208 protein-coding genes, 3 tRNA genes, 2 rRNA genes, 3 riboswitches and 1 other annotated feature are annotated in these 223,707 nt (G+C 45.9%); of the genes, 74 read left to right on the top strand and 139 right to left on the bottom strand.

All coding sequences use genetic code 11. From position 1 onward, the window contains the following. Positions 1-363 precede the first annotated feature (363 nt). Entirely contained in the window at positions 364-1,233 is an 870-nt protein-coding gene (locus tag KNP88_RS11685) for a nucleotidyltransferase-like protein (RefSeq protein WP_029332786.1), read from the bottom strand. A 117-nt stretch (positions 1,234-1,350) separates the two neighbouring features. Here KNP88_RS11685 and KNP88_RS11680 point away from each other — a divergent pair, with 117 nt between their 5' ends. After that, on the top strand, positions 1,351-1,713 hold the full coding sequence (locus KNP88_RS11680) for a DUF2614 family zinc ribbon-containing protein (protein ID WP_029332785.1): 363 nt from the start codon (positions 1,351-1,353) through the stop codon (positions 1,711-1,713). Between the two features lie 13 nt (positions 1,714-1,726). Here the strand turns inward: KNP88_RS11680 and perR are convergent, their stop codons facing one another. Continuing rightward, on the bottom strand, positions 1,727-2,149 hold the full coding sequence (gene perR, locus KNP88_RS11675) for a peroxide-responsive transcriptional repressor PerR (RefSeq protein WP_369834779.1): 423 nt from the start codon (positions 2,147-2,149) through the stop codon (positions 1,727-1,729). A 176-nt stretch (positions 2,150-2,325) separates the two neighbouring features. Here perR and KNP88_RS11670 point away from each other — a divergent pair, with 176 nt between their 5' ends. Beyond that, positions 2,326-3,624, top strand: a complete 1,299-nt coding sequence (locus KNP88_RS11670) for a glutamate-1-semialdehyde 2,1-aminomutase (protein WP_214893855.1) — start codon at positions 2,326-2,328, stop codon at positions 3,622-3,624. Positions 3,625-3,679: 55 nt separating this feature from the next. Here KNP88_RS11670 and KNP88_RS11665 read toward each other — a convergent pair whose 3' ends face one another. The 4 genes from KNP88_RS11665 to mutY form a co-directional block, all read right to left on the bottom strand. Next, complete coding sequence (locus KNP88_RS11665) at positions 3,680-5,470, bottom strand: ABC transporter ATP-binding protein (RefSeq protein ID WP_159173885.1); 1,791 nt, start codon at positions 5,468-5,470, stop codon at positions 3,680-3,682. A 43-nt stretch (positions 5,471-5,513) separates the two neighbouring features. Beyond that, positions 5,514-6,056 carry a nucleoside tri-diphosphate phosphatase gene (gene ntdP / locus KNP88_RS11660; RefSeq protein WP_029332781.1) on the bottom strand — a complete coding sequence of 181 codons (543 nt, stop codon included), beginning with the start codon at positions 6,054-6,056 and terminating at the stop codon, positions 5,514-5,516. A gap of 120 nt (positions 6,057-6,176) precedes the next feature. Then, on the bottom strand, positions 6,177-6,599 hold the full coding sequence (locus tag KNP88_RS11655; RefSeq protein WP_214893853.1) for a hypothetical protein: 423 nt from the start codon (positions 6,597-6,599) through the stop codon (positions 6,177-6,179). Continuing rightward, positions 6,596-7,615: an A/G-specific adenine glycosylase gene (gene mutY, locus KNP88_RS11650; protein WP_214893851.1), complete on the bottom strand. Its 1,020-nt coding sequence runs from the start codon at positions 7,613-7,615 to the stop codon at positions 6,596-6,598. Before mutY ends, KNP88_RS11655 begins: the two co-directional genes overlap by 4 nt. A gap of 111 nt (positions 7,616-7,726) precedes the next feature. On the opposite strand from mutY, the gene KNP88_RS11645 reads away from it, so the two are divergent. Then, on the top strand, positions 7,727-8,710 hold the full coding sequence (locus KNP88_RS11645; protein ID WP_214893849.1) for a metal-dependent hydrolase: 984 nt from the start codon (positions 7,727-7,729) through the stop codon (positions 8,708-8,710). 57 nt (positions 8,711-8,767) lie between these two features. On the opposite strand, the gene KNP88_RS11640 is transcribed toward KNP88_RS11645, so the two are convergent. The 5 genes from KNP88_RS11640 to KNP88_RS11620 form a co-directional block, all read right to left on the bottom strand. Continuing rightward, the gene (locus KNP88_RS11640) at positions 8,768-9,043 is read right to left on the bottom strand and encodes a YfhJ family protein (protein ID WP_051667383.1); all 276 of its coding nucleotides are present in this window, start codon (positions 9,041-9,043) and stop codon (positions 8,768-8,770) included. Beyond that, positions 9,043-9,360 (bottom strand): DUF1811 family protein, encoded by a 318-nt coding sequence (locus KNP88_RS11635; protein ID WP_214845903.1) that lies wholly within the window; start codon positions 9,358-9,360, stop codon positions 9,043-9,045. Before KNP88_RS11635 ends, KNP88_RS11640 begins: the two co-directional genes overlap by 1 nt. Before the next feature lie 59 nt (positions 9,361-9,419). Further along, positions 9,420-11,489: an ABC transporter ATP-binding protein gene (locus KNP88_RS11630; RefSeq protein WP_483297879.1), complete on the bottom strand. Its 2,070-nt coding sequence runs from the start codon at positions 11,487-11,489 to the stop codon at positions 9,420-9,422. An 8-nt stretch (positions 11,490-11,497) separates the two neighbouring features. Further along, positions 11,498-13,225 carry an ABC transporter ATP-binding protein gene (locus KNP88_RS11625; protein ID WP_353048790.1) on the bottom strand — a complete coding sequence of 576 codons (1,728 nt, stop codon included), beginning with the start codon at positions 13,223-13,225 and terminating at the stop codon, positions 11,498-11,500. Positions 13,226-13,603: 378 nt separating this feature from the next. Beyond that, the gene (locus KNP88_RS11620; protein ID WP_214845902.1) at positions 13,604-14,425 is read right to left on the bottom strand and encodes a RecX family transcriptional regulator; all 822 of its coding nucleotides are present in this window, start codon (positions 14,423-14,425) and stop codon (positions 13,604-13,606) included. A gap of 113 nt (positions 14,426-14,538) precedes the next feature. Between KNP88_RS11620 and KNP88_RS11615 the strand changes: the two genes are divergently transcribed. From KNP88_RS11615 to KNP88_RS11590, 6 genes are all read left to right on the top strand, one after another. Next, entirely contained in the window at positions 14,539-15,447 is a 909-nt protein-coding gene (locus tag KNP88_RS11615; RefSeq protein ID WP_214845901.1) for a TIGR01777 family oxidoreductase, read from the top strand. A gap of 19 nt (positions 15,448-15,466) precedes the next feature. Then, positions 15,467-16,609, top strand: coding sequence for an amidohydrolase (locus tag KNP88_RS11610; RefSeq protein WP_088836424.1), 1,143 nt, complete (start codon positions 15,467-15,469; stop codon positions 16,607-16,609). A 260-nt stretch (positions 16,610-16,869) separates the two neighbouring features. Continuing rightward, complete coding sequence (locus tag KNP88_RS11605) at positions 16,870-17,427, top strand: GNAT family N-acetyltransferase (protein WP_029332770.1); 558 nt, start codon at positions 16,870-16,872, stop codon at positions 17,425-17,427. A gap of 134 nt (positions 17,428-17,561) precedes the next feature. After that, entirely contained in the window at positions 17,562-18,245 is a 684-nt protein-coding gene (locus KNP88_RS11600) for a response regulator transcription factor (protein WP_029332769.1), read from the top strand. Beyond that, positions 18,242-19,636 carry a sensor histidine kinase gene (locus KNP88_RS11595; protein ID WP_088836423.1) on the top strand — a complete coding sequence of 465 codons (1,395 nt, stop codon included), beginning with the start codon at positions 18,242-18,244 and terminating at the stop codon, positions 19,634-19,636. Before KNP88_RS11600 ends, KNP88_RS11595 begins: the two co-directional genes overlap by 4 nt. A gap of 125 nt (positions 19,637-19,761) precedes the next feature. Beyond that, complete coding sequence (locus KNP88_RS11590; protein WP_251137204.1) at positions 19,762-20,280, top strand: TVP38/TMEM64 family protein; 519 nt, start codon at positions 19,762-19,764, stop codon at positions 20,278-20,280. A gap of 30 nt (positions 20,281-20,310) precedes the next feature. Here the strand turns inward: KNP88_RS11590 and rlmD are convergent, their stop codons facing one another. After that, on the bottom strand, positions 20,311-21,696 hold the full coding sequence (gene rlmD, locus KNP88_RS11585) for a 23S rRNA (uracil(1939)-C(5))-methyltransferase RlmD (RefSeq protein ID WP_214808555.1): 1,386 nt from the start codon (positions 21,694-21,696) through the stop codon (positions 20,311-20,313). A gap of 43 nt (positions 21,697-21,739) precedes the next feature. Then, positions 21,740-21,946, bottom strand: coding sequence for an SE1561 family protein (locus KNP88_RS11580; protein ID WP_214766624.1), 207 nt, complete (start codon positions 21,944-21,946; stop codon positions 21,740-21,742). Positions 21,947-22,033: 87 nt separating this feature from the next. On the opposite strand from KNP88_RS11580, the gene yfkAB reads away from it, so the two are divergent. The 3 genes from yfkAB to KNP88_RS11565 all read left to right on the top strand — a co-directional run bounded on the left by yfkAB (position 22,034) and on the right by KNP88_RS11565 (position 24,645). Next, complete coding sequence (gene yfkAB, locus KNP88_RS11575) at positions 22,034-23,146, top strand: radical SAM/CxCxxxxC motif protein YfkAB (RefSeq protein WP_214766626.1); 1,113 nt, start codon at positions 22,034-22,036, stop codon at positions 23,144-23,146. Between the two features lie 86 nt (positions 23,147-23,232). After that, on the top strand, positions 23,233-23,415 hold the full coding sequence (locus KNP88_RS11570; protein WP_029332759.1) for a hypothetical protein: 183 nt from the start codon (positions 23,233-23,235) through the stop codon (positions 23,413-23,415). Between the two features lie 39 nt (positions 23,416-23,454). Continuing rightward, the gene (locus KNP88_RS11565; RefSeq protein ID WP_251137203.1) at positions 23,455-24,645 is read left to right on the top strand and encodes an MFS transporter; all 1,191 of its coding nucleotides are present in this window, start codon (positions 23,455-23,457) and stop codon (positions 24,643-24,645) included. Between the two features lie 123 nt (positions 24,646-24,768). Here the strand turns inward: KNP88_RS11565 and KNP88_RS11560 are convergent, their stop codons facing one another. Both KNP88_RS11560 and KNP88_RS11555 read right to left on the bottom strand, forming a co-directional pair. Further along, on the bottom strand, positions 24,769-25,065 hold the full coding sequence (locus KNP88_RS11560) for a hypothetical protein (protein WP_235195201.1): 297 nt from the start codon (positions 25,063-25,065) through the stop codon (positions 24,769-24,771). Between the two features lie 154 nt (positions 25,066-25,219). Beyond that, positions 25,220-26,149 (bottom strand): DMT family transporter, encoded by a 930-nt coding sequence (locus tag KNP88_RS11555; protein ID WP_214893847.1) that lies wholly within the window; start codon positions 26,147-26,149, stop codon positions 25,220-25,222. A gap of 187 nt (positions 26,150-26,336) precedes the next feature. Here KNP88_RS11555 and KNP88_RS11550 point away from each other — a divergent pair, with 187 nt between their 5' ends. Next, a complete protein-coding gene (locus tag KNP88_RS11550; RefSeq protein WP_214766630.1) occupies positions 26,337-28,286 on the top strand; it encodes a heavy metal translocating P-type ATPase in 1,950 nt (649 codons plus the stop codon). Positions 28,287-28,350: 64 nt separating this feature from the next. Here the strand turns inward: KNP88_RS11550 and KNP88_RS11545 are convergent, their stop codons facing one another. From KNP88_RS11545 to KNP88_RS11530, 4 genes are all read right to left on the bottom strand, one after another. Continuing rightward, entirely contained in the window at positions 28,351-29,259 is a 909-nt protein-coding gene (locus KNP88_RS11545) for a YihY/virulence factor BrkB family protein (RefSeq protein WP_029332754.1), read from the bottom strand. An 89-nt stretch (positions 29,260-29,348) separates the two neighbouring features. Beyond that, on the bottom strand, positions 29,349-29,774 hold the full coding sequence (locus tag KNP88_RS11540; RefSeq protein ID WP_214845896.1) for an NUDIX hydrolase: 426 nt from the start codon (positions 29,772-29,774) through the stop codon (positions 29,349-29,351). 42 nt (positions 29,775-29,816) lie between these two features. Beyond that, complete coding sequence (locus KNP88_RS11535; protein ID WP_029332752.1) at positions 29,817-30,728, bottom strand: guanosine-inosine kinase; 912 nt, start codon at positions 30,726-30,728, stop codon at positions 29,817-29,819. Positions 30,729-30,918: 190 nt separating this feature from the next. Continuing rightward, positions 30,919-31,812, bottom strand: coding sequence for a 1,4-dihydroxy-2-naphthoate polyprenyltransferase (locus tag KNP88_RS11530; RefSeq protein WP_088836412.1), 894 nt, complete (start codon positions 31,810-31,812; stop codon positions 30,919-30,921). A 160-nt stretch (positions 31,813-31,972) separates the two neighbouring features. Here KNP88_RS11530 and KNP88_RS11525 point away from each other — a divergent pair, with 160 nt between their 5' ends. From KNP88_RS11525 to menC, 6 genes are all read left to right on the top strand, one after another. Then, positions 31,973-33,352, top strand: a complete 1,380-nt coding sequence (locus KNP88_RS11525; RefSeq protein WP_214845893.1) for an isochorismate synthase — start codon at positions 31,973-31,975, stop codon at positions 33,350-33,352. Further along, a complete protein-coding gene (gene menD, locus KNP88_RS11520) occupies positions 33,342-34,991 on the top strand; it encodes a 2-succinyl-5-enolpyruvyl-6-hydroxy-3-cyclohexene-1-carboxylic-acid synthase (RefSeq protein ID WP_214893845.1) in 1,650 nt (549 codons plus the stop codon). The genes KNP88_RS11525 and menD overlap by 11 nt, the downstream gene beginning before the upstream one ends. Next, the gene (gene menH, locus KNP88_RS11515) at positions 34,988-35,764 is read left to right on the top strand and encodes a 2-succinyl-6-hydroxy-2,4-cyclohexadiene-1-carboxylate synthase (protein ID WP_214893843.1); all 777 of its coding nucleotides are present in this window, start codon (positions 34,988-34,990) and stop codon (positions 35,762-35,764) included. The genes menD and menH overlap by 4 nt, the downstream gene beginning before the upstream one ends. Before the next feature lie 18 nt (positions 35,765-35,782). Beyond that, on the top strand, positions 35,783-36,607 hold the full coding sequence (gene menB, locus KNP88_RS11510; RefSeq protein ID WP_029332747.1) for a 1,4-dihydroxy-2-naphthoyl-CoA synthase: 825 nt from the start codon (positions 35,783-35,785) through the stop codon (positions 36,605-36,607). A gap of 74 nt (positions 36,608-36,681) precedes the next feature. Continuing rightward, positions 36,682-38,055 (top strand): o-succinylbenzoate--CoA ligase, encoded by a 1,374-nt coding sequence (gene menE / locus KNP88_RS11505; protein ID WP_214893842.1) that lies wholly within the window; start codon positions 36,682-36,684, stop codon positions 38,053-38,055. After that, on the top strand, positions 38,052-39,122 hold the full coding sequence (gene menC / locus KNP88_RS11500; RefSeq protein ID WP_214893841.1) for an o-succinylbenzoate synthase: 1,071 nt from the start codon (positions 38,052-38,054) through the stop codon (positions 39,120-39,122). Before menE ends, menC begins: the two co-directional genes overlap by 4 nt. Before the next feature lie 409 nt (positions 39,123-39,531). On the opposite strand, the gene map is transcribed toward menC, so the two are convergent. The 5 genes from map to KNP88_RS11475 all read right to left on the bottom strand — a co-directional run bounded on the left by map (position 39,532) and on the right by KNP88_RS11475 (position 44,698). After that, a complete protein-coding gene (map, locus tag KNP88_RS11495; protein WP_088836406.1) occupies positions 39,532-40,278 on the bottom strand; it encodes a type I methionyl aminopeptidase in 747 nt (248 codons plus the stop codon). A gap of 14 nt (positions 40,279-40,292) precedes the next feature. After that, complete coding sequence (locus KNP88_RS11490; protein ID WP_214845883.1) at positions 40,293-41,483, bottom strand: EAL-associated domain-containing protein; 1,191 nt, start codon at positions 41,481-41,483, stop codon at positions 40,293-40,295. 72 nt (positions 41,484-41,555) lie between these two features. Then, complete coding sequence (locus KNP88_RS11485) at positions 41,556-41,822, bottom strand: hypothetical protein (protein ID WP_029332742.1); 267 nt, start codon at positions 41,820-41,822, stop codon at positions 41,556-41,558. 97 nt (positions 41,823-41,919) lie between these two features. Continuing rightward, positions 41,920-43,506, bottom strand: a complete 1,587-nt coding sequence (cshA, locus tag KNP88_RS11480; RefSeq protein ID WP_088836404.1) for a degradosome RNA helicase CshA — start codon at positions 43,504-43,506, stop codon at positions 41,920-41,922. A 337-nt stretch (positions 43,507-43,843) separates the two neighbouring features. Beyond that, positions 43,844-44,698: a S1-like domain-containing RNA-binding protein gene (locus KNP88_RS11475; protein ID WP_029332740.1), complete on the bottom strand. Its 855-nt coding sequence runs from the start codon at positions 44,696-44,698 to the stop codon at positions 43,844-43,846. A gap of 237 nt (positions 44,699-44,935) precedes the next feature. Between KNP88_RS11475 and KNP88_RS11470 the strand changes: the two genes are divergently transcribed. The 7 genes from KNP88_RS11470 to KNP88_RS11440 all read left to right on the top strand — a co-directional run bounded on the left by KNP88_RS11470 (position 44,936) and on the right by KNP88_RS11440 (position 52,713). Next, positions 44,936-45,103, top strand: a complete 168-nt coding sequence (locus KNP88_RS11470) for a hypothetical protein (protein WP_204251421.1) — start codon at positions 44,936-44,938, stop codon at positions 45,101-45,103. A 131-nt stretch (positions 45,104-45,234) separates the two neighbouring features. Next, positions 45,235-45,540, top strand: coding sequence for a hypothetical protein (locus KNP88_RS11465; protein WP_088836403.1), 306 nt, complete (start codon positions 45,235-45,237; stop codon positions 45,538-45,540). A 39-nt stretch (positions 45,541-45,579) separates the two neighbouring features. Next, entirely contained in the window at positions 45,580-45,837 is a 258-nt protein-coding gene (locus KNP88_RS11460) for a hypothetical protein (protein ID WP_029332738.1), read from the top strand. A 77-nt stretch (positions 45,838-45,914) separates the two neighbouring features. Continuing rightward, on the top strand, positions 45,915-46,613 hold the full coding sequence (locus KNP88_RS11455) for a lysophospholipid acyltransferase family protein (RefSeq protein WP_088836402.1): 699 nt from the start codon (positions 45,915-45,917) through the stop codon (positions 46,611-46,613). 1 nt (position 46,614) lies between these two features. Further along, entirely contained in the window at positions 46,615-48,507 is a 1,893-nt protein-coding gene (locus KNP88_RS11450; RefSeq protein ID WP_214893840.1) for an ABC-F family ATP-binding cassette domain-containing protein, read from the top strand. A gap of 561 nt (positions 48,508-49,068) precedes the next feature. After that, positions 49,069-50,910: a GGDEF domain-containing protein gene (locus tag KNP88_RS11445; RefSeq protein ID WP_214893839.1), complete on the top strand. Its 1,842-nt coding sequence runs from the start codon at positions 49,069-49,071 to the stop codon at positions 50,908-50,910. Positions 50,911-50,922: 12 nt separating this feature from the next. Next, a complete protein-coding gene (locus KNP88_RS11440; protein WP_214893838.1) occupies positions 50,923-52,713 on the top strand; it encodes a diguanylate cyclase domain-containing protein in 1,791 nt (596 codons plus the stop codon). 57 nt (positions 52,714-52,770) lie between these two features. Here the strand turns inward: KNP88_RS11440 and KNP88_RS11435 are convergent, their stop codons facing one another. Genes KNP88_RS11435 through KNP88_RS11425 form a run of 3 tightly spaced genes read right to left on the bottom strand, consistent with a single transcriptional unit; the run spans position 52,771 to position 55,044 of the window. Further along, positions 52,771-53,415 carry a hypothetical protein gene (locus KNP88_RS11435; protein ID WP_088836398.1) on the bottom strand — a complete coding sequence of 215 codons (645 nt, stop codon included), beginning with the start codon at positions 53,413-53,415 and terminating at the stop codon, positions 52,771-52,773. After that, positions 53,412-54,584 carry a DEAD/DEAH box helicase gene (locus KNP88_RS11430; RefSeq protein ID WP_214893836.1) on the bottom strand — a complete coding sequence of 391 codons (1,173 nt, stop codon included), beginning with the start codon at positions 54,582-54,584 and terminating at the stop codon, positions 53,412-53,414. Before KNP88_RS11430 ends, KNP88_RS11435 begins: the two co-directional genes overlap by 4 nt. A gap of 28 nt (positions 54,585-54,612) precedes the next feature. Then, complete coding sequence (locus tag KNP88_RS11425) at positions 54,613-55,044, bottom strand: hypothetical protein (protein WP_214893834.1); 432 nt, start codon at positions 55,042-55,044, stop codon at positions 54,613-54,615. A 347-nt stretch (positions 55,045-55,391) separates the two neighbouring features. On the opposite strand from KNP88_RS11425, the gene pflB reads away from it, so the two are divergent. The 3 genes from pflB to abc-f all read left to right on the top strand — a co-directional run bounded on the left by pflB (position 55,392) and on the right by abc-f (position 60,334). Beyond that, a complete protein-coding gene (gene pflB / locus KNP88_RS11420; RefSeq protein WP_285801730.1) occupies positions 55,392-57,641 on the top strand; it encodes a formate C-acetyltransferase in 2,250 nt (749 codons plus the stop codon). A gap of 24 nt (positions 57,642-57,665) precedes the next feature. Further along, entirely contained in the window at positions 57,666-58,385 is a 720-nt protein-coding gene (gene pflA / locus KNP88_RS11415) for a pyruvate formate-lyase-activating protein (protein ID WP_088836394.1), read from the top strand. A gap of 272 nt (positions 58,386-58,657) precedes the next feature. Further along, positions 58,658-60,334, top strand: a complete 1,677-nt coding sequence (abc-f, locus tag KNP88_RS11410) for a ribosomal protection-like ABC-F family protein (protein WP_214893830.1) — start codon at positions 58,658-58,660, stop codon at positions 60,332-60,334. A 172-nt stretch (positions 60,335-60,506) separates the two neighbouring features. Here abc-f and rsgA read toward each other — a convergent pair whose 3' ends face one another. Next, on the bottom strand, positions 60,507-61,556 hold the full coding sequence (gene rsgA, locus KNP88_RS11405) for a ribosome small subunit-dependent GTPase A (protein ID WP_214893828.1): 1,050 nt from the start codon (positions 61,554-61,556) through the stop codon (positions 60,507-60,509). A 269-nt stretch (positions 61,557-61,825) separates the two neighbouring features. Here rsgA and KNP88_RS11400 point away from each other — a divergent pair, with 269 nt between their 5' ends. Genes KNP88_RS11400 through KNP88_RS11380 form a run of 5 tightly spaced genes read left to right on the top strand, consistent with a single transcriptional unit; the run spans position 61,826 to position 65,276 of the window. Continuing rightward, complete coding sequence (locus KNP88_RS11400) at positions 61,826-62,206, top strand: lmo0954 family membrane protein (RefSeq protein WP_214893826.1); 381 nt, start codon at positions 61,826-61,828, stop codon at positions 62,204-62,206. 30 nt (positions 62,207-62,236) lie between these two features. Beyond that, complete coding sequence (locus tag KNP88_RS11395; protein ID WP_088836391.1) at positions 62,237-62,851, top strand: hypothetical protein; 615 nt, start codon at positions 62,237-62,239, stop codon at positions 62,849-62,851. Between the two features lie 57 nt (positions 62,852-62,908). Further along, a complete protein-coding gene (liaF, locus tag KNP88_RS11390) occupies positions 62,909-63,628 on the top strand; it encodes a cell wall-active antibiotics response protein LiaF (RefSeq protein WP_029332724.1) in 720 nt (239 codons plus the stop codon). After that, the gene (locus tag KNP88_RS11385; RefSeq protein ID WP_034801180.1) at positions 63,625-64,650 is read left to right on the top strand and encodes a sensor histidine kinase; all 1,026 of its coding nucleotides are present in this window, start codon (positions 63,625-63,627) and stop codon (positions 64,648-64,650) included. The genes liaF and KNP88_RS11385 overlap by 4 nt, the downstream gene beginning before the upstream one ends. After that, a complete protein-coding gene (locus KNP88_RS11380; RefSeq protein WP_029332722.1) occupies positions 64,647-65,276 on the top strand; it encodes a response regulator in 630 nt (209 codons plus the stop codon). Before KNP88_RS11385 ends, KNP88_RS11380 begins: the two co-directional genes overlap by 4 nt. A gap of 498 nt (positions 65,277-65,774) precedes the next feature. Here the strand turns inward: KNP88_RS11380 and KNP88_RS11375 are convergent, their stop codons facing one another. The 8 genes from KNP88_RS11375 to KNP88_RS11340 form a co-directional block, all read right to left on the bottom strand. Then, complete coding sequence (locus KNP88_RS11375; RefSeq protein ID WP_214893824.1) at positions 65,775-67,466, bottom strand: b(o/a)3-type cytochrome-c oxidase subunit 1; 1,692 nt, start codon at positions 67,464-67,466, stop codon at positions 65,775-65,777. Next, on the bottom strand, positions 67,467-67,937 hold the full coding sequence (locus KNP88_RS11370; protein ID WP_088836389.1) for a cytochrome c oxidase subunit II: 471 nt from the start codon (positions 67,935-67,937) through the stop codon (positions 67,467-67,469). A 12-nt stretch (positions 67,938-67,949) separates the two neighbouring features. Next, positions 67,950-68,063 carry a cytochrome C oxidase subunit II gene (locus tag KNP88_RS11365; RefSeq protein ID WP_152638917.1) on the bottom strand — a complete coding sequence of 38 codons (114 nt, stop codon included), beginning with the start codon at positions 68,061-68,063 and terminating at the stop codon, positions 67,950-67,952. A gap of 347 nt (positions 68,064-68,410) precedes the next feature. After that, the gene (locus KNP88_RS11360) at positions 68,411-69,118 is read right to left on the bottom strand and encodes a Crp/Fnr family transcriptional regulator (RefSeq protein ID WP_088836388.1); all 708 of its coding nucleotides are present in this window, start codon (positions 69,116-69,118) and stop codon (positions 68,411-68,413) included. A 168-nt stretch (positions 69,119-69,286) separates the two neighbouring features. Continuing rightward, a complete protein-coding gene (locus KNP88_RS11355) occupies positions 69,287-70,669 on the bottom strand; it encodes an aldehyde dehydrogenase (RefSeq protein ID WP_214893822.1) in 1,383 nt (460 codons plus the stop codon). A gap of 191 nt (positions 70,670-70,860) precedes the next feature. After that, complete coding sequence (deoD, locus tag KNP88_RS11350; protein ID WP_214893821.1) at positions 70,861-71,568, bottom strand: purine-nucleoside phosphorylase; 708 nt, start codon at positions 71,566-71,568, stop codon at positions 70,861-70,863. 28 nt (positions 71,569-71,596) lie between these two features. Then, a complete protein-coding gene (locus KNP88_RS11345) occupies positions 71,597-72,301 on the bottom strand; it encodes a response regulator transcription factor (protein WP_088836386.1) in 705 nt (234 codons plus the stop codon). Continuing rightward, positions 72,301-74,058, bottom strand: coding sequence for a sensor histidine kinase (locus tag KNP88_RS11340; RefSeq protein ID WP_214893820.1), 1,758 nt, complete (start codon positions 74,056-74,058; stop codon positions 72,301-72,303). Before KNP88_RS11340 ends, KNP88_RS11345 begins: the two co-directional genes overlap by 1 nt. 208 nt (positions 74,059-74,266) lie before the next feature. Here KNP88_RS11340 and KNP88_RS11335 point away from each other — a divergent pair, with 208 nt between their 5' ends. Then, entirely contained in the window at positions 74,267-75,556 is a 1,290-nt protein-coding gene (locus KNP88_RS11335; protein ID WP_214893819.1) for an NCS2 family permease, read from the top strand. A gap of 107 nt (positions 75,557-75,663) precedes the next feature. Here the strand turns inward: KNP88_RS11335 and KNP88_RS11330 are convergent, their stop codons facing one another. After that, positions 75,664-76,947, bottom strand: a complete 1,284-nt coding sequence (locus KNP88_RS11330) for an ABC transporter substrate-binding protein (protein ID WP_214893818.1) — start codon at positions 76,945-76,947, stop codon at positions 75,664-75,666. A 189-nt stretch (positions 76,948-77,136) separates the two neighbouring features. Here KNP88_RS11330 and KNP88_RS11325 point away from each other — a divergent pair, with 189 nt between their 5' ends. Continuing rightward, positions 77,137-78,600, top strand: a complete 1,464-nt coding sequence (locus tag KNP88_RS11325) for a potassium/proton antiporter (protein ID WP_214893817.1) — start codon at positions 77,137-77,139, stop codon at positions 78,598-78,600. Between the two features lie 450 nt (positions 78,601-79,050). Here KNP88_RS11325 and KNP88_RS11320 read toward each other — a convergent pair whose 3' ends face one another. From KNP88_RS11320 to KNP88_RS11300, 5 genes are all read right to left on the bottom strand, one after another. Then, entirely contained in the window at positions 79,051-79,650 is a 600-nt protein-coding gene (locus tag KNP88_RS11320; RefSeq protein ID WP_214766664.1) for a DedA family protein, read from the bottom strand. Positions 79,651-79,670: 20 nt separating this feature from the next. Next, positions 79,671-79,889, bottom strand: a complete 219-nt coding sequence (locus KNP88_RS11315) for a hypothetical protein (protein ID WP_214766666.1) — start codon at positions 79,887-79,889, stop codon at positions 79,671-79,673. Positions 79,890-80,046: 157 nt separating this feature from the next. Continuing rightward, positions 80,047-81,021 carry an aspartate--ammonia ligase gene (gene asnA / locus KNP88_RS11310; RefSeq protein WP_214893815.1) on the bottom strand — a complete coding sequence of 325 codons (975 nt, stop codon included), beginning with the start codon at positions 81,019-81,021 and terminating at the stop codon, positions 80,047-80,049. Positions 81,022-81,087: 66 nt separating this feature from the next. After that, positions 81,088-81,345, bottom strand: a binding site (T-box leader). Between the two features lie 143 nt (positions 81,346-81,488). Further along, entirely contained in the window at positions 81,489-82,376 is an 888-nt protein-coding gene (locus KNP88_RS11305; protein WP_088836378.1) for a carbohydrate ABC transporter permease, read from the bottom strand. After that, positions 82,373-83,263 carry a carbohydrate ABC transporter permease gene (locus tag KNP88_RS11300; RefSeq protein WP_088836377.1) on the bottom strand — a complete coding sequence of 297 codons (891 nt, stop codon included), beginning with the start codon at positions 83,261-83,263 and terminating at the stop codon, positions 82,373-82,375. Before KNP88_RS11300 ends, KNP88_RS11305 begins: the two co-directional genes overlap by 4 nt. Before the next feature lie 167 nt (positions 83,264-83,430). Here KNP88_RS11300 and KNP88_RS11295 point away from each other — a divergent pair, with 167 nt between their 5' ends. Continuing rightward, positions 83,431-85,110: a formate--tetrahydrofolate ligase gene (locus KNP88_RS11295; protein ID WP_214893814.1), complete on the top strand. Its 1,680-nt coding sequence runs from the start codon at positions 83,431-83,433 to the stop codon at positions 85,108-85,110. Positions 85,111-85,120: 10 nt separating this feature from the next. Beyond that, a complete protein-coding gene (locus KNP88_RS11290; protein WP_214893812.1) occupies positions 85,121-86,089 on the top strand; it encodes an alpha/beta fold hydrolase in 969 nt (322 codons plus the stop codon). Positions 86,090-86,410: 321 nt separating this feature from the next. Here the strand turns inward: KNP88_RS11290 and KNP88_RS11285 are convergent, their stop codons facing one another. Both KNP88_RS11285 and KNP88_RS11280 read right to left on the bottom strand, forming a co-directional pair. Further along, positions 86,411-86,830, bottom strand: coding sequence for a hypothetical protein (locus tag KNP88_RS11285; protein WP_088836374.1), 420 nt, complete (start codon positions 86,828-86,830; stop codon positions 86,411-86,413). Further along, a complete protein-coding gene (locus KNP88_RS11280; protein ID WP_235195200.1) occupies positions 86,827-87,372 on the bottom strand; it encodes an imm11 family protein in 546 nt (181 codons plus the stop codon). The genes KNP88_RS11285 and KNP88_RS11280 overlap by 4 nt, the downstream gene beginning before the upstream one ends. A gap of 171 nt (positions 87,373-87,543) precedes the next feature. Here KNP88_RS11280 and KNP88_RS11275 point away from each other — a divergent pair. Together KNP88_RS11275 and KNP88_RS11270 are read left to right on the top strand one after the other, a co-directional pair. After that, positions 87,544-87,617: transfer RNA gene (locus tag KNP88_RS11275), tRNA-Gly, on the top strand. Between the two features lie 142 nt (positions 87,618-87,759). Next, a complete protein-coding gene (locus KNP88_RS11270; protein ID WP_029332702.1) occupies positions 87,760-88,569 on the top strand; it encodes an MBL fold metallo-hydrolase in 810 nt (269 codons plus the stop codon). 337 nt (positions 88,570-88,906) lie between these two features. Here KNP88_RS11270 and argF read toward each other — a convergent pair whose 3' ends face one another. The 7 genes from argF to argC are packed head-to-tail and all read right to left on the bottom strand — an operon-like array spanning position 88,907 to position 98,053. Beyond that, positions 88,907-89,839 carry an ornithine carbamoyltransferase gene (gene argF / locus KNP88_RS11265; RefSeq protein WP_214805443.1) on the bottom strand — a complete coding sequence of 311 codons (933 nt, stop codon included), beginning with the start codon at positions 89,837-89,839 and terminating at the stop codon, positions 88,907-88,909. Beyond that, positions 89,836-92,871, bottom strand: coding sequence for a carbamoyl-phosphate synthase (glutamine-hydrolyzing) large subunit (gene carB / locus KNP88_RS11260; protein WP_214893810.1), 3,036 nt, complete (start codon positions 92,869-92,871; stop codon positions 89,836-89,838). Before carB ends, argF begins: the two co-directional genes overlap by 4 nt. Further along, positions 92,861-93,913: a carbamoyl phosphate synthase small subunit gene (locus KNP88_RS11255; protein ID WP_214893809.1), complete on the bottom strand. Its 1,053-nt coding sequence runs from the start codon at positions 93,911-93,913 to the stop codon at positions 92,861-92,863. The genes carB and KNP88_RS11255 overlap by 11 nt, the downstream gene beginning before the upstream one ends. Beyond that, positions 93,910-95,055 carry an acetylornithine transaminase gene (locus KNP88_RS11250; protein ID WP_214893808.1) on the bottom strand — a complete coding sequence of 382 codons (1,146 nt, stop codon included), beginning with the start codon at positions 95,053-95,055 and terminating at the stop codon, positions 93,910-93,912. The genes KNP88_RS11255 and KNP88_RS11250 overlap by 4 nt, the downstream gene beginning before the upstream one ends. Beyond that, positions 95,021-95,794 carry an acetylglutamate kinase gene (gene argB, locus KNP88_RS11245; protein WP_214893807.1) on the bottom strand — a complete coding sequence of 258 codons (774 nt, stop codon included), beginning with the start codon at positions 95,792-95,794 and terminating at the stop codon, positions 95,021-95,023. The genes KNP88_RS11250 and argB overlap by 35 nt, the downstream gene beginning before the upstream one ends. Then, a complete protein-coding gene (argJ, locus tag KNP88_RS11240; protein ID WP_214766684.1) occupies positions 95,791-97,008 on the bottom strand; it encodes a bifunctional glutamate N-acetyltransferase/amino-acid acetyltransferase ArgJ in 1,218 nt (405 codons plus the stop codon). The genes argB and argJ overlap by 4 nt, the downstream gene beginning before the upstream one ends. 13 nt (positions 97,009-97,021) lie before the next feature. Continuing rightward, positions 97,022-98,053 (bottom strand): N-acetyl-gamma-glutamyl-phosphate reductase, encoded by a 1,032-nt coding sequence (gene argC, locus KNP88_RS11235; RefSeq protein ID WP_214893806.1) that lies wholly within the window; start codon positions 98,051-98,053, stop codon positions 97,022-97,024. Positions 98,054-98,964: 911 nt separating this feature from the next. Between argC and nhaC the strand changes: the two genes are divergently transcribed. Together nhaC and KNP88_RS11225 are read left to right on the top strand one after the other, a co-directional pair. Further along, positions 98,965-100,338 (top strand): Na+/H+ antiporter NhaC, encoded by a 1,374-nt coding sequence (nhaC, locus tag KNP88_RS11230; protein WP_214766686.1) that lies wholly within the window; start codon positions 98,965-98,967, stop codon positions 100,336-100,338. 242 nt (positions 100,339-100,580) lie between these two features. Then, positions 100,581-100,790 carry a DUF3006 domain-containing protein gene (locus KNP88_RS11225; protein WP_029332693.1) on the top strand — a complete coding sequence of 70 codons (210 nt, stop codon included), beginning with the start codon at positions 100,581-100,583 and terminating at the stop codon, positions 100,788-100,790. A 92-nt stretch (positions 100,791-100,882) separates the two neighbouring features. On the opposite strand, the gene KNP88_RS11220 is transcribed toward KNP88_RS11225, so the two are convergent. The 5 genes from KNP88_RS11220 to nfsA form a co-directional block, all read right to left on the bottom strand. Next, a complete protein-coding gene (locus KNP88_RS11220) occupies positions 100,883-101,338 on the bottom strand; it encodes a hypothetical protein (RefSeq protein WP_214893805.1) in 456 nt (151 codons plus the stop codon). A gap of 4 nt (positions 101,339-101,342) precedes the next feature. Beyond that, positions 101,343-101,888: a TlpA family protein disulfide reductase gene (locus KNP88_RS11215; RefSeq protein WP_214893804.1), complete on the bottom strand. Its 546-nt coding sequence runs from the start codon at positions 101,886-101,888 to the stop codon at positions 101,343-101,345. A gap of 124 nt (positions 101,889-102,012) precedes the next feature. Then, positions 102,013-102,723 carry an NAD(P)H-binding protein gene (locus KNP88_RS11210; RefSeq protein ID WP_029332690.1) on the bottom strand — a complete coding sequence of 237 codons (711 nt, stop codon included), beginning with the start codon at positions 102,721-102,723 and terminating at the stop codon, positions 102,013-102,015. A gap of 338 nt (positions 102,724-103,061) precedes the next feature. Then, a complete protein-coding gene (locus KNP88_RS11205; protein ID WP_214893803.1) occupies positions 103,062-104,300 on the bottom strand; it encodes an LCP family protein in 1,239 nt (412 codons plus the stop codon). Between the two features lie 15 nt (positions 104,301-104,315). Continuing rightward, on the bottom strand, positions 104,316-105,062 hold the full coding sequence (nfsA, locus tag KNP88_RS11200; RefSeq protein ID WP_214893802.1) for an oxygen-insensitive NADPH nitroreductase: 747 nt from the start codon (positions 105,060-105,062) through the stop codon (positions 104,316-104,318). 140 nt (positions 105,063-105,202) lie between these two features. Here nfsA and KNP88_RS11195 point away from each other — a divergent pair, with 140 nt between their 5' ends. After that, complete coding sequence (locus KNP88_RS11195) at positions 105,203-106,114, top strand: hypothetical protein (RefSeq protein WP_214893801.1); 912 nt, start codon at positions 105,203-105,205, stop codon at positions 106,112-106,114. A gap of 349 nt (positions 106,115-106,463) precedes the next feature. Here KNP88_RS11195 and KNP88_RS11190 read toward each other — a convergent pair whose 3' ends face one another. After that, positions 106,464-106,727 carry a hypothetical protein gene (locus KNP88_RS11190; protein ID WP_029332686.1) on the bottom strand — a complete coding sequence of 88 codons (264 nt, stop codon included), beginning with the start codon at positions 106,725-106,727 and terminating at the stop codon, positions 106,464-106,466. Positions 106,728-106,854: 127 nt separating this feature from the next. Here KNP88_RS11190 and KNP88_RS11185 point away from each other — a divergent pair, with 127 nt between their 5' ends. Beyond that, positions 106,855-107,703, top strand: a complete 849-nt coding sequence (locus KNP88_RS11185; protein ID WP_214893800.1) for a GNAT family N-acetyltransferase — start codon at positions 106,855-106,857, stop codon at positions 107,701-107,703. On the opposite strand, the gene KNP88_RS11180 is transcribed toward KNP88_RS11185, so the two are convergent. The 4 genes from KNP88_RS11180 to KNP88_RS11165 all read right to left on the bottom strand — a co-directional run bounded on the left by KNP88_RS11180 (position 107,661) and on the right by KNP88_RS11165 (position 110,254). Next, positions 107,661-108,611: a hypothetical protein gene (locus KNP88_RS11180; RefSeq protein ID WP_251137202.1), complete on the bottom strand. Its 951-nt coding sequence runs from the start codon at positions 108,609-108,611 to the stop codon at positions 107,661-107,663. The genes KNP88_RS11185 and KNP88_RS11180 overlap by 43 nt on opposite strands. Positions 108,612-108,725: 114 nt before the next feature. Then, positions 108,726-109,085, bottom strand: coding sequence for a hypothetical protein (locus tag KNP88_RS11175; protein ID WP_088836360.1), 360 nt, complete (start codon positions 109,083-109,085; stop codon positions 108,726-108,728). A gap of 175 nt (positions 109,086-109,260) precedes the next feature. Continuing rightward, positions 109,261-109,713 carry a GNAT family N-acetyltransferase gene (locus KNP88_RS11170; protein WP_088836359.1) on the bottom strand — a complete coding sequence of 151 codons (453 nt, stop codon included), beginning with the start codon at positions 109,711-109,713 and terminating at the stop codon, positions 109,261-109,263. 25 nt (positions 109,714-109,738) lie between these two features. Then, a complete protein-coding gene (locus KNP88_RS11165) occupies positions 109,739-110,254 on the bottom strand; it encodes a GNAT family N-acetyltransferase (protein WP_214893799.1) in 516 nt (171 codons plus the stop codon). 296 nt (positions 110,255-110,550) lie between these two features. On the opposite strand from KNP88_RS11165, the gene murB reads away from it, so the two are divergent. Continuing rightward, positions 110,551-111,462, top strand: a complete 912-nt coding sequence (gene murB, locus KNP88_RS11160) for a UDP-N-acetylmuramate dehydrogenase (protein WP_214893798.1) — start codon at positions 110,551-110,553, stop codon at positions 111,460-111,462. 85 nt (positions 111,463-111,547) lie between these two features. On the opposite strand, the gene KNP88_RS11155 is transcribed toward murB, so the two are convergent. Beyond that, on the bottom strand, positions 111,548-112,771 hold the full coding sequence (locus KNP88_RS11155; RefSeq protein ID WP_214893797.1) for an aminopeptidase: 1,224 nt from the start codon (positions 112,769-112,771) through the stop codon (positions 111,548-111,550). Positions 112,772-112,869: 98 nt separating this feature from the next. Between KNP88_RS11155 and KNP88_RS11150 the strand changes: the two genes are divergently transcribed. After that, entirely contained in the window at positions 112,870-113,289 is a 420-nt protein-coding gene (locus tag KNP88_RS11150) for a DUF1232 domain-containing protein (protein WP_029332678.1), read from the top strand. 49 nt (positions 113,290-113,338) lie between these two features. Here the strand turns inward: KNP88_RS11150 and KNP88_RS11145 are convergent, their stop codons facing one another. After that, on the bottom strand, positions 113,339-114,175 hold the full coding sequence (locus KNP88_RS11145; protein ID WP_088836355.1) for a formate/nitrite transporter family protein: 837 nt from the start codon (positions 114,173-114,175) through the stop codon (positions 113,339-113,341). A gap of 189 nt (positions 114,176-114,364) precedes the next feature. Next, positions 114,365-114,967 (bottom strand): hypothetical protein, encoded by a 603-nt coding sequence (locus tag KNP88_RS11140; RefSeq protein ID WP_214893795.1) that lies wholly within the window; start codon positions 114,965-114,967, stop codon positions 114,365-114,367. A gap of 138 nt (positions 114,968-115,105) precedes the next feature. Between KNP88_RS11140 and KNP88_RS11135 the strand changes: the two genes are divergently transcribed. Together KNP88_RS11135 and KNP88_RS11130 are read left to right on the top strand one after the other, a co-directional pair. Next, on the top strand, positions 115,106-115,975 hold the full coding sequence (locus KNP88_RS11135; protein ID WP_088836353.1) for a YitT family protein: 870 nt from the start codon (positions 115,106-115,108) through the stop codon (positions 115,973-115,975). 241 nt (positions 115,976-116,216) lie between these two features. Then, complete coding sequence (locus tag KNP88_RS11130) at positions 116,217-116,825, top strand: CHASE3 domain-containing protein (protein WP_214893793.1); 609 nt, start codon at positions 116,217-116,219, stop codon at positions 116,823-116,825. A 90-nt stretch (positions 116,826-116,915) separates the two neighbouring features. Here KNP88_RS11130 and KNP88_RS11125 read toward each other — a convergent pair whose 3' ends face one another. The 7 genes from KNP88_RS11125 to KNP88_RS11095 all read right to left on the bottom strand — a co-directional run bounded on the left by KNP88_RS11125 (position 116,916) and on the right by KNP88_RS11095 (position 123,233). Beyond that, a complete protein-coding gene (locus KNP88_RS11125; RefSeq protein ID WP_353048334.1) occupies positions 116,916-117,290 on the bottom strand; it encodes an ArsR/SmtB family transcription factor in 375 nt (124 codons plus the stop codon). Between the two features lie 77 nt (positions 117,291-117,367). Continuing rightward, positions 117,368-117,805, bottom strand: a complete 438-nt coding sequence (locus KNP88_RS11120; protein WP_029332672.1) for a hypothetical protein — start codon at positions 117,803-117,805, stop codon at positions 117,368-117,370. Positions 117,806-117,825: 20 nt separating this feature from the next. Further along, a complete protein-coding gene (gene thiE / locus KNP88_RS11115) occupies positions 117,826-118,464 on the bottom strand; it encodes a thiamine phosphate synthase (protein ID WP_214893791.1) in 639 nt (212 codons plus the stop codon). After that, complete coding sequence (gene thiM, locus KNP88_RS11110) at positions 118,454-119,224, bottom strand: hydroxyethylthiazole kinase (RefSeq protein WP_088836348.1); 771 nt, start codon at positions 119,222-119,224, stop codon at positions 118,454-118,456. The genes thiE and thiM overlap by 11 nt, the downstream gene beginning before the upstream one ends. Continuing rightward, positions 119,205-120,014, bottom strand: a complete 810-nt coding sequence (gene thiD / locus KNP88_RS11105) for a bifunctional hydroxymethylpyrimidine kinase/phosphomethylpyrimidine kinase (RefSeq protein ID WP_214893789.1) — start codon at positions 120,012-120,014, stop codon at positions 119,205-119,207. The genes thiM and thiD overlap by 20 nt, the downstream gene beginning before the upstream one ends. Positions 120,015-120,130: 116 nt before the next feature. Then, positions 120,131-120,241: riboswitch (TPP riboswitch) on the bottom strand. A gap of 61 nt (positions 120,242-120,302) precedes the next feature. Then, positions 120,303-121,577 (bottom strand): murein hydrolase activator EnvC family protein, encoded by a 1,275-nt coding sequence (locus tag KNP88_RS11100; RefSeq protein ID WP_214893788.1) that lies wholly within the window; start codon positions 121,575-121,577, stop codon positions 120,303-120,305. Positions 121,578-121,781: 204 nt separating this feature from the next. Continuing rightward, on the bottom strand, positions 121,782-123,233 hold the full coding sequence (locus tag KNP88_RS11095; RefSeq protein WP_214893787.1) for a murein hydrolase activator EnvC family protein: 1,452 nt from the start codon (positions 123,231-123,233) through the stop codon (positions 121,782-121,784). 260 nt (positions 123,234-123,493) lie between these two features. On the opposite strand from KNP88_RS11095, the gene KNP88_RS11090 reads away from it, so the two are divergent. Further along, the gene (locus KNP88_RS11090) at positions 123,494-123,901 is read left to right on the top strand and encodes a VOC family protein (RefSeq protein ID WP_029332666.1); all 408 of its coding nucleotides are present in this window, start codon (positions 123,494-123,496) and stop codon (positions 123,899-123,901) included. Positions 123,902-123,954: 53 nt separating this feature from the next. On the opposite strand, the gene KNP88_RS11085 is transcribed toward KNP88_RS11090, so the two are convergent. The 6 genes from KNP88_RS11085 to KNP88_RS11060 all read right to left on the bottom strand — a co-directional run bounded on the left by KNP88_RS11085 (position 123,955) and on the right by KNP88_RS11060 (position 128,546). Beyond that, positions 123,955-124,467, bottom strand: a complete 513-nt coding sequence (locus KNP88_RS11085; protein WP_214893786.1) for a type 1 glutamine amidotransferase domain-containing protein — start codon at positions 124,465-124,467, stop codon at positions 123,955-123,957. 24 nt (positions 124,468-124,491) lie between these two features. Then, positions 124,492-124,659, bottom strand: a complete 168-nt coding sequence (locus KNP88_RS11080; protein WP_204251418.1) for a hypothetical protein — start codon at positions 124,657-124,659, stop codon at positions 124,492-124,494. A 30-nt stretch (positions 124,660-124,689) separates the two neighbouring features. Continuing rightward, complete coding sequence (locus tag KNP88_RS11075; protein ID WP_088836343.1) at positions 124,690-125,130, bottom strand: Ohr family peroxiredoxin; 441 nt, start codon at positions 125,128-125,130, stop codon at positions 124,690-124,692. Positions 125,131-125,270: 140 nt separating this feature from the next. Further along, positions 125,271-126,614 carry a hemolysin family protein gene (locus tag KNP88_RS11070; RefSeq protein WP_214893861.1) on the bottom strand — a complete coding sequence of 448 codons (1,344 nt, stop codon included), beginning with the start codon at positions 126,612-126,614 and terminating at the stop codon, positions 125,271-125,273. Positions 126,615-126,796: 182 nt separating this feature from the next. Further along, positions 126,797-127,279: a DUF456 domain-containing protein gene (locus KNP88_RS11065; RefSeq protein WP_214893785.1), complete on the bottom strand. Its 483-nt coding sequence runs from the start codon at positions 127,277-127,279 to the stop codon at positions 126,797-126,799. A 61-nt stretch (positions 127,280-127,340) separates the two neighbouring features. Next, positions 127,341-128,546: a DUF2254 domain-containing protein gene (locus KNP88_RS11060; RefSeq protein WP_214893784.1), complete on the bottom strand. Its 1,206-nt coding sequence runs from the start codon at positions 128,544-128,546 to the stop codon at positions 127,341-127,343. 193 nt (positions 128,547-128,739) lie between these two features. Here KNP88_RS11060 and KNP88_RS11055 point away from each other — a divergent pair, with 193 nt between their 5' ends. Then, positions 128,740-130,224, top strand: coding sequence for an aldehyde dehydrogenase family protein (locus KNP88_RS11055; RefSeq protein WP_214893782.1), 1,485 nt, complete (start codon positions 128,740-128,742; stop codon positions 130,222-130,224). Positions 130,225-130,284: 60 nt separating this feature from the next. Next, on the top strand, positions 130,285-130,674 hold the full coding sequence (locus KNP88_RS11050) for a tautomerase family protein (protein WP_088836339.1): 390 nt from the start codon (positions 130,285-130,287) through the stop codon (positions 130,672-130,674). Positions 130,675-130,788: 114 nt separating this feature from the next. Here the strand turns inward: KNP88_RS11050 and yidD are convergent, their stop codons facing one another. Then, positions 130,789-131,073: a membrane protein insertion efficiency factor YidD gene (gene yidD / locus KNP88_RS11045; RefSeq protein WP_088836338.1), complete on the bottom strand. Its 285-nt coding sequence runs from the start codon at positions 131,071-131,073 to the stop codon at positions 130,789-130,791. Positions 131,074-131,174: 101 nt separating this feature from the next. Here yidD and KNP88_RS11040 point away from each other — a divergent pair, with 101 nt between their 5' ends. The 4 genes from KNP88_RS11040 (at position 131,175) to KNP88_RS11025 (ending at position 135,796) form a co-directional block, all read left to right on the top strand. Next, on the top strand, positions 131,175-132,140 hold the full coding sequence (locus KNP88_RS11040) for a quinone oxidoreductase family protein (protein WP_214845869.1): 966 nt from the start codon (positions 131,175-131,177) through the stop codon (positions 132,138-132,140). 200 nt (positions 132,141-132,340) lie between these two features. Further along, the gene (locus KNP88_RS11035; protein WP_214893780.1) at positions 132,341-134,698 is read left to right on the top strand and encodes a YhgE/Pip domain-containing protein; all 2,358 of its coding nucleotides are present in this window, start codon (positions 132,341-132,343) and stop codon (positions 134,696-134,698) included. Continuing rightward, positions 134,685-135,245 (top strand): TetR/AcrR family transcriptional regulator, encoded by a 561-nt coding sequence (locus KNP88_RS11030; RefSeq protein ID WP_214893779.1) that lies wholly within the window; start codon positions 134,685-134,687, stop codon positions 135,243-135,245. Before KNP88_RS11035 ends, KNP88_RS11030 begins: the two co-directional genes overlap by 14 nt. A 272-nt stretch (positions 135,246-135,517) precedes the next feature. Continuing rightward, positions 135,518-135,796, top strand: coding sequence for a hypothetical protein (locus tag KNP88_RS11025; RefSeq protein WP_214893778.1), 279 nt, complete (start codon positions 135,518-135,520; stop codon positions 135,794-135,796). Between the two features lie 47 nt (positions 135,797-135,843). On the opposite strand, the gene KNP88_RS11020 is transcribed toward KNP88_RS11025, so the two are convergent. Then, entirely contained in the window at positions 135,844-136,578 is a 735-nt protein-coding gene (locus KNP88_RS11020; protein ID WP_214845866.1) for a metallophosphoesterase family protein, read from the bottom strand. A 359-nt stretch (positions 136,579-136,937) separates the two neighbouring features. On the opposite strand from KNP88_RS11020, the gene KNP88_RS11015 reads away from it, so the two are divergent. Continuing rightward, positions 136,938-137,936 carry a PTS sugar transporter subunit IIC gene (locus KNP88_RS11015; protein WP_214802563.1) on the top strand — a complete coding sequence of 333 codons (999 nt, stop codon included), beginning with the start codon at positions 136,938-136,940 and terminating at the stop codon, positions 137,934-137,936. 88 nt (positions 137,937-138,024) lie between these two features. On the opposite strand, the gene KNP88_RS11010 is transcribed toward KNP88_RS11015, so the two are convergent. Next, positions 138,025-138,097 (bottom strand) — tRNA-Val (locus KNP88_RS11010). A 166-nt stretch (positions 138,098-138,263) separates the two neighbouring features. Between KNP88_RS11010 and KNP88_RS11005 the strand changes: the two genes are divergently transcribed. Beyond that, a complete protein-coding gene (locus tag KNP88_RS11005; protein WP_214893777.1) occupies positions 138,264-141,371 on the top strand; it encodes an efflux RND transporter permease subunit in 3,108 nt (1,035 codons plus the stop codon). A gap of 154 nt (positions 141,372-141,525) precedes the next feature. Here the strand turns inward: KNP88_RS11005 and KNP88_RS11000 are convergent, their stop codons facing one another. Beyond that, positions 141,526-142,002 (bottom strand): DUF456 domain-containing protein, encoded by a 477-nt coding sequence (locus tag KNP88_RS11000; RefSeq protein ID WP_088836332.1) that lies wholly within the window; start codon positions 142,000-142,002, stop codon positions 141,526-141,528. 190 nt (positions 142,003-142,192) lie between these two features. Here KNP88_RS11000 and KNP88_RS10995 point away from each other — a divergent pair, with 190 nt between their 5' ends. After that, positions 142,193-142,738, top strand: coding sequence for a methyltransferase family protein (locus tag KNP88_RS10995; RefSeq protein ID WP_214893776.1), 546 nt, complete (start codon positions 142,193-142,195; stop codon positions 142,736-142,738). Between the two features lie 22 nt (positions 142,739-142,760). Next, a complete protein-coding gene (locus KNP88_RS10990; RefSeq protein WP_214893775.1) occupies positions 142,761-144,251 on the top strand; it encodes a phytoene desaturase family protein in 1,491 nt (496 codons plus the stop codon). A gap of 66 nt (positions 144,252-144,317) precedes the next feature. On the opposite strand, the gene KNP88_RS10985 is transcribed toward KNP88_RS10990, so the two are convergent. From KNP88_RS10985 to KNP88_RS10975, 3 genes are read right to left on the bottom strand one after another with little or no spacing between them, the layout of a single operon-like run. After that, positions 144,318-144,869, bottom strand: coding sequence for a histidine phosphatase family protein (locus KNP88_RS10985; protein ID WP_214893774.1), 552 nt, complete (start codon positions 144,867-144,869; stop codon positions 144,318-144,320). Positions 144,870-144,881: 12 nt separating this feature from the next. Continuing rightward, the gene (locus KNP88_RS10980; protein ID WP_214893772.1) at positions 144,882-145,565 is read right to left on the bottom strand and encodes a response regulator transcription factor; all 684 of its coding nucleotides are present in this window, start codon (positions 145,563-145,565) and stop codon (positions 144,882-144,884) included. A 5-nt stretch (positions 145,566-145,570) separates the two neighbouring features. Continuing rightward, on the bottom strand, positions 145,571-146,932 hold the full coding sequence (locus KNP88_RS10975; RefSeq protein WP_214893770.1) for a sensor histidine kinase: 1,362 nt from the start codon (positions 146,930-146,932) through the stop codon (positions 145,571-145,573). 167 nt (positions 146,933-147,099) lie between these two features. Between KNP88_RS10975 and KNP88_RS10970 the strand changes: the two genes are divergently transcribed. After that, positions 147,100-147,669, top strand: coding sequence for a YdhK family protein (locus KNP88_RS10970; RefSeq protein ID WP_214893768.1), 570 nt, complete (start codon positions 147,100-147,102; stop codon positions 147,667-147,669). 45 nt (positions 147,670-147,714) lie between these two features. On the opposite strand, the gene KNP88_RS10965 is transcribed toward KNP88_RS10970, so the two are convergent. Both KNP88_RS10965 and KNP88_RS10960 read right to left on the bottom strand, forming a co-directional pair. Beyond that, positions 147,715-147,787: transfer RNA gene (locus KNP88_RS10965), tRNA-Val, on the bottom strand. Positions 147,788-148,024: 237 nt separating this feature from the next. Further along, on the bottom strand, positions 148,025-148,651 hold the full coding sequence (locus KNP88_RS10960) for a nitroreductase family protein (protein WP_088836325.1): 627 nt from the start codon (positions 148,649-148,651) through the stop codon (positions 148,025-148,027). A gap of 192 nt (positions 148,652-148,843) precedes the next feature. Between KNP88_RS10960 and yhfH the strand changes: the two genes are divergently transcribed. From yhfH to KNP88_RS10940, 4 genes are all read left to right on the top strand, one after another. Continuing rightward, positions 148,844-148,990, top strand: a complete 147-nt coding sequence (yhfH, locus tag KNP88_RS10955; RefSeq protein ID WP_084157661.1) for a protein YhfH — start codon at positions 148,844-148,846, stop codon at positions 148,988-148,990. A gap of 220 nt (positions 148,991-149,210) precedes the next feature. Continuing rightward, complete coding sequence (locus KNP88_RS10950) at positions 149,211-150,056, top strand: polysaccharide deacetylase family protein (protein ID WP_214893766.1); 846 nt, start codon at positions 149,211-149,213, stop codon at positions 150,054-150,056. A gap of 12 nt (positions 150,057-150,068) precedes the next feature. Continuing rightward, positions 150,069-150,719: a YkyA family protein gene (locus KNP88_RS10945; protein ID WP_214802504.1), complete on the top strand. Its 651-nt coding sequence runs from the start codon at positions 150,069-150,071 to the stop codon at positions 150,717-150,719. A 93-nt stretch (positions 150,720-150,812) separates the two neighbouring features. After that, positions 150,813-151,721: an EamA family transporter gene (locus KNP88_RS10940; RefSeq protein ID WP_214893764.1), complete on the top strand. Its 909-nt coding sequence runs from the start codon at positions 150,813-150,815 to the stop codon at positions 151,719-151,721. A 59-nt stretch (positions 151,722-151,780) separates the two neighbouring features. Here the strand turns inward: KNP88_RS10940 and nagE are convergent, their stop codons facing one another. The 3 genes from nagE to KNP88_RS10925 all read right to left on the bottom strand — a co-directional run bounded on the left by nagE (position 151,781) and on the right by KNP88_RS10925 (position 154,966). After that, on the bottom strand, positions 151,781-153,289 hold the full coding sequence (gene nagE / locus KNP88_RS10935) for an N-acetylglucosamine-specific PTS transporter subunit IIBC (RefSeq protein WP_214893762.1): 1,509 nt from the start codon (positions 153,287-153,289) through the stop codon (positions 151,781-151,783). Between the two features lie 159 nt (positions 153,290-153,448). Then, a complete protein-coding gene (locus KNP88_RS10930; RefSeq protein ID WP_088836321.1) occupies positions 153,449-153,646 on the bottom strand; it encodes a CsbD family protein in 198 nt (65 codons plus the stop codon). Between the two features lie 117 nt (positions 153,647-153,763). Then, a complete protein-coding gene (locus tag KNP88_RS10925; RefSeq protein ID WP_214893760.1) occupies positions 153,764-154,966 on the bottom strand; it encodes an ornithine--oxo-acid transaminase in 1,203 nt (400 codons plus the stop codon). 181 nt (positions 154,967-155,147) lie between these two features. On the opposite strand from KNP88_RS10925, the gene KNP88_RS10920 reads away from it, so the two are divergent. Beyond that, positions 155,148-157,142, top strand: a complete 1,995-nt coding sequence (locus tag KNP88_RS10920; RefSeq protein WP_214893758.1) for a sensor domain-containing protein — start codon at positions 155,148-155,150, stop codon at positions 157,140-157,142. A 411-nt stretch (positions 157,143-157,553) separates the two neighbouring features. Here the strand turns inward: KNP88_RS10920 and KNP88_RS10915 are convergent, their stop codons facing one another. Beyond that, positions 157,554-158,951: a basic amino acid/polyamine antiporter gene (locus KNP88_RS10915; protein WP_214845905.1), complete on the bottom strand. Its 1,398-nt coding sequence runs from the start codon at positions 158,949-158,951 to the stop codon at positions 157,554-157,556. Positions 158,952-159,065: 114 nt separating this feature from the next. On the opposite strand from KNP88_RS10915, the gene KNP88_RS10910 reads away from it, so the two are divergent. Both KNP88_RS10910 and KNP88_RS10905 read left to right on the top strand, forming a co-directional pair. Further along, the gene (locus tag KNP88_RS10910; protein ID WP_214893756.1) at positions 159,066-159,749 is read left to right on the top strand and encodes an MgtC/SapB family protein; all 684 of its coding nucleotides are present in this window, start codon (positions 159,066-159,068) and stop codon (positions 159,747-159,749) included. Between the two features lie 108 nt (positions 159,750-159,857). Beyond that, positions 159,858-161,492 carry a peptide ABC transporter substrate-binding protein gene (locus KNP88_RS10905; RefSeq protein WP_214893754.1) on the top strand — a complete coding sequence of 545 codons (1,635 nt, stop codon included), beginning with the start codon at positions 159,858-159,860 and terminating at the stop codon, positions 161,490-161,492. 98 nt (positions 161,493-161,590) lie between these two features. Here the strand turns inward: KNP88_RS10905 and KNP88_RS10900 are convergent, their stop codons facing one another. Further along, entirely contained in the window at positions 161,591-161,848 is a 258-nt protein-coding gene (locus tag KNP88_RS10900) for a hypothetical protein (RefSeq protein WP_214893752.1), read from the bottom strand. A gap of 248 nt (positions 161,849-162,096) precedes the next feature. Next, a complete protein-coding gene (gene ade / locus KNP88_RS10895; protein WP_214893750.1) occupies positions 162,097-163,833 on the bottom strand; it encodes an adenine deaminase in 1,737 nt (578 codons plus the stop codon). A gap of 127 nt (positions 163,834-163,960) precedes the next feature. On the opposite strand from ade, the gene KNP88_RS10890 reads away from it, so the two are divergent. Both KNP88_RS10890 and KNP88_RS10885 read left to right on the top strand, forming a co-directional pair. Next, positions 163,961-164,500: a gamma carbonic anhydrase family protein gene (locus tag KNP88_RS10890; RefSeq protein ID WP_088836314.1), complete on the top strand. Its 540-nt coding sequence runs from the start codon at positions 163,961-163,963 to the stop codon at positions 164,498-164,500. A gap of 108 nt (positions 164,501-164,608) precedes the next feature. Next, entirely contained in the window at positions 164,609-164,806 is a 198-nt protein-coding gene (locus tag KNP88_RS10885) for a hypothetical protein (RefSeq protein ID WP_088836313.1), read from the top strand. Positions 164,807-164,938: 132 nt separating this feature from the next. Here KNP88_RS10885 and KNP88_RS10880 read toward each other — a convergent pair whose 3' ends face one another. Then, complete coding sequence (locus KNP88_RS10880) at positions 164,939-166,522, bottom strand: ABC transporter permease/substrate-binding protein (protein ID WP_214893748.1); 1,584 nt, start codon at positions 166,520-166,522, stop codon at positions 164,939-164,941. Next, a complete protein-coding gene (locus tag KNP88_RS10875) occupies positions 166,519-167,646 on the bottom strand; it encodes an ABC transporter ATP-binding protein (RefSeq protein ID WP_029332629.1) in 1,128 nt (375 codons plus the stop codon). Before KNP88_RS10875 ends, KNP88_RS10880 begins: the two co-directional genes overlap by 4 nt. A gap of 191 nt (positions 167,647-167,837) precedes the next feature. On the opposite strand from KNP88_RS10875, the gene KNP88_RS10870 reads away from it, so the two are divergent. Further along, on the top strand, positions 167,838-169,037 hold the full coding sequence (locus KNP88_RS10870; protein WP_214893745.1) for a LysM peptidoglycan-binding domain-containing protein: 1,200 nt from the start codon (positions 167,838-167,840) through the stop codon (positions 169,035-169,037). A 121-nt stretch (positions 169,038-169,158) separates the two neighbouring features. On the opposite strand, the gene lysA is transcribed toward KNP88_RS10870, so the two are convergent. From lysA to KNP88_RS10810, 12 genes are all read right to left on the bottom strand, one after another. After that, positions 169,159-170,469, bottom strand: coding sequence for a diaminopimelate decarboxylase (gene lysA, locus KNP88_RS10865; protein ID WP_214893743.1), 1,311 nt, complete (start codon positions 170,467-170,469; stop codon positions 169,159-169,161). Between the two features lie 13 nt (positions 170,470-170,482). Continuing rightward, a complete protein-coding gene (alr, locus tag KNP88_RS10860; RefSeq protein ID WP_029332626.1) occupies positions 170,483-171,541 on the bottom strand; it encodes an alanine racemase in 1,059 nt (352 codons plus the stop codon). Further along, on the bottom strand, positions 171,538-172,470 hold the full coding sequence (locus KNP88_RS10855) for a branched-chain amino acid transaminase (protein WP_029332625.1): 933 nt from the start codon (positions 172,468-172,470) through the stop codon (positions 171,538-171,540). The genes alr and KNP88_RS10855 overlap by 4 nt, the downstream gene beginning before the upstream one ends. A gap of 25 nt (positions 172,471-172,495) precedes the next feature. Beyond that, positions 172,496-173,203 carry a 2,3,4,5-tetrahydropyridine-2,6-dicarboxylate N-acetyltransferase gene (gene dapD, locus KNP88_RS10850; protein WP_088836307.1) on the bottom strand — a complete coding sequence of 236 codons (708 nt, stop codon included), beginning with the start codon at positions 173,201-173,203 and terminating at the stop codon, positions 172,496-172,498. Next, a complete protein-coding gene (gene dapB, locus KNP88_RS10845) occupies positions 173,190-173,936 on the bottom strand; it encodes a 4-hydroxy-tetrahydrodipicolinate reductase (RefSeq protein ID WP_214893741.1) in 747 nt (248 codons plus the stop codon). The genes dapD and dapB overlap by 14 nt, the downstream gene beginning before the upstream one ends. After that, positions 173,933-174,814, bottom strand: a complete 882-nt coding sequence (dapA, locus tag KNP88_RS10840; protein WP_214893739.1) for a 4-hydroxy-tetrahydrodipicolinate synthase — start codon at positions 174,812-174,814, stop codon at positions 173,933-173,935. The genes dapB and dapA overlap by 4 nt, the downstream gene beginning before the upstream one ends. A gap of 22 nt (positions 174,815-174,836) precedes the next feature. Next, entirely contained in the window at positions 174,837-175,829 is a 993-nt protein-coding gene (locus KNP88_RS10835; RefSeq protein WP_214893737.1) for an aspartate-semialdehyde dehydrogenase, read from the bottom strand. A 12-nt stretch (positions 175,830-175,841) separates the two neighbouring features. Beyond that, positions 175,842-177,041, bottom strand: a complete 1,200-nt coding sequence (locus tag KNP88_RS10830) for an aspartate kinase (protein WP_214893735.1) — start codon at positions 177,039-177,041, stop codon at positions 175,842-175,844. A gap of 112 nt (positions 177,042-177,153) precedes the next feature. After that, a riboswitch (Lysine riboswitch) is annotated at positions 177,154-177,332 on the bottom strand. A 71-nt stretch (positions 177,333-177,403) separates the two neighbouring features. Further along, positions 177,404-178,774, bottom strand: coding sequence for an argininosuccinate lyase (argH, locus tag KNP88_RS10825; protein ID WP_214893733.1), 1,371 nt, complete (start codon positions 178,772-178,774; stop codon positions 177,404-177,406). Continuing rightward, a complete protein-coding gene (locus tag KNP88_RS10820; RefSeq protein ID WP_214893731.1) occupies positions 178,771-179,976 on the bottom strand; it encodes an argininosuccinate synthase in 1,206 nt (401 codons plus the stop codon). The genes argH and KNP88_RS10820 overlap by 4 nt, the downstream gene beginning before the upstream one ends. A gap of 121 nt (positions 179,977-180,097) precedes the next feature. Then, complete coding sequence (locus KNP88_RS10815) at positions 180,098-180,526, bottom strand: GNAT family N-acetyltransferase (protein ID WP_029332617.1); 429 nt, start codon at positions 180,524-180,526, stop codon at positions 180,098-180,100. After that, positions 180,523-181,671, bottom strand: a complete 1,149-nt coding sequence (locus KNP88_RS10810; RefSeq protein ID WP_214893728.1) for an alanine--tRNA ligase-related protein — start codon at positions 181,669-181,671, stop codon at positions 180,523-180,525. The genes KNP88_RS10815 and KNP88_RS10810 overlap by 4 nt, the downstream gene beginning before the upstream one ends. 127 nt (positions 181,672-181,798) lie before the next feature. Here KNP88_RS10810 and phnF point away from each other — a divergent pair, with 127 nt between their 5' ends. Next, positions 181,799-182,533 carry a phosphonate metabolism transcriptional regulator PhnF gene (phnF, locus tag KNP88_RS10805; RefSeq protein WP_088836299.1) on the top strand — a complete coding sequence of 245 codons (735 nt, stop codon included), beginning with the start codon at positions 181,799-181,801 and terminating at the stop codon, positions 182,531-182,533. 77 nt (positions 182,534-182,610) lie between these two features. Here the strand turns inward: phnF and KNP88_RS10800 are convergent, their stop codons facing one another. From KNP88_RS10800 to KNP88_RS10780, 5 genes are all read right to left on the bottom strand, one after another. Next, on the bottom strand, positions 182,611-183,711 hold the full coding sequence (locus KNP88_RS10800) for an LCP family protein (RefSeq protein ID WP_214893726.1): 1,101 nt from the start codon (positions 183,709-183,711) through the stop codon (positions 182,611-182,613). Positions 183,712-183,907: 196 nt separating this feature from the next. Next, positions 183,908-184,666: a glucosamine-6-phosphate deaminase gene (nagB, locus tag KNP88_RS10795; protein ID WP_214893724.1), complete on the bottom strand. Its 759-nt coding sequence runs from the start codon at positions 184,664-184,666 to the stop codon at positions 183,908-183,910. 15 nt (positions 184,667-184,681) lie between these two features. Beyond that, positions 184,682-185,821 carry an N-acetylglucosamine-6-phosphate deacetylase gene (gene nagA, locus KNP88_RS10790; protein ID WP_088836295.1) on the bottom strand — a complete coding sequence of 380 codons (1,140 nt, stop codon included), beginning with the start codon at positions 185,819-185,821 and terminating at the stop codon, positions 184,682-184,684. Positions 185,822-185,986: 165 nt separating this feature from the next. Beyond that, positions 185,987-188,545, bottom strand: coding sequence for a bifunctional lysylphosphatidylglycerol flippase/synthetase MprF (gene mprF / locus KNP88_RS10785; protein ID WP_214893722.1), 2,559 nt, complete (start codon positions 188,543-188,545; stop codon positions 185,987-185,989). Continuing rightward, the gene (locus tag KNP88_RS10780) at positions 188,542-189,897 is read right to left on the bottom strand and encodes an MATE family efflux transporter (RefSeq protein ID WP_088836293.1); all 1,356 of its coding nucleotides are present in this window, start codon (positions 189,895-189,897) and stop codon (positions 188,542-188,544) included. Before KNP88_RS10780 ends, mprF begins: the two co-directional genes overlap by 4 nt. A 97-nt stretch (positions 189,898-189,994) precedes the next feature. On the opposite strand from KNP88_RS10780, the gene KNP88_RS10775 reads away from it, so the two are divergent. After that, positions 189,995-190,777: a CHAD domain-containing protein gene (locus KNP88_RS10775; protein ID WP_214893720.1), complete on the top strand. Its 783-nt coding sequence runs from the start codon at positions 189,995-189,997 to the stop codon at positions 190,775-190,777. Here KNP88_RS10775 and glsA read toward each other — a convergent pair. From glsA to KNP88_RS10760, 3 genes are all read right to left on the bottom strand, one after another. Continuing rightward, entirely contained in the window at positions 190,774-191,706 is a 933-nt protein-coding gene (glsA, locus tag KNP88_RS10770; RefSeq protein WP_029332607.1) for a glutaminase A, read from the bottom strand. The two genes, KNP88_RS10775 and glsA, sit on opposite strands and share 4 nt — an antisense overlap. A 194-nt stretch (positions 191,707-191,900) precedes the next feature. After that, entirely contained in the window at positions 191,901-194,474 is a 2,574-nt protein-coding gene (clpB, locus tag KNP88_RS10765) for an ATP-dependent chaperone ClpB (RefSeq protein WP_214893718.1), read from the bottom strand. 6 nt (positions 194,475-194,480) lie between these two features. Further along, complete coding sequence (locus KNP88_RS10760) at positions 194,481-195,344, bottom strand: DnaJ C-terminal domain-containing protein (RefSeq protein WP_088836289.1); 864 nt, start codon at positions 195,342-195,344, stop codon at positions 194,481-194,483. Positions 195,345-195,541: 197 nt separating this feature from the next. Between KNP88_RS10760 and KNP88_RS10755 the strand changes: the two genes are divergently transcribed. Further along, the gene (locus KNP88_RS10755; RefSeq protein WP_029332605.1) at positions 195,542-195,733 is read left to right on the top strand and encodes a YwbE family protein; all 192 of its coding nucleotides are present in this window, start codon (positions 195,542-195,544) and stop codon (positions 195,731-195,733) included. A 41-nt stretch (positions 195,734-195,774) separates the two neighbouring features. On the opposite strand, the gene KNP88_RS10750 is transcribed toward KNP88_RS10755, so the two are convergent. The 3 genes from KNP88_RS10750 to KNP88_RS10740 all read right to left on the bottom strand — a co-directional run bounded on the left by KNP88_RS10750 (position 195,775) and on the right by KNP88_RS10740 (position 199,141). Further along, entirely contained in the window at positions 195,775-196,899 is a 1,125-nt protein-coding gene (locus KNP88_RS10750) for a M20 family metallopeptidase (protein WP_214893859.1), read from the bottom strand. A gap of 57 nt (positions 196,900-196,956) precedes the next feature. Next, positions 196,957-197,811 carry a MurR/RpiR family transcriptional regulator gene (locus KNP88_RS10745; RefSeq protein WP_088836288.1) on the bottom strand — a complete coding sequence of 285 codons (855 nt, stop codon included), beginning with the start codon at positions 197,809-197,811 and terminating at the stop codon, positions 196,957-196,959. A 166-nt stretch (positions 197,812-197,977) separates the two neighbouring features. Beyond that, complete coding sequence (locus tag KNP88_RS10740; protein ID WP_251132020.1) at positions 197,978-199,141, bottom strand: CamS family sex pheromone protein; 1,164 nt, start codon at positions 199,139-199,141, stop codon at positions 197,978-197,980. A 149-nt stretch (positions 199,142-199,290) separates the two neighbouring features. Here KNP88_RS10740 and KNP88_RS10735 point away from each other — a divergent pair, with 149 nt between their 5' ends. Further along, complete coding sequence (locus KNP88_RS10735; RefSeq protein WP_214893717.1) at positions 199,291-199,869, top strand: class D sortase; 579 nt, start codon at positions 199,291-199,293, stop codon at positions 199,867-199,869. A gap of 116 nt (positions 199,870-199,985) precedes the next feature. On the opposite strand, the gene ligA is transcribed toward KNP88_RS10735, so the two are convergent. The 22 genes from ligA to KNP88_RS10625 all read right to left on the bottom strand — a co-directional run. Beyond that, positions 199,986-201,980: an NAD-dependent DNA ligase LigA gene (ligA, locus tag KNP88_RS10730; RefSeq protein ID WP_214766753.1), complete on the bottom strand. Its 1,995-nt coding sequence runs from the start codon at positions 201,978-201,980 to the stop codon at positions 199,986-199,988. A gap of 14 nt (positions 201,981-201,994) precedes the next feature. Continuing rightward, entirely contained in the window at positions 201,995-204,220 is a 2,226-nt protein-coding gene (gene pcrA / locus KNP88_RS10725; RefSeq protein ID WP_088836285.1) for a DNA helicase PcrA, read from the bottom strand. Positions 204,221-204,263: 43 nt separating this feature from the next. After that, complete coding sequence (gene pcrB, locus KNP88_RS10720) at positions 204,264-204,947, bottom strand: heptaprenylglyceryl phosphate synthase (protein WP_353048787.1); 684 nt, start codon at positions 204,945-204,947, stop codon at positions 204,264-204,266. Between the two features lie 77 nt (positions 204,948-205,024). Further along, the gene (locus KNP88_RS10715) at positions 205,025-205,249 is read right to left on the bottom strand and encodes a hypothetical protein (protein WP_088836283.1); all 225 of its coding nucleotides are present in this window, start codon (positions 205,247-205,249) and stop codon (positions 205,025-205,027) included. A gap of 12 nt (positions 205,250-205,261) precedes the next feature. Continuing rightward, positions 205,262-206,641, bottom strand: a complete 1,380-nt coding sequence (locus KNP88_RS10710; protein ID WP_088836282.1) for a TrkH family potassium uptake protein — start codon at positions 206,639-206,641, stop codon at positions 205,262-205,264. A gap of 39 nt (positions 206,642-206,680) precedes the next feature. Continuing rightward, positions 206,681-206,995: a YerC/YecD family TrpR-related protein gene (locus KNP88_RS10705; protein ID WP_029332595.1), complete on the bottom strand. Its 315-nt coding sequence runs from the start codon at positions 206,993-206,995 to the stop codon at positions 206,681-206,683. A 68-nt stretch (positions 206,996-207,063) separates the two neighbouring features. Further along, entirely contained in the window at positions 207,064-208,803 is a 1,740-nt protein-coding gene (locus tag KNP88_RS10700) for an adenine deaminase C-terminal domain-containing protein (protein WP_214893716.1), read from the bottom strand. Between the two features lie 1,102 nt (positions 208,804-209,905). Then, the gene (purD, locus tag KNP88_RS10695; protein ID WP_214893715.1) at positions 209,906-211,159 is read right to left on the bottom strand and encodes a phosphoribosylamine--glycine ligase; all 1,254 of its coding nucleotides are present in this window, start codon (positions 211,157-211,159) and stop codon (positions 209,906-209,908) included. Positions 211,160-211,174: 15 nt separating this feature from the next. Then, entirely contained in the window at positions 211,175-212,695 is a 1,521-nt protein-coding gene (purH, locus tag KNP88_RS10690) for a bifunctional phosphoribosylaminoimidazolecarboxamide formyltransferase/IMP cyclohydrolase (protein WP_214893714.1), read from the bottom strand. After that, complete coding sequence (gene purN, locus KNP88_RS10685) at positions 212,692-213,267, bottom strand: phosphoribosylglycinamide formyltransferase (protein ID WP_214893713.1); 576 nt, start codon at positions 213,265-213,267, stop codon at positions 212,692-212,694. Before purN ends, purH begins: the two co-directional genes overlap by 4 nt. Further along, positions 213,264-214,298 carry a phosphoribosylformylglycinamidine cyclo-ligase gene (gene purM, locus KNP88_RS10680; RefSeq protein WP_214893712.1) on the bottom strand — a complete coding sequence of 345 codons (1,035 nt, stop codon included), beginning with the start codon at positions 214,296-214,298 and terminating at the stop codon, positions 213,264-213,266. Before purM ends, purN begins: the two co-directional genes overlap by 4 nt. Positions 214,299-214,317: 19 nt before the next feature. Further along, positions 214,318-215,727, bottom strand: coding sequence for an amidophosphoribosyltransferase (gene purF, locus KNP88_RS10675; RefSeq protein WP_214893710.1), 1,410 nt, complete (start codon positions 215,725-215,727; stop codon positions 214,318-214,320). Beyond that, complete coding sequence (gene purL / locus KNP88_RS10670; protein ID WP_214893708.1) at positions 215,703-217,922, bottom strand: phosphoribosylformylglycinamidine synthase subunit PurL; 2,220 nt, start codon at positions 217,920-217,922, stop codon at positions 215,703-215,705. Before purL ends, purF begins: the two co-directional genes overlap by 25 nt. Then, on the bottom strand, positions 217,903-218,586 hold the full coding sequence (gene purQ / locus KNP88_RS10665) for a phosphoribosylformylglycinamidine synthase subunit PurQ (RefSeq protein ID WP_029332587.1): 684 nt from the start codon (positions 218,584-218,586) through the stop codon (positions 217,903-217,905). The genes purL and purQ overlap by 20 nt, the downstream gene beginning before the upstream one ends. Then, positions 218,583-218,831, bottom strand: coding sequence for a phosphoribosylformylglycinamidine synthase subunit PurS (gene purS / locus KNP88_RS10660; protein WP_159172781.1), 249 nt, complete (start codon positions 218,829-218,831; stop codon positions 218,583-218,585). Before purS ends, purQ begins: the two co-directional genes overlap by 4 nt. After that, complete coding sequence (gene purC / locus KNP88_RS10655; protein WP_029332585.1) at positions 218,828-219,535, bottom strand: phosphoribosylaminoimidazolesuccinocarboxamide synthase; 708 nt, start codon at positions 219,533-219,535, stop codon at positions 218,828-218,830. Before purC ends, purS begins: the two co-directional genes overlap by 4 nt. 59 nt (positions 219,536-219,594) lie before the next feature. After that, positions 219,595-220,890, bottom strand: a complete 1,296-nt coding sequence (gene purB / locus KNP88_RS10650) for an adenylosuccinate lyase (RefSeq protein ID WP_214893706.1) — start codon at positions 220,888-220,890, stop codon at positions 219,595-219,597. Further along, on the bottom strand, positions 220,887-221,990 hold the full coding sequence (gene purK / locus KNP88_RS10645; protein ID WP_214893704.1) for a 5-(carboxyamino)imidazole ribonucleotide synthase: 1,104 nt from the start codon (positions 221,988-221,990) through the stop codon (positions 220,887-220,889). The genes purB and purK overlap by 4 nt, the downstream gene beginning before the upstream one ends. Continuing rightward, entirely contained in the window at positions 221,987-222,478 is a 492-nt protein-coding gene (purE, locus tag KNP88_RS10640) for a 5-(carboxyamino)imidazole ribonucleotide mutase (RefSeq protein ID WP_088836265.1), read from the bottom strand. The genes purK and purE overlap by 4 nt, the downstream gene beginning before the upstream one ends. A gap of 89 nt (positions 222,479-222,567) precedes the next feature. Beyond that, a riboswitch (purine riboswitch) is annotated at positions 222,568-222,669 on the bottom strand. Positions 222,670-223,108: 439 nt separating this feature from the next. After that, positions 223,109-223,309 carry an NETI motif-containing protein gene (locus KNP88_RS10635; RefSeq protein ID WP_029332581.1) on the bottom strand — a complete coding sequence of 67 codons (201 nt, stop codon included), beginning with the start codon at positions 223,307-223,309 and terminating at the stop codon, positions 223,109-223,111. 119 nt (positions 223,310-223,428) lie between these two features. Then, positions 223,429-223,544 (bottom strand): 5S ribosomal RNA (gene rrf, locus KNP88_RS10630). Positions 223,545-223,590: 46 nt separating this feature from the next. Then, positions 223,591-223,707: ribosomal RNA gene (locus KNP88_RS10625) — 23S ribosomal RNA — on the bottom strand; the annotation flags it as partial.

Below are 223,707 nucleotides of genomic sequence, written 5' to 3'. Positions count from 1 at the left end.
CAAACTCTCCATAAAGTGTTTGACTTGCTCGTTTTTGTGACTAAAAGTCACGTTGACGAAGCTTGCGCTTCATTCATTGTTTGTATCCGAAGATACGTTTTTTGCCTCATCGTTCAGTTTTCAAAGTTCGTCGTGTCGTGTTAGCGACTTTAATAAGATATCATGGAATAACTTAACCGTCAATCCTTTTTCTTATTTTTTTAATTTGTTTTCGTCGTTCAGAGCGTGTCGCCCTGTCGACATGTATTAATATACTATCTCAAAATAGTAACGTCAACAGATTTTAATAAAAAACTTTTAATTATTTTTTTCTTCTATATATAGTATTTTCGATTCGCGATAAAAAACATATGAACCAATCGTTTAAACGACTGGTTCATATGTTACGAGTTCCACGCCCGTACCTTTTGTTTGACGATAAGAGATGCGAATTAACCCTTTACGCATAAAGAAATCGACTAAACTACCTAAATCAACCTTCAGTTCCTGCAATCGTTCATTTTCCATTAGTTCATACATCGTCCACGGGATTGTTCTTTCACGCATCACTTCAAACAAATACTTTCCACCGGATAATACTTTCGATTGAAGTAGATGTTCCAGACCAATCAAAGCTAAATGGATTCGCAATTCAAGTGTTTCTTCACTTAATAGTAATTGCTGGTATAACTTGTACACTTCCGGATCATCCATGCGAGCTTGTTCCCAGACGACAATTTCAGGATGTGCTCCTTTTTCAAGAACAGAAAGCCGTGCTAAATGATGTAAAGCATGATGCACGTGCGTGTAAGCATCATAGTAGTTACCGCGACTAAAGAGATTACGCCCGTCTTGAAAACGACGTAGTAGTTTCGCAAAAGACAGTGACATTTGCAGGCAACGTTCTGCTTCCGGGAAGTTCAACAGCCTTTTTTTCATATCAGTTAAATAATCATTGCGTTCAAAAATAATTGTTCCTTCGGATATCCAATGGACAGCTCGCCGATTCGCGTTCAGTACAATCCATCGTGACAGTACATCTTCATGGACGACATGAAGTGACACCTTGAGTGTATCTAGGCGGTAGTGTTTGATTGTCCATTCAATAGAGGAGTCCCGCGTAACAACTAGTAACAGTATATCAAATTGGTCCGTCAATGAATCCTTCGGTTGCTGTTTTTCAACAGCAATGATCCCTTGCGTTTCTTGATAGGCAGCATATTCGGAATAAATTGTTCTTGTGACTTGTTCCATTCAATTCTCACCCTTCTTCACTCATACTCATCCGTTACCATTTTCGACAAAAATTCATTGTTTCCTTCTTCAGGACATAAGCTACAATATGCTAGACTGTCGTTAGGGGGAATTCAATTGAAAAAACAACGCAAGAATAAAATAAACCGCGCCCGTAACTTGGCGATGTTCCTCGTTTTTGGTGGAATGCTCGTTATGTATGGTGGTCTTCTATTAAAACAATTTGAAATCATCATGGTTATTTTAATGCTACTCGGTTTTGTCATGGTCTTAGCGAGTACTGCCTTATATTTCTTGATTGGTTTAACTTCAACGAAAGCAGCCGTTGTCACTTGTCCGAACTGTGGAAAAGAAACAAAAGTCCTCGGTCGCGTCGATTTATGTATGCATTGCGATGAGCCACTCACGATGGACCAAGAACTTGAAGGAAAAGAATTCGATGAAAAATACAATAAACACAATAAACGAGCTCCCCGTTAAAGGAAGCTCGTTTTTATTGTACGTTTGATTGGCATTCAGGACACGTCCCGTATACTTCGAGACGATGACGATCTACTTTAAATCCAGTCAAATGTGCAGCGACCGTCTCGACATCATCGAGAACCGGATAATTGAAGTCGACGATTTTACCGCACCCTTCACATATCATATGATAATGACGTGTCGTAACGAAATCGAATCGGCTCGAAGCGTCTCCATAGTTCATCTCTTCAACGATTCCTTTTTCACGGAAAACACGTAAATTATTATAAACTGTCGCCACACTCATATTTGGAAAACGATGTTCGAGCGCACGATAGATATCATCTGCCGTCGGATGCGTATGTCCTGTCGTCAAGTATTCCAAGATTGCGTGACGTTGTGGTGTCATGCGAACGCCCGAGTCCCGTAAAGATCGTACTGCGTCATCTAGCATTTCGTTAGCCACGTCCATCCCCTCATTTCTATCTTTCATTGATTATTAGATTGTAATCTTTATAATTAGTCTACCTACATTATTCCCGTCCGTCAACGGCTCTGCTTCTGATTTGACGTCCGTGATACAATCATATCGTGATATTTTTCACGAATCAACGATTGGAGGAATCATCCATGTCAACCCATTCTACACGCCCGACTTCTGAGGCGTTATACGACGTTGCACAAAAATGTATCGTCGGAGGTGTCAACAGTCCATCCCGCTCTTTTAAGGCCGTCGGAGGAGGCGCCCCCGTTTATATGGAACGTGGAGAAGGTGCTTACTTTTACGATGTCGATGGCAATCGTTATATCGATTACTTAGCCGCTTACGGTCCAATCATCACCGGGCACGGGCATCCACATATTACGGAAGCGATTACGCACGCGGCGCAAAATGGTCTCCTATATGGTACGCCTCACCGCCTAGAAATCGACTTCGCACATAAGCTTCAACAAGCGATTCCGTCTTTAGAAAAAGTTCGCTTTACGAATTCAGGAACCGAGGCGGTCATGACGACGATACGAGTCGCGCGTGCCTACACGGGTCGTGAACTCGTCGTGAAATTCAGCGGCTGTTACCACGGACATTCTGATTTAATGTTGATTGCAGCAGGAAGTGGTCCAGCAACACTCGGTTCACCGGACTCTGCCGGTGTAACGAAAGCAACAGCGAAAGAAGTCTTGACGACACCGTTCAACGATGTCGAAGCTTATCGTCAAATCATGGCTGAATGGGGCGATCAAGTTGCCTGTGTCCTCGTCGAACCGATCGTTGGGAACTTCGGGATTGTCGAACCGCATCCTGGATTCCTCGAAGCCATCAATGAGATTACTCATGAGCACGGCGCACTCGTCATCTACGATGAAGTCATCACGGCGTTCCGCTTCACATACGGCAGTGCTCAAGAACTATTGAATATCCGTCCTGATATGACGGCACTCGGCAAGATCATCGGTGGTGGTCTTCCGATCGGTGCATACGGCGGTCGTAAAGACATCATGGAACACGTTGCTCCGCTCGGTCCTGCTTATCAAGCTGGAACGATGGCTGGAAATCCGGCATCGATGGCAGCAGGGATTGCTTGCCTAGAGTTACTTGAACAGCCTGGTGTCTACGAAGAATTCGAACGTCTCGGCACGAAGCTCGAACAAGGGATTCTGGAGGCAGCAGACAAGCACGCTGTCACGATTACAATCAATCGTCTAAAAGGAGCTTTGACTGTCTACTTCACAGATGAGACCGTCACTGACTACCTCGGTGCAGAACGTGCAAATAGCGAGATGTTTGGTCATTTCTTCAAATTGATGCTCGAGCAAGGTATCAATCTTGCCCCTTCAAAATATGAAGCGTGGTTCTTGACGACAGCTCACACGGACGCAGACATCGATGAGACGATCGCTGCCGTCAATCGTGCGTTCGCACAATTGTAAGCTGTTCATTCTTTATATAAAAAGGCTATTCCGTTTTTTCGGAATAGCCTTTTTTTCATTCGACGAGCTCGAGGTTCTGAATCGCGTACAGTTCGAAATATGCGCCACGTTTGCGCATCAACTCTTCATGACGACCAAGTTCCGTGATTTGACCATTTTCAATCACGACAATCTTATCAGCATCCGTAATCGTCGACAGACGGTGGGCGACAGTGAACGTCGTCCGTCCTTTCGCGAGACGGGCAAGCGAATCTTGAATCATCGATTCACTTTCTAAATCTAGTGCACTCGTTGCTTCATCCAGAATGAGAATCGGTGGGTTCTTCAAGAAGACACGGGCAATTGCCAAGCGTTGCTTCTGTCCTCCTGATAACTTAACGCCTCGTTCTCCGACCGCCGTCTTGTACCCTTGCGGCAGCCGTTCAATGAACTCGTGTGCATTCGCCGCCTTCGCAGCAGCAATCACTTCCTCTTCCGTTGCTTCCGGATTTCCCATCTTGATGTTCATTTCGACCGATTCGCTAAAGAGAATCGATTCTTGCATGACCATCCCGATTTGGTCACGTAGACCGCGTAACTTCAAATCACGAATGTCAACACCGTCAAGCGTAATCCGTCCGGATGAGACATCGTAAAAACGAGGAATCAGACTGACGAGTGTCGATTTCCCTCCACCTGACATCCCGACGAAGGCGATTCGTTCCCCGGCCTGGACGTCGAGCGTCAACCGGTTGATCGCCAGTTCGCCATCTTCTTCATAAGAGAAGCTGATGTCTTCGAACTGGACGTTTCCTTTAACAGCGACCGGATCTTTCGCATGTGCTTTTTCCGTAATATCATACGGTTCGTCTAAAAATTCAAACATCCGGTCCATTGAAGCGATCGATTGTGTCAACGTCGTTGACGAGTTGACGAGTCGACCGAGTGGTGCATAGAGACGGTCGATGTAGCCGATGAAAGCAACCATCGTCCCGATTGTCACTTGTCCGTTCAAGACAAAAAAGGCAGCCGTACCAAAAATCAAAATCGGTGCAAAGTCGGTAATCGTCGAAACGACGACGTAGGTCCTTGCATTCCAGTTCGTCTGACGAAGTGCCGCTTTTAAGAAACCATCATTTTGACCTTTGAACGCTTTGTTTTCATGTGGTTCAAGGGCGAAACTGCGGATAACTGCCATTCCGTTGACCCGCTCCGTCAAATGTCCTTGGAGTTCCGCAAGTGCTGCTGAGCGATCGCGCGTCAAACTGCGGAGCCGTCCATAAAAGAACTTCACGGCAAAGGCATAAAACGGCAGTGGAATGATTGCGACGAGCGTCAGCTTCGGATTGATCGTCCACATGATGGCAATCGCAATAAAGATCGTAATCATATCGAGCCATAAGTTCATCAAACCCGTTACAACAAAATCTTTTGTTTGTTCGACATCGTTGATGATTCGGGAGATGACTTCCCCGGTTTTCGTATTTGAATAAAACCGAAGTGATAATTTCTGAACATGATCAAACAAATTATTCCGCACGTCGAACAAAATTTTCGACGCCGACCACTGTGCTAAATACTGACGGACGAATTCAAGTGGTGGTTTGACGACGAGGAAGACGAAGAAGCCCGCTCCAATCAAATACGCCAGTTCCTTACTCCGCTCTGCAAGCGGTACCGTATTATCGGTCAGGAGGTTATCGATGATGTACTTATACAGTAACGGTAATCCTAACGGAATCGAAAACTTGATGATCCCGACGAACACCGTCAAGAGGATTTGTTTTTTGTACGGCTTGACGAACTGCATGTAGCGACGAATCGAACCTGGCGCCTTATTTTTCTGTTGTTGAGTTTCCTTACCCATGATGATTCACTTCCTTCAATTAAAAAAAGACGATGGCGAACCATCATCTCCGATATCTTGTTTCATATTCACGATACCACGTTTCAACGAATGCCGGATTGAACGGACCTTTCCGACTTCGAATCCACTGGATTAAAATCTGGACGTTGTCCTTCAGGATACGATCAATCGCTTTCGGATAATTCATTTCCCGGCGATGTTTCTCGTACTCATCCTCATCCAAAATCATATACGACATGTCCGGATACACCTTAATGTCTAAATCATAATCAATGTACTTGACTGCTCGATCCTTTTCATCAAACGTCGAAGGTGACCCTAGGTTACAGTAATAGTAGATTCCATCCTCTCGAATCATACAGATTACGTTAAACCAGAGTTCTGTCGAAAAATAACAAATCGCGGGTTCGCGTGTCCGCCACTGACGACCATCCGATTCACTGACCATGATTCGATCATTGAACCCAATCAATTCTTCTTCCGTCGATTTAAGCACGAGCGTTTCTTCCCAAACTCTGTGTAAGCTGCCATTATGTTTGAAACTTTGAATCTCAATCTTGCTACCTTCTTTTGGGAATCGACTCATGTGCTACTCCTTTCTGAAGCTTTTTTATTCAATTTTTCTATACTCTCGTGCTTATTATACCCATTTTCAGAACACATGAAAAACGAAAGGGTACTTTTTCAGAAAAATGACTGTGATTTATTAACTAAAGTAGTCTAAAATCGCGCGTTTCCGTTGATTGAACATCGGTTTGAGAATCAGTAGATCGACAATCATTTTAGGAAAATAAGATTTATAGAGTAATTCATCAATCATGTAGACCCCGTCCGGACGCTGTTCGACACGGTGGAGATGACACCAAGTAGCGAACGGGAACGGGACCTTGACCCCTACATCAACGAAAGCATGTTGACCGACAATCGGAATCAGTGACTCCCACTCGACGAAAATGGGCGGAAGACCGACTTTAAGCTGAATCGTATTTCCGGCGATTGTCCGCGTATCACCACTCGTTTTCACTTTCGGGAAAACCGTCATTCCCGTTAATGCTTTCGCATCGCCTAAAAACGTCCAAGCCTGCTCTAACGTCGCTGTAACTTTCGTTTCCGTACGAAATGTATTCATGTAGTCTCCTCCTTTAATAGACGATCGATTTTCATTTGTGCGACTGATATCGGCCGCTTGACGTACGTTGCTTCATCCATCAGTACCGTTCCTTCAGGTTGCGTCGCGACACGGTAAATACTGACTTCCCAAATCCGGTGTGAAAAGATATGTTTAATCTTTCCGATATACGTTCCTGGTACGGTTTCCGTCGATTCGACTAACGGATATTGCCACATACCCCCGAGCAGTCCCGTATCCGGTCGCTGTTCGATTGCAACTTTTCCTGCTTCTTCGTAGACGAGAGCGTCGTATTGAATCGTCTGCGTTTTTCCTTTTTTCGTTTTGACCGGTAACTCACCTTGGGCATTTCGCTCGTACGCAAAACAGACGTCATTGACGGGACATAACCCACACATCGGAGACTTCGGTGTACAGACGATTGCCCCGAGCTCCATCAATCCTTGGTTGAAGCTCGACGGATCAAGCGGATCAATCAGTTCATGGACCGCTGCCTCGAACAGTTTCCGTGTTTTCGGTGCGGCGATGTCTTCATAAATCCCAAGCACCCGCGATAAGACGCGCATGACATTTCCATCGACTGCCGGTTCCGCCTGACCGTAAGCAATTGACAGGACTGCTCCCGTCGTATACGGTCCGACACCACGTAAGCTTTCAAAAATTTCTTTTTCGTCAGGAACAATTCCACCATATTTTTCAACAACTTCTTGAACGGCGATTTGAAGATTCTTAACACGGGAATAGTATCCTAAGCCTTCCCAGTATTTTAAGACTTCGCTTTGCTCTGCCGCCGCTAAATCGTGCGGCGTCGGAAAACGGTCCGTGAAGCGATTATAATAAGGGATGACGGTATCGACACGCGTCTGTTGTAACATGATTTCACTAATCCAGATGTGGTAAGGATTTTTAGTTTCTCGCCATGGTAACTGGCGTTGTTCACGTAAAAACCATGCGACCAATTCGGTTGTGAACGTTCGTTTGTTAAAGTTTATGAAATATTCTTGAACGGGGATCAAATGTCTACCTCTTTTCTACAAAAATACGTTATAGTGAATGAAAATTACCCGGAACGCTTACACTTGTTTGTTTATCCGTACCATTACTACTTTTAGAGGAGCGAATTCGCATTGGATACTGGTACACATATCGGAATGGGACTTTGTCTCGCCGCCATCGCAACACTTGAACCGGATGTCGCAGCAAGCGCAACACTCTTTGCTGCCGTCACGACCACTGCCTTAGTCGGATCGCACGCCCCCGACTTTGACACGGTTTTTAAATTTAAAGGGAACGGTGCTTACTTGACGCAACACCGTGGAAAATCCCATGGATTGATTGCCCTATTCGCTTGGCCGTTACTCTTATCAATCGTCATCGGCACCTTATTCGGCGTACCACCTACTTCATTATGGCTGATGGCGCAGATCGCTGTCGCCCTTCATGTCTTCGTCGATCTGTTTAACGCCTATGGCACACAAGCTCTGCACCCCTTCAAACAGACCTGGATTGGTTGGGGTGTCATCAATACGTTCGATCCGTATTTATTCACGATGTATTACGGCGCTTTCGGAATCTGGGTCCTGACACGCGCGACCATCGTCATTTTCCCGATTTTAATCGTCATCGTCGCGATTTATTACGCCGTACAGTTTAAACTCCGAAATGATGCCCTGGCGACGGCAGCCCGTTACTATGGCGGGGCCCACAAGTTATTCATCTCGCCCGGAATGAAGTGGGACGAGTGGCACGTCGCAGCACGACTGCGCGACGACTATTCCGTCGTCAAAATCAACTCTGGTGTCGTCGTCGAATGCGGAAACTTCCGCATCAAAGAGGAACCGCATGGGGATTCACTCTATGAAGTCGTCAAACAAAATGAGGACTTGAAAGCTTTCCTCGCCTTCTCAAAAATCCACACGTATACGGTATCCCGAAAAGACGGCATCGTCGAATATCGTTTCACGAACTTACGGTATTTCACAAAAGATGTCTACCCATTCGTTGCCGTCGTCCGAATCGACGAGGCGTCCCAACAAATCGTCAGTTCCTATACGGGTTGGGTCTTTAGCGAACGGACACTGCAAAAGAAACTGATTATCCCTGCTTTATAAACAAAGACTCCGTGTCCGTGGTCAACCGACCAAGACAGGGAGTCTTTTTCTGTTCATTTACTGGACGTCGCGTCCGAGCATCAAGTGCTTAAACTTTTCATTCGATGTATTGAAGCGGTGCAACATCGCGCCATGTTGTTTGATTTGTTGCTCGACGAACCGAACGGCGACAGCCTCACCTTGATATTTTTCGCCTGCCCGGGCAAGCGTCGCCTCAAAATCTTCCCAAAGGACTTCGACCCATGTCAATGCCTCGATTGGCGTTAATACCGGATTGACGGCTTGTAATTCTCCTGCTAGTTGCTCTAGTGCCGCTGTGCGGTTTTCTTCCATCATATACCCTCCTCAGAATGAATCAGCGCAAGAGGAATCGCGACTTCGTTGACGGTTCCTTCAAAATGCCCCCAACCCATGACGCCGTTGACGAAATGTAATTCGAATGCCGCCTCTTCCCCTTCGACTTGGTAAAGTTGTCCGGTTTCGAACTGACTTGCATCGACGAGATAACTTTGTGCCATCGCGATTTTCCGAATGACGACTTCGACTTCACTCATGTTCCCATGCTGCTCCGCTTTTCTTTTTTGCTCGTTTAGTTTCGTGACGAGCATTTCTAATTCGTATTTCGATAATTGACTCATCCGTGTTTCCATCAAAAAACTCCCCCTCTTCGTCATTAGTATATACGAAAAGGAGGAGTCATATCATGGTGTTAGCTCGATTTCAGCTCAAGATTCCGTTTGCTTTGAAGGGCGTACATCTTCGCGTAAATCCCTTTTTCCGACAAGAGCACGTCATGTGTACCACGCTCCATGATTTGACCGTGATCGAGGACGATGATTTCATCGGCATCTTTAATCGTCGACAACCGGTGCGCGATGATGAAGGTCGTCCGTCCTTTCGTCAACGTCAGCAAGGCTTCTTGAATCATCGCTTCCGTCTCGGAATCGACACTTGCCGTCGCTTCGTCAAGAACGAGAATCGCGGGATCAAAGGCAAGCGCACGGGCAAAACTGATTAATTGCCGTTCCCCCGCAGACAAGGTCGCACCTTTTTCGATGACCGGTTCGTCTAAGCCATGCGGAAGTCGATCGATGAAGCGGTCTGCTCCGACGGCAACGATTGCCTGGCGGACACGCTCTTCCGAAATCGATGGATTATCCAGTGTAATGTTCGAACGAATCGTTCCTGTAAACAAGAACGGATCTTGTAAGACGATTCCCATGTGGTCACGGACCGCTTGTTTCGGTAACGTCGTAACATCTTGTCCGTCAATCAGGAGATGACCGGACGAAGGATCATAAAAACGCATCAACAGGTTCATGATTGAGCTTTTCCCACTCCCCGTATGCCCGACGAGGGCGATGGTCGCACCAGGACGTGCCTCAATCTCGATTTGACGTAAAACCGGATACCCCTCTTCATAGCTGAATCCGACGTCTTTAAACTCGACGCGCCCTGCGAAACGGGGAATCCGACCTTGTTCGACCGGTTCACCTTTTTCGTCGAGCAACTGGAACATCCGGTCGGCCGAGACGAGTGCTTGTTGGAGCGGTGACAGTTGATTCATGATTTGTGTGACCGGTTCGAACAGACGTGACACGTAATCAATGTAGGCATAGAGAATTCCGAGTGATAAAAATGTCCCGTTCGTTAAACTTTGACCGGCAACGACCCAAATCAATAAGGCGAGCGTCAAGTTTTTTAAGAAATACGATAAGTTGTGTGACATCAATGCATCGAGCCGCAACAGTTTCGCACGGGTCTGATAGTTCTCTTCATTTTTCTGTTCGAATTCAGCGAGCACTTCTGCTTCACGGGCGTACGACTGAATGATTGGCATCGTCTGGATGTTTTCATTCAATTGTCCGTTCATATCCGCGACGAGCGCCCGGACTTTAAAGTTGTTTTCCGTCGCAAACTTTTGGAACAGTTGAATCCAAAAATAGACGATCGGGATGATGGCTAAGGAAACGAGACCCAGCCGGACATCCAGGAAGAACATCGCGACGAGAATCCCTGCCATCGTGATGATGCCCGAGAACACACGCGCCAGGACACCGAGGTAGAGATCCCGGATCGTCTCCGTATCGTTCGTGACACGACTGACGATTTTACCAATCGGTGTCTGATCGAAGTAACGGACCGGCAAGCGTTGCAGATGTGAAAAGACATCAAGCCGCATCCGTTTAACGATTTTATGCGCTGAGCGTTGCAATAAGATTTGTTGGACCCAGTTCAGGCCCGCTGCGATCAACAGCAAAATGATATAAAAGAGCGATAACCAACCAATCGCCTTTAAGTCCGAGGCATAAAAATCATAGACTTGTCCTTGCGTGAGCTTTTCGACACCAGCGTACCGAAACGTTTCCTCTCCTCGCGTGACAGTTAACGTGTCCCCCGCGACTTGACGTTCGCCCCCACTGACGACTTGTTCCGGAACGAAATAATACCCCGCCTTCGACTGGACGATCGAGATCGGACCGATGACCGCCGACTCCGGAACGTCTTGCGACTTCGCAAAACGTCGTCCGTCATAACCGACCGTCCCGCCCGATTCGACTTCCACCCAATCTTTTTCAATTGCGACGATGTGTTCGTCGATGATGATTTTTGCGATATACGGTCCTGTCAGTTCGGCTCCGACCGCTAAAACGAGCAGGAAAAGCCCGAGAAAAATCGCGCGTTTCTCATGCATCGCATAGCGGACGAGTGAACGAATCGTCGTTTTCCGTCTGACGGGATCGAGTAAATAATTTTCTTGTTCAGTCAATTTCAGCACCTCCTGCCTTACGTTTCTTCACTTTGTCGTTCGAATTGTTCTGCATACCAGCCACGTCGTTCCATCAGCTGTTCATGCGTCCCCCGCTCACTGATCACGCCGTCTTGTAAGACGAGAATTTCATCCGCATGCGCGACGGCAGACAACCGGTGCGCAACAATCAATGTCGTTGACTGATGACGGTTCGTCCGGATCGCGTCGATGATTTGTGATTCCGTTTTCGCATCGACGGCTGACAACGAGTCGTCGAGCAGCAGCAACTCCGGCTTCTTCAACATCGCCCGGGCAATCGACAAGCGTTGTTTCTGTCCACCGGAAAGCGTGACTCCCCGTTCTCCGACCATCGTTTGTAACCCTTGGTCAAGCGTCTCGATATCCGTCGTAAAGGCCGCTAAACGAATCGCTTCTTGCAATTCAGCTTCCGTCGCCTCACCCGCCCCGAACAAAATGTTATCGCGGACAGATTTTGAGAAGAGTAAATGCTCTTGCGAGACATAGCCCGTCCACCCGCGAACGGTCTCCAGTGCGACATCTTCATAGGGTGTTCCATTTACTTTCAACATGTCCCGTCCAATCGGATACTCCCGTAAAAATTGGCGTAAGAGCGTTGTTTTCCCAGATCCAGTCGGACCGACGATTCCAATCGTCTGTCCGTGTTTGATCGTCAAATCAATCCCGTGTAACGACGGATGATTCGTCTCTGGATACGTGAACGTCAAGTTAGTCAGAGCAATCATTTCCGGTCGCACAACTTCGACTTTCGGTGTCGATGTAATCAGCGGCTTGACACGCATCGTCGCTTCTAAGCGATCGAGACTCGCCGTCCCGCGCTGGATGACGTTGATGAGCTCACCGAATGCGTACATCGGCCAAATCAACATCCCGAGGTAAATATTGAAAGCGACGAGCTGCCCGAGCGTAATATCGTTCGTAAAGACAAGGTACGTCCCGAACGACAGACCAATTAAATAGCTGACGCCGACCAATAACTTGATGATCGGTTCGAATAAGACATCGATTTTTGCGACATGCATGTTTTTTTCGAAGACATCCGTCGTCGTGTCATCGAATTTTTTGACATCAATCTCTTCTTGGACGAACGAGCGGATGACACGAAGTCCGGAAATCGATTCGACGACCTGGTCATTCATCGTTCCAAACGCATCTTGGGCGACGATGAAGCGGCCGTGAATTTGACTTCCGAGCTTGTTCATCGCATACGCGAGGAGCGGCATCGGAAGGAGTGCTGCGAGCGTCAGTTTCCAATCAATCGCGATCCCCATCACGACGAGCGTAATCGCTGTCATATTCAACGAATCGACAAGCGTCAACACACCGAATCCGGCTGTTCGTTCGACCGCTTTTAAGTCATTCGTCGCGAGCGCCATCAAATCTCCTGTTCGGTTCTTTTGATAAAATGTCGGCGTCAATTTTAATAAATGTGTAAAGAATCGGCTTCGTAATGTCCGTTCGAGTAAAAATGCCGTCCCGAACAATTTCGCGAGCCATAGATACGTCAAAATAAACGAAGCGATCGAAATTACGAGCAGTCCGACGACATATTGAATCAGTGTCGTCCGGTCCATCGACCCGGACCGTAACCCGTCAATCACTTTTCCAATCAGCCACGGTGGCGTTAAATCAATAAAACCCGTGATAATCAAAAGTACGACGGCAACCAGATAAGATGTTTTGTGTTCTTTTAGAAACCAACTGAGTTGGCGAAATAATCGCACGATGGTTCCCCCCCTTTGTGTCATGTTATAGTGTTCCTGTTTTTTCCGAACGCACAAAAAAGGCATACTGATTTCCGGAAGCAGTCCGAGAATCAATATGCCTTGAAAAGACGATATGAATCAAAAATATGGTCTGCGCGCTCGGGGAACGGATTCCCTGTCAATCGCACACTAAAATGAGTGTTTATACGAGTTCGAGAGTCTCCGCCATATTCAACTGTCCAATAGTAGATGCGATAACAAGTTGCTTTTTCATGTGACGGTTCCTCCTTTTCTTAATCTGAGCGTAGAATAGCACAATTGTCGGACAATTGTCAATTTTCCATCTTGCTATTTAGGAGAACGAGTTTTCAATTTTTTCAAAAGGAGAGACGCTTGTCAGATTCCTTCTTCCTCTTCTTGCTTGACCTGTTCGATGACTGTTGCCACGATTGCATATGGGAACCCTTTTCGAACGAGAGCTTGCTTCGTTTTTTGTTCACGGGCGAAGGGCTCCAGTTTATGATATTTCGGATAATATTTACGCGCTTGATAGAGCGCCGCCTCTTCTTCCGCGTCGACTTCGACTTCCTCGAAGACGATCTGAAACCCTTGTTGCGTCACTTCTGACGAAAAACCACGTTGCATCAGAGTTTGTTGCAGTTTCTGTTTCAATTCCCGGACCGAACGCCGCGCTAATTCCTTTTGTTTTTGGCGCAAGAACTTGACGACCTTCTCAAGCTCTTCTTCTTCCGTAAACTGTCGTAACGCTTCATCGATAAACTCTTTTTTTACCTTCAATGCTGCTAAATCACGCCGGATCCGTCCCGGACCTTGGGGAGTTGTCGCTTTTTTCGTCGCCGTATAGGCAAGGGCAAACTGCTGGTCATCGATATACTTTTGTTCCGTCAGGCGCTGAATCGCATGTTTGATTGCGTGTTCCGGCGTTTCCTTTTCGATCAAATGCGTTTCGACTTCGCTCGTCGCCCGCATCCGGTAAGACAAATGGTTCAACGACAACCGGTAAGCTTTTTGTTCTTCTTCCGCCGTCAACACTTCCTTGACGAAGTCGTCATCGATTTCCTTATCACGCTCAAGGTTATATTTAATTAAGATGTCAACATCGACGGCAAACGCATACTCTTCTTTTCCGTCCCGTTCGATATAGATATTAAACCGTTCATTATTTTTCTTTTGGGTTGAAATCCGTTTAATCTTCAAGGGGGTATCCTCCTATATGAAACTGAATACTTAACGATAACATGCTTCCTCATGTTTGAGTGAAACTGACAAACGGGAACATATGTACAAGATTGTTGAAAGGGATGATACAGATGAAGATTGCGATTACAGGTGGGACAGGAATGATTGGGCAGGCGCTCTCGAAACGATTGATTGCGGAGGGGCATCATGTCTATATTTTGACCCGGTCCGTACAAGACAACACAGAACACACTACTTACGTTGAGTGGTTGACGTCGTCCGCCGCTCCAGAACAGCAACTTGAAGGTATCGATGCCTTTATCCACCTGGCTGGCGCTTCCATCAATGATGGTCGCTGGACGGAAGAACGGAAACAAACGATTCTGCAAAGCCGGATCGATTCGACGAAAGAGTTAGTCCGCATCAATCAGGCATTAACAACGAAACCGGCTGTCGTCCTCTCCGCTTCCGCTGTCGGCATCTATGGACAGGACCGGCACCAGACATTCACGGAGGAACAGCCACTCCCGCCGACAAGTGACTTCCTCAGTCAAGTCTGCGTCAAGTGGGAAGCGTTAGCCCAACCAATCGCTGACCTCGGGATTCGGCTCGTCCATCCGCGGATCGGTGTCGTCCTTAGTAAAGAAGGCGGAGCCTATCCATTGATGCGCCTTCCCTACAAGCTTTTCGGCGGCGGGACGATGGGCGACGGAAAGCAATGGGTCTCTTGGGTTCATATCGACGACCTCGTCGAATTATTCATCTTTGCCCTTAAAACAAATCAACTCACTGGTCCGCTTAACATTACGGCACCGCATCCGGAAACGATGCGTCAATTCGGAAAAACAATCGGAAAAACGTTACATCGCCCCCACTGGTTACCGGCTCCGCGCTTTGCTCTCGAACTCGCACTCGGTGAAAAAAGCGTCATCGTCCTCGAAGGAGCACGCGTCATTCCGAAAAAAGCACTCGAAAATGGGTTCAAGTTTCGGTATGCTGAATTAAAGGATGCACTAAGCAACTTAGAGCAGACAAACTAATACAGGGGCTGACGAAACGTTGAACGTATTAATACGCAATGCACATATTTTCCCGATCACAGCAGATAGTTTTTATGGTGATATTCGCATCAAGGATGGCAAAATCCACGAAATCCACGAGTTACTTGACGTTCAAGACAACGAACGTGTCATCGAAGCCGAAGGACGCTTTTTATTGCCAGGCTTCATCGACGCCCATACCCATCTCGGGCTTTATGACGAAGGAACGGGAACCGTCGGAAATGACGCCAACGAAACGATTTTCGCAATGACACCGCACCTGCGTGCGATTGACGGCGTCTATCCGCTAGATGAAGGATTCAAAGAAGCGATAGAACATGGTGTCACGACCGTCCAAGTCATGCCGGGTAGCATGAACATCATCGGTGGTGTAACGAGTGTCATCAAAACGCACGGACGCTTTATCGACGATATGATTTTACGGAAATATGCCGGTCTGAAGATTGCGCTTGGTGAAAACCCGAAACGTGTCCACAGTGCCGGACGTGCAGGAGAATTGACGCGGATGGGCATCATGGGCATGCTCCGTGAAGCGTTCCTCGAAGTGAAGATGCAACGGACGGCAGATACGTTCGCTCACCGAATGATTGAACGCGTCCTGAATAAAGAGATGCCACTTCGCGTCCATGCACACCGGGCGGATGATATCCTGTCTGCCATCCGCTTCGCTGAAGAATTTAATCTCGATGTCCGGATCGAACACTGCACGGAAGGTCATCTCGTCGCAAAAGAATTACAACAATTGCCGATTGAACACGTCACCGTCGGACCGACCTTCACCCGCAAATCAAAAATCGAGCTTAAAAATAAGACATGGGAGACGTATCGCGTTCTCCACGAACATGGTCTCGAAGTCTCGATCACGACCGATCATCCGTACACGCCTGTTCAGTACTTGAACTTGTGCGCAGGACTCGCCGCTCGTGAAGGCTTACCCGTCGACATTGCCCTCCGCGCCATCACGATCAATCCAGCTCGTTCGCTTGGCGTATCGGATCATGTCGGATCGATTGAAGTCGGAAAAGATGCTGACTTAGTGTTATGGAGCCATTTCCCACTTGATTATTTAGCAAAACCGCTCATGACGATGATTGACGGAAACGTCATTTTTGAACACACGCATTTAACCTCGATGTCTTAAAAAATCAGCCTTTGATTTTAACGCTAAAACGTTGAAAATCAAAGGCTTTTTTCTTTGTGAAAAACAGTCATTTTCATTTGCAAAATTTGTCTTGTTTTTGTATGTTTTTTCACAAAAATTATTTACTTGCATTTTTAAAAAAAGAAGGTAATATTATCTTATCCGACAACTGAAGAAGGCATACCATGCGCGGTTCAAACGAGTCAGACAGGTAGCTTTCGACAATCATTCTAGCGGTCTTAAGAAGGAGGAATGGAAGTATGCTCAAGCAACGGGAGCTGAGCGACTGCGCTGATTTGTTCGAACTGATGCAGCATCAAGACGTATATCCGTACGTCCGCCAAAAAACACGGTACTTTGATGAATTTCTGTTTACTACAAAGCAGGCAATCGAAGAGGAAGAACGTGGTGAACTTGTCTCACGTACAATCCTGGATGAATTCGATCAACCAATCGGTACAATCAGTTTACTCGATATCGAAGGACATTATGGTTTTCTCGGTACATGGTTAGGTAAACCGTATCATGGAAAAGGCTATAACAACCTTGCAAAAGAAGCATTCTTTTCCGAGCTGTTTTTCGAACTCGGTTTCGAGAGTGTCTTTATGAAGATACGCCAGACGAATATCCGTTCACAAAAAGCAGCTGAAAAATTGCCTTATGCCTTTTGTGCGGATGAACTCCGTCCAACGTTACTCGAACAATTGAATACAGGCGAGACCCAGTTCACGCTGTATGAAGTATCAAAGTCGAGTTTCCACATGTATATTCATGGTCGTGAGCTCGAAACGGTCTACGAACAACAACTCGAAGCATGAGTGGCATCGCCCACTCGTGCTTTTTTTGTCGTACTTTTGATGCGGCGTGAAACGCTCAAATGGTATGATTAAAAAAAACTCACCGGTCAACTGGGTTCAAATCCCGTTTCCCGGATGAATGAGGAGCGATTTGAATGGCAGAACAGTTTAAAATACTCGTCGTCGATGATGAAGCACAGATGCGCGATTTACTCGTATCAAACCTTGAAAAAGAAGCTTACGTCACGACAACTGCGACGAATGGACAAGAAGCAATCGATAAAATTCAACAGGATACCTTCCATCTCATTTTACTTGATGTGATGATGCCTGAAATGGATGGACTGACGGCATGCATGCGGATTCGCGAATTTTCAAATGTCCCGATCATCATGTTGACGGCACGTTCGGACGAACTCGACCGGATTCATGGTTTAAAAATCGGTGCCGATGACTACATCACGAAACCTTTTAGTCCACGGGAACTCCTTGCGCGAATCGAAGCGACGCTCCGCCGGTCGCACCGTTTCGCTGTCGATCAATCGGCGTCGTTATCGATCGGCAAACTCGAACTCGATACAGAAAGCCGAAGCGTCCACGTCAGCGGTAAACCAGTCAGCCTGACACGAAAAGAATTCGACTTGTTGCACTTGTTCGTCCAACATAACGACAAAGTTTTTTCTCGCGAACAACTGCTCGACCAGATTTGGGGAGCCGATTATATCGGAAACTTACGGACGGTCGATACGCATATCAAAACACTTCGCCTGAAACTCGGAGAAGCTGGGGGCGCCATTCAAACGGTCTGGGGCATCGGCTATAAATTCGAGGAAGTATGATTAAACGCTACACGATCCGAAAGCGGATTTGGATCACAATTTGGTTCACGAGCGTCTTTTCGGCGATTCTCTTCCTGTTACTCACGTTTTATCTGTACGACCGGTTTTATCTCCAGACACAAGAAGACATCTTGCTGAACCGCGGTGAAAAATTGATTAACATCTATGAATCGGAAGGCCTGTCCGGTGCTTTTTATGACGGAATGACCTATACGAACGAGCTGACGGAATCAAAAGTCTTTTTCATCGATTTCTTACAAAAGAATCCGGGCGGACTGCGTTTCCTGACGAACGAAGATATCGAACAGCTCCGAAACGGCCAAACGGTCGTCTCGAGCCGGACCCATCCGATTGAAGGCACTGATATTTTGATGACGGGATTTCCGATCATCGAAAACAACCGGTTAGTCGGGACGTTGATCCTCTACCTTGAACTGGGACAGATCAGTGAACCGTTCCGCCCTCTGCGGCTGATGATTTTCTTCATGATCGGCTTAATCGTCCTCAACCTCGTCATCTTCGGTCGACAAATCATCGATACGATCATTCGTCCATTGATTGACATGAAACGGGCCTCGACGGTCTATGCCCAAGGTGATTTTGATTACCGGATTCCGATTCAATCGGATGATGAAATCGGGGAGCTTGCCGAAACATTGAACAAAATGGCAGAATCACTTGGCGAAGTCGACGAACAGCGAAAAGAGTTCCTCGCGAATGTCAGCCACGAACTCCGGACACCCTTGTCCTATATCCGTGGTTATACGGAAATGATGCAAGATGAACATTTAGACACGAAGACACGCGATCAGTATTACCAAATCATCGAACGGGAGACGGAACGTCTGCAGCGTCTCGTCAACGATTTACTCGACCTCGCGCAACTTGAACGGGACTCGTATCCGATGACGAAACAACCGCTCGTTTTCAGCCAGGTCCTCGAAGATGTCGTCTACCGGATGGCACCGATCGCGCAAGCAAAAGGCATTCAACTCGTGACAGACTTTGATCCGAGTCAAATCGTCCTCGGTGACAATGACCGGTTGGAACAAGTCATCGGAAACCTGATTGACAATGCCCTTCGGTACACACCGTCTGACCGTTCGATTTACTTGACGACGAAAACGGATGGCAATTTGACCATCTGTACGATCCGTGATGAAGGAGAAGGAATTCCCCCTGAACATTTAGAGCGTTTGACGAAACGTTTTTATCGTGTCGACAAATCGCGGACACGTAAAGATGGCGGGACCGGTCTTGGCCTCGCGATCACGAAGCACATCATCGATCGCCACGATGGAACGCTTGCCTTTACGTCATCAATCGGACAAGGAACGACCGTCACGATAACGCTTCCCCTCTTACCGGATGAAGACGATGGATTTGCATAACAAAAAAAGTCATCCGTTTTCACGATTGTTTTTCAGAAGTGTTTGCTTAAAAGGAGTGTTTCTTCATCGAAACGAGATTAATTGATTTACTTCAGGGTGCGGACCATTTCGCGGTTCTGATCAGCTTGCTCGTCAGCTTCATCGTCAGTATTTTTGGTTTCTTACCGAGTGCTTTCGTCACCGCTGCAAACGTGCTTTACTTCGGTTACTGGGAAGGGTTTTTGTTATCCTTCCTAGGTGAGGCCTTTGGTGCACTCATCGCTTTTTACTTGTACCGGTTCGGCGTCAGGCATCTTACACCAAAGATTGACTCGGTCCGCGTTCGAAAATGGACCGACCGGCTCGCTGAAACGAACGGACGTGATGCGTTTTGGCTGATCGTTTTACTACGCGTCTTGCCGTTCATTCCGTCTGGCCTCGTCACGTTACTGAGTGCGGCTAGTCGTGTCTCTCCGCTCGTTTTTTTCATCGCAAGTACTCTTGGAAAGATTCCTGCTCTATTTATCGAGGTCGCGAGCGTCAGCTGGTTCATCGGAAGCGATGCGGTAATCCAGTGGATTGTCGTCGGTGTCGTCATCGTTCTGTATGCGGCTCACCTCGTCTACAAAAAGTATCAATCCAAACAAAAAACGCCGTCTTCTTGATTTACTTCAAGAAGGCGGCGTTCGTACGTATTAGAACTTTTTCTTTTTCTTTTTCTCGAGGACGACGATTGCTTCGACATGTGCCGTTTGCGGGAACATATCGTACGGTTGAATGTAACTCACTTTATAATCAGCCTTCATCAAGTGATCACAATCGCGGGCAAGCGACTGTGGATTACACGAAACGTAGACGATTTTTTTAGCTTTTGACGAAATCATCGCATTCAATAGTTGTGTATCACAACCCGACCGTGGTGGATCGACGATGAAGACATCCGGGACCCAACCTTCTTTGACCCAACGCGGAATCCAAGCTTCTGCTTTCCCGACGACGTAATGGGCGTGATTGAAACCATATTGCTTCATGTGTGCATTCGCATCTTCAACCGCTTCTTCAATGATTTCCATACCGCGGACTTCTTTTGCTCCTTTTGCAAGCCAAAGACCAATCGATCCTACTCCAGCATACGCATCGACGACACGCTCTTCACCCGTCAGCGCCGCTGCCCGAACGACTTCTTCATACATCCGTTCTGCTTGTTCCGGATTTAACTGGAAGAAGGCACGTGGCGAAAGTTGATACGTGAATTCACCCATCTGCTCTTCAATCTTTTCAACACCACGAAGAACTTCTGTTTCTTCTCCGAAGACACGTGACGTCAGTTTGTCATTGATGTTTAGCGCGACCGAGATGACACCCGGAATATTGTGAATATCACGTGATAGTGCTTCGAGATCTTTAAATCCATCTTTAAACGCGACGAGGACGACTTGAATCTCACCTGTTTTGATTCCTGTCCGGACGACGATGTTACGAATGACACCATCTTGTTTCGCAGAATTGTAGACCGGTACATTGTAATCATTTAATAACTTCGTCACGGCATTGTTGACGCGTAACGTTTCTTTATTTTGTACGATGCAATCATCAATCGCGACAAGACGATTTGAATTTGCTGAATACAAACCACTGACGATTTGATTGCCTTCTTTTCCGACCGCAAATTGCGATTTATTCCGGTATTCCCATTCTTTTGTACCGATTGTTGAACGGATATCTGCCTTTTCGATGTTCAACTTCGTTGATTTCGAGAATGCATTTCGTAACATCTCTTCTTTGTAACGGAGTTGTCCTGCATAGCTCATATGTTGAAGCTGGCATCCGCCGCATTGACTGTAAATCGGGCAGAGTGGTGTGACACGATCCGGCGAACGGTCATCACGTTTGACTAGTTTTGCATTTGCGAAATTGTCGTGGACTTCCGTGATTTCAATCTGTGCTGTTTCTCCGACGAGTAACCCCGGAATGAACACGATTTGTCGTTCGAGTGTCGCAATCCCCTCGCCATTGATTCCCATCCGTAGACACGTGACGGAGCGGATTTCTCCGACATTCAGTTTAATTTTCGTTGCCATTCTCTTCATCCTTTCCATGATACAAATGAAAAAGCGGTTTCGATTAACCGCTTTCTGATTCCTCATGTTCCTTCATATCTTTTGCATAACGAAGTACCTTGGCTTTTAACTGGTCCAAGGAAACTGCGAGTCGTTCTAAATCCTCGATATCTGATGTTTCATCCAGTGAATCGATCGTGTGGCATAGAAGCTGCATTCTTGATTTTAGCACATTCATCTGGCCAAGTTTATCAGTTCTTGCTTTTCCCATTATTCAGACTTCCTTTCTTCTTATAGATTCCGTCGTTATTTTAGCATACGATACGAAGTGGAGCATTTATGAAGGAGGAATATAACTATGTTACAACAATCAACGATCACGATCGAAAATGATCCGTGGGAAGCCTATCGCGATATCGAACAGTATGGTCAGGCCATGCTGACGAACATCGAAGTGACGACAACAAAACTCTGCAACATGCGGTGTGAACATTGTGCCGTCGGCTATATGTTAGCGAGTAGCGAGAACCCAGAAATCCCCGTCGAACTATTAATCAAACGTCTCGATGAAATCAAACATCTCCGGGCCTTTTCGATTACAGGGGGCGAACCGATGCTATCGACGAAATCGGTCAAGGAATATGTTGTCCCTTTACTTAAGTATGCCCACGAACGCGGCGCTAAAACCCAAATTAATTCAAATTTAACACTTCCACTCTCACGGTACGAATTAATCATCCCCTATCTCGACGTTTTACACATATCCCATAACTGGGGAACGGCGGACGATTTCATCGATGGTGGTTTTGCGATGATGGAACGGAAACCGTCACGTGAAGCGCGGACGAAGTTATTCGAACGAATGAAGGAGAATGCACGGATTTTAAATGCCCGTGGCGTCCTTGTCTCCGCCGAAACAATGATTAATAAACGGACACTCCCGCACCTCGAAGCGATTCATCAAGAAATCGTGGATATGGGTTGCGTCCGTCATGAAGTGCACCCGATGTATCCAGCAGATTTCGCTTCAATGATTGAAGCTGCCAGTCTTGACGAGATTCGTGACGGGATCCATCGTTTGCTTGACGTCCGTGACCCGAACGTCTGGATGCTCTTCGGAACACTCCCGTTCTATGCCTGTTCGATGGAGGAAAAAGATTTAGCTCTTCATCGCCGTCTGCGTCAAGAAACGAATGTATCTGTCCGAAACGATCCGGATGGACGCTCACGCCTAAACGTCAATATTTTTGATGGTGAGATCATCGTCACGGACTTTGGTGATGAACTCGCTTCTCTCGGAACGATTCATGATACCTCTTTCAACGACGCCTATGCTGAATGGCAACAAACTGAACTAAACAAAAGTCTATCGTGTCATTGCCCGGCCGTTAAGTGCCTCGGACCGAATGCGCTCGTCAAGAATGCCTACTATCCAGATGTCGACTTCCTCAAGCAATCAAGTCGCTTATAACAGCGGACAGGTTTTACCTGCTTCCAAACGGGGAAAAGATTGTCACAAAGTTGACACACGTTCTTTCGCTGAAGGGAGTTTTCATAATGGAATGGCTCGTCGGGATTGTCACCATCATCGGGATGTTCAGTATGGTACTCGGAATCATGATGATTGGAATTCGTTCTTCCCACAGCATCGAACATGATGAAGTGTTCGATCAGACGGATTGGGACGAACACCTTCTGCATATGCCACGCCCAACACGTTTTGAACAGACTGAAAAATAGGAACACAAGCGCCCCGCTGTACAATCGTGCAGGCGGGGCATGTTATGCTTAATTCAAAAAATGAAAGGCAGTTGTTTTGTCGTGTCTCGTCGCTTCGCCCTGATTTTATCGATTGTCTTTATCTCCGGCTTTACGCAAGGATTATTGATTCCTTTGTTGTCTATTTTACTCGAGCGTCAAGGAACACCTGCTTACATAAATGGTCTGAGTGCTGCCGTCCTTTATATCGGTGTTATCGTCGCTGCTCCATTGATGGAAAAACCTTTACGACGTCATGGCTATGTCCCCGTCATCTCTTTCGGTCTATCGTTAGTCGCCGTCGCTGTGTTCGCCTTTCCGTTGTTACCAAGCGTCCTCACCTGGATGGTATTACGCTTCATCGTCGGGTTTGGCGATCAAACGTTACATTACGGTTCGCAAGTCTGGGTGACATCGATTACCCCCAATGAAAAGTTAGGACGGACGATGTCGCTTTACGGCATGGCATTCGGGCTTGGCTTCGCACTCGGTCCTCTTGCCGCTCCACTTGTCGATTTAATTGACTGGCTTCCGTTCGTCTTAACCGGGACATTGACCGTCATCGTCCTCGTCTTGTTACGTCGCTTGCCGAATGAAAAACCAACCGACATCATGCCGGAAGAATTACAAAGTGCAGCCTCCCGCTATCGTCTCGTCCTCGCGAGTGCCTGGTTTACGTTACTGCCTGGCTTCACATACGGATTTTTGGAAGCGACATTGAATGCAAGTTTCCCCGTTTTCGCGACACGGAACGGGTATGCCTTGTCCGAGACGAGTGCATTAATCACGACATTCGTCGTCAGTTCGCTCATCATGCAACTCCCGCTCGGACGGCTAGCTGACCACTTTGGAAAACGGCGGACCTTAATCACTGTACTCTGCATCGGGGCAAGCGCGTTTCTCGCGGCTTGTTTCCTCTTTGAAAGTTACGGTGCCTTGTTTGCCATCTTCGCCTTTAGCGGCATGGCACTTGGCTCGACGTATTCGTTAGGGGTCGCTTACATGACCGAACAATTACCGAGTCATTTATTACCGACCGGCAACCTCCTAGCTGGTATCTCCTTTAGTCTCGGGTCGATTCTTGGACCGATTGCAGGCAGTGTGTTTGTCTTACTTCCTCCTGCTTTTTACTTTAGTTTATTTGTCGGCGTCCTCTTTACACTTGCTTATTTATTATTTCGCTCGACAGCGAAGCCGACACAAATTAAATGAGACCCGTTTTTTAATGTAGAAGAAAGAAGGGAGTGCCGCTCGATGCGACACTCCCTTCTTTCTTTACCGTTTCGTTTTTGTTCAGTCCATCGTAGTTCGTTGACTCCTATACACGAGACGGTATCACTTGACGATTCCAACTTGCCGAAAACGTTGCCAGAGCTTTTCATCGATTGCGTATGGTTGATTTTTCGCTTGCTTCAACTCTTCCGTCTCCAATAATACGATGACCTCTCGACCATTGATCGACCAAACTGAATCGTACCCCTTTTCCGCCTCAATAATTTCCACATCGACCTCGCCATGGGTTTCCTTGAGTTGCTGGCTGACGCACGTTACGACGAACCGAGCGAACTCATCCCGGGGACGGCGATTTGCCATGATCTTTCGAACGATTTCATTACGTTCCACTTTTCTCATCTCCTCTCGTTTTCTAGTCATACTAGCCTTTTTGGCAAGGCCGAATCGGTTGTTTTATGACCGTACAGAAAAAGCCGAACAAGTCGGCTTCAGCAACGAACGATTAAGAATGAAACTTTAATTGAGACTATTTTCACACGATTCAGATTCTTCGTCAACTGCGCTTTTGAAACCAGACTGGGAGATACGTCGAGACAAGAATCCCTGATACAACAAAAAGCAGCCCAAGGAGCGCTTGAGGCGGAATCGTCTCGCCGAGAATCAGGGCCGACAGACTGACACCGTAAATCGGAACGAAAAACATGAATAATGAAACTCGACTAACAGGATTGTACTTCATCAGCAAGTTCCAAAGTGTAAACCCTGTCGCCGACAAGAAGGCGAGATAGAACAACATCCAGGCCGTCGTTTGTGTGAAGTGGAACGGGAACCATTGACCATTCAATACCGCCCCTGCGATAAATAAACCAATCGAACCAATCACCATTGCCCAACCCGTCATCGGTGCGACCGGATAAGCAGCTGAATATTCTTTCGCAATCAAATTAGCAAATGCCCCTGAGATCATTGCACAAATCAACAAAATCTCACCGACGCCGAACGTGACACCCGCCGACCCTTGTGGCCAGTTTGCTAAAATGACACCCGTGAACCCTAAGAACAACGCTAGTCCTTTAAAACGATTCAAGCGGTCGTCTTCATAACGAAAGTGTGCAAGTAACATCTGAAAGAACGATGTTGAACCGGCAATGATTGAGCCTTGGACACCTGTCGATAATGACAACCCGATGTAGAAGAAGACATATTGTAAGAAGGTCAAAAAGAATCCAAGACGACTATAGGCATACGCTCTCTTTTTCAAAGTAATCGGCTGTTTAAAAATCAGGACGCTGACGATGAGCAATAAAACTCCTGCCAGAAAAAAGCGATAGCTCGCAAACAATAACTGCTCTCCATATTCTGAAGATGTGATTGCTAAAAGTTCATAACTCTTTTTAATGAACGGAAAGGCGCTCCCCCATAAAAGTGTCGTAAACAATGCAAAAACAACCATCCCGACCGGATGGGTTAAGATTTTTTTCATTTTTTTCAGTTTCCTTCCCTGTTTCTTTTCACTGAGGCATGGTATAGTAACTTTACAGATAATAATAATTATAATCTAGCGACAATGAAACTCATTATCATTGACTTAAAAACGTTGGTAATAAACATTCTCATTGTTTTAATATAATGATTTCATTTCTCATTTATAATTTGGAAGGAGCTTTTTTATGACTACCTCTACTACTACCGATACTCATCAGCGTTCCGCAATTCGTCATGCTGTCGAGGAGCATCACGAATTGATTTTAGCACTCTTTAGCGGAATATTAATTTTAATTGCTTACGCTTTCGAAAAACTACAAATTCCGGCAACTGTCTACGTCACACTTTACTTATCCGCCTATGTGATCGGAGGCTATGCGAAAGCTAAAGAAGGATTGACAGAAACGTATCAAGAAAAAACACTGAATGTTGAATTGTTGATGATTTTAGCAGCAATCGGTGCAGCAGCAATCGGCTACTGGATGGAAGGTGCGATCCTAATTTTCATCTTCGCGTTATCCGGTGCGCTTGAAACGTATACGATGAACAAAAACGAACGCGCTCTTCAAAGCCTGATGTCACTACAACCAGAAGAAGCAACACGATTGAACGCAGACGGAAAACTTGAAGTCATCGGAATTGAACATCTCTCGGTTGGTGATATCGTCTATGTCCGTCCCGGTGAACGAATTCCCGTAGACGGGACGATCATTCGTGGTCAAGCCGCGATTGAGGAAGCTTCGATTACGGGTGAATCCATTCCTGTCGAAAAACGGACCGGTGACACGGTTTACAACTCGACCGTCAATATGAACGGCGTCTTGACGATCGAGATGACGAAAGCCGCTGATGAATCGTTGTTCCAAAAAATCATTCATATGGTTCAAAATGCGCAAAGTGAACAATCACCTTCTGCTCAGTTCATTGAGCGGTTTGAAAGTCGTTATGTCAAGGTCGTCCTTGTCGTCGTCACATTGATGATGGTTCTCCCACATTATCTTGTCGGTTGGAGCTTTGAAACAAGCATCTATCGTGCCATGATTTTACTCGTTGTTGCGTCACCTTGTGCCCTCGTTGCCTCAATCACACCAGCTGCCCTATCAGCCATTGCAGCTTCTGCCCGGAACGGTGTCCTGTTTAAAGGGGGCGCCCATATTGAGACGTTAGGTCAAGTCAACACGATCGTCTTTGATAAGACAGGTACACTCACGACCGGTAAACCAATTGTGACCGAAAGTCATTATGCAGAGGATGCTAATCAGTTTTTGCTCAAACAAGCCGTCGCCTCGATCGAAGCGCAATCAAATCACCCGCTCGCTCAAGCGATTGTCGATCATCTTCAAATCGAGACGCAAGAACCGTCTGCTTTTAAAGACGTGACAGGATACGGCATTGAAGCGACGGTTTCCGGCGTGACGTACCGTATTGGGAAATATGGTTTCCATGAAGGCTTAAATGACCCGTTTCGCTCGATGGAACAAACATTAAAAGAAAAAGGAAATACAATGGTCTACGTCAGTAACGGCGAATCCATCGTTGCACTCTATGCACTCCGTGATACGATTCGTCCTGAAGCAAAAGCAGCCATCACTTCTCTTAACTCGCTCGGCATCACGACGATCATGCTGACAGGCGACAACCCTGTCACGGCAGCTGCAATTGCAGAAGAAGCCGGTCTTACATCGTTCGTCGCAGAATGTCTACCTGAAGATAAAGTAAACTACATCAAACAATACCAAGCAGATGGACAAACTGTCGCTATGGTTGGTGACGGAATCAATGATGCTCCTGCTCTTGCCCTTGCTCATGTCGGAATCGCGATGGGCGAAGGAACAGATGCTGCATTAGAGACTGCTGATGTCGTCTTGATGAAAAATGACTTAGGTCGTCTCGCTTACGCTGTCAATAAGGCACGGAAAATGAACCGTGTCGTCAAACAAAACATCACGCTCGCAATCGGCGTCATCTTAATCTTGATTGCCTCGAATCTCTCTCAATTTCTCATCATGCCGTTCGCTGTCGTCGGACATGAAGGATCGACGATTCTCGTCATCCTCAACGGCTTACGTCTTTTACAAAAAGACGCTCCCACACCTGTAGAGATGACTGCCAGCTTAAAAAAAGTCGCAGCTTAATTCAGTGATTCACTAAAAAAAGACTCTAAAAACCGAGCAACCGGTTTTTAGAGTCTTTTATTTATCATCCGAACGTATTCGTCGGAATCGAGTCGAGATCCGCTTGTTCTTTCAGACGTTTTTCTTCCATTTTTTTCGGATCAGCTTTCTTCATGAAACGTTCCCATGAAGCATTTAATTCTGAACCCAGTAAAATAATCAACCCTGTGAAGTAGAGCCATAAAAGAACGATGACGACACTCCCGAGTGAACCGTACGTTTGGTTATAATTCGAGAAGTTCGATACGTAAAATCCGAATCCAACGGACAGCAATTGCCAAACGATGACACCGAACACGGCACCTGGGATCGCTTCTTTCATCGTAATCGGACGTTTCGGTGCAACCCGGTAAAAGATGGATAAGATGACAATCAGCAATACTGTAGAGATTGTATACCGAAGGACCGTCAAGAGGATTTTTTGCCCCATATCGATCGGTAAAACGAAATCTGCTAAGTAACTAATGATCGGACCACCGAGGACGTTTAAGATGATTAGCAATAACATCCCAATCCCGAGAACGACCGTCAAGATTAAGGCGATTCCACGAGAAGCAACAAAGCTCCGTGGAGAAAAATCTCCATAGGCGTGATTGGCAGTTGTAATCAAACGATCGACACCTTTAGATGCTGACCAAATCGCTAAAATCGCACCAATTGAGAGCAGACCGCCTTGAGGTTCTTTGATTGCTTGGAAGATGACATCCGTGAATGTATTCACTGATCCACCCGGTGCTAAATCGCGAAGTTGCGATTCAAGTGTTTGCTGATCAATATCGAAAAATGATAATACTGAAATAACAAAAATGATACCTGGAAAAATCGATAAAAACCAATAATAGGCGAGCGTTCCAGCGTAGTCTGTAATGTTATGATCAGACATCCGCTGCTTTAAATTAAGTGCTAACCCCTTTGGGTCACGTGTATGCGCCATCCTCATCATCTCTCCTTAATTAAAAAGAGGCAGTCTAGGACTACCTCTTCGTCTACCTATTTATTTCCCTGTTTGGTTCAACTAAAACCTTAAATATCTTCTAGTCGAATATCATAAAATCGTTCTGTCATCTCTGACAATTCCTTGACGAGAGAAGTCGGACGAACCGGTAACTGTTTTAGTTCGCTACGTTTGACCCAAAGCGGGGTATACCCAGATGATGTATCTTCGAACTCTTCACCAGTCCCTGTACCAAATACTCCACCCGTGATTTTCGCCCAGTAATATGGATTGTCTAAATCGTTAAAACGAACGATTGCTGCTACCCCTTCGAGTTCGACATCGACACCTAATTCCTCATGAGCTTCCCGAATCGCCGTTTGTTCAAGCGTCGCTCCCTCTTCGAGACCACCTCCGGGGAAAACGTAATACGTCACGTCTTGTTTATCCCGGCGAATCAAGGCAACCTCATCTGATTCATTCAAAATGATGACGGCACTTCGTTGTATTGGCATGGCTATCCCTCCCGACATTTACATTAGACATCGTCCAGTTACTTATCGAATCGTCTCTAACATCTCAGGAACTAAGCCGTTTTCTGTAGAAGCGATGACTTCGGCCGCGACTTTCATTCCGAGCGTTAAGGCATCTTCCGCTTTTTTGGCGTCTGTTAACTCCGACAAAACAGCTGAGAAGAATGAGTCTCCCGCTCCGGTCGAATCGACGACCTTCACTTTTTTTGTTCCGATATGACCAGATGTCGCACTGCGGCGATCAACATAGACTGCACCAAGCTCGCTCATCGTCACGACTGTGAACGGTGCCCCTTTTTTCGCCAGTTCATTTGCCACATGAAGCGCATCCTGAACCGTCACGATTGATAAATCAGATAAGATTTCTGCTTCTTCGCGGCTGCAGATAAATCCTGTGAACCCTTGCAAAAGGTGACGATTCCGTTCGATGACACTGAGGTGTCCACACACTCCGAACAACGGCAACTCCATTTTTCGGCAGAGATGAATCAACCGTTCTAAAACGGTCACGGATAAATCTAAATCGATCGCGACTGCATCGACTCCATCTAGGGCGTAGACGGACTGGCGAAGAATCGCTTCTTCTAATAATTTTGCGTCAGGTTGCTTTGAAATCGATGTCTGGAGGTCACCCTCGTTATCCATGACGGCTAACCACATACCCATTCCGTTGTCGTCAAGCATTTCGACGTGATCCACATTTGCACCGTATGATTTTAGTTCTTCCAACACGCCGACACCGATTTGGTCGTTCGTAACCGTCGAGATAAAGCGAACATCATTCCCGAGAACGGCTAAGTTCTGCGCTACATTCCGTCCTGTACCACCATTTGAAAACGTGATGTCTCCAACGTTTTTCGCATCCTTATGCAATGGAGCGAACGAAGTTCCTTTTATGTCGACGAATACTTTTCCGATTACCGCGATTTTATTCATTCCAGTTCCACCTCTAAAAAAAATTCATGATTCCCGAGTATCCACTCGAATATTCCAGGCACATTGCTTCAATTATAGTAAAATTTTAAATCTGTGACAACCAATCCTACTCTTACGAGTAACTCGTGCACGGCAAAAAAATACCCCGCTGCCCGTATTCACGGCAGCAGGATATTTTAAAGGCATTATTTTAGAAGTTAGCGAACGTCAAGCTAATCGCAAGCAGCAATCCGAAAATTGTATTTACTTTTCCCGTCTGTGCCATTCCCGGCATCAATTCTTGTGGTTCAAGGTCGTCCCAAAACAGCTTCACGGCCTTGATCATCAATGGAATACTCAGTAAGGCAAGTAACGCGAACCAGGAAACGTTAAACGCAACGACGGCAACGATTAACGAAATGACGGCAGCAACAAAAAAGGCGATCAGGACGTAGACTGCCGCCCGGTGACCGACGAGGCAAGCAATCGTTTTTCTTCCGTTCACTTTATCGTTGTCGAGATCACGAATATTATTCGCTAGCAAGATCGATCCAATCAAAATCGCGACTGGCACTGAAATCGCGACCGCTTCCGTCGGGACATAGCCAATCTGGAGATAAGCCGAAATGGCGATGATGACGTACCCCATGAAGAATCCGGCGACGATTTCCCCGAACGGCGTGTATGCAATCGGGAGCGGTCCCCCGGTATAGATGTAACCGACGAACATCGAAACAAGTCCGACTAAGAGCAGCCACCATGTTGTCTCAAGACAGAGATAAATCCCAAGCAGTGCAGCAATGCCATAGAGTGATAAGGCGAAGGCAAGAATCGTCCCCGGCTTGAATCCGTCCCGGACGATTGAACCACCGATGCCGACCGACTCTTCATTATCGAGTCCCCGCTTGTAGTCATAGTATTCATTAAATAAGTTCGTTGCGATTTGAATCAACACCGATGCGATCAACATCGCAAAAAATAGATCGAGTCGTAATGACTCGATACGTGGTGCGACGATAGCCGTCCCCACGACGACCGGTACAAAACTCGCTGTTAATGTATGTGGCCGTGTCATTCGCCAATATACGGCGATTGATTTATTCATATAATAAACCCCTTTCCCGTCTAAGTGTATCGGGTTTCGTTTTTTGCTGTCAATGCTCAATGAAAGATAGCTTATTCCTTCTTTTTTTTCAACAAAAAGTTTACACTTAGATTAAGTGAAACGTATCACAGTATCTACAGACTAGGGGGCAATGAGCGGTATGGCTTACGCTCAACAAGAGCTTAAACAACGTATTGAACAGGCCGTTGGTCATGCGAACGCATACCAGCGCTCTATAATCGCTTCTTATTCATGGGAAATCGAAGCGCAAGACGTCAATTCATTGACGTACGGAACAAAAGAACGCTATTACTTTACGACACCCGACCGATCGATGCGTGCCATCGGTTTCGGTATTGCGAAACAGTTAAAAGCGTCAGGACACGATCGATTTTTACGAATTCAATCTAAATGGTCGAATCTTAACCGCGATCATGTGGGTGATGATTTATTTGCGTTTTGCGGTTTTTCGTTCAGCGAACTCAAAAACCCCGATTATCGCTGGTCTTCCTTCGGAGAAGCCTCGATGACAGTTCCAAAGTTTTTATTCTTAGAACGGGATGGACGGACGACCGTCACACTATTCGCGATCGTCGACCCTCAGTCAAACGCTGAAAAAACACTCAATCAACTCGCTTCCGATTACGCCGAGTTACACCAACCAAAAACAAGTCGTTTCGTGACTCGTATCCGAATGACTCGCGACGGGAATGAGGCTTTTGAAGCGTCTTTCCATCAAGCGACACAACTTTTAAAAACATCGTTAAAGAAAATCGTGTTAGCTCGTGAAGTCGTGTACGAAATGGATCAGGCCGTCGACCTTGCCGGACTCGTCCGCGAACTCGAGCAGTCTCAACCGGGAAGTTATGTTTTCTTCTTCCAGCCGACCGTCGACGAGGCGTTCCTCGGAGCTACACCAGAACGACTCGTCTTAAAAGAAGGAAACCAAATTAAAACAGCTGCCGTCGCTGGTTCTGCGCCACGTCACGCAGTCGAACAAACCGATGACGCACTTGGTCTTGCGTTGCTCGAAGATAAAAAAAATCGTGTCGAACACTCAATCGTCGTTGACTCCATCACGAGTACGTTACACGATTTATCGACTCGAATCGAGAAACCGGATCAGCCGATGTTGCTTAAGAACCGCCACATCCAGCACCTGTATACACCGATTACTGCTACGTTGTCACCGGAGGTGACGTTGCTGCAGATTATCGAAAAATTACACCCGACGCCTGCTTTAGGTGGCGAACCTAAACTAGAAGCAGTTCAAGCCATCCGTGAGATTGAAACATTCGAACGCGGTTGGTACGGTTCTCCTGTCGGGTGGATGGACGGTCAAGAAAACGGTGAATTCATTGTTGCCATCCGGTCAGGTCTTTTCACTGAACGGTCGGCAATTCTCTATGCCGGTTGCGGACTCGTCGACGGGTCACAACTAACGAGCGAATTAGAGGAGACTGAAACAAAACTCTCACCGATGCTGCAAGCTCTCTCACATCTGTGCACGTTAGAAAAGGATGATGTTTATGTTGACTAAGTGGATGCACACATTAATCGATACGCTCGTCGCTAGCGGGGTACGGGATTTCGTAATCAGTCCCGGCTCTCGCTCGACACCACTCGCGATTGCTGCATTTCTTCACCCGTCTAGCCGTACCCACGTCCTCGTTGACGAACGGTCGGCTAGTTTTTTTGCTTTAGGATTAACACGGACGGAAGAACAGACACGTCCCGTCGCTTTGATTTGTACGAGCGGGACAGCTGCGACGAATTATTTTTCCGCCATCACGGAAGCAAACATTTTTGAACTCCCATTGATTGTTTTGACAGCTGATCGACCACACGAATTGCGTGGGGTCGGGGCGCCACAAGTCATCGATCAAGTCGGTCTTTACGGAAAACAAGTCCGCCATGCATTCGATTTACCTTTACCAGAGGAACAAAGTCTATCGTATGTCGCTCATGTCGCAACGCGGTCCGTCCTGTTGGCGATGACCGAACCGGCCGGACCGGTCCATATCAATGTCCCGCTACGCGAACCGTTGATTCCGGAGCTTGATCCATTGCGGACTGGGCGAACTGTCGGAACACTCCCCCGTTTTGCCGAGCAAGTGACGACTGACGAGCTCCTAACTCTTCTATCTACAAAGCGTCTTTTGATTGTCATCGGACCACAACTTTCGACGGTCGATACAAAAATTATTTTGGATTACGCGAAACACTCGCGAATCCCCGTATTAGCGGATCCCCTGAGTCAAGGACGTCAGTACAAAACAGACACCGTTTTTGCCTTCTATGATACGTGGCTAAAAAATGAGACAGTCAAAACAGTAGCTAAACCCGACCACATCTTACGGTTCGGAGCAATGCCGACATCAAAACCTTACTTACTTTGGTCACATGATATTCCGACGACGGTCGTCGGTCATGCGGCAAATTGGCGTGCTCCGCAACTGCATACGAATCTGTTAGCCGGGCATCCGAGTCAGCTCCTGAGGATGCCCGTGACTGAGCATGATCCTGCTTATCTCAAGACGATCCAAAGAGCTGAAGAAACAGTCGGCACTGTCTTTACGACGCTCGATCAAGAAGACCTGACGGAGTATAACGTCGTTCGTGCCTTAAACACCTTGTCGTCAGGCAGCTTATTCGTCTCAAACAGCATGCCGATTCGCGACATCGATACGTTTTTGCCTGCAGGTACACCGCTTCGCCTTCTCGCCAACCGGGGTGCGAATGGAATCGATGGGATTTTATCGAGCGCAGTCGGTGCGACATACGATGCACAGGAACGCTACTTGCTCGTCGGTGACCTCGCCTTTATTCATGACGTCAATGGCTTGATGATGGCACGGACTCGTCCGATTACCATCTTGCTCATCAACAACACCGGGGGCGGAATTTTCAACTTCCTGCCACAACAGCAACAGCTTGAATCCGAGGTCTTCGAACCGTTATTCGGAACAGCCCAGCATCTCGATTTCAGTCATATCGCAGCCGGTTATGGGGTCAAACATCAAGTCGTCACGTCAATTTCCGAACTGAAAACACGGTTGGCGGAACCGACGACTGTCACACGAATTCTCGAGATTCGAACAGATCGTGCGACGAACGTCCTGAAGCACCGTACGATTTGGGAACAGACAAATCATGCGCTCACGGAGTGCTTTCAATGAAGTTACGTGACCATGACTACCATCTCGAAATCGAGGGGCAAGGTCCTCCATTGTTGTTACTGCATGGGTTTACCGGCAGCAGCGGGACATGGACGATGCTCAGTGCACGACTTCAGGAAACCTACACCGTCTATCGGATTGACTTGCTTGGTCATGGAAAGACGCCGCCTGCTGCGTATCAGCGGATGCGTTTGACGGAGCAAGTCAAAGACTTACAAGCGTTACTTGCGACAAGAAATGAACCATGGACCGTGTTAGGCTACTCGATGGGTGGACGGATTGCCTTGATGCTTGCAGCCTGTTCAACGCAAGTCCAAAAGACAATCGTTGTCAGTACGACACCTGGCCTAAAGACAGCACACGAGCGCCGTGCCCGGCGTGCAACAGATCGGCTTTTGCAACAGATGTTGCTTGAAGACGGACTCGAGGCATTCGTCCGGCACTGGGAAGCGTTACCGCTGTTCGCAAGCCAGCGCCAATTACCGTCCTTTGCGCAGCAACAGATTCGGTCGGAGCGTTTGTCCCAATCAGCAGAGGGATTAGCCGCTTCACTCGCCGCGCAAGGAACAGGGAATATGCCGTCTTTATGGACCTGTCTTCAAGACGTATCCATTGAATGGATTGTCGGGGAACACGATGAAAAATTTAAAAAGATTGCGCAACAAGCGGCGGATTCAAAAAAAATCCACCAGATTTCGCATGCAACGCATGCCCCACATATCGACCAACCGGAAAAGTTTGTTACAATAGTAGAGAAACTACTCTTAACTTAAGCAAATGGGGGAATTTAGATGAAATATGCTCCAGAATGGGCAGCAGTCCGTAGTTATGAAGACATTAAATACGAAAAATGGAATGGGATCGCTAAAATTACGATCAACCGTCCAGAAGTGCGCAACGCGTTCCGTCCACACACGGTCCATGAATTAATCGATGCGTTCTCACGTGCGCGTGACGACCAAAACGTCGGTGTCATCATCTTGACAGGTGAAGGCGATCTCGCTTTCTGTTCAGGTGGAGACCAAAAAGTTCGCGGACATGGTGGTTACGTCGGTGAAGATGAAATCCCACGCTTGAACGTCCTTGACCTTCAACGTTTGATTCGTGTTATCCCGAAACCGGTCATCGCGATGGTCGCTGGTTATGCAATTGGTGGCGGACACGTCTTACACTTAGTCTGTGACTTAACGATTGCTGCTGATAATGCGAAGTTTGGACAAACAGGTCCTAAAGTTGGATCATTTGATGCAGGGTATGGTTCTGGTTACTTGGCTCGTGTCGTCGGCCATAAAAAAGCGCGTGAAATTTGGTTCCTCTGCCGTCAGTACGGTGCTCAAGAAGCACTCGACATGGGACTCATCAACACGGTCGTTCCACTTGCTGATCTTGAGCAAGAAACAATCCAATGGTGTTCTGAGATTCTTCAACATTCACCAACAGCTCTTCGTTTCTTAAAAGGAGCGCTCAATGCAGACTCCGATGGTCTTGCTGGAATTCAGCAACTTGCTGGAGATGCAACATTACTCTACTACACAACAGACGAAGCCAAAGAAGGACGCGATGCGTTCAAAGAAAAACGTGATCCTGACTTCGGTCAATTCCCACGTTTCCCATAATACGAAAAAAGGTTCAATGTCGTGAGACGTTTGAACCTTTTTCGTATCATCTTGAAGAAAGGATGTGATTTCCGGTGTACCCTTGGATTTATACACGCGCTAAGGAACAACCTAACGACTTAGCTCTAGTCACAGATCAAGCCCGCTTATCTTGGCAGGAATTATATACGGCAGCACACAAATTAGCAAGTGCCTGGGCAAGCCACCTTTCGCGTGGTGACCGGATTGCTCTTTATGGTCCTGCAAGTCAGTCATATATCATTGCCATCCATGCGGCACAACTACTTGAATTAACAATCGTCCCACTCAACGTCCGCTTAAGTCAGCGCGAACTGGATGATCAATTAAAACGAGCACAAGTCAAATATGTCATCTCCGACCGGACGCTAGATACCGATATCAAGATTTTACCGTTCCACTATATGAACACGGCACCTGACATCATCGTCCGACATATGCCAAAACATTATGTCCAATCCATGCTCTTTACGAGCGGAACGACAGGTCGGGCTAAGGCAGTCGAACAGACAATGCTAAATCACTTTTCAAGTGCGATGAATGCAGCACGTCATATCGGTTCCTCGACGGATGATCGCTTCTTAATTGTTACCCCACTGTTTCATATGAGTGGTCTCGCTGTCGTTTACCGTGCTGTCATCTACGGCGCCCCGATCGTCCTTGAACCTCATTTCGCCCCGACGAAAACGATTGAATGGATTAAAAATGAACGGATTACCCATGTTTCCCTCGTTTCTGTCATGTTGGATCGGCTGCTTGAAGCAGGGTTGCGTCGCTATGATTTACGTGTCGTCTTGACGGGCGGTGGACCGGTCCCTTTACCGATTTTGACTCGCGCCCTCGATCGAAAGATTCCTGTCATGCAAACATACGGGATGACAGAAACCGCTTCGCAAATTGCGACACTATTGCCGGAAGATGCGTTACGAAAAATCGGTTCTGCCGGTCAAGCAATTGCTCCGACCGATATCCGAATCACACGCCATCAAGAAATCGAAGTCAAAGGACCGACCGTCATGAAAGGTTATTTTTCAGATGAGCAAGCGACCGTAGCATCTTTTACCGCAGACGGCTATCTCAAGACAGGTGACCTTGGACGTTTAGATGAAGAAGGCTATTTATACGTTCTCGATCGGCGAAGCGATTTAATCATTTCAGGCGGTGAGAATGTCTATCCGGCTGAAGTCGAATCTGCCCTGCTCTCGATTGATGGAATCAAGGAAGCTGGTGTCGTCGGTCGCTTTGATTCGACTTGGGGACAAGTCCCTGTTGCGTTTATCGTCAGCGCTGTCGATGAATCGATCGTCCGTCAAGCAATCAGTCAGTTACTCGCCAAATATAAATGTCCCGTCGCCTATGTTTATCGTGACGCTTTACCGCGTAATGCGAACGGTAAACTGCTGCGCCATCAATTGAAGGACTTCGTATGAAGATTACGCTTCGAAGTGCAGAAGTATTTGATGTCCGATTAACATTCCGTCAGCCGATGAAAACGGCACTCACTACTTTAAGTAATCGCCGAACGACGATTCTCCGATTGACGGACACAGAAGGCAACATCGGTTACGGGGAAGGTGTCGCCTTTGAAACACCTTTGTATACCGCGGAGACACAAGATTCGATTCATGCCTTAGCTCCCGTCCTCTATCGCTTGCTTAAAGGACCGCTCAATCATCCGTCAGAAGTCGCAACACGCTTTCACCCGATTCAAGGAAACCAGATGGCAAAAGCAATGTTCGACGGCGCCGTCTATGAATTGTTTGCTCGCGCGAGTAACCAAACGCTTGCCACGTATCTGGGAGGTGACGAAAACAAAGCCATCGCTTGCGGAAAAGCACTTGGTCGCGCGGAAGCCAGCAAGACGGTACATGCCGTTGAGGACGCGTTACAGGATGGTTTTCAGCGTATCAAGCTAAAGCTAGACCCAACGGATACCTCCGTCTTAGCGCACGTTCGAAAACAATTTCCTGATGCGCCTTTAATGTTTGATGCCAACGGAAGTTTCACCCGTTCCGAGATGAATCTCCTGCAGGACTGGGATCAGTATGGATTAATCATGATGGAGCAACCATTTCGGGCAGATGATTGGTTGACGCATCAATATGCTGCGTCACTGCTCTCGACTCCTTTATGTTTGGACGAATCAATCCAAACGGTCACTGACGCTGACTTAATGCTCTCACTCGGTGCAGGTCAAATCATCAACATTAAACCGGCACGCGTCGGGGGCTTGACGAACGCCCTAGCATTAAGAGATAAAGCGACGTACTGGCTCGGTGGAATGTTCGAGAGTGGAATCGGGCGTCGGCAGACGCTTGCTTTCGCTACACTACCTGGTCTAGCGTATCCGATTGACATGGCTGGAACCGATCATTATTTCGCCGAAGATCTCCTTGAATTCGACTATCGAATCGGGAACGGTCACATTCCATACGCCGAGCACGAGGTTTCACTCGAGCGGTTAGACCGACTTACCCAGTCTAAAATCGTGCTTTGAAGGCGCGAAGGAGCAATTGCTTCTCAAAAAAAAGAATAACAAGACGTAGTGCCTGTTAAACTACCGCTTTTGTCCATCGGGCATCATTTCGTCTACAAACCATTAAGAAGCGTAAACACGCGGTATCGAGATGCAATCCGTTCGCGCTCCCTTGTCTCGCCTCGTCTTCAAAGCGGCAATCGGTCACGGTATTACCTAAAAAGCGTCACGTTTCGTTGACTCCTGCGGGAAAAAGTGCGTTTTTAACGCGACTTACCAAAGGCAGGCAAGCCCCTGCTCGTTGTCTGCTAGGATTAAGGAGCAACGGCTTGCTCCTCCCGAGGAAAGCAACGAAAAAAGATGCTTGATCTCCCGATAGCACTTTTTCCGCATTCTAAAAGCGCCGTTCCTTTGCGGAACGACGCTTTTTTTAGTCTGCCTTCGTCAAGATTTCGTATCCATCCTTCAAGACAACGACGCTATGTTCGAACTGTGAAACCAAACTTTTATTTGGCGTGTACAGTGTCCAGCCATCCTTTTCATCTTCCATACAAAATTCGTCGCTCGTCGAAATAAACGTTTCGACTGCGATGACTTGTCCTTCTTTCAACAAATCATTTTCTTCTCGGTTGAAGTAATTCGAAATCGACTCCGGTTCACCATGCAACGTTTTTCCTAATCCATGTCCAGCTAAATTCCGAATGACCGTAAAGCCATTTTTGCGTGTTTCCGCATAGATTGCTTTACCGATTTGATTGACTTTCGTACCTGCTTTGACTTTCTCAAGTCCTTTTTCAAGGGCAGACAATGACACCTCGACCAGTCGGACGTGCTCAGGACGCTTCGCTTCGCCTGCAATCACCGTTTTACCTGTATCTGAATAGTAGCCATCTTTGACTGCCGAGACATCGACGTTGACGATATCGCCTTCTTGAATGACATATGCACCAGGAATACCATGAGCCGCGACTTCATTGACACTGATACACGTTGCTCCAGGAAAATCATACATGACGATCGGTGCTGATTCCGCTCCATGTTCCTTCAAAATACGCGCTCCGATATCATCAAGCTCTTTCGTTGTAATTCCTGGTTTGACAGCATCCGCCATTTCATCGCGCGCAATGGCGACGATGCGCCCAATCTCACGTAGTGCATCATAATCATAATCCAACATGTTTCATTTCCTCCTTATTCACTTAACCGTTCTTGATATAAATAACTTGCTGAAATATCAGCAAATAAGAACATCCCATTATTTAGCGGCATACTGAACGTTCGCGTTTGTTCACTCGAACTGAAATCGACGTATCGATCAGAGAGGTATCCCGTATGCCGTCGTTCCATCGCAACCGTGGTCCGAATGAAGTACGGTCGAAAACTCCAGTTATAACCTTTGTAAAACGCATATGTTTTCCATTCACCGCTCTTTTTGCTAACGTTTGATGACTTTTGAAAGCCATTCGCGTCTGTGATGTAAAAGCGAATGAATTCGGGTTCCATCTTTTGAGCCAGCTTAATTAACCATTCATCCAATGATTCATCTGCTTTTAACGACTGGCAGTACTCATTAAACCGAATCGTCCAGTCTTGTTCGAGCTGGAACAAACGATTCATCTGTTCCCGGTCATATTTATAGAACATCGGCACTTCATGTAATAAGATTTCCATGCCTGGGCATGTCGTCACCCAGTCAGGTGTCGTCTCACCGAGTAGATTTCCCATGTAATAGCGCCCACCGTGTTGCCATGCATACCGGAGTTGACCAAGATGGCTGATATTTTTGTAAAGAAGTGGCGCACCGAGTTGGTCACATAAGTGTTCCATTGTTTGTAACAGGTGCGGATAACTCGCTGAAACGGTTTTTTTCTCAATCATCGAAGATAAGTCGACAATCAGCATGTCCGGCGACATGGCAAAAACGCGTTCTAAGCTCGTCGCCTCCGCACGATCAAGCGCAACCTTTAAGCCAGAGTTTTGATAGTACGCAACGATTCGCCCGAGTCGATCAAAGTCATCCACTTGGACATCGGTCAGTGTGACATATAACCGGTCTTCCGGAAAGTCGATCTGTGCGTTACGTAAGATACTCAAAAAATCTTCGCCACCATTTTCGAATAACCAATCAGGTCGACAGCGGATTAAGACAAATGAATGCGCATCGGCCGGGACTTTTTGAAAAGCATGGCGAATGACATGACTCATGACTTCTAACTGGTATTCAATTGGTACATCATCTTCTTGAAAAAATGGCTTCAGCGGCTCACCGCGAAAATGAGATTGGATTTCATACCCTTCCACTTTAAAAGGTGCCGCTCCAACAATTGGTTGGAACCACGCCTCAATCTGTTCGGGATGAACAATGACATCTAATGCATCCATTCTTCTCCCCCCTATTCTCTTGTTCTATCTTATCAAAAAAAAGACCACCCTGTAATCAGAGAGGCCCCGTCTTTAAAATAACGTTGTATCTTTTCTTAACGCAATGTACAAATAGACACCAAATGTCGCCGTTAAATAGATAATGCTCAGAACACCGTATTGAATGCCTGTAGCACCACCCTTACCAATCGCTAAGACGAGAAAAATAATCCCGCCAAACAATAACGTCGCTAAAGGGATATAACGAAAGTGTCCTTTTGTCGTCTGCTCGCTAATTTTTTTAGTTGCGATGAGCAGTCCAATCAGACAAATGAATGCTGCTGCATAAATGGTATACACGAACGATTCAGCCCTCTCTATATCTTTCATTGCTCATTTTATCATGAGAATTCATAAAAAAGAACCGACTTGTCTGTGACAAATCGGTTCGGATTTTTTACTTTTCAAAACGTGGTTTACGTCCGCCACGGTTACGATCACTTTCGCTACGGTTGCTACGACCAGCGTATCCACCTTCACGACGATCTGATGACGATGAACTACGGTTTCCTTCAGAAGGACGACCGCCTTCACGGCGCTCCCCACCACGCGGGTTGCTGCCACGGTATCCGCCACCACGGTTAGAAGAACCAGAACCTGATCCACCTTTATTGCCGTAAGGACGACGGTTACCACCGCCACCGTTGCTACCAAAACGTTTGACACGGATTGGTTCGATTGACGAAATTTGAACTGGAGTTGCATCCGGCTCTTTCGTTAATCCTTTAAGCGCTGCTGCGATTAATTCAACCGCTTCATACTCTTCAAGAAGTTCTTGCGCGAGTGTTGTATACTCTTGTGAGTTTTTCGCTTCTACACGTTTGATGAGTTCTTGTGCAGCAAGCTTCAAGTTGCCTTCCAAGATTTCGTCAAGTGTCGGTGCGTGACGACGTGACATTTTTTTGTTTGTTACACGTTCGATTGTTTTGATTTGACCAAATTCACGTGGTGTAACGAACGTGATTGCTGATCCCGTTTTACCAGCACGTCCCGTACGACCGATCCGGTGAACGTAGCTCTCTGGATCTTGTGGTACATCAAAGTTGTAAACGTGTGTAACACCAGAAATATCAAGTCCACGTGCTGCAACGTCTGTCGCAACAAGGATATCGATTGTTCCTTTTTTGAAGCGACGAATGACTTGGTCACGTTTCGCTTGTGTTAAGTCACCGTGTAAACCGTCCGCCGTGTATCCACGTTGGATAAGTCCTTCCGTCATTTCGTCAACACGTTTTTTCGTACGACCAAAGATGATTGAAAGTTCTGGAGAATCTGTATCAATCAAGCGGCAAAGCACATCGAATTTTTGGCTTTCTTTTAGTTCGATGAATGATTGGTCGATGTTTTCGACTGTCATTTCTTTTGCTTTTACTTTGATGTGCGTTGGCGTTGTCATGAAACGATCCGCGATTTTACGAATCTGCGGTGGCATCGTTGCAGAGAACAAGAGTGTTTGACGAGTTGGCGGAAGTGTACCTAAGATTTTTTCGATATCTTCCACGAAGCCCATGTTCAACATTTCATCTGCTTCATCCAAGATGACTGTTTGAACGTGGTCAAGATTTAATGTTTTACGGTTCATGTGGTCCATTAGACGACCAGGTGTCGCAACGACGATTTGTGGGTTCTTGCGAAGTGCACGAATCTGACGATCGATTTGCTGACCACCGTATACTGGCAATGCATGAACGCGTTTCATTTCACCAATGCGGTTAAGTTCTTCTGCTACTTGAATCGCAAGTTCACGAGTCGGTGCAAGGATCAACGCTTGGATATGGCGCGATTTTGCGTCAAGACGCTCAATCGTCGGAATACCGAATGCTGCTGTTTTACCAGTACCTGTTTGTGCTTGACCGATTAAGTCAACGCCGCTAAGACCGACTGGAATTGTTTCTGCTTGGATTGGAGTTGCTTCTTCAAAGCCCATTTTTAGGACACCTTTGATAAGTGCCTCACTAAGATTTAATTCACGAAATGTTGTCAATGCTAAATACTCTCCTTTGTCATATGAAAAGCGTCTGCCACTAAACAGACGCTACCGTAACGAATACAATCGACTACCTATTATAGCAGAAGCCCGTCCTTAAAGATAGAGGCTATTTCTACTGATAATAATGTTTAGGGAAGTCACCATCATAATCGTTGCCATAAGGGCGAGGGAAAGGCATGATGCCCGGACCGTTCAACGCTTTAAATCGCGCCGCTTGCCCCCACTAGTGATGGGGTTTTATTTGGAAATGGTCGCCGGTTAAAACCAGCCGCAACCACCAAAATGATGAATTCCTAACTATTTATTCGAAACGTAGGTTCAGTTGGCTAGCTTACTTCGTTAGCCGAATACCCGTTTCATGTTTTTCTATTTTTTTATCTTTCAACAATCGACCTAGAGCACGTTTGAAGGCAGCCTTACTTAGACCGAATACCTCATCAATCGTCTCAGGAGGTGTCTTATCACCATACGCCATCTGACCGCCATGTTCAAGTAGGTGGTTCAGGATTAAATCCGCATCGATGTCGATTGCCTCGTGAGCACGTGGTCTTGCTGAAAGTAATACTGTACCATCTGGCTTCACATTTGTCACCCGTAATTTCATAACTTCTCCGAGACGCGGCCACCGTTCCATCTCTTGTTCATGTAGAAAACCAATCGATTGATCGTTCACCCAAACGTTGACACCCGGATCACGCTGGGCAAAGACAAGTCCTTCAACGTCCATGTTATTCCACTCTTCCGGTGCCGGTTGCGCCTTAAGATTGAAATAAGCATAAGGAGCCGGGTCACCTAACAAACGTAATTTTTGATCATGTTTCAAACGAATGTAAAGTTCGTCTCCCTCTTCCGGCCAAAATGTCCGGCGTTGCGGAAGATCGTCCAGCGAGACGAGAACATCCTTTTGAATTCCGATGTTCGCAAAAACACCTGTATTGTAACGTGTTCCGTTAATCGGTGCTTTGACGTAATCCTCAAATGACGCTTCCGGAATCGTCATCGATGAGGCGAGACGCCCTTCATTGTCTTGATAAAGGAATACTTCGACCTCTTCTTCTAGCATGAGCGATTTCGTCTGTTCATTTTTATGAAGTAAGATATCCTCCGTACCATCACTTAAAAACACACCAAATTCTGCTTCACGCTCTACTTTTAATGTGACAACCTGTCCTGCACGTAGTGCCATTTATGGTCATCTCCTTTCATTAACTTGGTTAAGCTGAAACACTCAACTAACCGTAAGTTCTTTTCATCACCTTCAATACTATACTCTTTTTCAACCTATCTCCGACATCAAATGGAAGCGAACAGTTGTGAAATTTTTGTGAACGAATCTGATTTAAGTGATTTTTTTGAAAAAAACAGATATGATAAAAGAATAGGAAAAAGAAGGTTTAGTTTTGGTAAATATGGGGGAAAAACTATGTTTCATGACATTCAATCGCGTTCTTTCGCAAGACGCTTTACAAAAACGTTAGTATTCGCTTTTTTCGCATTTCTCGCAACGATTGGAATTGTATTCGCTGAAGGGTCGAGTAGCACTGATTTGTCTCCAAAGACACCTGCACTCCAACAAATCGATACACCTTAAAATCTACATCTCATCGTGTAGATTTTTTTATTTGTTTCCGAAGTTTTACTGGACGATAAAGGAAATCCTGCTTCGTTAGCGAATTGCTTTACTAGACACACTTAGTAGAGTGACACGAAGGAGGAAGTACTGTGTATTTTTACTTATTTACGACGCTTACCGGTCTCATTAGTACATACCTTAGTTTTATCACGGGATATTATACCGATTCAGTCGGGATTTTCGTCTTCACCCTATCCATTTGTCTTTCACTTTCATCTTTTAGACAATTAATTCGTACGACATATCATGGTTATCATGAATATATGCAATACCGCCGCGTCAAAAAACAGTTGGAGCGTATGAAGAAACGGGAACACTCTTATCAATTGTCTTATGAACAAAATGACACAGTCGCATCACTTGCATTATCAACGACAGAACAGCATGATAAATAAAGAGTTTGACTTCATGTTTTTAGGAGGAACCGATTCATTATGAATGAAATACCACTATCCAACGGCTGGACACTTCGTTACTCACCTGTCATCGACTTATGGCTAAAAGAAGATGGTGTTTTACTCGTCGATCATGAAGACAAGGTACGTTTGACACTCATCCTCGATGAAGAGACGATGGAAATCAAACAAATCGATAATACGAATGCCTCGTTTTCCATCGATCCGACGACGAGACGCCTGACATTCGAACTCGGCGAGAGTGAAGAGGAATCTGAACCTCGTTACTGGGAATAAAGAAGAAGACCGGGTGCGATACCTGGTCTTTTTTTGTACAATAATAATACACAGTAAAAAAGGAGTTTGATGCCATCATGTTACGCACGATCATCTGGTTCATTCATTTTGGGCTAGTATTACCTCTTACATTACCATTTTTGCCTGGCGCAAAACGTCGAACACACGCCGCTCGCTACGCGTATACACAAAAAGTAGCACACGTTTGGGCGAATTCGCTCCTTCGCTTAGCTGGAGTGAAAGTCCGTCTGACAGGGGAAGAACATATTCCGTCTGATCAACCTGTCGTCTTCATCGCCAACCACCAAGGGAATTTTGACATTCCGATTTTGCTCGGACATATCGCAAAACCCAAAGCCTTTATTTCGAAAATCGAAGTCAATAAGATTCCAATCGTCAATGTCTGGATGAATTTAATGGGATGTGTCATGATTGACCGAAAAGATCGCCGACAGTCTTTAAAGGCGATTCGTGCCGGTGTCGAGACAATCAAAGATGGGCAATCGATGATCATCTTCCCGGAAGGTACTCGCTCGAAAGGCGGACCGATTGCTGAGTTCAAAGCAGGGAGCTTCACCCTAGCAACATCTAGTGGTGCACGCGTCGTTCCGATTGCCATTTCAGGAAGCTATCGTGTCATGGAAGAGACTGGTCGGATTCGACCGGCAACTGTCGATGTGACAATCCTTCCATCCATCGACCCTGCTACAATGACCCAAAAAGAACTCGTCGCTACTGTTGAACAACAAATCAAGCATATTGTAGAAGGAGTCTGACATGCTACTTAAAGTAGATCAATTAAAAAAAGAATTTGCTGATAAAATCGTTTTTGAAGACGTAACATTTTCCGTCACACCCGGAGACCGGATTGGAATTATCGGTGTCAACGGGACAGGAAAATCGACACTGCTCCATATTTTAGCAGGAAAAGAGACAGCTGATTTCGGTGAACTGCATCATCCGAACGATTACCGGATACGTTTACTTTCACAATCGACAGATTATCCGGAAGATCAAACAGTGATGGAAGTGCTCCTCTCCGGAAACACACCGACAATCAATGCTTTACGCCATTATGAAACGGCTCGTTTAGCGCTTGAACAAAATCCGACAAATGAAACGTTACTCAAACGATTTATCGATGCCCAAACGGAAATTGATGCCGCAAATGCCTGGGATACGGAGTCTCGCCTTAAAATGATTTTAACGCGACTTGGCATTACAGATTTAGAAGCAAAAATCGGTTCGTTATCGGGCGGCCAACGGAAGCGTGTCGGCTTGGCAGAAGCTTTGCTCGACGAAGCCGATTTATTACTACTCGATGAGCCAACGAATGAACTCGATGCAGAAACGATTACTTGGCTCGAATCACAAATCAAGGAATACCGTGGAGCGATTCTGTTGATTACCCACGACCGTTATTTCTTGAATCGTGTCACGAATCACATGATGGAAATCGCGAACGGGACGGCCCATTTTTATGTCGGAAACTATGAGTCATTCCTTGAAAAGCGGGCTGAGCGCCGCGAACGGACTGCTTCAATGGAAGAGAAGCGCCAAAACATTTTACGCCGTGAACTCGCTTGGCTACGTCGTGGTGCAAAGGCACGGACGACAAAACAAAAGGCACGGATTCAGCGTGTCGATGCACTCCAAGAACTCTCTTATGAAGAAGAAGAAGCAACACTTGAAGTACAAGTCGGTTCGACACGACTCGGTAAAAAAGTCATCGAAGCAACGGAACTTGGTCATACATTTGGTGAACGAACACTGTTCGAATCATTTAGCTGGTTATTCGGTCGAAAAGAACGTTATGGCATCGTCGGTCGGAACGGGAGCGGGAAATCGACACTGTTGTCGATTTTAGCGAAACAACTTGAACCGACTCAAGGGGAAGTCGTGCACGGGGAAACGGTCAAAGTTGGGTTTTATGGACAGTTCGCCGAGTTCACGCACCCGGAACGTCGTGTCATCGATGAAGTCGAACGGATCGCCCAGGTGATCACGACACTTGATGGTCAAGAAATCACGGCGAGTCAGATGCTCGAGCAGTTCTTATTCAAACCGGAAGCACAGTATAAGCCGATTGGTAAATTATCCGGTGGCGAAAAGCGTCGACTCAAGTTGTTGACGATCTTAATGGATGAACCAAACGTCTTGTTCCTCGATGAGCCGACGAATGATTTAGATACAGAAACGCTGTCGGTTCTTGAAGACTATCTCGAGTCCTTCCCCGGAACGGTTATCACGGTCAGTCATGATCGTTATTTCCTCGACCGTGTCGTCAATCGGTTACTTGCGTTCGAGAATAGTACGATTGTCTCTTATTATGGGCAATATACGGATTACCTGGAACAGCGTGAGGATGAGACACCTGAAGCAGCTATCGTGACTGAGGTAAAAGAAGTGGTAGCTGCTCCAACCGACATCCCGAAAAAATTGTCTTATCAGGAACAACAAGATTGGACAACGATTGAGACACAGATTGAAAACGCGGAAGCTGCGCTTGAGCAACTCGAACAACAGCTCGCTTCGGCAGGTAGCGATATCGGGCAAGTTAATGAACTCTATCAAAAGATTGAGCAAGGAAAATCCCAACTCGATCAACTGATGGACTATTGGTCTTACTTGTCCGAGAAGATAGAGGCATACGAATCTTATAAAAAATAATTTGTCTTTGATTTATCAAAATTAGACGATTCATCCCCCACTTCTAAACGTTCAGGGCGAAGCCCTAGTCTAAGTGGGGGATGAATCGTCTTCGGACAAGGCGTGTCTTCCGACACATCAATTGTCCGACGCGCTTCGTTTGAAAACAATAAAAATCAGGAATAATCAAAATGTCACGTTCTTTGGAAACTGAAGGTATAGGGTTGTGACAGGAAGTTCGTCTGTCACGTAAAATCTTCAACGTCCACCTTGCGGATGACCGAAGTAGCGAAAACTAAGCAGAGTAGGCATCCGCTCAAAAGAAACGGGCAAGATTAACGTTCAACCGTCGGGACGACGGGGTTAGCCTGATCAATTTTCGACCGTTAGGTCGAATAACTCAGGAATCCTCCACCTCTTAGCGAAGCGTAGGTGGAGGTAGTTCAATGTCTGTTTGACCGTATATTTTCCTTTCCGGAAAAATGCGGTCTTTTTTCTTCTGTTCCAAGTACGTTTTTTCCAAATTGAGGGTAATGAATTATATAGTTAAACTGTTACTTTCATTAGACAGGAGGTTTTCTCATGTCAAAAGCGTTCAAACGAATGACAGGAGGAATCGTCATTTATTTGATTATCTCGTATACCATCCTTCTTTTAATTCCAAACTCATTCGTCTTACCCACAGCCGTCTTTTCAAGCTTTGTCGGGTCTTTATTGATTACGAGTGCCGCCATTTTATTTTATAGAAAAACACCTTCACCAGAACTTAAATGGATCCTCATTGCTGTAAGTGCTTATTTCATCGGAGACTTAGGTGGAGTTGTCAGTGGTTACTTTTCGCTCACGTCTGTCAATTTGAACGTCCTACTCGACTTTCCCTATACAATCCATCTCTTGACGATTACCATTTTTTTATTCCGTCTTTTGGATATTGAACATTTCCGTTCACAAAAGCTTTTAATTCTTGATTCATTGACACTTTTTACTGTCGCGATGATTGCTGGATACTTGACGATTTTTAAATATATCCCCGAATACACAAGAACATTTGCGGAGCAGCTCAGCTGGGATATCTATTCATTCTTGACCATTCTCCTGACTCTTTTCTTTTTCTTACTCTATGCTTCCGGTTTAAAGAGACCGGTCTCGTTGTTCGCTTTTAGTTTTTTGATGGGTGGAACGTTTTTGTTAGGTATGATCAACTTTTTATTTTACAGCTTTTTATTGAACGATTTTACTTTTTACGCGATGCTTTTATTACCGCTCTATCCGTTGAGTAGCTACTTTTTCATTAGTTTCCTAGTAACTCGTCATTTACCGATTATCGCTAAACAACAATTATTGTTACTTCGGATTGAACAAATTCTTCGTCCTTCTTTTTCATACATCTTACTATTACTGTTAATTACCTATGTCACGTTTTCACCTGTCACGACACGCTTCTACTTCATCACAATCGCGACCACTTTTTTACTGTTCTTAACGCGGCAACTTTTTTCTTATCGCGAAAATGTACGCCTTTTACGAGAAACGACTTCGCTACAAGAAAATTTGGAAACCATCGTTTCACAGAAAACGGAGTTACTTCGGTTACGCGAACAAGAATTCAAGGCACTGTTTCTCTCCTATCCGCAAATGGTACTTGAAGTAAATCAAGCGAGTCACATTCTATCCGGAAATCCTGCAGCCATTCGAGAAGGATGGATGGAGAAGTCATTGAAAGACGAACAGGTCCGTCTTTTCAAACAAGTAATGGAGGCGCTACATGCCAATAAAGGGGTCCCTTCCTTATCAAAAACGTTTTATATCCCCCATGACGAAGAGGACCTCATCTACACGATGACGTCGATTTGTATAGCCGATCAAGAACGTGTCTTTATCATTTTATCCGACGTCACAGAAGATGTTCGCCAAGAACAATGGTTGGAGAAATTAGGAAATCATGACGCTTTGACCCGTTTACCGAATCGGCGCTTTTTTGAAGAACAATTGCAAACTCTCCTCCCTACCATACGACATGGATCGTTATTGTTTGTTGATTTAGATGGTTTTAAAGCTATCAATGATACGTACGGGCATGATGCTGGAGATTTATTACTTCAAGAAACCGCAGGCCGGCTACAACAACTAATTCAAGGAGAGGAGCTTGTCGCCCGTTTAGGAGGAGACGAATTCATTTTATTCACCGTTCGAGACGAAGATGAGACGACTGCATTTGCGAGTAAGTTGCTCGCATCACTCAATGAGCCGTTTTATATTAAAGATCAAACGATGTCTGTCACACCGTCCATCGGTATTTCGCTTTATCCGAGTGATGGAAAAAGTTCGAATGTCCTTTTGATCCGCGCAGACGAAGCCATGTATCACATTAAAAATACGAACAAAAATAATTTTCAGTTCGCCGCTCAACTAAAACGCAACTAGGAGGAAACGCATATGCAACGATCCCCCTACTTCATCAGATGGTTCCCTTCTCTACTAATCATCTCTTTGATTTTAATTCTCTATTCATACACGCAAGGCTCATTCATGAACCACCTTGTCGAACAAATTCTAGAGTACTTGTCGTTTCTTTTAATCGGACTTTTCATCCTCATCGCCTATAAAAAAGAACGGTCACTCGTCGTGCCTAGGCGAAAATTTTGGATCATCGCCTTCATCTCACTTATCTTCTCGCTAGCTGCTTCGATTTTTGAAACCATTAACTTGTTCAGTAATACGCTGTCTTTTCCGAACAGTTATAGCTTAATTTGTTTCTCCATTTCGCACTATATATTTTTAATCGGACTTTTTTACCGGATTGCTTCGCAAAAGAGTTTTTCACAACATCTGCTTGCATTCGTGGATGCTCTAATCATCGTCTTTTTTTTAGGACTTGCTGCTTTTCATACATTAAGCGAACTGGCCGACCCGACAGCTAGTACGTTCCCGTACGATATGATCGTCGTCCTCAACACTTCACTCGGATTGTTTGTTCTCTTCTACTTCTTTTTTGTTCAAGAAACACACTGGGTTTCCCGAACGACGTTATCTCTACTATTTTTATCACTGTTCATTCGTGGTATGTATGAAGTATCTGCTGTATACTTTCCGGATTTCACGGAACAATATTTAGTCTTTTCTCCTGTATTGATTCGCCTTGCTCAAAGTGCGGCAATCTTATGGCACCTTGATCACATCACTGAAGGTAAACAAGCGTCTCCTGTCGTTCAGAGAACTTGGCTGCCTTTACTCGCAATTCCACTATTTTTACATTATGTCATCGAACTCGAAGGTAAAAAAATTGATGTGTTCATCATCTTATTGTTACTAATCATTCGACAAATCATCATCGCTCGGCAACATACGTTGCTTGTGCAGAAATTAAACGAGCGAAACGAACAGTTAGCCGAACGCATCGAACACCGGATCCGGCAAATCAAAGAAAGTGAGCAACAAGTCCTGCCACTGTTTTCAAGTCATCCTGATCCAATCATCCGCTTTGATCAAAACGAAACAGCGACGTATGCCAATCTTGCGGCTCAAGCAACGTTTAAGCTTTCTGCCTTGTCAATCGAAGTACCCACTCACTCAGTCTTACATCTTCAGTCTTCCTTACAGCTTGATTCCAAGCGTTATCTCGATGAATCCGACCGCCAATATGAATTAACAAAAATCCCCATCCACATCGCTTCAAAATCGACCGGTCATTTCTTAGTCTTACACGACGTAACAGAACAAAAGGAGCGGCAGCAACGGATTGAATACCACGCGTTTCATGATGTTTTAACTGGTATCGGTAACCGTCGTTCGCTCGAACGGACATTCTTATCGATTGACCAGTCCGTAAACTATCTGGCGTTACTTGATTTAGACGGTTTTAAATTAGTCAACGATACGTATGGGCACGAAGCTGGTGATTATGTCTTAATCGAAGTTGCTCGTAGAATAAGTCTAGACCTCGAACGCGAAGAGTCAGTTTACCGGCTGGGTGGTGATGAGTTCACCTTGCTAACTTCAGCGAAAGATGAACTTTCACTCCGACGTCGCTGTAAACATTTCTTACAATTATTGCGTCGCCCTTATGTTTATAAAGGGCAAACGTTACATGTCTCGGCCAGCATCGGAGTCGCTCCATTTTTCGAAAACGATGATTTAGAAAGTTGGCTGAAACATGCTGATCTCGCCATGTATCGCATCAAAAACCGCGAAAAAAACGATATTGCGCTGTACCATCAAGATTTTTAAACGAACAAACGCCCATTCACCCTAGCTTAGGATTGAATGGACGTTTGTTTTTTGCTGCTATGCTTCAGGTCGTGGTGTAATGTTTCCCTCTTCGATATCGAGTAATAAGTCAATCAACTCCGCACAAAATTCAGGATACTGACGCAATAGTGCGTCGTCACCGACTTCATCGACAAAATCAGCTAAAAGAACACGCACTTCAGGTACAAGTGCTCGTGCAACCTTCATATAGGCGATTGCGAATCGCCATTTGCCTGAAATGTAGAGAAGTTTGCCGACTAACAGATCGCCAACCGCAACGTCAATCTCTGTCAAATCGGTCTGATACGTTTGTTCCGACATGATGTCGAAGACGCCGTCTTCTTTTACAAGGAAAAGCGACGGAACAGGATCGGCCAGTCCTCTTAAGGCACGATACAGACTTTGAGACATGTCTTCTTTGACTTGTTCTAAAAAACGACCATGCGGTGTTTTCCCTTGTTCATCGGTCTCATAAAAAATGGCCCAATCGACGAACAAGTCTCGGAATAACTCAGCATCTTTTAAATACCAACGTCCTTCCGTCGCGATTTCTTCGATAAATGCGACCCAATCGGTGCTTCGAGCAGTGGCTGCTTCTTGATATAAAGTTTTGAGCGCTGTGTTCATCTCTGCTTCGGATACAGTCGTCGGAAACGGGATAATCTTTCGCTCACTTTTCATCGTGTTGGTCCTTTCCGGTGTGGTTTCGCCGGACTTTTAAGTGCTTCGGGTTCCGTGACTTCACGTTTTGGAATCAATTCCCCGCCATAAATCTCCATTGGTTCAATTTCCACACCCATTTGTTTCGCTAATGTTTTCAGGTGTTTTAAATCATGATCCGTGACGAGCGCAAGGACCATACCGGACGCGTTCCCACGCCCTGTTCGACCTGAGCGGTGGACAAAATCATCAAGGGATTCCGGTAAATCATAATGCACGACATGCGTGACGGCATCAATGTCCAGACCGCGTGCAGCAAGCCCTGTCGTGACGAGTAACGGAAACTCTCCCCGTTTATATGAACGTAACGTCTCCATTCGTTCTCTTTTCCCTTTTTCGGCATCTAAAATCCGGTATTTCAGCGAAAACTTGCTTAATTCACCGTTTAACGGACCGAGGAAAGAACGGTTGTTTATAAACGTCAACACTTTGACCTGTTGCATATTAGACAGGCGACGTAACATTTCCGGTTTCAGACGACGGGATGTTTCGATGTAACCGAACTTGACTTGCGTCGTCTCCGTCCGTTCAACTCGGATGACTTCTGGATCATTCGAAAGTGTCCGTCCCCATTCTGCTGTCCGTTCAGGTAATGTTGCTGATACGAGTGCTAACTGGCGGTCACGAAGCGCACTGTTCGCGATGCGCGTCGCTGATGCACTCATTCCACTTTCGTAGATTTGATCAGCCTCATCTAAAACAATCAATTTTACTTTATGCATCTTCAACTTTTTTGAATCAATCAACTCAACTAAGCGTCCTGGTGTCCCGACAATGATTTGTGGTTTTTTCTTGAGACGCTCATATTGACGTTTTAACTCAACGCCACCGATGAAAGCACCTGACTTAATCCCACTTCCTTGGGCAAATAATTGGATGACTTGATGAATTTGCATGACCAATTCTCGTGTCGGTGCCGTAATCGCGACTTGAACGTGTGGTTCATTCGGATCGATGCGCTCGAGGGCTGGAATGACATAAGCGAGCGTTTTCCCAGTTCCTGTCGGCGCTTCGACTAAGACATCTTTACCCTCACGGATTAGAGGAATGGCTTGTTCTTGAACGGGCATCATTTGTTCAAAGCGTGCTCGTTCCCACGCTTCATTAATAAAAGGTTTAGTAAAATTCATAACGTATCTTCTCCTACTCTCTTGTCTATCATTCTGTTACATATTCGAAACGATCATCGGTTTCAGTTTTAATACCGCGTAACGTCTGTGTATATTCATTTCCAGAATCGATTAACCGAATATGAAAAACGATTTCTGTCTCATTTTGTTGATCTGTACTTAACACTTCGAAACCTTGCGCCATTCGATCTTGCAGCTCAACAGCAAGTGTTTCAAAACCAGCAAGTACAGGATAAGTTGCTCTGACATCGATTGGGCGTCGAACTAATCGTGCGAGGTACTTTTCGTCGTAACCGATAAAGTCCTCGAAATCAAAATCATCTTCAAACCGGAGCCAAAACCCGTCGTCTTCAAACTCGGTGATCATCCCGATCCGTTCTGTTCCTTCAGTTGATACTTTTAGGGAAACCCAGTCCCCTGTTCGATAGTCTGCTTGCTCTTTTAATGGCGAAAACTCCATTCACTCCACCTCCACGTTCTATATTCCCTTTTTCATTGTCAACGATACGTCCTAAAAATACAAGGTAGCGCCGCGTGACTTTTATCACACTAGCTTCTGTCTCTATCCATTCCACTACAAATTAATGATACAGCTACAGAAAAATCCTTTCACAGCAGTCTTTTTCTGTTTTTGGAACAAGGGACACTGACTGATACAATTTACTGTGAAGTAAGTCATAGCAACACTTTTACATTTGTTAAAAGATTCACATATACGTAAAACCTCTATCCCGAATTGTTTGTTACACTATTCACATAAGAGATGTATCAAGAACCGCTGACCTTACTAATGAAGGAGTGTTGATGATGTTACTTGAAAAAACACAAGCATGGCAACGATTCGAAGGTGGAGAATGGATGGAAAAGATTGATGTCGCTGATTTCATCCGGCGCAATCGCTCAGAATACACAGGAGACGATCAGTTCCTCGCCGGTCCGACCGATGCAACCAACACGTTATGGCAACAAATCATGCAGTTAACAGAAGAAGAACGGGTCCGTGGTGGTGTCTATGCCGTTGATGCCTCGACTCCATCTTCAATTCTTTCGCACGGTCCAGGTTACCTCAATCCTGAACTCGAAAAAATCGTTGGTCTACAGACCGATGAACCATTCAAACGTTCGATTCATCCGAACGGTGGTATCCGAATGGTCAATGATGCCTTAGAAGCGTATGGTTTTAAATCAGATGACACTGTTACACAGATTTTTAGCGAGTACCGTAAAACGCATAATCAAGGGGTTTTCGATGCGTATACGCCCGAAATGCGTGCTGCCCGTAAAGCCGGTATCATCACTGGACTTCCTGATGCTTACGGTCGCGGACGGATCATCGGTGATTACCGTCGCGTCGCCCTTTATGGAACAGCTCACCTCATTGCTGCAAGAAAAGCGGATTTGAAAGCACACGGTGGATTTTTATCAGAAGCGATGATTCGTGATCGCGAGGAGATGAACGAACAACTCCGCGCCCTTCATGAACTGACAGAACTCGGTAAACGTTACACATGTGACTTATCACGACCAGCTGAAACGGCCCAAGAAGCATTCCAGTGGGTCTATCTTGCTTATCTCGCAGCAATCAAAGAACAAAACGGAGCAGCGATGTCGCTCGGTCGCGTTTCGACCTTCCTTGATATTTATATCGAACGTGACTTGCAAACGGGTCGATTGACAGAAGAGAGCGCGCAAGAACTTGTCGACCACTTTGTGATGAAACTTCGAATCGTCAAGTTTCTTCGGACACCCGATTACAACGAACTCTTTTCCGGTGACCCGACGTGGGTAACAGAATCAATCGGCGGCATGAGTGAAGACGGTCGCTCGAACGTCACAAAAAGTTCGTTCCGCTTCTTGCAGACACTCGTCAACCTCGGTCCGGCACCTGAACCGAACTTAACCGTTTTATGGTCACCAAAACTTCCACGTGGTTTCAAAGAATTTTGTGCGAAGATGTCCATCCTGTCTAGTTCGATCCAATATGAAAATGATGACTTGATGCTTCCGATTTATGGTGATGATTACGGGATTGCTTGTTGTGTCTCAGCAATGAAAATCGGTAAACAAATGCAATTCTTCGGCGCCCGGGCGAACTTAGCAAAAGCCTTACTCTACACGTTGAACGGTGGCGTCGACGAAAAACTCAAAATTCAAGTCGCCCCTCCTTCCGACTTGATTTTAGATGACGTGCTCGATTATGAAACCGTCATGGCCGCCTATGATAAACAATTGGATTGGTTAGCTGAGCTCTATGTCAATACACTGAATGTCATTCACTTCATGCATGATAAATATAGTTATGAGCGCATTGAAATGGCACTCCACGATCCTGAAATTTTACGGACGATGGCTTGTGGGATTGCCGGATTATCCGTTGTCGCCGATAGTCTGTCAGCGATTCGTTATGCTAAAGTCACACCAATCCGAGATACGGATGGCATTACAGTCGACTTTAAAATCGAAGGCGATTTCCCGAAATTCGGAAATAACGATGATCGTGTCGATCAAATGGCCGTCGATCTCGTCGAACTCTTTATGGAAAAAATCCGGAAACATCCAACGTATCGTGATGCTTTACCAACCCAATCTGTTCTGACGATCACGTCAAACGTCGTGTACGGTAAAAAAACCGGGAATACACCCGATGGTCGTCGAGCTGGCGAACCGTTCGCACCGGGAGCAAATCCAATGCACGGACGTGACACACGTGGTGCAGTCGCTGCGTTGACTTCTGTCGGCAAATTACCTTATGAGCATGCCTTAGATGGTATTTCCTACACGTTCTCAATCGTTCCGAAAGCACTCGGAAAAGATGAAACAACACGTATCAACAATACAGTCGGTCTACTTGACGGCTATATGGGCGGTACGACTACCCGTGGTCATCACTTAAACGTCAACGTGTTCGACCGCGCCACTTTACTCGATGCGATGGAGCATCCTGAACTTTATCCACAGTTGACGATTCGTGTATCGGGTTATGCCGTCAACTTCATTAAGTTGACACGCGAACAACAAATCGATGTCATCAACCGTACATTCCACGGTGCACTTTAACTTTTCTGAAAGGACTTGATCACTATGACTTACGGGACGGTTCACTCTGTCGAATCTTGTGGGACTGTCGATGGTCCCGGTATTCGTTTCATCGTCTTTACGCAAGGCTGCCCACTACGCTGCCAATATTGCCACAATGCGGACACCTGGGAATTCGGTTGTGGTCGAAAAGTAACACCGGAAGAAATCATCAAAGAAGCGAACAGCTATCGTTCCTTCTTTGACGCAACGGGTGGAGGGGTGACCTTCTCCGGTGGCGAACCGTTGGCTCAACCCGAGTTTTTAGAAGCCTCGCTGCGTGAAGCAAAACGAAACGGCTTGCATACCGTCATCGATACAGCAGGTTCGGTCGTCCCGAAAAACCTGGATCAAATCCTAGACTATACAGATCTCGTCTTACTCGATATCAAGCACATCGATGATGCGACGTGCCGAATTTTGACCGGGCGAAGTAACATCAATACACTAGCCTTCGCAAAATTGCTCGCAGAACGAAACATTCCCGTCTGGATTCGCCATGTCCTTGTCCCCGGCGTGACGATGACGGAAACGTTTTTACGGCAAACAGGTGAATTCATTCGAACACTCGGAAATGTCGAACGGGTTGAAGTCCTCCCCTATCACCAATTAGGTGTCTATAAATGGGAGGCACTCGGGCTCGAATATGCGCTAAAAGATGTCTTACCGCCTACCGCGGAGGAAACGTTTGCCGCGCAAGATTTACTCAACTCGTACTTGTCATGATTGATGTGACTTGATAGACTGAACACATAGTCTATGAAACGGAGGTACAATACCGAAATGAAGCAATCACTCGCTAACGTCTAATGATGAATGAACTCATCACTTTCGCAATCGCTTGCGGATGACTGACGCTACGAGTCTGCTCAATTTCGATATTTCCCTATTTCAGGTGGATACCTTCTTTGAATTGCACTCCCGCACACCATCCGTACGCTCAGGATGGTGTGTTTTCATTTCATCTCAACCGAAATGAAACAAAGGGAGCTGAGCTTATGCCAACTGAAGTATTATCCATCCATGATTTACAAATCGATTTTGCCGGGCAGTGTCTTTTCCACGATGTAACGTTCTCCATCCGCGACGGCGAACACGTCGCCTTGGTCGGACCGAACGGCGTTGGAAAAACGACGCTCTTGCGCGCCATCCTAAAAGAAATCATCCCGACGACCGGGACAATCCATCGCACGTATGACCGGATCGGGCTCTTAGCCCAACAAATCGAACCCTCGACAAGTGTAGCAATTCAAATCGTCGAACAGGCGGATGTAACCCGTTACGACTTACGTGAACGTGCCTTAACCACTGAAGCCGTGGCCGACTACCAGGCTGCCGTTGACGCAGATGCCTTCACGCTCGAAGCCGATGCGAGACGTGTCCTGAAAGAAGTTCAACTCGAGCAATCTCTTTGGTTTCAGCCTTTGAACACACTGAGCGGCGGCGAACAGACCCGGATTCAACTTGCATGTCTACTGTTGAAGAAACCGGACTTCATCCTGCTTGATGAACCGACCAACCATTTAGATGAAGACACACTCGAGTGGCTCGTCGCGTGGACGCGTCAAACGAAGACGACGATGCTCTATGTTTCACATGAGCGTGCCTTTATCGATGCGACGGCTGACGCCGTCATTGAATTGACTGAAGCAGGAGCGGCACGTTACGAAGGAAACTATGAGATTTACCGTACGTTAAAGGAACAAGAACGGACTGCACAGTGGCATCAATATGAGAAGCAAGAACGAACACGAAAAGAACTCACCCGGATGATTGGTCAATATCAAAATTGGCATCAAAAAGCGACGGCTAGTGCAAGTGAACGAGATCCGTACGCGAAAAAAAAGGCTGCAAAACATGCGACAAAAGTCAAAGCAAAAGAAAACCAGCTCGAACGCCTACTGGAACACCGGGTCAAAAAACCGGAAACGCCGTCCCACTTCCATGTCAGATTCGAAGCAGAACATTTTTTAGCGAAACGTCTCGTTTCAGTCGATGCTCTCTCATTCGACTATCCGCATCGCCGGCTCTTTCAGGATGTGTCGTTCTCCATCCAGCGTGGCGATCGAATCGCGTTGATTGGTCGAAACGGTTCTGGGAAAACGACGTTATTACGTCTTTTACTTGGAGAATTGGTGCCATCTGCCGGTATCATCAAACGGCACCCGACTTTAAAAGTCGGTTACTTTTCTCAAGTTCTATCCACTTTACCGAATACCGGCACACTACTTGATGCCTTGCTTGAGACGAGCGAGATTTCGGAAACAGATGCCCGGACACTACTCGCGTGCTTTTTATTTCGGCGGGAGACCGTCTATAAACCAATCGCTGAAGCGAGTATGGGCGAGAAATGCCGGATTGCCTTTTTACGCCTTTATTTTTCCGGCGCGCATTTACTCATCCTCGACGAACCGACGAATTACCTTGATCTTGCGACACGGGAACAAATCGAAGCGGCACTCGAAGTTTTTCCCGGTGAGTTGCTGTTTGTTTCCCATGACCGTTATTTTACCGATCGTTTATCAAACCGAACGATTTCCTTGACCGGTGACTTCACAGTCCATCCTGTCGGAACAAAGGCTTTACGGGAACAACGTGCTTCTGATTCGGATGGAATCCGGGCTGACTTACGGCGTTTGAATGAACTGACCGGTGAAATCGACTTTGATGTGTAATTGACGGAAGTCACATCACGAACTGATTTTTAGCACGATGATAAAAGCATGCTAACTTAAAAAGAAATACGGTACTTTTCCATGCGCCTCCCACATGCGTATCTAATTACCGCGAACGAAAAAAACGCTGATGATTCCCTGTAAAGAAGGGGAACATCGGCGTTTCGTTTACTTATCTTTTTTGATACTTTAATTTTGTATGTGCCTGCGCGTTTTTCTGAATCTTCTTCCACTTTTCTTTTTCGGCAGCTTGTAGCGCTACACTTTGCTTCCGTTCAGCATAGGCAATTTCCCGTTGCAGCTTCAGATAACTTTCCCAGCGTTCGTGCGGAAGACTTCCATCTTCCAATGCTTGGCGGACTCGACACCCGGGTTCATTGCCATGTTGGCAATCCCGGAAACGACAGTTTTCAGCGAGCGACTCGACATCAGAAAAAGTCGAAGTCAGACCGTCACTTCCGTCCCATAGTCCCAGTTCACGCATACCCGGTGTGTCGACGAGCAACAGACCGTTCGCTAATCGTTTGAGTTCACGGTGCGTCGTCGTATGCCGTCCGCGTTGATCGTCTTCTCGCACGCCACCTGTTTCCATCAACTGTTCCTCTGCTAACGCATTAACGAGTGTCGATTTCCCGACACCGGATGAACCGACAAGGACAATCGTCTCACATGGTTCGAGAACATCTCGAAGACTTTTCAACCCGTCACCGTTCAACGAATCAATCGCAAAATAAGGTGTCCCGAAGGCAATCCCTTCAATCTCAGTCAACTCTGACTCGACGGATTCCATCAGACTTCGTTTCGTCAAAACAATGATTGGCTTGACGCCAGCTTCCCAGGCGACCGTTAAATAACGTTCCAGTCGCCGGACATTAAAATCGTGACCGAATGCCATGACGAGCAAAGCTACGTCAACATTCGCACAAATGATTTGTTCTTCGACTTCCGTACCCGCTGCTTTTCTTGAGAATTGTGAGGTCCGCGGAAGAACTTGCTCAATCCGTCCTAATCCCGCTTCTCGCTCTGTCTGGATGATCCAATCCCCTACTGCGGGAAGATTTGCTTTCGTCAATGCCTCAAAGCGCATCTTTCCAGATAATTCACTAAGCGTCTCGCCAGCAGCCGTCATGACACGATACTGTTTTTGAAAGACTGCAGTGATCCGTCCTAAATTTTCATGTTCTCCTGCCTCATGTGCAGGTGGTTTACCCCATTCGTTCAAATGGTTTCCTCCTCTAATTTAAGGGAGGGAAACCCCTCCCTGTTCTCCAGTACGTGTTTGATTTACGTTGATTTGCACATTCATAAACCTCACTCCTCTCCAGTAACTTCCTCCGTATTTTATCATATGCAGCCACTTCAAAACCGTTGGGCGATAAAGTCAGACCTTACTACTCCGCCTCAAGGCCGAGACGAATACGGTCCGAGGGGCGTCGTCGTTTTTCTCACCATCCCTTATCATAAAGATATCAAGTAAAAGGAGGCTTCATCATGAAGCAATCAAAAGGCAAACAGGCTTTGATGATACTTGCTGGTATCGCTCTTCTCGCAGTCGTCATCGGGACACTCCCACATATGATTGGACTCGGGCTCGGTGGACTGCTTGCATTTTACGCCATCAGTAAGTTTGTCCGTTCAACAAAAGTCATCGCAAAAATCGGTTTTGGTTTACTCGCAGCAGTCGGAATCGGCTTAGCCCTTTCAAACATTTGGGCGGTATTCGGTATCGCGGCAGCACTTGCCCTCTACATCGGTTACATGCGGATGAAGATGGAACGTGTGAACCCAAACGATTTATTTTCTCGCCGTCGTCGGTCAAACGCGTCTCATTTTGAAGCAGATTGGAAAGACATCGATCAAAAACGCTTTTAATCGCTACTTATACTCAAGGAGGAATTCACGATGAAGAACGTATTCGACCAACTCAATGATTTTGCTAACCAAATGATGACGGAAGTCAAAAAGGCAGCCGAGCAAGGTGAAGTCCCGGCTAAAAAATTAGTCCGTCATATCCGGATTACCGAATCTGATTTAAAAGAAATCGACCGGCTACTCGAACGTCAACGGTCACTCCTGAGCGAACTCACACAAAAACAAGATGAAGCAAAAGAACTAGCTGATAAGCGGTTTGCCCAAGTCGAAATTGCTAAACAAGCTGAAGAGCAGGAACTTGCAGAACGCGCCGCTATCGAATCCAAACATTACGGTGAACAGTTCCGTTTCTTCGAAGAGTTGATTGTTGAAACGAAACGGGAATTGACGCAACTTGAACGGGAAGCACTCGAGTTGAAACTTAAACTCGAAGACTTGCAAAATAAACGCTATGAGTGGATGATGCGGGAAAACGTTTCTAATTTAAAATCAAAGATGAACCAGGTGCTAGAACGCGAACCAAATGCTACTATTAAACAAGAAGAACATCCGTTTACGGCAGCAGAACCGGATGTCGCAGAACAAACACCAGAAGACGACATCGATTCACGTATTGCGGAACTCGAACGTCGCTTCCAAAAATAAGTATTTTGACGAAGGAGGCCCTTGCCTCCCTTTGTCATGTCAGGGAGGAGATTGATCGTGCGACGATTAAGTACAAAACAATTAGTCGGCTACGTGTCGATCCTATTCGCGCTCGGATTATTTTATGATTTGATGACTGGAGCCGGAAACGTCTTATTTGGAATCTTATTCCCATTCTTGTTGTATTATGTCGGGATTCATTTTCGGCGTCGCGGTCATGAAAAACTGGCCATCCTGTTTTATATCGTCGGTACGATTATCTTAGCTGGAGTCGTCTTGAGCTCGGCAGCTGTCGGATTCGTCATCGCCGGAATTTTGCTATATCTCGGAATTATCCTTGTCACCCGACACTCCGTCCGCGAATTTTTCTTTTCGAAGATTTCACCACGTCTTTATGAAGAAGAAGGCATTACGATCCAACCTGCTTACTCGTTTTCGACGCAGTCTGAAACACCTTACGTGTTAAAAGACTTGAGTGAACAGTTCATCGTCAAAGATTTAGAAATCGATTTAACGCATGCCTATGTCCCAGAAGGTGAAACACTCATCGTCATCAGTGGTGTCGTCGGAGATGTGCGTATTTTATTACCTTCAGGATATGACTATACGCTTGATACGTCGATTGGTTTTGGAAGCGTCAAAACAGATGTCCGCCGGATCCCGACATTTTTTAACCGTCGCATTCAGTTTCGGGCACCACAATATGAAGAAGCGACTCGAAAAGTCCGCATTCACGTCATGCTTGGCATCGGTAACGTGGAGGTGACCTCGATATGAAACGTGATCACTTCCCGCTCGGTGTCATCGCGCTCCAAGTATTGACCGGATTTCTGACAGCCGTCGTGACGACTGGTTTGTTTTTAAGTACACGCCAAGTCGATTGGCATGTACTTTTCGTCCGTCAACAAGATTTACCTGTCTTATTGCTTGTCGTCGGATTATCCCTGTTACTTCCGCTCGCAATCGGCAGCATCCACTACTTCTTTTTACGTCGTGACTTCAAACGTGTCACAACTGCCATCATCGAACTCGAGCAAGGAAAAGAAGTCACGATTGTCAACGGACCTTACTTCCACACACTGACCCGCCTCTCACGAATTGGGAAACGAATCGATGAACAGGTCGAGACGGTTCAAAAAATCAGTACACGTCCGCAACACGTCGAACAAGTTCGTGTCCAAGCCATCACGGAAGAACGGAAACGGCTCGCACGTGATCTCCATGACTCCGTCTCCCAACAACTTTATGCCATTTCGATGATGACGACGGCTGCCAAACAAACGATTTTGACACAACCGGAAACGGCAGCGAAACAAATTGACTTAGTCGAGACGATGGCACAGACGGCGCAATCAGAAATGCGTTCTTTATTGCTCCAACTACGTCCCGTTGAACTCGAAGGGATGACGTTGCAACAAGGACTAACCCAACTGCTCGAAGAACTATCAAGGAAACAATCGACGCAATTGAGCTGGAAACTCGAACCGATTGAATTACCGCGTCCGATTGAAAATGAATTATTCCGCATCGTTCAAGAAGGCTTAACGAATGCTTTACGCCACGCGAAAGCATCGCACATGAATATCGAATTGCGTCAATTCAATGAGACGATCATCTTGAGTATGAATGACGACGGTGTCGGCTTTATCGTCGACGAGAAAAAACTCGCCTCGTACGGGATTAACTCGATGCGCGAACGTACGGCTGAAATCGGTGGGACGATTCGCCTCGTCAGTGTGCCCGGTCAAGGAACGCAGATTGAAGTCAAACTTAGAAAAGAACGGATGGTGCAAGTATGATACGCGTATTATTAGTCGATGACCATGAAATGGTTCGCGCTGGAGTCTCTGCCTTTTTATCGACCCAACCTGATATTGAAGTGGTCGCAGAAGCTGCTGACGGACAAATCGGAGCGAAACTTGCTCTTGAACATCGCCCTGATGTGATTTTGATGGACTTAGTCATGGAGCCGGTCGATGGTGTCGAAGGAACACGTCTGATTCGCGCCGAGTGGCCGGAAGCTAAAATTTTAGTCGTCACAAGTTTCTTAGATGATGAGAAAGTTTATCCCGTCATTGAAGCCGGTGCGATGAGTTACGTCCTAAAAACGGCAAGCGCGTTTGATATTGCGGAAGCAATTCGCAAGACAGCGAGCGGACAATCTGTCATGGCAGCTCAAGTGACAGGTAAGATGATGGAACGCCTGCGCAAACCTGCTAGTCAACTCCACGACGATTTAACGGAGCGTGAACAAGAAGTCTTACAGTTAATGGCGCGCGGTATGGCCAATCAAGAGATTGCAGACGAACTGTTCATCTCCCTAAAAACGGTCAAAACGCATGTATCAAACATTTTATCGAAACTCGATGTCGTCGATCGGACGCAAGCCGTCGTCTATGCCTTTAAGCACCACATCGTGAAGTAATCTTTTACTTAGTTTTTGCACTCGTCTACGCATCCATTCATTAAAAAAAGGGTCAGCTTATCAAAGCTGGCCCTTCAGACTGTAAACAACGTGCGATTGGGAGATCAAGCGTCATGTTTCGTTGCTTTCCTCGGGCGAGGCGCAAGCCGTTGCCCCTTGGATCCTAGCGGACAACGAGCAGGGTCTTGCCTGCCTCTGAAAGTGCGTTAAAAACGCACTTTCAGAGGCAGGAGTCAACGAAAAGTGACGCTTTTCAAGTAATACCGTGAGGGAAAGCCGGCCATGTAGACAATTTAGAGCGCAATCCGTCTCGAATCGCTTTTAAAGCGAAAAGCAATCGGTCGCGACCCTGCAGCTTTGCTGTAGCGGCGTGACCGGTTGCCGCTTTGAAGACGAGGCGAGACAGGAAAGCACGAACGGATTGCTTCTCAATATAGCATTTTCACCCTTCAGCGTGTATAAAAAGTGCTAGTAAGCTATCAGCACTTTTCGATAGGGCTACCAGAGTTTCCAACCTGGAGCTCCAGGAGGCGCATTATCAATCATGTGCCAAATCGGTACTGTGTAAGCAAACGCAATCAAAGCAAACGTCACGAAAATCCAAAGTTTCCAGTTCTCAAAGAAGAGTGGTGTCTTCATCGCTGCTTCCTCTGTTTCCGCGACAGGAAATTCAGTACTTCCTTTCGGTGTCCGGAAGGCCAGTTGGAACATCGCAAACAAGAATAAGAGGATTGAAATAAAGAGGATCGTACCACCGATTGCCATCGCAACGTGATAGGGAATCCAATCTGCGACGAGCGAATCTTTGAAATATGCCGCAGGACCCGTCCGTCTTGGATTACCGAGCAAGCCTGAAATATGCATCGCAGTCGACATAAAGAGCATACCAATCGTCCACGTCGCCGTCTGGATGAGACCAATTGTATTAATCCGTTTTGTTAAGGTCCGTCCTCGTAATAATGGAACAAGCCAATAGGCCGTTCCAAAGAACGTCAACGCGACTGCAGCCCCGACTGTGATATGGAAGTGACCTGTCACCCATAAAGTGTTATGCACGACGATATTCAATTGGTGGGAAGCATTGACGACACCACCGGCTCCAGCCGGGATGAAGAACAACATGCCGACGAACGGTGCAAGAAAACGGACATCCCGGTACGGCATTTTCTTGATCCACCCAAATAGTCCGGTCGCACCTTGACGACGACCTGCTAGTTCGAATGTCGCAAACATCGAGAATGCTGTCATCAATGAAGGAATGATGACAAGGAACGTCAAGACGACTTGGATGTACTTCCAAAATGCTGAAATACCGGGTTCGAGCAACTGATGGTGAAAACCAACAGGGAACGAGAACAATAAGAACAGTAAAAATGACATCCGTGCTAAAGCATCTGAAAAAATCTTACCCCCGACAATCTTTGGAATGACCGTATACCAAACGATATACGCTGGCAATAACCAAAAATAGACGAGCGGATGACCAAAATACCAAAATAATGTCCGGGATAATTCGATCCCGACCTTATCCGTCCAACCGAGTGACAACGGCAAGAGTTGAAAGAGGATCGTTGCTGCGACACCTAGCGTGGCGATGACCCACAACAAAGCGGTCATGATACTCATGTAGGCTTGGAGCGGTGGATGGACACCCTTATGTTCTCGTTTGTAATCCGCGTACATCCGGAACATTGCGGCAGAAGAAACCCATGTTCCCACAACAAAGATCACGAGTCCGATATAAAAAACAGGGTGTGCCTTCAGCGGTGCATAAAATGTGTAGAGAACGGATGCTTCACCTGCTAACACCATCCATGTGACAAGGAGGACACCGACAATCATCAACCAGAATCCAACCCAGCCCAAGCGTCTCGGAAACTCTTCAAAACGCCCGAACGACTGTCCTAAAAATGAAAATAAAAGTCCAAATATGAATAATGTCGTAAAGACAATCGCAAGCATTAGTCCGTGAGCCGTCAGCAATTCATAATAACCGACGCCAGCAATTTCTGGAATAACTCCAGTACGGACGAGTGTCTGTAGTAGACCACATAGTCCACCAATCAGTAACGCCACAAGTGAAAAACTGACGTAGGCAAATCCGAGTTTTGCTTCTTTTAATCCAATCTCTCCTGCGGGGATTCCCCGCTCCATCTCAAACTCCATTAATTTTTTCGAAATCGCATTCATTTATTCCACCACCTTAATCTTAGTCGACATCATGTGATGCGCCGATCCACAATATTCGTTACAGACAATTAAATATTCGCCAGCTTCTTTGAATGTGTACTCGATTGAATTGATATGTCCGGGAACGACCATCATATTGACGTTCGTCTTGACGATTTCAAATCCATGGACGACATCTTTAGACGTCACTAGAAAATCGACGGTCGCGCCTTTTTTGATAATCATGTCTTGCGGTGTGAACTGGAAAGCTTGTGAGACCATGACGGCCTCATATTTATTGTCGTCAATTTTTTTTAGACCCGGTTTATCAAATGGCTTCGTCTGATCGACTTGCGTCGGGTCAATCAATGTTGCATCCGACGGTGGTTGATTATCAGAAGCGAATGCTGATACGCCAATGATGATTAAAAAGACTGCCAACATGATACAACCGAATACTAACCATATTTTTTCTAAACGATGAATATGCACCCTGATTCCCCCTTATCTTGAAGTGAATAATAAAAAGATTGATCCCCACATTCCGATGATGACTCCGGCAACGATAAATACAGCGATAAACGTTCCCTTCAGTTCTGTATCTGATTTCTGACGCATGATCAGTAGCTCCCTTCCGTCGTTGAATCGGTGACTTAACCTACCTTTATTTTAGAAAAAGACACCCTTCGTAATATGTGATAAACGTCACACCAATTGTGACGATTTCGCGCTTTTCTTTTATAAAACACACATAAAGTTCACAACTTGTTACGTACTGAACATATTTTGAATTGCTACTGTTATGCGACACAAAAAAGGACCGCATTCAAAAAGAATGTGATCCTAGACTGTTGATAAGTTCTTCTAAAGTTTAACGTGTTGCGGTTCCATCAAAAGGATGATGTTGGAGCGACTTTCAAGTCAGCTCCAACGTATGGCTCCGTAAGCTACCGCTCAAGTTAAGTTTAAATCCGGCAGACACCGACAGGACACCCTTCACAGTGGCAAAGATCGCGTAAATAGTTCGCATCATGAACGATGATTTTAGTCGTCGTCATCGAAATGACATTGTCTTTTTTCCACTGCGAAAACATCCGGTTGACCGTTTCACGTGGTGCCCCGATCAACTGACCGAGTTCAGTATCCGACGGTCGCTTCGAAATCACGTAATCGTCATCGACTTTTTTTCCGTCCATCGCGATCAGTCGTAAGAGTGTCGAAGCGAGTGCCCCTTGTTTCCCGAACAATAAGAGGTCACGTAACTTCGTTTCCGTTTGTTTTCGCATCAAGGCTTGCCAGCGCATGATATCTAATGCGAATGTTCCATCTTTTTTCATCAAATCTTCGAGTGTCGCTTTCGAGATGAAGCCAATGACACTGTCCTCCATCGTTTCGACACTATAGGAGCTTGGAAATGCTTCTCCGACATCGAATTCACCAAATAAGTCACCTTTGAAATATAAGAACATCATTAGCGGGCTACCTTTTTTCGTGAGCTTTGATAGTTTTACACCACCTTGTTTCACATAAAAAAGTTTATCGTTCATTTCCCCTTCCCAACAGACGATTGAGTCTTTTTTAAAAGATACCTCAGTCATGAACTCTTCAAGTAATTCACGTGTCTCACTCGACAACACGAACGTATTAGCTTCTGTCGTCCCACAAGTAAGCATCTCGCATTCTCCTTTCCGTAGCTTCTGCCTTCAGTATAGAACATCACAAGGGAAAATAGCGTTTTTTCAAAAGATTGTCAAACTTTGTTCACTATTTCACAAATTAAATAAACAAAAAAAGCCAAAGTAGACCGATTGGATCTACTCTTGGCTCCGTTAAAGTTCCATTTATAATAAATAACGCATCCATTTTGAATCGGTATTCGAGCGCATGTAGCGGAACGGCAAATCGAACTTCGTCGTATTGTTGACGACTCCTTTACGATGGCTGAACGTCTCAAAGCTGAATTTCCCATGATAGCCACCGATACCACTTCCGCCGACCCCGCCAAATGGCAAGTTATGTTGCGCAACATGCATCAACGTATCATTGATACACCCACCACCAAATGACACACGATCGAGTACACGGTGCTGAACAGCTTCACTCTCTGTAAAGAGATAGAGCGCTAACGGCTTATCACGGTCATTGATGAAACGGATGACCTCTTCCACTTCACGATAAGAATAGACTGGAAGAATCGGTCCAAAGATTTCTTCTTGCATCAACGGACTTTCTGGATCAACGTCCGTCATGACAGTTGGTGCCATCTTTCTCGTCGCTGCATCGACTTGACCGCCAAATAAAATTTCACCTTGGGGCAAGTAGCCACTCAATCGATCCAAATGACTGTCTGAAACAATCTTGACGTAAGAATTCACACCAACACCATTACCATACTGGGCAAAGGCTTCCTTTTCAATCAAGCGTAAAAATTCCTCGCGGACGTCTTCATGGACAAAAACATAGTCAGGGGCGATACACGTCTGTCCTGCGTTTAACCATTTGCCCCAAGCAATCCGTTTTGCAGCAAGCTTTAAGTTCGCATCACGGTGAACAATCGTCGGAGACTTCCCGCCGAGTTCCAGCGTGACAGGTGTCAAATGTTTCGCCGCTGCTTGATGGACGATTTTTCCGACACGCGTCGACCCCGTAAAGAAGATGTAATCAAACTTCTCTTCAAGAACAGCTGAACTGACGTCCGCATCCCCCTCGATGACAAGTCCAAATCGTTCGTGAAATGCCGTTTCAAAGACTTCACGAAGAACACGCGAGACGTTTGGTGTTAGTTCTGATGGTTTCAAGACCACCGTATTTCCGGCAGCGATCGCCCCGATGATTGGTGCAACAGCGAGCTGGAAAGGATAGTTCCACGGCGCGATGACGAGCACGTTTCCGTATGGTTCATAATGGATGTCACTTTTTGACCCGATATGTAACAACGGTGTCCCGACTCGTTTTGGTTTAGCAAGTCGGCGAAGTTTCTTCTCCATCCGTGCGAGTTCGCCGTAGACGAATCCGATTTCCGTCGTAAACGCATCTTGACGTCCTTTATTCAAATCCGTTTTTAATGCCTCATAAATTGCTTCTTCATGCGTTTCAATCGCTTGCTTTAAAAACGTCAACATACTTAGACGAAACGCAACACTTCGCGTCGCACCTGTCTTAAAGAAATTACGTTGCGTTTGAACAAGATTCGAAATAGTTGATTCAGTCATCGTCGATTCCATCTCGTGTTCCTCCTCATGGTCTAGGGTATCTTTTCCTCATTCTATCATAGCGAATGAGCAATGATTCAATCGTATGCTCCCTCTTCTTTGTGATTAGACAAAAAAGCAGGACTCGAAACGCGAGTCCTGCTGTGTTCGTTTCATGAAGACAGTGATTTTACCATCCGCATCGTCTTATTTCATCTGACCGATTACAGCTGAATTGCTGTTTCAAGTGCCACTTTCATCATATCATTGAACGTCGTTTGGCGTTCTTCAGACGTTGTTTCTTCTCCCGTTAGGAGGTGATCTGAAATCGTCAAAATCGTCAAAGCATTGACTTTATGTTTTGCAGCGAGTGTGTAGAGACCTGCTGCTTCCATCTCGATTGCGAGACAACCGAAGTCCGCCCATTTTTTGTAGTGGTGGAAATCATCTTGATAAAATTGATCCGTCGTGAAGACTTGACCGACTTTTGCGTCGATTCCGTGTTCTTGTGCCATTGTGTACGCTTTATGCAATAACTCGAATGAAGCTGTCGGCGCATAATCTAATCCATTGAAACGGACACGATTTTGAGCCATGTCGTGTGAAGCACTCATCGCGATGACGACGTCACGTACTTTTACATCCGGTGTAATCCCGCCCGCTGTACCGACACGGATCAAGTTTTTTGCACCATACGATTGAACGAGTTCATTTGCATAAATTGACATCGACGGAACACCCATACCTGTTCCTTGAACGGATACTTTTTTCCCTTTGTATGTTCCTGTGAAGCCATACATCCCACGCACTTCATTATAAAGAACAACGTCCTCTAAAAATGTTTCGGCGATGTACTTCGCGCGAAGAGGATCTCCCGGAAGTAAAACTGTTTCTGCGATTTGACCTTCTGCTGCATTAATGTGTACGCTCATGTACGTTTCCTCCTTGACGTTCGTTTAATTAAATAGATAACAACTCTCTAAACTCATTCGGTGTCATGCCGAATTGCTTCTTAAATACTTTTCGAAAATATTTATCATCCTGATACCCGACTTCAACGGCAATCTCATATATACGGGCATTCGTCTCTCCCAGCAATTCTTTTGCCCGATTTAGACGAATCGTTTGGATATAATCCGATAAGTTAACCAAAAAACGCTGTTTAAAGCGCCTTGATATATATTCTCGGCTTAAGTAGAAGCGCTCACTCATGAGCTGGAGCGTTAACTCTTCCGCATAATGTGTCTCGATATACTTCGCAATTTGATCAATCGCCTCTCCCTGCTCTTGAACTGGGCAAATCAGCTCCATCGCTCGGGAAAGCGCATCATTTAAAACATCTGGATCGATCGGTTTCAATAAGTAATCAAACGATTGATGTAAGATCGCACGACGCATATACGTATAATCATCATACCCTGTCAACACGATCGTGACGACCTTTGGATGATGATTTTTTGTCCATTCTAATAAACTTAATCCGTCTACTCCCGGCATTTCAACATCGGTCAGCATCAATCCGACTTTTTCTTCATTTAAAATTTTTTTCGCAGCTGCTCCATCTTCCGCTTCAAAAATATGCGATACTTTCCAGTCACCCCATTCACCAAGTAACTTTACAGCGTCACGAACGTGTTGTTCATCATCAACGATTAGTACATTCATTACAATTCCTCCTGTTCGATTGGAATTCGGATAGTGATTCTGAATCCACCTTCTATTGGAGATTGGAGCGTCATGTTTGTGCGTTCACCGTAAAAAATTTGAAGACGTTCGTATATATTGTGTAAGCCGATGCCAGATGTTTGCCGGTCTTCAGGAGCGCGATGTGCCCGCATTTTTTGGTTAATCATCTCAAGATCTGCCTCAGACATGATCGGTCCGCTGTTTTCGACGCTAATGATCAGTTGGTCCCCATCGGTTCTAATTTTGTACGCCAAGTAATTTTCTAACGCATCACTTTGCTGATTAAAGGCATGTTTAAAGTAATTTTCAGCGAACGGTTGCAAAATCATTTTTGGTACTTCAATCGGGTTCATGTGCCAAGGGACATCGACGATATAACGAAATTTTTCTGGGAAACGCTGTTGTTGTAAGCGCATATACCCTTGAAGATGGTCGACTTCTTGCTTTAATGTGACAATCGTCTGTTCGTTGTTCATCGAATAACGCATCATTTGTGAAAGACCGGTTATCGAACGGTACGCGACTTTCCGGTCCCCTTGCAACGTCGTTGTTCCGATCGATTGTAGCGCATTAAATAAGAAGTGTGGATTGAGCTGTGATTGCAACGCACGTAGCTCGTTCGTCCGATTTTCAAGTGCTAACCGGTATTCTCGTTTAATCAAACGATCCATCCGGTGCACCATTCGTTGAAACTGGCGATTCAATAAACCGATTTCATCATTTGTCGTCGCGACAAAACGTGTGGAGAGGTCCCCTTGCTCGACCCGCCAGACATTTGCCGTCAATTGTTTAATCGGTTTTGTAATTTCGAGTGCGACGAGACTTGCCGCCATAATCATTAATAGAAGTGACACTAAACCAATCACCAATAAAATGATTGCCGTTTCATTTGCTCCCTTGATGACAGAAGCATAAGGAATTTTCTTGATCAGTGTAATCGGCACGCCTTGCTTTTCGGTCTTCACATACACGATGAACGAGCTACCGACGTGCATGCTCCCACTTTTTCCAGTCATTTTTTCAGTCGTCACCGGTAATGTCGTTCCTGTCTTCGCGATTAAGTGATTCCCACTCATTAACCATAATGATTCGTCCGGTGAATTTTCAAACAGCTGTAGTTGTTGTTCAAATACCCGAACTGGAATGTCTACTGACAAAAAGCCGATGGGTTCACTCGTTTCGACGCGATCAATCCGGTAACGAAAACTGACGACTTCTTTTTCATCAAGAATCATCGTCCGAGAATTATATGCTGTAATCACATGTTCCGGGTCTATCAACCAACCATTTTCTTGTTGCATCAATCGAAAATAATCAGTCTCTTGTAACCAATCAAATTTGCCACGACCGGAAGTCTTCATATTATAGACAGAGTATTCCGAGTACCCTTTTAAAATTACAAAATGAATTTGTTCAACATCCTGTCTTGATAAAAAGAGACCGAGTAAGGAACGAGCGACGACACTATCTGACTCACCAAGCTCAGCATCGGCACCAGCATTCATAATATTCATCAATGAACGATTAGCGTAGAGACTTGTTGATAACCGTTTCACGTCTTCCATATAATGACTGATTTGACTATTTCCGCGTTGAAGAGCGCTTAAACTCGAACGCTCGGCTTCTGCAATGTTTTGCTGACGTACGTATATATAAGAAGCAGTTGTAGCAAGTGTTGTCGGAACCAAGATAGCGAGGGCTACCAGTATTATAAGACGCGTCCGGATGCTCTTCATTTTGCCACCTTCCACCCTTTTTCTTCTAATAAATAGTATAGCACAACTGTATCCGCTTACATCCACTTCCTTTTAGCGCTTACGCTGGTTTATAGATCATGTTATCCATAATATACTTAAAAAATAATCCTTGATTCCGAATGAATAATCATATAGTATCGTTAATGTTCGTTTTTCAATTAAACTCATCGAAGGTGGTTCTCTATTTATGTTTAAGCTTTCTGCCCATAATACGACCGTGAAACGTGAAATCCAAGCCGGGTTCATTACGTTCATCACGATGGCCTATATTTTAGTTGTCAACCCGACGATTTTAGCTGACGCGGGCATTCCGCAAGCACAAGCATTTTCTGCGACCATTATCGCTACACTCGTCGGAACGCTTTTAATGGGGTTATATGCGAATCTCCCCATCGCCGTTGCACCGGGCATGGGACTGAATGCGTACTTTACGTATACTCTCGTTATCGGTGAAAAAATTCCTTATCAAACAGCACTCTCTGTCGTCTTTGTATCTGGAATCATTTTTCTATTGCTCTCGTTGTCTCCAATCCGGACGAAACTGATTGAAATCATTCCACTGACACTCAAGTTAGCGATCACTGGTGGAATTGGACTTTTCATCGCTTCACTTGGACTGAAGATGTCAGGTATTCTTGTTGCAGATGAAGCGACTTTGATTACGATTGGCTCACTGTCTTCACCAGAAGCTATTATTACACTCATTGGTTTGATGACTGCTGCCATCTTAACTGTCAAACGTGTTCCAGGTGGATTACTGTACGCGATGATTCTTGCGGGTGCGCTCGCTTTCATCACGGGAGAACTCAAATTTTCAAATACACTCACGGCTTGGCCAACATTACCGGAAGGCTTGTTAGTCACAAACCCTTTCACAGCGATTCAAGATGTCTTTCAATACGGACTCTTTAGTGGTGTCCTTTCGTTCGTCCTCGTAACGATGTTTGATACGACAGGTACGATGGTCGCAGTCGGTGAACAGGCCGGACTGATTGAGAAGGACGGTTCACTTAAAAATAGTGATCGTGCTTTATTATCTGATTCAACGGCGATGGTCGTCGGTTCGATGTTTGGTACAAGTCCTACGACTGCTTATGTTGAGTCTGCTTCTGGTGTTGCTGCCGGAGGACGTACTGGTTTAACGTCGGTCACAGTCGGTCTGCTCTTTGCGCTCGCAGCGATTTTCGGACCAGTCGTCCAAGCGATTTCAGGTGTTCCTTCGATTACGGCACCCGCTTTAATCCTTGTCGGTGCATTGATGCTTCAAAACATCAAGCAAATTGCGTGGGAAGATTTCAGTGAAGCCTTCACTGCTTTTCTAATCATCATCATCATGCCGCTTTCAGGAAGCATCGCGACCGGAATTGCCTTCGGATTCATCGTCTATCCGATCATGAAAGCCGTACAAAAGCAACGGGTCCATGCCTTAATCTATCTATTTGCCATCCTGTTCTTTATCCAGTTATTTTTCTTATAAGATGTAAAAAACTCCTCTTCCCTATCATCGATTCGATAGGAAAGAGGAGTTTTTCATGTCGATCCCCACCATGTAAACCACTGGTCTGAGATCGCTGTAGTTACTGCTTATTTTTTCATTTTCATCCATGTCTTCGTGAAGTCCTGTAACATCTCTTCTGACGTTTTTTGTTTACCGATATAGGCTTGCATGATTGCTCCGTATTCATTTACAGCACCATCCGGATATTTGAACCAGTTCCATGAAATCGTTTTGCCTTCTTTCGAGTAAGCTTGAATATCTTCTGCAAGCGGTCCTAAGTCCGTCGCTTCGATGGATTTAAAGGCCGGAATGAACTTAAATTTATTGACCATGTAGTCTTTTCCTGTATCCGATGTCGCCATCCACTCGAGGAACTTCTTACCTTCTTCTTTATTCTTCGAGTTTTTATTGACGACCCAGTTATTCGGGACACCAACCGGAAGACGGTCCATTTTTTCTTTATCATCATTGATCGGCATCGGGATGAAGCCCATTTCGATGTCCGGGTTCACATCCGTGATCAACTGTTGCGCCCAGTTCCCTTGCTGAATCATCGCTGTTTTTCCTTCAGCAAACTGTGTGACTTGTGTATTATAGTCTGTCGTCAACGGATTTTTATTCCCATATTCAATCGTTAAGTCAAAGAGATTAATAAATTCTTTAAACTGTTTGTTGTCCTCGAACTTCCCTTTTCCTGCGTTTAAATCTGCAATAAACTGGTCGGGATCATCTTGTTGCGCCATCGGAATATTCAAGAGGTGATTTCCGAGTACCCACCACTCGCCATATCCGATCGAGAACGGTGTCACACCATCTGCTTTAAGTTTTTTAGAAGCATCCGTCAGTTCCGTTAACGTTTTTGGTAAGTCTGTGATGCCAGCTTTTTTAAAGATTTCTTTATTATAAATAAAACCATAGCCTTCTAAGTTCATCGGCATACCATATAGTTTTCCATCAATCGTCATCGGTTCTTTTGAAAGATCAGTTAAGTCACTGACCCACTCCTCGTCTGATAAATCTTCAAGTTTATCTTGCCACGTTTTTGCTTCAGCAAAACCACCATTGTTGAAGACATCCGGTTCATTTCCTGACGCGAACTGTGACTTCAAGGCTGCACCATAATCCGATCCACCACCGACTGTTTGAACGACGACCTTCGTGCCTGTTTCCTTTTCGTACTCTTTCGCCATTTGTTCCATGTCTTTCGCAATCTCCGCTTTAAACTGGAATACATTAAGCGTCTTTCCACCTTTGGAAGAATCACTGTCCTTAGAATCGTCGCTATTTAGCGTCCCACCGCCACATGCTGCTAATGCGACGACCATTGCCGTAGTGACGACTGGTACTGTTGCCCATTTACGTTTACGCATTCGGATACCTCCCTGATTTCGAGTTGATAATCGTGCTACGCTTTTACAATAAATGAAAACGCTACCAAATAAGATAGATAATTTTGTCGGGTGTGGTGGAAAATATTGAACAGTCGTTATCCGACCGAAAAACTCGGGATTAGTGTATAATGAAGTTAGAATTAAATTTTGACAAAGGAGTTTGATGCAATGTCCTTACCTTCGATTATTTTACTGATTGGTTCTTTGTTGTTCATCGCTGTCTGGACAACAAAATTATCTAGCCGCTTTAACATACCTGCTTTACTTATTTTCATTTCTTTAGGAATGATTGCCGGTAGTGATGTCACGGGCTTCATTCGTTTTGACGATGCAGAGTTGGCACAGTTGTTCGGTACGATTGCCTTAATCGTCATCTTGTTTGAAGGTGGTCTTCAAACGGTCTGGAAAGATGTCAAAAAAGAGCTCGCCCCATCTTTGTCCCTCGCGACGTTCGGTGTATTCATCGCAACGACTGTCGTTGCCGTTGCTTCCCACTATATTCTTGGCTTTAACTGGCCCAATTCCTTTTTACTCGGAGCCATCGTCGGGTCGACAGACGCGGCTGCTATCTTTTCTGTGCTGAGTGGTCAATCCGTCCGGCGTAAAGTGGGTTCAACCCTCGAAGTCGAATCAGGGACAAATGACCCAATGGCTGTATTCTTGACGGTTCTCTTTCTTGAGTTTGTCACCAATCCGCAAGATGCCTCTCTTTTAAACGGCTTGTTTTCACTTACTTGGGAGATGGTTATCGGCTTGTTACTTGGACTTGCGATTGGTTGGGTCGCTTCTGCCGTGATCAACCGAATCGATTTAAGTTCTTCTAGTTTTTATCCGATTCTCTTGATGTCATTTGGTTTCCTCTCATTCGGTATTGCTTCTGCTTTTTCAGCAAGCGGATTCTTAGCTGTCTATGTCACAGCCATTTACATCAGCAATCATGAACTTGTCTATCGGCAGACACTCGTCCGTTTCACGATGAGCATGGCCCATCTCGCTCAAATCGGAATGTTCATCGTACTTGGTCTACTCGTCTTCCCGAAACAGCTGCTTGATCCTCAAGTCATTCTTTCGTCTATCGCGCTAGCTTTGATTTTGATTTTCATCGCTCGTCCACTTTCTGTTTGGTTAAGCTTACTGCCGTTTAAATACAGTTGGCGTGAGAAGATTTTTATCTCGTTTGCAGGTCTTAAGGGTGCTGTTCCAATCATTCTCGCAACTTATCCACTTGTTGCAGGAATTGATAATGCCTCGATGATTTTCAATATCGTCTTCTTCACAGTGCTACTTTCGACATTGATTCAAGGGAGTTTGTTAAGTGTATTGGCTGACCGCTTACACTTAAACGAAACAGGCTCATCAACAATTCAAACCGTCATCGAATTTATGTCGATTGGAAAACCAAACGCTGAAATCATTGAATTAACGATTCCACGTCACCATCCGTTCATCGGAAAAATGATTTCAGATATTCAACTCCCGCAAGAATTTTTGATTACGGCAATCATCCGTGACGACCAGATCGTTACGCCACGGGGCGATACGGTGTTCGAGGCAAATGATCAACTGTTGTTGCTGACACCGAAACACCGAATCAAGACGTTAAAACAGTTTCTGTTCCCTAAAACGTCATAACAAAAAGGAGAATCGTGTTTACGATTCTCCTCAGGCTGTAGACAAAGTGCTATCGGGAGATAAAGCGTCTTTTTCCGTTGCTTTCCTCGGGCGAGGCGCAAGCCGTTGCTCCTCGGTCCTAGCGGACAATGAGCAGGGTCTTGCCTGCCTCTGAAAGTGCGTTAAAAACGCACTTTTTCCCGCAGGAGTCAACGAAACGTGACGCTTTTTAGGGAATACCATGACGGAAAGCCGGGCATGTAGACAATTTAGAGCGCAATCCGTCTCAAATCACTTAGAACCCTGAAAAGTAATCGGTCGCGACCTGCAGCTTTGCTGTAGCGGCGTGACCGATTGCCGCTTTGAAGACGGCGAGACAGACAGGGAAGCGCGAACGGATTGCCTCTCGTTATAGCATGTTCACGCTTCACGCTTCACAAGAGTTTGTCTACACGCGGAGGAGAATCGTGTTTACGATTCTCCTTTTTTCGATTTCCGACGATAAATAATGTAACCGACGATTCCGATGATGATAATCCCGAGAATCCACCACAGTTCTTTTTCAAGTGCTTTTAACATCGACTCTGCACGTGCTACCCCAAATTTTTCTCCTAGCCAAATATAGAAGAACGAGACCGGAAATAATCCGACACTCGAAGCAAGGATATAACGCTTGAAAGAAAGATTAAATAGTCCACAGGGAATCGAGACAACCGATCGAACGACAGGAAAGAAACGACCAAATAGTGCTGACCACGTTCCGTATTTCGAAACAATTCGTTCCCCTTGATCGATTTCCCGTTCTTTAATCAATAACCATTTCCCGTAACGGACGAGTAATGGGCGTCCAGCATAACGACCTAAAAAATAAAATAATGTCGCTCCCATCAGGCTACCAAAGAAGCCGATTAAGACAGCCGTCGTCCAGCCGAGTGTTCCGTTTGAGACATACAGACCCAGTAAGGGTAACCCGACTTCTGCCGGAATTAATTCAGTACCTAATCCAAGAATCATAATCCCTAAAAAAAGCCAGAGATTTGACTCTCCAGCTGCAAATAACCACTCTAACACGGCTTGACCCCTCCTCTTTTTTAACCTCGCGGACGGAGGAGATAATAGATGATGACGACAAGTGTCGTCCATACACCAGTGAAAATACCAATCACACCTACAATAAAGAAACCTAGTGCTACCATTGAGCCTGTTTCTTTATAATCACGCCACATCGTTCGAAGTCCTTTAATGTTAAACCAAAGAAATAGAACAAATAATAACGCAAATACCAGTCCTGTAATGAGTAATGCAGACATGTCTTCACCTCTTTCTTATTTATTCTTATGCCCATTATACGTCAATTCAACACGTTTTCCCTCCGTCTAAGGTCTTATGAACTTACTCATACTAAAAAAGAGACCCCACGTTTGTGAGATCTCATTTTCATTTCTTCTATATAATATAGCCACTCGCTTACAGGAGGTGCACACCTTGCTCGCGGTACGAACGACGCGTTTCCTCTGACCAGACGGATGCTTGGACTTCCCCGATGTGACGTTTCTTCAATAGGAACATCGCCATTCGTGATTGCCCGATCCCTCCTCCCATCGTCAACGGGAGTGTCTCCGAAAGAACACCTTGATGGAAAGGAAACTCTAATTTTTCGTGTTCTCCTGTCGTATCGATTTGAGACAAGAGTGCCGCCCGATCGACGCGAATTCCCATCGATGATAACTCAAAAGCACCAATTTCCGGGTGATGAACTAAAATATCACCGTTTAGTGACCAGTCATCGTAATCAGCTGCTCGGCCATCATGTTTTTCTCCAGAAGCTAAAGCTCCGCCGATTTGCATAAGGAAAACCGCACCGTACTCTTTTGTAATTGCCGTTTCCCGCTCTTTTGATGATAGGCTCGGATACGAATCTTCGAGCTCTTGTGTCGTCATGAAATGAATCGTCTTCGGTAACGTCGCTTCAATCCCGAACTGCTCTTGAACTTCTAATTCAACTTGGCGAATCGTTTCATAGATGGATAAAACCGTTGTCTTTAATGAATCGATTGTCCGAGCTTCTTTTGAGATGATCCGTTCCCAGTCCCATTGATCAACATGAATCGAATGTGTCGCGTCGAGTACTTCATCCCGACGAATCGCATGCATCAATGTATATAGCCCTTCGCCTTCTGCAAACCCATATGTGTGCAACGCTTGGCGTTTCCACTTCGCGAGTGACTGAACGATTTCAAGTTCTACTTGATGATCGATTGCATCAAAGCGAATGACACGCTCCGTTCCGTTTAAGTGATCGTTGACACCTAGTGTGCTTTCTACGAATAAAGGTGCTTCTACACGTGTCAATCCGAGTGTTTTAGAGAACTGATCCTCAAAGCGTTTTTTTACGAGTGTGATGGCTTCCTGTGTCTGTTTCATCGATACGAGTGTTGTCATGGTTTTCTTCCTCCTCAATTGTGTTTTGAAAAAGAAGCCATAAAAAAGAGCCCTTCTCTCCCAAGAATATGGGACGAAAGACTCGGTTCCGCGGTACCACCCATGTTAGTAGCAAAGCTACTCACTCAAAAGACTTGATGAATCATCATCTCAATCTTCGGCCATATGATAACGGACAGGCATTTCCGGCTACGCCTACTGACAATCGTGTTCGGGTAGCGACTCCAGGATGTTCTTCACAACTTGTTTCCGACTGGGCTCTCACCGTCCCCAGCTCGCTAATACGGTTTTTCAAGGTGTTACTCTTCCCTTCAACGTCGTTGTTACAATTGAATTGAGATTATCGTACACTATGCCGTCACACTTTGAAAAGCTTTTTTTTTCAAAAAAATAAAATTGTCTGATTAGTCTGATTAAGTTTATCAAGCAAAAGCGTTCCCGCAGAAGCGAGAACTCGCTTTCAAAAATCATTTGATGGAACCACTCGTAATTCCTTGAATGATTTGCTTTTGCATCGCGAAGAAGAAGAGCAGTAACGGGATGATACCAAGCACGAGTCCGGCAAGCGCCAAGTCCCATTGTTTCGTGTATTGACCGAAGAAATAGAAAGTCGCCAGTGGAATCGTCCGTAAATCAACATCACGTAACATCAGCGATGGTAACAAAAAGTCATTCCAAATCCAAAGCGTGTTCAAGATGACGATTGTGACCGTGATGGGCTTAAGGAGCGGGAAGACGATCCGCCAAAAGACACCCCACTGTGAGCAACCATCGATAATGGCCGCTTCTTCGATTTCTTCCGGAATGGATTTCATGAACCCATGATACAAGAAAATCGATAATCCTGATCCAAACCCGAGATACATCAAGATTAAGCCCCAGTAACTATTTTGCAAACCGAGCTGACCCGATAACTTCGATAACGGAATCATGATTGATTGGAACGGAATGATCATCGCTGCGACGAACAAAAAGAAAATAATCGTCGACAAGCGTGTTTTCGTCCGAACGAGTTTCCATGCCGCCATCGAACAGAAAATAACGATGATTGCATTCGCACCGACCGTGATGATGACGGAATTCAAAAACACTCTTCCGAAGTTCATCGCTTCCCAGGCATCCACGTAGTTTGAAGCCATCCACTCTTTTGGAAGACCGGATGTATTCGTAAAGATGTCCCCTCTCGACTTAAACGAATTCGAAAGTACGTAGTAAAAGGGGATCATATAGAGCAGTCCCATGATGAGCGCCGCAATTTCGACCATTCCAAGTCGAATCGAATAGCGTCCCTTTTTTTTCGGTTTTTGTTTTGGCGTTTGTTTTTCTGGCGTCGGTAAAGGTTGGGCTGTACTCATGCTTCCACCTCCCGCTTTTTCGTTAAGTAGACCTGTGTGACTGTAATCGCCGCAACGACCACAAAGAAGATGACAGCCTTCGCTGAACCAAGTCCTAAATTATTATTTGTAAAAGATTCTTTGTAGATGTTCAAAGCGAGCATCTCTGTCGACTTGAACGGACCACCGTTCGTTAACGATAAGTTCGTGTCGAACAGTTTGAATGACCAGGAAATCGTTAAGAATAAGCAAATCGTCACCGACGGCATGATCAATGGAATCGTAATATTACGCAGTGTCGATAAGCGATTCGCTCCATCAATTTTTGCCGCTTCAACCAATTCTTGCGGTACATTTTGTAACGCAGCGATATAGATGACCATGATGTACCCGCCACCTTGCCAAATCGAGACGATGACGATTCCCCAAAAACCTGTTCGTGCATCTCCGAGCCATGGTAATTCAAAAAGACTCCAACCCGTTAACTCGCCAATCGAAGAAAAACCTTTTACATAAATAAACTGCCAGATGAACCCAAGAATCAATCCACCAATCAAGTTCGGCATAAAGAAAATCGTTCGTAAAAAATTACGAGTCCGAATGTTTTGTGTTAATAAAAATGCCAGGATGAATCCAACTAGATTGGTCAAGACAACAGCAACAATTGTATAGCGCGTCGTTAACCAAAATGACTGTTGGAACTGTTCATCACTCGTAAACAATCGAACATAATTGTCAAAACCAATCCAATTCAGTTCACCTGTAATCCCGTTCCAATCCGTGAATGAATACATAACGCCATTAAAAAATGGAACAAGAACAATGACCGCGAAAACCAAAAAAACCGGTCCTACGAACATCCAGAAATCCAGTCCGCGTTTTAGTTTTTTCTTATTGCCTGATGCCATTTATCATCCCTCCTCTACCTTACATTACGAAATTCGACAAAAAATGAAAACGTAACGATTTGACTCTTTGGGTGGAAAATATTGAACGATTATTTGGCGTGTCTGTTTTAGATACGCTACTATAAGGAAATAGAGAGAAATCTATAATTGGAGAGGGAGAAGCTGCCATGGAAAAAACCATTCGTTCTGACTTAGAAATTGCACAACAAACGATTTTAAAACCAATCTCTGAGATTGCTGATCAAATCGGACTTACGGAGGCTGATTACGACAGCTACGGAAAGTACAAAGCAAAGTTAAGTGATGGATTAGCAACTCGCCTCGCAACTAAAACGGATGGGAAGCTCATTTTAGTCACAGCCATCAACCCGACGGCTGCCGGTGAGGGAAAATCAACTGTGACCGTCGGTTTAGGTCAAGCACTCCATCGTCAAAATCATAAAACGATGATTTGTTTACGCGAACCCTCCCTTGGACCAACTATGGGATTAAAGGGTGGCGCTTGTGGCGGTGGGTATAGTCAAGTGTTACCGATGGAAGAAATCAATCTTCATTTCACTGGAGACATGCATGCGATTACTTCGGCTCATAATACGATTAGTGCTTTACTCGATAACCACATGCATCAAGGAAACGAGCTTCACATCGATCCACGTCGCATCACCTGGAAACGCGTTCTCGACTTGAATGACCGCGCCCTCCGAAACATTACGATTGGTCTAGGGGGACCCGCACACAGCATTCCACGACAAGACGGTTTCGATATTACAGTCGCTTCCGAAATCATGGCCGTCTTATGCTTAGCCGACTCCTTAAAAGATTTAGAAGAACGGATCAGCCGGATCGTCGTCGCTTATTCTTATGATCAGCAAGCAATCACGGTCAAAGACATTGAAGCGTCGGGAGCTGCGACATTACTGCTAAAAGAAGCGTTCCGTCCGAACCTTGTCCAGACCGTCGAAGGAACACCCGCTTTAATTCACGGCGGGCCATTTGCAAATATCGCCCACGGCTGTAACTCACTCATCGCAACACGGACTGCACTTAAGTTAAGTGATTATGTCGTGACAGAGGCTGGATTCGGCGCTGACCTAGGGGCTGAAAAATTCTTCAACATCAAATCAAGAATTGGTAATCTCCATCCAGATGCTGTTGTCATTGTCGCGACGATCCGAGCACTTAAGATGCATGGTGGCGTCGCAAAAGATCAACTCGTCGAAGAAAACCTAGCCGCCTTAACAGAAGGACTGGCGTTGCTCGAAAAACATGTCGAGACGATGGATTTATTCGGTGTTCCCGCTGTTGTCGCACTCAATCGATTTTTCACTGATACAGAAACAGAACGGCAAACCGTCTTAACATGGTGTCGCGAACGAAACATTCGCGTCGCAGAGAGCGAAGTCTTCAGCCAAGGTGGTGCTGGTGGCGAAGCACTCGTCAGTCAAGTCATGGAGGCACTCGAGGAAGAGAGTCAATTCAAACCGTTGTATCCAGCAGAGTTACCCCTCAAGCAAAAAATCGAACGAATCGCAACGCGTGTCTATGGTGCTGCTGACGTACATTTTGAAGACAAAGCATTGCGCGAACTTGAACGTTGTGCAGAACGCGGGCTGAATGACCTGCCGATTTGTATGGCGAAAACACCGTTTTCTTTAACGGATGATCCATCAAAATATGGTCGGGTCGAAGGATTTACCATCACCGTTCGTGAAATCAAGCCGGCCATCGGTGCCGGATTCATTATTGCTCTAACCGGGAATGTATTAACGATGCCGGGTCTTCCTAAAAAACCGGCTGCTAATCAGATGGGGATTGCTGAAGACGGAACAATCTTTGGTCTTTCGTAATCAAGAGAGGATGAGACATGTGACAATTAATCATACACACTGGATTGCTTCTGATGGCTATACAACAAATATGCGGATCCTAGAAGCACAAGCACCAAAGGGAGTCGTCATCGTTTTCCATGGCATGATGGAACACGGGGCACGCTATAACGAATTCGCAGAATTTCTCTATGCTCACCACTTCCATACTTTCATTCCCGATCTTCGTTGTTTTGGTGAACGTGCGCAGCAGCAAGATGCCCTCGGTCATCTAGAGCCGAACCAAGGGTTTGAACAACTCATTCAGGACGCAGAGGAACTCGTACAAGATATTAAGCAACAGTATCCTGAATTACCGGTTTTCGCATTCGGACATAGTTTTGGTTCCCTCATCTCACGACGCCTTGGTCAAACGCTTGGGCATGTGCTAGCAGGCGTCATCGCCAGTGGTCCACCTACCGATGCTGGAGTTTCAGGAACAGTCAGTAAACAACTCGTCAAACGGTTGATTGCTAATACTTCCGCCAAACAACCAGCTGAAGGGATGGGGCGTGCTGTATTCGGTCGATACAACTTACGTTTTTTCCCCGCCCTTTCGTCGAATGCCTGGTTATCCTCGGACCCACAATCCGTCTTGCGGTATGATGAAGATCCACTTTCAGGGCAGACTGTAACACTCGGATTTTTCCATGAGCTCTTGACGGCAACCAAATCCGTCAATGCGCTAGCAAATCTTTATCAGCACCCACGACATCTCCCCCTTCTACTCGTCGCCGGAGAAGATGATCCGGTCGCCTTTGATGGAAAAGGAATTCACGCATTGTTTGATGCCTACAATCGCGTTCGCGTTGAAGATACTCAATTGACCGTCTATCGCGGTTTACGTCATGAACTCTTCCATGAGTTCGAACGCATTCGTGTGTTCGCAGACATTGCCGGTTGGTTGAATAATCATATCAATGCTCCATATCCTGCTTCCATTCGAAAACAGGGCTCTTAACAGGGCGCTTATTCGAAACAAAAAGAGCTGACGTTAACGTCAGCTCCGGCTGTAAATAAACTTTTAGGACGAGTGAAGAGCATGTTGGCGTGTCATCCCTGAAAAGTGCGCGAAACACTTGTTTACTGTATTTCAAAGAAAAAGGGCTTTTTGCATACGGGAACCAAGTGTGCATCCAGTCATCATGAACGAGATGAAGCAAAAAAACGCCGATGACTCCGTATGAAAAACGGAATCATCGGCGTTTTTTATGCCAAGGGCGAAACGGTCCATCACAAAGAATTGTGAAGGGAATCGTTTTGAATTAGCACCTTTTTCAATTCAAGAAATCCATTTTAAAGATGTCATGATTGTTTCGATTTCTTCTAACTCGAGCGATTCGCGATCCGCTGAGTACGTTAATAATACAAGGCGTTCTCCATCTGAATACGCAAAGATGCGAAGAAAAATTCCTTCCTCTTTTCCATCTACTGCGAGCAACGCTTCTTTTGTTGAATTACGACGCGTTTCAAGTGGACTCGTCAATTCGATATCAAATTCTTCAACCAACAGGTTGATTTCTTGTTCGGCTGCTTCGAATGGCGTCAATTCCTCCGATTCCGATTCATAAATCGAAAGTTGTAAGGTTCCCATCGCATTTTCTTCTGTCGAATAAAAACTGACAAAAGTCTCTTCTTCTTGATATTCAAATGCTTGTGGATATTCAAGTGTAATCCAATTATCGACCGTGTATTGTTTCATATTAATTCCTCCATTCGATTTATCTCGTCAAATTGTATCCCGGTCACGGTTAATCGTTCTAAATACCGTGCTAGCTGACTGGAGACGAAAATTCGATCTGTCAGTTCGTCTCGTAATAGATGATGGACACCGAGCGAATCTTGAACGAGTCGCTCTGTCATGAAGTAGACATACTTTTTTCCGATCGGTCGGAAAATGTTCGTCTTATGTAGATGTTCCACCCGTCTGACCGCTAGTATATTGATGAGATAGTAGTTGCTCCATCCCGATCTCGTTTGAAGTTGAACCCGAAGACATTGAACAGAAAACGGTGTAAACTGTTCAAGCGCCTGTTTCATCCGTTCAGAGACCAGCGGGATGTTCAACACGTTCGGAAGCACGTCCGGTAACATATCCGCATCCTGTTCAATCGAAAAGGCAAGTAAGCTTGCGTTAAGGAACCACTCTCCTGTCGTGAAGCGATGACGATCGATTTGATGATGGCATTGTGCCCTCCATCCTTTTCCCATCGGCTGTTCGCTCCAAACTTGAACTTTGTTCACTACTCATACGCTCCTCTATCCATCTTCAGCCATTCACAATCGTTACAGGAAGCTCATGTAAACGATTTAGCTATTATTATTGTACACATAAAATCAACCGAAATAGCTTTTTTCATAAAAGTTATGGAAATAACTGCTTTGCTATGCTACTATATTTCATGTAGCACTCATGCGGGTGTAGTTTAGTGGTAAAACCTCAGCCTTCCAAGCTGATGATGAGGGTTCGATTCCCTTCACCCGCTCCAATTTTAAGACATAACATAGGTCAACGACCATAATCCCTCTAGAGGGCAGGCGGCTTGCGCGATGCAAGCCGTCTTTTTTGTTGTCTTCTAGGGTAATTCCTCATCGTTTCAGGGTATAGTTCGATATAAAAGGAGGGATTTCATGATCCAGATGAAGATGCCGGGCGTGACCGTCTATCAAAGTACATTGATGAAAACAACTTCAACCTTGATTGAAACGCCGGATTGCTTGATTGTCGTCGACCCCGGCTGGTTGCCGGATGAAATTGCGACGATTCGCCGAGATGTTGAAATCATCCGCCATGAACGTCCGCTCTATATCGTTTACACCCATGCTCACTTTGATCATATTTTAGGAGCTTATGCTTTTAAAGACGCCATCGCGATTGCATCGCGTCGGTTCATCGAAACTGACACACAAGTCGCTTTAGAAGAAGTTCAAAATTTTAATGATGAATACTATATCGATTCTCCTGTCCTCTTTCCGGAGATCACGCATATCATTGAAGAATCGGAAACAACACTCACCATCGGATCGACTAAACTTATTTTCTTTTTGACGCCGGGGCATGAAGAAACACACCTATCCTTCGTCGTCATGCCAATGAATTTACTCATTTGTGGGGATTATGCGTCAGATGTTGAAATCCCCTTGATTGAACATGACTCGACGGAATATTTAACGACGCTCGAACTACTTGAATCGTTCATTTATGAATACGAGGTGAAATTGCTCGTACCAGGTCATGGACATATCTGTGATGTGCGGACGGATATGATTGAACGTCTACATCATAGTTATGATTATATTCTCGGCCTCCGTGCCGGAAAAGAGTCGGAATGGTCTGCATCTTGGCAACGAACTCCCTTCATGCATCGCCTCCATGAAAAAAATAAACGACAGGTCAATAAAGAGCATGAAGCCCGTCTCGCACGACGGCAGTTCGATTAATTCCCTTCGTCTCTTTCACCGGACAAGGGGGACTGACTCATGAGTCACTCCGATATCGATTTTCACAACGGACGTTTCCGTCCTACATCAACCAAATGGCCGATACTCCCTTTCTCATGGGATCATCGGCCATTTCAATGCATAGCATATTCTTTTCAATCATGGCGTCCGTTTATTTAGGACACGCAGCTCATCTCTTGTAGAAAGGATAAGGAAACACTCGCTTCACGCAACTTCTACAGGAAAAGGGCAAGAGGGCACCTCCACTGAGAAAAGCGCATGAAAGATAGATTCCTTTTTGATTTTATTTTTCAAGCAACAAACCAACGTCTGTCACTTACTTGCCCAGCAGCTCAATCATCAGTGCTTTTTGAGCATGAAGACGGTTTTCTGCTTGATCGAACACAACGGAGTGCGTCCCATCGATGACATCAGCCGTCACCTCTTCCCCACGGTGTGCCGGCAAACAATGTAAGAAGATGACTTCATCTGCTGCCTCGCGAAGCAAAGATAGGTTCACTTGATAGCCTGCAAAGGCATTCAGGCGCTCAATCGACTCTGACTCCTGCCCCATGCTCGTAAACACATCACTGTAAATGACTTCTGAACCTTTTACAGCTGCTACGGGATCCGTAAAGAGCTGGATTGTTCCACCTGTCGCCTTCGCGATTTCTATCGCCTGTGCAACGATTTTTTCGTTCGGCGCATACGCATCCGGACTACAAATACGTACTTCCATCCCACTCAGTGCTCCACCGAGCAATAAGGAGTGTGCCATATTGTTTCCGTCACCGATATACGTCAAAATCTTGCCTTGACGAGAACCTAAGTGTTCTTCAATCGTCAGCAAATCTGCAAGTACTTGGCACGGATGATGTAGATCCGTCAGGCCGTTAATGATAGGAATCGTTCCATGCGTAGCAAGCGTTTCGACCGTCTCATGGGCAAACGTCCGAATCATCAATGCATCTACGTAACGACTCATGACTTTGATCGTATCGCTTAACGGTTCTCCGCGTCCGATTTGCATGTCAGCACCACTTAGGACGACCGGGTATCCGCCTAGTTCGACGACACCGACTTCAAATGATATCCGCGTCCGTGTCGATGCTTTTTCGAATAAGAGCGCAACCTTTTTTCCCGCCAGTGCCGTTTGATAGTCGCTTGGGGATTGTTTGACTGCTTTTGCAAGCTCAAGTAGCTCTGTTAAACTTTCAGCCGTCAATTCTTCCAGCGTCAACATATGTTGTAACTTGTGCTTCGTCTTCATCCTTTCATCCACTCCTTTTGCTTGATCATCCATTCGCTTAACGGCTTGACTGGAATCGATGCACAATCACGAACCGTTTCGTAATATTCGGCTAGATGTTGCTCAGTAATGACATGAACGCCTTTTGCAAGCGCTTGTTCCCGGAGTCCTTTTTCTTCAGGAATGAAAGAAAAAAAGGCAACACACTCGTCAAACACAGGGAAATCTCCGAGCGGCGTCGCTTGTCCCCACGCTTCTGTCCCGTGACCAGCAATCGTATGCGCAGGTTTGGTCATGTGACGTTTCGTTGTTTCATCGAATAAGAAACGCTCCTTTGCATGACCATTTTCTGTCCACTGTAACGTTTCTCCGGTCGAACGCATGATCGGACCCGTTTTTGGATCGACATGTGTCAGTTTCAACGTCGAGAAGACCGGTGTCTTGACCGCATGGAAAGAGAGTTCCATCCGCTCTGACGGCAATTCGATTTTTTGACCAATTGCTGCCTTTACAGCCCATTCAAGTAACGGTTGTCCCGTTACCTTCGCGACGATCGGTAATGTCCGTGACGCGCGAGGATTAATTTCTAGAACATAGATTTGTTGTCCCTTGACGACGAATTGAATATTGAACGCTCCACGGTATGAGAGATGCTGACCGATTTTTTTAGAAATCCGCTCGATTTCATTTTGTAGCTGAGCTGAGGCTGACTTTGGCGGAAGAACCATCGTCGAGTCACCTGAATGAACGCCTGCCGCCTCAATTTGTTCCATAATGATTGGAACGTAACTCGTCGTCCCATCTGAAATACAATCGACTTCAAACTCTTGACCTGCGATGTAAGCATCGAGGAGCGCGGGGAATGTCAGCGATGGTAAAAGCGCTTCTAACATCGCGTCGTCGTTTAAAATATGCATCCCTTTCCCGCCAATCACATACGATGGACGAACGATTAAAGGATAACCAAGTGCCATCACAGTTTTCTTTAATGCATCAACTGTCATGACTTCTTCTCCCGGAATATGCTTGATGTCTAATTGATCGAGAAAATCGTAAAACCGGTGGCGGTCTTCCATCGCATCAATCGTGTCTGAGGTCGTGCCTAATAACTGATACCCACGTGCTTCGAGATCGGCTGCTAAGCTGATTGCCGTCTGTCCCCCGAACTGAACAAGGACATCTTGGCATTGTTCTGCTTCTAAGACATGAACGACATCCTCAATCGTCAACGGCTCAACGTAGAGGCGATCTGCCACTTCGAAATCCGTCGAAACGGTTTCCGGATTGTTGTTAATCATGATGGTTTCGTACCCGGCACGTTGTAAAGCGCGGACCGCATGGACGGAGCAGTAATCGAATTCAATGCCTTGTCCGATTCGAATCGGACCCGCTCCGATGACTGCGACCTTTTGTTGATTCGATAGTTGTACTTCAGTTCGCCCAGACCAACTTCCGTAGTAATAAGGAGTCGTACTGACGAATTCTGCTGCGCACGTGTCAATCATTTGGAAGGCGGGAGTAATGTCATGCGCTATCCGCAGTTCGTGGACATCTTCCGCTGCCACACCTGTGATGTCGGCAATCTGCTGATCGGTAAAACCGTGCCGTTTCGCTTGTTGAATGGAAACAGGTTTCGTCAAGTCGAGCGAGTCGCGCATCGTCAGCAACCGAGCAAACAGTTCTAAAAAGAGCGGTTGGATACTTGTCTGTGCCGCTAGTTCGTCCTGCGTCGTCGCCTGACGATCGAGCAAGGCGAGCATCGCCAACAACCGTAAATCGGTTGGAGTCGTGATTTCCTTCCACAACTGCTCACTCGTCGCCTCACGCATCCACGATGGATAGAGTGGTGCCTGTTCGACCCCTGCACCACGCCATGCTTTTTGCAGTGCTTCTTCTAACGTTTTCCCCATCGCCATACTTTCACCGGTCGCCTTCATCTGTGTTCCGAGCGCACGGTCACACCCTGAAAATAAATCAAACGGGAAACATGGTACTTTCGCCGTAATATAATCGAGTGCCGGCTCAAAACTCGCCATCGTCTCTTTCGTCACAGGGTTGATGCAATCATCCAAGCGTTCACCGAGCGCAAGACGTGTCGCTAGTTTTGCAATCGGATACCCTGTTGCCTTCGAGGCCAAGGCGGAAGAACGACTGACACGCGGGTTGACTTCGATGACGAAATACCGGTGCTCTGTCGGATGAATCGCGAATTGGATATTGCAACCACCAATCACACCGAGTGCGGAAACGATGCGACGTGCCTCGGTCCGAAGAAGTTGATTCATTCGATCAGAAATCGATTGGATTGGTGCAAAGACAACCGAGTCACCCGTGTGGACACCGACTGGGTCGATGTTTTCCATGTTACAAACGATAATCGTCGTATCGTATGCATCACGCATCACTTCATATTCCACTTCCTTGTAACCTGCGATGCTGACTTCGACCAAACACTGGGAAATCGGACTTGCTTGCAGACCGTTCATCGCAAGCGTACGTGCTTCTTCCTTCGTCGTCGCGATTCCACCACCGGTTCCCCCTAATGTGAACGCAGGACGGATGACAAGGGGTACACCGTGGTCCTCCATGAAATTCTCCAGTTCCTCAATCGTTTCAATCGTTTGACTATCCGGGAGTGGTTGATGTAATTCAATCATCCGTTGTTTGAAACGTTCACGATCCTCTCCATCCCGAATCGTTTCGAGCGATGTTCCGAGCAGCGAAACACCATATTGCTCGAGGATGCCCGCTTCATCCAGCGTGAGCGACAGGTTCAAAGCTGTCTGTCCTCCAACGGTCGCAAGTAAATGCGTCGGGCGTTCTCGTTCGATGATTTCTGTCGCCTTTTCGAGTGTCATCGCTTCGATATATATTTGATCCGCCGTCGACGGATCCGTCATGATCGTAGCCGGATTCGAATTCATGAGAATGACCTCGCAGCCCGCTTCCCGAAGTGTTTGACATGCTTGCGTTCCGGAGTAATCAAATTCCGCCGCTTGACCAATGACGATTGGTCCCGATCCAATGACCATGACTTTTTTGTTATCCAACATGGGCTACCTCCTGTGATAAAACCGAGGCGACGAATTGATCAAACACGACCATTGCTTCTGTCGGTCCCGGATTTGCTTCTGGGTGAAACTGCACCGTCATGATTGGTTGCGATGGATGAATCAATCCTTCAATCGAACCATCGTTAATATGTTCGTATGCTGTAACTAGCTCTGACGCCGCAACACTCTCTGCCTCAACGACGTACCCATGATTCTGCGAGGTCATAAAAACACGACCGGAAGCAAGGTGACGGACGGGGTGGTTTGCCCCCCGGTGCCCGTGATGTTGTTTCGTGATTTGGCAGCCGAAGGCTTTCGCGATGATTTGATGCCCCATACAAATGCCGAGCGTCGGATAATCCATCGCGAGCTGTTTAATTTCTAAGAGAAATGGTTCAAGTTGATCCGGATTTCCAGGACCATTCGAGAATAACAGCCCGTCCGGTTGCAATCTTTTGATGGCGGACGCTTCTGTATCGAATGGAACAACTGTCACGCGCATACCCCGTGCCAGTAAAGCTTCAATCATCGATTTTTTGACGCCATAATCCAGACAAACGATATGTCCATCAGCATTCTCGAGTTCATATGTTTTCATCGTCTGGACGGAAACGGATGCGATTCCTGTCTGATGGCGTTTCTCGTATAGAGCGTCTGCCTCAATACTTCCCATTTGATCGCCAGATGATCGAAGTTGATGGACAAGCGCCCGTGTATCGACTCCTGTCAGAACAGGTATATCCGCTTCTGCTAACCAGTCGGCAAAATTCGTTCGTGCTCCGTTTTGTGCGAGCGTTTGAACAATGATACCCGCGACTTGAATCTGATTACTTTCTGCTTCATCATGGGCGATTCCGTATTGCCCAATTAGCGGATACGTGAAAACAAGGATTTGTCCACGGTAAGAGGGGTCCGTCAATACTTCTTGATAACCGGTCATACCGGTGAAAAAGACGACTTCTCCTTTAGCGGATGATGTACCGACCAGCTCTCCTGAATACGTTGTTCCATTTGCAAGCGTTAATGTACCTATCCCGTTCATACCATGACCTCCTGTTGGCAGACTTGTTTTATTTTTTCTAGCGCAAGATCTAGTTCCTCCCGTGTCACAAATAGAGACGGTAATAAACGAACTACGTGTGGTCCGGCACTGACGACGAGCATCCCTACTTGTTGAAGCGCTTGGACAATTCCAGCGACCGGTCGTTCGAATTTAATTCCAATCATCAAACCACGTCCTCGAACACTATGCAGACTTGTTTCAGGCAACTCTGCTGCGAGTCGTCTCATCAAGTAATTTCCTTTCTCCTGCACCTCGTGTAAAAGCTCGTCTGTCAACAGAAGGTCGAGTGTCGCTTCCGCTGCTGTCATCGCTAGCGGGTTCCCGCCAAATGTCGAGCCGTGTGTCCCCGGTGTAAATATGGTCGCCGCTTCCGCAGTCGTGATGATCGCTCCAACCGGAAAACCGCTTCCGAGCCCTTTCGCGACTGTAATGATATCTGGTTTTAGTGGTGTCTGTTCAAAAGCGAAACGTGATCCAGTTCGCCCAATCCCCGTTTGGACCTCATCGACGACGATTTTGACGCCATACGCTTTTGTCCGTTTCATTAACGCCTCCAACCAAGCATCGTCCGCGACGATGACACCACCTTCACCTTGGATGATTTCAAGCCAAACGGCGCCCGTTTTTTCCGTGATGGCATCTAAACTACTTAAGTCGTTGAACACGAGGTGTTTAAAGTCCGCTACCATTTCACCGAAGCCTTCTTTGACTTTTTCTTGACCTGTCGCTCCCATCATCGCGAATGTCCGCCCGTGGAACGATTGGCTGAATGACAAGATTTCTGTTTTTTGCGTCCATTTGCGAATTAATTTAAACGCACCTTCATTCGCTTCTGTTCCGCTGTTACAGAAGAAAGCATGACTCAAGTGACTGTTCTCCGTCAGTAGCGTCGCGACACGTTCCTGCTTACTGCTTTCAAATAAATTTGACGTATGCCAAAGCTGACCAAGTTGTTCTTTGAGGCGTTGCTCTACGTAAGGATGCCGATGTCCCGTGTTGCAAACGGCAATCCCCATCATAAAATCAAGATACGTGATGCCTTGCGTATCTTTGACGAACGATCCCGTCCCTTCGACTAATTCGATATTATGACGTTGATAAGTTGGTAGTAATGCGCTCATCTGTTTCCTCCTTGACGCGAGTCCCCTGACTCGTCACGTATTTCCCGGACCGAATCCGAACGTCTGGAATCCCTTGTTTTGATGCTTCAATCACCGCTTCTACTTTCGGAATCATGCCACCATGAATCTCATTTGTCTTTATGCCGCCTTCCAACATTTCTCGCGTGACGACTGCTTGATAAACACCATCTAACCGGACTCCTTCGACATCCGTCAATAGCTCAAACGCATCGACATCGAGTGCGTTTGCGACGGCAATCGCACATGTATCGCCATTGCTATTAAGCGCACCGGACGGACCGGTAATCAGCGACGTCACGACCGGAATATAGCCTGCGCCGAGTAGCGTTTCAAACAAGGTTTTATCTACGAAGCGAATATCACCAACTGCCCCTAACCCTTGTCGTTGCTCTCCGCCAATGCTTGCACCGTCGATCCCCGTCAATCCGACTGCAGGTAGGTCTGATCGATTGAGCTGATAAACGATTTTTGACTGAACCTCGCCCCCGAGGACACGTTCTGCCCCGAGTAAGACCTCCTCGGTCGTCACACGGACGCCTTCCCGGAAGACGGATTCGATTTCTAAGGTTTCACAATAAGCTGATAAAGCGGGGCCGCCACCATGCAAGATGATTAATTCGTGACCAGCATCGCACCAGTCTTTCCATTCTTTAAAATAACGGGAATCGAGTTGTTCAAAAATACTCCCACCGAGTTTGATCATTTTTCGTTGTTTCATGTCCGGTAGCTCGCATTGATTTTGATATAGTCGTACGTCAAATCACATCCGAAGGCACGTCCAACGGCCGACCCACTATTTAAATCGACTTCAATCGCTACCGTATCCGCCGCAAGTTCATTTGAAGCAAGTGTCTCATCGAACAAAATCGGCATACTCTGTCGTAAGACCCACTGTGAACCAATCCGAATATCAATTTTCGAAACATCAATCGGTTCATCGATGCTTCCGATTGCTGCTACAATTCGTCCCCAGTTCGCGTCTTCTCCGAAAATCGCGGTTTTAACGAGCGAAGAACCAACGATTTGTTTGGCGATTTTTCGTGCCAATCGTTCTTCGTCCGTTCCTTGAACCGTTACTTCAATCAACTTCGTTGCGCCCTCTCCGTCTCGTGCAATGAGCTTCGCAAGTTCTTGACAGACATGCGTGACCGCCTGCTCAAACTGCTCCGCTTCTTGCGTATCAAGCATGATTGTCGGCGTTTTTGCCGCACCACTCGCTAACATCATGACCATGTCATTGGTTGAACTATCACCATCGACCGTAATGCAATTGAACGTCCGGTCGATTGAGCGTTTTAATATCGTTTGCAGGACGTTTGGTTCGACGGTCGCATCGGTCGTTAAAAATCCGAGCATCGTCGCCATGTTCGGATGAATCATTCCTGACCCTTTCGCAACACCGCAAATCGAAACTTCACTTCCATTCATCAAAAATTGATACCCGGCCGTTTTGATACCTGTGTCAGTCGTTAAAATCGCATGGGCAAAAGCATCCGCTTCTTCTTCCGCCTCACTCGCCACCAGTTGATCGACTCCAGCTACTAACGTGTCAATCGCCAACGTTTGACCAATGATCCCGGTCGATGCGATTGCGACTTGTTCCGGTTTAATCTGTAAGTGATTCGCGATTGCGTGTTGCGACGTATAGGCATGGGTCAAACCTAATTCACCGGTGCAGGCGTTAGCATTCCCGCTATTGACTAAAATGGCATGAATACGCCCCTCTGAGGCTTCCATCGCTTGTTTTGTCACTATAATCGGTGCTGCTTGCATTTGATTTGTCGTATAGACAGCCGCCGCACTCGCTCCTCCTTCACATACCAACAAGCCCAAATCTTTCCGTTTTCGTTTGAGTCCAACATGTATACCTGTCGCCTTAAAGCCTTTTGGTGTCGTCAGCGTCAACGGTGACACGGTTTGTAAGTTCAACACGTTCGTTCCTCCTTTAAATGAATAATGGTTGCTGGGTCAAACCGAGTGCTTCCTCATATCCGCACATCAAGTTCGCATTTTGAATCGCTTGCCCGACTGCACCCTTTTGCATGTTGTCAATGACTGAAACGACTGTCAGATGTCCTGTTCTCGCGTCAGCGTATATCGTCAAATCACAGTAGTTACTGCCGACGACCGATTTAATTTCCGGATCATTTCCGTTAATTCGGACGAAAGGTTCGTTCTCGTAAAATGCATGGAGCCACTCACGCCATTGCGTTTCCGATTTATTGATGCGTGGAGTCAATGTCATCGTCGCCATGATTCCGCGATTGATTGGAATTAAATGTGTCGCGAACGAAACGATTGCGTCTTGCCCCGTCACGGTTTGAATGACCGATTCGATTTCGGGGATGTGCTGATGGTGATTCATCTTATACAGACGCATGTTTTCATTCGATCGCACATGATGTGTCTGTTCGCTAAAGGATTTCCCGGCTCCCGATAACCCTGAACTGGCATGAATGATAATCGGCACCGGCTCGATGACCTGTTCTTTTAAAAATGGTAGGAGACCGAGGAGTACGGCCGTCGCATAACACCCTGGATTGGCAATCAAACGACTCGTTTTTATCGCTTCGCGGTTCCATTCTGATAGTCCGTATGTTGCTGTTGCTTGAATCATTGGCTCGACCGCTGGTTTTTCGTACCAATGTTCATATGATATTTGGTCGAGACGTAAATCGCCGCTTAAATCGATGACTTTCCCTTTCCAATCTTTCAGCTGCTCTAAGTACTGTTTTGAAATTCCGCTTGGAGTCGCCAAAAAAATGAGTTCCGTTCCAACCTCCTCTAAATGAGCAAGTGAGAACTCCTGTAAGAGGGAATAGTTTTTTTTATTCATGAATGTGTATATTTCCGTAATCGATTCAGTTGCCTTCGAATCACTCACGAGAGAGACGATTTCTAAATGGGGATGTTGCTCAATCATTCGTATCAATTCGACTGCTGTATATCCCGTCGCACCTATGATTGTACATTTCATGTCGGATACTCCTTCGTTAATAATGATAAACTGATTTAAACACATGTATATTTATACTGTCAAATGTATTTTTATTAATTTATACACAAAAAAAGACTTTGACCGATGACACCTTTCAGTAAGATGTAACTGGTCAAAGTCTTTTTAGTTCATGTTTCTCATCTTTTTTCAGCACGTTGTGCGACGAGATGATCGATTCCAAAAACGCTTGCCCCCATCAAAGCAATAACAACAACAAAAATCGCTGTAAACATATGTATCCTCCTCTTGTTCACAAAATCGACATCACTACTTTCTTATTGTGCAAGATTTTTTATAAAAAAGAAAGCGTTTACGACAAAAAATCGTCACATTTTTTTGTATTCCTGGTTATATTTCTGAATAAAACTCAGGCTGTAGACAAACTCTTATGAAAAGCAATAATTCTACATGGAAATGCTGTCCGTTCACGCTTCCTTGTCTCACCTCGTCTTCAAAGCTGCAATCTTCCACGTCACAGTAAGCAAAGCTGCCGGGGATCGCGGAAAGTTGCTTTTCGCAATTTAAAGCGATTCAAGACCGAGCGCGCTCTAAAACGGCTGTACGGTTTACCTTTCCCTGCGCTACGGCCTAAAAAGCGTCGCTTTTCCGTTGATTCCTACGGGAAAAAGTACGTTTTTGACACGACCTGTCAGAGGTAGACAAGACCCTGCTCGTTGTCCGTAGGGTCAAGGAGCAACGCCTTGCCCTCGCCTGAGGAAAGCAACGAAAAAGGGAAAAGCTTTTTTCACCCCATGTTACTTTGTCTACATGCTGTAAAACTTTCTTAGTTGACGCAGTCGAGAATCTTCGATAAGATTGCATTTGTTCATTACTTTCACACGTAAAAGCAAACAAGCATAAACGTAACAAAGATATAAGGAGGTGGAAGCATGCGCATGTCCTTTCGTGAATCCGCAGCTATCCTAGGAATTAGTATCATTATCTTATTGTCCGCATTATTCGGTGCACAGGCCGAACCCCATCTCGCTATACTCGCCAGTCTTATTTTTGTTGTAGGGTATGCCGTGTATCGCCGCTTCCCTTTCAGTCAACTTGAAGAACATATGATTAACGGTATTCGAGAAGCGATTAAACCGATTTTAATCATGTTACTCGTCGGCATGACAATCGCCGTCTGGATGATGAGTGGTGCCGTTCCAACCTTGCTCCATTATGGCTTATCGACATTATCTGCGACCTGGTTCGCACCAACCGCTTTAATCATCGCGATGATCGTTTCGACCTTTACAGGCAGTTCATTTACTACAATTGGTACGGTCGGTGTCGCCTTGATGGGAATCGCCGTCGTCCTTGGTGTCAATCCCGCCCTTGCTGCAGGTGCAATCATCAGCGGTGCTTGTTTTGGAGATAAAATGTCTCCTTTATCGGATACGACGAATTTCGCACCAGGTATCGTCAACGTCTCTGTTTTTGATCATATTCGTTTTATGATGGGAACAACAATTCCCGCTATCGCGATCACATTTGTTCTCTTCCTTATTTTTGGACGAGGTGAAGGATCAATTGATTCAGAAGCGATTGGAGCAACACAACAAGCACTCGATAGCCTTTTCCGCTTATCTCCTTGGACATTGCTTTCTCCGCTTCTCGTGATGGTGCTCGCTATTCGGAAGATGCCAGTCATTCCAACATTGATTGCAGGCGTTTTAAGCGGATTATTACTCACAGGTCTCGTTCAAGGAAATTGGAACATCGCGCAATGGATGTCTGTCATCCAAAATGGTCTCAAGCTCGAAACAACGAATGAAACGGTTGCGAGCATCATTAGTAAAGGTGGCATCCAATCAATGATGTGGTCCGTCTCCCTCGTCATGCTCGCGTTAGCGTTCGGCGGTGTTTTACGTGGTATCGGAGTCATCGATGTCATTATCGAAAAAACCGTTTCGAAACTGCAACGTGACGGGAGTATCATCTCGTCTGCTGCACTTGCTGCAATCGGCGTTAACTTCATGGCAGGTGAACAATACTTGTCTATTTTATTACCGGGACAAGCCTTCAAGAAAATTTTTGAAGAACGGTCAATTGACCCACGGTTTTTATCCCGTGCGCTTGAAGATGGCGGCACACTTGTTAATCCTTTGATTCCTTGGGGTGTATCCGGGGCATTCTTTGCCTCGACACTCGGTGTGCCCGTCACATCGTATGTGCCATTTGCCTTTTTCTTAATTTTATCTCCCCTCTTCACTTTTATCTTCGCCTTTACACGACCAACAAAAAAACAAGTCACGAAGAGTGTCGCGTGACGTAAATCTATTATCAGTAAGGCATACCATTCATAAGTCGAATGGTATGCCTCTTTTTTCTCACTTCTACATGTGAAAGAGTGATATTCAAGCGATTCTCGACTAATTTAGATAAATAAGTGTAAAGATAAAACGAAGTGGGAATATACCAAACATAAGATTAAAATTACAGAGAACTAGAGAGAGATACTGCAACCCTTTTAAAATGGTTGCCTTCGATGTAATTGTAGGAGGAGTCCAATATGATCAAACGTGGTACGCTTGAACGGCTTGATGGTAAATATGCTGTTCTTCTCTGGGAGAACGGTTCAAGTTTTATCCCTCGCCGCTATTTACCGACTGAGGCACGATTAGGTGACACAATACTTTTTGATGGTACAACGTATTCAATTGATGCATCGAGTACATCCCAATCGTCCTTTCAGACGTTTTCCTTTCGGCAAATGGGTTGATGATAATTAAAAAGCCATTTAGACAATGAATCGACTACTTGAGCGCCCTTGCCCAGGTCAGTCTTTCCATCTTCTAAATGGCTTTTTCGCGTTTAATCATTCCTTACGTACAAAGACTGATGCCTACATTCGGGACACTTCGCGTGGTGCAAATCGTCAATCGAAATTCGATGTAGTACTGTCTCATCTCGTTCACAGCGATGAATCGGTTCGATGATAGCTGAAGTAATGAAGAGTGCACACCAAAAACGTGTTGAAATCGTATCGCAACAGGGACACTGAAACAAATCGTATTGATGCGGGACCCACCCGCCTTCAATTGCATCGATATGTGCATGATAGTTCTTAATTAACATCGCCCGGTTTTGATCATCGATGTGCGCTCGGCTAATGAGTGGTTCCTGATAAGGCGGCACGAATAAAAAAGGCAATGCTGTTCTGTACTGTTCTAGTCCATAGGTTAGCATCGAAGGGAATTCCCCCCATTCCTCCCGCTGACCGATTTCAGCGACGATGTGATAAGAACAGTCGCGGCAGTGAATCTCCATTCCCTCATCCTCCCTTTTTCCCTACCATCTCTTTTAGCATACTTGATGTAACAGGACCAATGTGTTTTGCGACGATGACTCCATCCGTATCAATGACGTAAGTCGCCGGCATCGCGACTAATCGATAAGCATTTTCTGATTGGCCCTGCGTATCATAGAGCACCCCGTAATCAACAGGAGTCTCTTTCAGAAAATCGGCTACATCTGAAACCTTTCGTTCGGATGTCGTCACGTTGATGCCATAGACGGGCACGTCCACCGCTTTAGCAAAGGCGTTTAATTCAGGTATTTCTTGTTTACATGGTGGACACCAGGTCGCCCAAAAATTGATCACAATCAATCGATTCGTCAAATCAGATAGTTCCACCATTTTTCCATCCTGTTCCAGCTTGAGATTCGGTGCCTTCATTCCAATCTCTAATCCGCCTTGCGCTTGTTGCGTCGCTTGAGTAAATTCTTTAATCTGTTGTGCTTTATAGGCGTCATAGCTTTTATATGCAATCCCACTAATCGCTAACCCGACAATCACGTATAGTAAATATTTTTTCAACTGCTGCCCACTCCCTCTTTCTATTAGTGTAGCAGAATCAGCCTCTGAATCTATGAAAAAACGAGCATACCCTTCCATTTTCCCCGGAAGTGATATGCTCGTTTATATACATCCTTTTTTACTGTCAATTATAGCGAGGAAGTTGTTGTTTAACCCGACGATTGTCTTTGATGCTTTCAAACGATTCGTCTCCACCAAGCGCTTCATTTAGTGATGTTTTTCCTTGTTTCACCTCTAAACGTCGATTGAAAAGTGCCCGATTATCGACCGATGCCGCCAAAATCGACGCGACATCAATTTCAGAAATCGTTGCATCTTTTACATCTTTTAAATCCTCATCGGCTTCGATTAGTCCAAGACCTTCTCCATCAACGATGTTGACCGGACAAATGATTGTATACGTCAAACCACTATGCTCAATTTGCTCTTCTGCCGCATTTTTTGCGGCATAGAATGGATAAACTTCTTTTTTAAATTGATTTGGTCGATCAGCGCCATAGGCACTGAGGAGGACAAAATGACGGACACGCGCCTTTTTCGCAGCATCAATCGTTTTTAAAGCAACCGTTCGATCGAGCAACTCAATTTCAGTCGCTTCACCATCGACACCCGCGGTCGCTGCACAAATCACAGCATTTTGACCTGCCACCCCGAGATCAATGACCTTTTCAAGCTCAGTTTCAATATCGACGTAATGTGCTTTGACACCGAGTTTTTCGAAGCGATCGACGAGATGCTTATGTCGAACGATGACAGTGACTTGATGACCTTTCGCAAGCGACTTGACGACGCGAGCTCCGATTGTACCTGATGCACCTACAACTAATACATTCATATGCTAGGTCCCTCCTCGATAAGCTAGTCACCTCTATTGAACTACTCATACTTATGCAGATAAGAGCTTCCTTCATCGCTTACTCCTGTTAAAAATATCAAAAAGCAATCAAGAATTCTCATCATCCCGACGATTAGGTGTTCGGATTTCGGTACGTCGTCTTTTAAGCCGCCTACTCAAAGATATGTTCATTTCGGCCAAAGAAGCATGAATATTGAAGATATGGACAGGTCTTCAGCTATGATATCTTCCGTTCTCAAAAGCGCAACTGCGTACATCAATTTATACCCGCAATAGGGAGAAGGAAACCTTTCAAAAAGGAACCTATTTTTTTAATGTCAGTCATTCGCCAGTACACCGTAAAACGTCGTCTGTAATTTTTCTCTCAATTGTGTCAGGGCTTTTTCATCCGGGAAATCATAGAAAATGCCATTCAATCGATCACTGACAACGTCAATTTCAAGATGCTCTCGCTCAGACATCAATGCCAGGGCTAAGCCTGCTGTCGCCATTTGACGGTAACTGATGTCTAAACTCATCTCCTCTTTCATATAAGCATGTGCTGATGAAATTTTAGTCCAGCCTGTCGGCTTCAACAGATGCGTCGCTACAGCTTGAATGACTTCTGACTGACGATTGGCTCGTGCCCCATCATTGTCTGTTTTTCGGTGACGAGAATAGGCAAGAGCCATCGCTCCATCCATATGGTATTCCTTTCCTTTTTGAAACGCATATTGATTCGCTTTTCCGGTAGCGTCTTGCTCCGAGAATGTTCCTGTCGAAACAAGATCAATCCCGCCGATTTGATCAACTAAACCAATGAAACTATCAAAAGAGATAACGATTTTGCTATCGATGTCTACATCAAGTAGTTCACTGACGGCGTTTTGCGTACACGCTTCCCCACCGAACGCAAAAGCATGCGTGATTTTATCTTTTTTCCCATCCTCACAACTGATGGGTGTATACGTATCCCGCGGAATCGACGTTAACTGAATCGTCCGTGATAACGGTACGAATTGCATGACGGATAGTGAATCAGACCGTGAACCTCGTAACGCTTCTCCGGGTCTTGCGTCACTTCCGATTAATAAAAAGGTAAACGGCTGCGAGGCAAACAGGATAAAGCCAATCACTAGAACTAAGAGCAGACCAAATATTTTCGTTTTGAAGCGACGTTTCTTCTTCTCGACAGGCTGTTTCTTTAAACCATCCTGCCTCGTCTCACGTGGTACCTTTTCTTCCGAGCGTCCATTTTTACGTCGATTCGACCGTGTCCGCTCCGCCATAATCGTTCCGACTTGATTTGCAGACCTTCTGACTACGGTGAAAAGTCGTCCTCCGATACCAGTCCGTGTTCTTTTCTGCGAGCCCCGGTGATTTTGTTGAACTGAACGCGACGTCAAAGCTGGTCCATCCTCGACGTATCGATGATTCTGCCGTTGTGAGGCGTCAATCCGCATTCGCTCATCTTCTGCTCGATGCTCAATTGGTGTATGTGTCGAAGTACGTCGCGCCTGCTCTTCTTCCTGTCGTTTTCGTTCTAGTCGAGAACGACCTGATTGAAACTCATCCATAGTAGTACCTCCGTTTTAGTCTTGCGATAACTGCTTATCTTGTAAGAACTTACGTAAATACGTCCGTTTCGGTTCCTTCATCGAGGCAGCCATTTGATAGACCCATCCCTCAGTTCGTGCGCCATCCGTCCGCTCTCCGTAATACGACGAGGTTTCTGCCTCATACTGTTCTAGCAACTCACGCATCTTGTTGTCATTAGTATACGTATTACGATGGAAGATTGCCTCCATCGGAAGACGGGGTTTTTTACCTGGCTGTTGATCCGGCAAACCGACTGCAACACCAAATAACGGTACGACGTGACTTGGCAACTCAAGAAGTTCACTCACTTTTCGAGCGTCATTACGAAGTGAACCGATATAAACTGTCCCGTATCCTAATGATTCTGCTGCTACGACGAGGTTCTGTGCGGCAAGTCCTGCATCAACCGCTCCGACGATCAACGCTTCCGTCGTTTCGACTGTGTCAGCGACTGAGCCATTCGCAATCTCTGCTGCCAGCATATGTTTATGGTAGTCGATACAGAAGACGAAGAAGTAGCTATTATCTGCCACATAATTTTGTCCACTCGCTACTTCGACGAGTTGCTGTTTTTTTTCTAAATCCTCAATCCCGACAATTGCATAGGCTTGTTGATAAGAAGACGTCGAAGCAGCCTGGGCAGATTGGATTAATAGTTCAATCGTCTGTTCGTCGAGTTGATGTTCCTTAAATTTCCGGATCGAGCGGTGGTTTAATAAATGTTCAATCGTTTCATTCATCTGAATCTCTCCCTTAAATTAATCTTTCCCTTTAAAAATAGGCAATGATTGTGTAAAAGAGCAAATGAAAGATGTTCGTTTTATGAAAAAATCGGGAAATGAATAATGAAGTGTTGTGTTTTTGTCGAAGGAGGGCGATCATGAGAATTCGAAAATTACGTCTTTTACTGGAGCAATATGGCGATACGACCCTTCGCGACATTATCGTAGAGATCTATCGCCAACTTCCCAAACAAACAATTGAAGATAAAGAATTAGATTTGATGCTGTCGCAATTCGCAAAATATAAAGGTCTACAAAAAGAACAAGAACAACCGACAATCGAACAAACCATCGAGCAGACTGAACAATTCATTCAACTCGCCTACGATGGTGAGTATTTAGAACCAAGTGCAATCGTTTCCGTACGCGAACAAAAAAACTGGTACGTCACAGCAAAACGATTATTAAAACACCTGCGACATTATGTCGGTCGAAAGAACGGAACGCGTGTCGCTTTCGAAGAATTCTTTTTTTTACTGTCTTCCGCCGCTGGTGAAGAACCTCTTTTCCTGAGTAACGACCCCTTCCGACTGATTAAAGTCTCTCAAGTTGAGCTCTTCCAAGAACTCGTTGGTTACTACAAGCTCGACACATCCGGTAATGCGTGGATGAAGCGCGCCATCTACACGGCGTTAAAGGTACCGATCGACGTCGACACGGAACGCAGTGACCTCTTCCTTGCCGTTCTCGAGCATTGTGAAACGCGACAAGAGCGTGAGTCTTACCTGTCGTTATTGAACATGCATGCGAAAAAGCTTCAAATGAACGTTCGCATCGATGCAGACAAGCTCATCCTCTATCAAGAGATTCGCTTCGCAGAACTTCATGCCCTGATCGCTTTGCGTGAACTAGAACGAGCCGAAACGATGCTTTTCACAGAATATATTCCTTATTTTTCACACCGTTCGACTCCATTTCGCTATTATCTCGACTTGCTGGAACAGGCGGGTCTAGACGAAGAACATGATCGGATTGAACGCGTTGGCCGAACCAAACATATTCATTTTTAAATACAAAAAAGAGCTTCGGAAAGGTATCCCGAAGCTCTTTAGCGTGTAGACAAACTCTTATGAAGCGTGAACATGCGATAACGAGACGGATTGAGCTCTAAACCGTCTGCATGTCTGAATTTCTGTCACGGTATTCCCTAAAAAGCGTCGCGTTTCGTTGGCTCCTACGGGAAAAAGTGCGTTTTTAACGCACTTTCAGAGGCTGGCAAGACCCTGCTCGTTGTCCGCTAGGATCCAAGGAGCAACGGCTTGCGCCTCGCCCGAGGAAAGCAACGAAAAAAGACGCTTGATTTCCCGATAGCACGTTGTCTACAGCCTGAGAGCTTCGGAAAGGTTTCCCGAGGCTCTTTCAATCTGATGTATTGACAATTCCAAGTCCTACAGTTGCAAGCAGTGCGATACAGGCAAATAAAAATGCCATGTCATTTGGTGAGTCAAAACCATCATATGTCGGTTCTTTTCGATCAATGATGAGTTCATCCATCGTTCCATAGCTTCCATACGTCACAGCTTCTCGGACGCTCGTTTCTTGTTTATCTAAATCTTGTGCTTGAACGGGATGGATACTACTCAAAAACAAAAAGAAGCAGACATAGATAAACTTTTTTCCCAATCTAATCCCTCCCCCGTTTCTACCAGATTACTTTTACCTTTTATGATAAAAACTATTATTTTCCTTTTATTGATTATAGTATACTTAAGGTATTGTTTCATCCTAATCAGAAAAGGAAGTGTAGCGTTTGAAAATTTTACGTTACGAGCAATTGTCGCACGGTCAACGTCGTCTCGTCCATCAGTTGTTACAAAAAAACCGCTTATCTCCTCTGTCCCTCTCATTCCAACCACCTGAAAAATATCAATGGGCTTTGATCAAGGAGGATACCGTCTGCGCGACATTAGGATTTAACCAATTTGCCTCGTCCCTTCAAATCATCAATGCCGCTTACACGGACTTGATTGCTTTCCGCACTTTGGCGCATTTCGTCCATGATTACGCGCTCTCTCTACATCCTCATCAAATCGACGTTCAAATCATTCCACCACATGACTTCGGGTTGGTCTCGACTTGGAACACGCTCGGTTATACACTCTCCTCTGAACAATTTCGCTTCATCGGTCTCATCAATGATCATGCCGCATCACTTCAATTCAAGCCACTTACCCTCCGAAACCGTTCCTTGTTCTTAAATCTCAGAAACGAGTCGATTCAATCCTCACATTTTTTATTTAGCTATGACGTATCCCATATCGAATATTTGATTGAACAGGGGGCATTGCCGTACCTTGTCTACGATCAACAAACAATCGTCGGAACAATCATCATCCAAAAACAAAAGCAAACGATTCGTTTACTCGAAATTACGTGTATCCCTGAATTGAAGAATCAAGGATACGGGCGAAGAATTCTTGAGACCTTTCAAGCTAAATTAAAACGCACGACAGTTCGGACATTCGAGACGTATTGTTTTTCAACACATCAAGAAGCCCTTCGTTTATATGACCCCGATACATTCTGTGATATTCAACTCTTCTCACACTGGCATACTTACTCTAGAGAATCTTTACGTAACAGCTCAACGATTTCTTGATATTCCGCTAGGACGTAGGCATCCTCCACTTGTTTGAAATCAATATTTGCTCGGATCCTTAGCTGCTCACCCATCTGATATAGACTGTCGATATAGTCGTTTCCTAACGCACTCGCTTGACCTGGTTGGTGGTTATGAAAGGCTAACAGTGCATCTTCTAAAAGCAGTTGTTCATTCTCCATTTTTAAAGCTGCTTCAAGCAACTGTTCAAATACTTCTGTATGCCGACCGATCATCGCGTAAAAGAGTGGATAGTGTTTGGCATATTTAAAATCAACTTGATATTTTTTAGTCTCGACGATTGTCTGAATGCTTGACGGATTCGACCGCTTTAACTGCTCAACAAAACCGATTGTTGCCGGATGGTTTGTAAAAAATTCTAGGCTTCGTACGTCCATTTCGTCTTCTAAATCAAGCAACAAATAGAGATCAAGCATATTAATCACGTGCGTTTCCAAAAAACGATCACTCCGTTGCAAGGATGTCGTGTAGTCTAAATCAAGACCTGCCTCTATCGCCAACTGAAAAAGTTCATGATTGATTGCACTGTATAGACCGACTGGAAATGCTAGCGGTTGACGGACAATTGAACGATGTCCATCAAGCTCTTTTAATTGATTGAGATCTACACCATGTTGTACCAACAAACGGAAAAAGAGCGTTCTATCTTGTATCGCCCCCAACTTAAGTAACAGACGATCGAGTTCAATGACTGGTTGGTTCGTATCAAGCGCTAGCGCCAAGTGCTCTGATGACTCTAAGTCAAAAGCTCGCTTCACGAAATTTAAAGCGACCCGTTCTCGTTCGGACAACTCAGCATTGTAATACTCAAAAGCTTTTCGATTCAATTCTTTAAATGCACGCACTGCCTGACCAACTGCCTCATTTTTCACAAATCGTTTCATCATCGGTTTGCCCCCCTGAATACTGCTTCTCTTCGTAGTGTACGCAATATTATCTTTTCTTGAAAGCCAAAAAAATCCTGATGCCTTCCTCACAATAAGGAAATCCACCAGGATCTATCAATTCTCGCCTACTTTTAAAGGCATCGATCGAAAAATCTCATCTTGCTTTCCGACTTTTTCGACACTCGTTCCAATTGAACCGCTATATTCAATTGTCTGTTCCGGCTGAATGAACTCATAAGTAATGGCCGGTTCTCCACGCAATCGAACCTGGATTACTTGTCGATGTTGCAGGGAAAACGAGGCCTTCACTTCTAAAAATGATGCTTCACTGATTCCATGATGTTTTTCAAGCATCGTCTTTAACTGCTTTTCTGAGTTCTGTTGGCTGCTTTGAAGCTCTGCGTAAGAAATTCCGACCGCAAAAGATAAAAGTCCAATCAGACTTAACGCGAGAATGACCAGTACTTTTTTCATAGACTGATTCACCTCCGAATGAAATTCGTTCTGCTCTCATCATCGGTTCACTCCGCTATTTTTTGAAGTATTTCTCGAAAATAAGCGTTTCCTCATGTCTACAACCATTGGGACGACAAGGGAGAGACGTCTTCCCAACCTAGATGAGAACTTTAGTTGCTAGGTAAAAGAACATTCAATATTCTTCTTTAAGCGATAAATGCATATCAAGGTGTGGAATTCCATCTTCCAAATACACATCAGATGTCTCTTCAAACCCAAACGATGCATAAAACTTTTTTAGATGGGCCTGGGCCTGCAAATAAATCCCTGTTTCTTCTTGTGTCCGGATGTGTTCGATTGCTTCATTCATCAAGCGACGTGCAATGCCGTGCGACCGAAAATCAGCATGGACGGCGACACGACCAATCGCTACAGCACCTGATTGATTTTTAGGGAGTACTCGAAGGCAACCGATTAACTGCTGATCTGCATAGGCAAGTGCATGAATCGCCTCCTGATCACGATTATCGAGCTCTGAATAGGCACATTCCTGCTCAACGACAAAAATATCAGTTCTTAATTTTAATAACTGATAAAGCGTCAAGGCACCAAGCTGATTAAACCGAATAAATTCTGTATGATACATGAATTACACTCCTCTGCTTTAATGTTCAGCCTCTAAATAGACGGGTTAGTCTGCATGAATAGACGACGACCGGTATCCCTTTAAAGACCGTTTCTTTTTCCCAACCCAATCCGTTGGCGCGAGCCACCTTTTGAGAAGAATGATTTTCTGGATGAATGATTGAAATCAGACGATCGTTTCCACGTTCAAATGCCTCACGCATCAGACGTTTCGCTGCTTCACGCCCGTATCCGACTTTCCAGTGCTTCGGCTTTAACCAATATCCGACTTCAAGTTCTTCTACTCCGTCGACTTCTTGTAGGATGAGTCCTGCAAAACCGATTGGTTCCTCATCCTCTTTTTTTTCAATTAGCAAAAAGCCCGTCTGACGTTCATCTCCATACCGCTCGAATTGTTGGTCGAACCATAAACGGGCCTCCGTCTCATCCAATGAAACACCACCGTTAATATACTGCATCACCAATTCATTTTGAACGAGTTCTTTATAAAAGTCGAAATCTTCCTGAGAAAAAGGTCGCATTCTCAAACGTTCGCTCTCCATATCGATTCCCCTCCTAATTTTCAGAACATCCTTCTATCTGTATATGTAATTGCCCCTTTTCTAACCGATTCATCCCCGAAATCCTTATTTTATCTTGTTCACCTTTCGAAATTCGGAATTTCAGATATATATTTTCATTACTAAGCGATGACAGTTTTCGGATAAACCTTGCATTTTTCGTGTCAACTCTGTATTTTGGGAACTATGTGCTAAACATCAATTACGTAATTAGTGTAAAATATATTTTGAGCGTACTTTCGCTGAATGGAATTCATAAAAAAGGACTGAGAACTTATATGACTGAACAGTTGTTGACTGGGCTTTACGAGGGATTAAACGAAGACTCTGTATTAGTGAATGAACCGTTAAAATATCATACGTATACGAAAATGGGAGGAATTGCCGACCTTTTCATCATTCCTTCTTCTTACGAAGAAACAGCTTTTGCTGTTCGCTATGCTTATGAGAACGATCTCCCATTGACATTACTCGGTAATGGATCGAACCTCGTCGTACGTGATGGCGGGATTCGTGGCATCGTCTTATCATTTGAAAAATTGACGGATATTTCGGTCGAAGAACATGAACTCGTCGCACAAAGCGGCGCGGCCATCATCCAGGCCTCACGCGTCGCTTATGATCATGCTTTGAGTGGTCTCGAGTTTGCCTGTGGAATCCCCGGCACAGTCGGTGGTGCTCTCATCATGAATGCTGGTGCGTATGGAGGGGAAGTCAAAGATTGTCTTCAGAGCGCGACGGTTTTAACACGCCAAGGGGAGCTGTTAAACATCACACGCGACAAACTCGAACTTGGATACCGGACAAGCTGTTTCGCTAAAAAAGAATATATCATTCTCGAAGGACGTTTTTCTTTGACGGAGGGTGATCCTGTTCTCATCAAGGAAGTCATGGACGATTTGACGAATAAGCGTGAAACGAAGCAACCCCTCGAATACCCTTCTTGCGGCAGTGTCTTTAAGCGCCCTGAAGGATATTTCGCCGGAAAGTTAATCCAGGACAGCGGACTTCAAGGGACAAGAATTGGTGGAGCGGAAGTCTCACAAAAACATGCCGGTTTCATCGTCAACATCGAAAATGCAACGGCGACTGATTACATTTCGCTTATTCACCACGTTCAGGAAACGGTGCAGGATAAATTCGGGATTCTCCTCGAGACGGAAGTAAAAATCATCGGTGAAGAACTTTAATACGAATACTTTCCTTAAACACAAAAAAGTAACAGGAACGGATACCCGTTCCTGTTACTTTTTTTAGCCTCCATTCGGCTCATCCTTAAATTGACCAGTTGCCGTTACGCATTAACGCTTCGCGTGTACCGTCTGCTAATTCGCCATCGATTGCCATATCTGCTGAGCCAATCATGAAATCAACATGCGTCATCGAATCATTCGCCCCTTGCTCGGCTAATTCTTCATTCGATAAGCTTGGTCCATTCTCAAGGCACGTCGAGTAGGCACGACCAATCGCGAGGTGACATGAGGCATTCTCGTCAAACAACGTATTGTAGAACAAGATGCCCGAGTCAGAGATTGGTGAATGGTGCGGCACGAGTGCTACTTCTCCGAGATAACGTGCTCCTTCGTCGAGCGAAATCAACTCATCTAATGCCGCTTGACCTTGTTTCGCTTCCGCCTTGACGATTTTTCCCTCTTCAAACCAAAGCGTAAAGCCATCAATCAAGTTTCCGCTGTAGCTGAGTGGCTTCGTGCTTGAAACATGACCGTTGACACCTGTTTTCTTCGGTAACGTAAAGACCTCCTCCGTCGGAAGATTCGCGATGAAATCAACACCATCCGCATTCGGTCCACCACCACCGAGCCAAACGTGACGCTCTGGTAACTCGATCGATAATTCCGTCCCTGGTGCCGAGTAATGAAGTGTTTTATATTTTTTCTCCGTCAAGAAGGTCGCTTTCGTGCGGAGGTTGTGATCATGTTTCTCCCATGCAGCGACTGGATCCGCTTGATCGACTCGTGTTGCCTTTAGAATCGCTTCCCATAGCTCTTCTACAGCGTTTTCCGAGTCTGGGAATACCTTAGCCGCCCAAGCATCTGAAGGTGCAGCAACGACACACCAGCTTACATTGTCGCTCATGACGAATTTACGCCAATTGGCTAGTGCAACTCCTGCTGCTTTATTCGCGCGCGCGATACGACTCGACTCGACTCCGTTTAAAAGATCTGGATCTTCACTGACGACAGATAAGAAGGCTGTCTTTTCATCAGCTAACTGATCGAACCGTGCTTTTAACCACTCTGGAAATGCGTCAAACGAATCTTCCGGTGCATCGAAATAACGGATTTTCGTCATTTCATCATCTGACCATTGCACGTAAACGTTCGATGCGCCTACTTCGTAAGCAACACGTGTAATTTCACGAACAAGTGGTGCATTTTCGATGCCAGCACGAATTTCTAGTTGCTGACCGGATTGCAAATTGATTCCTGTACGTACAGCGAGTGCTGCATACTTTTTGAGTTGTTCTTGAGTCGGCATTATGTAATCCCCTTTCGTCTCTTACTCTTATTTTCACGAAAGAGTTGCAATTTTGCAAGAAATAAGGTGAAACTAGGTGTAGAGAAGGAGTGTTGAACATGGAATTCGTACCAGGAGATTTCAAATCCGCTTACACATATTTCCACCGTCAGGCATTGGCGTTAGTCGGAGATCACAAAGCACAGGAAGATTTATTGATTCGAGGAGAAGTTGGCTTAGCACATTTAACAAAAGATATCGCTTCAGAAGAAGGGTCTGATATCGAACGTGAAGCAGAACTCGTGCTGTATTTCCAACTTAAACAGTTACTTGAGATGTTACGTGCCCTTTATCAAAAACGTTTTTCGATGAAGGAAGAACAAGAACAATTATTATTGACGGCTGTGCTCTATTTTACTTCCCCAGTCGATGCACTACCTGACGAAAATGTACTCGGTCTGTTCGATGATGCTCAAATCGTCGAATCGATTTATGAAGAACTCGCAGCAGATGTCGATCGCTTCCAACATCTCGAATAAAGAAAAAGGTAAGGGAGACGGGAAAACCCGTCGCTACCTTACCTTTTCTTTATGCTTTTTTTTTCGTCGCGATGTTGATTGTCGCAGCTTGTTGTTTTGATTGATCCACTTCTAGCTTTTCTTTATTCAACCACGTGTAAACCATTCCCATGAAGAGTGCTCCACCGATGATGTTACCGAAGAGAGCAGGAATTAAGTTATGGATTGCTCCGGCAAATGAAATCGCCTCTGGGTGAGGTACGACAAGCGCGATTGAGAACAATGCCATATTGGCAATGACATGGTCAAAACCTGATGCGAAGAAGACAGCAACTAAAACCATCATCATCATGATTTGTGCCAATTCATTTTTCATGTTTTTCGGAATGAAAATCGCTAAACAAACCATCCAGTTACAGAAGATTGCTCGCGTAAAGATTTCCCATGTCGAGTGATGGATTTTCGATTCAGAGACAGCAAACAACCAGTTGTTTGCGCCTAACTCTTGAATGATTCCAGTTTGCGAAAAGAGTAACGCGAAGGCAAGTCCTCCGAGACCATTACCAATCAAACAAATCGTCCATACTTTAAACGTATCCATTTTCGTAGTGTATCCACGCATCGTCGCCGTAGTAAAGTACATCGTATTTCCTGTAAACAGTTCTGCACCGCCGTAGACGATTAAGACAAGCGCAACACCAAAAGTTAATCCACCGACGAGCGTCATCGCAGCCGATTCATTTAGATAAAGTCCGTTGATTGCTTTGAGTGTAAATATGATAGCAAAACCGATGAATACCCCAGCAAGCATGGCACGAACTAAATATTCGAGTGGACGCATTTGTAGCATTTTAGTTGATTTAACCGCTTTATTTCTTAGCCCTTCTAATGCTTCTACTTCATTCATTGTAGAAACCTCGCTTTCTTCTTGTTCAACACTTCACAATGTTTGTTCACTTATTATCATACTTCCATCTTATAAGATGTTCAACCCCTGCCTACCCCTTATTTAAGGTTTTTACGAAAGAATGACATGTAAACGATACCATTGTGTCAAGTTTGTGAAAAAAGCTTTTTCTTGCTAGATACAACTACTTTACGGGTATATTTTGAGTTGTGAACGGAAGTATTCCAGAAAGGATTTTCGCCTTGATTCAACTAATACATAGTCGTCAATGACTACACGATTAAAGCGGTTAGTGGACGTCGAAGCTCGCTCAATATCGCGTGGTGTATACCCTTCAAAATCAGTACGCGTGATTTTAATTTGAAGGATTGATACAGGATCCGTATATTGAATTTCAACTGTCATTACATTAGGAATCGCTAAAAAAAGAGCCAGCGTATGGTGCATGACGAGTTGCGGAAATCGACTTTTGATAAAAGAGGGTGTAGACGGATCAATCCATTCATGATTTGTCCCGACCCATTCTTTTCTGGATTTACCCGTCACTTCATAACGTAAGGAAACGGTAGTTCCTTCAATCTGTACTTGTTTAAGTGCGTCTGAAAATGGAAATCGTTCAATAAATCCTGTCATTGCATTTGTATTTGCAACCGATGTTCCGACATATCGGGTGACCAGTGCTCCATCACGCCACTTATTGTCAGGGGATTCCCTCGAGTAATGCAACATAAAAACGGAACCTGTACTTAATCCAATGAGCGCACAGCATAAAAATAAAAGGATTTTTTTCAATTCACTCAATTCCTTTCGACCCGCGTCACCTTTTTACGATATTTTTCAGTTGAGGGGTTGAATTTAATGCTATATAGGCGTACTCTTGCAGGCAGATACTTTACGAAGGAGGAGCATGAGGATTTCTCATCAATCACAATGAAGACTAAACAAACGAGCAAGAAAAAACGAACAGAAAAAATCAGTTTCCTTTTAATCGGTACACTTCTTTACTCCCTTTATATCAGCCTTTTATTATCTCCAAATGACATTGGATCTGGCGGCATCATGGGAATCACACTTATTTTCCAAGAGTTGTTCAATACGCCTATCGGACTGACCCAACTTGTCTTGAATATCCCGCTTTTCTTACTTGGTTTTCGCTTCTTAAGAAAACGATTCATGCTACTTTCAGGAATTATCGTCCTTATTTCTTCATTTTTAATTGATTGGATTCCAACACAAGTGGTTCCTGAGTCATTAAACGATCCTCTCGTCGCCTCCATTTTTGCAGGGTTAGTTTCCGGGCTCGCAATGGCATTAATCTTCTTTGGCGGCGCTTCGACAGGTGGACTCGACATCCTCGGAAAGTTCTTTTATGCCCGCTTCCATAACTGGCCGCTCCCGCGTATTTTTTTAATGCAGGATTTAGTGATCTATATCTTAGTTTGGTTAGTCTTCGACTTAAAACATGTTATGTATGCATTAATTATGAGCTTCGTTCGCGCCAAGGCGTTGCAAACGGTCTATAGTTTTTACTCTGCTTCTAAACAATGTATTATCATTTGTGAAAAAGCAGATGAAATCAACGACGTCATCACAAAAGAACTCGGTCGTGGTGTCACGATTCTCGATGCGCGCGGTGGCTATTCCAACCGGACAAAGAAGATGGTTTATGTCGTCGTACAGAATAATGAAATCGTTCGTCTTCAGGAAATTGTTTCCTCTGTCGAACCTAATGCCTTCGTCACCTTCTCTGAGATTCATACCGTCTTTGGAAATTACAAAGAACATTCCTACTCTTTTTAAATGAACCGCACACGATGAAACGACACCCCCCTGTCATGAGGTGGGTTGTTTTTTGTAAACGAAGGCTGACCCATCATATACGTCTACGTTTGGTATCGCTTCAGGTTTCATCTCAAAATATAAAACGATTGGATTCCCGTAACCAAAAGATGTTCCCCTAAAAAATAGATAACTCTTCACTTTTTGGGAATTAGTGGTTAAGCTAATGACATTACTAGTTAGCTTATGAAGGAATGATTGCATGAATAAACTTTGGCGCTACCGCATCTCTCTCATTCTTTTAGTCAGTTTGTTCGCTTCGATTCCTCTCATCTATGCCTTGACAGGTTATCGTACCATTTCAAAAATGACAGAAGAGATGCACGCCCATGATATCCCGATGATTAAACAAGTCGACCAACTCGTCGAATACAATCGGGATCGGGCAAATGCCGTTCGCGGCCTATTGCTCTATGAAGACGACCGTTACATTGAACAATACTACTTCTGCACGACCAAAATTCATGATTTACGCCGTGTGCTCAATGCTTCGAACGAAACACCCGTACCGATTAAAGATTTGTTAACCCGTAACAATGCATGGGAAAAAGAAATCGAAACCGTTTTCAGCCTTTATGAAACAAACGGTTCACAGGCAGCTACCGCTTTAGCGAAACAATCGACGCAGACCACGCAGACCATTCTTGAAGATCTTGCTCAAGTTAAAGATCAATTGTATACCGAATTAGATCAAGAACTCGAAAACACGGCGCTCGTGACAGCATCCTATAAACGGATGTGCTTTAGTCTATCCATTTTAGCCTTTCTACTCATCAGTGTGACCATCACGCTCTTCCATCGAATCAAGTGATCTGTTGTTTCATACGATTAGCTTCGTGAAAAAGCTAAAAAACGCACCGCAGTTCTTTATCGGACTGCGGTGCGTTTTTTTGTATTTTTCTCAAGAAGAAGCCTTTCCTTCATTCACATGCTCCATTGCCAAATGAACTAACGACGAGACATGATGGTCATCAAGTGAATAATAGACAACTTTTCCTTCTTTACGATATTTGACGAGACCTTGTTTCAATAACGTTCTTAAGTGATGCGAAGCCGTCGCAATCGAACAATCAACTGATGCCGATACGTCACAAACACAAAGTTCTCGCTCGACCGTCAATGCATAAGCGATTCGTAGACGCGTTGCGTCCGATAACACTTTAAACAATTTCCCAATCTCAAGCGTCGGGATTTTTTCAACGGCATGACCAATTTCAGTCGCACGTTTTTTATCGATCGCAATCGTCTCACAGCGTGGTGCCTCCACTGTCTTCACCTCTCCTCCAAACTATTGCACCATCCTAAAACAACAAATGCAAGTAAGATGACTACGATGAGTCGCGAGGTGAAGATTCATTTCCGATGTTTTTTTTGGATTGTACGAAAAACTGCCCATCCCCCTAATCGATTCCCGATATCCCAAACGATTCGATTAGTATCGACAGCCCGTACACCGATGTCGATGATACTTGTATTTCGCAATCGCTCCTTATATCGATTCGATAGGAAGCGTGGTAACGGTACTTGTAACATCACCCGATAAAATAAATCGAGGTGTGTATGGCCCCAGATTTCCGTAGCGATGGATGCCGTTTTAATCAACAGCGGCCGTTTATATCGTTGTCGGTGTTTGTTTTTTAACAAAACCGCCAATTCAAATGCATAACGATTCGGATAGGGAAACAATTTCCAACCTAAATGATACTTTCCACGGTTGTCGATTCGAATGATTTGTGGTTCGATTCGATACCGAATCCAGCCTCCCCGAAAGCGAATGACTTGCCATTTCACGTACATCACCTCTTCAGTGATTATACCCGGTCTGATACTATTTGACGCGCAGTCTGAACCGCCTCTTTGAACTCTCGTGCCGCACGTTCAATATCTGGTGCTGCGAATAAGGCAGAGACGACAGCATATCCTTCAAGCATCTCGAATAAGTCGGGCACCACATGATGTGTGATTCCACCAATCCCGACGAGAGGAAGGGAAACAGCCCGGCGAATCGCTTGGAGTGTTTCGTTTGTCATCTGACTCGCATCGTCTTTTGTCGCCGTTGGATAGAGCGACCCTACGCCAAGATAAGTTGCCCCGTCTTGCTCTGCTTCGATTGCCTGTTCAACGGTCGAGACAGAAACCCCAATCGTGGCTTCCGGTAACAGCTTACGTGCCTCCCGCAAAGGGATGTCCTCTTGCCCGATATGCAGACCTGCACCGACGATTTGTGCGATATCAATCCGGTCATTGATGATGAGTGGGACGCCGTAACGAGACATCATTTTCTTCAAGTCACTCGCTTGTTCGAGAAATTCTTTCCCTTGCGCCTGTTTTTCACGAAGCTGGACCATCGTCGCGCCACCTTTTATTGCTGCTTCGACCGCATCAATCAAGGCAACGTCCGGGTGAAAGCGCCGATCTGTTACCGCATAAACCGTGTAATCATTCTCCACTGGTCAATACCCCTTTCAAACTTTCTTCTGTAGTTAAGCTGATTGCGTTGAACAACCCCATCCGGAAATCACCGAGTCCCGCTGCTTCATCTGCGACTTCACCCGCTTTTCCCATTAAATACGTCCCATAGGTCGCTGCTTCGAATGCATCATACCCTGCTCCAAGTAGGGTCCCGATGAGCGATGCCGTCATACAGCCTGTCCCTGTAATGTGTCCGAGTCGTGGCGTTCCTACGGTTAGTTTTACTTGACGCTTGCCGTCTGTAATGAAATCAACCGGTCCCGTTACGACGAGAGTCGTCCCGAGCCGTCCAGCAAACTCATGGACGACTTGAAAATCTAATGTCTCTCCTGAAGCGACATCGACTCCTTTTGAACGTCCGACTTGACCGATGAGCGTCTTGATTTCAGAGACGTTCCCCTTAATGACCGTAAAATGAATTGCTTCGAGTAACTCTTTCGTGAATTGTGTCCGAAGTGTCGTCGCCCCCATTCCGACTGGATCTAAAATAATCGGTTTCTTCAATCGGTTGGCCGTTTGACCTGCCAACAATTGCGACGCTCGTGAAGCTGCGTTCAATGTCCCGATATTGATAACGACAGCATCTGCATGTCCAACCATTTCCTCGACTTCTAGGATATCTTCCGCCATGACAGGTGAACCCCCGAGCGCAAGGGTCATATTGGCACACTCATTAATCGTGACCGCATTCGTTAAATGATGAATTAATGGTTTTTTATCATGAATGGTTGTAAGCATCCGTTTCCCTCCAAATGTCATAAAAGTGATGTGTCGGTCCGATTCCGTTCCCTAAGGCAAATCCATGCCGGATTGCTTCAGTTACGTACCGTTTAGCATAAATCACGCTATCCTTCAGGGAATCTCCCAGCGCAAGACGTGCCGCAATCGCGGAAGATAATGTACATCCTGTACCATGTGTATGCTGGCGTTTTAATCGTGCCTCCTGAAACAGATGATGCATCCCTTCCGTGTATAAAATATCCGAGGCATCCGTACTTTCGAGATGACCGCCTTTTAACAGGATAGCGATGTCTCGTTTTTGTGCGAATTCCGTCGTCGCCAGCTTCATTTCATCAACTGTCGAAATCGCTTGCCCTAACATGCGTTCCATTTCCGGAATATTCGGGGTCGTCAAGGTTGCAAGCGGCATCAAGTGCTCCATTAATGCTTGTTCAGCATATTTCCTTAACAGGGCATGCCCCCCTTTTGCGACCATCACGGGGTCTAAGACGACTGGTCCCTGATAATGTTTCAAACATTTGGCAATAACTTGAATCGTTTTTTCATTCGAGACCATCCCAATTTTAACGGCATCTACACGAATATCGCTAAAAATCGAGTTCAACTGGGCTTCGACAAGCGTTGGTGATACATCTTCAACTGCTTGTACGCCTAACGTATTTTGCGCTGTGATAGCAGTAATTACACTCATACCGTAAACCCCAAGAGCAGAAAAAGTTTTTAGGTCGGCTTGAATTCCAGCTCCACCACTAGAGTCTGATCCAGCAATCGTCAGTACATGTTTCATCGATAGACCTCACTTTCTATGAGAGCACAAGGAGAAAGCGGAACGAAAAAAAGCGCCGTCCGCTGTAAAAAAGCAGACGACGCCATGAAAAACCAACGAGTGTGGTCACTTATTCATGTCTTCAATCTCAACTTTCCTACGCTGGTATTATCCAGATCAGGTGATAGGGTCGAAAACAGAATGGTTTTCCTCTCAGCCAGATTCCTCCAGCTCCCCTAGTTGCTCATGATTTAAATTTCCCTTTCACTGTAGCATAGCGTCATAAAAAAAACGAGCCGAAGCTCGTTTTTATAAGTATGCTAATGGATTAACTGTATTAGCTGGTCCTGTCGCACTGTATTGGTAACCACCAATATGCAATTCAAAATGAAGATGTGCGCCCGTCGAGTTTCCCGTATTTCCGAGCGTACCGATTTGTTGTCCTTGCGAGACCGTTTGTCCAGCATGAACTGATAATGAATTCATGTGCGCGTAAACTGTTGTATACACTTTCCCATTCAAGAAATGTGAAATCATCACGTGATTTCCGTACGGTCCACCGCTTCCCGCTGTGATGACCGTTCCTGAAGCTGCTGCGACGATTGATGATCCGACTGGCCCTCTAAAGTCGACACCATTATGGAAAGTATACCCATTCGCACCACTCGCTGGTCCGAATCCTTGTGAAACACTTCCTGACGCAGGGCGAACGAACTGCGCCGAACCGCTCGGAACACTAGCGACTGGCGTAGCACTTACGACCTTCTTAGACGTCCCGGCGTTGTTTTTTTCCGCCGCTTTCGCCGCCTTTTCCGCTGCCGCTTTTTCAGCTGCTGCCTTTTCCGCTGCTGCTTTAGCTGCTGCCTTTGCTGCCGCAATCGCACGTTCTTGCGCTTCTAATGTCGCTTGAAGTTCTTTCGCATTCAGAAGTTTTGTCATAAATTTTGTTTTACCTTGACGTAGTTTTTTTAAGGTTGCACTACGCGCTTTCATTTGCTGTTTGAGTTCCTTTTTTTGAACCAAAAGGGCTTCTTTTTCTTTCACTCGCTCTTCCTTTTTATCCACGAGCGTCGCTTTAGCATCCGCTAATTTTTTTTGCGTTTCAAGGTAAGCAGAAATCATCTTGTCATCTTGTTCAGCAATTTTTTTCCCTGCCATCACACGACTAAAGAGATCGCCAAGATCTTTCGAACCAAAAATGACTTCTTCCCATTTAATAGAATTCCCATCATTTTCTTGAAGCACACGAAGGCGGTCTCCTAACAGCTCTTCCTGGCGTTTTAACATTTCTTCATAATGGATAATGTCTGCCTCAAGCTCTTCAATTCGTTCATTCAACTGACGAATCTGTTTATTTTTTTCTGAGACACGAAAAATATTTTCATTGATTGCTGCATCAATCGCATTGATTTGACGTTGCTCTTTTGAAATTTTAGATTCTTGTTTTTTGATTGATTTTTCTAGTTTACGTTGTTCAGCTGCATTATCTGCTTTCTTTTCTTTGATTGTAGCCGCTTGAGTGATTGGGGTGTTCGTCAATAATAACGTCCCTAATAGTACGGTAGAAAATAACTTTTTTAGCATATGTGAGTTCCTCGCTTATGTATGAATTCGATTTTTGAAGTCATGTTTCGTAGTAAAACTATCTGAAATTGATTATAGCACCGTAATAGTTTCAGAAAAATTTCATTTACGTTTCAAATGAAAACGTTATTTTGTAATATAACAACTAATTATTCAAACTGTATAAAAAAAGAACCCCTACAATGTAGAGGTTCTTTTACGATTTTATAACATTGACATAGGATTAACACTATTTGCAGGGCCTGTTCCGCTGTAGATATAACCGCCGACATGAATTTCGAAGTGTAGGTGTGGTCCAGTCGAGTTACCCGTGCTACCAAGTGCACCGATTTGTTGTCCCTGGCTGACACGTTGTCCTGCACGCGCATTCAATGAACTCATGTGCGCGTAAACCGTCGTATACGTTTTTCCGTTCAATTGGTGAGCAATCATGATGTGATTCCCGTAAGGACCACTGCTTGAAGCCGTAATGACAGTTCCTGTTGCTGCTGCGACGATTGGTGTTCCAACCGGTGCACCAAAGTCGATTCCATTATGGAATCCGTACCCATTTTCACCACTTGCTGAGCCGTATCCCTGTGTAGTCGCACCACTTGTCGGATGAATGAACAATGCTGAAGATGCAGCTGGAGCCGGAGCTGGCTTCGGTGCTACAGGTGCTGGTTTTGGTGCTACTGGTGCTGGTGCCGGCGTTGATTGTTTTGTTGAATTCGTTGTTGCTTTTTGACGCGCTGCTTGTTTTGCAGCTTGCTCGGCTGCCGCTTTTTCTGCTGCAGCTTGCTCAGCTGCTGCCTTTTCTGCCGCTGCCTGATCGGCTGCTGCTTGTGCCGCTTGAGCTTCAGCACGGGCTTTTGCTTCTCGTGCTTCTTGTGCTTTGCGCTCTTTTTCAATCCGTGCTTCACGTTCACGTGCCGCTTTTTCTGCCGCGATTGCTTTTTCTTGCGCAATCAAGATTTGTTGAACTTCTTTCGCGTCCATCAACTGTGTCTCAAATTTCTTTTTTTGTTTCTTCAGTTCTTTAATGCGTTTGTTTCGTTCACTGATTTGTTGTTCGAGCTCTGCCTGTTGACGTTTTAATTCTTTTTTCTCTGTCACAAGCTTTGCTTTTTTATCTTTAAGTTCTGCTTGGGCATTCGCTAATTTCTTTTGCGTGTTCCGGTAATCCGTAATCATCTTATCATCTTGTTGTGAGATGGATTTCCCGGCTAGCACACGGCTGACGAGATCTCCGACATCTTTTGAACCAAAGATGACTTCTTCCCATTTAATCGAATTACCATCATTTTCTTGCATGACACGTAAACGATCGCCGAGCAATTCTTCTTGACGTTTCAGCTTGGCTTTATATTTTTCGATTTGCTTACCAAGTTCGACGATTTCAGCTTCTGTCGCCTTGATTTGACGATCTTTTGCTTCGACGGCAAACATTTTTTCATTCAATGCTTCGTCTAAACGATTCACTTCTTGTTGTGTCTTCGAAATTTTCTCACCTTCATGATTCACAGAAGACTCAAGATTTTTTTGTGTATTTTGGTTTTCTTGTTGCTTTTGTTCGTTTTTGGCTTTTTGTTCACTTAAATCATCTGCTGATGCAAAATGAGGAGTTGATGAAAGGACAAGTGCGGAAACGATGAGCGACGCGAACGTTTTTTTCATGTAGTATTCCCTCTTTTTCTCTATAATTTTATCGTAGTCAAAAGTATGCTTTATTTAAATTTCATTTTAATGTTTAAATTTTATAAGAACGTTTTTGATTATAGCATTCATTTTGCCTCTATTATATTTCAGTGAGATTTCATTTTGTATAAGTTTGTTGGTTAATTATGTAATACGATGAAGCTCCTTTCGTGAAAATGCCTGCGCGTTGCACCTTGAGGGAAGTTTTGGCACACTAGTGGTGTAAGGGAGGAATTATAGTGAAACTTGATCATACTGGAATTGCCGTCCGTGATATGCAAGAAGCCATTACTTTTTATACAACAATTTTAGGCGGGAAATTAGTCCGTGAATATTCAAACCCCGCTCCAGGCGTGGCATCGAATATCGCTGTCATTGAATTTGAAGATGCACACATTGAACTACTGACACCAACAAGCGCTGACAGTCCAATCGCTCGTTTCTTAAAACAACGCGGTAAAGGGGTACATCACATCGCCTACCGCGTTGACGATTTAGATCAAGCGATTCTCGATGCAAAAGAACAGGGACTTACGTTCCTCGAAGATACGTACCGGTCAACGCCTTTTGGCCGTCGTTTGATTTACATGAATCCGAGGCATTCACATGGGGTCATCACTGAGCTTTGCGATTACCCAAACGCTTAACGCAAAAACAAATCCCCTACACGACCTGTGAAGGGGATTTGTTTTGCATGAACTTATGCGAGCTTCGCTAACATTTCACGGTTGAACGCCGGAATATCATCTGGTTGACGACTCGAGACGAAGTTATCATCGACGACGACTTCAGTGTCTTCGAAATCAACCCCAGCATTTTCTAAATCGATTCGAATTGATTTATACCCTGTCATCTTGCGCCCCTTAACGATTTTAGCGTTAATCATTAATTGTGGACCATGACAAATCGCGAAGACCGGTTTCTTCGACATATCGAACTCTTCTACGAAAGAGACAAAACGTTCGTCTTCACGTAATAAATCTGGTGAAAATCCACCCGGAATCAACAGCGCATCATAGTCTGCCGGTGATGTTTGATCAATCGTGACATCAACAGAGACTTTTGCATCTTCTTGTTTACCAACGAGTTCTGCACCTTTTTCTGAACCGATGACTGTCACTTCATGACCTGCCTCTTTTAATGCGTCGACTGGTCCTGTGAACTCGACATCTTCGAAATGGTCCGCGAGTACGACTGCTACTTTTTTACCCATTAAAATCATCCCCCAATGTCTATATTACTTATCTTGTCCACGATCGCGAGGTGAAATCGGATCATCCGGCATAGCGTTCTTTCCTTCAAGAATTTCCTCTTGTTGCTCGGATGACAGTTTGCGTTCTTGTTCAGTTAAACGCTCTCGCTCATCTTCTAACTTTTCGTTTGGACGGTCAGTTTCTTTTGGCATACTGATTCCTCCCGTAAAAAAGAATAGTTTTTATTCGCTTAATGCTTCTACCACTTTTACCGATAAATCAACATCAATATTTCCGCGTGTCGCTTTAGAGTACGGGCAGAAACCATGCGCTTTTTCAAGTAATTCTTCTGCTTCTTCTTGCGAGACGCCGACAACTTCTACAACAAGTTTAGCTGCGATTTTAACGCCGTTATCTGCTTCGTCTTGTAAAAGACTCACTTCCGAGTTCGTCCGTGTTTCGACACGTTTTTTTGCTTGGCGTGCCATTAAATTATATGCACCATCGAAACATGCCGCGTATCCTGCCGCGAATAGTTGCTCTGGGTTTGATGTCGGAATATCTTCTTTACCTTTTGTACCAGGCATTACTAAATCTAAATTAATGACGTTATCGTCAGAAGAGACTTTTCCATCACGGCCCCCTACTGCCGCCGCGCGTGAAGTAAGAATTGTTTTAGTCATGAAATAGAACCCCTTTTCCTCTGGTTTGAGTAACTTTTTTTGCCACATAAACAGTAATACCACTGACTGCCCGAGTATAAACAAATTCTCTACGCCTTTTATCAAGAAAAAAAACAAGGTCACCCTGTGGGCGCCTTGTTTTACATAATTTCTTCTTCAGTTGGTGTAGTGGATTCTTTTTCAGGGAGTTGTAGATAAATCGATTTTACTTGGTGATTATCGACTTCCATCACTTTGACCGTATAGTCTTCATAACGGAACTCTTGACCGCTCGACACTTCCGTATCTTGCGCCATCACCCAACCGCCAATTGTATCGATATCTTCTTCCTCGATTCCGAGGTTAAACCGTTCGTTCAAGTCATCGATTAGGACACGTCCAGAAATTCGATACAGTCGCTCATGAATTTGTTCGATGTCGGCTTTCTCATCTTTATCGAATTCATCACGAATCTCACCGACGATTTCTTCTAATATGTCTTCCATCGTGATGACACCGGCAGTACCACCATACTCATCGATGACTAAAGCCATCGGTGTTCGTTCGACTTGCATTTTCAACATCGCATCTTGCAAAGGTGAATACTCTGAAACAATCGGCAAATTATGCACGTAATAACTTAACGCCTTCCCTTTGTTTGCCATGTGATCAGTAAAGAGTTGCTTCGCATTGATGAAACCGAGGATTTTATCCTTGTCCCCTTCTTCTGCGACCGGATAGCGTGTGAACTGATATTCTTCGACAAGCGCGATGATTTCATCCATCGACGCATCATTGGAGATGGTAATCAAATCTGTTCGCGGCAACATGATGTCTTTTGCGATCCGTTCGTCAAAAGAAAAAATGTTCTGCATGTAAGACAGTTCCGTCTGGTTGATTTCACCACTCTTATAACTTTGTGTCATGATGATTTTAATTTCTTCTTCCGAGTGTGCTTCTTCATGCCCTGCCGGCTCTACACCGAACAAGCGCAGAAAGACTCGTGCTGATCCATTTAAAATCCAGATGAACGGCTTCATCACTTGACCAAACCAATAAAGGGGTGGTGCAAGCAACATCGTAATCGCTTCTGTTTTTTGGATTGCTAACGATTTTGGTGCTAATTCACCTAACACAACATGAAGGAATGTGACGATTGAAAAGGCTAAGACAAACGAAACAATCGTAGAAATTGAATCAGGTAACGCAATCTCTGCGAAGAGCATTTCTAGGATTGCACCTACTGTCGACTCTCCTAGCCACCCTAGACCAAGTGCTGTCACCGTAATCCCTAATTGACACGCTGATAAATAATAATCGAGGTTTTCCAATAATTTTTTGGCGATGACCGCTGTTTTATTGCCCTCTGTAATCAATTGATCGATTCGAGACATCCGCATTTTCACGACCGAGAACTCTGCCGCTACAAAAAATGCTGTCAAAACAATTAATAATCCAATAATGAGAAGCCTGATAATAATCGTTGTTGTGTCGAATGTCTCCATTGCATGTGTACTGTCCAATCGTTTCCCCAAGAGAAGGGGATTCACCTCCATTTAATTAAGCTCAGCTTGAGCTTTTGCATAAAAAAGAAGCTTTTATAAAAATAAGCTTCTCCTCTTTTTCATATTCATACTATAACGGAACTTACACTAAATGTGTACTTGAAGCAACCTTTGCTTTTAGGTCAAACAATGTACAACATAAAGACGACAATCATTAAGAGCATGGCAATCCCTTTTAATAATGCACTTGATAAAATGCCTAAAACCGTTCCGATACCAATCGACATTGATTCATTCCACGTCTTTTTACTGATGATTTTTTCTGTTAAGATTGCGAAAACAAACGGGAAAATCAACAGACCCACACCAGGAATAATGAACGGTCCTGCAATCAATCCGACTGTCGTTGCAATTTTAGCCGCACGTGATCCACCACGCCGATCGACTGTGTAAGAACTTACTAAATAGTCGAGCGTGAATAATAAAATGATAAATACCGACTGAATGAGCCAAAAACTAATCGTTAACTCGGTAAACCCGAAACCAAATCCATATATCAAAAAACCGACGATGAGTAACGGTGCACTTGGAATGATTGGATAAACAAGCCCTACAAAACTAGCTATGAAACAGACCGCAATCAGAATCCAAAGTAAAATCGTCATACATATCTCCCACTTTCTTTGTTCTCTCCTCCTAATTTACGCGCAAGGCATGAATTAAGTTTCAAGCAAGCGCTTTTTCTAAGACCTTTTCCAGATGCACACGATCCCAGTCATTTAAAGAAGACCAATCCAATTCTGAACAAACGAACGGGATAAACGTTTGAATCGTTGCCCGATGTTCGGACAAGGCATTTCGTTTCGCGCTCTCGAGTGACTCTAGCATCGTTGCAAGCACAGAAATATCTTCTTGTCCGTAGTGTCGCAGTTGATAAAACGTCTCGTATAGTAATTCCGAGAAAGTAACGCGTTTAACGATGACAGAGCCTTCGCCGCCGATTAACAGACTGCCATCCGGAAGCATCGCAAAATTGCGTAGCAGGTCACCGATTTGTCGAAGCGCGTGTCGCGCCGTATTCGGGTCGTTAATCCCCGGAGAAATTGCGCGTAACCCGACTTCAGATAACTTTTGGATGACAAACGTAAAATCTTGCACGGAAGAACGTGTTGGTCCAATGATGATTCCTGATTCCACACCTTCTTCGTTTGCAGTACCAATCGCTTGTCCTTGTGTCACGTAACTCCCAATCGTGACATCGACTTGAATATTCATTCCTTCTTTCGCCAATGCACCGTAATCAAGCAATTGCAAGTAACCAGACTCTGACGCGACGATTGGATATTGTAGCGAATCATAACCATCAGAAATAAAATGATGTTTTTCCGCTTTCAAATTATCAATTTGTTCCTCGATCAATTGAATGCCTTCCCGGTGCAAACGATCCAGTAATGTCGTCACACGAATCGATTGGCTAACGATATGGATGAAAGCAACGAAAGCAATGATTGAAATTAAGACGACGAGAACAGCAACGGCAGAAGCAACGACACTTCCTCGTAAAGAAGGACGGACGAAAAACAACATCGTAATCGAATACGTAACTGCCCCGATAAAGATTCCGAAAATATGTTGAACTTGTCGATTTTCGATGAAGTTCGGTAATGTTCGTGGTGAGAACTGTGATGAATAGGTCGTCAAGACGACTAAGATTGTCGAGAAGGTAAACGTCATCATCGTCAACAAACCAGCAAAGACAGAACTATGAATCGTTCTTCCTAAATCGAGCGTTGTTTTCCAATCATCCGGAAAGTAGTTTTTTAAATATAAATCAGTCGCGAGGACACATGCCGTCAACAAGGCACCACCTACCCCATATAACAAGGGCCACCACCAGTTTGTCTCTTGATAAATCAGCTTCAATCGCTTCATCAACCCAACTCCATTCTTGATATATTGCTATATTTTTTAATTCCTGTTTCTTCATCTAGTGAAACCTTTATCATTCTTCTTTTTCAATAAAAGCTGAGTCACTTTATTTTGTGAAAGTGTCAGATTGTGTTTTACTTCTTTTCATAACGTGAATAACTTAATTGTTATCAAAAAGAATTGGAGATGAAAAGTCATGCAACAGACAAACGAGAACGTTCTGAAAACTGATTTCACAAAAATCTTCATCGATGGTCAGTGGCGCAAAGGCGCAAGTGACAGCAACATGGAAAATACGAATCCTTTCACAGGGGAAACACTATTTGAAATTTCAGCTGCAAACAATGACGATTTGGACGAAGCTTATCAAGCAGCGAAAATCGCTCAAAAAGAGTGGGCAAAAACACCGGCTCTTAAACGCCAAGGATTGATTGAACAGTTCTTGAAAGTCATGTACGAAGAAAAAGAAACAATCACCGATTGGTTAATTAAAGAATCAGGTAGTACACGAATTAAAGCTGAAGGTGAATTCCTTGCTTCCGTTTTAATCGTTAAAGAAGCAGCAACGTTCCCACTTCGGATGCATGGTGAAATCCGCCCATCTGTCGTACCAGGCAAAGAAAATCGCATCTACCGCAAAGCGCTCGGCGTTATCGGCGTTATCAGCCCTTGGAACTTCCCGTTCCACTTAGCGGTCCGCTCGATCGCAACGGCAATCGCAATCGGGAATGCAGTCGTCGTCAAACCAGCGACTGATACACCCGTCTCAGGTGGGTTAATCTTCGCAAGCCTGTTTGAAAAAGCCGGTCTTCCAAAAGGTGTCTTGAACGTCATCGTCGGTCGCGGTTCTGAAATCGGCGATTCAATCGTTGAACACCCAGTTCCTCGTTTAATCTCATTCACAGGTTCTACTGAAGTTGGTCGCCATATCGGTGAACTTGCTGGGAAACACCTGAAGAAAACTGCATTGGAACTCGGTGGTAACAATGTCTTCGTCGTTCTTGACGATGCTGATCTCGATCGTGCCGTCGAATCTGCTGTCTACAGCAAATTCTACCACCAAGGTCAGATTTGTATGTCAACGAACCGAATTCTTGTCGCAGATTCGATTCACGATGAATTCGTTGAAAAATACGTCGCTCGTGTTAAAGAACTACAATTCGGCGATCCATCAAAAGACCGTACACAAGTCGGTCCATTGATTAATCAATCACAAGTCGATCGTATTATGGAAGATATCGAAAAAACAAAAGCTGCAGGTGCTACAGTTCGTGTCGGTGGTGAAGCAAACGGGAATGTCATCGCACCAACGGTCGTGACTGGTGTAACGAACGATATGCCACTCGCTAAAAACGAAATCTTCGGACCTGTCGCAGTCATCATCCCGTTCAAAGATGACGAACATGCGCTTGAACTCGCAAACTCACTCCCATACGGGTTAAGCGGTGCGGTTCATGGTTCTTCAATTGAACGCGCGACTGAATTTGCGCTTCAAGTTGAAACAGGAATGATTCACATCAATGATCAGTCCGTCAACGATGAACCACATATGCCGTTCGGTGGCGAAAAAGACTCAGGTCTTGGTCGTTTCAACGGTGAATGGGTACTCGAAGAGTTCTCAACGGTTCAATGGGTATCTGTCATGCACGAACGTCGCCAATACAAACCATTCTTCGAATAAAATAAAAAATGTGGGCTTTGCCCGCATTTTTTTACATACTATCTAAAAGGAGTGTTAATAATGCCACTATTACGTTTTGATGTGATTGAAGGACGAAATGAAGAAGAGTTAAAGGTGCTCCTCGATACAGCGCATGATGCGATGGTCGAAGCTTTTGATGTACCGGAACGCGATCGTTACCAAATCGTTCACACGCATAAAGAACACGAGATGATTATTCAAGATACAGGACTCGGTTTCGAACGGACACGAAACCTTGTTTTGATTAGTGTCACGAGTAAATCGCGGACACAGGAGAAAAAACAAAAACTCTATCGCTTACTCGCGGAACGACTTGAAGCAAACTGCGGTCTCGCACCAAGTGACTTGATGGTGTCAATCGTTGAAAACGACGCCGCTGACTGGAGTTTCGGAATGGGCGAGGCACAATTCTTAACCGGAAAGTTGTAAATTCCAAATACCTTATTTCATCAAAAAAGCCCTAATTCCTAAAAGGAAATTAGGGCTTTTTACTTGTATGAATCATCCATCTCAACCGTTCGCATGTAAAATCAGAGACCGCTCTCAATCAACCGTTTCTTCATCATTCTCTCGTTCTTTTGGATTCTCTCGCTGCAGCGGCGCTTTCCAACTAAACGTTTCCGGAACAAAATCGAGTCCACCCGGGTGGAACGGTTGGCAACGTAACAGGCGACGTGTCGTCAAGTATCCACCTTTCATGGCACCATGCTGTTCAATCGCTTCTTTTCCGTAATGCGAGCACGTCGGATAAAAGCGACATGTCGCCGGCTTCATCGGAGAAATCACTTTTTGATAGAAATGAATGCCACCAAGCATAACTTTTTTCATAATACTTCACCCTCTTTTTTTCATTTTAACGCATTCCTGCACTTATATCAGTTTAGATGATCTATAGTTAAATCCATTACTACTAAAAGGATGTGTTTCATATGAAGGCTCTTACGTTCAGTTCATTCGGAGACTCCTCCGTCCTCACGTATCAAGAAGTTCCTGCTCCCATTATCCAATCTCACGAGGTCTTAATTGAAATGAAAGCAATCGGTCTTAATTTTGCTGACATCTACCGCCGAAAAGGTAATTATCACTTAGAAGGAGCCGCTCCCTACATTTTAGGATATGAGGGTGCTGGTATCATCACTCAGATCGGGGAAGACGTTTCCGGACTTAACGTCGGTCAGCGTGTTGCCTTTGCCGATGTACCGAATGCGAACGCAGAACAGGTTGCCGCTCCATCCGACCGTGTCATCCCACTTCCCGATGAAATCTCTTTTGAAGTCGGTGCTTCCCTGCTCCTACAAGGATTGACAGCCCATTACCTGACACGTGACAGCTACGCGATTCAACCACGCGATCTTGTTTTGATTCACGCAGCAGCTGGAGGTGTCGGACAACTGCTGACTCAAATCGTTCATTCGCATGGAGCCGTTCCAATCGGGCTGACCTCTTCCGAAGAAAAAGCACTCATCGCAAAAGAAAATGGTTGCGAAGAAGTTTTTCTTTATTCGGACGACTGGGTTGAGCAAATTCTGACAGTAACGAATAATCGTGGTGTCGATGTCGTCTATGAATCCATTGGTACAACATTAATGAACAGTTTTGACGTCACAAAAGTAAGAGGAACCGTCGTGTTTTACGGAATGGCCGGTGGAGATCCCGTCGCAGTCGACCCCCGCTTTTTAATGGATACATCAAAAACACTTACAGGCGGTGATTTGTGGAATGTTCTCACATCACGTGAAGAGCGGATTCGACGGGCGGGTGAGCTGTTCAGTTGGGTGATTTCAAATCAGCTCCATGTATCTGATCCAACTTCATTCCCACTCGCTGAGGGAGCACGTGCCCATGATTATCTTGAGAGTCGAAAAAGTACAGGGAAGATCCTCTTGATTCCTTAAAGACGCTCGTTTTTTGAAGCACGTCTCATTTTTTCCTACATTAAATACTATCTCTTTTAAAATCAATCACAGTCAGTCATTACAAAATAGTAAAGATTTGATTAAATGAATTGCTTTCTATTCTGAAAGAGAGTAAAGTAAATCTCATCAAAACCGAAAACTCAAATAAGTTTTAAGTTTTCAAAAGGGGATTTATATTCATGTTTCGCTCAGAATGGAAAAAATTAAAAAGCCCGATGATGGTGATTGTCATCTTGGCAATCATTCTTGTTCCCTTTCTTTACAACTCCATTTTCCTATCTGCATTCTGGGACCCGTACGGTCAGACAGAAGATATTAAAGTGGCCATTGTAAATGAAGACAAGACGATCAAGTATGAAGGTGAAAAAATTGATATCGGGGATCAATTCATCAAAAAATTAAAAAAGAACGATGACTTTGATTGGCAGTTTCTTTCAAGTAAAGAAGCCGAAAAACAGTTACGTTCCGGGGATATCTATATGACGGTCGTCATTCCAAAAAACTTTTCAAAGAATGCGACAACTTTACTCGATGAACATCCTAAAAAAATTGAACTCGAGTATTACTTGAACCCTGCTAAGAACTACTCAGGGACACAGATTTCAAGTAATGCCGCTAAACAGTTAAATGAAAAAATTCGAAAATCCGTAACGAAACAATACAGCAGTGCCATCTTCGGAGCCCTTAAAAAAATCGCGCAAGGTCTTGAAGATGCCTCAGAAGGTTCGTCGAAGCTTGAAGATGGTGCCAACAAAACGACGGACGGTGCCAAAACGCTTACGACGAATCTCGGCAAACTGACAGATGGTACAAACGACTTGTCAACGAACTTAGCCAAGGCAGCGGATGGTTCGTCTCAACTCTCGACAGGTCTCAACACACTTAACGATGGTGCTCAGACGCTCGCTGAGAAATCTGGTGAGTTATCGAGTGGTCTGAACCAACTGGATGACAACAGCGGTAAACTCATTAAAGGATCAACTGACCTGCAAGCTGGCTCTACTCAACTTCGTCAAGGTCTTGAATCGGCTTCTGCCGGATCAACTCAACTGCGTCAAGGTATTGAGAGTGCTTCTGCTGGTGCATCAGAGTTAGATAGCAATCTTCCGAAATTCAATGCCGGACTCAATCAACTGAATGAAAAAGCACAGGAAGTGGATGCGACGATTACAAACTTGAACAGTGCCGCTGCAACTTTAAAACAAGATTTAAGCGCTCGGCGTGAAGCAATTGAAGCTAATGTCGCGACAATCAAGGGGGTCATTTCTTCTTCTGAGAATTTATCGGAAGAAGAAAAAAGTACGTTACTTGAATCGATCGCGACGATGGAACAGAATGTTCAGAGTCTCGCGCAACAAGAAACGGCTCTCGATGCTAGTCTTGCTGCTGCCAACAATGCGACAGATAAAATTAATCAGTTAGCAGTCGGTGGACAAAACATCGCATCTGCCGTCTCGCAACTTGATGATGGTCTAGTAAAATTACTTTCAGGCGCAAAAGATTTGGAACAAGGTCAAAACAAACTGCTTTCAGGTGCAAAAGACTTGGAACAAGGTCAAACTGATTTCAACCAAGGTTTAACGACGTACACAGATGGTGTTCATAAAGCAGCTGACGGTAGTACACAGTTAACTGCCGGCGCTCAAAAAATTGCGACTGGTACAAACGATGCCAGTACGGCAATGGGAAGCCTGAACTCAGGACTTGGTCAACTGACAGACGGCGCGGTAGCACTCTCATCTGGGGCCGGTCAATTGACAGACGGTGCTTCACGTTTAGCAGATGGTAACTCCAAACTCGCTGACGGGGCAAAAACGTTGAAAGATGAGCTTGGAAAAGGTGCAAAAGATGCGACGGTCAAACCTTCGAACGATCGCGACAACATGCTCGCTGAGCCTGTCGTATTAAAAGAACATGACTACTCGACCGTTAGTAACTACGGTTCCGGACTGTCTGCTTATATCTTAAGTATCGCGTTATTCGCTGGTGCGTTAATGTTCTCTTCGGTCTACCAAATTCGTCCAGCACACGGAGAGACGTTATCATGGCGCTTCCTCGTTGGTAAACTTTCATTGATTTTACCAATCGGTGCATTGCAAGGGGTTGCCGCCGCGACCGCTATCGTTTACGTCCTCGATTCGACTGTCGCGAGTGTTCCGGCCCTTTATGGCTTCGCCGCCTTGACCGGGATGACGTTCATTACCTTGCTATTCGCTTTGACGATGTTATTTGGCCGCGTTGGACAATTCGCAGCGTTCCTGCTATTACTCCTTCAAATCGGTGGTAGTGGTGGTACGTTCCCAGTCGAAATGACACCAAGCTTCTTCCAGTATATTCACCCGTTCCTACCGATGACGTATTCAGTCAGTGGGTTCCGTGAAGCACTTGGACTCGGTGTCACAGATGCTCTTGCTTCTAACAGTCTCATCCTCGGATCGATTCTAGTCGGAGCGTTAGTCCTTGTCTTCGCAGGTTCCTTAAGTGCTAAACGTATTTTGCTTTCGACGAAAGCGAGAAAAGCACATGACGCAGCTTGAAAAAGAACAGGTCATCCTAAACGCGGCAATGGATTGTTTCTCTGAACTGGGGTATAAAGGGACAACGATTGAACGGGTCGCGAAACGGGCTCATGTCGGAAAACCGACTGTTTATCAATTGTTCGAAAGTAAACTCGATCTGTTCGAATCACTTGTCACCCTTGTGTTGCAAGAGATGCGAACAGAAGCTGAAAATGCTTATGTCGAAGGTGCAAGTGTGGAAGCAAACAAACAGGCGATGATTGAGGCAATCGTTAATCATCAACAGCAACATTTATTCATCTTAAAAATTACAGAAGAGACGCACAACTTAAAACTACAAGAGATGCAGGAGTTACGGACCCGCATTGAAAAACATGTTGTTGACTATATTAAAAACTTACTCGAAACACGCCTCGAGCTAGATGTCAGTTCCTCTGGAATCCCGATTGATGTAACAGCGTTTCTACTGTTTCGAACGTATATCGCTTTGATTGCCGAATGGCCATTGATCGGCGATGAGCTTGACCTAAAAATCATCAGTCAAGCCATGCTCAAGCTACTGTAACCAAAAAGAATGACTTCTCCTGTTAAGGAAGAGTCATTCTTTTTTTGTCTAGTACCGCTTTCTTACTGGCATGCCGTTTGACTAAATGGTATATCTTTTTCATCGTCCTGAACAAGAAAACATTTTGATACAGCTTCTTCACCCAATCCCACCTATTCTTACCTCTCTTCGTTTGATTCGAAATGAATCAATGATTCCCTTTTACAGAACCCCTTTATTTTGAGTTTAATCGTATACTTAAACTATCTTGCTTGAATGGAGTGTTACCCTGTATGCAATCGTATATGCTTCTCCCGCTTTATCTCTTGGTTCTGCTTGTCTACGTCATCATTTCACTGATTGATATGTGGAAATCCTATACGGCAACCAGCAACTCGTCGGACTTCCTGTTTTTCATCTTGACGCTAGTCGCACTGTTCGCAGGCTTTCTGCTTGCTCCAGTCCTGTCGTTACTTTTTCAATGGAAACGCAACCGCCTCAAACGAAATATCGGGCTCGTTCTCTTCTTAATCCTCATCATCGCGTACATCGTAAGATTTTTTATTTCTTAAATCAAGGCAGCGTCGTTTTTGAACGATGCTGCCTTTTTATTTTTTCATCAGCTTCTTCCCCCTAAAAACAATTTCCGTAACAACTCTTTTGACGGCATGTCTGACGCATTAAATGATTCGAGGTACGCCGCGTCATCATACGGTACATCCATAAATTCTACGTCCCAGTTCTCACTATCTCCTGACACGACCGCAAATGGTGCGATTGCCTCCGGTTGGCACCCTAACGCTCCCGGATTCACATATGTCGTTCCGTTTACTTGAACGAACTGTCGCGGATGGTGATGCCCAAAACAAATCAGGGTGGCACTCGTATCAGCAAATAACTGCGGAAGTGTTTCTTTATTACCATCAACCGTCGGACGAAGCGGTTCTTCTCCAATCATTGCCTGCACGTCCCGATAGGCATAATGCGTGAACAGGATGCGCCGTGATTCAACTACTTTTGAGATTGTCCGCGGCAGTCGCCCTAAAAAAACTCGATTTTCTGCCGTTAATTGATTCGCAACCCAACTGTGATGTGCTTTCGCATGAAGATAACTGTCCGGATACCGTTCCTCATTCAATAATGCCAAGACATTTTCATCATGATTTCCACTGATTGTCCGAATTTTTTTATCATTTCGAATCAAGTCAATCACTTCATTGGTTTGCGCACCAATTCCGACCAAATCACCGAGGCAGTAAATCGTCTCGATTTCTTGATCCCGGTGGAGTATGGCAAGGACCGCTTCTAAGGCTGACGCATTGCCGTGAATATCTGTAATAAGTGCAAATTTCATGTAACCGCCTCCATTCCAGGTTTACTAACGTTTCTTCTTCCTTTCCTCTTTTAAGCTGAAAGTGAACTGAAAAATAAATTGTCAGAAAATATTGATTATTCATTTAATGCATGTTAGGCTTAGAAAAATTCAAGCGAGAGGAGCACGACACGATGTACCTTCCACAAATTGCGGGCCGACTGATTATTCTATGCACGAGGGACTGAAAACTTTTCCGAGATTTTCCGGAATCGATTTTTGGGCCCTCCTTTCGATGCATCGAATGAGGCGCCCGCACTATTCATGGCGCCTATCCAGTTAACGGATAGGTTTTTTTAATGGAAAAATAGAGAGGATGAAGAAGAGTGAAGGATTATGCGATGGATCGAATGGTAAAGGTATCAGCCGGGATGGCGAATGCAGTGCTCGTTACACTTGGCGTGGGCTTATTGATTGAGACGTTCGGAAACTTATTACATATCGAAATGCTACTGACGATTGGCGGCATCGCAAAAGTTTTACTTGCCCCGGCGCTCGGTGCCGGCATCGCCTATCAACTTGGTGGTAATACGCTCGTTCTCTTCAGCGCAATGATTGCGGCAACAATCGGTGGTGCTGCCCTCCAGCCGACTGAAGCCGGTCTCGTCTTAATTCCCGGTCAACCGATCAGTGCGTTGATTGCTGCAGCCGTCGCTGTTTATGTCGGAAAACGAATGACAGGCAAAACGAAGTTCGACATGATGGTGATTCCAATGTGTGCCGTACTTGCAGGAGGCATCACTGGTCTTGGTGCTGCTGCCGTAACGACACCCTTACTTACAAAATTCAGTGCAATGGTCACATCTTCTGTCGAAACATCGCCAATCGCGACTTCACTCGTCATCGCACTCATCTTTAGCGTAATTTTAATGTCTCCTGCTTCATCTGCAGCACTCGCCATTGCGCTTCAGCTTGATCCCGTCGCAAGTGCCGCTGCGCTTATCGGCTGTTCCGCACAATTCGTCGGTTTTACTTTGATGGCCTATCGCCAAACCGATCCCGGCGGTTTGATTGCCTCGTTCTTCGTGACACCAAAAGTTCAGTTTCCGAATATCGTCAAGAATCCGCGAATTGTAGCCGCACCGTTTTTAGCAGCTATGATCTCAGCGCCGGTCGCAACACTCGTGTTGTCATTAAAAGTTCCATATGAGTTAGCTGGACTTGGATTGAACTCGATGATTGCGCCACTCAATATTTTCGTCAATCAAGGGTTTAACGCGTTCGCCGTCTTCGTTGTTACAGGCATTCTCTTACCTGGCGTCCTCACATTCGTCTTCTACCGGGCGACAACACTGTTCGGTTGGACAAAAGTCGGCGATCTCCACCTTGAAATCCAATAAAGTATAAGCTATTCCCGTTCAATTAAGGGAATAGCTTTTTTAACGACAAAAAAAACTCGCTCATCAAAAGATGAACGAGTTTTCGGTATGATTCTGACTGGGCTCGAACCAGCGACCTCTACCCTGTCAAGGTAGCGCTCTCCCAGCTGAGCTACAGAATCATGCTATCGTGTTGCTGGGTATGTCTTTATTATATCAGCATATCGAAAAGTGTAAAGTGTTTTTTCTAACTTTTTCATAAAAATTAAACCGTTTTAAAGTTGCAGCCCTTTAGACCGTCCTCTAGTATGTAATTAAGCACATACAAAAATAAAGGAGGGACATCTTTTGAACTTTTTAACACGTTTTAGCTTAAAAAACTCTGTCGCTGTATTTATCATCGCTATTCTTTTAGTGTTAGGCGGGGTCTATTCATTTACCCAACTCAAGGTCGACCAGTTTCCTGAAATCGAATTCCCGCAAATTTCAGTTGAAGCCGTTTATCCTGGTGCATCCCCTGAGGATGTCGATCAACAAGTCGTCTCAAAACTCGAAACCGCTCTCAAAGGGATTGAGGGGTCAACAAAAATTTCGAGTTCTGCGTACGAAAGCATCGGGATCATCAATATTGAATTCCCGTTTGATACCGACATGGACCAAGTCGAGCAACAAATCGATGCGGCGATCCAGGATGCAAACTTACCTGAAGAAGCAAGTACTAAATTAAACCGCTTCTCCTTTGGTTCGTTCCCCATCTATAATATCTCCTTCTTTAGCAAAGACGGAGAAGACATTGAATCACTATTAAAAGATCAAATTGAGCCAGAATTGAACAAAATCCCAGGTATCAACAGCGTTTCGGTCGGCGGTTACAAAGATGACCTCGTCCAAATTACCGTTGATAAAAAGAAGGCGACAGCAGCCGGTCTGTCGCTCTCAAGTATTAAAGATCAAATCAATGCCAAATACGTCTCCTTCCCATCTGGACAACTCGCGGAAGGTGATTCCAAGATTCCAATTCGTGTCGAAGAAAAACTTGAAAATCTCGACAAAATCAAAAATCTACAATTAACATCGTCCATCGGTACCGCAGCTGCTCCAACAGGACCACCTACTGGTGCTACCGGAGGAACAGATGCACCAACTGAAGCAACTGGTCAGGAGGCACCTCAAGAACCAGCAGAACCGATTCGTTTAAAAGATATTGCGGACATTGAATCCGTCTCAAAACAGAGCGAAAAAACGCGTTATAACTTGAAAGATTCACTCTCGATGGCAATCACAAAAAAACAGGATGCCAACACAGTTGAGATCGCTGATCAAGTCACAAAAATTCTCGACAAATATGAGGATCAAATCGATTATACAATCGGGATTGATTCAGCAAAAGATATCGAAGAGTCCGTTTCGACACTCGTCAAAGAAGGACTTCTCGGTGCCCTATTCGCTTCGATTGCCGTACTTCTGTTCTTACGTAATATTCGTGCGACCATCATCGCAATCGTCTCGATTCCACTTTCACTATTGATTGCTGCGATTTTCTTGAACTGGCAGGACATTTCACTGAACATCATGACCCTCGGCGGGATGGCTGTCGCAGTCGGCCGCGTCGTCGATGACAGTATCGTCGTCATCGAGAACATTTTCCGAAGGGTCCGCAAGTCAGAACAAGGGATGACTAATGAAGTCATCGAACAGTCGACGAAGGAAATCTTAAAAGCGATTACTTCATCGACATTAACGACCGTCGTCGTGTTCTTACCCATCGGATTCGTTGGTGGAATTACTGGTAAGTTCTTCTTACCATTCGCTTTAACCATCATCTTCTCGCTACTCGCTTCATTGCTCGTCGCGATTACGATTGTTCCGATTTTAGCGAAGTTTGCATTCAAAAAGGTTCCGGCGGAAGAAAAAGAAGGCGTCCTTCAGCGCTGGTACGGGACATTGATTGAAAAATCATTATCCCATAAAGCGATTATCTTGATTGTCTCTTTCTTACTCCTCGGCGGATCACTCGCCATCGTACCGCAACTTGGCTTTACGTTTATTCCGAATGAAGCTTCTAAAACACTGACAGCATCGCTTGAGCTTCCGGCTGCGACATCACTTGAAAAAACAAGTGACGTCTCACTGAAGATGGAAGAGATGTTTGACGATGAAGAAGCGATTGACGATGTGACGACGTCTGTCGGAGCGCGTGACTTCACGACAGGTCTTCGTCTCGATAATAAGGCAAGTTACTTCCTTAACTTAAAAGCAGATGCTGACGTCGAAAAAACAATCAAGTCACTTGAATCACAAATGGATGAGATTGCAGCCGCAGACGATGTTGATGCTAAAATCAGCATCGCCGAACTTTCGACTGGTGGTCCTCCTTCGAACAATAACGTGGACATCGATTTGTTCTCGAATGATCTCGAAGCGCTCCAAACAGCAGCAAAATTAGTCGAAGACAATATGAAAGAAAACAGTGATTTAAAATATGTTACAAATAACTTTAGTGAAAAACAAAAGCAATTCCTCGTTGAAATTGATACAGAGAAAGCAAGCGACCTCGGTCTCTCTGGTTTCCAAATTCTCGGTACCGTCAATGACCAAACGAAACCGGTCACGGTCGGCACGTTGACACTCGACGATAAGGAACAAGACGTTCAATTGTCTTATGCAAAAGAGTTAACATCACGTGAAGATCTTGAAGATGTTCAATTGTTCTCAGCGACAGGTCCGGTTCCACTAAAAGATGTCGCTACAGTCAAAGCGGTCGATACGTTCACATCGGTTCAGAAACTCGATGGAAAAGTCTACGCACGTGTCTCAGGACAAGTGAAAGGCGATAACGTCCAAACGGTTTCGAGTGACGTTAAAGCAGATGTCGAGAAAATTGAGTTACCCGATGGTGTATCTCTCACCAGTGGTGGCGGTAATGATGATACGGTCGAAATCTTCCAGTCACTCGGAATCGCAATCGTCGTTGCGATTGGTCTCGTCTACTTGACGATGCTGATTACGTTCGGCAAGGCGCGTATCCCATTCATCATCTTGTCATCGCTCATTTTCGTACCAATCGGTTCACTCGTCACACTCTTCTTAGCGAACGAACCATTGTCCGTCAGTGTCATGATCGGATTCTTAATGTTGATCGGTATCGTAACGACGAACGCAATCGTTCTCGTCGATCGTATCGGACAAAATGTCACCCGTGGATTACCAATTCGTGAATCGCTCATCGAAGCTGGCAAAACACGTCTCCGTCCAATCTTGATGACGGCATTCGCAACAATTATGGCGCTCGTTCCACTTGCTCTGACGACTTCGTCCGGAACGCTGATTTCAAAAGGTCTTGCGTTGACGGTTATCGGTGGCTTAACGACTTCAACACTCTTAACGTTAATCATCGTACCTGTCGTCTATGAGTTATTCTTCTTCAAAAAGATCAAAAAAGAACGTAAAGCGTAACGAAAAACCCTTCTCGCCTGTGCGAGAAGGGTTTTTTAGTATGTACAGATAACAATACGAATCCTCTTCCTTTTCCGTTGCCTTCCTCGGGTGAAGCGGTCTTGCCGGTAGAAAGCGAGTGGAAGAAAGCACGGCTCTTTGTCTCGTCACTTCTTTATTTTTCAAGGTATTCATCGGTCCGTTCAATCGTTCCGTTATGTTTTGCGACTAGGCCATCCAAAACTGATGGTTCAAATTCCTCACCAATCGCGATCACTCCTGTCTTCCCGGGTGGTATGACCCCTAACGTCCGTTTAAACGTCTCTTGAATCGCTTGGTTTTCTTTCAATTCTTTTGATCCACCAATCAGCATACCAGTCATCGAACCGAGGAGAATCCCGAACGGACCACCCAGTATACCTACGGCCATCCCAATCAATGAACCTTTAAACGCTTTATTCGAACCACTTAAATCAACGGCATCCTCAAACGAAAATGCTCCATTCTCGCTTCGTTTAATGATCGCGACTTGCTCAAAATCCACTTGCCCATTCGCATGATACTTCTTCAATTCACTGAACACTTGATACGATGTTGATTCTTCTTCAAACGTTAACGTAATGATATGATGCTTTTCATCTTTTTTAGCCACAGCTTCCACCTCTTTCATACCAGACGGACCGATACAACTGAACGACGAAGCATACATCAAGTATTTACCATTTTTATATCCATATGAAACTTTTTAGCAGACTTTAGACGATTGAAATTCTATAACTTTGGGTAAATTAACATGTACGTGCTTTTTCTAAATAATGAATCATGTAAGGGGCGAATCTGTGATGTCAATTTTAGATTATGCCTTCATCCTCGTATCACTGTTTTGGCTACTCGAATTGTTTCTCTTTCGAAATCGTCAAAAAGAATCATCTCCATATGCAGAACAACGTAGTTTCTACTTAATTTTCATAACGTTGTCTCTCACAATTATTTTCTCGTTACTATTCAGTCGAACAGACGAAAGTCTCCCTCGACAAATTATCGGACTAGGTTGTTTAGGAGGCGGAGTCTTTTTACGTTACTGGGGCATCCTCCATCTAAAGAACCAATTTACGCGGCACGTTACGGTAAATACGGGTGACCGTCTTGTCAGTACGGGACCGTATCGGACATTACGCCACCCACTTTATACTGGACTATTGTTTATCACGATCGGTTTCCCGTTATTTTTTGCTAATTGGATCGTTACGATTGTTGCCGGTCTTGTGATGTTCTTTATGTTGCGCCACCGGATTCGAATTGAAGAAACGTTACTCACAGCCGGTTTTGGTCCAGCTTATACAGAATGGGCGACGACACGAAAACGTTTAATTCCTTTCATTTATTAAATTCTAAGGAGAAGTGATTCTATTGAAAAAACAAGCAGTGGTTGTCGGAGCAGGTTTAGCAGGAATGTCAGCAGCAATCCGTCTTGCAGGAGACGGTTATGCCGTCACGATGCTCGAGCAGAACGGCAATGTCGGTGGGAAGTTGAATCAACGAAGCGGGAAAGGATTTACGTTTGATACAGGTCCTTCTATCTTAACGATGCCTTGGGTCCTCGAACAACTTTTCTCAAGCGTGCATCGTCGCCTCGAAGACTACTTAGAAATTGAACGGATCGAACCTCAATGGCGGACGTTTTTCGAAGACGGGACAGAACTCGACGTCAAAGGTGACTTACCTGGCATGCTCGATGAATTTAAAAAAGTTTCGGATCAAGCCGATTTTGTTGAACTCTTCAGTTACTCTAAAAAAATGTATGACCTGTGTTTAGATAGCTTTTATAAATATAGTCTTGAAGACTTAAAAGATTTAAAGAAATACCATACGATGTCCGAGTTACTTAAGATGGATCCGTTGAATACAGTTGCGAGTGGGACAAAAAAACATTTGAATAACAAACATCTCGAGCAATTGTTTAATTACATGGCGATGTATGTCGGTTCCAATCCATACGAAGCACCTGCCGTCTTCAACCAAATGATTTATGTCCAAATGGGGATTGGCATCTATTACGTTAAAGGCGGTATGTACAAGATTGCCGAAGCGATGCAAGCATTGCTTGACGAATTGCGTGTCACTGTTCATGTCAACACGCCGGTCGAACGTGTCGTCGTCGAAGGAAAACGCGCAGTCGGTGTCGAGGCGAAAGACGGTACGTTTTACCCGGCTGATGTCGTCGTCTCGAATCTCGAAGTCATTCCGACTTATCAAAACCTTGTTCCGGACAAAAAAGCAGGAAAACAAGCGAAAAAGTTAAATGATTCGTTTGTTCCTTCTGTGTCTGGTCTCGTCTTGTTACTCGGAGTCAACCGTGAATATGAATCATTAAAACATCATAATTTCTTCTTCTCGGAAGATCCAGAACGCGAATTTGCACAAATGTTCAAGGATGGTGTACCACCTGAAGATCCAACGATTTACGTTGGTGTCTCCTCGAAATCTGACGCTTCACAGGCACCGGAAGGAAAAGACAATCTATTCGTTTTGACGCACGTTCCTCCCCTTACGAAAAACCCCGCTGGTAAAACGGATTGGGATGCGTATCGCGAAGTCGTCCTCGACAAACTTGAACGGATGGGGCTAGACGGTTTACGCGATTCGATTGAATTCGAATATCGTTTTACACCGGAAGACTTACAATCACTCTATGGACCGAATGGCGGTTCGATTTACGGTGTCGCTGCAGATCGGAAAAAGAACGGCGGCTTTAAGATTCCTTCGAAAAGTGACCTGTACGAGGGACTTTACTTCGTCGGTGGTTCGACGCACCCAGGTGGCGGTGTGCCGATGGTCACATTGTCCGGCCAACTGACGGCAGACTTGATTAAGAAACATGAAGGCGCCGTCAACGTTTAAGTGTGACCCTATACAAAAGAGGCAGTGATTTCCGGTACGTACACGGAAGTCACTGCCTCTTTTAGTTCACCTTGTGACTTGCCGACTTCCGCTATAGCATTCCCCTTCGAAGTCGAGTCGGTACACGGCTGGCATCGGTAACGTTTGCCAAAAGGCATAGTCATACTGCGCATCAAAATGCTGCATCAATAAGGCCATGATGTTTCCATGTGTTCCGATGACAAGCACCTCTTCTTGATGTGTCCGCAGTAACTCCATCGTACTCGCAACGACACGTTCTGTCGCCACTTGATTCGACTCACCACCGTACGGATTATCATCCGGATGTTCCCAAACGACACGGACTGCTTCTTGAAAATCAGCCAAGGCTCCTGGAGCGAGCACTCGCTCCGCGAAATTTGACTGTTCCTTAACAGCGAGTCCCCGATTTGCTGCTAAAGGTTGAACTGTTTCACGTGCTCGCTTGTATGGACTCGTATACACATGATTTACTGCAATGTTTTGAAACACTGAAACTAATGCTTCGGCATCTTGCTTTCCGTTCGTCGATAACGGCCGATTTCGTTCATCGGTCGAATACGTTGAATGCGCATGGCGCACGAGATAGATAGTCGTCATGATATTCCCCCCTTATGTTGACCAATCCGGGTAATCCGTTAACCGATAACCGATTCCCCGAACCGTCTCTAAATACCGATCAATCGGAAATCCCGCGTCACGTAATTTTTCTCGGACATGCCGAATATGCGAATCGACGGTTCGAGGTTCAAGCATGTTTTCATAACCCCAAACAGATTCCAATAAACGTTCCCGCGAAAGAATCGTGTTCTTGGCATGTAGCAGTTTTCCGAGTAACTGAAATTCTTTTTTCGTAAGCAAAATTCGCTGGCCCTCGTATTCACAGCGATAGGCAGCAGAATCATACTGAAGACCATGAAAATTAATTTCTCCATTTCGAGACTTCCCGATTAACAATTCGATTCGAGCAAGCAGCTCCCCTTCTTGAATCGGTTTCGAAACATAGTCATCTGCGCCGACTTCGTGACCACGCAAAACATCTTCTCGTTGATTTCGGGCTGTCACCATAATGATTGGAAAATCAGCGAACTGCCGGATAGTTTGACATAATGTCCAACCATCGACTTTTGGCATCATGACATCCAGTAATGCTAAATCAATCGGAACCGTTTGAACGATTTGTAAGGCTTTTTCTGCTGATTCAGCTAAAAAACAGGTGTGTCCATAGGGCTTTAAATATAACTGAAGTAACTGCCGCATGCGGGCTTCATCATCCACGATCAATATCCGTGCCATCTTTGTTACACCTCCCATTGGACAGTTACTGTCGTCCCTTGATTTTTTTGACTCTTAATCTCTAAGCTAGCCCCATGCGCTTTGACGATGGCACTCGCAATCGCTAAACCAATCCCTGCACCTCCATAATGACGAGATCGTGAAGGTTCGCTTCGATATAATCGTTCTTGGACTCGTTTGATATCTTCTTCTGCTATCCCAATCCCCGTATCTCGAACCGCAAAAAAGGGCCCACCTGAATTTCTACCATAATTGATTTCAATGGATCCGGTTTCTGTATATTTCCGTGCGTTATCAAGAAGATTCAATACGACTTGACCGAGACGAACGTCATCTCCTTCAATCGTTACAGCGTCACCCATGACCGTTAGTGTTAATCCTTCCGCTTCAATCGCGGGACGAACTTTCTCGACAAGTGATGGAATGAGTTGCTCAAGTGATACAGGTAACCGTTTAATCAAGAATTCATTTTCATCTAAACGTGCTAATAGAAGAAGTTGCTCAATCAATTCCGTCACCTGCGTGCTTTCCTCTTGAATAATCTTAATATACGAAGCTTTTTCAGATTCTGTTAAATCAGGTCGGCTTAAGATATCCGCATAACCTTTCATATAAGTTAACGGTGTTCTCAATTCGTGGGAAACATTTGCTAAAAATTCGGTCCGTTCCCGATTCAGAAGATCGAGATCTTTCGCAAGTTTTGTAATCGAACGTGCCAACGCGCCTAGTTCGTCTTGCCGTTCGACCGGCAAATCAGCAGACAAGTTTCCTCTACCAAGTTTTGCCGTCGCCCGTTCCATTTCGATTAAAGGACGTGAAATCACCCGCGTAAAGAACCACACAACAAAGACCGTCAAGACGAGTGCGACGATTCCCATTCGTATAAATTGCTGTGTTAACGGATCAACTACTCGTTGTACTAAATCTGCCTGGGCGAACATGAACACATGACCTACATGTTTTCCCGATACAGTGATTGGGCTATCCGTCATCAAGTAGTGCCCTTTCGTCTCGGATGGATTAATAATCCGACTGTTTTTCTGGTATGTAAAGTCGGTATGGACAAGCTTTTGTCGCATCTCATCCGTCAGTCGGTCAGATGTACCTTCGATTTGTCCATATTGATCGGTCACGACAACCGTGAACTCGGATGTCGATTCCATCAAACTGACATGATGAATCGTCTGCTCCGTGAAGGACTGCTCGAGTACGTCACGATGCGTATCCCCCCGATTTAACAGACCTAACATGACTTCATCCGAACGATCTTCGACAAGATTCAAGTACAAAGCACCAAACAAAATACCTCCAGTCACTAAAAAAGCACTCAAAAATAGGACTCCGATATAGTGCGATATGCGTTTCAAGTCATCCCTCCTTATACCATGCTCTTCTTGTTCATTATAAACAACAATTGATTTTAGACTTCAACTGAACGGTACAGGATGCAGAAATGTCACGCTTTCTGCACACTTTCTGCACGAACGTCGGGTATAGTACTCTTGTCATCACATCATACAGGGGGAATTTAAAAATGAAGAAAACAATCGTAGCAAGCCTCACATTATCGACGGCCTTATTGCTTGGTGCATGCGGGAACGATCAAGTTAAAGAATCAAATCAAGACGATATGCAGAGTGAAATGCAAGATGATTCACATGAAGGGATGATGCATTCAAGTGACGCAGATTTACCGGAGGGCATTAAAAAAGCAACCAATCCTAAATTCGAGGTCGGTTCAACAGCAACCATGTCGTCGAAGCATATGAAAGGAATGGATGGAGCAGAAGCGACAATTGCCGGTGCATTTGATACGACCGTTTATGCCGTGAGCTTCACACCAACAGATGGCGGAAAGAAAGTGACCAATCATAAATGGGTCGTCCAAGAAGAGTTAACACCAGTCCCCTCTTCTCCACTTAAAAAAGGTGACACGACGACAATTGATGCTGATCATATGACTGGTATGAATGGTGCCAAAGCAACAATCGACAGCGCTAAACAAACAACCGTTTATATGGTTGACTTCAAACCGACGACTGGCGGCGACACTGTCAAAAATCACAAGTGGGTGACAGAAGACGAACTTCAAGCAAATGAATAAACTAAAAAAGTCCCGTTCATCAACTGATGAACGGGACTTTTAGTATGATTCTGACTGGGCTCGAACCAGCGACCTCTACCCTGTCAAGGTAGCGCTCTCCCAGCTGAGCTACAGAATCATGATGCAGTACGTTATGTACTTGCTAGGACATTTATTAATATAGCAAGAAACTAAACAGCTGGCAAGTAGTTTCCGTAAAAAAAATAATTTTTTCATAAAAAAATAGTCGGGCTGACTCAAAAAGAAATCACCTTTCTTTTTACGCGCTTTTTTTGCAAGCGTCGCGTGAAGCAAGTGATTCCTTTTAAACAAGATGAGTGTGGCACATGTTTACTTTTGAGTCAGTCCCTTACTTTTATAATATTGTTGTCACTTGATCGACTGGTAAGCGAAGTGCCGGGCGTTTTTTTGCATTTTCAACGGCTTTACCGACAGCAATCAACATAACAGGTACAAAACGCTCTTCCGTAATGAACGTATCGGCGAATACTTGATGATCGAAACCGCCCATCGCAAGCGTCGAGAGCCCTTTCGCCTCTGCCACGAGCATCAACTGCATCGCAGCTAAGCTGGCATTCGACATTGCCGCGTCACGGCCGTATGCAGCACTTTGGTAAGCACCTTCTACTTGCCCTTTGATTGAGTCAAATAACTCTTCCGTCATGCCGCCCGCTTCGACAGCTGGTCCGTAGACCGGATTGTAATTACGGTTTGCCTGCGTATCACCCAGCACGGCGATGACGACTGAAGAAGACGTGATGGCTGGTTGATTGTAAGCAATCGGTGCGAGCTGTTGTTTCGCTTCTTCTGAGTGGAAGGCGATGAAATGCCAATGTTGTAAGTTCCAAGCACTTGGTGCAGCTGTTGTTAATTCGATTAATTCTTTTACTTCCGTTTCAGTTAATGTAAATGACGCATCATAATGACGAACAGAACGTCGTTCATTCAATGTTTGCAGTGTTTCTGAAAAAGTTTGGTTCATGATGTAATCCCCCTTAATAGTATCTAATTTACTTTGATATCGTATCATCCTGTTTCTCGACTGTCATATGACAAGACTTATTTAACTTCATCTGTTATAAAACAACTATTGACTTTCATTATCTGTACTAATACAATGAGGTTATATAAACAACGTTGTATACACATTGATCACCATTAGGAGGAGATACAAATGGAACAGCCACTTTACCAAGAGACATCTGCTGAATTTTATCGTCAACTCCCTGCAAAAACTTGTGCTACCTGTGGAAAAGAGATGGATGAACAATGCGAATCTTACCAGTCCGAATGTACGGATTGCACAGTCACTGAACAATAAGTGAGCAATAACAAAGAGGACAAACAGATCCAAACGGGTCTGCTTGTCCTCTTTTTTATGCTTAATTTAAATCAAATATCATCTGTTTTAATCTAACTTAATGAGTCATAATTTGAAAAATCTTACTCAGTTATCTTTTTGTAACATGTTTGTTACAAATGAAACAGACAAAATGTTACAGTTAACCTATACGATTTTCTGCAAAGGAGCTATAACAGCGATGGATTCATACAACACTGGAAATCCGATTGGTCTTGGACCACGAAAACGACATTCTAAAAACAAATTTCTTCGCAAGCTTTCGATTTTATTCACCTTACTTTTACTTTCTGTCGGTGGATTCATCGCCTATCAATACATCAAGCCGAAACAACAGCTCGCTACTGTAACGGTCACAACGCTCGGACAAGTCCCTGTTGCTAACATGGAAAAATCCCGGGTCGATCAATGGAATGGTGTGACAAAAAAAGTCGCCTATTTAACGTTTGAGGATGGCCCTAGCGCCTTAACCACAGACATTTTAAATGAACTGGCGCAACAACAAGTCAAAGCTACTTTCTTTTTCATCGGAAGCAACGTCGACGCCCAGCCGACGCTTGTAAAAGAGGCCGCAACAGCAGGACATTACATCGGGCTGCATAGTGAGACCCATGACTATGAAACGCTCTATAAGAAAAAACAATATGTCAAAGAGATGCTGAGCGTCCAAAAAAAGATTAATCAGTTAACGGGACATTCGCCTCTTCTGACGCGTCCTCCGTATGGCTCGTCTCCCGGTATTTCAAAAACGATCGCGAATGATGTGGCGTCTGCGAATCTACGTGTCTGGGACTGGTCGATTGATTCAATGGATTGGTATTACAAAGACAGTGCAAAAGAAGTCGCAAAAACTGTCATCGACCGGGCAGAAGATCCCTTCGAAATTATTTTATTACATGAACAACCACAAACGTTACGCGCACTTCCGGCAATCGTTGCCGGTTTAAAGAAAAAAGGCTATCAGTTTTCGATTTATGATGAAGACTTCCATATTCCGTTTAATTTTGTTCAGCAATCCAATCTATAAGGAGTTTCGTTCATGAAAAAAATATACCTGTCTCTCACTTTTCTCTCGAGTTGTGCTGCGTTACTTTTAAGTGGTTGTTCAACAGATTCCTCTATGGACTTTTATGACAAACTCGAGGAGCACGCAACATACGAACAAGACGCGACCACGCTCGCAGAGTCTAGAAGTAGAAAAGATGAAATTTCCGTTAACACGTACCAAGCAGTTCTCGATGCAGGAGCCGAGGAAATCAAGCGGTCACAAAATGAACGTGAGGAATTAATGGCTTTAAACGAAGAACGATCCTCTTTGCTTGAACAAGAACAATCGTTGCGCCGAGAGGCTTTCGCCAAGTTAGATATGCAAGAATTAAAAGATTACGTCGCAGAACTCGAAACCGGACCGAAACGTGAAGGATCTCGCGTGATTGAAGTCATCGAACAGCGTGAACAAGCATTCACTACGTTCGTTAAGCAGTATACCGCTTCAATGAACGCGGAGGAAAAATTACTCTCCTACTTGACCGAGAAACCGAACTTCGTTAAGATTGATGAAGCAACAGCCGACTTAAATCGTACTACGCGTCAGGCTACGGCTACGTTAAACGATTTTAATCGTTTAACTGCTCGCTACAATGAATTAAAACCCGCCTTTTACAAAGAGGTAGGTCTCAACATTAAATAACTCACACAGGTTGCAACCAAACCCTGTCCAAAAAACCTGGACTAGGCCCTGTTGCAACCTTTTTTGTGCGTTCTAAAACATGGAGGCAACCAAATGAATCGATCAAAAGCAACACTTTTCGTTTTAATCGGCGCTATCAGTTACGGTGTCCTTTCAACGATTGTCAAACTAGCTTATGCTGCCGGCTTCGACTCTGCTACAGTTTCAGGAAGTCAGTTTCTCTTCGGATGGCTCATGATTTTCATCCTTGCGCTATTTACAAAAAATCTACGTCTCGCACCTACGACCGCTATGAAATTGGTCATTATCGGCATCTCCAGTGGGACGACAGGTTACCTTTACTATCAGAGCCTGCAGACAATATCTGCTTCCGTCGCAATCATCTTATTGTTCCAATTTACGTGGATTGGTGTTGTTATCGATTCAATCATTTCGAAACGCTTACCTTCACGGGCACACTTCTTGTCAGCAATCCTCTTGATTGGCGGAGCCATTTTGGCAAGTGCTGCTTACACGAGTTCGCTTGATCTTCGTGGAACACTGTTCGGATTAGGAGCAGCGGTCAGCTTCTCCATCTTTTTACTCGCGAGCGGACGTGTCGCAAATCATCTTCCGGTCATCAAAAAGAGCTTTTATATGATGACAGGTGGGTTACTTTTCGTCATGATTATGTATCCACCTACTACTTTCTTGAGCGAAACAAATTTTGAAAATGGAATGTTGCTTTATGCCCTTCCACTCGGCTTATTCGCTTTGATTTTACCACCACTTTTATTTGCTGCAGGTGCACCACATCTCAGTCCTGCCAGCGTCTCATTGCTCGGGGCTGCCGAGCTCCCAACAGCAGTTATCTGTTCTGTGCTCATTTTAGGCGAACATTTAATGGGCTCGCAATGGATTGGTATCATCATCATTTTAGTCGGTATTTTTTATCCGATTTATGCCCACGCCCCAAAACAAAAAACAGTCACTGCGTCGCACAATCAACGTGACTTTTCTTAAAAGTGTATCTCCCTTCAAAACAAAAGACCATCGCTCATGAGCGATGGTCTTTTGTTTACTTATTTTTGACGTTTCATGGCATCCGCGACGAATTCAACATCTGTCCCGATGATGATTTGGACGTTTGTCGCCCCCATCTTCATGACACCTTTTGCACCAGCGGCTTTAATCGCTGCTTCATCAATTACACTTGTATCTTTGACTTGTAAACGTAAACGTGTTGCACAATTATCAATCGCCGTCACATTTTCCGTACCTTGTAGACCTGCAAATATTTTTGCTGCTTGTTGCTCATACTCATCATCTGAAACACCTGTTACGATACCCGTGTCTGTTACGAGCGATTCTTCTTCACGACCTGGTGTTTTTAAATCAAACTTCGTAATCATGAAGTAGAACAGGAAGTAATAGATGACCGCGAACGCGAGACCAACCGGAATCAGCAACAACGGTTTTGTAGCGATTCCAAAATTCAAGGCATAGTCGATAAAACCGGCCGAGAATGAGAAACCATGTAAGATGCCAAGCAAATTGACGACGGCCATCGAAAGACCTGTCAAAACGGCATGCATGACATACAAGACGGGTGAAAGGAACATGAATGAAAACTCAATCGGCTCCGTAATTCCCGTTAGAAACGAAGTCAATCCTAAACCGATCATCGCTCCTGCAACAGCTTTTCGATTTTCTTTTCGTGCTGCCATCACCATTGCAGCAGCAGCTGCCGGTAGCGCAAACATCATAATCGGGAAGAAACCAGCCTGATAGATACCCGCTGTCGGATCTCCGGCAAAGAAACGGGCAATGTCTCCATTGACGATCGTCCCGTCTGCTTTTTCATACGACCCAAACACGAACCAAAAAATATTGTTTAAGACATGATGAAGACCGACAGGAATCAAGAGACGGTTGAAGAATCCAAACAGTGCGGCACCGCCTGCTCCGAGGCTGACCATCCATTCTCCGGCACCATTGATCCCATCTTCGATGAACGGCCATAAGTAACCAAAGATAAAAGCTAAAACGAGCATGACAGCAGAGGTGATGATCGGAACGAACCGTCTCCCACCAAAGAATGCTAACCAATCTGGAAGTTTAATGTTATAAAAACGATTGTAAAGCAACCCAGCTGTAATTCCGGCAATGATTCCGCCAAATACAGCCATATTGACCATCGAACCGAGACTCGCCTGATTCGCAATCGCACTCAAGGTCGCACCGTCAGCTTTCGTCGAAGAGTCATTGACAATGGCCGCTATCGCATCATACTTCGCTTGAATCTGGGCGTTGGAATAATCTTTGTTCATTGAATCAACACCATTTTTTAAAACGAGATAACCAACTGCCCCAGCTAATCCGGCTGCCCCGCTGGCATCAATCGAAAGTCCGATTGCGACACCAATAGCGAAGATGAGCGGCAGGTTATCAAAAATTGCACCTCCCGCTGCAACCATCAATGGGATATCCAGCATGTCTGCCGATCCGAGTCGTAAGACAATCCCTGCGGCTGGTAATACGGCGATTGGTAACATTAAGGCTTTACCAATCCGTTGAAGAAATTGCAACATACACTTCATCCTTTCTTAAGTAAATAATGATTTGTGATAGAACAATGAAAACGCTTTTACAACTGTTATTATTTCATATAAACATCTAAATGACTAGACCTTTATACAAATTTATTCATAAAAAAAGTACCCGAACGTTCGGGTACTTTCAGCCATGCATTAATGACGATTCGTATCCTCAAGATCTTGCTGGACATTTCCGACTGTCTTTTTCGCGCCGCCTTTTAGTTGATCTTTCTTCCCATCACGTTCTGTTGATTTATCCCCTGTTGCTTTACCAAGTGCCTCTTTTGCTTTACCTGCTGCTTTATCGACTGCACCATCGAGCTTTTTATTCAAACCACTGTTATCTGACATATTCATTACCCCCTATTTTTTTTGCGAATAATAGTATTTTCCCACCTCTAAAAGAATCAAACATAAAAAAGAAAAAGACTTCCCGTCATTATCGACTGGGAAGTCTCGATCCATCAATTATTGCGTTACTGAGGCGCCTAATACTTGTTCGATTCGTTCAAAGGCCCAGTCGAGCTCTTCTTTCGTGATGACGAGTGGTGGTGCAAAACGAATGACCGTCTCATGCGTTTCTTTACAGAGCAAACCTTTTTCTTTTAATGCTTCACAATATGGACGAGCCGCTTCTGTCAACTCAACCCCGATGAAAAGACCGCGTCCGCGGACTTCTTTAATGATTGGATTTTTGATTTGTTTTAGTTTCTCCATGAAATACGTTCCGAGTTCGAGCGACCGCTCAGGTAACTTCTCATCTTCAAGTACTTCAAGCGAAGCAACTGAAACGGCACATGCTAATGGATTTCCACCAAATGTCGAGCCATGCGAGCCTGGATTAAAGACATTCAGTACGTCCCGATTTGCCGCGACACATGAAATCGGGAAGACTCCGCCCCCTAGTGCTTTTCCGAGAATATACATGTCTGGCGTCACTTCGTCCCAATCCGAAGCAAACCATTTGCCTGAACGTCCGAGACCTGATTGGATTTCGTCAGCCACGAGCAGGACGTTCTGCTCTTTACAGACAGCTTGCGCGTCTTTTAAGAAACCATCGTACGGAATCAAAATTCCTGCTTCCCCTTGAATCGGCTCAACGATGAAAGCTGCCGTGTTTTCAGTGATTGCACCTTTTAAGGCTTCCAGGTCACCATACGGAATCGTTTTGATTCCAGGTAACAGTGGTCCAAAACCACGTTGGTATTCTGCTTCCGTCGACATGGAAACAGCAGTCATCGTCCGTCCATGGAAGTTTCCTTCGCACACGATAATCTCAGCGTCGCCCGGAACCCGTTTTACTTCATACGCCCAACGTCGTGCAGCTTTCACTGCTGTTTCGACGGCTTCTGCACCGGTGTTCATTGGTAGAACCATATCTTTATTCGTCAACTTCGCTACTTTTTCATAGAAGAAACCTAACTGATCATTATGGAACGCACGTGACGTCAACGTAATCTTATTAGCCTGGCGTTTTAAAGCTTCGATGATTTTAGGATGACGATGCCCTTGATTGACGGCTGAGTAAGCACTGAGCATATCCATATACTGACGTCCTTCCGGATCTTTGACGAAGACGCCTTCCGCTTCTGAAATGACGATTGGAAGTGGATGATAGTTATGTGCCCCGAACTGCTCTGTCTGTTGAATGATTTTTTCTGTTTGATTCATAAATAGTCCCCCTTTGACTCTTTAGAAAACGCTTTCAAATCGATTATAACAGATTCCTCAAAATAATCTTCATACAAAAATTAAACATCCAAGAGGGTTTATCTGCATGTTGATTGAATATATTGGGAATAGACAAGACAACTGAACTATCAATTTGCGTAACAAGGAGTGTGTGCATGTAATGGACCGTTCGACCATTGATTCCTATGAAGTCGTCATGAGTAAGTTCCCCTTACCTGCCTTCATCTTAAATCTGGATTTAACCGTTCGTATCTGGAACCCTTCGGCTGAAGACTATTGGGGATGGTCTGCAGATGAAGTGTTAGGTCGAACACTCCCGTTATTAAATCCGGAAGACGTTGCTTTTAGTGAACAGATTTGGAAATCATTTTTAGAACGTCGTCAGGCCATTCAACTTCCGAACACGTATTTTTTACACAAAACAGGTACAAGCATGACCTCGACAATGTTGATCACGCCATTGTTTGACGATAGCGATGAATACGTCACAGGTGCTTCTTTTTGTAGTCTTCCTTCAACCGCTCAACAATCTGGTACGAAACCGCTCTTTCAAGGATTGATGGACTTACGCTATGCGTTTGATCAAATCGCCTGTGTCCTCGTTTTGGATGCACGGGGCACTATCGCTTATGCGAACGCCAACATGGTCGATTTCACAGGTTTTTGTCCGAATCAGCTAATTAAGCGCCCTTGGACGCAGTTGCTCAGTCCAGCCGAAAACGACGTATTGATGACCATCCGCTCGCAAATTAAACAAAAAAAAGCCTGGTCCGGAAAAGTACCGATTGAAACGTCATCGTCCGAAAAAAAGTTTCTCCAAGCGACACTTATTCCGATTTATGATGCGGCCGGTGTCCGGTTCCAACACCTATTTATCGGGACTGATGTGACCGAAACAACGCGTCTTGAAGAGGAACTTGATTTTCTAGTCCACCATAACGAAATGACGCACTTGCTCAATCGACGTGGATTTTTAAGAGAAGGTGCAACAATGTTCGATCACGCTTCACCCACTCAGCCGCTCGCTTTAATCTTATTTGATATCGATCGTTTCAAAGTCATCAATGATTCGTTCGGAACGCACATCGGTGATCAACTTTTACAAGCATTAGCCATTCGTCTCTCACAGCAGACAGAAGGTACCTTAACCTTCAGAAATACGTTGTTCCAACTCGTCCGTAAGCTCCAACAAGTCATTCAACGCCCTTACTACATTAATGGTCATTCATTAATCATCTCCTGTACGTTCGGAATCACGCTCTATCCGTCAGAGGCCAGTTCACTCGAAGATTTATTCCGGCGATCAGAAATGGCACTATACTCAGGAAAAGCTGTCGGAACAGGAACGATTCAATATTTAACACATGAAATGGATCAACAATTTACACGAAAAGTACAGCTTGAACGTTCTTTATTTACAGCTTTGGAAGATGGCGCGTTCTCACTCGCTTATCAGCCAATCATCAACTTGAAAACGAGACGTGTGAATGGCTTCGAGGCATTGCTGCGTTGGAATCATACAGCACTCGGAAGTATTCCGCCGGCTGAGTTCATTCCGCTTGCCGAAGAAGCAGCACTCATCACACCCATCAATAACTGGGTCGTACTCGAGGCGTGCGAACAACTAGCCAAGTGGCAACAGACGATTGACCCTAAGCTGACGATGGCCATCAACATTTCGCCCCACCAGTTCCAAAGCGATTCCTTTATCCGGACGCTCCAACACTTGATTTCAAATAAAATAATCTCGCCTCGCTCAGTGACGCTTGAGATGACAGAAAACATCGCTATCCTACAAACACAGCGAACACTCGAACGGATGCAATTGATCAAGTCACTCGGTTTCCGCCTGTCCATCGATGATTTCGGAACAGGTTATTCTTCACTTCAATATTTAAGTGCTTTTCCAATCGATGAACTCAAAATCGATAAAACTTTTATTGATGGGATTGACGTTGGAAATGTAGGATTATTAGATTCCATTATTCAACTAGGTCAGAATTTGAACCTTAATTTAGTTGCGGAAGGAGTCGAAACTTCCAGCGCTGAAGCGTATCTAAAAACAACATCATGTCAACAGATGCAAGGATTCATCTTCGCAAAACCTTTATCCGCCGACGAGGTCGACAAACGATTTAATTCCTCAACTAGCTAATATCGCTTGTTTAACAATACAAAAAGGGCTGACTCAAAAGTCAGCCCTTTAGCGTGTAGACAAATTATTAAGAAGCCTAAACATGCGGTATCGAGATGCAATCCGTTCGCGCTTCCCTGTCTCGCCTCGTCTTCAAAGCGGCAATCTTTCGCGCTCTAAACCGTCTCCATGCCCGGCTTTCCGTCACGGTGTTACCTAAAAAGCGTCACGTTTCGTTGACTCCTACGGGGAAAAGTGCGCTTTTGACGCACTTCCAGAGGCAGGCAAGACCCTGCTCGTTGTCCGCTAGGATCCAAGGAGCAACGGCTTGCGCCTCGCCCGAGAAAAGCAACGAATAAAGATGCTTGATCTCCCGATAGCACGTTGTCTACGGTCGGAAGGGCTGACTCAAAAGTCAGCCCTTTTTTACGATTACAACTGGATTTGACCAGCGACCATACCATAAATGGCGATCCCCGCTAAAATTACGAGCACACCGCTCGCAATCATCTCGTAACGTGACATGCCACTACGTTTTTGCTCACGTTCTGCTAACGAGTAGGCAATGATACCTGGAGCATAAACCAATGCTGCAATGACGATGTACCAAATACCCGACGCATACACGAGCCAAATCGAATAGAAGGAAGCAATAATAGAGAAAATCAACATCTTCGTATTACGTTCCGCCTTAGAGAAACGAACGCTATAGATCGCCGACAACAAGTACGGTAAAAGTGCACAAATCCCGGCAATACTCGATAAAACAAGATACGTTTGGGCCGAGAACAAAGCAACCGCCGCAACGAGTTGTGTCGCAATTTGTGTGATAAGCAATGCGCCGACGGGTGCTCCATTCCGGTTCGTCTTCGCGAACACTTTTGGAAAAGCTCCATCTTTCGCGACAAGATAGGAAATCTCTGAAGCTAAAATCGTCCAACCGAGCAAAGCACCCGACAACGAGATAATTAATCCAATCATGATGATGGTTGCACCGACCGGTCCGATTGCGGCTTCCAAAACATACGCCATTGTCGGTTCATTTAATCCGGCTAGTTGCTCTTGCGTCAGAACACCGAGTGATAACACTGAAATCAAGATGTAAATGACGAGTACGCCGACGAGACCTGTCACGGTCGCCTTACCGACATCACTCCGCTTGTTCGCACGTGACGATAAGACGACGGCTCCCTCAATTCCGACGAATGCCCAAAGCGTGACAAGCATCGTTCCCTTCACTTGTTCAAAAATCGATCCAAGCTCCGTTCCCTCTCCCCAAAAATTAAGATTGAACGTGCGTACATTAAACGCAATCCCGACGAGCAGAATGAAGATTAGGATGGGGACAAGCTTAGCGATTGTCGTAATCAAGTTAACGAGTGTTGCTTCTTTAATCCCACTCGAGACAATCCAAAACAGTCCCCACACGACGACGACACTCATCATCAATAAAAATAGTCGATTTTCCGCTGAAAAAATCGGGAAGAAATAACTGAGTGCGTTAAAGACTAATGTGATATTCGCAACGGTACCGATCCAGGCTGATACCCAGTACCCCCAAGCGCTATTGAAACCAACGAAACGACCGAAGCCTTCTCGTGCATACGCATAAATACCACCTTCAAGCTCCGGCTTACTATTCGCCAAGTGCTGAAAAACTAATGCCAACATAATCATACCGAGCCCTGTGATGCTCCAACCGATTAAAATCGGACCAGCACTTGCTTTTTGAGCCATCGCTCCTGGCAGGTTAAAGGCACCCCCTCCAACCATCGAACCGATGACCATTGCTGCTAATGCAAAAAAACCAATCTTTTGTTGATTCATGATGTAAACACTTCCTCCAAATCTGTATATCTATTCATATTAAACGTATATTCATTCGAAGACACAAAGTTCATTATAACAAAACCCACTTCAATGTAAAGAAAGGATTTGATGATGATGGCATGGGTGCATTCGTTCCAACTAGAGGACTTATATAAATTAATGATTGCCGCAACATTTGGAATCATTATCGGATTCGAACGTGAAGTCAAAAACAAGCCAGTTGGTATACGTACTAGCCTCGTAATTACCCTGATCAGTTGCCTGTTAACCATCGTTTCAATCAACTCCGTTATTTTTTATGAAAACATTGCTTCTCATGTCCAGATGGATCCGATGCGAATCGTCGCCCAAATCGTCGCCGGAATTGGATTCATCGGAGCCGGCGTCATCCTCCGACGTCCACATGATATCGTCAGTGGTTTGACGACAGCAGCAATTATCTGGGCGGCGAGCGGCATCGGGATTGCCGTCGGTGCAGGATTCATTATTGAATCAAGCTTTCTCGTACTTTTTCTATTCGTTTCGCTCGAAAGTATCACCTGGATCATGAAACGATTCAACAACAGCCGGTTTGAAGCAAACGTCATCGTCGCTCATTTGACTTTACCGAAAACACTCGATGCAGAAACGGTTAAAAAAGCGCTCGAACAACAAGGCGTCCGGATTACGAATATTCGTTTACGCGGCACGCCACAGCAATTGACATTGCGGATGTACTCGCCTCACCGTGTCACGATTTTCATACTTTATGACTACTTGAAATCGCTCGGAATTGAGCAAATAGACCTTGATCAGTGAGAATTATCAGAAAATTTATGTTGCATTTTCATCCATTTTCACTTAAATTTACATTATGTTCAAACTTTTCTGAAATTATTTTAAATTAATCGGGGGGTCATTTTTCACATGAAGAAACAGACTAAAATCGCCTTTGCTGGCTTATCGAGCATGGCGCTACTCGCAGTAGCAGCTTGTGGTCAGGATAATGAATCGAACGGTAGCTCGTCATCAGATGGTAACAAAAAACAAGAAGTGACATTTATCTCTACAACGGATGTCCCACAACTCGATCCAACGAAAACGACGGACTCGACATCAATCATCGTGACAAACAACGTATTCGAAGGCCTTTATCGTCTGGATGGTGAAAATAAACCAACGCCTGGGATGGCTGAAAGTGTTGAAGTATCCGATGATAAACAAACATATACCTTCAAACTACGCAAAGACGCAAAATGGTCGGATGGATCATCGGTCACAGCGGATGATTTCATTTACTCATGGAAACGTGCACTTGATCCGAAAACAGGCGCTGAATATGCGTACATCTTACAGGATTTGAAAAATGCCAATAAAATCATGGCGGGTGAAGCAGAACTCGACGAACTCGGCGTCAAAAAAATCAACGAACAAACACTCGAAGTTCAGCTCGAAGCACCTGCACCGTATTTCCTTGGTTTGACGAGTTTCCCTACGTACTTACCACTTAAGCAATCATTCGTCGAAGAAAAAGGCGACAAATTCGCGATGAATGTTGAATCGATGAACTTCAACGGACCTTTTATCTTGTCAGATTGGCAATCGAACGCCGGATGGACATACAAAAAGAATCCAGATTACTGGGACAAAGCAAACGTCAAAATGGATAAAATCGATGTGAAGGTCGTAAAAGAAATCTCGACTGGCGTCAACTTATTCGAGTCAAAAGAAGTTGATTTCGCACCGATCACTTCTGAATTCGTTTCACAATACGAACAGTCAGAAGACTACAAAACACGTCCAGACGCACGGATCAATTTCTTACGCTTCAACCAGAAAAATAAAGCACTTCAAAATGAGAACATCCGTAAAGCCCTTGCACTTGGTTTCGAGAAGCAAGGCATCACAGATGTCATCCTGAACGATGGATCAGAACCTGCGAACTTCATCGTCGCAAAAGATTTCACGTTCACACCGGACGGCGAAGACTTCCGTGCGAAATACCCAGACCTTCAAAGCTTTGACGCTGCAGAGGCGAAAAAAGCCTGGGAGGCCGGTCTAAAAGAGTTAGGTGTTAAAACAGTTGAACTCGATATGCTTTCACGAGATGAGGATGCCTTCAAAAAGGTATCTGAATTCTTAAAAGGTGATCTCGAGAAGAACTTGCCTGGCTTGACGGTCAAAATCAAGCAACAACCGTTCAAAAACTTCCTTGATCTTGAGTCAAAAGGTGACTATGACATCTCCGCTGCCGGCTGGGGCCCTGACTACCAGGATCCAATGACGTTCCTCGACATGTGGTTAACGGACGGAAGCTTTAACCGGATGAACTACTCGAATAAAGAGTTTGATCAACTTGTTAAAGATGCGAAGAAAGAAACAGATGAAGCAAAACGTTGGTCAAATCTTCAAGAAGCTGAAAAAATGCTTCTCGCAGAAGATTATGCAATTGCTCCAATCTATCAAAAAGGTGAAGCTTACTTGCAACGGGCTAACATCGACAAATTATACCGCCACCCATTTGGTGCTGACATGAGCTTTAAATGGATGGAAGTTAAGTAAGTAATATATGGAATCCAAAAATCCATTCCGGTGGGTTTTTGGATTTTTTTATTTCATAAAACAACAAAGACCCCTTCTGCCGGAGCCGTCTGGGGTCTTTACTGTGCGATTTGTTTATAGAATTCAATTTTTTCATGTTGTCCCTCTTCTACTGCTCTGAAAAACTCGGCGAAAAATTCATACAACACCGTTCGCTCTTGATAGGTCGGACCTGCTTGACGGATGACGGAAAATGCAAGGTTTCGCAGTTGACGTTTTGTTCGTCGCCGCTCTGGTAACTCATAAAATTGGTCGATGAACGAGCGATAGACGCAAGCAATCAGTTCTTCATGTCCTTCAAAATACGATTTATCCATACGATCCTTCCTTTCTTTTTTCTTTTATATTTTACGAATCAAGGGTTAAAAAGTTTCACTAAAAGTGATGTTTTTCACAGATGATATAAAAACAACTATAACAAGGATCAGATAATGATTCAACTTGGAAAATATTAAGATTCAATAACAAATGTAAAGGAATGATGGGATTTGAGGCGGGAAGGAAATCAATAAAGCAGGTGAACACTAGTCGTAGTGAGTGTTCACCTTTTTTAATCCGTGTTTCTTTATTTTGGGGCCTGCGTCTTAATATGTTGGAAGGTTTTGACGTCAAACAGTCCGCTGTCCGTCAATTTCAAGTTCGGAATGACGGGTAGGCAAAGGAACGACATCGTCAAATACGGATTGAATGAACGATCCGCTTCTAGTACATCCAGTGCATCGTTTAACTTTTCTAACGTAGCTCCGACTTCCTCGAACGGACGACTCGTCATCAAGCCGGCGATCTCAAGTGGCAGTTCTGCCAAGACGTCCTCACCCTTGACCGCGATGACGCCTCCCCCCGCTTTAACGAGACGCTCTGCTGCAAGCTTCATCTCCGCATCTGAAGTACCGACGATGACGAGGTTATGTGAATCATGGGCGACCGTCGCGGCAATCGCTCCACGTTTCATACCAAAGCCTTGGACAATGCCAACTGCTGAGAAGTCTGTTCCGTTATGGCGTTCGATGACAGCAATCTTTAATAAATCTTGCGCTGTATCCTGCACAAACATTCCATCGACGACGGGCACATCCAACACGAGATGGTTCGTAACAATGCTTTTCGGAATGACTCCGATAACATTTGCTTTCGGGTGCGCGAGTGGCAGTTCAAACACTGTGTCCGTGATTTCTTTCGTTTTTAATTCACCGCGCAAATTAGGTGGGACCGTTACTTTTGGAGACGTAATGATTGTTTTACCATCCCGAGCGACCGATTCGCCTTTTACGAACACTTCACGAATCACTACACGATCAGGATCCGTCAAAAGAACGTAATCCGCCCGGCGTCCTGGGACGATTGCCCCGCGATCTTGTAATGCATAGGCATTTGCTGCATGGAGTGATGCCATCGCATATGCCGTTTCCCGTTTAATCCCATGCTCGATCGCATAGCGCACGTTGTAGTCGATCGTTCCCTCACGTAATGTATCATCCAAATGTTTATCGTCTGTACAGAATAAGAAGCGACTCGCATTGCTTTCCGTTACGGCATCAAGTACTTCTTTTAAATTCCGGGCTGCCGATCCTTCACGGACTTCGACATACAGACCTCTGCGTGCACGTATGAGCGCTTCTTCTTTCGTAACCGCTTCATGATCCGTCCGGATGCCGGCAACCCCGTAGATGTTGACTTCACGTGCACCAAGACCTGCTGCATGACCATCAACGAGCTTCCCTGCTGCTTCAATCTGCTCGATTTTCTGTAGCATGTCCGCATCGGCACGTTCGACCGCCGGGTAATCCATCACTTCCCCCAAGCCATGGACACCTGGATGATTGACGAACGGTGCTAAGTCGGCTGCCTTTAACGACGCCCCTGCGTGTTCGAACGACGTCGCCGGAACACAGCTCGGTAACATCATCCGTACATCAAGACGAAGCTGTTCCGCGTCATCTAACATAAACTGTAGACCGTCCGCTCCCTTGACGTTAGCAATTTCGTGTGGATCGGCGATTACCGTCGTCACTCCGAGCGGTAAGATGGCCTGTTCATATTCACTCGGTGTCACCATCGAAGATTCGATATGGACGTGTCCATCGATGAAACTCGGTGCGATATATTGATCCGTTCCGTCAATGTTCTCTTCACCTTCATAGCCGTCCCCAATGGCTGCGATGTAGCCTGAATCGATTGCGACATCCGCTTGATAGGTCTCACGTGTCATCACATCAATGACCTGAATGCCTTGATAGACAATTGCCGCTTTCTGTTTTTTCGCCGCAATCGCGATAAGTCGTGCCCGAACTGTAGTATCCATCCTATATCCTCCTATAATGACCGGTATTTTTACCATCTTACAATTAGATTGTAAGCAGTTGCAATTTATTTTTCGGGAGTTCAAGATAAAAGAGGTAATTCTTAATCGAAAGTGAGGACAAGCAATCATGAAGTATCGCGTCGGAAACTTAATTCCAAAGGTCGATCCAAGCGTATATATCGCAGACGGTGCAAAAGTCATCGGTGAAGTCGAGATTGGGAAAGATTCAAGTGTCTGGTTCAACACCGTCATCCGCGGGGATGAAGGGCTCATCTCAATCGGGGAGCGGGTTAACATTCAAGATGGTTCGATGATTCATCAATATGAGGAATACTCAACGATTATCGAAGATGATGTCACGATTGGACATATGGCCATGATTCACGGAGGCATCATTCGAAAAGGCGCATTAATCGGCATGTCAGCAACAATTTTAGACGAAGCAGAAATCGGAACAGGTTCGTTCGTCGCTGCCGGTAGCCTCGTTCCACCTAAAATGGTCGTTCCTCCGAATTCGCTCGTCATGGGCGTCCCTGCAAAAGTCATTCGCGAAATCAATGATCACGACCGGTTCATCATGGAGCGGACTGTCAAAAAATATATCAAGCGCGGACAACAGTACGCTGCTGATTGTGTACCTTTATCTGAAGATATGACAGCCTTGTGAAAACACTTACAATATTCATCTGTTTTTAACATTTCCCCTCTCGTTCGTTTACATGTTGCGCGTACACTAAAGGTGTAGCACATGAATCGAGATTGAGGGGGATATGAGATGATTCCATTATTCGCAGAGCGATTGATGTCTGATTTATTTTTGTCGACGAGCAATCCAAGTTATGGTCTTCCTACATTACCTGAACACGAAGCAGATTGGTTGACGATTGAAGTCCAACAGCGTATTGTTAATGATGCCGAGCAAAAATCTTTGAGTTCAGGAACAACTCAACCAAGAGAGGAAGAACGTGTATGATTCAGCAAAACACCGTTCGCGCTTGGCTCGCTAGTCGAATCAAAAAATAATGATCTTATTTTCCAAAACGATATAGCGCGTCAGCGCGCATATAAAGAGCCGAAGCGGATTCCCGCCTCGGCTCTCTTTTTATTATTTTTTAATCATACCTTCTTCAATCAAGAACTCACGTGCGACATCTTCTGGTCGTTCTTTTTCGACGTCAGCCTTAAAGTTCAATTCTTGCATCTTCTCATCCGTGATTTTATCTTTTAACATATTGAGAACTTCTTTTAATTCTGGATGTTCATCCAACGTTTCTTGACGAACGATTGGGACCGCGTAATACGGTGGGAAGAATTCTTTATCATCCTCAAGGACCGTCAAATCAAATTTCTTCAACAATCCATCTGTCGAAAAACTATCGATGACGTTCGTTTTTCCATTCGTCAATGCCGTATAACGAAGCCCACCATCAACAGGCTGGACATCTTTGAATTTCATGTCCGGATATTTCTCTTTCAAGCCAAGGTATCCGTCTTCACGATTCGCGAACTCAATTGTTGAACCAAGAATCAGACGATTACTGACAGCAGCCATATCCGAGACTGTTTTCAAATCATATTTTTCGATGTCTTCTTTTGTCATCGCTAATGCGTACGTGTTATTGAAACCAATCGGATCGAGGACATCGACCTGACTTTTCGCTGGAATCATTTTTTTAACTTTTTCATACACGACTTCTGGATCCGTTTCTACTTCTTGTTTGAGTACATCGATCAGAAGCGTCCCCGTATAGTCTACATACGCGTCAATTTCTCCAGTCTCAAGCGCACCATAGGCAACTTTTGTACCACCGAGGTTTAATTGACGTTCGACTTCTAAATCGGTCTTATCTTCGATCAAATCAGCCAACATGTTCCCTAAAATCAATTGTTCCGTAAAGTTCTTTGAACCGATGACGATTTTATCCGGCTTCAAGAACGAATACGCAACCGTTCCACCAATTAATAAAACGACGATACTCGCGATGGCAATTTTTTTAGCACCAGACATCGCTTGACGACGTTTACGTTTCCGGTTTTTAATACGACCGTCAGCAAGCGGAATGCCGCTTGGTGCAACCGAATACTCAATCCGGCTGACGATGAAGTCGATCGCAAGTGCTAAAATACCTGCTGGAATCGCACCGGCTAAAATTTGATTGTTATCAACGGTTTGAATACCGGAGAAGACAAGATAACCAAGTCCACCGGCACCGATGAAGGCAGAAATCGTCATCAATCCAACCGCTGTCACGGCAGAAATCCGAATCCCGGCCATCATGATTGGTAAGGCAAGTGGAATCTGGACTTTTCCTAGAATCTGACGTTCTGTCAGACCGATTCCTTTAGCCGCTTCAAGCATGTCACCTGGAATGCTTGAGAGACCTGTGTATGTGTTCTTGACGATAGGTAACAAAGAATAAAGTACAACCATGATGATGGCTGGTGTCGAGCCGATCCCGATGAACGGAATCAAGAAACCAAGTAACGCGAGACTCGGAACCGCCTGAACGACACTCGTCAAGGCGAGGACTGGTTTAGCGAACCGTTGATAACGTGTTATTAAAATACCGAGCGGAATCCCTAAGATAACTGCGATGACGACCGCAAATACGGTCAGCTGTAAGTGTTCAAGTAATAAGTTCCAGATTTGATCGGTGTTATTTTTTACATAGTCAAAAAACCCACTCATTGCACTTCCTCCTCCTGAATGAACTGCTCACTCAAGACGGAAAGCAAGCTACTTCGTGTAATCAAGCCGCGTAATTGACCGGCTTTGTTCGTTACAGGTAAATAACCTGTTTCTTCATGGTTCATTACTTCTAATACATCAAGCAGTGAATCCTGTTCATCGACGGCAACAAGTTCACCTTCCATGAGTTCTTCAATTCGTTGACTCTTATCTGAAACCGTTTGGATGTTTTTCAATTTAACGATTCCCTGTAATGTACGATCACGATCTGTAATCAGCAGGCTATCCACTTTTCGTCCACGCATGATTTCTATCCCTTGCAGCAACGTCCGCTTACCACTGATTGAGACGGGATCTTCAATCATGATATCTTCTGCTTTAATGAACGCCGGACTACTCCAAATTTTATTTTTTCCAATGAATGATTCAACATATTCATCTTTTGGATGTCGTAAAATTTCTTCGGGTGTATCAAATTGAACAATTTCCCCATCACGCATGATACATATCCGATCGGCTAGCTTGATCGCTTCATCCATATCATGGGTGACGAATACGATAGTTTTCTTTACTTCTTCTTGGAGATTAAATAATTCTTCTTGGAGGTCGTTGCGGGTAACGGGGTCGAGCGCACTAAACGGTTCGTCCATTAAAATAACATCTGGATCATTCATCAATGCACGGGCAAAACCGACACGTTGTTGTTGTCCACCACTGAGTTCGCTTGGGTAACGGTCAATGAATTGTTTCGGGTCGAGGCCGACCATTTGGAGAAGTTCTTCTGTCCGTTGATCCATTTGATCGTGATCTTTTCCTTCAAGACCGGCAATCAATTGAATATTTTCACGAACGGTCATGTGTGGGAATAGACCGGTTTGTTGAATGACGTAGCCCATATGGCGTCTCAGTTCAATCGTATCCGTCTTCATGATGTCCTTCCCATTCACTAAAATCGTTCCTGAAGAGGGCTCAATCAAACGGTTGATCATCTTGAGCGATGTTGTTTTTCCACAGCCACTCGGACCGATGAACACAACGAGTTCACCCGCTTTGATTTCTAGCGTTAAGCCTTTTAAGACAACATTGTCCTTAAATTGCTTCCCGACATTTTTAAATTCGATCATCCATATTTCACTCCTTTTACTATTTCCATATATTATGTTTTCCCTATTTTTTTTGAATTCAAACAATATTTTTCGTTTTTTTGTTTAAATCTCGAAATAAACGGGAATTGTTCTGTTTTTTTGTTAAAAAAGGGTAATGATAAGTAAAGCGTTTGTGGAAGTGTCAGCGGACTGAAAAGGAGGAAATCATGATGGGTAAAAAATGGCTTCGGTTACTTGTTGTTTTGTTACTGATGTTCATTCCATTGTCCAGTTATCAGCTACCAGTCGAAGCAGCTAGCTCAACATTCGTCACGAAAGGTTCGACAACGAACAAAGTGGTGGCATTGACGTTCGATGACGGGGCGGACGGTACAAACATCGGTAAAATTCTCAGTATCTTAAAAAGTAACAATGTCAAAGCAACCTTCTTCCTGACCGGTGCCGGGGCCGCGAATCACCCGCAGTCGATCAAAAATATCGCGAACGCAACACCGACGCATCAAATTGGAAATCACTCCTACAGTCACCCCGATTTTACGACTTTGTCTGCAAGTCAGATGACAAGTGAATTGACACGGACGGAAAGTCTGCTTAACTCATTAACGGGACAGACAACAAAACCAATTTTCCGGGCTCCATTTGGTGCAAGCAACAGTGCTGTTTTAGCAGCCGTCGGTAATGCGGGTTACACGAAAACGATTCAATGGAACATCGATACGACGGACTGGAAAGGAATCAGTTCTACTGCAATCTTGAACCGCGTCATTCCGAACATCGTTCCGGGATCGATTGTCTTAATGCATACGGGTGCCGGTGCATCCGGAACCCCAACCGCCCTTCCTTCAATGATTACGCAACTGAAAGCTAAAGGGTATACGTTCGTTACGGTTTCTGAATTACTGCAACTCCCGACTTCAGGTAGTAAAACGTATACCGTCAAGTCTGGCGATACGCTCTATAAAATCGCAAACCTCTATAACATTTCTGTCAGCGCTTTAGCTAAAGCAAATAACATCACCAACTTTAACCTGATTTCTGTCGGACAAGTCTTGACGATTCCCGGTACGTCGACGACACCTCCCCCAACCTCAACGACTTCTTATACCGTCAAAAGCGGGGATACACTCTATTCTATCGCTCGGAAGTACGACGTTTCCGTCAATGCACTCGCTTCAGCAAACAACATCACTAACCTCAATTTGATTTCTGTTGGTCAAGTGTTGAAAATTCCCGGTACGTCAACAACACCTCCCCCAACAATGACTTCTTATACCGTCAAAAGTGGAGATACGCTTTATGCGATTGCCCGTAAGTACAATGTGACAGTCAGCTCGCTCGCAGCAGCGAATAAGATTACGAATGTCAGCTTGATTTCAATCGGACAAGTATTGGTCATCCCATCCAAATAATTTGACTTGATGTTCCCTCAAAACGTTTCGAAACACCATCTTTCGGCAGATAAACCTGTCTCCTGAAATTTAAAACAGCAAGCCTTCCTCGTTTCGGTCGACGGGGAAGGCTTGCTGTTTATTAAGATCGTACGTTTTCTAGACCGAGATCACACGTAACGAGATCCGCATATGTTTGGCGTCGGACGACTTCCCGCGCTTCCCCTTGATTGACGAAGACGACTGCCGGACGTAAAAATTGATTGTAGTTGCTCGCCATCGAGAAATTATAGGCGCCCGTCCCGAAGACCGCCAGCGTATCCCCGCTAGCCGGTTCCGCCAATTGCGCTTTTTCTGCAACTAAATCGCCGGATTCGCAAGCAGCACCAACGACCGTCACTTCGCGCAGCGCTCCTGTCACCCGATTGGCGATGACTGTTTCGTAGACTGCACCGTACAGCGCAGGACGGATATTGTCTGCCATGCCGCCATCAACAGACAGATACGTCCGAACCCCTTGGACTTCTTTAATCGCCCCGACCGTATAGAGTGTCGTCCCAGCATTCGCGACAACCCACCGCCCTGGTTCAATCCCAATCCGTGGACGTTCGATTCCAAGTCGTGTCGACTCTTCCTCGATGATTGCCATGACGTGCTCCATCGTCTGTTCAAAATCAAGCGGGACATCGTCTTTCGTATATGCAATCCCGAATCCACCGCCGACGTTGACTTCGCTCGCCGTGAATTCCGTTTCTTGACGAATCGTTTCGACAAACCCCATCATCGTCCGCGCCGTCCGCTCGAACAACGAAAGATCTTGGATTTGTGATCCAACGTGACAATGAATACCGAGCAGGACAAGATGTTCCGACGCTAAGATTGCCCGAACGGCTTCAAGATACGAGGCATCATGGGTCGAGAACCCAAATTTCGTATCAACGCCGCCCGTCTGAATTTTAGTATGTGCCCCACCGATGACCTGGGGGACGATTCGAATCAATACGTTTACCGTCTGACAAGCATCTGCTGCAATTTGTTCGAGCTGTGCAATCTCACCGTAATGGTCGATGACGATTTTTCCGACACCTTCTTCAACGGCATACCGTAAATCCTGCGTCGATTTATTTGATCCGTGGAAATAGATTCGTTCAGCCGGTACACCCGCTTGACGCGCGATGTAAAGCTCGCCCCCCGTCACGACATCGATTCCGAGTCCGTGACGTACGACTTGCTGATAGACGGCACCAATCGTCAACGCTTTTGAAGCAAAGGAAGCATACGTATTCGGGTATTTCGTTAAGAAACCATCTCGTACGGTCGCTAAACGGTCTGTCAGTTCACGCTCTGCCATCACGTAAAGGGGTGTTCCATATTGTGCTGCTAAATCTGTTGCTGCGACACCATCGATTTGAAGCGTGTTGTCTTGTTCCGTCAAATACGAGCTTCCGTACATAAATAGTTCCTCCTTATAGATAACGGTGTGCCAATCGCCATGAGCGTGCACACATCTGTTCCGAATTATTTGCCGTTCCCGTTCGTGTGATGTCGTCGATTTCAATTCCGTCCCCGTACAAGACGACTTCATCCCCGACTTCGACTGTCGAATCAACGGCAACGAACGTATGGCTCATGAATAATTTACTGATGATTGAATACGGTTTCCCGTGAATCAATACAGGTAAAGCGGACCGCCCTCGGACGACACCATCACCATAACCGACCGGTAAGACGGCGACACGAAGCGGTTGATCCGTCGTGTATGACGTGCCGTATCCGACGTGTTCGTCCGCCCCAACTTCACGGATTTCAACGACTTCTGTCGTCATCCGTAATGTAGGGACTAACCAGTCCATCTTTTCAATCGGTGAATAACCGAACAAAAAGATACCGGGACGAACATAGTTACAAAAGGCGAGGCGTTCGTCATGTTTGACGATCGTCGCACTATTTTCAGCATGCATGTACGTAAATTCATGTTGTGTCCGGACGACGTTCGCAATCGCTAAGAAACGCTCGACTTGTCCATCATGGTCCGCTCCCGGCTCGTCTGCGAGCGGAAAATGTGTATATAGCCCTGTCAAACAGAGCTGTTGCTCCTGCACTACTTCAAGGACTGCTTGCGCTTCTTCAAGTGAACTGACACCAAAACGGTTCATCCCGACATTGACCTTTAAATGGAGTTCGATGTTCGAAAGGTCTGCTTGATACCGCTTCAACCAATCTACCGACGGGATTCCAAGCGCGATGCCATAGTCTCGAGCCGCCTCGAACTGAGTCGCTGGATTCATCGCTAAGACATAACTGTCTGGAAAATTCGTTTTAATTTCAATTGCCTCATAAACTTCAGCGACAGCGAAATGATGCACGCCCGCTTCCATCAATGTCCCAACCATTTCAAGCATACCTAAGTTATAGGCATTGTTCTTCACCACGGCGAAAATCTGTTTTTGCGATCGAGCGAAGACCGATGCGACATTTTGTCGCACCGCTTCCCGATCGATTGTTACGCGTGTACGTGTATTCATTCAGCTACCGCTGGTGTGACGTGTGTCAACCAGTCTGCATATTGCGGGAGTTGTCCTGAGACCGTTTGTCGGTAAAGCTCGAGCAATTCATCCGCGACAGCCCGTGTTCCGCCGTTGATTGTAATATGGTCGATTTCCCCAACACTCGTGATTTCTGCCGCTGTCCCTGTTAAGAAAATTTCGTCTGCGACGTAAAGCTCGTCACGCCCGATATGGCGTTCGACGACCGGGTACCCTTGATCTTGCGCGAGGCGCATGATGACTTGACGCGTGATGCCGTCAAGGACAGAACAGTCGAGTGACGGCGTGTAGATTGTCCCGTTTTTCAACATGAACAAGTTCGCGACGCTCGCCTCACTGACATTACCGTTCATATCAAGAGCGATTGCTTCGTCAAATCCATCACGAAGGGCTTCGCCTTTTAAGAGTTGTGAGTTCATATAGTTCGCAGCGGCTTTCGCTTGCATCGGCATCATCGTTGACGATACCCGACGATAAGAAGCGACTTTCGCACGAATGCCGACACCTTTATCGAAGTATTCACCAAGCTCCCAGCACGAGATGCCGACGTGAACCGTCGTATCTTTTGCCATCAAGGCTTGCCACGGTGTACCGAGGAAAACGAATGGACGGATGTAACAAGACTCAAAGCCATTTTTCGCAACGAGATCAATCGTTGCCTGGACAAGTTCTTCCACTGTATATGGAATCGTGACGTGATAGAACGCGCAACTCCGGAAGAGACGTTCGATGTGTTCCGTCAATTGAAAAATTGCCGGACCGTCAGGCGTCGCGTAAGCACGAATCCCTTCGAAAAAACCACTTCCGTAATGAATCGCGTGTGACATGACGCTCGTATTCGCTTCTTTTGGATCATGAAAAATCCCGTCTAACCAAATCGCTTCACCATACTGTGTATCCACTGCCATGTGTTTTCCTCCTCTTCGACGTCAATCAGAGTGAACGTAAATCATCCACTAATTGCGTCTTCTCTGCTGTTTTTTCGTCTTTCTGTTTGATGACGCGTGCTGGTGTTCCAGCAACGACGCTACCTGCAGGGACGTCTTCTGTGACGACACTGCCTGCTGCAACGACTGCATCTTTTCCGACACGAACGCCTTCCAAGATGACAGCGTTCGCTCCGATCAAGACACCATCTTCGATGATGACCGGTGTTTTTGAAGGTGGCTCAAGGACACCTGCGACCACGGCACCTGCGCCGACATGAACGTTTTTCCCAATCGTGCCACGTGCTCCGACGACGGCGTTCATATCAATCATTGTACCATCTCCGATCGATGCACCGATATTGATGATTGCACCCATCATGATGACGGCGTTATCGCCGATGACGACATGATCCCGAATCCACGAACCCGGTTCGATTCGCGCATTCAAGTGACGTGTGTCAAGCATCGGTACAGCACTGTTCCGACGATCGTATTCGACGTGGACGTCCGTGATCCGGTCTGAATACTTTTCTAAGAAAGTCGCAGCAAGTCCTGCATCTGCAAAGAAAATTTTTGATTCATCCGATCCGAAAGCTGTCGCCCCTTCAATCGTCAAGCCCGCTAAATCGCCATTGACGTAAAGTTTGACCGGTGTCTGTTTTTTAGCATCTTTAATGAATTTCGCAATTTCGTAAGCATCAGTTAGTAACATGTGAATCCTCCTGTGAGTAGAGCGTCTCTAACGTGTAGAGTCCCGCCGATTTTTGAATGAGTGCTTCGGCTGCTTTAATCGCACCTGAAGCAAATACTTTTTTTGATAATGCCGTGTGCTTGATTTCAATCAATTCATCGACCCCGGCGAACAACACTTCATGTTCACCGAAAATTGTTCCACCACGCATCGAGTGCATGCCGATCTCAGACGCTTGGCGTTTTTCCCGTGTCGATTCACGTTCATAGATCGGCTGGACGTCACGGAGTTCTTGAATCGTCCGCAATAAGAGTTCTGCCGTCCCGCTTGGTGCATCGACCTTTTGATTGTGGTGCTTTTCTAACAGTTCGATATCGAACGAACTGGCGAGTGGTACGAGCACCTGTAACAATTGCTGCATCATCGCGATCCCGAACGACATGTTGTACGACTGAAAAATTGGAATTTCAGTCGAAGCGTCTTTTATCGTTTGTAACTCCGCTTCCGAAAATCCGGTCGTCGCGATGACGAGCGGTGTTTTCGTTTTGAGGCCATACGCCAGTAAATCCGGCAACAAGCTCGGATGAGAGAAATCGATGATGGCATCGACTTCTTCTGTTAGCTCGGACACCGTTTGATACGAAGGAATTTTCTCCGCTGACTTCGTCTGATCGATAACGGCGACGACTTCAGCGGGTGCCAATTCCTCGACATAATGCCCTGTCGCACCATATCCATGAATGGCAAGCTTCATCGAACCACTCCTTTATAAGCATGCATCGTCTCGAGTAAGTGTGCATGCCCGGCTTCGGATTGACGAACGAGCGGCAAGCGTGGTGCACCGACTGCAAACCCAATTTCTTCGAGTGCTGCTTTAACAGGAATCGGGTTGACGTCACTAAAGATCGCTGCAATGACCGGCATTAAATCACTTTGAATGCGTCGTGCCGTCACTAAGTCGTTTGCGAGCATGGCTTCAGCAAGCGCTTGTGTTTCTGCCGGGTACGGGTTCGACAGGACCGAGATGACACCTTGTGCTCCCCATGCCATGTACGGCAGGATTTGATCGTCGTTGCCACAGAAGACTGCAAAACCTTCGGGGAGTGCCGTCATCAATTCACCCATGAAACTGACATCCCCGCTCGCTTCTTTGAATGCTTGAATGTTCGGATGCTCCGCGAGTGTCACAGCTGTCTCAACTGCAATCGCGACACCCGTCCGTGAAGGTACGTTGTATAACATGATGGGTAATTCGACAGCATCCGCGACTGCGGTAAAGTGAGCAATCAAACCGGCTTGTGACGTTTTATTGTAATACGGTGTCACGAGCATCGCTGCATCCGCTCCGAGCCGCTGAGCCGTTTTCGTTTTTTCAATCGTCTGTGCCGTATTGTTCGTTCCCGTACCGGCAATGACCGGAACACGACCTGCCGTGACACGGACTGCTGTCTCAAGTAACGTTTCGAACTCTTCGCTCGAAAGCGTCGATCCTTCACCTGTCGTCCCGGCGACGACGAGCGCTTGGATATTGGCTGCAAGTTGCTGTTCAATCAACTGTTCAAAAACGACTAAGTCGAGTTCACCTGCTGAATTGAACGGTGTCGCGAGTGCTGTTCCTGCTCCTTTGAACATGTTAAATTCCTCCTTAGTATGATTAAGAATGGATGCCGTTTTCTAAAGCATGACGCGCGACCTGGACTGCATTTGACGCCGCGCCTTTTCGAATGTTATCCGCGACACACCACAGATGGAATGTGTTCGCGAGCGTTTGATCTTGACGAATCCGCCCGACGTACACTTCGTCCGTCCCGCTTGCATCAAGCGGCATCGGGTACTGATTTCGCGAAACATCATCAACCAGTACGACGCCTGGCGCGTCAGCAAGTGCTGTGCGAATCGCTTCGACCGTCGTCTCGTTTGAAAACGTCACGTTGATTGCAACTGAATGCGAATTTGTGACGGGAACACGGACACACGTCGCACTGACCGGTAAGTTCGGTTGGCTAAAAATCTTCCGTGTCTCGTCAATCATTTTTTGCTCTTCTTTCGTGTACCCGTCTTCTAAGAAGACATCGATATGCGGCAAGATATTATCATGAATCGGGTGCGGATAGTTGACCGGTTCTTCACCGCGGCTGCCTCGTGCTAAATCCTCGATTCCTTTTTGACCGGAACCGGAGACTGCTTGATATGTCGTATACGTGATTCGTTCAAAACCTAAGTGTTTGAGTGGTGCCAGGGCAACGACGGATTGAATCGTCGAGCAGTTCGGATTAGCGATCAGTCGGTCGGTGCTGCTGACCGCTTCCGGATTGACTTCTGGTACGACGAGCGGAATCGTCTCTTGCATCCGGAAAGCACTTGAATTATCGACGACAAGTGTTCCGTGTTCTGCCAGCAAGGGGGCATACTGTTCACTGATTGCTCCACCGGCTGCGAATAATGCGACGTCGATCCCGTGATGGATGATGTCTTCCGATAAAGCTGTAATCGTTACGTCCGTTCCATTAAACGAAACGACTTTTCCTGCTGATCGTTCTGAAGCATACGCCGACAGTTGACCGACTGGAAAATCGAGTTCCCTCAAGACTTGTAACATCTTTTGTCCGACGGCGCCTGTCGCACCGATGACTGCTACGTGGTACATGTTCATTCCTCCTTACAGGCTAAACGCGTTCGCGATCGCCGCGACCGTTCGTTCGATATCTGCTTGTGCGATTGTATACGAGATACTGATTTCTGATGTCGTGACTTGATAAAACGTGATGTTCTCGGCACGGAACGTCGCAAATAATTTTGATGCGACGCCCGTTGCGTCACGCATTCCGATTCCGACGACCGATAACTTGGCATGCTCGTTATGACGATCGACTTTAACGGTCGGAAAACGATCGATGATATCTTTCAGTGCCTCTTCGAGAAACTCTTCTTCATCGAGTGGACAAGAGAACGAAAGGAACACGTCACTATCAAAGGTCGTTTGACTGATCATGTCGATATTGACATGGCGATTCGATAACAATTCAAAAATGTCGGCGACTGCTGAATTGGTTTGTGGAACGTGTTTGATTGAAACCGTCAAAACATTTTTCGTTACACTGACGCTCGTGACTGCTTTTTGTTCCATCGTTTCTGTTGCCTCCATGATCCAAGTCCCTCTTTCCGATTCAAGTGTTTTCCCAACAAAGATATGCACGCCGTATTTTTTCCCGAGTTCAACGCTGCGCATCTCCATGACCTTCGATCCCAGTGCACTCATTTCCATCATTTCATCATATGAAATTTGTGGAATCGGCTGTGCCGCTTGATGAATCCGCGGATCCGCCATATAGACACCGTCGACATCCGTATAGATTTCACAGCGCTTATCAAGGACGGCCGCTAAGGCGACAGCCGTTGTGTCTGATCCACCACGACCGAGTGTCGTAACATCCCCGAGCTCGTTGACACCTTGGAATCCGGCGACGATGACGACATCATAGGTTTCGAGTTTCTTTCGTAACAAGTCCCCGTCAATTTGTTTAATCTTACTTTTCGTATGAACCCCCATCGTGCTGATTCCTGCCTGCGCACCTGTTTGTGATAAGGCTTTTACTCCGACGGAATTTAAGGCGATGCTGAGTAACGAAATCGTTTGTTCTTCGCCGATTGCGAGCAATCGATCGAGTTCACGTCGTTCAGGACGATCCGTGATTGCTTGCGCTTGTGCGATGAGCGAGTCTGTCATCTTCCCCATCGCAGAGACGACGACCACTAATTTTTCACCTTGTTCTGTCCGATTTTTTAAATAATTCGCAATTGACTGAATCTGTTCGACAGTCGCGACCGAGCTACCACCAAATTTAAGTACAGTTGTCACAATCCTATCTCCTTTGTCCCGAAACAGAAAAAAACGACGGGCCGGTAGGAGCGTTCCTACGGCCCGTCGTTATCACGATCGGACAAACGAAGACAAAGTCTTTCGTTCTTTTACGTAAGATAGCGCTCCGAAACATCGGTTTCGGCAGTACAACGGATCTTAACCGTTGTACCAGCAAATGAGAAGAAGCATCTTTCTCATTCACTTCGGCGGATTTCCCCTTTCACATCACTCAGCATGCTCGCTTCAATAAATGATGTTACTGATGTCATCCGCGCCTCTATCTGTCGGTTGTTAGTTACAGTTATAGCAAACATTTTTTGTTAAATCCAGTCATTTGCTAAATTTTTTTCATTTTTCCGTTAATCCGCGAGTTTTTTCTTCGCTTGATTGAGTTGTACAGAAACAGCAGCAAAACCTGTCCCGCCGTAACTTCCTCTTCTTGCCACTGCTTGCACCGGGTCGAGGAGCGGATAAACATCTTCCGCGATGACGGAGTGGAACGTTTGATACGTTTCAAGCGTTAAATCTTTTAAGAAACAATTCGTCTGAACACAATGGAGGACCGCTTTTCCGACGATTTCATGCGCTTCCCGGAAAGGAACACCTTTTGTGACGAGATAATCTGCTAGTTCCGTCGCATTCGAGAAGTCTTGCATTGTCGCCTTCTTGAGCGCTTCTGTCTTAAACGTTGCCGATTCGAGCATTCCCGTAAAGATTTGAACGGATTGTAAAACGGTATCTGCCGTATCGAAGACACCTTCTTTATCTTCTTGCATGTCTTTATTGTAAGCGAGCGGTAATGCTTTCATCGTCGTCAGGAACCCCATCAGGTTTCCATAGACACGCCCTGTTTTTCCGCGAATCAATTCAGCAAAGTCCGGGTTTTTCTTTTGTGGCATCATGCTCGAACCCGTTGAAAATGCATCTGACAATTCGATGAATGAAAATTCTTGCGACGCCCAGATGATGATTTCTTCACAAAAGCGTGAGAGGTGCATCATGACCGTCGAAGCAATCCCGAGGTATTCAATAACGAAGTCACGGTCCGATACAGCATCGAGGCTGTTCGGATAGACGTGCTCAAATCCGAGCAGTTCCGCTGACTTGAAACGGTCAATCGGGAATGTCGTCCCGGCGAGTGCCCCCGCACCGAGCGGCGAAATCCGAATCCGTTTCAAATTATCTGTCAGACGATCTACGTCACGGTCGAACATCCAAAAATACGCGAGTAGATGGTGTGCAAGTGAAATCGGTTGTGCCCGCTGTAAGTGGGTATACCCCGGCATGACGGTTTCGATGTGTACATCAGCCTGTTCCGTAATCACCGTCTGCAAGTTGCGTAGGCTTTCGATTAAATCAACCACATGTTGTTCCATCCATAAATGTAAATCCGTCGCAACCTGGTCATTCCGACTTCTCGCTGTATGCAATTTGCCTGCGACCGGTCCGATTTGTTCCGTCAGCAACCGTTCGAGATTCATGTGGATGTCTTCGTCAGCAAGCGAATAGACATGTGTTCCAATCGAAGCTCGTAACGTCTTGAGACCCGCTTCGATTTTTTTCCATTCCGTCTCTTCTAGGATACCTTGTTGATACAACATATTGGCATGGGCGAGACTTCCTTCTAAATCAACTGCCGCAAGCTTTTGGTCAAATGAAATCGATGCCCCAAACGCTTCAGCCTGAGCGGAAGCCCCTTCTGTAAACCGTCCGCCCCAAAGTTTCGTCATTTTGTCACGCCTTCCTGCCGATGAACACTTGCGTGTGTCGCAATCGCAAGACCGTGCAATTTAATGAATCCTTTCGCTGCTTCATGATCGAACGCATCTTCTTTCGTATACGTCGCAAGCTTCTCGTCATAAAGTGACACCGGTGACTGACGTCCTGTGACCGTCGCATTCCCTTTGTAGAGTTTGACCCGTACTTCGCCCGTGACGTCTTGTTGCGTCGCTTTTAAGAATGCTTTCAGGCCTTTCGTTAACGGCGCATGGAACAAACCGTTGTAGATTGTTTCTGCATATTGTTGACTTAAAATCGGTTTGAAGTGAGCGACGTCTTTCGTCAATGTGATGGTCTCGAGTGCGACATGGGCTTTTAGCAAGACCGTTGCTCCCGGGCATTCATACACTTCCCGCGATTTGATTCCGACGAGACGGTTCTCGACGTGGTCAATCCGTCCGACACCATGTGCCCCAGCGATGATGTTGAGTTCTGTAATCAACTTCGCCAGTGGATAGACTGTTCCGTTGATTGAAGTCGGAACACCCGCTTCAAAACCGATAATGACTTCTTCTGCTTGATCCGGTGCTTCTTCCGGTGCGACCGTCAGTGCATAAGCATCTTGCGGCGGTTCTGTCCAAGGGTTTTCAAGGACACCACATTCGTTACTCCGTCCCCAAAGGTTCATATCGATTGAATATGGGCTGTCGAGATTGATTGGAATCGGGACATTGTTGTCTTTTGCATAAGCGATTTCCTCTTCACGTGACCATTTCCATTCCCGTACAGGGGCGATGACTTCCAGTGAAGGATCGAGTGCTGCGACCGAAACTTCAAACCGGACTTGGTCATTTCCTTTTCCCGTACAACCATGTGCAACGGCCGTTGCGCCATGTTGATGCGCAACTTCGACGAGCTTTTCAGCAATCAGCGGGCGAGACAGTGCCGAAATCAGTGGATACGCGCCTTCGTAGTGGGCACCGTATTGAAGTGCTGGTAAGACGAATTCATTTGCGAATTCTTCTTTGACATCAAGAACAATCGATTCGACGGCTCCGACGAGCAACGCTTTTTCCTTGATGACAGTCAAATCTTTTCCTTCGCCGACGTCCATACATAAAGCGACGACATCATATTCCTTACTCAACCATTTAATTGCCACCGATGTATCAAGTCCCCCAGAATACGCTAAAATTAATTTTTGTTTCGTCATTATTAATTCCTCCCTGATTTCGAATCCATCTGTCTGTATAAAAATTCATTATGAATTATATATATACATAGACTTTCAAAAAAAGAAACCCTTTTTGCAGGATTTCTTTAAAATTTCTCAATTAAATTTTCTTTTCCATCGTTCGGTGTGGGATGCCGGCATCATCAAATTCGTCGGACATGATGTTGTATCCTAAGCCTTGATAAAAAGGAATCGCTTGAACTTGAGCACCAAGCGTCAAGATGCTCCGACCCTCTCGTCTCGCCACACGTTCCATTGCTCGCATCAGCTCACCGCCGTAGCCTTTCCCACGTGTCGCAGCTAGCGTCGCAACACGTTCGACCTTCATCCGCTGATCGTCGTAAGGACGTGTCCGCCCTGTCGCGACAGGACGATTTTGTTCGTCAAGGACAAGCAAGTGAATCGCTGTTTCGTCATGGGTATCATATTCAAGATTACGAGGAACCCCTTGTTCTTCGACGAAGACCCGTTCGCGAATCATTCGGACTGCTTGGTGCTGCTCTGCTGTTTTTACTTGAATCACTGTCATGTTACTTGTTCCTCCTTCAATCGTTCTATGTAAGCAACTGCATCCTCATGCGTGTTGAACATCGCCTGTGCGACGTGCTCGCTACCACCACCACGTCCATTGAACGTCTTCAAATGGACTTTGGCAAATTTCCCGAGGTGGACCGGACTTGATCCTTGCATCAATAATTTTTTAGCTGATTCGTTCCAAATGAGTCCGAGACGTCCTGCTTCCGCAATCGCTTTGACTAGTTTTTCAGAGAATGGCAATGCCTCTTCAGCATGGTTTACGAAAATCCAATCCTCCGTCGACGCCAGTAGTTTATTGAGTTCCGTACGGACATGTGCGGCTTGAACTGTTTCAATCATCCGATTCAAGCGAACGACATCTTGTTTTAATTCTTCGACGGCTTGCGGCAGCTGCTCTTTTTTAGCCGATAACAATTGAGCAGCTTCACGCAAGGCACGTCTTTCCTTCGTTAACAACTCAAATGCGCGCCCTTTCGCGACGTACATCAGTCGAATATTCCCCCGAATCCGCTCCTGCCCTGTCAAGACAATCAATTCTAAATCAGCTGTCGATTCGAGGTGTGTTCCTCCACAGGCGCTATAGTCCAGTTCACCGATTTGGACGACACGAATCTTTCCTGTCACTTGGGGTGTTTTACGTAAAGGCAGTGCGAGTGCCGCCGCCTCGTCGTACTCGTTCGCCGTAATCGGTAACGCCGATGTAATGACGTGACGCAATCTTTTTTCAAGACGCGCTTGCAAGGCATCATTCCATTCACCTGCTTCAATATCTAGTGTCGATTCTTCAGAGCCCGTCCGAAAACTTAATGTCTTGATATTGAACTCGTCCTGTAAAATCGCTGAGATTACGTGTTGCGCCGTATGTTGTGCCGCATGATCCGTCCGAACGGCGTCATCGATGACGCCCGTAACAGTACCTTCGATTTTTTGATCAACTTGATGCCACACGATACCGGCTTTAAGTTGAACGTCACGAACCTTCAAATCGTTTAATGTCCCTCGATCCGCCGGCTGTCCGCCACTCTCCGGATAAAAATAACTTTCTTCTAAAGCAACCCAGTATCCGTGTTCTTCTTTAACATCCGTCACGCGTGTCACGAACTTTCGGACCGCAGGATAAATTTGCTCCAGTCGCATGTCTACCCCACCTTTCTCAATCTATTCATTTGCTATTATGCCATATTTCGCCTAGTATCGTTTGTCGACTTGTCCATTTCCTAGTACACTAGATGAAAGACTATCGACCGCGAAGGGACGAAATGCCGTGATTCAGCACATCAATAAAAATTCACCACTCCCCATCTACTATCAAATTGAAGCTGCATTAAAACAACAAATCGAAGGCGGGGTGTTGCAACCCGGCGATTTAATTCCTTCTGAACGCGAATTTGCTGAAGCCCATCAAATTAGCCGGATGACCGTCCGCCAAGCCATCACGAATCTTGTCAACGCCGGCTATTTGATTCGTCAAAAAGGACGCGGCACATTCGTTGCGAATAAAAAAATCGTCATGCAATTATCTGGACTGACAAGCTTTTCGGAAGAAATGGAACATTTAGGGCTCGAACCTGCAAGCGAATTGTTGTCGTATCAGATGATTGCTGCCGAAATGACGATTGCCAATAAACTCGGAATTCGTGAAGGCGCGACCGTGTATGAATTGAAACGACTCCGGATCGCTGATGAACAAGCGCTTGCGCTCGAGACCGTCTATATTCCGGAACAGTTGTTACCTGGATTGAATCAGGATGTTGCGACGGCGTCACTCTATGCTTTTGCTGAAGCAAGCGGACTCAACCTCGGTCGTGCAAGCCAGACGTTCGAATCACGCCTCGCGACAAAAGAAGAAGCGCAACATCTCGGACTGACGACAGCTGCGCCCGTCTTGTCGGTTGAACAATTGACTTTCCTCGCGACGGATCAACCGTTCGAGTATGTCATTTCTGCTTATCGGGGCGATCGCTATACGTTTACTGTTGAAATGGAACGCCGCCGCTAATGTTTAATATCACAAAAAGACCCTGCCGCAAAAGCCGGCAGGGTCTTTTAAATCGTGCTCGAGCATCGAACTTGCACTTATTGAATCGTCGAATCGGTTTCTGTCGTTTGGTCCGTTTCCGCCGGTAACTCTGTTTCATCTTTAATCGGCGCAACTTCTTGCCCTTGCATGGCTTGCGCTAAATTATTTTTGACGAGTTCTAACTGATTCGGATCCAGATGATACTCCCATTTCCCACTGATTCCGATATAGCCTTCTCCAGCAAGCTGGTACTCCGTCGTATTTTGTAAAGCTGTCGTGAAGTCCGCGAGACGCGTGTAGTCATTTGGACCGAGATTTGTCTCAACATTGTCTCCGACCGCGTTCAAAATATCACGGTATGCACCGAGTGAGCGGAAGCTTGCGGCTTCTTTTGCAACAGCTTGGATGACTTGCATTTGCTTTTGTCCACGACCGATGTCACCGAGTGGATCATCATGTCGGTTACGAACATAAGCGAGTGCTTGTTCTCCCGTCAGGTGCTGCATCCCTTTTTTCACGGTAATCGTATCTGCTTTACGTGCAGAATCTTGTTCTTTAAATGCATAACGGACGTCAAGATCGACACCGTTTAATGCATCGATCAATTGAACGAATCCTTGGAAATTTACTTTGACGACATGATCAATTTGAATCCCAAGAAGATTCTCCGTTGTCTCACGCGCTAACTTAATCCCGTTGTATGAGTTCGATTGATCCATCGAACCAAAATAATGCGCGTGGGTAATCTTATCTTGTTCGACCCCTGTTTTTCCATAAGGTACATCATAGTTCGAGTAGTCGATGTTGACGAGTGAATCACGCGGAATACTCGTTAAAACGAGTTGCTCCGACTCTTTATTCAAGATACCGACAATCATGACGTCAGAACGTGCCGGTTCATTCCGATCTTTACTTGCTTTTGTTTCATCGGTTCCTAAAATCAAGAAGGATTCAGACGGGACATCATCATATTTTGAACTCACTTTTGAGCCGGGGATTGTAATCTGTGTTTTTGCTAAAGTTTCTTGTGTTTTTATAAAAACCGCTCCAGCATAACCAGAACCAATCACTGTTAGAAGTAATAAAAGTGCTGCTATCACTTTTATGAACATCTTACCAGCGCTCGGTTGCCTCTTTCTTGCTGATCTCGTTTGCATGTTCAAGCCCTCATTTTCACGTAAATTTTCTGTAAAGTGCGCTAATCTCCATTATCCCTACATTTACTGAAATGTCAATTTACGATTCGATTAAACTATGACGCTTGCAACACCATGCACTAAAGACATCGTATCTCCTAGCGAAAAAAGAGGTCCGGGAAACCGCATAGCGGAATCACGTACCTCCTGTAGTCAATCATTTTATAGAATTCGTATAGGCTGCGCGTCCAGTACGTTTCGCTTCTTCAGACAATAAGGCGGCAGCTTCCTCATCCAGGACAATCATCACGTCAGCATGACGTTGGAGAATCGTCGCCGGACAATCGGTCGTCGCCGGACCTTCCATCATATCGCGCACGGCTTCTGCTTTTCTGGCACTAGAGGCTACGAGCAAGATTTTTTTCGCTTCCATGATTGTACCGAGCCCCATCGTGATTGCATGTGACGGAACATCTTCTAACTTGTCGAAGAACCGCTGATTCGCTTCACGCGTCGATTCTGTCAACTTCGTTACGTGGGTCGTCGCGTCAAATGAGGTGCCGGGTTCGTTGAAGGCAATATGTCCGTTCGAACCGATTCCAAGCAATTGAAGATCGACACCAAGCTTACGAACCAGGTGTTCGTAACGTTCACTTTCTGCATGGGCATCTTCCGTGTCTCCGAATGGAAGATATGATGTCTTGAAGGCAACTGCATTAAACAGATGTTCCTTCATGAACGTGTGATAACTTTGCGGATGCGTCGGGCTAAGTCCGACATATTCATCAAGGTTGACCGTCGTCACGTGCGAACAGTCTAATGTATCTTGACACCACTCTTCATAAACGCCGACAGGCGAACTCCCTGTCGCCAGCCCAATCGTCAACCCTTCCTCTTGCCGTTGAATTTCATTTTTGAGAAGTTGATACGTGACTTGTGCCAATTCTTCAGCCTTTTCGACAATCATCCATTTCATAAAAATAGACTCCCTTCATTTTTTAAATGTATGGACTGCTCCACGATGAATCGTCCGCTCGACAAATAATGATTCATCTAACACAACGAAATCAGCATCTTTACCAATCTCGAGCACCCCTTTTTTCGTCAGACCAAATTCTTCTGCCTGATTGATTGAAGTCATCCGTACCGCTTCTTCAAGGGAACACCCTGTAAAGGCAATAATATTCCGGAGCGCTTGATCCATCGTCAGGACACTTCCGGCTAAATTTCCGCTCGCTAGTCGCGCTGCTCCATCTTTTACGTCGACCGCTTGGCCACCGAGCTCATACTGACCTTCTGGTAAGCCTTTTGCCCGCATCGCGTCCGTGATGACGGTCAACCGGCTTGCTCCTTTCATCCGGTACGCAAAATCAACCATTTCTTTTGCACTATGAATCCCGTCCGGAATGATTTCCGCACGAACCGCTGGATTGAGTAGACAGTATCCGACTGTTCCCGGCTCGCGATGATGCAGTGCCCGCATCTGATTGTACAAGTGTGTCCCGTGGACGACGTTCCCTTGCTCATTCTGCTCGTATGTTGCGTCGGTATGGCCGGCTGACGGAACTGCCCCCGTCAGACGGACCGCTTCTTCAAATGCCCGCGCTCCCGGTCGTTCGGGTGCATAGGTGACGAGTTTAATCTGACCACCTGCTGCCTGCTGCCACTTTAAAAATTGTTCGACGTCCGGCTCAACGATATAGTCGAGTGGTTGGGCACCCGCATAATCCGGATTAATAAACGGTCCCTCGAGATGAATGCCTTCAATCGTCGTTGTCTCGGTTTCCATCACTTGCCGCGCCGCCTCGAGTGCGCGCGTAATTTGACTCCAGTCTTGTGTGATCGTCGTCGCAAAAAAGGACGTGACACCTTCCGCTAACATCGCTTGACTAAGACGCATTAAGCCTTTTTTATCGGCGTCCATCGTATCGACGTCATATCCCCCATGAATATGAACATCGATCATTCCTGGAATCAATTGCTTCCCTTCTAAATCAAGTACCCCTTCTTCCGCCACTGGTACATACTTCGTCATATCGCCTAGCTCGCTGATCGTCTCTTCAAACCGAATGAATCCCTTCTCTATCACGGTCTGACCCGTATAGATGTTCGCATTGATGATGACAGTCATATCTTCGCTTCCTTTCTTACTTTGCCTCAAGAGTCGTTTCTCTCTGTTTAGTATAACGCCTCTATTTCTAGTTGTATAGACCTTTATACATTTGTTTAATAAAAAAAGAAGATTCCATACATTCATTGGAATCTTCCCTGATTGATAAACGCGTAATCCTCACCGTCATGGCAATAACACACGGTCTTTCTTTTTAGAAATGAGACGTGTCACTTTTAAAATCGCAATCGTCAACGATTGACGTTTGCGATACGCCAAGTAACGTCCTTCCCACTTTGGATCATATTTTTCTTTGTAGCGTCTTAGGCCTGTAAAGCTATACATGTAACGAATGTTATTGAAGACGTCAGCCGCGACACGTTCTTGCCAAAATGACGTTTCGTCTTCTCCAACGGCAGACAGTGGTGCCATTCCCATATTGAACGTATGATAGCCTGCTTCTTTTGCATACTCAAACAAACGGATGAACATCGCATCCATAATCCCATTCGGTCCATCAGGACGGAAGCGCATCAAATCGATTGATAAGACACCGTCTTGATAAGCAGGCATGAACGTCATGAAGCCAAGCAAGTCGCCTGCCGCGTCACGCATGATTCCCACGGGTGCTTGATTCAAATAGTCTGACTGAAAGTATCCGAGTGAAAATCCTTTTTCTACTTTGTTCCCTAACCAGTCATCTGATACGTCACGTAACGATGTAAGTAAGGCATTTGAAAATGGCGGTTTTACAACTTCAAACGTCATGCCTTCTCGTTCAAAACGATTTTTAATGGAACGTAGTCCAGCTCGCTTCTTACCAGAAACCGTAAATGTCGTAATATCAACAATTGCTTCTTCACCTAACTTAAAAAAGTTAAAACCAAAATCATGATACAGGGACATGTTTTGCGCCTGAATCTGATAGATGTTCGGAATGTAGCCCAAATCCTCGACGCGGCGTAGAAACGTACCAATCAATTGCGAATGTTCATCCGGGTTCCCACTCGGGTCACCCAACACAATAATCCGATTTCCCGTCTGACTGAATTGAAGAAATGCCCGACCCGATTCTGAGAAGAAAAATCGTTTATCCCCTAAAAAAGCCAAATGACTCAAGTAGTTTCCGCCTTCTTCCGTCAACGTCTGACGGACTTTCGTTTCATCAAAAGCCTCTCCGAGGACCGGATGGTTAAACGTGTTGAACAGGCGAATGAACACTAACAAGTAAACAAGTGCAAAAATCGTTGCACTTGCTGCAAACATCGAAATTTCATGAGACGGATACACTTCCGTTCCGTCTGCAGACCCTAACGTATAAAACGTATACCCGAAGAAAACAAATCCACCGAGGTAAAGTATCCCGGCCAACGATGCACGCATTAACCGCATCGTCGTAATCAGCGTCCGCTCGCGGTGGAAAGATTTTGCCGAAACCGTCAGCAAAATGAGCACAACGAGAACCGCAAAAAGCGAGATTAAGTTGAATCCTCGTAAGGCCATCCCAATCAGTGCGAAGAATGATGTCCCGTATACCATATAGAGCGAACGTTTCGTCCGTCGATATAACGAGGGTGCCAGTAAGACGAATAATAACCCGCCCATCAAGAAGAAACTGTTCCCAAGTAGTAATAATTCATGCGGTAAACGGGCTTCTAGAAAATCGTATTGTGACGAGACCGGCGGTAAAATCGCAAGTCCCCAAATCGCAATACCTGCGAGCAACGTGATCAAGGCTAACGCAAAATGACGTACCTTACTTAAAAAGCGCAGTTGCAAGCGCCAAATGACTCCACCGACTTCGACGGATGGTCCGACGATCGGCTTATCTTCAATCATTTTGACAACAGGTCCACTAAATTCGCGTGCTGAGAACACCAGTCCAATCACAAAGGGCACTATGTAATAGACGAGACGGTAAATCAACAGTCCCGTCAAGACGCTTCCTTCCGCTACACCAGCGCGTTGCATACCAATCAAAAAAACCAAGTCAAACGAACCAAAACCCCCGGGAACCATCGAAATCAATCCGGCCGTCGCCGCGATGATGAATACACCGATGACTTTCGCAAAACTGACGTCCGTTCCGAGTGCCTGTAAAATTAAATAGACGACGACACCGGCACTGAACCATTCTACGAGTGAGACGAGTGAATACAGTACGATCGACGATGGTCGAATGCTACTCGCCCCGCGTCTGAACGTAAACAGGAGATATAAAGGGAAGAAAAGTGCGACACCAATGATAACGGGCCAAAGCCATTTTTTAAAATCGAGCACTTCGAACGCCGGGAAAATATTTAATAAAGACAATGCAGATAAAATCGATAGTCCACTAATCAACGTCGGCGCCATCCAGCCGATAGCCTTCAGGAGACGACTCCCTTCAACGAAAGGCCGATAAAGCGCCGTCCGAACCCCCATACCGGCAAGACCACCAAATCCGATGATTCCGTTAAACGAATTCGCAATCCACGAAGCCCGGAAGACGAGTCCGAGCGGCGCTTTGACCTCCAAAGAACGTAACAGGATGAAGTCATAAAAGAACATCGTCGCGACGGCAAGGAGACCGGCACCGACTAAAAGAATGAACTTCCATGATGGGATTTGCTGAATGGCTTGAATCGATTCATTTAAAGATAAATTTTTCAATTCACTTTGTCCTTGATACAAGATAAAGAGAATTAAAGCAATCGGTAAAATAATTTTCGCGATCGTAACGATTCGTTGTTTATTGAGCTTCATCCAACAACCTCCTTTGACTTCTTGACGAGATAGACCAATCGTAAGAGCAATAACGTTGCTCCGACCGCAAGACCAATAATGAGTCCCCACCAGTAACCGTCCGGTCCAAGTGTCGTAAACCGTTCGAAATAAAAACCGAGCGGTAAGCCAATCACCCAGTACGCCGAAATCGTCAAGATGAATGTGGCATTGACATCTTTAAAACCACGTAACGCGCCTTGAGTCGGTGCTGCGACCGCATCGGATAACTGAAAGAAAATCGCGAGAATCATGAAATGTGCAGCTAGATTGATTACTTCCGGATCATTGCTATAGAGTGCCGCGACCCGTTCATTTTGTAAGTACAAGAGTCCGCCGGAGAAGAGCGAGACAGCAATACATAATAACAGCCCAATCCAAATGTACTGGACGGCATCCTTGACGCGTTTCGCCCCAACTTCGTACCCGACAGTGATCGTCAAAGCTGACGCAGCTGACAGGGGGAGCATGTAGACGAAGGATGCAAAGTTGATTGCAGCTTGATACGCACCGATTACGACATCCCCATACGCACCGAGTAACAACGTCACGGCTGAGAAAATACTGACCTCGGAAAAAATTGCTAGTCCAATCGGCGCCCCTAAAAAGACCAGTTCCTTAATCCGAGTAAAATCCGGTTTGTAGAATCGCCGTAAAATACCGAGGCGCTGGAACAGTTCCCCTTTTAGAACAATCCCGGTAATGGCGATACACAATAACCAATATGTGATTGCCGTCGCGACCCCTGCCCCGACACCCCCCAACTCCGGAAAACCAAACTTTCCGAAGATAAAGAGATAATTGAAAGCAACATTAATGGGTAAAGAGAATAATAATAATACCATCGTGATGTTCGACTTCCCGAGAGAATCGACTAATGTGCGAAGGACAAAAAAGATAAACATCGGAATGATACCAAATCCGAGCATGATGAGATAGACACGTGCGACACGTCTTGCTTCACCGGATAATTCCATCTGATTCAAAATCGGATTGACGAACAGTAAACCGAGTACTAACGTGACAACGATGATGAGTACTGAAACGTAAAGTGCCTGAACGACGATTCGTTTGACTTCACGCTCCTTCCTTGCACCCATTGCTTGCGAGACGAGCGGCGCGACGGCTAATAAAATACCCGTCAGGCCTGTGTAGACAGGCGCCCAAAGACTTGCTCCGACACCGACACCAGCTAAATCGGCTGAGCCGTATCGTCCAGCCATGACCGTGTCAAAAAAGCTAATCAAATAAAAAGCGACTTGCGTCACTAAGATTGGAAAGAAAATTTTCATGAATTGTTGAATCTTTCCAGACAACGTAAACGTTTCTAACATGACTTCACCACATTCCAGAGCTAAGAAACGGCTCTATTTTAATCATTATTTCTATCTACTAGCTTGTTCTACGTAAAAACCGTGAGGAGGGATTCATATGAATCATCGCGATACTGAAAACTTAACGTTCGAACTACTTGAAACGTGGGCGACATTCAACCACTATGCGAAAGAAGCCCAACAGTTTAAAAATCCGGAAGATGTCCACCAAGCAAGAATCCGTCTTCGGAAATTGATTACGTTCGCTACACTTGTCGGTGAGACAGATGAACCGGTTTATCTGATTTGGAGACGACTGATGCGCGCATTTGGCGAGGTCCGTGATTTAGACGTCCAACTCGAACAACAATCTGTCACGTCACCCGTCGAGCAACTATTCGCCGAACACCTCGCGCTCCAACTCCAAGGAAAACGAGCAACGCTACTTGAAACGATGCATCTTCTCATTTCAAGCGAACTCGATAAATCCGTCCGTCGTTTCTTAGCAGGACCGCTGACAAAACGATTAAAACGGATGGATGAAAACGATTTGATTCACGCGGCAAAAAAACGATTTGATAAAAAAGCACAAAAATACGAAAAAGTGCACCATACAGAAGGACAAAAAAGAATCCAAAAGATGCACGAATTGCGTCTTGCGACAAAGTACTACCGCTATACATTAGAATACTTGCGTCCTTATACCACTCTTCCGAAGTCGACCGTCGATCGTCTAAAACGCGTTCAAACCCAGCTTGGCCAAATCAATGATACGTACAACCGGCTCGAACGGTGGCGCGCATTTACACCACCGGATGAATACCAATTGAAACGCGCAGAAGAAGTTACACGACTCGAACAAGCCTTAGTGACGGCACTGGACGAATTTTCACTCGATTAAGGGTGACGCTGGACGAGCAGCTCGAGCATTTTCGTGCCCGCGATTGAGTTTCCTTTTAAATCGAGGGCCGGTCCAAAAATACCGATTCCGAGATCTGCCATATCGAAATCACTACGTCCACAGGCCACGATGGCACCCGAGACACCACTTTTCCCGGGAAGTCCGACTTGAACAGAAAACTCACCAGAAGCATCATACATGCCGCACGTCGTCATGATCGCACGAATGATTCGCGCATTACGACGAGAGATGACTTGATGGCCGGATGGTGTTTTTCCTGACTGACTTAAAATTTTACCCATCATCGCGAGTCCTTTACAGTTCGTCAAGATTGCGCATTGTTTTGTATAGACATCGATGATTTCTTCGACATTTCCTTCAATGACTCCGTGATAGCGCATGAAGTACAGCAATGCCCGGTTCAAATCCGTCGTTTCGAATTCGGATTTTGCGACTTCCGCGTCGTACTTGACCATCTCGACTTCGATGTCGAGCAGACTCGCGATGAACTCGCGCAGTTTGAGCAGTTTATCTGCCGCATCTTCCCCAGGTAACATACTCGTCACAGCAAGCGCTCCTGCATTAATCATCGGGTTGAGCGGTTTTGTCGGAATCGTCTCCTCAAGCTTCGCAATCGAGTTGAAGGCGTCCCCCGTCGGCTCCATTCCAACTTTTGAAAAGACATAATCCTCACCAAACGTTTCGAGGACGAAGGCGAGTGTGATGATTTTAGAAACACTTTGTAACGTAAATAAAGTGTCTGCTTCACCAGCAGACACAAATGTCCCGTCGGCATTGCAAACCGCAATTCCAAGTTGCGTCGGTTCTGACTTCGCAAGCTCCGGGATATAACTCGCAACCTGTCCGAGTACTGTATAGGGACGACATTCATCAATTAATTCTTCTAGTTGTTGTTGTGTCACGTTCATGTACTTCCCTCTTCCTGTTTTTTTATAGCTTATCATGCTTTGTCAGAACGAGATATGGCAAGACGTAGTTTTGACCGTGAAAGCAAGAAGCTCGGGAAAAGTTACTGTAAAAACAACAAAAAAATCTGAACATCATCGAGATTCATGCTTTGAATGTCGACGATGCTCAGATTTTTTAACACATTGACGCTACATTAACGAATGACGAGTTCTGAACCGTCTGCGTCGATTGCGACATGCGATCCATCCTGGATCGCTCCGCTGATCAACGCCCGTGCCAGTTTTGTCTCGATCGTCCGCTGGATATAACGATTGATTGGACGGGCACCGTACTGAGGTTCGAAGGCTTCATCGAAGATCAACGTTTTGGCGGCTTCTGTCACATCAATCGTAATTTCCCGACCTGATAAACGATCTGCCATCTTCGCGACCGCTTTATCGATGATCCGCTCGATTTCTGCGCGGTGCAATGGATGGAATAAAATCGTGTCATCAATCCGGTTCAAGAATTCGGGCCGGAAATGATTTTTCAGTTCTTGACGGACAGCTTCTTCTTCGGCTGCATCGATGTAACCATCTTTGGCGGCTTCCAACAAAATGTTCGCTCCAATATTCGAGGTCATGATGACAATCGTGTTTTTGAAGTCAACGACACGTCCTTGCGCGTCCGTCAAACGACCATCGTCGAGCAGTTGAAGTAAAATATTAAAGACATCGCCATGCGCTTTCTCGATTTCGTCAAATAAGAGAACCGAGTACGGACTGCGACGGACCGCTTCTGTCAATTGTCCGCCCTCTTCGTATCCGACATATCCCGGAGGCGCACCGACGAGACGGGACACATTGTGTTTCTCCATATACTCCGACATGTCAATCCGAATGATGTGATCTTCACTGTCGAACATCGCTGCCGCAAGTGCTTTCGCAAGCTCGGTTTTCCCGACACCGGTCGGACCGAGGAAGAGGAACGAACCGATTGGCCGGTTCGGGTCCTTGATTCCGGCCCGAGCCCGGATGACGGCGTCTGATACAAGGCGGACGGCTTCGTCCTGACCGAAGACCCGTGTATGCAGCGTATCTTCGAGATGGAGCAACTTCTCCCGTTCGCCTTGCGCGAGCCGAGTGACCGGAATCCCCGTCCATTTCGAAACGATATCTGAAATTTCTTCATCTGTCACGGCTTCGCGGACTAACTCATGAGAGACGTGTTCTGCTGATTCTTCTGCTGCGTGTAACCGATTCTCAAGTTCTGGTATCTGACCATATTTGATTTCAGAAGCTGTATTTAAATCATACCGGCCTTCTGCTTCTTGTAAGGCAAGTTTTGCTTTTTCGAGATCTGCTCGCAGCTGTTGGACACCTTGTGAACTTTCTTTTTCATGTTCCCACCGTGTCCGAAGCGCACTCTCATCTTCACGCGCTGAACTTAATTCTTGTTGAAGTGCCTCAAGGCGTTTACGCGAGGCCTCATCCGTTTCTTTTTTAAGAGCTGCCTCTTCGATTTCAAGTTGCATGACCCGGCGAACGAGTGAATCAAGTTCTGCTGGCATCGATTCCATATCCGTCCGAATCATCGCGCACGCTTCATCGACTAAGTCGATTGCTTTGTCCGGCATGAAACGATCCGTAATATAGCGATCGGAGAGAATGGCCGCTGCGACTAGGGCATTATCATGGATTCTGACACCATGGTGAATTTCGAACCGTTCTTTTAATCCACGCAAAATCGAAATCGTATCTTCGACGTCCGGTTCTGCGACGAGGACTTGTTGGAACCGGCGTTCGAGTGCAGGGTCTTTTTCAATATATTTCCGATATTCATCGAGTGTCGTCGCCCCGATACAGTGCAACTCACCACGGGCAAGCATCGGCTTGAGCATGTTACCGGCGTCCATCGCCCCTTCTGTTTTCCCGGCTCCGACAATCGTATGCAGCTCATCGATGAAGAGAAGAATTTGCCCTTCCGCTTCCTTGACCTCATTTAAGACGGCTTGCAAACGTTCCTCAAATTCACCCCTGTATTTTGCACCGGCAACAAGCGTACTCATATCTAAGCTGAACAACTGTTTGTTTTTCAAGCTCTCCGGTACATCACCACGCACGATACGTTGGGCGAGTCCTTCCACGATTGCCGTCTTCCCGACACCGGGCTCCCCGATCAGAACGGGATTGTTTTTTGTTTTTCGGCTGAGTATCCGAATGACGCGGCGAATTTCATCGTCCCGACCGATGACCGGGTCTGTTTTCCCTGACCGGAAATCAGCGACAAGATCCCGTCCATATTTTTTTAAGACATCAAATGTCGCTTCAGGATTTTTAGTCGTCACTTTCCGATTACCACGCATCGCTATGATGGCTTCGCGTAATGTCTCTTCCGTCACACCTTGCCCCCGTAAATATTGTGTTGCAGGACTCGTTTGTTTCGAGAGTGCGAGTAAGAGGTGTTCGACCGAAACATACTCATCTTGCATCAAACGGGCTTCTGTTTCCGCTTCCGTCAACACGTTCAATAAAGAACTACTGATCCGTGGTGTCGAGACTTGCGCGAGCGCCGGTAATTTTTCAATCGCTTGATTGATGGCTTGTTCCATCTGATCCATCCGCTGATCGAGTTTTTCAAAGACGATCCGAGCGATTCCTTCTTCCTGTGCGATTAAAGCGAGTAATAAATGCCACTCTGTGATTTCACTATGCCGACGTTGTTTCGCAATCGCTTGCGCTGATACGATTGCCTCATGAGCACGATCCGTTAATTTCTCAAAGTCCATGTCGCATTACTCCTTTACTGATAATTGATTTTCCCATTCTTCATAAAACGTTGCATCCATCTCAGGCAACTTCACTTCTAATTGAACAAGCAAAGCACCCCGATGCCCGTCTTGATTACTTAAGCCACGATTTGGAATGCGTAGTCTTGCACCTGGTTTCGTCCCCGGCTTGACCTTTAACTTGACACGTTTTCCTTCAAGCGTATCGGCAATCACTTCGCCACCCAAGACAAACGTCGTCGGATACACACGCACCGTTGAAATGACATCCTGTTCGTGTCGACGGAACCGGTCGTCATCTTTGAGATGAATCGTCACGTAGACGTCACCCGCCACTCCACTTCGGTTACGCAATGAACTTTTTCCGCGCAAACGAACTTTCTTCCCTTCGTAGACGTCTTTCGGAAGACTCATCTGAATCGTCCCTGAAGCTAGACGAATCGTTACTTTTTCATTTGTACTGAGGTGACTGAGTGGTACCGTCAGTTCAAGTTCTTCATCCGTCGATTCTTCTTCTTGGTTAAAAAACGAACCAAACATGTCTTCAAAACCAAAGGATTGACCGCCACCGGTCGGTCGAGACTGTCGTCCATTGTATTGACGGAAGATGTCCTCGTAGTCTGCTGATTGCCCCGGACCCGCGCCAGCCATGCGTTCAAAGTCACTTCCATAACGATCATACTGCGTCCGTTTTTCTTCATCCCCGAGGACATCAAAAGCCTCCTGAATATCTTTAAAACGGCGATCTGCACTCGCCTCTTTATTGACGTCCGGGTGAAACTGTTTCGCAAGTTTCCGATACGCTCGTTTGATGTCTTGATTCGTTGCCGACTTTTCGACACCAAGCGTCCGGTAATAATCTTTTGCCATCTCACTTCACTCCTTCACTTATTAACTCTGTATCTTAATTATAAAATCGAATCGTCAATTGGTCAAATATAGTCAAACTTTTTCATCACGGCTTCTCTTCATCTTTTCACTTTACGGTTTTTCTTCAAACAAGTTTCATGAACCGACTCATGCTATACTGATACCCATAGTTATTCACAAGAAGGAGCGATAAACAAATGGATGGAAAAAAACGTGCAGACGTCAAGCCTGGACTACGTGTCAGCATCGTCTTAAAACAAGATCAGCGTACGGGGAAACGGACGGAAGGGATCGTCAAAGACTTATTGACGAAATCACCGAACCACCCACACGGTATTAAAGTACGCCTTGAAGATGGTCAAGTCGGTCGTGTCCAAGAAATTCTCTAAATAGATAAAAAGGCGTTCCCGTCGTGGAACGCCTTTTTCGATTACCGTGTCGCTAAATAACGTAATGTCGCTTCGACTAATATCTTCGCTGCGTCGACCATCGCCGGCTCTTCAAAGTCAAAGCGTGGATGATGGTGTGGATAATGTGATGCATCACCTGCGCCGGTAAAGAAGAACGTCCCTGGGACTTCCTTCAGGTAATAGGCAAAGTCTTCACCGCCCATTGTCGGATCAATTTCAAATACACTTGTATCCCCGATCACGTCGCGGGCGACAGCTTCTAAAAAACGTGTCTCAACCAAGTCATTGATGACAGCCGGATACCCTGTTTCATAGTGGAACGTATACGTCGCACCCGCCGCATCACAAATCCCTTTAATCGTCCGCTCCATCTCCGAGACGATTTTTTGAGCCACCGCCTCATCAAACGTCCGGACGGTCCCCGTCAATTGTGCCCGGTCAGCAATGACATTGAACGTATTCCCGGCATGAAGCGTCCCGATCGTCAAGACGGCTTGTTGCAGGGGATCGAGCCTACGGCTGACGATACTTTGAAGTTCTTTGACAATCGTTGCCCCGAGTAGTACCGCATCAATCGTTTCGTGCGGTTTTGCCCCGTGTCCGCCTCGACCGAACAATGTTAACTCGAATTTATCCGCCGCTGCCATGACGGGACCGACCCGTGTTCCAATCGTCCCAAGCGTCGTCGTCGACCAAAGGTGCGTTCCGAAGATGACATCGACTCCGTCAAGACAGCCGTCAGCAATCATCTCACGCGCTCCCCCCGGCACCACTTCTTCCGCATGCTGGTGAATCAAGACGACATTTCCCGTCAGCTGTTCTTTTTGACTGGCGAGAACTTCCGCGACGGCGAGTAATGTCGCGGTATGACCATCATGACCACATGCATGCATGACTCCTGGAACAGTCGAACGATAATCAACCGTTTTTTCATCTTGAATCGGTAACGCATCAAAATCTGCCCGTAATGCGACCGTTTTCCCCGGTTTTCCTCCTCGAATCGTTCCGACGACACCACGTCCTCCGACATTTCGTCGGACTTCGATTCCAAGTTCTTCGAGACGACTTGCGATATAATTCGGTGTCTCAACCTCATGAAAAGAAAGTTCAGGATGTTGATGTAAATATCGTCGGCGTTCAACCATTTCCGGAAATAGCTGTTCGATCCGGCTCGCTATCGACTGATCCACTAAGTAGCCCCCTTATTTTTTTCCGTGCAACATCTTTACACTTTCACGTGTGTACTGAAGTCGTTCAATCGTATCCGTATAGTGAATTGCTGCATAAGACAAGAAGAGCACATCAATCGCAAACAATTGTGCCAAGCGCGAACTGAGTGCCGCACTTCGAAGCGGTGCTTCCGGTGCACGCGATGTCCACAATGCGATATCTGCCAGCTGACTGATTCGGTTATCACCAAATCGGGTTAGACTAATCATTTTTAAACCGCGAATTTTTGCCAGTCGCATCAGTTCGACGACTTCTTCTGTTTCCCCGCTGTAAGAAATCGCGAAGAAGACATCATCCGGACTCGCATTTGCAAGGAGTGTCGCTAAAAGATGCTGATCCGATTCTTGAATCGCTAACTTCCCGACGCGCGTCCACTTTTGAGCTGCATCAAGTGCGACGACGTTCGAAGCACCGATTCCATAAAAATAGATAGCACGTGCTTGATCGAGGGCTTTTGTCGCTTCTGCGATTCGGACATCGTTCAATTGTTTGGCTGTATCTTGTAGGGCTTGCATACTGTTACTCAGCGTTTTTTCGATTAAATCTGCTGGACGTTCGTTTTCTTCGATATCGTGATATCCTGTCAAATCCGTTCGTGCCGTATCAGCAGAAATCCGCATCCGCAGTTCCGGATACCCCTTTAGTCCAAGCGCACGACAAAATCGGACGACGGCTGCAGCGCTCGTATTCGATTCTTCTGCCAAATGATGAATCGTCATCCCGGCGATTTCGTTTGCGTGAGATAAAACAAAATCAGCTACTTTTCGTGACGAGGACGGCAACTCCTCGCGTACTGCTTCAATTTGTGAAAAGATACCACCCTTCATTCAATCCGCTCCTTTGACTTGACGTTCTTTTAGAATCCGTTTTCATGTTATACATTTAGTGTACATTTTATGAAACTTAATTTCAAATAATTATTGCATTCAAAAATTTAATCATAATAAAAAGGACCCATGTGCATGGATCCTTCAGCTTACAGGAAAAACTTTATCAACGAATTTTAACGATTGGTTTTTTCGTATCGGGTTCGAGGAATAACATCGCTTCCGTATCTCCGTTTAAGTTCGTGACGGTAATCGTCGTCGGAACATTCCGGTTATACTCCCACCGGTTTTCAAGCAGATACGTCACGTATTGGATGAAGGCGACAAGTTCTGCTTTTCCGTAAAATTGAACCGGGATTTTAATTTCAAGCTTCTTTAATTCACCCTCTTGATAGAATCCTTCACCCATCATCCCCGTGTAGTTCGGGAAGTAGTCTTCGAGCCGGTCCTTGAACAAGTCGAATTTCGCCGCGTCATCACGAACGTCATTCGTTGCTGCTGAAGAAGGATAGTAGTAATACTTCTCATCATAATTTTTCCAGTCATTCGCACTAATTTGGTTCCCGCGACCGATGAAGGCCGATGAAAGGTAGTGACCTGAAACCGGTGAACCCTCTTTCTCTTGTAAATAGAGGGCGACGTGGATCGGTGTCGTCTTCATCCCGTCCGTCTTCCGCATCTTTTGGACGAGTTCGTTTGCCATTTTCTTGCCTTGCTCGATGACTTTTTTCTCATCTAATTTCACAGTATATGTCGGCCCATAGTTTTCATCTTGGAAAACGTACTCACTATTTAAGACTAACGCAATCGATGTCCCACCCAGTTCGAGTTTTTTATCTTCTTCGAGCATGTAGTCTTGTTCTAAGATGTGCGATAAAATCAAAGGAGACTTCTGATTTTTCTCTTTATATGATTTTCCAGTCGTGTACGCCGGGTTTAATCCTTCTGGATCACTCCCACTCGTATCTGCTTTTCCTGTTCGAAGCAACCACGTTGCGATTTGGTCCGCTTCCAGCAGTTGACCTTCTTGGTAATAGTATTTTTCCGGGTCAAAAAACTGTGTTGAATGGCGCATCAGCCCGGTCTCAATCTCATCCAGTTCAAGCCGTGAGCTGACCCGCTTTTGTGTCATCCCGCGGGCGACGCTTGGCCGAAACGGAAGTACCGTTCGATAGTACGAATCGGTCGTATCGATTGCCGGACTGACAACGGCTTGGACTTCTTTACCTTGTTCGCTCTCAGTAATGACTTCTTTCGTATCGCTGTCTTGTGATAGATCCATCGAACAAGCACCTAAAAATAGTGTGCTCGTCAATGTCAATGCTATCATTTTTCTATATCTCATCATCATTGCACCCCATGTTTTAAAATCGTTCTCTTTATCATAACAGAATCGTTTTCAATCGGGGAAGCACTAGTTTTCCCCTACTTTTCAAAAAGCACTGCGTGACTTTTAATCGCGCGAAAGGACAATCTTATATGAAACAACGACAAGTCATCGGGCTCCTTCTCTTATCAGCAGGTATTTTATTCATGCTTTGGCCCATTTGGAGTACCTATCAAAAACAAGCAACAACGACTGATTTAAAGCAACAATGGAAAAAAAGCTTACAAACGGTTGATGCAAAAGAAACGACAAAACCACTGGCGACAAAAGGTGACGGACTCTTAACAATCCCTTCACTTGATTTCGAACAAGTCATCTTAGAAGGAGCTTCGACCGATGTTCTTGATCGCAGTATCGGGCACATCAAAGAAACCGGTGCCCCGGGAAAAGGAAACTATGCTTTAGCAGGACACCGAAGTTTTACGAAAGGACTTCATTTCAACAAGTTACCGCAACTGAAAACAGGAGCCGATGTCATCGTCACCACAAAAGACCATCGTTATACGTACCGCATGGAAAGTTCAAAACTCGTCAAGCCGACGGATCTCTCCGTTCTCGATCAAAACGTCAAACAACCGATGATTACACTCATCACTTGTGATCCACCGGAAACCGCGACAAACCGCTTAATCAAACAAGGTGTGTTGATTAAAACAGAAACACTTGATTGAGTCTAGCACTTCATCTGCTTTCAAACACAAACAAAAATCCGAGTGATTCTTTTCAAAAGAAGAATCGCTCGGATTTTTTTAAGGCGTAGACCCTACTCTGAATCGCTTATTTTAAATCACGCCTCGTGTTGTGCCAATTCTTCCAGCAATCGTGCCTCATCCCAAATCTCAATTCCGAGTGATTCAGCCTTCGTCAACTTCGACCCCGCCTTTTCACCTGCGACTAAGATATCGGTTTTCTTACTCACACTCCCGGTCACGTCTGCACCGAGTACCTCAAGACGCTTTCCAGCTTCCGAACGTTTTAGCGATTCCAGTGTCCCGGTCAAAACAATCGTTTTCCCGGAGAACGGTGCATTCGATTGATCGATCCGTTGACCAAGAAACTGTTGGTTCAGTCCAAGCGCTGCTAAATCCTGAATTAGTGCCTGTGCTTCCGGATGCTCGAAGTACTGCGTAATCGAGTCAGCAATTTTACTGCCGACTCCGTCGATCGCCACAATTTCATCGTAACTTGCTTGCGCGATTCCGGTTAACGTATCAAAACGTTCTGCGAGCAGATACGCTGCTTTTTGACCGACGAGACGAATCCCTAGACCAAAGACGAGGCGTTCGAGTGAATTTTGTTTCGACGCCTCGATTGCCGCCAGTAACTTATCGACTGACGTTTCTCCCATCCGTTCATAGGTCAAGAGTTCGTCACGATCGAGACGATACAAGTCAGCAAGCGTCCGAATTGCTTGATGTTCATACAGTTGACGGACAACTTTTTCACCAAGCCCATCGATGTTCATCGCTTGGCGCGAGACGAAGTGGATGATGCCTTCCGTCAACTGGGCGGGACATTCCGGACTGACGCAGCGCACGTCGACTTCACCTTCGAGGCGGACGAGCTCCGACTGACAAGCAGGACATTGTTTCGGGAATTCAATCGGTTGTTCCGCCCCCGTTCGTTCTGAAACGACGACACTGACGACAGCCGGAATAACGTCCCCCGCTTTTTTAATGATGACTTGATCGTGCAGGCGGATATCTTTTTCCGTGATGAAGTCCGCGTTGTGTAACGTCGCATAACTGACGGTCGAACCGGCAACGACGACGGGTGCGAACCTTGCGCGTGGTGTCACTTTCCCGGTCCGTCCGACACTAAAGTCAACTTCTTCGACGGTCGTCATCACTTCTTCAGCAGCAAATTTATAGGCGGTCGCAAACCGTGGACTCTTCGCCGTAAAACCTAATTCTTCTTGATCGTCATAACGGTCGACCTTGAGCACGATGCCATCGATTTCATACGGCAATGTCGCACGCTCTGCCGTCCAGTACGTGATGAACGCTAAAATATCTTCTACCGTCTGACATGTTTTCATTTCTTTGTTCGTCGGTAAACCGAGCTGTGCCAGTTGTTCCATCGCTTCACTATGAGAGCGCGCCGTCAGTGTATTGACACCGACACCGTAAACGAATAGCGATAAATTGCGTGACGCCGTTATCGACGAGTCGAGTTGCCGTAAGCTGCCGGCTGCGGCATTGCGCGGGTTGGCGAATAATGCTTCTTCGCGTGCCGTCCGTTCCTCGTTTAAGCGCTCGAACGATTGTTTCGGCATGTAGGCTTCGCCGCGAACTTCAACCGTCTCCTGCTCACGCAGACGTAACGGTAACGCCTTAATCGTCCGTAAGTTTTGGGTAATATTTTCACCGACTGTTCCGTCACCCCGTGTCGCCCCACGAACGAGTAGTCCGTCTTCATACTTTAAAGAAATCGCGAGTCCGTCGAACTTCAGCTCCGCGACATATGTCGTTGCACGACCGAGCGACCGTTCAATCCGCTCGACCCATTCCCGGATTTCCGTTTCATCGAAGACGTTGCCAAGTGAGAGCATCGGTAAGTCATGCGTCACCTTTTCGAATGCTTCGAGTGGCGCTGCTCCGACACGTTGGGTCGGAGAATCCGCCGTAATCAGTTCCGGATGGGCCGTTTCCAGTTCAGTCAGTTCCCGTAGCAATTGATCGTACGTGCTATCCGGTACGGTCGGCTGATCTTTTACGTAATATTCATAGCTGTACTGATTTAGTTTTTGGCGCAATGCTTCGATGCGTGCTTGGTCTTCCATTTTGACGCCTCCACTCATACCTTTTTAATTGGTGCGAATTTTGCAAGCAACCGTTTAATCCCGACTGCCGGGAACGCGATATCAATCTCAAGACTATCGCCAGACCCACGTGTTTGGACGACCGTTCCTTGCCCCCACTTACCATGCTCTGCCTTGTCCCCGACATTCCAGCCAAGTGACTCGGCGCCGGATGTTTTCATTGCTGTCGGTTTCGTGACCGAACGACCGATAACAGCTTTCCCTTGCGGAACCGGACGATCTTCCCATGGGAGTGGTTTGGGTTTTTTACCGGTCCGTTCGATAACTTCTTCCGGTAACTCGGCTAAGAAACGCGATTCTTGGTTCGCATTTGTCCGTCCGTATAACGAGCGCATCCGCGCATGCGAGAGATAAAGTCGTTTTTCTGCTCGCGTGATGCCGACGTAGGCCAGGCGGCGTTCTTCTTCCATCTCGTCTTCATCTTGCAGCGAACGGCTGTGCGGGAACAAACCTTCTTCCATTCCAATCAGGAAGACGACCGGGAACTCAAGCCCTTTCGCCGAGTGCAACGTCATCAACGTGACTTGCTCACCTGGATCCGTTTCATCAAGCGAATCAACATCGGCGACGAGTGTCAAGTCGGTCAAGAAGGCAATGATCGTCCGGTCTTCCGGATCTTCTCCTTCTGTCTCCTTCTCGAAGTTTTGCGCGACAGTGATAAACTCGTTGATGTTCTCAAGACGACTTTGTGCTTCAAGCGTCTTGTCTTCCTTTAAGACTTGACGATAGCCTGATTTTTCAAGAACTTCCTCGACGAGCTCCGAGATGCTGATAAATTCCTGCATCTGACGTAACCCCATGATCATCGTCCGGAAATCCGTCAATTTAGCTGCCGTCTTTGGTGCGATATTCGACAATTCGATATCACGGATGGCATCCATCAAGGACACACCCTGAAGATCAGCGAAGTCACGTAATTTATCAATCGTTGTCGCCCCGATTCCACGTTTCGGTTCATTGACGATTCGGGCAAAGGATAAATCCTCGTTCGGGTTCGAAATCAGGCGGAGATAGGCAAGAACGTCTTTGATTTCTTTTCGATCGTAGAACTTTGTTCCGCCAATCATTTTGTACGGTACGTTTGACTTCAGTAACGTTTCCTCGATTGCACGCGATTGAGCGTTCGTCCGGTACAAAATTGCGATGTCGTTAAGCTTCATCCCGTAACGTAGCGAATTGCGAATTTCTTGGACGATGTAAAAGGCCTCTTCCCGCTCGTTTTCCGCCGTATGGATAATCAATTTTTCCCCTTCGAGATTTTCCGTCCAAAGCTTTTTATCTTTTCGTGTACTGTTGTTTTTGATGACATGGTTTGCCGCATCAAGAATTCGTTTGGACGAACGATAGTTTTGTTCGAGCAAGATGACGCGGGCTGTCGGATAATCCTCTTCAAACGACAAGATGTTCGCGATATCCGCACCACGCCAGCGATAAATCGACTGGTCGGAGTCACCGACGACACAGAGGTTTTGATGTGCGGCTGCTAATAAGTTAACGAGATCGTATTGGGCTTTGTTCGTATCTTGATACTCATCGACATGGATGTAACGGAATTTTTTTTGATAAAAGGCGAGTACGTCCGGTGCTTGTTTGAATAACTCTGTTGTCTTCCCGATCAAGTCATCGAAATCGAGCGCATTATTGCGTCGTAAGACGGATTCGTATCCTTTATAAATTTCAGCGACTGTTTTTTCATATGGATTCGTCACGATTGACGCATAGAACTCAGCACTCCGTAATTCATTTTTTTGACTTGAAATAATAGAAAGCATCGACCGTGGATCCCATTTCTTCGGATCAAGGTTCTGTTCTTTCAAGACCAATTTAAGTGCCGACTGCTGATCGCTTGAATCAAGGATTGTAAAGTTCCGGTCGTAACCAAGCTTATCGATATCACGACGTAACATCCGGACACACATCGAGTGGAAGGTCGAGACCCAGATGTCGTTTGCGACCCCGCCGACTAAACGACCGATTCGGTCACGCATTTCCCGTGCGGCTTTATTCGTAAAGGTAATCGCTAAGATGTTCCATGGTGCGACTTGTTTTTCCGCCATCAAATAGGCGACACGATGCGTCAAAACACGTGTCTTCCCTGAACCGGCTCCTGCCATGATCAGCAAGGGACCGTCCGTATGTTTGACCGCTTTCGCCTGCTCCGGATTCAATCCGCTCACGAGCTGTTCACTTAAATTAAACATGTAATAGCCTCATTTCTTTTTTCCGAACTTTTGTTCTTATATTTTATCGTGTTGCTTCTACTGTCGCAAGTGCTGCTTTTAAATCCTCATAAATGATATTTCCGACGACGATCGTATCGGCGTAACGGAACATTTCCCGCGCCCGTTCGGCGGAATCGATTCCGCCCCCGTAAAACAGCCGCGCCTGCCGGACGACGTCCTTGACGGCTGCGACGACTTCCGGATTGCCATAGACGCCGCTGTACTCAAGATAGACGATCGGCAGACGGAACACACTGTCCGCGAGTTGAGCGTAGGCGACGACTTCTTCGTCCTGTAATACTTTTGCTTTTGTGACGTGCGCGACCTTCGCCTCCGGATTCAAGACGATGTAGCCTTCTCCGACCAGGTCGGCATGGGCCAGCATATGCCCGACTTCCTGTAAGGCTTCGACCTGTTTTTCGACCAGATATTCTAGCGTACCACTATTTAAGACGCTCGGAGTCAAATACGTATCAAACCCCATCGTCGCCGCTTCGAGCTCAGAAATTTCAAGTGCGACCGCGACCGGATATCTTCGCAGACGCATCAGTAAATCGAGCGTCGCATCCAGCGTAATATCATCGGTTCCGCCGACGATGATTGCATCTGTTCCAGAAGTCGCGATTGCTGCGAGGGTCGTCTCCTCGATTTCTTTTGCTGGATCTAATTTAAAGACATGCCGCCATTCATCATACGGTAGTAACACGTTCGTCCCATCCTTCCTATCTTGTTCATCTCTAATTAGTATAAAACAAAAACCCATCTCGCGCAGGGCGAGATAGGTCAAGTAGTCGCGCGTCGTTTCGTTAAGAGTGCTGCGAGTCCGAGCGCTAAAAATCCGTAAAGGACGGCGAATGCCCATGGCTCAGCGAGAAAAAAACCGAGCACCGGGACGTCGAGTAACGATGATTCAGGCGAGCAGAGTGCCCGTCCATTGACGATTGCCAGAAATGGCAAGGCCGGAACAGCAAAGATGTAACCAAAATTAATCCAAAATGCACGATTCATGCAATCGTCTCCTTAACCGATAATGACGGATTCCTTCGGATAATTGTATTTTCGTTTTGGCTGATTCGCTTTTAAGAGTAAGACAAACGAGATGACACCGATTCGTCCGATGAACATTAAAATCGATAATGTCCATTTTCCGACATTCGATAACTCACTCGTGATCCCGAGCGATAACCCGGTCGTTCCGAATGCGGAACATGCTTCAAAGAACAGCACAAGGAATGGTGCATCCTCGAACATGAGCAAGACAATCAATCCGATGATCGTCACTCCCGTCGAAACGACAATGACGACGAACGATTTCCAAATGTCCGATTGGTCAATTTCACGTCCGAAAATCTTGATTCCATATTCTCCACGGATGAAGGCGACAACACTAAGTAATGCAACAGCAAACGTCGTTGTCCTGATTCCCCCACCGACGGATGATGGAGAAGCACCGATGAACATTAAAATGGATAAGACGAAGACGGAAGCTTGTGAAAATGTCGTAATATCAACCGTCGTCAATCCACCATTTCGTGTCGTAACCGACTGGAACAGCGCATCGACAATTTTTTCATCAATCGGTAATCCTTTAAAGGACTGGTTCCATTCAAACAGCAACAGACTGCCTGTCCCGAACAGGACGAGGATGAAGAACGTCGAGGCTGTCAGTTTCGTAAATAACGAAAAGTGATACGGTTGTCGTGTCGATTGACGTGTTGCCCGGTAGGCAAAGTATCGTCGCACTTCAACAAGTACAGGGAAACCAATCGCACCGAGTGTCAATAAGACGATTTGCATAAAGACGACAAATAAGTCTCCTCGAAACGGAAGAAGCGACTCTCCTGTGATATCGAACCCCGCGTTCGTCGTCGCACTGACTGAACCGAAGACACCTTGCAACATTGCTTCACCGATCGTCGGAAAGTATTTCGTATAATAAAGGCCTAAAATAAGTGCACCGATCAATTCAATGGAAAGAATGATTAAGATGACTTCACGGATATATTTGACGACCCCTTGCATCGTCGTCTGGTTTTGATCACGAACGACGAGTTGCCGTTCTCGAAAACCGATTCGCTTCCCCAAGATGACCCACATCGCGATATGGAGCGACATCAAGCCAATTCCACTTACCTGCACCAAAATCATGATCATAAAATATCCGAACGTCGTAAACGTATCGGAGACGGAAACGGTCGTCAATCCGGTCACACTGACACAGCTAACCGCCATGAACACCAAGTCTGTAAAATCCCAGTCATAGTCTCCACGGGTCGACCACGGTAGTCCTAATAAAATGATTGCGATGATGACAGCAACGAAATAGATGATGACGAGCGACTGGATCGGCGTCAGTTTTCGAATGAAATGCTGAATCTTTTGTTGAAACGCTAAATCCATCCAGGTTCGTCCTCCTTCATCAAAGCAGCGGATAACCGATTAGTTATCCGCTACTGTTTCTTCTTTCAAACCTAAACGTGCTAACGCTAAATCGTAACCACCAGAGCCATAGTTCAAACAACGTTTCACACGTGAAATCGTCGCCGTCGACGCCCCGGTCGCCTTCTCGATTTTATGATACGTGTTTCCTTCACGTAGTTGACGTGCCACTTCGAGACGTTGCGCAAGCGCTTGAATCTCGTTGACCGTCGCTAAATCTTCAAATAAAGTGTAGCAATCTTCTAATGAATCCATCTTCATGATGGCCGTAAATAATTGGTCGAGTTCTTTCCCTCGTAATTTATCGAGTTGCATCTTGTAACTTCCTTTCCCATTCAATCACTCTTTAATAGTTTAAAGCGCGACGTTTTAAATTTCAAGCATCAGCGTAAAATCGCTGGGAAAAGAACTTTTTTCCGAAGGACTTCATAGATGCCTTGCGGCGTGATGCGGACATACGGTAAGTGCGTCGATGCAAGGAATAATAACGTATAAATCGGATCTTCGAATTGGTACCCCCGTGCGAACAACGCTTCACGCAATGCTGTTTCCTGAACGATTAAGTCTTCGAGCGGTAAATCAGAAGTCTGTCCCATCAACGTCAACGGAATCTCGGCAATCACTTCCCCGTCTTCGACGAGAACAATTCCCCCACCGAATGCTTTCATCCGTTCAAACGCCACCTGCATATCTTGTTTCGATTTCCCGATCATTAAGATATCACCACTGATTGAATAGGAACTGACCATCCCCCCGACGTTCGTCGCAAAGTTTTTCAAAACCGTATTAAGGCGCCATTTCCCTTGCCGATCAAGTAACATTAAAAACGACTCATTGCAATCGGCAGGTAAGACAGGCACACTCGTATCATGTTCAACTTGATACAATTTCATGATGACCGAGTTGATCATCTCAAGACCAACCGGCATGCTGAATGAAAAATCTTGATCCGTCAATGAGACGCTGACTTCAGACTTCTGCATTAATTCCATCGCTTGATCGAGTGCTTCAACGGGGTAGCACGGAATATCGTCGCGCCGGACCCACGTCCCGCGTGCTAGGACATCGACGGGTGTCGGTTGATCGATCGCTTCTAAAATATTTAAGTGGGCAATCCGTCCCGGTGCGATACTTCCCAGGAGATGATCAAGATTAAAGTGACGTGCTGCATTGTACGAGGCAATCCGGTACGCTTCTTCTGCCGGAATTCCCGCAGCAAGCATCAAGCGGACCGTCTCGTCCATCAAACCAGACTTATAGAAGGACGGTGTCGAACCATCTGTCGTCACGAGGACCTTTTCATAATTTTGTAATCCGGCTTCGACAAGTCCTGCAAAAATGTCCGGTAAATCAGGACGAATCGATGAGTAACGAATCGTCGTCGTATATCCTAATTCAAGACGCGTCAATGCTTCCTCGACCGTCATCGCCTCATGGTCACTTGTTACGCCATAAAGTGCCATCTTTGTCAGGGTTTTCGCAGATGCTCCCGGGAAATGCCCTTCAATCGGTTTTCCGAGCTTCATCGCGTCCTGCATCCATTGAAGTAACTCATCATCGCCTTGTGAAAGACGGGGCCATCCTGTCAATTCTCCTGCCTGAATAACTTGGGGATGTTTGAGCCAGGCTTGAATCCGCTTGTTGTCAATCGAGATACTATCTGCATCAAGTTCCGTCTGTGCGTCGAGTCGTGCCCACCAATACATCGATGTCGGAAGATCCGCTAACGCTTCAACTTGTGCAAACGCTTGCTCGACGGGCTCTAACAAAAGGAGCATATTATCATTGACGAGTGTCGTCGTTCCACGCTCCGCAGCAAACTTCGCGAGCGTCGCCGGATTATATAATTGGAAGGGATGGGCATGCGGTTCAATATAACCTGGTACGATGAATTTCCCTGTTGCATCGTAGACCTCGTCCGCCTGGTCCGGCATATCCGGTCCGACATAGATAATCCGGTCTCCGCTAACCCAGATATTCGCCGTCCGCCATGCTTTCAACCCATGATTTAAGTACGTCGCATTTTCAAGTACGAGTGTAGGTGCAAGCTGTCCGCTGATGACCGCTTGGTGACCACGTACTTCAGTTTTCGTCCAAGGGGACCTTCCACAATTCTTTTTCACGAAAGCTCGACCTCCTTTTATTTTCTGAAAACGCTTTCTTATACTTCTTATACTAAAATGTTATCAAAAAAGTTTCAAGGTAATTTCATGTATATCCGACCTATTTCGACAAAATAACACAAAACTGTCAAGGAAGACAATCAACTTTCGCTTGTTCCTTCGGTTGAACGTCTGCTCTTCTCACATTTTTTCCGGTGTTGGACTGTATCGAACCTGATGCTTATCATGTCAGCCGCTCCGCTCCTCTCCTCCTCGAATCGTCTTATGCTTTCCGACATTTCAGGCCGTATGCGAATTAGACAAATTCCTGATGCTTATCATGTCAGCCTCTCCTCTCCTTCTCGAATCGTCTTATGCTTTCCGACATTTCAGGCCGTATGCGAATTAGACAAATTCCTGATGCTCGTCATGTCCGCCGCTCTCTCCTTCTCGAATCGTCTTCTAGCGGCAATCCTTCGCGCCGCTTCGCTACGCTGCAGGGTCGCTCTTGATTGCTTTTCGCTAAGAAGCGATTCAAGTCGGAAGTCGCGTCCTGACACAGCTGTTTTTTAGAACATCATTCAAAAAAACGGCACCCTGACAAAAGTTTCGCTTCTCGTGACTCCTACGGGGAAAAGCGCGGTTCGCGCTGTCAGAGGCAGGCGAGACCCTGCTACTTGTTCGTAGAATCAAGGAGCAACGGCTCGCGCCTCGCCCGAGGAAAGCACGAGAAGGAAGAATCTTTTGTCAAAAACATCCTCTCAAAAAACTATGCTGTTTAAAAAGAGATCTCATTCAAAAAACCGCGTCCTGACAAAAGGTTCGCTTCTCGTGACTCCTACGGGGAATAGCGCGGTTCGCGCTGTCAGAGGCAGGCGAGACCCTGCTACTTGTTCGTAGAATCAAGGAGCAACGGCTCGCGCCTCGCCCCAGGAAAGCACGAGAAGGAAGAATCTTTTTCTCAAAACCAACCTCTCAAAAAACGACATCCCGACACAGCTTTCGCTTCTCGTGACTCTTACAAGGAAAAGCACAAGAAGGAAAAACTTTTTGTCAAAACCCTTCTTTCAAAAAAAAGCCAAGCGAAATCGCTTGGCTTTTTACATAACAGTTATATTCAAATTCATGTTGTCCGAAACGCCTTTTTCGCAATATCCGTCCGGTAAAAGAAACCGGTTTGATCAAACGAAGCTAACCCTTGATAAATATCAGCGACTGCTGCTTCCATCGTCGCGGCTTGACTGACACAGACGAGGACACGCCCGCCTGCTGAAACGAGTGTATCGTCCTTTTCTGTCGTCCCGGCATGAAAGACTAAGACTTTCGAATCGATTGATGTAAGATCAATCGGTTGTCCTGTCTGCGGTCGTTCCGGATACCCGTCTGCCGCGATGACGACACCGACCGTCGCAGCATCGGACCACAGGACTTCAGGTTCCTCACCTGCTGTGAGCGGGATGATGACATCGAGTAAGGGGGTTTCGAGACGCGGTAAGATGACTTCTGTTTCCGGATCCCCGAACCGCGCATTAAACTCGATGACGGACGGCCTGCGGTTCGTCAACATCAGACCCGCGTATAAGAATCCTGTAAAGGGAATCCCTTCGCTTGCCATCTGCTCGACGAGGGGACGCAAGATCCGTGTCATCGCTTCATCCGTGACGGCTTGTTCATCGAATTGAGGCAACGGGCTGTAAGCTCCCATTCCACCGGTATTCGGTCCGGCATCACCATCGAAGGCGCGCTTGTGATCTTGCGACAAGACCATCGGGATGACGGTCTCTTCATGGACGAATGCCATCAAGGAACACTCTTCTCCGACGAGACATTCTTCGATGACGACACTACTTTGGTCACCGAAGTCACCGGCGAAGATGTCTTCAATTGCGCGAACTGCTTCATCAAGCGTCGTCGCCACCGTGACGCCTTTACCTGCTGCGAGACCATCTGCTTTGATGACAATCGGTGCCCCTTGACGGGAGACATACGCTTTCGCTTCTTCTGCCGATGTAAAGACAGCGAATGCTGCCGTCGGAATCCCTGCCCGTTCCATCAATCCTTTGGCGAACTGTTTACTTCCTTCAAGTGCCGCCGCTTCACGCGAAGGACCAAAAATCTTAAGACCCGCTGCTTCGAAGGCATTGACGACACCGAGGACAAGTGGGCCCTCTGGTCCGACAATCGTCCAATCAATCTGTTCGTCTTTAGCAAATTGGACAAGCTCACTGATGGCATCTTCCCGAATCGGGACACATGTGGCTTCCGTCATCCCGACATTTCCCGGCGCGGCATAAATCGTTTTGACTCGTTCATCTTGTGCTAGCTTCCAGACGAGCGCGTGTTCACGCCCGCCTTTTCCGATTACTAATACCTTCATGCAAGTCGCCTCCACTCAGTGTTTGAAATGACGGACATTCGTAAAGATCATCGTGACGCCGTGTTCGTTACACGCATCAATCGACTCTTGGTCACGAATCGACCCACCCGGTTGGATGATTGCCGTAATCCCGGCTGCTGCCGCGGCTTCGACCGTATCGCGCATCGGGAAGAAGGCGTCAGATGCGAGAGATGCACCAATCGCCTTGTCACCGGCTTGCGCGATGGCGATGCTCGCCGACCCGACACGGTTCATCTGCCCTGCCCCGACACCGACCGTCACTTCATCTTTCGCTAAGACAATCGCGTTCGACTTGACGTGTTTGACAGCACGCCATGCGAGCTTCAAGTCTTCCCATTCGGCTGCTGTCGGTTTACGATCCGTGACGACACGTGCTGCTGCATCATCTAATGTCTCATCGTCGCTATCTTGGACAAGCATACCGCCAGCGACGGCTGTATAGCGAATCGCTTGGACACGTTTGACATCCAGTTCAAGCAAACGCAGGTTTTTCTTCGCTGCCAACAGCTCAAACGCTTCTGTCGTAAACGATGGGGCGATGATGATTTCAAGGAAGATGCCACTGAGCTGCTCCGCTGTCGCGAGATCGACTTCACGGTTCAGAGCGACGATGCCGCCAAAGATCGAGACCGGATCTGCTGCATGCGCCCGGCGGAAGGCTTCGTCGATTGTCGGACCGACAGCGACGCCACACGGGTTCATGTGTTTGACGACGACGGCTGCTGCTTCGCGGAACTCATCAAGGATTTCAAGTGCGGCATTGGCATCTTGAATATTGTTGTATGACAATTCTTTTCCGTGCAGTTGGTTCGCTGATGCAAGAGACGCCCCACGATAGATCGGTGTTTTATAAAACGCCGCTTCCTGATGCGGATTTTCTCCATAGCGTAAGTCTTGTACCTTCTCGAGCGTAATCGTTAATTGCTCCGGGAATTTTTCTCCCGTTTGTGTCAAGAAGTAGTCCGCAATCAAGGCGTCGTAGGCTGCCGTATGACGGAAGGCTTTCGCTGCTAATTTTTGGCGTGTTTCAAACGTCGTTCCACCGAGGTTGATTTCTTTGATGATTTCACTGTAGTCTGCTGGATCAACGACAACCGTCACGGCTGCATGGTTTTTCGCAGCAGAGCGAATCATGCTCGGTCCACCGATATCGATGTTTTCAATTGCGTCTGCGTAAGGAACGTCCTCTTTCATAACCGTTTCCTTAAAGGGATACAAATTGACGACAACAAAATCGATTGGTTTGATGTGTTGCTCTGCCATTTGTTCGCGGTGCGTCTCTAAATCACGACGTCCAAGTAAACCTCCATGGACCATTGGATGTAACGTTTTCACACGACCGTCAAGCATCTCCGGGAATTGTGTGACTTCACTGATACCGATGACCGGAAGTCCTGCTGCCTCAAGTGCTTGATGGGTTCCGCCTGTCGATACAAGTTCAATCTCTGCTTCGTGAAAGGCTTGTCCCAGTTCTACGATTCCTGTTTTATCCGATACACTAATTAACGCTCTCATACGTTTGCCCCCTCTTTAATCCACTCTTCGATGACTTGCGGATACAATCTGTGCTCTACTTGCTGAATCGCTTTCTGTAGCGTTTCCCGCGTCATATCCTCAGTGATACGGACCGCTTCCTGTGCCATGATTGGTCCCGTATCCATCCCTTCATCGACTATATGAATTGTAACACCTGTGATTTTAACTCCGCCACGAAATGCTTGCCCGATGGCATCTTTTCCTGGAAATGCCGGGAGCAGCGACGGATGGATGTTGACGATTCGTCCGGCATACCGTGCGAGAAGGACATCACCGACGAGACGCATATATCCGGCTAGGATAATCCGTTCCACGTCTCGCCGCTCTAGTTCCGCAACGATTTCGCGTTCAAAAGACGGTTTATCCGGGTAGTCCTTGGCTGTAAAAACAAACACATCACAGCCGTGTCTTCGTGCCCGCTCGATGACGAGCGCCTCTTTTTGATCGCAGACGACGAGTTCAATCGTCGCCTGTAAACGTCCTGCCTCAATCGCTTCAAATAACGCTTCAACATTACTCCCGCTTCCGGAAGCAAAACAGGCAAGCCTCATTGGTCGACTCCTTTGATGCGAATCCCGTCTTGATCTGTCACAGTCCCGATCGTATAGGCCGTTTCATTTTCGCGCGCCAGGCGTGCCGTCACTTCGGCCACGTGTTCCGGCTTGACGATCATCATGTAGCCGATCCCCATGTTGAAAACGTTATACATCTCGTCACGCGGAATGTTTCTGGCTTGTTCAAGCCAATCGAAGACCGGTAACGTCGGCCATTTTTTCGGATCAAACGTCGCCCCGCAACCTTCCGGGAGGACACGTGGTACGTTTTCATAGAAACCGCCACCCGTGATATGGACCATCGCTTGAATCTTCTCTGTTTCGAGCGCTGCTTTGACAGCTTCGACATAAATCCGTGTCGGCATCAACAAGGCATTGCCGATCGTGTTACCGAGCATCATCAATTCATCTTCATACTGAAGACCACTTTCTTCGACGATTTTCCGGACGAGTGAAAATCCGTTCGAGTGAACCCCTGACGACGCGAGCCCTAAAATGACATCACCGGGTGTAACGCCTTCACCAGTAATCAATTTCTGTTTTTCGACGGCACCGACGGCAAAGCCGGCAATATCATACTCACCGTCTGCATACATCCCCGGCATCTCTGCCGTCTCGCCGCCGATTAACGTACAGCCCGACTGGACACAGCCTTCGGCGACACCGGCGACAATCCGTTCGATTTTCGACGGAATGGCTTTACCGAGTGCGATGTAGTCAAGGAAATAAAGGGGTTCTGCGCCTTGAACGATGATGTCGTTGACACACATCGCGACACAATCAATCCCAATCGTATCGTGTTGGTCGAGGGCGAAGGCAAGTTTTAACTTCGTTCCGACGCCATCTGTCCCGCTGACGAGCACCGGTTCTTTTAAATTCAATTGACTGAGGTCGAACATTGCACCGAAACTTCCGAGTCCCGTCATGACTTCCTTCCGCATCGAACGGGCGACGTGTTTTTTCATCCGGGATACGGATTCGTACCCTGCGGTCAGGCTAACACCTGCTGCTTCGTATTGTTTACTCATGCTTTGTTCCCCCATCTATTCAAAGTTTGGCTTCTAGTTCAAGTGCACCGATCGGTGTCGGATATTCGCCTGTGAAGCAGGCCGTACATTGTCCTTTCAGTGGACCATCGAACGGACGGTCAATCGCATTGACCATTCCGTTGACTGTCAGAAACTCCAGTGAGTCAGCACCGATTTCTTGGCAAATCTCACTGGGGGTCAGGCGGGCGGAAATCAGTTCGTCTTTTGACGACGTATCGATGCCGTAATAACACGGATTCGTGATCGGCGGCGCCGTGATGCGGACATGAACTTCCGTTGCCCCGGCTTCGCGTAACAGTCCAACGATGCGGCGGCTTGTCGTCCCACGCACGATGGAATCATCAACTATGATGACCCGTTTGCCGTTGACGACACCCCGTAGTGCCGACAGTTTCATTTTAACGCCGCGTTCCCGTAATTCTTGCGACGGCTGAATGAACGTCCGTCCGACGTAACGGTTTTTAATCAATCCCATCTCGTAGGGAATCCCGCTCGCTTCCGCATAACCAATCGCAGCGGAGATACTTGAATCCGGAACACCTGTGACGACATCTGCCTCGACCGGTGCTTCTTCGAACATTTTTTTCCCGAGCGCTTTTCGTGCCGTGTGGACATTGACCCCATCAATCATCGAATCGGGACGGGAAAAGTAGATGTATTCCATCGAACACATCGCCCGCTCATGCGGTTCCATATACTGCCGTGAGGACATGCCGGACGTCGTGATCGTCACGAGCTCTCCCGGCTCGATGTCACGAATGAACTCGGCCCCGACGATATCAAAAGCACACGTTTCCGATGAAAAGACGATGCCGCCATCTGGTGTTTTCCCGAGTGATAACGGGCGCAGACCATGTGGATCGACGGCGACGTACAACGTATCTTCCGTTAAAAATAAGAAGGCGAACGCACCGACAAGCCGCGCCAAACTATCGGCAATCCGGTCTTCGAGTGTCGGTAATTTACTCCGTTTGACGAGGTGGGCGACGACTTCCGTATCGCTTGTCGTCTGGAAAATCGCCCCTTCCGCCTCAAGTAAATGTTTTAACGAATCGGCATTGACGAGATTCCCGTTATGGGCAAGTGCCAAGTCACCCGTCCGTGATTTAAAGTGAAGCGGTTGTGTGTTCTCGAGCGTGTTGCCACCAGCTGTCGAGTAACGGACGTGTCCGATCGCATGCTGTCCGGCTAACGAATCGAGTGTCGCTTGTGAAAAAACTTCCGTCACAAGTCCTTGTCCCCGGTGTGGAAGAAGCAGGTTGCCGTCGCTCGCGACGATTCCTGCGCCCTCCTGCCCCCGGTGTTGCAGACTGTGGAGACCATAATAAGCAAGTTGTGCCGCTTCCGGTTGTCCGAAAATCCCGAATACCCCACACTCTTCATTTAATCCTTTGATGTCATATAACACGCGATCGCCCCTTCCCAGTCGGCTTGCAGTGTTGAACGTGTTGCTTCGATGAGTGTGTCCGTTGTCTGGATTTGAATCGAATCCTCTGCTGTGACGTGACCTAGTTTTTCAGCACCTGTCTGTTCGACGAAGGCTGCCTCGTGCTCCGGCTTCACCGATACGACGAACCGGGATTGTGATTCACTGAAGAGATGTAACGCCGGTCCTTCAAATGTCACGTCGAGACCGAGCGTCGTTCCGAATGTCATTTCTGCCAAGGCGACGGCGAGTCCACCTTCCGCGACATCATGGATGGCTGTGACGAGCCCTGCCTGAACGGCTGTTTGTAAGGCACGTAAACGGGTTTGTTCGACGTTCAAATCGATGCGTGGTGCTTTCCCGAATGATTTTTCGAATTGCATGTATTGGAGTTCACTGCCGCCGAACTCCGGTAACGTCTCACCGAGCACGTAGATTGCGTCGCCTGCTTGCTTGACGTGTTGTGTCGTGATCCAGTCGGTCTTGTCATGTAACCCGACCATTCCGACGACCGGCGTCGGGTGGACGGCTTTGCCGGCTGATTCATTGTAGAGCGAAACGTTTCCGCCGATGACCGGTGTCTCGAGCACGCGGCAGGCTTCAGCCATCCCGGCCGTCGCTTGTTCGAGTTGCCAGAAGCCTTCCGGTTTATCCGGATTCCCGAAATTGAGGCAATCCGTGATCGCGAGTGGTGTTGCACCGCTTGCGACGATGTTGCGCGCGGCTTCGGCGACGGCGATCTGACCACCGACGAACGGATCGAGGTAAACAAAACGGCTGTTACAGTCTGTCGTCATCGCGAGTGCTTTGTTCGTGCCACGAACACGGATGACGGCTGCATCGGAACCCGGTGCAACGACGGTTGACGTTTGAACCATATGATCGTACTGATCGTAGACCCAACGTTTTGACGCGATTGTCGGTTGTTTGAGCAGGGCACGCCATGTTTCGACGGCATCCTCGACGACCGGCAACGTCTCTTCCATTGCCTGGAACTCTTCATAATAAGCCGGAACGCGCGATGGTTTTTGATAGACCGGTGCTTCTTCCGCAAGGGCATCGACCGGTACTTCAGCGACGATCGTTCCGTGCTGGACAAGGCGAAGGACTTTTTCTTCGATGACTTCGCCGACATGAACGGCATGTAAGCCCCATTTGCTGACAATCGCTTCGATTTCCGCCTCCCGTCCGCGCTCGACGACGAGCAACATCCGTTCCTGTGACTCCGATAACATCATTTCGTAAGCGGTCATGCCTGTTTCGCGTTGCGGCACATCATCAAGGTGCATTTCAATCCCCATGCCGGCTTTCGACGCCATCTCGGCTGACGACGAGGTCAGTCCGGCAGCGCCCATGTCCTGCATCCCGACGAGTGCCGGATGGCCGACGATTTCGAGACAGGCTTCAATCAATAACTTCTCCATGAAGGGGTCACCGACTTGAACGGCCGGACGTTTTGCTTCCGTATCCTCCCCGAGATCCTCTGAAGCGAAGGTCGCACCGTGGATGCCGTCACGTCCTGTTGCCGCACCGACGTACATGACCGAGTTCCCGGCACCTTTCGCAAGACCTTTTTGAATATCTTCGTGGTTGATCAAGCCGATGCACATCGCATTGACGAGCGGGTTTCCTTCATACGAACGGTCGAAACCGACTTCTCCGCCGACCGTCGGGATTCCGACGCAGTTGCCGTATCCGGCAATCCCGGCGACGACTTGTTCAAACAACTGATTGACGCGTGGTGTCCCGAGATGCTCGAAACGAAGCGAGTTCATTAACGCGACAGGACGGGCTCCCATTGAAAAGATATCGCGGATGATCCCACCGACACCCGTTGCTGCCCCTTGGTAGGGTTCGACGGCTGACGGATGATTATGACTTTCGATCTTAAAGACGACCGCTTGATTATCACCGATATCGACGACACCTGCGCCTTCACCCGGTCCTTGCAAGACGCGAGGACCGGTCGTCGGAAACTGGCGTAAGACCGGTTTTGATGTTTTGTACGAACAGTGTTCTGACCACATAACGGAGAAGAGTCCTGTTTCCGTGTAGTTCGGTTGACGACCGAGTAAGTCGACGACCATCTGGTACTCCGCGTCGCTAAGTCCCATCGTCGCATAAATCCGTTGCTCCTGAATTTGCTCAATCGTTGGTTCAGACTGTTGTTTTAACATGGTGGGCCCCCTGTTTGACGAGTGAAGTGAATAACTTAAGTCCATCTGTTCCGCCTGTCAGCATCTCGACAGCACGCTCCGGGTGTGGCATCATCCCGAGCACATTTCCTGCTTTATTCGTAATCCCCGCGATATCGCCGCGTGATCCGTTTGGATTGTCGACGTATGTGAAGGCAATCTGTTGATTCGTCTGCAACATCGCGTACGTGGCGTCGTCACAGTAGTAGTTTCCTTCCCCGTGGGCGATCGGAATCGAAATCGTTTCGCCCGGTGCATAATCTGATGTGAAACGTGTCTGGTGATTTTCGACCTTCAATTCGACCGTCCGGCACATGAACTTCAGTCCGGTATTGCGGTGCAAGACACCCGGGAGAAGACCCGCTTCGACAAGGATTTGGAAGCCGTTACAGACACCAAGAACGGTTTTCCCTTCTGCTGCAAATCGTTTCACTTCCTCCATGATTGGTGAAAACTGGGCGATTGCGCCGCAGCGGAGATAATCCCCATATGAGAAACCGCCCGGAAGCAGGACACCATCATATCCTTCAAGTGACGTTTCGGTATGGAAGACATAGTCCGCTTCCTCACCGAGCGCATCCTTAACGGCGTGGTACATATCTAAATCACAGTTCGATCCTGGAAAGACGATGACCGCGAACTTCATGCCGTCGTCACCTCTTCTACTTCAAAACGATAGTCTTCCATCACCGTGTTGACGAGGAGCTTTTGGCACATGTCATGAATCATCGTGTCCGTCGTTTCATCCGAGACAAGCAGTTCGATTCGTTTTCCGATCCGGACTTCTTCGACACCCGTAAAACCGAGTTGTGCAAGACCACCTTTGACAGCGACTCCTTGTGGATCTAAAATGCTTTCCCGTAATGCGATCGATACGATGACTTTTTTCATTGTGTGTTTCCCCCTAGGCGATTGAATAGTGTTTGGTACGTGTCGATGAGTGATCCGATGTTGCGACGGAAGACATCTTTATCGAGGTGCTCTCCCGTTTCCTTATCCCACAGACGGCATGTGTCCGGTGAAATTTCGTCAGCCAGCAGAATCTCGCCTGTCGGTGTTTTGCCGTATTCCAGTTTGAAATCGACGAGCGTGATTCCCTTTTCGTCAAAGTACGGACGTAAGACGGCATTGACGCGGTTCGCTTCTTGTTCAAGTAAATCGAGCTCTTCCGTAGTCGCAATCTTCAGTAAATTGATGTGTGCACGGGTGACGAGCGGATCGCCTAAGCTGTCATCTTTATAGTAAAACTCAACGATTGGTGTTTCGAGCACCGTTCCTTCTTCAATCCCAAGCCGTTTGCTGAGGCTTCCGGCGACGACATTGCGGACGACGACTTCGAGTGGAATGATGGTGACACGGCGTACGAGCTGTTCGCGCTCGGAAATGCGTTCAATGAAATGGGTCGGAATGTCGGCCGCTTCAAGTACTTCAAAGAAGTGACTCGTCAAGCGGTTGTTCAGTTCACCTTTACCTGCGAACTCTGCTTTTTTCTCTCCATTAAATGCTGTCGCTTCGTCCTTGTAGACGATGCGGAGCACGTCCTGCTCCTGCGTCGTGTATAATCGTTTGGCCTTACCTTCATAAAGTGGTTGCATTGCTTTCGTCCCCCAGGATCCTAAGATGTAGACGGGGACAATGCCCCGTCTCAGGTTGATTAGTTCAAGCCACACCGTTCAAAAATTTCATCGACCCGGCTCGTATGATACGTTGGATCAAAACAAGCATCGAGTTCTGCTTCTGTAAAGAGTTGTTGAATCTCTTGTTCCTGCCATAACAAATCACGGAACATGATTTGTTCTTCCCATGCTTGCATCGCCCGTGGTTGGACGAAGTCGTACGCGGCTTCACGCGACCAGCCTTTTTCAATCAAAGCGAGTAAGACGTGTCCGGAGAAGATGACACCGTACGTCCGGTCCATGTTGCGTTTCATGTTTTCCGGGAAGACCGTCAAGTTTTTGACGATGTTACCGAACCGGTTCAACATGTAGTTGAGTAAACCGGTTGCGTCCGGCAGAATGATCCGTTCCGCAGATGAATGGGAAATGTCCCGTTCGTGCCAAAGCGAGACGTTTTCGTAAGCCGTCACCATGTGTCCACGAATGACCCGGGCAAGCCCTGTCATGTTTTCTGAACCGATCGGGTTACGTTTATGTGGCATCGCGGATGATCCCTTTTGACCTTTCGCGAAGAATTCTTCGACTTCCCGTGTTTCGGTTTTTTGAAGACCACGAATTTCCGTCGCCATCTTCTCAATCGATGTCGCGATTAACGCGATGGTCGACATGTAATGGGCATGACGATCACGCTGTAACGTCTGCGTCGAGACCGGCGCCGGTTTCGTCCCAAGCTTCTCACAGACATATTTTTCGATGAACGGGTCGATGTTCGCAAACGTTCCGACCGCACCTGACATTTTTCCGTATTCGACGGTCTCACGTGCAGCGTCGAAGCGGACTTTGTTCCGTTTCATCTCTTCGTACCAGAGGGCAAGCTTCAGACCGAATGTCGTCGGTTCGGCATGGACACCGTGTGTCCGTCCCATCATGACCGTGTATTTATGTTCGTTCGCTTTGACTTTCAAAATTTCGATGAAGCGGTCAAGATCCGCTGCGAGAATATCGTTTGCTTGCTTCAAGAGATACGAGAGTGCCGTATCGACGACATCCGTTGACGTCAGTCCGTAATGGACCCATTTGCGTTCTTCACCAAGCGTCTCCGATACAGCGCGTGTAAAGGCGATGACGTCATGGCGTGTCTCTTGTTCGATTTCATTGATGCGGTTCACATCAAACGAAGCATTGTCCCAAAGGAGCTTTACGTCTTCTTTTGGAATGACACCAAGCTCGCTCCACGCTTCACAGGCTAAGATTTCGACTTTTAACCAAGCCTCAAATTTATTCTTTTCTGTCCAAATCGCTTTCATCTCAGGTCGTGTATACCGTTCGATCATCTAACCGTCTCCTTCCAGATTTGCAGGCGCTCGACTTCGGATAATGCTTCTTCGACTGAATCCGCTAAGATGTTCAAATGCCCCATCTTCCGTCCTGTCTTCGCTTCCTGCTTTCCATATAAGTGAACTTTCGTCCGTGCCGATAATGTATGTTGTTCCTCGGATAATGCTGTGACATGTTGACCTAGGATGTTCGCCATGACGACCGGTGTCGTCAGGCGGGTATCACCGAGCGGGAGCCCACAGATGGCACGGATGTGCTGTTCAAACTGTGACGTCTCACACGCATCGATGGAATAATGCCCCGAGTTATGTGGGCGTGGCGCCAGTTCATTGACGATGATTTCTGAACCGACGACAAAGAGTTCGATGGCGAGCGTCCCAATCAAGCCGACTGCTTCGGCAATGTTCGTTGCCAAATCAATTGCCTGTTGTGACAGCTCATTTGAAATGCGGGCCGGAACGATCGACAGATGGAGTATGTTATCCCGGTGAATGTTTTCGCTGACTGGAAAGACACGCGTTTCCCGTTCGCTCCGTGTGACGATGACGGAGATTTCTTGATCGAACGGCAACCATTTTTCAGCGACGTATTCGGTCGGTTCGAACGTTTCAATGGCACCTGCTAAATCAGCTGTTGTCCGAATGACCGTCTGCCCTTTTCCGTCATAACCGAAGCGAGCCGTCTTCAGGACGAAGGGTAATCCTAACCGTTCGCCTGCTTCTTTCAAGTCTGCAACGGTATGGACAGCATGATACGGTGCGACCTGATAACCATGTCGTTCAATCATCTCTTTTTCCCGAATCCGGTGTTGCGTCTGAAACAACAACTCTGTCCCGTGGACCAACTTATCACCGATTGCCATCGCGACTTCGTGCGAGATGTTCTCAAATTCGTATGTGACGACATCCGATTCTTGCGCTAGACGCTTTGCTGCTTCGACGTCCGTAAAGTCTGCGACAATTTGTTGATCCGTGATTTGCGCGCAAGGTGCATTTTCCGTCGGATCCAGTGTCAGGAGTTCGTATCCCATTTCGCGTGCCGATAATGCCATCATCCGTCCGAGCTGACCGCCACCTAAGATGCCAATCTTCGTCATGTCAGATGCACCTCGGAAGCGATGACTTGTCCTTCTAGTTCAACGCGCATATGGTCGAGTGCTCTCGCAATCCGCTCGTCCACTGTTCCAAGAATTTGTGCTGCCAGTAATCCGGCGTTCTTTGCACCCGCCTCACCGATCGCAACCGTAGCGACAGGCACACCACCCGGCATCTGGACGATCGAGAGTAAGGAATCGATGCCTTGAAGAGCTTTGCTTTTAATCGGAACCCCGATGACGGGGAGTGTTGTTTTGGCTGCCACCATTCCTGGCAAGTGGGCTGCCCCACCCGCTCCTGCAACAATGACCTTCAGTCCTCGTTCGCGCGCTGTTTCTGCGTAACGGAACATTAAGTCCGGTGTTCGGTGGGCCGAGACCACTTTCTTTTCGTACCGAATGTTCAGCTGATCGAGTACATCACATGTCGCTTTCATTGTTGACCAGTCAGACTGGCTTCCCATAATAACGCCAATTTCCACATTACTCATCTTCGTCTCCTCCTTTTTGCATAAAAAAAGCCCAAACCACGACTAAAAGGGTGGCTTAGGGTATAAAAAGGTACGCCAAAGAACGATCGACGAACATCCATATACCCCATAGTCCAACGATTTAGGGTCGTCGGGTAGAAACTTGCAAGCCATATCCCTGCTATTATACGAGGTGTTATATTCAATCTTCCTATCACGCCTTCATCTTAACAAGACAAGGAAGCATCCGTCAACCAAAGGCGAACAATTTAATTATCTGAAAATTTATTGTTCGTCTTTATACACAATTAGCTCATGTATTTTTTAATTGCATTCGGAATTTTTAATATTGGTTTTACAAAAAAGGCAAAGTATCACGGTTACGTGAACTTCACCTTAGCCTGTAGTCAAAAATGTAGTTTGCTGAACTGGGATGATTGACGTTGCACGGCCTGACTCACAAGTTGCTTCACTCTATTTGAGGGAGGAACGGTTCATCTTTGTAAGCAAAAACGCCGATGACCCCGTTTTTCATACGGATTCATCGGCGTTTTCTATACCTGTTCTTCTCGATCGTGACGTCCTGATACATATCCTGAGCTACGCACCTCTGTCAGAGACAAATAGTCCGGAGGCGCGCATGTAAAGGAATCAGTCAGATTCTGTTTTCGCTTTACAGTCAAAAATGATCTGTTGGCGAATCGGATACGGTTCTTCATTCGCATCTAATCCAAAAATCGGTTCTTCACGTCGAACAGTCGGACGATAACCCATGGCATCAATCCGATCGAGGCAGTCGCTGATTGTTTCATTCTCTTCAACAGCCACTCGAAGTTTTTGTTTTTTTGCCATGTGTGTCACGTTCCTTCCCTATTATATAAGTCATGCATCTTTGAAAAAATCATCAAGATACAAAAAAAAGTCCATAAAAAAGCGGCGGCCCTTGAGCGTATGCTCCAGAACCACCGTTTGCCTGGCAACGTCCTATCCTCACAGGGGGAAGCCCCCAACTACTTTCGGCGTTCAAGTGCTTAACTTCCGTGTTCGGCATGGGAACGGGTGTGACCACTTGGCTATCGTCACCAGACGACGGGCTCGCGCCCTCAAAACTGAAGTCATCAACAATCATCTGCTAGAACAAGGCCTCGACCGATTAGTATCACTCAGCTCCGCATGTCACCATGCTTCCACCCGTGACCTATCTACCTCATCGTCTCTGAGGGGTCTTTCTTGATTACTCAAAGGGAAAT

The organism is Exiguobacterium sp. H66 (assembly GCF_018618705.1).
Lineage (GTDB): Bacteria > Bacillota > Bacilli > Exiguobacteriales > Exiguobacteriaceae > Exiguobacterium_A > Exiguobacterium_A oxidotolerans.
Note: the sequence above shows the minus strand (reverse complement) of the source record. Positions and strands in the feature narration are given on the sequence as shown.

Coding starts and splice junctions, on each gene's coding strand:
- KNP88_RS10855 (WP_029332625.1), bottom strand. CDS start 172,470: ATGGCAGTGGATACACAGTATGGTGAAGCGATTTGGTTAGACGGGATT.
- argF (WP_214805443.1), bottom strand. CDS start 89,839: ATGAAGACGAAGCACAAGTTACAACATATGTTGACGCTGGAAGAATTG.
- KNP88_RS11025 (WP_214893778.1), top strand. CDS start 135,518: ATGCAATCGTATATGCTTCTCCCGCTTTATCTCTTGGTTCTGCTTGTC.
- mprF (WP_214893722.1), bottom strand. CDS start 188,545: ATGAAGCTCAATAAACAACGAATCGTTACGATCGCGAAAATTATTTTA.
- KNP88_RS10960 (WP_088836325.1), bottom strand. CDS start 148,651: ATGAACCAAACTTTTTCAGAAACACTGCAAACATTGAATGAACGACGT.
- menB (WP_029332747.1), top strand. CDS start 35,783: ATGAAATATGCTCCAGAATGGGCAGCAGTCCGTAGTTATGAAGACATT.
- KNP88_RS11020 (WP_214845866.1), bottom strand. CDS start 136,578: ATGAAATTTGCACTTATTACAGATATTCACGGCAATGCGTCAGCCTTA.
- purC (WP_029332585.1), bottom strand. CDS start 219,535: ATGCAACCACTTTATGAAGGTAAGGCCAAACGATTATACACGACGCAG.
- carB (WP_214893810.1), bottom strand. CDS start 92,871: ATGTTGGATAACAAAAAAGTCATGGTCATTGGATCGGGACCAATCGTC.
- KNP88_RS11085 (WP_214893786.1), bottom strand. CDS start 124,467: ATGGGTAAAAAAGTAGCAGTCGTACTCGCGGACCATTTCGAAGATGTC.
- KNP88_RS10985 (WP_214893774.1), bottom strand. CDS start 144,869: ATGACGACTATCTATCTCGTGCGCCATGCGCATTCAACGTATTCGACC.
- KNP88_RS10930 (WP_088836321.1), bottom strand. CDS start 153,646: ATGTCAGATAACAGTGGTTTGAATAAAAAGCTCGATGGTGCAGTCGAT.
- KNP88_RS11455 (WP_088836402.1), top strand. CDS start 45,915: ATGTTACGCACGATCATCTGGTTCATTCATTTTGGGCTAGTATTACCT.
- KNP88_RS10755 (WP_029332605.1), top strand. CDS start 195,542: ATGGATGGAAAAAAACGTGCAGACGTCAAGCCTGGACTACGTGTCAGC.
- KNP88_RS11490 (WP_214845883.1), bottom strand. CDS start 41,483: ATGGATGCATTAGATGTCATTGTTCATCCCGAACAGATTGAGGCGTGG.
- KNP88_RS10715 (WP_088836283.1), bottom strand. CDS start 205,249: ATGAATCGTGCATTTTGGATTAATTTTGGTTACATCTTTGCTGTTCCG.
- nfsA (WP_214893802.1), bottom strand. CDS start 105,062: ATGAATGAAACGATTGAACATTTATTAAACCACCGCTCGATCCGGAAA.
- KNP88_RS11015 (WP_214802563.1), top strand. CDS start 136,938: ATGGATCGAATGGTAAAGGTATCAGCCGGGATGGCGAATGCAGTGCTC.
- purN (WP_214893713.1), bottom strand. CDS start 213,267: ATGAGGCTTGCCTGTTTTGCTTCCGGAAGCGGGAGTAATGTTGAAGCG.
- KNP88_RS11300 (WP_088836377.1), bottom strand. CDS start 83,263: ATGGCATCAGGCAATAAGAAAAAACTAAAACGCGGACTGGATTTCTGG.
- KNP88_RS11070 (WP_214893861.1), bottom strand. CDS start 126,614: ATGGAGACATTCGACACAACAACGATTATTATCAGGCTTCTCATTATT.
- KNP88_RS11460 (WP_029332738.1), top strand. CDS start 45,580: ATGAATGAAATACCACTATCCAACGGCTGGACACTTCGTTACTCACCT.
- KNP88_RS11035 (WP_214893780.1), top strand. CDS start 132,341: ATGTTTCGCTCAGAATGGAAAAAATTAAAAAGCCCGATGATGGTGATT.
- KNP88_RS11635 (WP_214845903.1), bottom strand. CDS start 9,360: ATGGAAACACGGATGAGTCAATTATCGAAATACGAATTAGAAATGCTC.
- purH (WP_214893714.1), bottom strand. CDS start 212,695: ATGAGAGCGTTAATTAGTGTATCGGATAAAACAGGAATCGTAGAACTG.
- nagE (WP_214893762.1), bottom strand. CDS start 153,289: ATGTTGCAATTTCTTCAACGGATTGGTAAAGCCTTAATGTTACCAATC.
- perR (WP_369834779.1), bottom strand. CDS start 2,149: ATGCTAGATGACGCAGTACGATCTTTACGGGACTCGGGCGTTCGCATG.
- rlmD (WP_214808555.1), bottom strand. CDS start 21,696: ATGGCAACGAAAATTAAACTGAATGTCGGAGAAATCCGCTCCGTCACG.
- KNP88_RS11530 (WP_088836412.1), bottom strand. CDS start 31,812: ATGAATAAATCAATCGCCGTATATTGGCGAATGACACGGCCACATACA.
- argH (WP_214893733.1), bottom strand. CDS start 178,774: ATGACGAAACTTTGGGGCGGACGGTTTACAGAAGGGGCTTCCGCTCAG.
- KNP88_RS10870 (WP_214893745.1), top strand. CDS start 167,838: ATGGGTAAAAAATGGCTTCGGTTACTTGTTGTTTTGTTACTGATGTTC.
- pflA (WP_088836394.1), top strand. CDS start 57,666: ATGACTTACGGGACGGTTCACTCTGTCGAATCTTGTGGGACTGTCGAT.
- nagA (WP_088836295.1), bottom strand. CDS start 185,821: ATGACTGTCATCATCAATGCGAACATCTATACGGGTCAGACCGTGATA.
- KNP88_RS11270 (WP_029332702.1), top strand. CDS start 87,760: ATGATCCAGATGAAGATGCCGGGCGTGACCGTCTATCAAAGTACATTG.
- KNP88_RS11130 (WP_214893793.1), top strand. CDS start 116,217: ATGAATAAACTTTGGCGCTACCGCATCTCTCTCATTCTTTTAGTCAGT.
- purM (WP_214893712.1), bottom strand. CDS start 214,298: ATGAGTAAACAATACGAAGCAGCAGGTGTTAGCCTGACCGCAGGGTAC.
- KNP88_RS11335 (WP_214893819.1), top strand. CDS start 74,267: ATGTTTAAGCTTTCTGCCCATAATACGACCGTGAAACGTGAAATCCAA.
- KNP88_RS10875 (WP_029332629.1), bottom strand. CDS start 167,646: ATGATCGAATTTAAAAATGTCGGGAAGCAATTTAAGGACAATGTTGTC.
- KNP88_RS11195 (WP_214893801.1), top strand. CDS start 105,203: ATGAGAATTCGAAAATTACGTCTTTTACTGGAGCAATATGGCGATACG.
- KNP88_RS11535 (WP_029332752.1), bottom strand. CDS start 30,728: ATGAATAAAATCGCGGTAATCGGAAAAGTATTCGTCGACATAAAAGGA.
- KNP88_RS10950 (WP_214893766.1), top strand. CDS start 149,211: ATGGATTCATACAACACTGGAAATCCGATTGGTCTTGGACCACGAAAA.
- KNP88_RS11135 (WP_088836353.1), top strand. CDS start 115,106: ATGAAGACTAAACAAACGAGCAAGAAAAAACGAACAGAAAAAATCAGT.
- KNP88_RS10815 (WP_029332617.1), bottom strand. CDS start 180,526: ATGACAGTGATTCAAGTAAAAACAGCAGAGCAGCACCAAGCAGTCCGA.
- KNP88_RS11040 (WP_214845869.1), top strand. CDS start 131,175: ATGAAGGCTCTTACGTTCAGTTCATTCGGAGACTCCTCCGTCCTCACG.
- KNP88_RS11175 (WP_088836360.1), bottom strand. CDS start 109,085: ATGAAAAAAGTACTGGTCATTCTCGCGTTAAGTCTGATTGGACTTTTA.
- asnA (WP_214893815.1), bottom strand. CDS start 81,021: ATGACAACACTCGTATCGATGAAACAGACACAGGAAGCCATCACACTC.
- KNP88_RS11685 (WP_029332786.1), bottom strand. CDS start 1,233: ATGGAACAAGTCACAAGAACAATTTATTCCGAATATGCTGCCTATCAA.
- clpB (WP_214893718.1), bottom strand. CDS start 194,474: ATGGACTTTGAGAAATTAACGGATCGTGCTCATGAGGCAATCGTATCA.
- purQ (WP_029332587.1), bottom strand. CDS start 218,586: ATGAAGTTCGCGGTCATCGTCTTTCCAGGATCGAACTGTGATTTAGAT.
- KNP88_RS11290 (WP_214893812.1), top strand. CDS start 85,121: ATGAGACATGTGACAATTAATCATACACACTGGATTGCTTCTGATGGC.
- nhaC (WP_214766686.1), top strand. CDS start 98,965: ATGCGCATGTCCTTTCGTGAATCCGCAGCTATCCTAGGAATTAGTATC.
- KNP88_RS10995 (WP_214893776.1), top strand. CDS start 142,193: ATGTCAATTTTAGATTATGCCTTCATCCTCGTATCACTGTTTTGGCTA.
- KNP88_RS10760 (WP_088836289.1), bottom strand. CDS start 195,344: ATGGCAAAAGATTATTACCGGACGCTTGGTGTCGAAAAGTCGGCAACG.
- KNP88_RS11565 (WP_251137203.1), top strand. CDS start 23,455: ATGTTATGCTTAATTCAAAAAATGAAAGGCAGTTGTTTTGTCGTGTCT.
- lysA (WP_214893743.1), bottom strand. CDS start 170,469: ATGTACGGAAGCTCGTATTTGACGGAACAAGACAACACGCTTCAAATC.
- dapA (WP_214893739.1), bottom strand. CDS start 174,814: ATGTTCAAAGGAGCAGGAACAGCACTCGCGACACCGTTCAATTCAGCA.
- KNP88_RS11430 (WP_214893836.1), bottom strand. CDS start 54,584: ATGAATTTTACTAAACCTTTTATTAATGAAGCGTGGGAACGAGCACGC.
- KNP88_RS10750 (WP_214893859.1), bottom strand. CDS start 196,899: ATGGTTGAACGCCGACGATATTTACATCAACATCCTGAACTTTCTTTT.
- map (WP_088836406.1), bottom strand. CDS start 40,278: ATGTTGGATTATGATTATGATGCACTACGTGAGATTGGGCGCATCGTC.
- KNP88_RS11435 (WP_088836398.1), bottom strand. CDS start 53,415: ATGAAAAGTGAGCGAAAGATTATCCCGTTTCCGACGACTGTATCCGAA.
- KNP88_RS11665 (WP_159173885.1), bottom strand. CDS start 5,470: ATGGGTAAGGAAACTCAACAACAGAAAAATAAGGCGCCAGGTTCGATT.
- KNP88_RS11380 (WP_029332722.1), top strand. CDS start 64,647: ATGATACGCGTATTATTAGTCGATGACCATGAAATGGTTCGCGCTGGA.
- purB (WP_214893706.1), bottom strand. CDS start 220,890: ATGATCGAACGGTATACACGACCTGAGATGAAAGCGATTTGGACAGAA.
- KNP88_RS11555 (WP_214893847.1), bottom strand. CDS start 26,149: ATGAAAAAAATCTTAACCCATCCGGTCGGGATGGTTGTTTTTGCATTG.
- KNP88_RS10705 (WP_029332595.1), bottom strand. CDS start 206,995: ATGCAACTCGATAAATTACGAGGGAAAGAACTCGACCAATTATTTACG.
- KNP88_RS11400 (WP_214893826.1), top strand. CDS start 61,826: ATGAAGCAATCAAAAGGCAAACAGGCTTTGATGATACTTGCTGGTATC.
- KNP88_RS10925 (WP_214893760.1), bottom strand. CDS start 154,966: ATGAATCAAACAGAAAAAATCATTCAACAGACAGAGCAGTTCGGGGCA.
- KNP88_RS11600 (WP_029332769.1), top strand. CDS start 17,562: ATGGCAGAACAGTTTAAAATACTCGTCGTCGATGATGAAGCACAGATG.
- KNP88_RS11155 (WP_214893797.1), bottom strand. CDS start 112,771: ATGCCGACTCAAGAACAACTCAAAAAGTATGCAGCACTCGCTGTACGT.
- KNP88_RS11550 (WP_214766630.1), top strand. CDS start 26,337: ATGACTACCTCTACTACTACCGATACTCATCAGCGTTCCGCAATTCGT.
- KNP88_RS11165 (WP_214893799.1), bottom strand. CDS start 110,254: ATGGAGAGCGAACGTTTGAGAATGCGACCTTTTTCTCAGGAAGATTTC.
- KNP88_RS11075 (WP_088836343.1), bottom strand. CDS start 125,130: ATGACTAAAACAATTCTTACTTCACGCGCGGCGGCAGTAGGGGGCCGT.
- thiD (WP_214893789.1), bottom strand. CDS start 120,014: ATGAAACATGTACTGACGATTGCTGGATCAGACTCTAGTGGTGGAGCT.
- KNP88_RS11150 (WP_029332678.1), top strand. CDS start 112,870: ATGGAATTCGTACCAGGAGATTTCAAATCCGCTTACACATATTTCCAC.
- KNP88_RS11050 (WP_088836339.1), top strand. CDS start 130,285: ATGCCACTATTACGTTTTGATGTGATTGAAGGACGAAATGAAGAAGAG.
- KNP88_RS10710 (WP_088836282.1), bottom strand. CDS start 206,641: ATGGATTTAGCGTTTCAACAAAAGATTCAGCATTTCATTCGAAAACTG.
- KNP88_RS10635 (WP_029332581.1), bottom strand. CDS start 223,309: ATGGCAAAAAAACAAAAACTTCGAGTGGCTGTTGAAGAGAATGAAACA.
- KNP88_RS11605 (WP_029332770.1), top strand. CDS start 16,870: ATGCTCAAGCAACGGGAGCTGAGCGACTGCGCTGATTTGTTCGAACTG.
- KNP88_RS10800 (WP_214893726.1), bottom strand. CDS start 183,711: ATGCAAACGAGATCAGCAAGAAAGAGGCAACCGAGCGCTGGTAAGATG.
- ligA (WP_214766753.1), bottom strand. CDS start 201,980: ATGGAAGACCAAGCACGCATCGAAGCATTGCGCCAAAAACTAAATCAG.
- deoD (WP_214893821.1), bottom strand. CDS start 71,568: ATGAGCGTACACATTAATGCAGCAGAAGGTCAAATCGCAGAAACAGTT.
- pcrA (WP_088836285.1), bottom strand. CDS start 204,220: ATGTTTAATTTAAGTGAACAGCTCGTGAGCGGATTGAATCCGGAGCAG.
- KNP88_RS11360 (WP_088836388.1), bottom strand. CDS start 69,118: ATGCTTACTTGTGGGACGACAGAAGCTAATACGTTCGTGTTGTCGAGT.
- KNP88_RS11170 (WP_088836359.1), bottom strand. CDS start 109,713: ATGTATCATACAGAATTTATTCGGTTTAATCAGCTTGGTGCCTTGACG.
- KNP88_RS11065 (WP_214893785.1), bottom strand. CDS start 127,279: ATGACGATTTTACTTTGGATTCTGATTGCGGTCTGTTTCATAGCTAGT.
- purE (WP_088836265.1), bottom strand. CDS start 222,478: ATGAGTAATGTGGAAATTGGCGTTATTATGGGAAGCCAGTCTGACTGG.
- KNP88_RS11395 (WP_088836391.1), top strand. CDS start 62,237: ATGAAGAACGTATTCGACCAACTCAATGATTTTGCTAACCAAATGATG.
- KNP88_RS11145 (WP_088836355.1), bottom strand. CDS start 114,175: ATGAATGAAGTAGAAGCATTAGAAGGGCTAAGAAATAAAGCGGTTAAA.
- KNP88_RS11330 (WP_214893818.1), bottom strand. CDS start 76,947: ATGCGTAAACGTAAATGGGCAACAGTACCAGTCGTCACTACGGCAATG.
- KNP88_RS11225 (WP_029332693.1), top strand. CDS start 100,581: ATGATCAAACGTGGTACGCTTGAACGGCTTGATGGTAAATATGCTGTT.
- KNP88_RS11385 (WP_034801180.1), top strand. CDS start 63,625: ATGAAACGTGATCACTTCCCGCTCGGTGTCATCGCGCTCCAAGTATTG.
- KNP88_RS10780 (WP_088836293.1), bottom strand. CDS start 189,897: ATGTTAGAAACGTTTACGTTGTCTGGAAAGATTCAACAATTCATGAAA.
- menD (WP_214893845.1), top strand. CDS start 33,342: ATGTTGACTAAGTGGATGCACACATTAATCGATACGCTCGTCGCTAGC.
- KNP88_RS11285 (WP_088836374.1), bottom strand. CDS start 86,830: ATGAAACAATACACGGTCGATAATTGGATTACACTTGAATATCCACAA.
- KNP88_RS11205 (WP_214893803.1), bottom strand. CDS start 104,300: ATGGATGAGTTTCAATCAGGTCGTTCTCGACTAGAACGAAAACGACAG.
- yhfH (WP_084157661.1), top strand. CDS start 148,844: ATGGAACAGCCACTTTACCAAGAGACATCTGCTGAATTTTATCGTCAA.
- KNP88_RS10905 (WP_214893754.1), top strand. CDS start 159,858: ATGAAGAAACAGACTAAAATCGCCTTTGCTGGCTTATCGAGCATGGCG.
- alr (WP_029332626.1), bottom strand. CDS start 171,541: ATGAATACACGTACACGCGTAACAATCGATCGGGAAGCGGTGCGACAA.
- KNP88_RS11250 (WP_214893808.1), bottom strand. CDS start 95,055: ATGAGCGCATTACTACCAACTTATCAACGTCATAATATCGAATTAGTC.
- KNP88_RS11340 (WP_214893820.1), bottom strand. CDS start 74,058: ATGAAGAGCATCCGGACGCGTCTTATAATACTGGTAGCCCTCGCTATC.
- KNP88_RS11095 (WP_214893787.1), bottom strand. CDS start 123,233: ATGAAAAAAACGTTCGCGTCGCTCATCGTTTCCGCACTTGTCCTTTCA.
- KNP88_RS10945 (WP_214802504.1), top strand. CDS start 150,069: ATGAAAAAAATATACCTGTCTCTCACTTTTCTCTCGAGTTGTGCTGCG.
- KNP88_RS11325 (WP_214893817.1), top strand. CDS start 77,137: ATGTCCTTACCTTCGATTATTTTACTGATTGGTTCTTTGTTGTTCATC.
- ade (WP_214893750.1), bottom strand. CDS start 163,833: ATGGATACTACAGTTCGGGCACGACTTATCGCGATTGCGGCGAAAAAA.
- KNP88_RS10745 (WP_088836288.1), bottom strand. CDS start 197,811: ATGAAGGGTGGTATCTTTTCACAAATTGAAGCAGTACGCGAGGAGTTG.
- KNP88_RS11525 (WP_214845893.1), top strand. CDS start 31,973: ATGGCTTACGCTCAACAAGAGCTTAAACAACGTATTGAACAGGCCGTT.
- yidD (WP_088836338.1), bottom strand. CDS start 131,073: ATGAAAAAAGTTATGCTTGGTGGCATTCATTTCTATCAAAAAGTGATT.
- dapD (WP_088836307.1), bottom strand. CDS start 173,203: ATGTTACTAACTGATGCTTACGAAATTGCGAAATTCATTAAAGATGCT.
- KNP88_RS10775 (WP_214893720.1), top strand. CDS start 189,995: ATGAATCATCGCGATACTGAAAACTTAACGTTCGAACTACTTGAAACG.
- KNP88_RS11210 (WP_029332690.1), bottom strand. CDS start 102,723: ATGAATGTATTAGTTGTAGGTGCATCAGGTACAATCGGAGCTCGCGTC.
- KNP88_RS10910 (WP_214893756.1), top strand. CDS start 159,066: ATGGCATGGGTGCATTCGTTCCAACTAGAGGACTTATATAAATTAATG.
- KNP88_RS10810 (WP_214893728.1), bottom strand. CDS start 181,671: ATGCGACTGGAGCAAATTTATCCTGCGGTCCGAAAGTTCGTGACACGC.
- KNP88_RS10980 (WP_214893772.1), bottom strand. CDS start 145,565: ATGGCACGGATATTGATCGTGGATGATGAAGCCCGCATGCGGCAGTTA.
- KNP88_RS11220 (WP_214893805.1), bottom strand. CDS start 101,338: ATGGAGATTCACTGCCGCGACTGTTCTTATCACATCGTCGCTGAAATC.
- KNP88_RS11595 (WP_088836423.1), top strand. CDS start 18,242: ATGATTAAACGCTACACGATCCGAAAGCGGATTTGGATCACAATTTGG.
- KNP88_RS10920 (WP_214893758.1), top strand. CDS start 155,148: ATGGACCGTTCGACCATTGATTCCTATGAAGTCGTCATGAGTAAGTTC.
- KNP88_RS11255 (WP_214893809.1), bottom strand. CDS start 93,913: ATGAACGGGATAGGTACATTAACGCTTGCAAATGGAACAACGTATTCA.
- KNP88_RS10880 (WP_214893748.1), bottom strand. CDS start 166,522: ATGAGTGGGTTTTTTGACTATGTAAAAAATAACACCGATCAAATCTGG.
- KNP88_RS10970 (WP_214893768.1), top strand. CDS start 147,100: ATGAAGAAAACAATCGTAGCAAGCCTCACATTATCGACGGCCTTATTG.
- ntdP (WP_029332781.1), bottom strand. CDS start 6,056: ATGAGTCGATTCCCAAAAGAAGGTAGCAAGATTGAGATTCAAAGTTTC.
- KNP88_RS11570 (WP_029332759.1), top strand. CDS start 23,233: ATGGAATGGCTCGTCGGGATTGTCACCATCATCGGGATGTTCAGTATG.
- KNP88_RS11030 (WP_214893779.1), top strand. CDS start 134,685: ATGACGCAGCTTGAAAAAGAACAGGTCATCCTAAACGCGGCAATGGAT.
- KNP88_RS11475 (WP_029332740.1), bottom strand. CDS start 44,698: ATGGCACTACGTGCAGGACAGGTTGTCACATTAAAAGTAGAGCGTGAA.
- purD (WP_214893715.1), bottom strand. CDS start 211,159: ATGAAGGTATTAGTAATCGGAAAAGGCGGGCGTGAACACGCGCTCGTC.
- KNP88_RS11560 (WP_235195201.1), bottom strand. CDS start 25,065: ATGAGAAAAGTGGAACGTAATGAAATCGTTCGAAAGATCATGGCAAAT.
- KNP88_RS11060 (WP_214893784.1), bottom strand. CDS start 128,546: ATGAAGCGATTGAAGCTGATTTATCAAGAGACAAACTGGTGGTGGCCC.
- KNP88_RS10740 (WP_251132020.1), bottom strand. CDS start 199,141: ATGATAGCATTGACATTGACGAGCACACTATTTTTAGGTGCTTGTTCG.
- KNP88_RS10820 (WP_214893731.1), bottom strand. CDS start 179,976: ATGACGAAACAAAAATTAATTTTAGCGTATTCTGGGGGACTTGATACA.
- yfkAB (WP_214766626.1), top strand. CDS start 22,034: ATGTTACAACAATCAACGATCACGATCGAAAATGATCCGTGGGAAGCC.
- glsA (WP_029332607.1), bottom strand. CDS start 191,706: ATGAACGTGACACAACAACAACTAGAAGAATTAATTGATGAATGTCGT.
- KNP88_RS11100 (WP_214893788.1), bottom strand. CDS start 121,577: ATGCTAAAAAAGTTATTTTCTACCGTACTATTAGGGACGTTATTATTG.
- KNP88_RS11470 (WP_204251421.1), top strand. CDS start 44,936: ATGTTTCATGACATTCAATCGCGTTCTTTCGCAAGACGCTTTACAAAA.
- KNP88_RS10900 (WP_214893752.1), bottom strand. CDS start 161,848: ATGGATAAATCGTATTTTGAAGGACATGAAGAACTGATTGCTTGCGTC.
- dapB (WP_214893741.1), bottom strand. CDS start 173,936: ATGAAGCTTGCCATTCATGGATATGGTGCGACAGGGCATTATGTCGAG.
- nagB (WP_214893724.1), bottom strand. CDS start 184,666: ATGAAATGGATGATTGTCGAAAAGGCTGAAGAATTGGCACAAGTCACG.
- purK (WP_214893704.1), bottom strand. CDS start 221,990: ATGACGAAGATTGGCATCTTAGGTGGCGGTCAGCTCGGACGGATGATG.
- KNP88_RS10735 (WP_214893717.1), top strand. CDS start 199,291: ATGAAACAACGACAAGTCATCGGGCTCCTTCTCTTATCAGCAGGTATT.
- KNP88_RS10835 (WP_214893737.1), bottom strand. CDS start 175,829: ATGTACCACGTAGCAGTCATCGGTGCGACAGGCGCCGTCGGACAAAAG.
- menH (WP_214893843.1), top strand. CDS start 34,988: ATGAAGTTACGTGACCATGACTACCATCTCGAAATCGAGGGGCAAGGT.
- KNP88_RS11355 (WP_214893822.1), bottom strand. CDS start 70,669: ATGGAATCGACGATGACTGAATCAACTATTTCGAATCTTGTTCAAACG.
- KNP88_RS11375 (WP_214893824.1), bottom strand. CDS start 67,466: ATGAATGCGATTTCGAAAAAATTAATGGAGTTTGAGATGGAGCGGGGA.
- argC (WP_214893806.1), bottom strand. CDS start 98,053: ATGAAATGTACAATCATAGGTGCGACGGGATATACAGCAGTCGAATTG.
- KNP88_RS11180 (WP_251137202.1), bottom strand. CDS start 108,611: ATGATGAAACGATTTGTGAAAAATGAGGCAGTTGGTCAGGCAGTGCGT.
- KNP88_RS11365 (WP_152638917.1), bottom strand. CDS start 68,063: ATGCGTCAGAAATCAGATACAGAACTGAAGGGAACGTTTATCGCTGTA.
- KNP88_RS11080 (WP_204251418.1), bottom strand. CDS start 124,659: ATGCCAAAAGAAACTGACCGTCCAAACGAAAAGTTAGAAGATGAGCGA.
- KNP88_RS11345 (WP_088836386.1), bottom strand. CDS start 72,301: ATGAATGTACTAATCGTTGATGATGAACAACACGTTCGTGACGCTGTA.
- KNP88_RS10885 (WP_088836313.1), top strand. CDS start 164,609: ATGATTCCATTATTCGCAGAGCGATTGATGTCTGATTTATTTTTGTCG.
- KNP88_RS11425 (WP_214893834.1), bottom strand. CDS start 55,044: ATGGAGTTTTCGCCATTAAAAGAGCAAGCAGACTATCGAACAGGGGAC.
- KNP88_RS11580 (WP_214766624.1), bottom strand. CDS start 21,946: ATGGGAAAAGCAAGAACTGATAAACTTGGCCAGATGAATGTGCTAAAA.
- purS (WP_159172781.1), bottom strand. CDS start 218,831: ATGAAAAAAGTCATCGTATCGATCGCATTACGGGAAAGCATTTTAGAT.
- KNP88_RS10890 (WP_088836314.1), top strand. CDS start 163,961: ATGAAGTATCGCGTCGGAAACTTAATTCCAAAGGTCGATCCAAGCGTA.
- KNP88_RS11295 (WP_214893814.1), top strand. CDS start 83,431: ATGGAAAAAACCATTCGTTCTGACTTAGAAATTGCACAACAAACGATT.
- thiM (WP_088836348.1), bottom strand. CDS start 119,224: ATGCTTACAACCATTCATGATAAAAAACCATTAATTCATCATTTAACG.
- pflB (WP_285801730.1), top strand. CDS start 55,392: ATGTTACTTGAAAAAACACAAGCATGGCAACGATTCGAAGGTGGAGAA.
- KNP88_RS11655 (WP_214893853.1), bottom strand. CDS start 6,599: ATGAATACATTTCGTACGGAAACGAAAGTTACAGCGACGTTAGAGCAG.
- menC (WP_214893841.1), top strand. CDS start 38,052: ATGAAGATTACGCTTCGAAGTGCAGAAGTATTTGATGTCCGATTAACA.
- KNP88_RS11640 (WP_051667383.1), bottom strand. CDS start 9,043: ATGGAAGAAAACCGCACAGCGGCACTAGAGCAACTAGCAGGAGAATTA.
- argB (WP_214893807.1), bottom strand. CDS start 95,794: ATGAAACAACGAAAAATGATCAAACTCGGTGGGAGTATTTTTGAACAA.
- abc-f (WP_214893830.1), top strand. CDS start 58,658: ATGCCAACTGAAGTATTATCCATCCATGATTTACAAATCGATTTTGCC.
- KNP88_RS11670 (WP_214893855.1), top strand. CDS start 2,326: ATGTCAACCCATTCTACACGCCCGACTTCTGAGGCGTTATACGACGTT.
- KNP88_RS11305 (WP_088836378.1), bottom strand. CDS start 82,376: ATGAGTACAGCCCAACCTTTACCGACGCCAGAAAAACAAACGCCAAAA.
- KNP88_RS11545 (WP_029332754.1), bottom strand. CDS start 29,259: ATGGCGCATACACGTGACCCAAAGGGGTTAGCACTTAATTTAAAGCAG.
- KNP88_RS11315 (WP_214766666.1), bottom strand. CDS start 79,889: ATGTCTGCATTACTCATTACAGGACTGGTATTTGCGTTATTATTTGTT.
- KNP88_RS11055 (WP_214893782.1), top strand. CDS start 128,740: ATGCAACAGACAAACGAGAACGTTCTGAAAACTGATTTCACAAAAATC.
- KNP88_RS10940 (WP_214893764.1), top strand. CDS start 150,813: ATGAATCGATCAAAAGCAACACTTTTCGTTTTAATCGGCGCTATCAGT.
- KNP88_RS11450 (WP_214893840.1), top strand. CDS start 46,615: ATGCTACTTAAAGTAGATCAATTAAAAAAAGAATTTGCTGATAAAATC.
- KNP88_RS11445 (WP_214893839.1), top strand. CDS start 49,069: ATGTCAAAAGCGTTCAAACGAATGACAGGAGGAATCGTCATTTATTTG.
- KNP88_RS11540 (WP_214845896.1), bottom strand. CDS start 29,774: ATGCCAATACAACGAAGTGCCGTCATCATTTTGAATGAATCAGATGAG.
- murB (WP_214893798.1), top strand. CDS start 110,551: ATGACTGAACAGTTGTTGACTGGGCTTTACGAGGGATTAAACGAAGAC.
- purL (WP_214893708.1), bottom strand. CDS start 217,922: ATGTTAAAACAACAGTCTGAACCAACGATTGAGCAAATTCAGGAGCAA.
- KNP88_RS11440 (WP_214893838.1), top strand. CDS start 50,923: ATGCAACGATCCCCCTACTTCATCAGATGGTTCCCTTCTCTACTAATC.
- KNP88_RS11615 (WP_214845901.1), top strand. CDS start 14,539: ATGAAGATTGCGATTACAGGTGGGACAGGAATGATTGGGCAGGCGCTC.